The sequence below is a fragment of the Saccharopolyspora sp. ASAGF58 genome (genome assembly GCF_012277335.1).
Lineage (GTDB): Bacteria > Actinomycetota > Actinomycetes > Mycobacteriales > Pseudonocardiaceae > Saccharopolyspora > Saccharopolyspora hattusasensis.
In genome coordinates this window covers 5,906,031-6,135,560 of record NZ_CP040605.1, presented here as the reverse complement: position 1 = coordinate 6,135,560, position 229,530 = coordinate 5,906,031, and the positions used below count along the sequence as shown (strand labels likewise).

Genomic DNA, 229,530 nt, shown 5'->3' with positions numbered 1-229,530 from the left:
CTTCCCGAACGGCCTGTGTCTGCTCGCGGTCCACGCGGCCGACGGCACGCCGCTGTGGGGCGACGAACTGGAAACAGGCAGCCGACGTGATCGTCGAGACCGTCGGCCGGGCCGTGAACGAAGATATCCCCGAGGCTGTCGCCGACAGGCGGCCGGACTGGTCGCGTCTGCGCATTGCGGGGCTGGTCGAGAGGTATCGCGTCGCCCTGCCCGACCGCGCCACGGTCGAAAACCACACCAGCACGCCCCGGACGACCACGCGCCCCGGGTGGAGGCCGTCGCTGACCGCGACCCGGACAGCGCGACTGAGCTGCACGTGTTCCTCGACGGCATGCCGGTCACGGCCGAGCTCACGGAGGTCGACCGGGACGGGGCTGGGGGCTCAGTGACTGGCGCGAGCTTGCCGCCAAGCACGCGGCCGCCGCCAGCCCAGCAGCAGCGGAACTGATCAGACAGCTGTTCCGGGAGGGCGAGTCGAACGAGTTCGTGACCGCCTAACGCGCCCCGCTTCTCACCGCGCCAGTCCGGCGTCCTGGTCCATGCCAGGGTGCCGGGCTTTTCCTGCCCGACTTCCGCGCCGCGATGACGCACTCCGGAGATCACCGTGAGCACAGCAAAGACCCACCAACAGCCGATTCCGCTGCTGCCGGTCCTGATGGCCACCTACCGCACCCAAGGCCAGCGCAGCACCGACTTCGCCTGGGTGCCCGAGGGGGAACTGGTCATCCTCGCCTCGGCCTGCGACCGGGACCGCGGCAACCCCGACGGCTCCTGTGGCTGCACCCGCGCATTCGCCGGCGTGAACAGCCACAAAGCCACCACCACAGCCGTCGTCACCGAAAGGTCATGACCCGCGACGACTACCTCCGCCGACTGCGGGCCAGCGCCCTCGACGCCGGATTCCTCGAACCCGGCGAGAACACCACCGACATCGACGACCAAGCCGACGAGCTGCTCGACATCGCCGCCGGCTGGCCGGTCGGCACCGTCATCGAACGCCGCGGCGACCTCCTCCAAGTCCGCCAGTGGCCACCGCCGCCGCGGTCATGCGCCGGTTCTCCCGGGCGGAGAGGACAGAGATGAAGGACAAGATCGGCCTCGACCGAGCACGAGGCGAGCTGCGCGCCATCGCCGCGGAGAGCCCGGAGCGCGTCGACCCACGCATAGGGCGCGGGCTGGCGCCCCGCTATGTCGAAAACGGCCAGCCCGCATGTCTGGTCGCCGAGGTCCTGGCCTGGTTGGGCTGGAGCATCGAGCAGCTCAAACAGCTGGACCGCGAAGGCCCGCGCGACTCTGGACGCAGCCAAGGCGGTGTCCGGCTGGCCAAGTCGCGGCACAAGGCCCTGCGCTGCATCGAACCGCAGGGCTTGACCGCGCTGGCCGCAGTTCAGGATCAGCAGGACCGCTGTGGGTGGTGGAACTGGGGCCACGTCGTGGACTGGTGCCTCACCTGCGGTGCGTAAGAGCCGAACGCGGGATCTGGCCCGCCGCTGGCTGGGCCGCCACCGTCACGACTGCGACCGGCTCGCGTGCCGCGACGAAGCCGCCGAGCAGCTGAGACTGTGGGAAATGGTCGTCGCCACCACAGAAAACTCAGCCGCGTTCGAGTCCGACGATCCGTCGCATCCGCAGTGGCGCGTCGAGGAGCACCGCGACCTGACCACCTGGGACACTGTCAGTGCCACCGACGCGGGCACCACCCGCGCGAAAACCCTGCACCGCGCCGACTACGCGACGGCGACATGCGCAGGTACGGGCTGTCCTTCCCCAGCACCGACCAAGTCACCGATTCCGACCAGCGCTAACACACCCCATTCCCCCACGCGAGCCGGTGGGGCGTGCGCACTCTGCCCCGGCGCCGGCGGGCGTCAAGCCGCGAAAAGCGTGCGGCTTGACGCCCTTTCCCGGCACCGAGGCCGGGACGAGTGCGCCCCACCGGCACGGCGGGACATCAGCACCACACAATGCACGACCAGGAAACACCTGGCCCGAATTCACAGTATCCCTTATATGGCAAGGAACTTCAGCATGTCCGAATCGACCTTCACCATGTCCTTGGCTCTCGCCGCCACCCTCAAGCAGAAGGACGACCAATGAGCGAATCGCTCAAATTTGGCTACAAAAAAGGGCTTCCGCCCGACGTGACGACCGCCTGGGGCTGCCGGGCGATCGTGCACGACAACGGCTTTGCCCTTGACATCCCGCCGGACCGCGAGGCCGGCTTCGGCGACTGGCACACGCTGTGCGGCTACCTCCGCGACCGCGACGGTGGCGAGTGGATCGGCAGGGCCACCGCGATGTTCACGACCGGCGAGCTGACAGTGCGCTCCAGCACGGAGGTCACGCTGTTCGAGGATGACCGCGCCGTGATCAAGGCGAACCCGCAGCGGAGCTACGGCTACCTCTACGTCTGCGCCTACTTCAAGCCCGAGCTACCCGTGGACCCGCAGGAGATCCGGCGAAAGATCGCCGCGGTGTTCGGGCACCACAGGATGAAGGAGAACCCGCACTCGCGGGTGGACTACACCGAGCCCGACGTGGTGAAGCTGGCGGACATCACGGCCGCCGACCTGGTCAAGGCTCACAACGAGGGCAACGACACCTACAACGTCGCCCTGCTGTTGGAGATCGCCGACGAGGAGGGCTGGTCATGAGCCGACCGATCATCTGCACGGTGTGCAACCTCGCGCTGGATGCGTTCACCAACGAGGACGGCGTGACCTACCTGCACACGATCTCGGACGCGATGGACGGCAGAGACGTCAACCACGAGCCGGTGCCGGTGCAGGCTCCGGCCGAGTGGCGTGGCCACTGCGACTTCTGCACCGCCGGGGAGCCCAAGTTCGTCGTGCCCGCACAGGACTTCACTACACCCAACGCCCCGAACGGGTTCAGCACGGGCGATTGGGCGGCCTGCCAGTGGTGCGCGCTGCTGATCGGCGCGGACCGCTGGCAGAGCGTGGTCAAGCGGGCCGCGAACCACTTCCAGCGGCGGATGGGCTTCCCGATGCCGCTGGAGTCGCGGATCTCCATCTGGACGCTCTACCGCCAACTCGCCGAGAACATCACCGGCCCGATCCGGCCGCTCGGAGGTGACTCCGATGAGCGTGGCTGACCTCCAGGAGCTGCAGGAGTGGCAGTGCCCGACCTGCCGGAATTGGGTGACCGGTGCCCACTGGGGCAACCGCAGCGAGTGCCTGGGCTGCCACGAGCGGGCGCTGCTGCCGATCCCACCGGACGGAGTGGAGGAGACCGGCGAGAGCTGGGCGGATGTCTACGTAGGCGGTGACGACTGGTGAGCACAACCAGGCACTCGCCGACACGCTCGGGCTCTAGGAGGGCAGCATGATCAATTGGAATCCCCGCGAGCTGCCAGACCTACGGTTACGCATGCTGGATTTCTGGAACGGGGCCAGCTGCGTCGACTGGGCCTCGCATGTCATGGGTCTGAAGGAAAGCATGTCCGACCACGTGCGGAAAGAGACCGCCGAGGAGGTCCGCACTAGCGTGGCCGACAGCGCGTTGTTCCATGTCGATGCTGTCACGACCGTGATCAGCGACATGGATGATCTGTCCGTCGACGAGTACGGATTCATGCCGTGGGATCTGCCCGCACCTCGCGGATTCATGTACTTCACCGACGGGCAGGAACCCACCGACCCGGATGACACGGACGAGCCGAGGGAACCTTCCGAGCCGGATGACGCAATGCCGCTGGTGTTGACGTGGTGCGTGTATGACGCCGTGGAGGGACTTGATTTCCCACACGGGATCGTGGACATCTTCGTGCACATCCCGAAGCCCAACGTGAGGAAGGAAGTCCTCGGGAACCCGGGGCATCCCACGAGGTTCGATGCCGAGTTTCCCGATTTCGTGCTCGTGCACTACGTCACGGTGGGCTTCGCGGAGAACAGCGAAGACCTCACGTTTCATGCGCTGGACGAGGCCCCGGCCTTCGTTGTGCGCCTCCTGTTCTCGGCGTGCCACATGCTGCGGCATGCCGAGATGACCACCGAAGTCCCGAACCGGATGTCTCGCCGTCGGCATCAGCGGGCCGGCCTGGAACCGCCCGAGATCCGCGTGATCCGCCTGCGGCGCTCAGCTCGACCCACCGAGACCGAGGAGCCCCGGAAGGTATGGCGCCACCGCTGGAAGGTGCGGGAGCACTATCGGCGCCAGTGGTACCCGAGCCTCCAGGCGCACAGGCCGAAGTTGATCGAGGAGTATGAGAAAGGTCCGAAGGGTGCGCCGCTGATCAGCGGGCAGAAGGTCTACAGGATCAACCCGGACTGAGTGGAGCCCCGCAGCTTCGACCACTGACGAGCCAGCACGCACCGAAAGTTGAAGTTGCGGCGGCGCCCCCGCGCGGTGGGGCGTGCGCACTCTGCCCCACCGCCGGCCGGGGTCAAGCCGCGAAAAACGTGCGGCTTGACGCCCTTTCCCGGCGCCGAGGCCGGGACGAGTGCGCCCCACCGGCACGGCGGGGCAGCAGCACCACACGGTGCACGACAGGAAACACTGAATCGAAGTCGCGGTTTCCCTTTTATCGCAAGGACTTTGGCATGCCGAAATACAAGCTGAATCGCACGACAACGACTGGTCCGAACATTCGCGATGCCATCCAGGATGTGGTTGATTACAACTGGGCCAGCGAACGAGCCGACTACGAGCAGCAGGACGCTGAAGACCGTCAGCGTCATATCTTCCGCGCATTGTCCACGATCGCGGAGTGGCTCGACAGGTCTCGGCCCAAGGACCCCGGTTCGATCGCCTCACCTGCGGCAACCGACCCACAGGATCCAGGCCGCCCCGGAGGCTATTCCGGATCGATCGAATGGGATCTCGTCGAGAACGACGATCCGCGCCGGGCCGCCGAAGAACTGTGGGAATTGATCAAAAACAGTCCCGGCCCAATTGTTGACCTGGTTGCCGACAACGGCGCACGAATCCAGGTCGACCTCGCCCTTGAGCCTGGCCAGGGAGACGTCAAACCCGTCACTGGCAACCGGTCGGTCATTCTCAGCGGGATCAGTTCCGCCTTCACCACGCCCGACGACTCGAGTGCCTCGTGCGCACAGCGGCCGAAGCAGCGTGCGGAGACGTCGACGACCTCAGTCCTCGCCAGAACGAACTCGCGCAGCAGGCGTACGCCTTGCTGCTTCAGGAGTAGCCGACATGCTGATGACCGAATCTGCCACCGCAGGCGAAACCTACGTCCGCCACGAATGGCTCTTAGCCCCAATCCACCGATGATCTTGGGTAACGGTTCGGTGGCGAGAGGACGAGATGCCCTTCTGACCTGGGATGATTGATCTTGTCAAGGGATCGATCAACTCGAGGCGAAAGGGCATCTCGCAGGTGCGATCTTCTCATAGTGCCGCGCGGGTGAGCGCGGTGTTCGATGATCCGAATCTGGTGGCCTCGGCGGCCCTGGTTCCGGTGATGCGGTTGGCCGAACGCGTGGGGTTGCACGAGGTGGTCTCCGAGCGTGTCCGTGTACCAGGATCGGTGGGCGCGAACGCCGATGTGAAGGTCGCCTCGATCGTGGCCGGGATGCTCACCGGCGCCGACAGTATTGATGATCTCGGAGTGATCCGGCATGGGGCGATGCCGAAGTTGTTCGGCGGGATCCGGGCACCGTCCACTGTGGGCACGTTTCTGCGTGCGTTCACCTGGGGGGATGCACGGCAAGTGGAGTCGGCCGCGCGGGAGGCGTTGGTGGGCCTGGTTCGGCAGACTCCGGTGCTCGCCGGTGCCGACGAGAGGGTGTTCATCGACGCGGATTCCACCCTGGGCCGGGTGTTCGGGCACGCGAAACAGGGTGCGGCGTTCGGGCACACCAAGATCGGCGGCCACAATGTGCGGCTGCGGGGCTATCATCCGCTGCTGACCACGCTGTCCACACGCCAGTCGGCGCCGGTGGTCGCCGGCACCCGGATGCGTGGCGGCAACGCGGGCTCGGCGCGCGGCGCGGCGTCGCTGGTCACCGAGACGATCAACCTCGCCCGGCGGTGCGGCGCCCGGCCCGACCGGATGCTGTTTCGCGGTGATTCCGCCTTCTATGCCGGGGAAATCGTTTCCGCCTGCCGGAGGCAAGGGATGGAGGTGTCGGTCACGGTGGCCCAGTATCCGAACGTGCAACGCGCCATCGCCGCCATCGACGACGACGCGTGGACGGCGATCCGCTATCCCCAGGCTGTCTGGGACGAGGCCGGCCAGTCCTGGGTCAGCGACGCCGAGATCGCCGAAACCCCTTTCACCGCCTTCGCCGACGACAAGAACCACCGAGTGGCCAGCCGGTTGATCGTGCGCCGGGTCAAGGACAAAAACCATCCCGACGCCCTGTTTCCCGTATGGCGCTACCACGCCTGCTTCACCATCAGCACCCTGCCGCTGGTCGAAGCGGAGAAAACCCACCGGCAGCACGCGATCATCGAGCACGTCAACGACGACCTCGAACACGGGCCACTGGCCCACATCCCCTCCGGGGTCTTCGGCGCCAACGCCGTATGGCTGACCCTGGCCGTCCTGGCCCTCAACCTGCTGCGCGCCGCCGGCAGCCTGACCAGCGCCTTTCACGCCAAGGCCCGCGCCGCGACCCTGCGCCGCACTCTGATCAACATCCCGGCGCGGGTGGCCCGACGAGCCCGCTCGATCACACTGCACCTGCCCACCCACTGGCCCGGGGAACACGACTGGCACCACCTGTTTCACGCCACCCACGCCCCACCAGCAACAAGCTGAACACCCCCTCCCGACCCGCCCGCACAGGGCCCGACCCCAGGACACCACGGAAAAGCTGGGCAGACCAGCGAATCCCGCGCGCCCACCCACAACCATCAAGATCAACACGACCTACCCACAACCCAAAGATCAACACCAAACCCCACCGGTGGATTGGGGCTCAAGGGTTATCTATTAGAAACGGACCGGCGGCAACACCGGCACCGCGCTCCAGGCCGACTCAACCGGTCGCGCCACTGCTCGACCGGCACACCTCGACCAAAGGGTGGGGCCGCTCCACCCCGCCGCCAAGATGAACAGGGCTCTCCATTTGTTCAATGCCGACCAGGAACCTGGGTCCGCCTCGGAGGTCGCCGCGCGGGGAGACGAACTGAATGCGAGCTATCTCATCGGCAAGGCCGATGACCTGGTATGACAGTGATCAGCGCGCGGTAACATGGCTGTGTCACAACACTTCGATCAGTCGTGCGACCTTGAGCCCGAGATGCAGCACGAGGCGTTCGTTACCATTGTCGAGGCTGACCTGTGTGATCTCCTCGATGCGTCGTAGTCGGTAGTAGAGAGTCGCGCGGTGCACGCAGAGTTGCTCGGCGGTGCGTTTCACATCGCTTGCGTTGTCGAGAAACGTCTCCAGCGTGCTGATCAGTGTGTCGTTGCCGTGGTCCCTGGAGTCCAGCAGTGACCACAACCCGGCAGGCACACTGTGCCGGAGACGGTCCGGCGGCAATTCCGCCAGGAGTGTGTAAACGCCGAGTCGTGAGTGCTGTACGACGGGGCCGAGGACCCGGATGATGCACGCGACCCGCGCTGCTTGGCGCGCCTCCCGGTGCGATTCGTGTATCTGGGCGAGCGTTGCGCGCTGCTCACCGATCCCAACCCAGCACTCGTCGGGCGCGCATCCGCTCTCGGCGAGCACGCGCTCATGCACAGCGGCACCCAACCCGGCGAGATCGCGCTGCAGCCCCGGACGGGCGCGCGACACGACCAGCACCCCATGATCGGGCCTTTCCAGCGCGATAGCGTGCCGCGCGGGCAGTCGCCGCCGCGCGTAGTCCAGGCCGGCCGCGAGTGCGAGCCTGTCCTTCTCTCCGATCTGCGCGCCGTCATGCCGGACAAGTGTCACGGTGAGCACGGCAGCAGTGCCGGCGACGAACAAATCGTCTTCGACCAGCCGCGCGGCGGCATCCTCATGCAGCCGCGGGTCCCCAGAGAGCAGGTCTCGGACGAGCTCTCGCTCCGTGCGGCGCTCCAGTTCCCCGACCAGATACTCGCGGTGCATGATCAGCCCCGCTGTCTCGGCGGCGCTGCGCAGCGCGTCGGCGACTTCGTCAGTGACCGGACCGTCAGAGGCCAACAGCCACAGGTAGCCGAGCAAACCACCCTGGTGCCGGACCGGCATCCCCACGCGAGCGATGTTGAGCCCAAGATCCGCTTGCGCGGGCACCGAGAACAGGTCGCTTGACTGCTTGACGTCCAACCCGTCGAGGTAATCCAGCAGGCTACGAGGCACATGCCGCTGCATAATCGAGCGCAACCGTGCTTCGTCGACCTCACCGACATGCGAGGTATAGGCGAGCAGCTGGATGGCCGCATCGTCGATGGCCACCGAGCGGCCGAGACGGTTCCCGAGGCTATCGACGAGGCGCTGGAGTTCGGACGCCATCTCGGGAGATTAGCCCCGATGGCGCTCTGTGAACAGGTCCGACCAGCGCCCTGAGATCCCCCGGTTGGATGTCCTGTCAGTGCGGCGTTCGTCCGAGGGCGCCAGTCCACAGCAACGACCGCATCAACCCATCACAGTCCCTGATGTGCCGCGGTTGGGGGTACGGCGGCGTGAGAAGGCGCCGAGGTCGATCTGGTGGCCGCCGTAGCGGGTGGTGAGCTTCGTGGCGGTGCGGTCGTGGTCGTGACCGTTTTCGACTCCCTCGATGATGGCATGCAGCAGTTGCCCGACAATCGGCGCGTTCTTGAATTGGTTACCGCTGGTGCCGATCGCCACGTAAAAACCGGGGAGGTCGGTCTTGTCGTAGATGGGGGTCCAGTCGTCGGCGACGTCGTAGACACCGGCGATGCCGTTGGGATGATCGGGCACGGTCAGGTCCGTCAGCCGGCGGGCGGCTCGCATGACCTGCGCGTCGAAGAGATCTTTGGTGACCGTGGGCCTGGCTTGTTCCGGGTCGTCCAGCCATTGGAACGGGTCGCATTCGGGTTCGGTGCCGCCGATCAGGAGACCGCCGCCGGACTCAGCGCGCATGTAGGTGCCCAGATCCATGTCCGCGATCGCTATTCCGGCCGGTCCGTGCGCGGCGATGCTCGGCGGGGCGCTGACGTGGTGCACTTCCTGGCGCATCGGCCGTACCCGTACCGTGAACTCGCCGCCGACCTCGGCGAGCTGGTTGAGCTGAGACGACCAAGGGCCCGCGGCATTCACGACGATGGGCGCGTGCACGACCTCGGCGCCGTCGAGCACGACCCCCTCGATACAGTCATGGTTGTGCAGCACGGCGGTCACCGTCCGGCGGAGCAGGAACCTGGCGCCGTGACGTTCCGCGGCGGAGGCGAGGTTTTGCGCGGCCAATTGCGGATCGGACACGAAACCGGCGTCCGGGGTGTAGAGCGCGCCCAGTTGCCCGACCGGGGCGGCCCAGAACCGCGCGTCCTCCGGGCGGGCGGGCGGCCAGAACCGCCCGACCTCGATCCCGGGAATCTCCCTCACTAACCTCGCCGCGTCCCAGACCTGGTACGGGATGCCGGCGCGGTCGAACAGCGGAAGATAGCGGTCGTGCGGCGCGATGTCGACGTCGAGCATGGCGAGCCCGGACCGGTGAAAGCGGGCAAGAGGCTCGCGACTGCCCGCGCCGAGGTGGTCAGCCCACTTCTCCCACCCGAATTTCGAATCCCATGCCGTGGCCACACCGGCCCATGACGAGAAGTTGAATCGCACCACCGCGCTCGACGCGCTGGTGGATCCGTGGCCGACGCCGCCCGCTTTGTCGACCACCACGGTGTCGTATCCGGCGCGGCTGAGTTCGAGGGCGATCGATGCGCCGATCACACCGGCGCCGACGATGATGACATCGCTGTGCATGGACTTCCCATCCTTCGCTGACACATATGCGGCAAGCCCATGGGTTCCGCTGAGTTTCGCCGGACCCGGCCGGGCAGACAGCGAACCAGTCAACACCGTCCCCATCGCGCACAGCATCAGGCAGATGTCACTTGCCGGCCCCTGTGGTTGCGACACATGTCGCGACCACAGGCGGCGCTGGAAGATCGTCGGCAGGGAGCCGAGGCACTCGGCCGTCACTTGCGCCTGAGAGACTGTTGGGTAACTGGGTGGTTACGCAGCGATGTTGGTTTCGGCGGTGAGTCGGCGGGCGGCTTCGCGTTCGGTGGCGTTGGACCACTTGACGGTCTGGTCGGCGAGCCGGGTGGCCATGAGGCGGATCATCGCGAGTTTGATCATGTTTTCGGAGTTCGCGGTCAGGCGTTCGTAGTCGCGAGCGAGGCGACGGTTGCGGATCAGCCACCCAAAAGTTCGTTCGACCACCCACCTGCGTGTTCTGTGGAATCTGATTTGTCAAGTTTATTCCCGTTTGCCCTGGTTGACGGCGACGATCGGCAGCAGGGTCGCCGGCGCGGGGACGCCGATCTCCCGTGGGCTGGCCCCGGCTGGTGTGGGGACGTCGGCCAGCCTCTCCAGGAGGTTGTCCAGGGCGTCCTGGCCCTCGTCGACTGCCGCTCGTTCGTCGTCGGTGAGTGGGATGCTGGCTAGCATCCGCTGCAGGTTTTCCTTGGCCTCCAACAGTTGCGCTTTGCTGGAGTCCTTCGGCGTGTAGAAGTCGCAGCGAGCGCAGGCCATCCGATGTAGACACTGCTCGAAGAACGTGTAGGTGCAGTAGCCGTGCCCGAGGTCGTAGTACTGCCACGGTTCCCCTGTCGCGGCCGCCCCGGAAGCGACGGCATCGCGATCGACGAGCACCTCGATGGTTCGGACGTTGCGGGCGAAGTAGCCGGCATCGCTGTAGGCCCTGGCCAAGGTGTTCGGGGTGATCTTCGCGTATCGCTGAGTCGCTTCCGGAGTCCGGTGCCCGAGCCATTCCTGCAGCTCGAACAGCGTCATCGGTTCCTTGGCGTTGTAAAGCTGGCTGGCGATCGTGGACCGGGCCCGATGGCTGGTGATGTTGCCTCGGACGTCGGCGGCCGGGACGCCGGCTTTGCGGCAGAGCATCGGGATGATCGTCTCATTGATGTAGTGCTTACTGACCCGCCGTGCTCGGTTGGCGAACAGGAAATCCACCCGTTCGCCGGTCTTGCGGTCCACCAGAGCGGGCTGGTTCGGCCGCGTGACCTCCCATGCCTCGAATGCCTTGCCCAGCAAGGGATCGACAGGCTTGGTGAACGCGGTGCCGGTCTTGTGAGTGGGGATGTCCAACAGACAGACTGCATCCTCGGCGAGGATCTCGTGCGAGTCACCAAGAATGGGAAATCCGTCATGCTGCCAACGGATGCAGCCGACCCGCAGGCGGACGATCTCGTCACTGCGCTGGCCGCTGAACAACCAAGCCAGGGCCACCGCGCGCAGGAGCTCGATCGGGTAGCGCAGGCTGTTGTAGCTGGTCGGCAAGTCATTGGGCTGGATGTTCAGCCCAGCCCATAGCAGCTTGGCCCAGATCTCGTCGGCGATGACCCGGGGATCGGGTCCGAGCATCGCCAGGACCGTTCTGGGAGTGGCGAGAGCCCGAATAGGGTCGAAGCGGCGCGGGATCCACTCCCATTCCTGGCAGTCGCGGAAGAACGCCCTGGTCGCGGTCAGGTATCCAAACTTGGTCTCTGCCGAGATCGGCTGCCCCGCCCTGTCGCCGAGCCCGCCGCGCCGCTGGTTGTAGTCCCCGATGCTCATCCGATCCAGCGCCGCGATCCAGGACGCGCAGATTTGCCGAGTCCAGTCGGCAGGCTCGGTGATCTCCGGGTGCTGCTCGGCGAGCCATCGTCCGATCTTGGACAGCACGGTGCGGGCGGTCGCGCGAGCCTTAGACGAGAGCGTCGAAGTGTCGTGCCACCGCTCGACCCAGTCCGCCCACGACCGCGCGGTCCCCTCGATCTCGGGCATCCGCCCGCGGAACGGGGAGGGCGGAGGTTCGCAGAAACCGAGCGAGGCCACCGCGCGTTGGATGGCATGAAGGGCACCGACGTGCGGGCGTCGCATGGCTGGATGCTGGCGCAGCCAGGCGAACGCCTCGGTGGTCAGGCTCTCCAGCAACGGGCTGCGGTTGAGCAGCAGGGCTTGGCAGAGGACCGGAGAAACTCGCGCGTCCGCACCGGAATCGATCCGGTAGCCCCATCCGTCGAGCACCCGATTGACCTGTTCTTGGGCGTGGTCGACGAGTTCCTTGCCGAACACGCGCCAGCTCAATGGGAGGCGCTGGAATCCGCCGAGACGGTCAAAGGCGGTGAAGCCACCAAGTAGATAGGCGTATGCGGCGAGGGTCGACCGCGCGGTCCCGTCGACCCAGCCCGGAGTGGACGCACTGAACGTTGCGGCGCTGGTGCCGACCAGCTGGAGCCAGTCTTCGGCGGTCCAGCACCAGAATGTCCTGCGCTGGTGGGCGCAGCGCAACAGAACGAGGGCGATGGCGTCGTTCACGCCTTGGCGGTGGTATGCGCTGTCCGGGCACCACAGTGACGCCCGGACGTCGTCCAGCGGGCGGAGCAGCCACCCGATGGCCGTCCATGCCGGAATCTGTGGGTCGTGGCGGTCAGGCCGGCGGCGAAGGGCCGTGTCCAACTGCTGAAGTGCCGAAACCTCTTGGGACGTGAGTTCGGCGCGCTGCTGGTAGCGAGAGGGGTCGAACGGCCATGTCCAGGTGAGGTCCGCAGCCGTCGTGGTGACGGCCGCCGAGGGAAAGGTGGTCACCGGGACGCGGCTCCCGTCGCCTGCCCGCCGAGGCGGGCGAGCATGTCGATGCGCCAGGAGTGGATCTGCTCCATGCCCTTGGTGAGCTTCTCTGCCAGGTCTCGACCGGACAGGTTGATGTAAGCGAGTGTGGACTCGGTTGAGCGGTGGCCGGCGAAGGTGGCGATGGCATGCAGTTCCCAGCCCATCCGGGCGAGGTCAGTCAGACAGAGGTGCCGGGTGGTGTGAGTAGCGAAGCGCGGGATCCCGGCAGCCAGTGCGATCCTGCGGATGACTTTCGACCAAGTCCACAGGCTCAGCGGCTGAGCGTGGTTGCGGCGGGACTCGGACAGAAACAACGGTCCGCGCGCCCGGCTGATCGTGGCGCGATGGGCGAGGTAGCCAGACAGCAGCACCCCAGTTGGCGCGGAGTACGGCACGACGCGCTCCAACCGGTTCTTCGTCGTCTCTGCCCGCACCCGCAGCGTTCGATGGGCCGGGTCGAGGTCGTCGGTGCACAGCGAGCACAACTCCTCCCGGCGCAGCGCGGCATCATAGGCCAGCGCGAGCATCACTCGGTTACGGATCGGCTCCTCAGCAGCGACACCGAGGATGTCCCGCCACTGCTGCTCCGTGGGGATCCACGGCAGCTTGGTCATCCTGGGCACGAGGCCCCGCTGATGCCCGCCGCGCCGACGTCCGGGCGTGTAGCGGCCCCGGCCGACCGGGTTGGACTCCCGCAGCCCCTCTTCCATCAAGTAGTCGTAGAACAGCCGAACAGGGACTAATCGCTGCTGGATGGTGGCATTGGCCAGGCCCGAACCCGAGTCAATCGCCACCACGTTCGCGCCGCGGCGGCTGGTCGTTCGTTCAGCTCCCGCACATAGACAGCGACGTGAGCCCGGTTCGCGGTCACGGGGGCGACGCCCTCGCGGTCGCACATCTCCAAGTACTCGGCCAGGCCGCGGGCATAGGCGTCGATCGTCCGAGGTGCTCGCCCGAGGTCGGTCCACACCCGCAGCCACTCGGCCGCCCGCTCGTGCTTGCCCAGCACCGGCCACTTCTCCTCCAGCACCACCGTGCTGCCCAACGTGTCTCCCTAGTCCCAAGGCCGTGTAGTTAAGGCGTGAGCCGGTTTGTCAACCCCCCCGGGAACGGGCAACGGAGTCCCTGCTAGAACGGTGTCGACCAAGATCACCAAATAACAGGAACTCCGTTGGATACCCAGTCTGTCATCACCCGCACGATCACCGTGTCCGGGGGCCGGTTCGCACCCGGCCACCTCGGTGAACTCACCCAGCACCTGCCCTTCGAGATGGTCGATGAGGCCCTGACCGCCACCCGCACCACGCAGTCCCGGCTGCGGGATCTGCCCTCACGCGTCGTGGTCTACCTGCTGCTGGCCGCGTGTCTGTTCCCCGAGATCGGCTATCCCGGCGTATGGCGCAAACTCACCGCCTCGCTCACTGGCCTGCCCCTGGTCATCCCCACCACCAGCGGACTCGCGCAAGCCCGCCGCAGGATCGGCGTCGCGCCCTTGCGATGGTTGTTCGACCTGCTCCGCGGACCGGCAGCCACGGTGGGGCAGCGCGGAACCTGGTGGCGTGGCCTGCTGGTCTGTGCGATCGACGGCACCACCCTGACCGTGCCCGACAACCCCAGAATGCTGGCCCGCTTCACCAAACACCGCGGCAACCACGGTGGCACCGGCTACCCCCAGATCCGGCTGGTGGCCCTGCTCGCCTGCGGCACACGCACCCTGATCGACGCGGTGTTCGGCCCCACCACCACCGGCGAGACCACCTACACACCACACCTGCTGCGCAGTCTGCGACCAGGGATGATCCTGCTGGCCGACCGCAACTTCGGCGCCAAAGACCTCATCACTGAGATCGCAGACACCGGCGCCGACGTCCTCGTCCGGCTGAAAAACGGCCGCAAGATGCCAGTCCTGGCCCGATACCCCGACGGGTCCTACCTGTCGATGCTGGGCCGGCTGCTGGTACGGGTCGTCGAGTGCGAGATCACCATCTCCACCACCGCCGGCCGGCACACCGGTGTCTACCGACTGGCCACCACACTGACCGATCACCAGCACTACCCGGCCGCCGAGTTGATCACCTTGTACCACCACCGGTGGGAGATCGAAACCGCCTACCTGGAACTGAAATCGTCCATCCTCGGCGGCCGGGTGTTACGCGCCCGCACCCCGGCCGGTGCCGAACAGGAGATCTACGCCCTGCTGGTCACCTACCACCTGCTGCGCACCGCGATGGCCGACGCCACCAACACCCAACCCGACATTGATCCCGACCGAGCCAGCTTCACCATCGCCTACCAGGCCGCCCGCGACCAACTCATCCAGGCCGCCAACGTCATCGCCGACACGGTCATCGATCTGGTCGGCACCATCGGCCGCCACATCCTGGCCAACCTGCTGCCCGCCCGACGACTACGGGTATGTCCCCGCATCGTCAAACGCGCCATCTCCAAATACCAGGCCCGAGGCCCGAACATCGACCGAACCAGCTACAAAGCCACTGTCGGCGTCGACATCCTCACACCCGCAGACCCTTGACGATCACTACAACAGCCAAACTTCACGGCCTTGTCCCTAGTCCGTGGTCACTCCGCAGGAAGATGTTCTTCCCTGCGGTCAGATTCCACGTAACTAGTAGCAGCACCTGGAACCCCTTGACATCGTCGCTGCGTTTGACGATTTCCAGTACCAGTCCGAGTTTTTCCTTCGCCCAGGCCAGCAGGCCGTTGACGACGGAGTTGGCGTATCCGCCATCGGCCCACACCAGTGCGATCGAGGGGAACCGGGCGGCCAGGCGCCGCAGGATCTCGCGCCCGCCGCGCTCCGCGCGGTCCTGCACCGATGCGGAGGTGACCATGATGACCAGCAGCAGGCCGAGGGTGTCCACGACCAGGTGCCGTTTGCGGCCTGTCGTTTTCTTGCCCATATCGAACCCGCGTTCCTGCCCTCCCTCGCTGCTTTTGATGGACTGGGCGTCGAGCACGGCCGCCGACGGGTCCGCCGTGCGTCCGGCCTGGCGCCGAACCTGATCGCGCAGCGCGTCGTGGACACGGTCGATCGTGCCGTCGGCACTCCAGTCCCGAAACCAGCGATAGGCCGCGTCCCAGGGCAGCAGATCGCGGGGAATCATCCGCCACTGACAACCCGAACGCAGCACGAAGAAGATCCCGTCCAGCACTAGGCGATCATCGTATTTCCTTGCCATACCGCCCTTTCGGCGGTCCCGTACCGGCATCAACGGTTCCAGGACCGCCCACACCTCATCGGTCAGACTGGACGGATAACATGGGCGGCGATCATCCCCGCCGATATCGCAGTTGCACACACAACAAGATCACGGCGGGGATGATCTCTTTGTCATCCCGACACGCAGGCCGCGATCAACATCACGCCACGCTCAGTATCGTCCCAGTTACCCAACAGTCTCTGAGATCATCAGACGTCCTCATGAAATGTGGTTTTAACCGCGACAGTGGTCAACTGGTAACAAAGAAACACGTTTCGACATCTGTCGTAAACAGGAGCTCCGCATTGTCACGTATGGATGAGGCTTCCCCGCATGGCGTGCCGCATTCTACTGACCACACAACCGTCCTTTGGTTCATATCCTGGAGTTCGCATGGTCGAGTCTGACAGCCAGTCACGGGCCGCGGCCGACGTCGGTGGAACGTTCATCGACTTCGTGGCCGTCGACAGCGCGACCGGGCGCGTTTCGTTCGACAAACAACCAGCCAGTTCGGGAAAACTCGTTGAGGAGTTCATGGCCGGTCTGTCGAACATGGGCCTGCCAGGCATTACTATCTCACAGCTGTTTCATGGCACGACGGTGGCGATCAACGCGGTGGTCCAGGAGCGCGGCGCTCGGGTCGGGTTGGTGACGACGGCCGGATTCCGTGACGTGCTGGAGTTGGGCCGTGGTGCCCGGCCGGAGGTATACAACTACCGTTACGCGCCACCCGCGCCGCTGGTTCCGCGTCACCTGCGGCTTGAGGTGACCGAACGGATACTGCCGACCGGTGAGGTGCTGATGCCGCTGGCCATCGATGAGGTGGACGCCATAGCGGCGACTCTGAAAGAGTCCGATGTGGAGGCCGTCGCGGTCTGTTTGTTGCACGCCTACGCCAATCCTGCCCATGAGCAAGCACTGGTTGAGGCCTTACGCGCGTCTCTTCCTGGTGTCGCGGTCACGGCGTCGCACGAGATCGCGTCGGAATGGCATGAGTTCGAACGTACGTCCTCGACGGTGATGAACGCCTACGTGCAACCGCTGTTCGGCCGGTATGTCAAGGAATTGACCGCACGATTGGCTGAGGACGGATACCGCGCGCCGCTGGGCATCATGCAGTCCAATGGCGGAGTCCTGTCGGCCGAGCGCGCGGCGGAGTTGCCGCTGCGCACCCTGATGTCCGGTCCGGCCGGCGGCGTGGTCGCTTCCCGGGAGCTCGCCCGCGAACACGGCATCGAACACGCGATTTGCGCCGATGTCGGCGGCACCACATTCGATGTCGCGCTGGTCGTCGACGGCGATTTGGTGGAACGTACCGAGACGAAACTCGGCGGCCGCCCCGTCCTTGGTGCGACGGTCGACATCACGTCGGTCGGGGCCGGTGGCGGGTCGATTGCCTGGGTCGACGACCGCGGCGCGTTGAAGGTCGGCCCGCGCAGCGCCGGCGCCGTCCCCGGGCCGGTCTGTTTCGGCAAGGGGGGTGTCGAGCCCACCGTCACCGACGCCCAGGTTCTGCTGAGACTGCTGGATCCCGACCAGTTTCTCGGCGGCAGGATGAAACTCGATCGTAGCGCGGCCGAAGAAGCCGTCCAGGAACGCGTGGCCGCGCCGTTGGGCCTGGAGCTGATGGCGGCCGCCCTGGGCATCGTGCGAATCGCCGAAACCAACATGGCAAACGCCGTGCGTGCGGTCACGGTGGGGCGCGGCTTGGACCCCAGGGACTTCGCGTTGATCTCCTACGGCGGAGGAGGTGGATTGTTCGCGGCACCCGTCGCCGACGAACTCGGCGTCACCCACGTCGTCGTACCCGTGGCGGCGGCGAGCTTCTCGGCGTGGGGAATCCTGTCCAGCGATTACACCGAAGACGCGACGCGCACTCGGATCATGCCGCTAAGCCCCGCGAATTCAGCCACCATCGAGCAGGTGCTGCGGGAATTGGCGGAGGACGTGACTTCCGGGCTGTCCGGATACGGGTTTTCCGGGGATCTCCTGCAGGTTCAGTACGGCGCCGATGTGCGATTCGTCGGCCAGCACCACACGGTGACCGTTCCGGTCGAGTCGACGTGGCTGGGGGAACCCGATGCGTTGACCGGGGGTGTGGAGCGGGCCTTCCGAGCGCTCCATGACCGAATGTACGGTCCACGCACACAGTACAGCGTGCTGGAGATCGTCACGCTACGAGCCCGCGGCACCGTGACGGTGGCCAAGCCCAAGCTTCCGCTGCTGGAGGCGCGGGCCGAGGCGGCCCCGCTGGGAACACGCGATGTGTATTTCGCCTCAGGCGTGGCGCAAACCCAGCTCTACGATCGACTTCAGATCGCCAATGGACAACGGATACCGGGGCCGGCGCTGGTCCTGGAGTGGGGAACCACCACCCTGGTCCCCGCTGGGTGGTCGGCCACCCACGACGAATCCGGAAATCTGCACCTGACCTCTACTCGCCACACGGACAATTCTGGAGCGCGACGATGACCACATCCACGAACGCGAACACCGCTGGTCCGGTGAGGGTTGATCCGGTGACCAGCGAAATCATCAACAATGCCCTGGTGGCGACCGCACACGAGATGAACAACGTCATCGTGCGCACGGCGTTCAATCCGCTCCTGTTCGACACCAAGGACTTCGCGATCGCCGTGCTCTCGCCGGACGGCGAGTTGTGGGCGGAAGACCCCGGACTGACCGTGTTCATCGGGTGCTTACCAGCCACGATCAAATCCGGCATCGCGAAGATCGGGCGGGCGCACTTTCGCGACGGCGACGTGCTCATCGTGAACGACCCGTATCTGACTGGCACGCACATTTCGGATAGCACGATTTACATGCCGGTTGTGCACGAGGGCGAACTCGTGGCCTTCGTCGCGGTGACGGCCCATTGGGCCGACATCGGTGGCCGCACCCCGGGCGGCTGGGACATGACCTCCACGGAACTGTTCCAGGAAGGATTGTGCTTCACTCACCAGTGGCTGGTGCGGGAGCACGAACCGGTTGAGGACATGCTGGATTTCATCGCCGCGAATGTCCGATTCCCCGATCTGGTGCGGGGTGACCTCGACGCGCAGATCTCGGCCTGCCGTATCGGCGCGGCGCGTCTCGTAGCGCTGTGCCGGCGGTATGGGCCAGAGACCGTCCGCGATTCGATGACCCAGGTCGTCGAATCCACCAAGGTCGCGGTCGCCAAACATATCGCCGCGTTGCCCGATGGAAGTTACACGCAGTCCGTGGACATGGACTACGACGGAATCGACCCGGACATCCGCCCGCGATTGTCGGTGACGATGACCGTACGCGGCGACAGGGTGACCGCTACCTTCGACGGCACGAGTGGCACGGCCCAGAGCTCGATGAATGTGCCCGCGGTAGGGACGCGGAGTGCCGTGCTGGCTGCGGTCAAGGGACTCCTGGCGCCACTCGAGATGACCAACGAAGGACATTTCGCCAATATCGACTTCGAATTTCCGGCCGATTCACTGATCAACCCTCGGCGACCGGCAGGTTGTGACTCCTACGGTCTGGTGGCGGATGCTATAGGCGAACTCACGCTCATGGCACTGTCCCCCCTGTTCCCGGAGACGGGCAGGGCAGGCTCGTACCAGTTGTTCGGAGTCTATTTGATGCGCACCAACCCGGCGTATGGCGACCCCTTCATTATGATCGAACCCATCGTCGGCGGCCATGGCGGCCACAGCGCCGGGGACGGCTCAACGGTGATCTTCGGCCTCGACGGCGACACGCTCAACCTTCCGACCGAAGTCATGGAGAACCGTTACCCCCTCCGCTGTCTCCGCTATGAACTCGCACTCGACTCGGCCGGAAACGGCGCGTCGCGGGGCGGATGTGGAGTCTTGCGCGAGTACCAGATTCTCGAAGAAGGAACCATCCTGACTTACGCCAACGAAAACACGCGCAGCGTGCTCGCGCGCGGTGTCGATGGCGGTCACGACGGGCAGCCGAGTTACCTGGTCCTTCACCCGGGTACCGACCGCGAGGAAGTACTCAAGATGCGCAGCAATGACGCCGCGGATTTGCGACCCGGCGATGTCCTTCGAACCGTCAGTGGTGGCGGCGGCGGCTGGGGCGTCTAGCCGACCCCTGTCATCGAGAGATTCTCGTACCCTGCTACTACAACGACCCCGCCGTCACTTCGTCCGCTACGAAAGAAAAAAATCCCGGCGGGGTCGTCCCAACTTTCGCAATGGAATTCGCCCCCTCCCCCACCTTTTCTTTCTCTTTCTGGAGCCTCACATGCATTCCGATGATACGCTGGATGCGCAATCTACGAGCGGAACCACGAGTTCGGAAACGCTACCGATCGGTGCGGCGTTCGCCCAGATGTCCCTTAACTCGGCACATGTCAAGATCGGTATCGCGCTCTTTGTCGCATTCGCGATCGAAGCATGGGAGATGCTGCTTTTCGGCTATATCACGGTAGACCTCCAACATGACCTGAAGATCAGCGTGGTGCAGGTCGGACTGGCCATGTCGGCCTTGTTCTTCGGGATGATCCCGGGCGCGGTCGTGGGTGGCGCCGTGGCGGACCGGATAGGACGGAGCAAGACGACACTCTACAGCTTCGCCGCGTACGGCGTGCTCGCTCTGGCAAGCAGCTTCATGCCCACCTTCGGACTTCTGCTGGTCACCCGGGCACTCGCTGGATTCGCGCTCGCCGGGTGCTTCACGATCGGCTTTCTGTATTTCGAGGAGCTGCTGCCGGTCCGCAGCCGGGGCCGGGCAACGGTGTATCTCGCGGCGGGCACTCCGGTCGGCTTGCTCCTTGCGGTTGGGGTGGCCGCGACCTTCGGGACTCAGAGCTGGCGGCTGGTCGTCGCCATCAGCGCCGCGGCCAGCCTGTGGGCCCTGGTTGTTTACCGCTGGGTGCCCGAGTCGCCCTACTGGCTCGCGCGGCAGGGCCGGTCCAGCGAGGCGTACGACGTGCTCGCCCGGCTTGGTGCCACCGGACTGAAGCGCGACCGGCGATTGACCGTGCCGAATTTGCGTCGTGGCTCGCTTCGAGAAGTCTTCCGGGGTGGACTCGCCCGGATCACAGCCCTGCAGGTCCTGATTAATTTCCTCTACTCATGGGGTTTTTGGGGTGTCCAGGCGTGGATGCCGATCCTGCTGCAGAACCGGGGCTTGTCGGCGGCGTCCAGCCTTGGCTTCGTGGCCATCAGCGCCCTGTTCATGGTGCCCGGCTACATGAGCGCATCCTGGCTCACCGGTCGCTTCGGCCGAAAGAAGATCTTCCTGGCCTACGTCCTCGGCGCCGCCGTCGGGGGTTACCTGTTCGCCTTCGCGCACTCGGTCGCCGCGCTCTACGCGGGCGTATTCGTCCTGAACTTCTTCAGCCTCGGCGCATGGGGCGTGTGGGATGCCTGGCTCGGGGAACTGTATCCCTCCCCGGTTCGTGGCATCGGATCCAGCCTTGGCTTCTCGGGCCAGCGTGTCGCGAACACCGTCGCCCCGACCGTTGTCGGGATCATGATTGCCCAGACCACCGGCTTCTCCACGACGGTCCTGCTCATCGACATCTTCCTCGTTGGCAGCGCCGTGCTCGCGCTTGCCCTGCCCGAGACGGAAGGGAAGGAACTGGCTTGACGGAACCGGCATTCCCATACGCCATCGCCCTCAGCCGAGGGCGATGGCGTATGGGAATGACCTCGAATAACAGGAGCGGATCGGGACCATGGCAGAGGATGATGTGGCTTTTCGCTCGATGAGGAGGACGATTGTGGAACCCGCGATGCTGAACGAGGTTCTCCGGCTGCACCACGAATCTGTCGTCGCCGACGCCCACAACGACCTGCTGATGCTGGTCACGCGGCGCCCGCGATCGGCGTGGGCGTCGTACTTCCGCGAACGCTGGTACCCGCAGCTGCGCGAGGGCGGCGTCGACGTGCAGGTGCTTCCCGTGTACATCGACAACGAATTCCGGCCGGAGGGCGCCCTCCGGGAAACGCTACGGATGATCGAAGCGGCCCAGCGGATCGCCGAGGGCAACAGCGACGTTGTCGCGCTGTGCCGCACCGGCGCGGAACTCGATGCCACACTCGCCGCCGGCCGGATCGCGCTGGTGCTCGCCCTCGAAGGCTGCCCGCAGATCGACGACGACATCGAACTGCTCCAGACCATGGCACGCCTCGGTGTGCGGATCGCGTCCTTCACCCACTACGGCCGCACGATGCTCGCGGACGGATCGGCGGAGGACGCGACCGGTGGCCGGCTCACCAGGGCCGGGGCCGACGCGGTCGCCCTGCTCGAGCAACTTGGCGTGCTGGTCGACGTCTCGCACGTCGGACGCGCGAGTGTCGAGCACATCCTGGAGCTGGCGGCCAGGCCGATCGTCGCGACGCACTCGTCCGCCTACGCCGTGCACCGCCACCACCGCAACCTCACCGACGACCAGTTGCGCGGGATCGCCGCCACCGGCGGCGTGATCGGGGTGAACTTCTTCGCCGGATTCCTCACCGACGAGAAACCCAGGATCGAGCACCTGGTCGAGCACATCGCGCACATCGTCGACGTCGCCGGGGAAGACCACGTCGGGCTCGGCAGCGACTTCATCGCCGAAGTGCTCGAGGAGAAGGTTCCCCCGTGCGACCGGCCACTGATTCTCGAAGGCGCCAACACAGAGATCCTGGTACCCGGTCTCGAAGGGCCCGTCGGCCTGCCACTGGTCACCGATGCTCTGCTGCGCCACGGCTTTTCCGAACCGGTGATCCGCAAGATCCTCGGCGCCAATTTTATCCGCGTTCTCGAAGGGAAAACGTGCAATAGTACACGGTAGACACCGCGGCCAACAGCTGCGCGAGGATACGCGCATCGACCTTGTCGGTCTTGACTTTCGCCTCGGCGATCGCCCGTGTCTTGAGTGGGTCGGACACCACCACGCGCGCCACACGGGGCGCGAGCAGTGCCACAATGGCGTCGCTGTTGCCGGTGGCCTCCAACGCCACCTCGTCATCCGCACGCAGCGTCGCCGCCCATGCACGCAACCGCTCCGGCCGACACTCCACCTGACCAGCACCGGTCACCGCACCGTTGTCACACACAGCGATCTGCGCGAAGTTCCCGGTGCACATCCAGCCCGATCGACCGTCCCATCACCGCCTCCTCCGGCCACGTCGATCAACAACACGGAAACGGCAGGGCGAAACGACACCTACGGATTCGCGCTCACAGCGCAGCCGGACCACCGGACCAGCCGCAGGGGCGGCCAGCTACTAACACGGGGCTCGCAGCCCATCGAGTAAGAACGGCCTGCCCATGCTCGTTTCCCAACGACGCCCCTGTTCCGGACGGTCGCACCGTACGACTAAACCCCACCCGGGGCCCGGCCAGCCAGACGAACAACGTAAGGCGCAACGACTTTCATACCCGTTACGAACGCAATTATAATAAGTCACTGCCGGGTAGACGGCGGGATTCGCACCCGCCGTCCCCCACAGATCCGGACGTGAGCCTCTCCGGTGGGGGGCTGTCAAGTTTTCGGTGTAACTGTTGTTTTCGGTTTTATCGGCGTCCGGCGGACAGGCGTCCGTCGAAGGTGATCTCGAAGGCGTTGAGGGCCTTCTTCCAGCGGTTGGACCAGCGCTTGCGGCCCGTCCCGGTGGGATCAAGACTCATGATTGCGAGATAGACGCACTTCAAGGCAGCCTGCTCGCTGGGGAAGTGGCCGCGAGCGTTCACCGCGCGGCGGATGCGCGCGTTGATGCTCTCGATGGCGTTGGTCGTGCAGATGATCGTGCGGATCTCGGTGTCGAACTGCAAAAACGGCACGAACTCCGCCCACGCGTTGGTCCACAGCCGCACGATCGCCGGGTACCGGGACTCCCACTTCTCGCTGAACTCGGCGAACCGGTCCAGCGCCGCCTGCTCGCTGGGTGCGGTGTAGACCGGCTTGAGGTCCTTGGCGATCGCGCTCCAGTCCTTACGGGAGGCATAACGGAAACTGTTGCGCAGCAAGTGAACGATGCACGTCTGCACGATCGTCTGCGGCCACACCTGCGCGATGGCCTCAGGCAGGCCCTTCAGCCCGTCGCAGACCACGATGCAGCAGTCGGCGGTACCCCTGTTCTTGATCTCGGATAACACCCGCAGCCAGTACTTGGCGCCCTCCCCGTCGCCGTGCTCGCCGGCCCACAGCCCAAGGACGTCGCGGGTGCCGTCCACGGTCACCGCGAGCGCGACGTAGATCGGCCGGTTGGCCACGTTACCCTCGCGGATCTTGACGTGAATGCAGTCGATGAAGATCACCGGATAGACCGGGTCCAACGGCCGGTTCTGCCACTCGGCCATCCCGTCCATCACCCGGTCGGTGATCGTGGAGATCGTCTGCTTGGACACCTCGGCCCCGTAGATCTCGGCCAGGTGAGCCGAGATCTCGCCGTGTGTCAACCCCTTGGCGGACAACGAGATCACCAAATCGTCCACCCCGGACAGGCGGCGCTGCCGCTTCTTCACGATCGCCGGCTCGAAACTCCCGTCACGATCCCGCGGCACGCTGATTCCCACCGGACCGGCCTCGGTCAGCACCGTCTTGGCCCGTGTGCCGTTACGCGAGTTGCCGCCGTCGCGGCCAACCGGGTCGTGCTTGCCGTAGCCGAGATGATCATCCATCTCGCCGGCTAGCGCGGCCTCGGTGACCAGCTTGGTCAGCCGGCCCAGCAGCCCACCCTCACCAGTCAGCCGCAGCCCTTCGGCACGGGCCCGATCGGCCAGCTGCTGGATCTGCTCATCCATCACCGCCAGGTCTGCCGCGGCGGCCTCGCTGGCCTGCTCGGTCTTCACCTCAGTCACTGGTGCCTCCTACATCTCAGGAGTTACACCGTTAAAATTACAGTCCCCTCGGTGGCAATCCCCTTAAACCGTAGAGGGTTGATTTGTAGGGATGTTGTTGGTTGTGGTCAGCGCCGCGCTGCTGGGGCGGGCGGGGCCGTGGGTCCTGCCCGTGCCGCTGCGCGTTAGGGGCCGTAGAGGCTCCGGGGTCAAGGGCGGGCCGTAGGCCCGTCGCGTAGCGATCGCGAAGCGACCCTTGAGGCCGGAGGAGCGGCCCCGTAGCCTTGCGCGGCGCGGTCTGGTGCGGACCGTGGCGGCGAAGCCGCCTCCATTGGTATTTCATGCCGCCGTTCTCCGATCCGGCGGTGCCTGCGGTGCGGGCTCATCCGGCTCGTGTCGTTCAGTTGTCAGGTCGTGTACCGCAGCGTCCAGTGCGCGAACAGGTTGGGTGACCGTTGCCGGACTCGTGTCAACCACGCCTGCGCTCTATCCTCGCTGCGTAAACATTCAGCGGGTTCGTGAGGGGTGAGCGGCCGGTCTCGCTGAAGGTGATCTTGGGTGGCTACGGTTGAAGGTATGGCTATCGAAGATGCTTGGGCTGTGGTCGACGCGCTCGCTGATCCGGAGACGCTGTATGTGTTCGGGGTGATCGCGGTGGGCGCGACACATGTGGGGATGAAGACTGAGCCGGGGACGCGGTCTATGCGGTATGTGACGACGTTCGGTGTGCAGCGCCAGACTTCGCTGTCGCGGGAGGTGGTGGAGTCGGCGGCCGCGCGGTTGAAGGCCGTGGGGTTGCTGGACGTCGTCGTCGATGAGGAACGTGGCTATGAAAGCTGGCGGGTGAGCGAGGCGGCGTTGGCGGCTGCGGCGGGCGAGGCGGTTCGGCAGGGTCGAGGCTGACCGGGTAGTCGAACCGGAGGGGGCCCTGCTGGTGTGTTGATCAGCGGTGGCGGCTGTAGTTTGATCTGGATGTGCCCGTTCCGGAGGAGATGTCGCGTGAGGAGTTGATCGCGCTTGTTGCCCACCGGGACTGTCAGCTCGCGGCGCGGGATGAGCGGATCGCTGCTCGGGATGAGCGGATCGCTGCGTTGTCGACACAGGTGGCGGGCCTGTTGGAGGCCAACGAGGAGTTGGCGGCGAAGCCGGCCCGGCTGGAGCACCTGCTGACCCGTAACTCGAGCAATTCCTCGATACCGCCGTCGAAGGATGACGACCCTGGCCGGATGCCGCCGGCGGTGAAGCCGGCACGGCGGGTTGGCGGGCCGAAGCGTGCGCGGGGTAAGCAGCCGGGGGCGCCGGGGGCGAACCTGGCCTGGGCCGACAATCCGGCCAAGCAGGTAGACCGGTTCCCGACCGGGCGTTGCGAGTGCGGCCATGACCTGGCCGGGGCCACCGATCTGGGGATCGTGGATCGCTATCAGCAGCACGAGATCCCGCTGATCAGCGTCACGGTGACGCAGTACGACCAGCATCAGGTGCGCTGCGGCTGCGGCCGGCTGCACACCGCCACCCGCCCCGAGGGCGCCCGCACCGGGTTGGTCGGGTACGGGCCGAATCTGCAAAGTTTCGCTGTCTATCTGATGGTGGTGCACTTCATCCCCGCCACGCGAGTGGTCGAGGTGCTCCAGTCGCTGACCGGCGCCACCCCCAGCGTCGGGTTCGTGCACGGCATGCTCGACCGCGCCGCAACACTGCTGGTTGAGGCGGACAAACGCATCCGCGCCCTGATCACCCTGGCCTACGCGGTCTGCGCCGATGAGACCCCGCTACGCGTCGGTGGCAAGACCCCGAAACCCGGGCGGAAGAAGGCCGACAAGTACCTGCTGGTGGCCTGCACCGAGCTCTACACCCACTACCTGCTCGGCAACCGTGACCTGGACACCTTCAAGGCGTTCGTGTTCAAGGACCTGATCGACTCGGTGGTGGTGCACGACCGCTACCACCTCTACGACTCCGCCGAGATCGGCGAGCTGACCCACCAACTGTGCGGCCAGCATCTCCTGCGTGATCTTGCTGATGCCGCCGAAACCTACTCCGACGCGCACTGGCCCACCCAGATCGCCGACGCGCTGCGCGGCCTGATCCACCACGCCAACCTCGCCCGCGACGCCGGCCGCCGCGCCCTCAACGACGCCGTCCGCGACAAGCTGATCAACAATTTCCGGGACGGGGTGAAGGTCGGGCTGTCCGACACCACCAGCCACGGCACCAAGCCCGGTGAGCGCAAGGCCAGGCTGCTACTGGAGGTCCTGCGCGACCGCGAGGACGACGTGCTGCGATTCGCCCACGACCTGCGCGTACCACCCACCTCCAACCAGGCCGAACGCGACCTGAGACCGGCCAAGATCCAGCAGAAGATCTCCGGGCGGCTCACCAGCGAAGCCCGCACCAAGGACCGCTACCTGATCCGCGGCTACCTCTCCACCGCTGCCAAGCACGGCCGCAACACGATGGACGCCCTGCGCGAAGCGATCCTCGGTCACCCGTGGATGCCGCCAGACCCCGCCCCAGCCTGACCCCGCACCCCCTCCGGCAACCCCGCGGCACCGCGGGCAATTCGGCATGCCCTCACGACCAGAAACCGCACCTCAAACCCGCCCCTGAATGTTTACCTCGCTGCGTTTCAGTCGCTTGTATTTCCACCTTGCCCAGCGCATCAGATGGCGATCGACGCGCTTACCGATCGGGATGACCGCGCTTGGGTAGAACGCGGTGAAGAACGCTCGTTTTCGTCCGGCGACCCGCCGACGGGGGCATTTCCCCAACGAGCAGGCCGCATTGAAAGTGCTCTATCTCGTGGAGCGTTATTCACGAGCGTTACCACCCAAGGCGGTAGAATTCGAGCGCTGCGATAATGCGGATGATGGTAGGCAGTTCGGCGAGGCGTCCCCGATAGCCGGTGGCGAGTATTTTCCAGTTCTTTACGTGGGCGATGCATCGCTCGACGGCAGACCGTATTGAGGAGATGGTCTTGTTGTTCGACTTGTCGTTTGTGGAGAGTTCACCGCCCTTGGGTTTCTTGCGTGGAGTGATCGCGTGAGTCCCTGGGTATGCGGGGTCGGCGATAGTAGGGGTGTCCGAGAGGCGATCTTCCCAACCGCACTCGTCGAATGCTTTGCGGTCATGCATCGAGCCGCGCATCGGCGCGGATATTCCCAACAGGTCACCATCGGTATCTGCTGCGATCTGGATGTTGAGGCCTGCGCGGCGGCGCTTGCCGGAGTAGTTGACCTCGTGACCAGCGCGGTTGCCGGTCGGGACATCGGTTCCGTCGACCAGGACGAGTCGGCCACGGATGGCATCCTTGAGATCTGGAATGTGCAGACATAATGCCTCCCCGATCAAGGGAAGAATCCCTCGATAGATCCGCGATACAGTCGGCTGGCTCAGACCGAATAAATCGCCGACAGCTGCCTGGTTTAAATTCTGTCGGACATACACCAAAGTGATCACGACAGCCCGATACAGTCCCACCGTCAGAGGCCACGGTTGCTTGCCGCGACACTGGACGATCTGCCAGATACGCACGACAAGCTCCTCGATCTGGTCAGCAGCAAGCCCTGTAGTAGACTGATAACGCAACGGCCCTACCTTTAAGTCGTCTTCTTTGGGAGAAAACGATCTTACCCGGTTGGGGTCGTTGCTCTATTTTGAGGTGATCACCCGCTGCCTGAATAACGCTCGTGGTGATTAAAAATCCACTCAAAAACCGTTACAATATCACCGGAAAAACGGTAGACCGAAAACAGCGTGTTGAACACGCTGGTCATGTATTATGGTGACCGGCTGCACCGTGCAGTCGTCCGAGATCTTGTGGGCGGTGTTCCTGTTTTGTGGTGGTGGGGGACCCTGCTGGCTAATTCGGCGAGGGGTTGGGTTTGGTGTCGCCGTGATCTGTTGATCTGGTGCATGATCTTTCTGCGGTCGACTTACCCGCTTCCTGGCCGCAGGATGGAGTGTGTGGTGTCTATGCAGCCCCGGCCGTGGCCGCGGATTCCGGAGGCGACCGTGCGTGCCGCGCGGGCGGCGGCGGGCACGAGCGAGTACCCGTTGGCGATGCGGGTCCGTGACGAGCTGGGTGAGCTGTTCAGCGATGCGGAGTTCATCGAGGCGTTCGGGGTGCGGGGGAAGCCTGGGTGGTCGCCGGGACGGTTGGCGCTGGTCACGGTGTTACAGATGGCGGAGAATCTGACCGATCGGGGTGCGGCCCACCGGGTCCGGTTCGGCATGGACTGGAAGTACGCGCTCGGGATGGAGCTGGACGATCCAGGGTTTGATGCGTCGGTGTTGTCGGAGTTCCGCACCCGGCTGGTCGCCCACGGGTTGGAGGAACGGGCGCTGGATCTGCTGCTGAAAGTGTTGCAGGACAAGGGATTGGTGGCCGCTGGCGGGAAGCAGCGCACCGATTCCACGCACGTGGTGGCGGCGGTGCGGGATCTCAACCGGCTGGAGCTGGCGGGTGAGTCGGTGCGGGCCGCGCTGGAGGCTCTCGCGGCCGCGGTGCCGCAGTGGCTGGCCGGGGCGATCGATGTGCCGGCGTGGGGACAGCGGTATGCCGCGCGGGTGGATTCCTGGCGGCTGCCCACCTCGGAGGCCAAACGCCGGGATCTGGCGGTGACTTACGGTACCGACGGATATGCGCTGCTGCGGGCGGTGTATTCCCCGAACGCCCCTGGCTGGTTGCGTGAGTTGCCTGCCGTGGAGGTGCTGCGGGTGGTGCTGCTGCAGAACTACACCCGCACGATCACCGGCAACGGACGGGAGGTGATCACACGGCGGGAGGCGGACACGGACGGTCTCCCGCCAGGGAGATGGCGCCTGACCTCGCCGTATGACACCGATGCCCGCTGGGGCGGCAAACGCGACACCTTCTGCAACGGCTACAAGGTGCACTTCAGCGAGACCTGCCGGCGCCCCGGCACCCAGCCGGAGCCGGCCGATGCCACCGTGCCACGACCCAACCTGATCACGAACGTGGCGACCACGGACGCGAGTGTCCCGGACGTGGCCATGACCGAACCGATCCACCAGGCACTGGATCGTCGTGGCCTGCTGCCCGGCGAGCACTACCTGGACTCCGGCTACCCCTCGGCCGAGCTGATCGTCAGTTCCGCGACCGATTTCGGTGTCACGTTGATCACCCCGCTGCTGGCCGACCACTCACCGCAGGCCCGGGCCGGCGCCGGGTTCGACCGCACCCGCTTCACCATCGATTTCGACCGCGAGCAGGCCACCTGCCCGCAAGGCCAGACCAGCTCCACCTGGAACCCGGCCACCCAGCGCGGCACCGACACGATCGTGATCACCTTCGCGACCGCGACCTGCGGGCCCTGTCCGGTCCGCGAGCAGTGCACCACCTCCCAGACCCGGCGCCGGCAAATCACCGTGCACCCGCGGGCCGTCCACGAGGCTCAACGCGCTGCCCGCGCCGACCAGGAAACCAAGGACTGGCAAGCCGAATACGCGCTGCGGGCCGGGGTCGAGGGCACCATCCGCCAAGGCATCGCGGTCACCGACCTGCGCCACGCCCGTTACCGCGGACTGGCCAAAACCCACCTGCAACACGTGTTCTCCGCGGTCGCACTCAACCTGATCCGCCTCGATGCCTGGTGGAACGGCCACCCCCTCGACCGAACCCGCACCAGCCATCTCACCCGCCTCGAACACGCCCTCGCAGCATGATCAGGAATTAACCAGCAGGGTCGTGGGGTGGTAGCTCAGTCGGTGTTGTGTTGGTGGGTGGTCCAGGTGGCGATTTGGGTGCGGGAGGTGAAGCCGAGTTTGGTGAGGATGTGTTCGACGTGGGCTTCGGCGGTACGGGGGGAGATGACGAGGGTGGTGGCGATGTCTTTGTTGGTCAGGCCCTGGGCGATGAGTTGGGCGACTTCGCGTTCGCGTCGGGTTAGCTGCGGCGCTGCGGACGGGGCGGTGGTCGGTTGGCTGGCCGGGTTTTCGCCGAGTGCGTAGGCCACGGCTTCTTCGAGGGAGAGGTGTTGGCCGTGTTGGAACGCGGCGTTGTAGGCGGGGTCGCCGAGGGTATCGCGGACCTGGGCCTGGCATTGGTTGCTCCACTCGCGCATAGCCTCCCAACCGGTCAGCGATCCGCCGATCTGCTGCCAGAACGCGTCGGTGATGCCGAACATGACGGCGGCCCGCTCGGCGTCACCCTCGGTTACGGCCACCCAGCTCAGCGTCTCGACACACCACGGGGTGCCCAGTTGGTCGTGCAGGGCGTGTTTGAGCCGGAGTGCCTGTTTCGCATGCGTGACCACCTGCGGCAGATCGCGCTGGCGCCAATGACAGAAGGCCAGATTCCACAGGCCCCATGCCCTGGCCCACTGTTCACCTCTGGATTGGCAGAGGTCGATGCACTCCTGGCACAGCGCGATCCCACGCTCGAGGTCGCCGAACTGGGCGACCATTGAGCCAAGCATGCACAACGTCATCGCCATCAATGAGTCTTCCGCGCCGGCGTGTCCGTAGTGAGCCAGTGCCCGTTCCAATGTTGTCCTTGCCGTTGGTAGGTCGTCGTCACCGATCCATTTGATCGCCCCGATGAACTCCAGCGCGCGCCCTAAAGCGGTCTCGTCGTTGAACTCGCGGGCCAGCTCGACGCATTCGGCCAGGACCGTGCGAGAGCGCGCGAGGTCGCCTTGACAGAAAGTAATGAAGCCGGCAGCCCACAGTGCGGTGGTCCGCTCCGGGCTAGGCTGCGTGTCGGCGGCCAGCACCCGCTCCAGCCACCACCGGCCATCCCGGAGTGCGCACACCATCCAGTACCAGTACAGCGCGCCGGCCATCCGCAGCCCGCAGCGAGCCTGGCAGGGTTCGGTCAGGCAGAACTCCAACGCCACCCGCATGTTGGGCTGCTCGGCACCGAAACGCTCAAGCCACTGCACCTGATGGGAGCCAAACCAGTCCGCCTCGGCGTGTTCGGCCAGAAGCAAGTAGTGGTCCCGATGCCGCCGACGGAGAGTTTTTTCTTTTTCCCCACCGAGTTGTTCGCTGCCGTACTGGCGGATCGTGTCCAACATCCGATACCGCACGAGCGGCCCCTGCTCACGCTTGATCACCAGGGATTTGTCGACCAAACCCGCCAGCGCGGTGAGCACGTACTCGGCCAGCACTCCCTCACCGGCACACACCTGCTCGGCAGCGGCCAGGTCGAACCCGGCCGGAAACACCGACAACCGGGCCCACATCGTGCGCTCCAGCTCCGTGCACAGCCCAAAGCTCCACTCCACCGCAGCCCGCAACGTCTGGTGCCGCGTCGGCCCCGCCCGATCACCGTGGGTCAACAACAAGAAACGGTCCTGCAACCGGCCCACGATTTGCTCCACGCTCAGCGTCCGCAGCTGCACCGCCGCCAGCTCGAGCGCCAACGGCAATCCATCCAGCTGCCGACACAACCGGACCACCGCGGCTACATTGTCCTCGGTCACCGCGAACCCGGGCACCGAATCCGCCGCCCGCTGCTCGAACAACACCACCGCCTCAGAGCCAATAGCCTCCCGCAGGGGTGAGCCCTCGGGTGGCACCGCCAACGGTGCCACCGGCCACACTCGCTCACCGGTGACCCCCAACGGCGCCCGACTCGTGGCCAACACCCGCAACCGAGGCGCGGCCCGCAACAACGTGGCCACCAAGCGTGCGCAGGAATCCAACAGGTGCTCGCAGTTGTCCAGTACCAGCACCAACCGCTTGTCGGCCAGATGGTCCACCAACACCGTTACCGGGTCCCGCGTCGACGTATCGGATACCCCCAACGCCGCCACGACCGTCTCCTCCAGCAAGCCCGGATCCCGCAACGCGGCTAGATCCACCAACCACACCCCGTCGGCAAACACCCGACGCAACTCGCCCGCCACATGCAAAGCCAACCGCGTCTTGCCGGTCCCACCCACCCCAGTCAGCGTCACCAGCCGATGAGATCCCAGCGCACCCTTCACTTCGGCCGTCGCCTGCCGGCGGCCCACAAACTCGGTCAACGCAGCCGGTATACGGGCCACACTCACCATCGCGCCCCCCCTCGGGCGCCCTCTACACCGCCGATCGGATCATCGACGTTACTCCGTTCACGCCTGATAATCGTACTGCAGATACACAACTCCTATCGGGCCACTGCGATGGCCCGATGGCGAAGGTCTCCCACCTCCACTCAAACCTAGTGAGGTCGGCTCGGAGCGCCCTGCCAGCGTTACCGCTGGTGGGTTTCTCCGAGCCGCCTCCCGCACCCGGCGTGCACCTCTCAGCGCACCGGGCGCTCCGCAGGCCCAAGAGGGTCGGTGGTTGTCCTCATGCGGAGCTCGGCCAGGGTTTCGGGATGCGTGTTCCTGTGCCGCTCGAAAAGTCATCGCCGCACGTCAGGCTGCGTAGCGGTACTCGTTGACCACGCCGCCGAGGACCCGGGTGCGCAGGACCCGGCGGGCGTCGAGGTCATGCACGGCAACGGGGTGGTCGTGAGCGTCGGGCGGTAGCTGGTTGCGGGCCTGGTGGGGCCGGTGCCCGTTGTAGTGCCGCTGGTAGGCGGCAAGCACACGCTGGGCATGGAACTCGTTCAGGACCAGGACGTGGTCGAGGACTTCGCGCCTGAGACTGCCGATGACCCGTTCGCAGTGAGCGTTCATCCGCGGTGCCCGCGGGGCGCTCTTGAGGATCTCCACGTCCTCGGCTTCGAAGACGGCGTCGAAGGCGCGGGAGTACTTCCCGTCGCGGTCGCGCAGCAGAAAGCGCAAGGACCCGAAACGGATGCCCAGGTCGGCGGCGAGATTCCGGGCCCGCTGCACGGCCCACTGCCGGGTCGGATGGGCGGTGACGCCGGTGATGTGCAGCCGCCGCGTGCCGTGCTCGAGGAACGCCAGCGCGTACAGCCACCTGCCCAGCACAGCGTCGACGTGCAGGAAGTCTGCCGCGATGATGCCCTCGGCCTGCGCGGTGAGGAACTCGCGCCAGGTTGGGCCGGAGCGACGCGGGGCCGGGTCGATGCCCGCCGCATTGAGGATTTCCCATACCGTGGATGCGGCGATCGGGTGCCCAAGACGGGCCAGCTCCCCCTGGATCCGCCTGTGCCCCCACCTCGCGTTCTCTCGAGCGAGCTGCAGGATCAGCTTCTTGAGCACCGCCTTGGTCGGCGGGCGTCCGGTGCGGTCGCGGCGCTCGGTGTAGTCCCACTTCGCGGCGATGAATCTGCGGTGCCAGGCGAGCAGGGTTCCCGGGGTGACGGGGAAGACCTCGCGCCAGCGCCGCCGGGGTATCAGCGCGGACAGGGCGGCGAACCAGAACCGGTCCGCCGGTTCGTAGCGGACCGGACCCTTGAGTTGGCGGCGTAGCACCGCGTTCTCGTGCCGCAGTACGAGTAACTCCGCGTCCCTGGCAGTGTCGCGGCGCAGCAGCACCGCCGTGGCGGACAGCAGCTTCCGGGTCACCTGGTACAGCAGCGACACGATCATCCGGACATGATGCCAGCCGAGGAAGCATTATCACTCTCAGCTGCGGCGATGACTTTCCGAGAAGCACAGCATCCAGGCTAAGACCAACGCTCTCACCAGCGACGTTATCCACACCCGTGCGCGGGTCCTGCGCGACCGCGAGCCCGACGTGCTGCGCTTCGCCCACGATCTGAAGGTGCCGCCCACCTCCAACCAGGCCGAACGCGACCTACGGCCCAGCAAAGTGCAACAGAACATCTCCGGGCGACTGACCAGCGAGAAACGCACCACCGACCGCTACCGAATCCGCGGATACCTCTCCACCGCGGTCAAACACGGTCGCAACGCCATGGACGTCTTGCGCGAGGCCATCATCGGACGGCCCTGGGTACCACCCGATCCTGCCCCGGCCTGACCACCCATCACATGACTGATCACCCGACCGACACCACCATCGTCGGGCACAACGCCACGTCACAACCGCCCACCCTCAGCACACCAGCTGAATGTTTGCGGCGGGCAGGCGCCCTCTGCTTGAGCTCCATCGGATTGTGATGGGCATGAGTGCGACCACCCCGTCCCCGCCGGGCCAGCGGAAACGGGTTGACCATCGGCCCGCTACCGGCATCCCGATGGAAATCGTAAAAACCCCGCAAGACGCTCTCACTATGTGCTTTCGTCGCCGCCGCATACTTCCGGCCCGGCGATGTCTTGCCGGTCACCGAGTTCGGTTTCCCTTGCACCACAACGGATTCCGCCACGACAGCATCCGCCGACCGACCGGACCGATGCCCGTGCGAACCCCCCGGTTTATCGACCAACTGGATCCAGCAACAGAAATCGCGGGCCTCAACCTGGGTCGCTTGATCCCAGGACACCCCCACCGCCCACAAGAACCGGAACCACCGCAGCAAAGCCATCGCATACGACCGCTGCGTGCTCACCGCCCGCCCACACGCCCGCAGATCCTTCAGGAACTCCGCAACCGGCACCAACACCGCACCATGCGGATCAAGCAGCCGCCACGGCTCCCACACATCGCCGGTCTCCATCAACGAGCCCGCCGACGGCACGACCAACCCCGCCAGATCCCTCGGCTGTCCCTCGGACACGATCATGGCGCAGGACCGTAGCAACATACCCCCTGAACTGCAAAAACACCCCCACTAGTTCAGTCAATAGATGAACGATGCACGTCTGCACGATCGTCTGCGGCCACACCTGCGCGATGGCGTCGGGCAGGCCCTTCAGCCCGTCGCAGACCACGATGCAGCAGTCGGCGGTACCCCTGTTCTTGATCTCGGATAACACCCGCAGCCAGTACTTGGCGCCCTCCCCGTCGCCGTGCTCGCCGGCCCACAGCCCAAGGACGTCGCGGGTGCCGTCCACGGTCACCGCGAGCGCGACGTAGATCGGCCGGTTGGCCACGTTACCCTCGCGGATCTTGACGTGAATGCAGTCGATGAAGATCACCGGATAGACCGGGTCCAACGGCCGGTTCTGCCACTCGGCCATCCCGTCCATCACCCGGTCGGTGATCGTGGAGATCGTCTGCTTGGACACCTCGGCCCCGTAGATCTCGGCCAGGTGAGCCGAGATCTCGCCGTGTGTCAACCCCTTGGCGGACAACGAGATCACCAAATCGTCCACCCCGGACAGGCGGCGCTGCCGCTTCTTCACGATCGCCGGCTCGAAACTCCCGTCACGATCCCGCGGCACGCTGATTCCCACCGGACCGGCCTCGGTCAGCACCGTCTTGGCCCGTGTGCCGTTACGCGAGTTGCCGCCGTCGCGGCCAACCGGGTCGTGCTTGCCGTAGCCGAGATGATCATCCATCTCGCCGGCTAGCGCGGCCTCGGTGACCAGCTTGGTCAGCCGGCCCAGCAGCCCACCCTCACCAGTCAGCCGCAGCCCTTCAGCACGGGCCCGATCGGCCAGCTGCTGGATCTGCTCATCCATCACCGCCAGGTCTGCCGCGGCGGCCTCGCTGGCCTGCTCGGTCTTCACCTCAGTCACTGGTGCCTCCTACATCTCAGGAGTTACACCGTTAAACAACCCTGATCGCGTCGACGTCGACTACCACCACTTCGCCCACGCCGAATCCGAGAGCCGCCGTGCACACAGCACGACGCAACGACTCACCGTGCTACGCGAGATCGTGGATGCCTACCGGGGCGAGCTGGGTGCGGGCATCGACTCCGAATGGATCCACACCGTGCGGCACGCCGCGCAACGCACCGCCATCAATGCCATCAGCGAACTCGCCCGCCACCACGCCGCCGACGACCCCCGGCACACCCTGGAACTACTGGAAACCGCCACCGGGTTCGACCCCTACAACGAACATCTCTACCGCGACATCATGCGACTGCAAGACCGTCTCGGCATCCACGACGGCATCCCCCGCACCCTCGCGCTCCTCGAAGTGCGGCTGCGGGACATCGACTGCAAACCCGCACCAGAAACCCAGACCCTGGCCAGCGCGCTGCAACACCGCCACGCCCAGCACGTGCATATATCACTGGCCCCTACGAATCCAATGTCACCAAGGAGGTAACAGAAATGTCCTCAGTAGACCGTTCGCGGCTTCACACACCACCGGCACAACAACTGCGTGCCCCTGGCCCACGGCTGAACCGGGCGCCGGCACCGCCGTGTCCCTCACCTGCCGACCGTACCCGGCTCACCTGCACCCTGGGTCCCCCGCCGCCCATGCGCATGCCCCGCAACACCGGCGGCATCGTCATCACCTCCACCGACCGAGACCCCCACCAGGCCCTCACCGGCTTCACCGGGGCCTGGAAGCCGAACCTCAGCCCCGCCACCCTCCCCACGGGAACCGTTGTCCTGCAACTCCTTCCCCCCGCCGACGGCGACGACCCCGACCTGGTCGACGTCTGGCTGTGGCTCACCCGTCACGGACGCTGGCTGATGCTAAGCTGCTGGAAGAACGCAGGCCCAGGCTGGACCTACCGCGCCGCGCCACTGATCCACGCCGCCCTGCCCGCACCACCTGCCAGCGCAGCACCACAGGCCGGCGCAGCACCCCAGAACACCGCAAGCTCACCACGACTGCGCGCCCTGCCGTCCCGACGCACATAAAGCCCGTCGCCATGATGAACCCGGCCAGCGCTGCCGACGGTCAGCCCGCCCCCATATGTGGCGAGGGGCGCTCTGACCGTCGGCACAACAAGTCCACGTGGCTCCGGCAGCGCCCTGCACGGCCAGCAGGCCAGCCTGCCGGAGCTGCTAGATCGATGAAAACTGCGGAGGCGCCAACTCAGGGGCACGCACGGGATTCCGCGGCCATTTCCTGGCGTGCGGTTCGACCACCTTCTCCGCGATCTCAGCCGGGGGCTTGGGATCGGTGTGGTCTGTCTGCTCCGAGGCAGGCTTGTGGCTAAGGTGCTCACGGGTACGCTGGGCTGCCTGTCGAATCTGCGCTGTCAGGCCCCTGTTGGTCTCGCGGACCCGGCGTTGATCACGCTCGGTGCGCCGGTTCCCGCGGTGAGCCGGTTCCCGACGTGCGTGGGTGATGTAGCGCTGAAGCAGGGCCCAAAGGTGGTGCGCCTGGTGGGCGTTGAGGTCGATCTCATAGACCACCCCGTCCACAGAGAACGTCATGGTCGCTCGGCGGGTGTGCCGTCGATGTCATCGACGAACTCGACCACGGTCTTTTCAGCCACAGCACCATCCACATATCAAGTCCAGAGATCCATTACAGGGGCCCTGAAGTCAGCACGTACTCCTTGCCGCGAAAGCATAGAACACCGCCGCCCGCGACAGCCAGCACCTGGGACACTTCCGGAGAATGCCGTGACCGTAATCCACCCGGACGCGGCGGCGGTCCGTGGGTTTTATCTCGGGCGGTTGCCCTACAATCCGTTTCCGTACCGGCGTCCGGCATTTCACGATACCGGACAAACGAAAGGAACTACATGGCTCAGAAAGTCACCGTTGCGCTCGTCGACGACATCGACGGCACGCCCGCTGAGACCAGCGTCGAGTTCAGCCTGGATGGAGTCAGCTACACGATCGACCTGTCACAGGACAACGCCACTGAACTTCGGGACGCGCTCACACCCTATGTGTCTCATGCCCGCCGGACCGGAGGGCGAAAGCGCGCGACCATCAAGCCCGCCAAAGCCGCCGCGCCGCAAGTCCCGGACAAAGAACGCAATCTGGCCATTCGCACGTGGGCTCGCGAAGAAGGTTGGCAGGTGTCCGACCGGGGCCGTATCCCCGCGGAGATCGTTGAGGCTTACGACAACGCTCGATAATCGAAGGCGGGGCCGCCGACCGGCAGGTCCGCGGCCCCGCCCCGCACCACTCGGTCCACGGCGGGCCGCGGGGCCTGCGCCGGGGATATGGGGGTGCATCGGGAGGATCACCAGGGGGATCCGCAGGAGGCGGCGCTTAGACGACCACCCCCTCGGGCGGCGGTCCCGCGCTGCGGAGCGTGCCTTACCGGGGATCCGCGGGTATCCCCGACTGGCCTGGCCACAGGCCGGGAGAAACATCGAGGCGGGCAGCATGCCAGGCATCACGTCAGGACACTCCCACCACGCCACTCACTGCCCGTCCGTCTCAAGAGCGCATCGTCGGTCTAAGTGCGATCCCCGGCCGACGAACGACCTCTCGTATGAACGCCCGTGTCGAAATCGAGGAATTCCATCCGCTCTCGGAACCAAAGCCTATCGACGGGATCAGCGCTCGCCTCAAGAACGAGGCTGACGCATTGCGGGTCGATGTCCGCTCACCACGCGCCGGCGCGCCCGAAGAAACTTGCTACTTCTTGGCGGATTGTCCCCTTCTGTGCGCCTCGTAATCGGCACGCACCTGCTCGTAGTGCTCGTCCGAGAGCGACGCGAGGTAAGTGATCGCATCGCCCGACCAGACGTGCGAGACACCGTTGCTGTGCTTCCAGGCGTACTTCGTGTTCTCTCGCAGTAACTCCTTCCAGCAGATCGCCTGGTAGTCATACGTCGTCAGCTTCCGACCATTACGCTTCTCGTTTACCTTGTTGAGCAGCTCGGTCATGTTGTATGGATGCGTCTGGTTCGGATCGGTCTTGCGCACAACCACTTGACCATCGGCAGTGGGTGAGACAGCGACGATGAGGTCGGCGCTTGTCATCGTCTTCACCGACTGCATGTTGATGTCGTAGACCGTCGCCACTCTCGCCATGTCACTTCCAGATTCCTCTGCCTCATCCATCAAGCGGCGCAGCTCGTCGATGAACTGCTGTACCTCGGCGACCATCGTCGCGTTCTTGTCGATGCGCATGAACTGCACGGCGTCGGCCGGTGCTGTCGCTCCGAGCGGCAAGAGCTGCCAGGTCATTGAGTCGGCCAAGTCCTTCTTGAACCTGGCCAGCATGAAGTCCCGGTAGTTCAACACATTCTGTTGGAGGAATGGGTAGATGGCAGCACCCAGCCCCTGTGCGTTATACAAGTGAATCGCCCGGTCGCGGTACTCTGCGAGTGCCTTTACGTTGGCAGTCACTGCCCGTCCGTCGATGCCTGACGGCCAGAGTTTGTTCGCAGCGACTCGTCCGAGCGCGTCGTCGAGTCCAATCGAGCGGTACTTCTCACCCCGCTGCTTCCGGTAAAAGATCGAAAGGTCCTCCTGGCGCAGCGTTGCCTTGAGCGCCAGCTCCCAGGCGTTCACGACCAGCATCACCGTGACCTCGTCGCGGTAGGTCATCTGCGGCTTGTTGTAGATCTCGACCGCAGACAGCATCGCCGCCAGCGAGTTGTCCGCCAGCCGCCTGATCGAGACGTACGGCGCGCCCATCCCTGTTACCTCTCAACCTTGCCAGTCTCAGCTACCGCTGATCGCTCGGGTTCCTGCACCCACCGTAGGGCAGGTGACGGACATGGCGCCGTAGTTTCGGCACATGGGTGAGTCCTGGGGATCGGACGAGCATGAACGACGAGCGTTGCAGCACAATCGGTCCCGCGGTGACACCCTGCGGAGTTCACCGTTCGACGAATGCTTCACGACCCCGATCACCTGGACCCGCACATGATCCACTACCCGCCCGGACCGCGATTACGGGCCAACCTTTAGGCGTCCCAGATGGACTCCAGGCGGGACAGGCGGGACAGGCGGGATAGCAAAAGCCCCGTGCCTCAACCAATTTCGGGAAGCACAAGGCGGGTGGATAGTGTGCAAGTCCCCCCTCGGACACGGTTTCTACCCCAGGTCAAGGCCTTGACATGGGGTTACTTCAGATCGACGAACTTATTGATCCGGGTGGCAAATGTGTGATGTCAGGCGGCGTCTCGATCGCCTCAGCGTGCTTGGTGATCCATTGCTGGATGGTCTTGCGGCGGTGGACGGGGTGTCCGTCGACGATCAGGTGGACCTTGCGGTCCAGATGGCGGGTCAGCCGGTCCAGGAACCGCAGGAACACCTTGCCGTTGAACGAGCCGGTGTAGACGGTGAAGTACAGCTCGCCTTTGTTCCCGATCGCGCACATCGCGTTCACGCTGAACCGTTTGCCCGTTTTGCCCACCACCGGCGTCTGGCCCGCCGGTGCCCAGGTGCGGGCCACGGTGGCGTCGGAGCGGATCCCGGTCTGGTCCAGCCACAGGATCAGTGCGCCCTCGCGGCGGGCGCGGGCGGCGATGGCCGGGTAGTCCTCCTCCAGCCATCGGCGTACGGACTCGGGGTCCTGTTCGTAGGCCTTGCGGATCGGTTTCTGCGGCGACAATCCCCAGGAACGCAGGTAGTTGCCGACGGTGCGCAGGTTCAACACGATGCCATGGCGCACCCGGATCAGCTCGGCCACCGTCTTGCGGGTCCACACCAGGCCGGTCAGCCCGAACGTGGCCGGGGTGTGCTCGGCCACCGCATACCGCAGCTTGCGCTGCCGGCGGGCACTCAACGCTTTCTGCTCGCCGGGTTTGCGACCCCGGCGACGCCCGGTGAGACCCTTCGAGCCACGTTTCCGCCACGCCTGCACCCATCTGGACACCGACTGCGGGGCCACCGCGAACACCCGGGCCGCCTCGACCTGACTCATCCCACCATGAACAGCAGCGACCACCCTACGCCGCAAATCCTCCTGCGCCTCAGGCGACAACCTCCGCGCGTCCCGCACACCAGCGATCACGCCAGAACAACGAAGATCACACCTATAAGTTCCCGATCAATATCAACGTCGCATCGGTACCCGTGTTTCTTCTCGACGAGCACCAGATCGTGCGCCCAGGAGAAATGGGGTCGCTGGAAGCGATCACCACATCGGCCAAGGCGAAGGGCTGCGAAGTCGAGGTCATGCGCCTGGAAGGCCAGTTCCGCTGTGGTGGCTCCGCGGCGTTCGACATCTGGGTGTCACGGCTGCTGGGACTCGAACAGGCCGCACCGACGGAATGGAGCCGGGTCGCTTCGCCCGTCGACGACGACTTCGTCGTCACCAACGCCGTTGGCAGTTCGTTACGAGGCCACAGTGGTCGTCGCGGCGATCAACGAATGGCTCTGACATATGAAACAGGCCCTAGCTACGGGTGTGGGGCGTGGTGATCGCTGCGTTCCGAGGTGGACCGTGCGCGTTTTTCGGTGCTATAGCGCCCGAAAACGCTCACGACACTCGTGCTGGCGGGCGGGTGCGTACCGAGGAACTCCCGTGGGCCAGGCCCGGTGCCCGGCACTCCCGTGATTTTGAGGACGTGATCGCCTGCACCCGTTGAGTCCCGAGGAGTCGCGCGAGATGCCGAAAGGGGCCCGCCTTCTGCGTCAGATCAGCTCGGGGCTCAGCCCTTGCGCTTGGTGATTTCCTCGGTGAGCTGCGGGGCGACCTTGAACAAGTCACCCACGACGCCGAAGTCGGCGATCTCGAAGATCGGGGCCTCGGGATCCTTGTTCACCGCGACGATCGTCTTGGCGGTCTGCATACCGGCCCGGTGCTGGATCGCACCGGAAATGCCCAGCGCGATGTACAGCTGCGGGGACACGGTCTTACCGGTCTGCCCGACCTGGAACTGGTGCGGGTAGTAGCCGGAGTCCACCGCCGCACGCGAGGCACCCACCGCGGCACCCAAACTATCGGCCAGCTTCTCCACAACCTCGAACGACTCCGCCGAACCGACACCACGGCCACCGGAGACCACGATCGAGGCCTCGGTGAGCTCCGGGCGGTCCCCGGCCTCAGCAGGCTGCCGACCCGTGATCCTCGCACCCGTAGCGGCCGGAACCTCCACCGACACGACCACAGCCGCGCCCGCGGCCTGCTCGGGCTCGATCGCACCCGGCAGCACCGTGACGACCGGCGTGCCCTTGGTGACCTTCGCCTTGGCGTCGTAGGCGCCACCGAACAGCGAGTGCGCCCCCACACCGTCGGCGTCGAGGCCCACGACCTCCGACAGCAAACCCGAACCGATGCGAATCGCCAGCCGACCGGCGATCTCCTTGCCATCGATCGACGCCGATACCAGCACCGCCGCCGGGCCGGCGCTGCCAACCAGGCTGGCCAGCACGCCCACCTGCGGGGTCACCAGGAACTCCGAGGCCTCCGCGGACTCCGCCGCATACACCTTCGCCGCACCGTAAGCCGCGAGGCTCTCGGCGAGCTTGCCGGTGGTGCCCGGCCCGCCCACCACGACCGCGGACGGCTCACCCAACCGACGCGCCGCCGTCAGCAGCTCGTACGTGACCTTCTTGACCTCGCCGTCCACATGATCGACGAGGACCAGAACCTCAGCCATGAATCAATGCCTCCTCGAAAAACCGTGAACGACTCTCAAAGCAACTTCTCGCCGGCCAGGAACTCGGCGACGGCCACGCCACCAGCACCTCGGCCACCATCGCCGGCACCGCACCGGTGCGGCCATCCGTGGCCTCGTTACCGGCGATCACCAGATCAACACCCTCGAGGGTCCCGATCACCTTCGCCAGCGCGCGAGCGGTCGACGGCGCATCCGTACCATGCAGCGCCTCATCCGAGAGATGCACCGCCTTGTCCGCACCCATCGACAGCGCCTTGCGGATCGCATCCGTGGCACGCTCCGGACCCATGCACACGACGGTCACCTCGCCACCCTGAGCCTCCTTGATCAACAGCGCTTCCTCCACCGCGCGCTCGTTGATCTCATCCAACACCGCATCGGCCGACTCACGGTCCAGGGTGTGATCCGCAGCAGACAACTTCCGCTCGGAATACGTGTCGGGCACCTGCTTGACCAGGACAACGATGTTCATGATGAATTGACTTTCTCTGGAAAAGAGAGGACTGGGAGTCTGCCGCCGAACGGCCGAGCTGGCTTCAGCTAGGGCCAGCGGAGCGGCTCCAGGCAACGGGACACGGCGGCCCGCACGTCCTGAAGGCTCTGCAGGTCGCGGAGCACCTCGTTGGCACCAACGCCTTTCAGCTCATCCTCCGAGTTGACACCGGTCGCGACAGCGATCACCTGTGCACCGCTCCTACGACCGGCGTCGACATCATTGAGGGAGTCGCCGATCAACACCGTATTGGCCACCGGTACCTCGTAGCCGGCCGCTTGCGAGGCACGTTTCCGCGCGACATCTACCAAGACGGCCCGGTCGAAGTCGTCGTCACCGTAGGCCGCGACGGACAAGTCCAGATAGGACTCGAGGTCAAACGCGGTGAGCTTCAAGTGCGCGTTGGCACGGAGCCCTCCGGTCAGCACGGACTGAAGCACGTTGGTCTGCCTTGCGAATTCACGCAGGGCCTGACGTACGCCAGGAAGCAGACGCGCAGTTCGGCACGCCGAATCCAGCCTGCGCATCCGTCCGGCGAGTTCCGACATGAATTGCTGGAGGGCGTGCGGCAGTTTGGCACGCGCGTTGTCCTCGGAGAATCCGTTGCCCCGCAGGGTTTCGAACATGCTTGCCGCCTCGGACCTTCCGGTCAGGGAGGCTACGGTCTCCGGTTCGCGTCCGAGCACAGCCGTGACCGTCGCGGTGAACGCGTCGAGCGTGATGTCGGAGACGTCGACCAACGTCCGGTCGATGTCCCACAGGAGCAACACGTCACAACTACGACGGTTCGGTTGCACGAGTCTTCCTCTTTCCCCTAATTAGCTGTTCTCAACGCCCGGTGCGAACCAGGGGCGGGATGCTCGATCCCGCCCCAAACCGAACGGCCCGCGGATCACGCCGACAGCAGTCCGGCTTCGTCGAGCAGCCCACGCAGCTGCTTGAGCTTGTCCTCGGGCAGCCGGCTGTACGGTGCGCGCGGCGCACCCAGCGACCGGCCACGGAGCTCAGCAGCGGCCTTCGTCGAAACCGCGTAACCCTCCGCACCGAGGAATTGCTGGACGAACCACACCTGCCGCCACAGCTTCTGCGCTTCGTCGTGCTTGCCCGCCCGAGTCAGTTCGAACAAGTCGACGCATTCACGCGGCATGAAGTTCGGCGCACCCCAGATCGAGCCCGTCGCGCCAGCCGCGAAGGCGGGGAGCACGATGGTGTCCCAGCCGACGAGGATGCCGATGCGCCCTTCGAAGCGGAACAGCAACTCGTAGACCTGGTCGAGGTCGCCAGAGGTGTCCTTGATGTACTGCACGCTGCTCGTGCACTCGAGAAGGTCCTCGTAGAAGTTGGCGTCCAGGTTCATCCCAGTCACCGAGGGCAGGTTGTAGGCCACCAGCGGCAAGCTGGTCTCCGACCCGATCGTCGCGAAGTACTCGATCACTTCGGTCCGCGTCGGGGCTTCGTAGAAGGGCTGAACCACGAGCACGGCGTCGGCACCGTGCCGCTCGGCATGCTGGGTGAGCGCCACCGCTTCGGCGGTTCGGGTCGAACCGGTGTGCGGCACTACCGCCACACGGCCGGCAGCCTGCTCGATCACGACCTCGGCGACGCGCTTGCGCTCATCGGAGGTCAAGGCAGCGAACTCGCCAGTGCTCCCGCAGGGCACCAATCCGTGCACGCCATTCGCGATGAGGTAGTCGACGTGGTCGCGCAGCGTCTTCTCGTCGACCGCGCCGTCCTCGCCGAATGGTGTGGACACCGCGGCGAGGACTCCACCGACACTTTTGCCCATCTGGATCACTATCTCCTCTGCTGTCCTGCGCTGCGAAGCGCACGATGCCGCCTGGACGCCCGGAAGATCGGTTGTGGTGCCCGCGCTCCGCGTCGGCTCTCACTAGCTGGGCTAAAACCCAGACCGAATTGTCGACAATCGACTTTGAACAGTTTGCCGACGGCGTGAACCCCTGTCAACCCCTGGACCGCTTCAGCGCTTCCGGGCGTTGTACCGACAACGAAGCTGTGATGACGGCGGTGCGCAGCCAAAACGGGGCCGCCGACCAGGCAGCCCCTGCGCACGGCCAACGTGTTGAGCGGTACGCCCGCAGCGGGCGCACCTAGGTGGCTGGTGTCGAACGGGGGTTTGTGGGGGCTTGATCTGTTCTGTGTTTGTTGAGCGGGTCGGTGTGGTCGCGGGTTTCATCGATCGGGGTTGGTGATGTGGCGGAACTCGGGCGTGATCGTTGCCGGTATGCCCTGACAACGGGGGCTCGTGCGTGTCCGGCGGGCCCGCCGGGGCCGGGTCAGGCGGTGGTCGTGGTCCATCCGGTTGCCGTGCGGGCGATCCCGAGCATGCCGAGGCGTGCGAGGTTGACCGCGGCGGCCAGTAGTGAAAAGTCGGCGGCTGTTTTCAGCAGTCCTCGGACGCGGGCTCGGCGCCCGCCGTGGCGGTGGCGCATGAGATGAGCGATTTTGCGTTCGACTTTGGGGCGGGTGGCGCGGTAGTCGGCACGCCAGGCGGGATCGGTCTGGCGCGCCCGCCCTGCTTGCAGCGCGGCCTCGTGGGCACTGATGGTGATCGTGCGTCCGGTCTTCGCGGTCGTGCACTGTGCCGCCAGCGGGCAGGCGGCGCAGGCGGCGCAGGCGGCGCAGGCGGCGCCGAAGTAGGCCACTCCGGCGTGACGCTCGCGGGCGCGGATGGGGACGGTGTGCCCGGCAGGGCAGGTCACGGTCCGCGCATCGAGGTCGACGTCGAAGCGGTCCTTCGGGAAATGACCTTTCACCGCCACCGGCGGCTGCACCTTCAGTCCATTGTGGATATCAGCCTCGTCCAGCCGTTCCAGCAACTCACCCGCACCGTAGGCCGCATCCCCATACACCGCCGCCCGATCTTCATCCTTAGCTTCGGCTTCGGCTTCGGCTTCGGCTTCGGCTTCGGCTTCGGCTTCGGCTTCGGCTTCGGCTTCGGCTTCGGCTTCGGCGGGCATGATGTCGGCGAGCAGGGCCTCGGCAGACTCGGCGTCACCGCTGTTTCCGGCCGTGACCTCGGTGGCGGTGATGATCTCGGCATCGGGCTCGATCGCGACATGCCCTTTGTAACCGTCGAAACCGCGAGCACTGGTCTTGTGCCCATGACGGGCCTCGGGATCCACGGTGGAAATGATCCGGTCCGGGGCGACCTTGCGGGCGATGCGGAACACCCCGTCGCCGTCGTCGGCCAAGTCCTGGCCCAGCACGGTGGCCAGCAGCCGCACGGCCTTGTCCACACCCTCGCCCAGCTCATGGCCGTCCAGCAGGGTCAACAGCGCGTACCCGTCCCGAGCCCGGGAGTCGATCAATTCCTCCCGGGCGTTGTGATCGTCCCAGTCGATCTGTGGTTTCGCCGTGCTGGCGTAGTCATCCCCGGAGGTGAGCACCGCCCGCAGCCGGGCGGCCTGTCCGGCATCGGCGGCAGCCAGCAGGCCGCGAATCGCCGAACGGATCAACGTGATGGTGTCCATTGTGGCCACCGCGTCATACAACGGGGTCGAGTCCAGCACACGCTTGCGGCCCACCAGCCCGGCCTGCCGGGCCACGTCCAGGACTGCCTCGAAGATCCGCTCCGGCCGTGCAGAGCGGGCCAGCCTGGCCCGCATGTCCACCAGCACGGTGTGCACGAACCCGGGATAGTCGAAATGCAGGCCACCAGCGGCATATTTCCAGCGGGCGTCGAAAGCGAACCGGTCGACCGCCTCCCGGTCCGACAAGCCCTCGATGCGTTGCAGCACCATCACCACCGCCACGATCATCGGCGGCACCGACCGGCGACCCACATCGGTGAACAGGTCAGCGAACATCTCATCCGGGAACAACGCGAAGCACTCCCGATGCAGCACCCCGTAGATCGAATCCGACGGGACGCGGTCCTGGCAGTAGTCCACCGTCGACCGCAGCAGGTCGGTCTGGCGAGGCGCACGTCCCAACGTCACCCGACCATCCTGCCAAAACGATCACCTCAAACCGGGCGAGACACACCGATCCTTAGCCACCCAAAACACCAGCCACCTAGGGAGTTCGCAGCGCTCGGTCAGTCCTCGGACTGGGCCTGCGAAACGGCGTGCGCCGATACCTCGACGTGAGTTCGCAGTTCCTCGGCGAACTTCGTCATGTCGGCCTGTTCGTAGAGGGACAGCAGCCGGCGGTGGGCCAGGATGACGACGTCGTGACTGGTGAAAGACGAGTGGTCGATCGCCAGATACAGCCGGAGCTGCGCCTCCCAGGAACGCCAGCAGTTCATCAGCAAGCTGTGGTTCGAACGCAGGTAGAACAGCCGGTGCATGCCGAGGTGGGCGTCGATCATGCCCGGCAGGTCGCCCGCCTTCGACCTCGCTTCGATGTCGTCGGCGGCCTTGTGAAGCTCACCGAATCCAGCCTTCTGGAAGTACGGCAGCGACAGCTCCGCCGCGTAGGGTTCCAACCGGACCCGCAAGGAGGCGACCTCCTCGATCACCTCCGGCCCCACCGAGGCGACAAACGCACCGCGGTAGGGGATCCGGGTGACGAGCCCCTCCTCCTCCAGCGTTCGGAGCGCCTCGCGCAGCGGTGCTCGGCTGACGTTCATATCGGCCGCGATCTGGGCTTCCCGGAGCGGACTCCCGGGCAGCAGGGATCCGCTCATGATCGCCCGGCGAAGCACATTGGCAACGTTGATCGCGCGTGGCGTGTGATCCAGCGGCTCGAAGGTCGTCATGCCCACCACTCTTGGCGTCGACAAAGTACAAGTTACCGTCCAGCATAATCCGCGCTCGACCTGATACCTGCACCCGTCCGGCGTCTGTGCCGTCGAGCTGTTCGCAACCTTGCAGGAGCCGCGGACGCCTGAGGCATGTCGGCGCCGGCTGGGCCGCGGACAGGCCTCGTCCAGTCGGCGAGCGTGGGGGCGACGAGGACGGGGGACCCGTCGCCCCCACGAGTGATACTAGTTGATTGTCGACTGTCGCCAATTTTTCGCCCCGTAGCCTTCGCTGTCAAGGGTCGCGAACGAGCCGAGGACACTTGCGTCAGGGCGATAGCCTGCAAATTTGTCTGGACCGCCGACCTACCACCCAGGGGTTGACACGGCGTCGCAGGCGGCTCACTATCTCCAAAAATAGTCGCTTGTCGACAATGTTCGTCGCTTAGATTCTGCTTTCAGAGCCCCGTCCTCCCCTGGCGCCCACCGTGGGCAGCCGGGGTACGAGCAAACGACGACGGCGGGGACCCGGATCCACCTCCAACAGTGAGGAGCTCCAAGTGGCCAGCAAGACCGATAGACGACCGCCTACCAGGACGGATGCCGGGCAGCGCAGCAGCATCCAGCGTGCGATCCTCGCGGCAGCAGTCGGCAATTTCGTTGAGTGGTTCTCCTACGGCATCTACGGCTACCTCGCCGCGACTCTCGCGCTGGTCTTCTTCCCCCAGGACGGAACCAGCACGGGCCTGCTCGCGACCTTCGCGGTCTTCGGCATCGCCTTCATCGTTATCCCACTCGGCGGCGTCTTCTTCGGTGCGCTCGGAGACCGAATCGGACGCAAACGGGTGCTGGCGATCGTCATCCTGCTGATGGCCTCGTCCACCTTCCTCATCGGCGTCCTGCCTCCCTACGCGGTCGTCGGCGTGCTCTCCCCCGTGCTGCTCACCCTGATGCGCCTGGTAGCGGGGTTCTCCGCCGGAGGCGAACCCGCTGGTGCCGCATCGTTCCTGCTCGAATACGCCAAGCCGGGACGCCGGGGACTCACCGTCTGCTTCTGGCACTTCTCGAGCTTCCTCGGCAACGCCATGGCCGGGCTTTTCATCGTGGTGCTGACCACCATGCTGTCCGAACCGACGATGCAGTCCTGGGGCTGGCGCATCCCATTCCTGATCTGCGGACCGCTGGGCGCGATCGGGCTCTACATCCGGAGCCGGATGGAAGACACCCCTGAGTTCGCCGACCTGGAGGCAAAGGGACAGGTCGCGTCCTCCCCGGTTCGCGAGACGATCGCCGCGAACAAGAAGCAGATCCTGCAGACCGCCGGTGCCGTCGTGCTCCAGGGCGTCGTGTTCTACCTGATCCTGGTGTACCTGCAGACTTACCTAACCGTGGTGGGCCACTCCACAGCCTTCGCGTCGTTCTCCACCATCGCCGCCAACCTGTCCGCCATGCTGGTGATCATCCCGTTCGGCGCGTTGTCGGACCGCATCGGGCGGCGCAACCAGATGGTCGCCGCAGCCGCTGGGCTGGTCGTGCTCGGCTATCCCCTATTCGTTCTGCTCAACTCGCCGAACCTGGTGTGGGTGACGGTCGCGCACTGCGCGCTGGCCATCCTCCTCGCACTGTTCATGGGCGCCTCCGCAGCCGGGCTTCCCGAACTCTTCCCCACGCGCGTCCGCTACACCGGATTCGCCATCGGTTTCACGATTCCGCTGGCGCTGTTCGGCGGCAACGGACCGGCCGCGGCGACCTATCTCATCTCAGCCACGGGTAGTACGCTGGCGCCTGCATTCATCGTGATCGCAAGTGCTCTAGTCGGCGGGATCGCAGTCACCACGATCCGCGCCAAGTCCGGCCACAACTGACCGCGCATCGCCTTCTGCCGTCGGCCTCCCGGTGGCCCTGAATTCGGGAATGGCCTGGTCTCTCGCGATTGATGGTTTATGGCAAGGGTCTGGACTTTGCCCTCCACACACTCACGAAAGGATATTCCACTCATGAATTCCCCCAAGCCGCGTATCTTGAACGGCCGTCTCGCAGCAGTAATCGCTGAGCTTCGCCACGGCGAGATGATCTTCATCGCCGATGCCGGCAGCGCTACCTCGAAGCAGAGTCTGACCCCGATGTCCGACGACGTCGAGCAGCTCGATCTAAGCTTCGTGCCTGGTAGCCCGAGCGTCGCCGACGTGTTGCCGGTGATCTGGGAGGCGGGGGACTTCGAGTCGATCATCGTCACCCAGGAAATGGCCGCCGCGAACCCCGACGGCCGCAGACTGGTCGTCACCGTGGCCGGCGAGGAAAATGTTCATGAGATTCCCTACAAGTGGGATTTCTACCGGCTTCGGGATCGGGCGAAGTTGTTCGTGCGGACCGGCGACTACGCCGTCCACGGAAATGTCGTTCTCGTCGGCGGCTACTCCAGCGGCGTCATCGACGTCGATCGACTCGTTCCGAAATCGCAGTAACACTCGGTGGACGTCCGGTCCAAGGCCAACTCGAAACGTCAGCGAGGAAGGAACGTTCATGGCTCCTACGGTCGGTGTTACGCCAGTGAAGGTCTCGCGCGCCCGTGTCCTTGCGATCACGGCTGGAGGATCGGTGCTCGAGTACTACGACTATGCGTTGTACGGTCTCGCGGCAGCGCTGGTCTTCAACACACAATTCTTCCCGGGTGTATCCCCCGGTGTCGGCGTGATCCTCTCGTTGGCAACGTTCGCGTCCGGGTCGCTCGTGAAGCCCTTAGGCTCCCTGGTGTTCAGCCATTTCGGAGATAGGCTCGGACGGGCGCGGGTGCTGTTCGCAACGATGATTCTTCTCGGGGTATCGACCACGGCAATCGGCCTGCTCCCGACGTATGCCCAGATCGGCGCCCTGGCTCCGGTGTGTCTGCTGGCCCTGAGGCTGGTCCAGGGCTTCGCCGCAGGCGCAGAGATGCCCGGGTCGGCGATCTTCGGCCTCGAAGCGGCCCCGGCCGGAAAACGCGGTCTCTACGCCAGCTTTACCTCGTTCGGGTCCGGGATCGGTGCGACGCTCGCTGTCCTTGTGTTCATGCTGATCTCAGCGCTGGGCGGAGCGGAGGTCCTCGCCGCATGGGCGTGGCGGGTACCGTTCTTGTTCGGCGTTGTCATCCTTATCTTCGTCTACTTCGCCCGTCGCGGAATCAGTGACATGGAGAAGCACGCCTACGCGACAAGCGAGGGCATCGCGGAGGTACCCCTCAAGGAGGTGTTCCGAAACTACAGGCGCTCGTTTCTCGGATCGCTCGGTGTTGCGACCGGTTACACCGCCTGTTCGGGCATCGCGGCTGTCTACTTTCTGACCTACATGAAGGCGAACGGCTTCTCGTCAACAGATACGCTCACCGCTCAACTGATTTTCCAGATCCTCATCATTCCGCTGGTGCCGCTGGTCGCGATCTTCTCCGACCGGACGAATCGCAAGGTCGTCCTCACGCTCGGCGCAGTTGCGACCGCGCTGAGCTTCGTTCTTTTCTTCACTTTCGTCCCTTCTGCCTCAATGACCGTGGTCTGTGTCCTCATCTCCGTTGTGGCCATCACCATCTCCCTGATGTACGGCGGGCTCCTTGGCTTCCTTGCCGAGCAGTTCCCCCGGCACGTCCGCTACACCGGCATGGGGGTCGCATTCGCAGTGGGTTCGGCGATCGGCGGCGGGCTCTCGCCGGTGGTCGCGGCGTCGGTGATGGAGATTTCCGGCCAGAGCCGCGCAGCGATGTCGTTGCTCGGCGTCGGGATAGCAGTGCTCGTGGCCGTAGCGACCCTGGCTCTCCGCAACCACTCCAGCACCGGGAACGAGCAACTGGACGAGGTGACGGCCGCCCCTTCGGACGCCGTGGCACGCGCGCAGAAACCTGGGCCAGCGTCGGCAATCGTCGCCGACTGAGCAACGAATTGCGATCCTGCTTCGGATCCTGCTTCCGATCTTGAGAGAGCCGAAACATGCCCTTCGTCGAATCTTCCCCGCACCGTTTCTACTACCGGAGATGGGGACTCCCGGAGCCTCGCGCGGGCGTGGTTCTACTCCACGGCCGTGGCGAGCATTCCGGCCTCTACCACCGCTTCGCGGGCGACCTGAATCACCACGGCATCGAGGTCTGGGGGATAGATCATCTCGGTCACGGCCACACCGGCGGCGACCCTGATGGATGCTCGGACTTCACCGCGCTCGCAACGAACGCCGGCGAGCTGGTGAGTATCGCGGCCGACCAGCGGCCGGGCCTGCCGCTGGTCGTCGTCGGTCATTCCTTGGGCGGTCTCACCGCAGCTGTGCTGCAGGCACGAAGCGCGCCACCGATCGAAGCGCTCGTTCTCTCCGGCACGCTCCTCGAGCGAGAGATCGGCCATCGCGCCAGGCTAGCCGAGCAAGGGGAACCGGTCATGTCGGAAGATCCGGCCTACCTCGACGCCCTCGCTGTCGATCCCCTCCTGTCGGCGGCCGGCGAACCGGACGCACAGCGGCTCGACCGCGCGATCCTGGAAGCCCTCCAGACGATCCGGACCGCCGCACCGCAATGGACCCTGCCGGTTCTGTTCGTCAACGGCGAGAACGACGTGGTCGCCCGCCCAGAGGTGGCCCGGCGGTGGGCCGAACGGATGCAGCGTGCGTCTTTCACCGAGATGGCTCGTGCCCACCATGACGTACTCAACGATCTCTGCCACCGAGAAGTCGCCGATTTCATCGCCAAGTTCGTGCTCGAACACACATCAGCTACTGCGGGCTCTGCCTGAGCCGGAGCAGGACGGCTGGTCCGCAACTTGCATGCCCTGATCATTCAGCACAATCGGAAAGGACTCACATGACCGGCAAGGTCCGCCTCCTGCACCCCAGGCTGGCTGGGATAATCGCGACGTTGCGGCACGGTGAGATGATCTTCGTGGCCGATGCCGGCAGCGGAACCTCGCCCAAGAGCCTCGTACCGCTGGATGACAGCGTCGAGGTGGTCGATGTCGCGGTGGCCACCGGTCTGCCGACCGTCGCGGACGTTGTTTCCGCCCTGCACGCGGTCGGTGACTTCGAAGCGGCGATCGTGGCCGCCGAGATGACGACGGCCAACCCCGCCGGGAGGAAGGCCATCGGCGATCTCGTCGGTGCGGCGAACGTGCATGAGATCCCGTACCTGCCCGACATGTATCAGCTGCGCGACCGCTGCAAGGTCTTCGTGCAGACCGGCGACTGCGGCGTGCACGCCAACATGATCTTGGTGGCCGGTTACCCGAGCCCGCCCATCCCGCTGGCGTGGATGACGTCGTCGCAGTGGTTCACGGATCTCGTTCAGCAGCGCGCTGCGGACGGGGAGGGCTGAGATGCCATTCGTCAACGACACCAAGGATGGCCTCTTCTACCGGCACTGGCCGGCCGCGGAGCCGTCCGCGACGGTGCTCGTGCTGCACGGTTATGGCGAGCATTCCGGGCATTACCGCCGACTTGCCGCTCACCTGTGCCGCGACGGCGCCGAGGTGTGGGCTGTCGATCACGTCGGGCATGGTCTCACCGGTGCGGCACCGGACGGTCTGTTCGACTCGGTCGAGCAGTTGGCCGACAACGCTGCGGCAGTGCTGAAGCACGCGCACGCGGCGAACCCTGAACTGCCCGTCGTGGTTGTCGGCCACTCCCTCGGCGCGATAACTGCCATGCTGCTCGCCGCACGCGCTCAGCACCGCATCAGCGGTCTGGTGCTGACGGGAGCACCTATCGCAGGTTCGCCGTCGGTCGATGCGGATGCACCACCCCCGATCATGAGCAAGGAGTCGTCCTACTTGGACGAGCTCGCTCACGACCCGTACGGTTTCGTCACCGCAGCCGCCGAGCCGAACCTCTGGCGGTGCCTGGACGAGGCGCTGGCGGAAGTCCACGCCTGCTCGGCCAGCCTGTCCATCCCGGTCCTGCTGATCTACGGGGACAACGATGCGTTCACGTCCCCAGCGCAGGCCGAATCGTGGTCGAGGACGTTCCCGGCCGCCCAGCTGATCACCATGACCGACGGATACCACGACATCGTCAACGACGTCGAGCACGAGACCGTCGCCAACCACATCACGACGTTCGTGCACGCCGCGGCACTCGAACGCTAGATCTTGCCGCTGCCGGCAATCCGCGGAGTGGAGGGACCAATGGCAGCGCCACTGCGGGAGGCACCGGAAACGGTCCGCAGCCTTCCCGGCGGAGGTTCCGCGACTGACCTCGACAAGTTCGACCTGAACCTGCTCAAGACCTTGGACGTCTTACTGCGCGAGCGCAACGTGACGCGGTCCGGACAGCGGCTGGGACTGAGCCAGTCCGCGACGAGCGCTGCGTTGGCGAGGCTTCGCCGGGCGTTCGATGACCAGCTCCTCGTCCGGCAAGGGCGGGAGCTGGTCCTCACCCCGTACGCCGAGGTCCTTCGGGCCCACCTCACCGAGGCGCTGGAGGCGACGTCTCGGCTCATGGCGTTGCGGCCCCGCTTCGACCCGGCGACGGCGAACCGGACGTTCACCATCATGACCAGCGACTACGCCAGCCTGGTGACGATGCACCCGATCCTGGCCAGGGCCCGCGCCCAAGGGCTGTCCGGCACCGTCGAGATCGTGCCGCTGCGCGACGACTTCCCCGAACAGCTGCGCCGCGGGAGCATCGACGCGCTCCTGATCAGTGAGAACATCCGCCGCACCGACCTGCCTGACGCCGCGCACCACTGCCTGTTCACCGACAGGTTCGTGTGCGCGGTGTGGCGTTTCCACCCGACGGTCTCCGGGATGATCAGCCGAAGCCAACTGTCCTCCCTGCCCTATGTGGAGTACCGCCCCGGTGGTGTCATCAGCGCCGCGGATCGCGAGCTCGACCGCGCGGGTGTGACCCGACAGGTCGCGGTCCGGACGGAGAGCCAGACGCTGGTGCCCTACCTGTTGCGCGGGACACCGCTCGTCTCGGTCGTCCCGGAACGGCTCGCCCGCATGTGCCAGGCATCCGCCGGTATCCGGTGGTCGAGCAGTCCGGTTCCCTTGCGCCCGATCGAGCAGTCAGTCGTCTGGGATCGCCGCCGGGGCGATGACGCCGGGCTGCAATGGTTGATCAGCCAGCTGACGGCACCGCCCGCCGCGACCGCATCCGTCAAAGCTCATCCAACGACCGATACGCGGTCTCCCGAAGGGTGAGCCCGGCGATCAGCGACACCAGCGCGAACGCCACCAGCAGGTATCCCGGCGCGAGCGGATCGGACAGGCGATCGGTGACGAATGTGGACAGGTACGGCGCGGTTCCGCCGAAGACCGCGGCGGCCAACCCGAAAGCCAGCGACATTCCCGCGTACCGCCTGCGGGTGCTGAACTGCTCCGGATACGCAGGGGCGGAGGCGCCCATGAACGCCCCGACCGTCACGGCCAGCAGCAGCGCGGCCGCCACCACCGCGGTCGGGCTGCCCGAGCCGGCGAGCCGCATGAGCGGAACAGCCCCTACCGCCAGGACGACGCAGGAACCGACCAGCACCGGTTTCCGCCCGACCCGATCAGAAAGCGCCCCGAAAGGCATGACGGCGATCATCGCGGCGACCACCGCCAACACGGTGACCAGGGTGCCGAAGCCGGCCGAGAAGCCGCCCTCTACTTGGAGGAACGATGCCAGGTACACGAAGACGGTGTAGAACCCGAACTGCTGGATCGCAGCGAGAAAGAAGACCCTCACAAGACTGGGTAGATCATGCCGGATCAGCTCGCGCAGCGGGCTCTGTGCCGTGGCGCTCTCCGACTGGAGGACACGGAACTCGGGTGTGTCCTCGACCCGCAGCCGGATGTAGAGCCCGATTAACCCTGCGGGCAGCGCAAGCAGGAACGGGATGCGCCAACCCCACGCAAGCAATTGTTCCGAAGTCATGACCTCGTGCAGGAAAAGCACCAATCCTGACGAGCACACCAGTGCCGCGAAGCTCGACACGTGCCACATGCTGACGTAGGTGCCGCGCCGACGGCTTGGTGCGTACTCAGCGAGGAACGTCGCAGCGCCACCGGGTTCGCCGCCCGCCGCGAACCCCTGAACCAACCGCAGCACGAGCAGCAGGATCGGCGCCGCGATCCCGATCGTCCGGTAGCCCGGCAGGAGCGCGACGAGGAAGGTCGCCGCCGACATGATCAGGATGGTGATCGCCAGCACCTTGTTGCGCCCGAGCCGATCACCTACTGAGCCGAAGAAGATCGCTCCCAAGGGACGCACCAGGAAGGCGGCTCCGAAGACGGCGAACGTCGCCAACAGCCCGGCCAGCGAGCCTTCGCCGGGGAAGAAGACCACCGCGATCGTGGTGGCGAGGTAGCCGTAGAAGCCGAAGTCGAACCACTCCACGAAGTTGCCGATCGACGCAGCGAGGGTCGCTTTCCGGAGTTGCGAACGCGGCGCCTGCCGACCGGTCGCCTGGCGCACTCCGCCGCCGGACTCCGCGCCCGCCATCACAGTCCCACCTCCGCAGCCGCAGGTGACGCGCTTTGCGCGACGTCGAACAACTCGGTCACCGATGGCCGAGCGGTGTCGATCAAGCTCGAGATCCGGTCCAGCACCGCCTCCCGTTCGGCGGAGAGCAGCCAGGATTCGTAGGCCGCCAGGTCCGGCCACAACGACGTCACGATCACGACGTCCTGATCGGTGCGGGAAACCGCCACCTCGCCTCCCCGCCAACCGTAGGGTGCGCTCGCCGACACCACGTTGTGCCGCAGGTAGTGGGAAACGAGAGCGTCTCGCTCCCCGGGGGCAGCAAAGAGCCTCAACAAACTTCTGATCATGCCAACCTCCGCGATCGGTGAATGTCGTCAACCACAGTGCGGAACAATCCGCCTGGGAATAATCCGACTGGCTTGGCGGGAGACGCTACTCGTGCACAACTCCACGGGGAACCAGCACGCCGTTGATAGCTGGTATCCACCGGACCGGATAGCAGCCACTCCCCGGAGAAACCTCTCCGACATCCGCGTTGACCTGCACAAACACCACATCGCGAACTCAATGGACCACTGCCATCCCCAGGAAATGGTCACTTCTCGCAGCCACGCGCCAACGATCCCATTGACCTTTTCCAAATCGCCGGAGAAGATTTCCAGATCAAACTTCCGCGAACGGTGGAATGAAGTATGAACAAAACAACCTCGCGGACCCGATCCTTTGTCGTGCGCCGGTTCGTCGACGGCTTGGGATCACCGGTCCGCAGCAACATTCGCGTTAGCCTCCACGACGGGCGCATCGTCGATGTGCGGTCAGCCCGAAGCGGGACGGCGTCGTCCAAGGACGACATCGACCTCGGAGACTGCACGATGCTGCCCGGCCTCGTCGATGCGCATGTCCACCTGGTGTGGAACGCGGGGCGCGTGCCCCACGAGGAGGTCGTGCTCGATTCATCGCAGGCGCGCACTGCCCTGCGCATGGCTGGGCGAGCGCGCACGATGCTGCGCTCCGGCGTCACCACCGCACGTGATCTCGGGGCCACCGATTCGCTTTCCATCCCGGTCGCCGAAGCCATCGAATCCGGCGAAATCGAAGGACCAACGCTCGTCGCCTGCGGGAGGGCGATCGCCATGACCGGCGGTCACGCCTGGCAGATCACCGCAGCGGCAGACGGCGCGGATGACATCCGCCGTGCGGTGCGCGAAGAGATCAAACGGGGAGCAACCGCGATCAAGGTCATGGCCAGCGGGGGCGTGTACGACCGGAACGCACGGCTCGACCAGGCGCAGCTCACCCTCGCCGAACTGTCCGCCGCTGCTGAAGAAGCCCACAAAGCAGGGCTGCGCGTCGCAGCACACGCCTACACCCCGGGGCCGATCAACCTCGCACTCGACGCCGGCGCCGACACCATCGAACACGGCAGCTTCCTCGACGAAGCAACCGCCCGCCGGATGAGGAAATCCGGTTCCTACTTCGTGCCGACGATGATGGCGTCGCACCTGATCGCCCAGCAGGCGGAGCTGCTCGGCACTCCCTCGCACATGCGGTGCAAAGCCGCCGAGGTTCGCGATGCGGTGCGAGATGCGGTCACCACAGCCCTGCGCGTTGGGACTCCCATCGCTGGCGGCTCCGATTCCGGTGGGGCGGGGATCGATCACGGTCGCTTGTCCTACGAGGCGCAGCTTCTCGTCGAATGCGGGGCGACTCCGCTCGAAGCAATGCGCATCTGCACGAGCGGGAGCGCCACCGCAATCGGCCTCGGCGACACCCACGGGTCACTCGAGGAAGGAAAGGCCGCCGACTTGCTCGTGGTCCGCGGCGACCCGAGTACTGACATCCGTGCGCTGAACGAGGTGCGACTCGTCGTGAAGGCAGGTCGGGAGGTCCCGTCGGCCTGAGGTTCATGGCGGCAACTGAGTGCTCCGCCGGTTCACACAACCCCCGCTCAACACTGCACGCTCTCACTCCCCGAGGTCGGGAGCCCGCAGCTTGAGTGAACCGTCCTCGGCGCACGATCGGTGGTCCAATAAGCGGCGGCAGCCGCTTGCGGTGTGAGACTCAACTGGCACCGCCGCGGGTTCTCAGGGGCTGTGCCCGCCGAAGGGCTCTCGGCGAGGCCAGTCCCCGACGTCGTGAATTGGCATTCATGATGTCGGGGATCCCGCAGCGAGAAGGACCCCTGAGGTTCCGCTACCCGCACCGCTACGCAAACCACTTTCGAAACAGGCGCTAAAGCGGCCGCTCTGTTGGCGCCGAGCAGCCCCTCCGGTCGCCGGAAGGAACCGACACGACTGTTCAGTCGAGGTTGACCACGACCTGCTTGAGCCGGGTGAACTCCTCAACGCCGGTCGCTCCGCCTTCCTTGCCATAGCCGGACGCCCCGAACCCGCCGATCGGCGCCTCTGGTCCGACCGCCATGTGGTTGTTCACCCAGACATTGCCGAACTCGAGGTCCCGGGTGAAGCGCAGCGCACGAGCAACGTCCCTGGTCCACACCGATGCGGCCAGACCGTAGGGAGTGGCGTTGGCGAGCTGGATCGCTTCCTCTTCGCCGGCGAAGGTCTGCACCGTGGCGACAGGGCCGAAGATCTCGGTCTGCACCAGTTCGTCGGTCTGCTGGAGACGACCGATCAGGGTGGGCTTGAAGAAGAACCCCGGCCCATCGGGGGCCTCGCCGCCGAGCAAGAGCTCCGCATGTGCCGGACGGTTCTCCACCAGCTTGCGCACGCTCGCCAGCTGCTGCTCGCTGATCAGCGGCCCGAGCTTGGTGTCTGCATCACCGGCGTCACCGATCTTCCAGCGGCCCATGGCGTCTGCGAGTTGGCTGGTGAACTTCTCGTAGAGGCCTTCGGCCACCAGGATTCGTGTCCCGGACATGCATTCCTGGCCCGCGTTGAACAGCACCGCGTTCGCCAGGATAGGCATCGCTTTCTCCAGGTCGGCGTCATCGAAGACGACCACCGGAGCGTTGCCACCGAGTTCCAGAACCAACCGCTTCGGGCCCGCGGCTGCCAGTTCTGCGATGCGCTGGCCCGCCCGGGTCGACCCGGTGAAGGAAACCAGGTCGACATCCGGGTGCGAGACCAGGGCTTCCCCGACGGTGTGACCCCGACCGTGCACCACGTTGAGCACACCCGCCGGCAGCACCTCGGCGGCCAACTCGGCGAAGCGTGTCGTCGAAATGGGCGTGTTCTCCGCAGGCTTTACCACCACGGTGTTCCCAGCGGCGACCGCTGGAGCGATCTTCCACACCGCCTGCCACAGTGGGAAGTTCCACGGCGTGATCGCCGCGACCACGCCAACCGGCTCACGCCGCACCATCGTGGTGTTGCCGTCCAGATACTCCCCGGCAGCAGGCCCCGTGCTGGAGCGCGCCGCGCCCGAGAAGTAGCGCAGGGCGTTGAGGATGCCGGGAAGTTCCTCTTCCTTGGCCGTGGTGCACGGCTTTCCGGCATCCGCGCTCTCCAGCGCGACGAACTGGTCCAGGTTCGCCTCGAACGCATCGGCCAGCTTGCGCAGCGCGTCCGAGCGCTCGCCCGGAGTCGTTCGAGCCCACTTCCGCGATGCCGCCTTGGCCGCCTGCACGGCCTGGCCGACCTCCTCGACCGTGCTTTCGCGGAAGGTGCCGATCTGCTCACCGGTCGACGGGTTGAGGACCCGGACAACCCGCTCCGACGAGCCCGGCCGGGTTTCACCGCCGATGACGTTCTCGATGGTCAGATTGGATACCTGTGCGTGCTTGCTCATCAGTCTCCGTTTTCCTTACCGCTCGAGTTCGAGCGAGTGGTCGATCCCGGAGATCCGCCCGCGACGGGACGCCGGGATCATCATGTACATGGCCCAGCCGAGGACGATGACGCCCAACATGCCGAGGCCGACGTTGATCCAGTCCGACCACACCAACAGCGTGCAGAGGACTGCGGACCAGAGCACGGCGATCACGAACACCGGCACCGATGCCGGCCCAAGCCGCCAAGGGTGCTCGGGCAGCGTTTTCTTGATGACCGCGAACAATCCAGCGGTGACCACCACCCCGTACGCGAGGGCCCACGCGAGTGCTGTCAGCGCCGTGAGGACCGACAACACCGACGACCAGAACGCGAAGACGGTGGAAAGCGCAGCGCACACCAAGGTGGCGTTGATGGGGATGCGCTGCCGGCTCACCTTCCGCAGCCAGCTCGCGCCCGGCAGTTGGCCGTCCCTGGCCTGGGACCAGAGCACGCGGACACCAGTCAGCTGCAGCATGGCCATGGTCGCCAGCAGAGCCGTGATCGCGATGATCTCGAAGAGGTTGGTGATGGTCGTCCCCACCGCCGAGTCCAGGATGTACTTCATGGGCGTGTCGCTGTTCATCACCTCCGCCACGTTCGGGATCGCGAGCACGACGAGGAAGAAGAAGACCAGCCCCACCAAGTAGGCGGACGTGTTCGCCAGAAAGGTACCCAGCGGCGCGATCTTGGCCGCGTTCTTCGTCTCCTCCGCGGCGTTGCCCGTCGCATCGAAGCTCGAGATGAGGTACGCGGGCAGGATCATGGCGAACAGGAACGGCAGCCACCAACCGCCGGCGGTCGTCCCCGCCGTCTCGGTGAAGATGGAAAGCGGTTGGGTGTCGTGCTTGACGATCAGCAGCGCGCCGATGATCAGCACGATGCCGGCGATCTCCGCCACCACACCGATGTTGTTGAGCAGTGCTGCCGCTTTCACCCCGGCCAAGTTCACGATCGTGATCAATGCGACGAGGCCGAACGCGAACAGCGAGGTCTGAACCCCGGTGAGATCGGTGAGGCCGAACCATGCAGCCACGAACGGAACCAGACTCACCGCGACCGCTGCCATCGCGACGGTGTGTGCGATGACGAGCCACCACCCGCTCTGCCAAGCCAGCCAGCGAAACGGCGTGATCCGGCTGATGATCTGGTACACGCCGCCAGAAAGCGGAAATGCGGAAACGAGCTCCGATACCGCCAGCCCGACGAAGAACACCTGCAGGGCTCCACCGACGACGTACGCCCAGAACGAGGCCGGTCCGAAGAAACCGAACCCGACAACGATGGTCGTGTAGAACGCCGACGCGATCGCGATGGAGGTGAACTGCACGCCGAAGCTTGAGAACAGCCCGAGGGTCCGGTTGAGTTCCTGCTTGTAGCCAAGCTTGTGCAGCAGCTCCTGGTCCTTGTCCACGCCCGGATTCCCGGACATTCGACCCGTGTCGAGGTCAGCCTCAGCGGATCTGCCTTCGGATGGTGGCTTTTCAGCACTCATGCTTGTCTCGCAGTGGACAGGGCTGGCTTCGCCAGCCGGTCTGGTCCGGCGGATCCCGGACTTTTCAAAGCTCGACGTCCAGCTCGTGCAGGATGGACTCGAGCGCGGCCTTGCGTTCTTCGTCGAGCACCGCGGTTGGCTCCCGAGTGGAGCCGGCCGGGATGCCAAGCACCTTCATCGCGTCCTTCACCCCAGCGGCATAGCTACCGGATGTCAGGAACCGCAGCACCGGAAGAACGGCACCCCACTCCCGCTCCGCAGAGCGCAGGTCTCCGCGACGAACCGACTCGTACACGGAAACCAGTTGCGGTGCGAGGAAATTCGATGAACCGGTGATCGAACCCGCTGCTCCTTCGAGGAATGCGGTCAGCAACAGCGTGTCCCGGCCGACGAATGTGGAGATCACGTCCGAGTAGTGGTGGATCAGTGCCGCTGCCTGGCTGAAGTCACCTGAAGTCTCCTCGACGTACCGGATGTTCGGCGACTTCGCTGCCAGATCGGCGATCTCCTGCGGACCGAGGAGCACTCCGGCGGCGGTGGGCGCGTTGCAAACGACCACAGGAATGCTGATGGCGTCCGCCAGTGCACGGAAGGCCGGCTTCACCTCGTCCGGTTCAAGCGATTGCTGGTACGGCGGTACCGCCATCACCGCCGAGGCACCCGCTCGCTCCGCATGCCGCGACAGCTCGATGGTCTCCTTCTTGGTCATGGCACCGGTGTGCGGCACGACGGGGACTCGACCACAGGTCTGGTCGATGACGATCTCCACGACCTTGCGACGTTCGGCGCTCGACAGCTGGGCGAATTCGCCCGTGGAGTGGCACGGCACGAGTCCGTGCACCTTGCCATCGAGCGTCCGCTCCACCAACAGCCGCAGTGCCCGCTCGTCGACCGAGTTGTCCTCGGCTCGAAACGGGGTTGCGACTGCGGAGAACACGCCCTGCAGGACCAACGGAGACACCCACTTGGATTGACTATTGGCGATTGTCGACAATTTTGCATCGGGCTTGGATCGTTTGCAAGAGGTCTCCCCCGCTAACTCAACGAAGTCGCCACGCGCGTCCACTCCTCGCACTCAGGCCCCAAATTCGGCTGATGTCAAGGAGATCGCCGGCCATGAGAGGCTTGGCCTCGCTCTCTATGCGGGTGGCAAGCACGAGCAACAACTGCGCAGTGGTCACGGCATCCCCAAGCGCGTGGTGCGGGGTGTGCACCGGGAGCCCGAGCGCACGCGAAAGCACTTCAAGCGATGGTTCATCGCCGCCCTGCGGCCAGAGCCCCGCGTACCGCGCCAACGCGGCCGTGTCCACCAGGTCGTCAGGCACGCGCTCGCCGCAGGACCGGAGGGCCCGGTTGAGGAAGGCGCGCTCAACCCACGCGGCATGCGCAACGAGCACGGAACCTGCCGCGACGGCACGCAGCTCGGCCAAAGCCTCCAAGATCCCAGGGGCACCGGCCACCTCGTCGTCGGTCAGCGCATGGACCTTCATCGCGGAAGACGAAATAGCGCACCGGGGTTTGACGACCCGGTACACCGTCTCATCGGTCACCCTGCCTCGGTCGACCACCGAGACGCCCACCGAAACGATCTCGTCGTGCGCCAGGTCCAGGCCAGTCGTCTCGATGTCGACCACCGCGAACCGAGCTGCTCGCCAAGCCTGGTTCCGGTCGCAGGACCAAGGGGTTGTGCGGCGGTACCTATTGGTCAACGCACGCGTGACACCCATCGCGAACGTCCGCAGTGGACAGATCGAACACCCGGCAGACCCCCACCGGCCGCTCCGCCGCGTCCACCACTACCAGGTGGTGCACACCGTGCTGGATCATCTCGAGGAACGCGGCGGCGGCCGACGTGGAATTGCGGACCGTTCGAGCAGGTACCTTGCCGATCGTGCGCACCGGCGCATCGACCGGCACATCCCCCGTGGCGACCAGGCGCCGGCAGTCGCTGTCGGTCATGATGCCGAGCCCCTGCGGCGTCTCGAACAGCACACATGACTGGTGCGCCTCCGAAATCAGCCGCGCGGACTCGCGGATCGGTGTGTCCGAACTGCACCACAGCGGCGGGCGCATGAACTCGGCGACGTCGCGCAACCCGTAGTCGGCCGCCCCCGAGGTCAGCTTCTGCCGGCTCACCAGAATGTTGTAGTGCGCGAAGGTCAGCCGTTCCGGATGAGCCAGGAACTCGCGCGGATCAGGAACGTGGTAGCAAAGCGTGTCCGTAACAGCGACGACCGACAACGGAGGCGGCAACCCGCTGAGGACGGAGATCTGCCCGAAGGTGTCCCCCGGCCCCAGCTCGTCGATCACTCGGCCCCGGTCGACGACGTGGACCACTCCGGCTCGGATCACGGACAGGTGCGCGAGCCTGTCCTCGTTCGCCCCGACGATCGTCGCGCCGGCGCGGTAGAACTCGACCTGCACCAACCGGGCGAGCCGCTCCAGGTCCCCGGCGTCGAGCCGGTCGTAGGGCGACTGCTTGCCCAGGAAATCGATGTATTCCTGCACTGCCGATCACCCCCGGTTCTTCAACGAATCCTGCACCGCCAAGGGACCCGCAGGGTGGTCCTGGAGAGGTGCCCCCGGCGCCGAGTGGACGTGGTGCGCGAGTGCGTGCCGGAACTCGTCGACGTCACCCGAGAGGATCAGGGTCATCAGATCCTCGTGGGCCGTGGCGATCTCGTGCAGATCGCTGTAGGAGCGATGGTCGGCCGCGAGAAAGAGTCGCAGCTTGGTCTCCCAACCGTCCCACATGTCCTGGAGCAGCTCGTGCCCGGAGTGCTCGTAGAACAGGCGGTGGAGCTGCAGATGCGCATCGATGCTTGCGGGGATGTCGTCCCGGTCGGCAGCAAGGCGCATCACCGTCACCGCTGCTCGCATATCCGCGTTCCGGCTTCCCTGCAGAGCTTTCGCCGACAGCGCTGCCGCGTAAGGCTCGACCAGGTACCGGATCGAGGCAATCTGCGCGATCGCTTCGGCGCTGACCTCGGCGACGAACGTACCGCAGAAGGCGACCTTGGTGACCAGGCCGTCCTCCTCCAGCTTCGTCAGAGCCTCCCGCACCGGCGAGCGGCTGATGCCCATGTCCGCCGCGATGTGCGCCTCGCGCAACTGCCCGCCTGCCGGCAGCGTGCCATCGAGGATCGCCTGGCGAAGGACTTGGTACACGCCGTCAGGTCGGGTGCGCAGCTCCAGCGGTGCGAACTTTGCCGTCATCTGGCGATCCCCTTCGACCACGGTCTTGCCTGCTCGGATGGCGTCAGTCAGCAGCCGTCATCCACGTGTCAGCGAGGGTGTAGCCCTGCGGGAACGGGTCGGTCGGATCGACGCCGACCTGGCTGAGTTCCGTGATCCAGGCCTGGCCGGTCACCGACGGCGTGACCGCTGGGACACCGCCGACGCTCGTAAACGACTCGATCCGGGAACCGAACTCGCTGCCGATGATGGATTCGTGGACGAACTCCTCCCCCACCCCGATCTGGTCGCGCGCGTGCATGACCGCCAGCCGGGCGGAGGTACCGGTTCCGCACGGAGACCTGTCCAACCGGCCCGGTGAGACGACCACGGTATTGCGCGACCGCAGCACTCCGTCCTCCCGCCGCAGCGGGCCGGTGAACTCGGTCTGCGTGATCCCGGCGTACTCGGGACGCTCGGGGTGCACGGCTTCGAGCTGCTCGGCCGCGGCTCGCTTGAGCTGCTGACCCACGTCACACAGTTCCCTGCCCTCATCGGGTGTGAGCCGGAAACCGATCGACCCTGCGTCGACGAGGACGTAGGCCATGCCGCCCCACGCGACGTCGACCGTCACCGTCCCCAGCCCCTCGACCTCGATCTTGGCGTCGAGGTGGTAGACGAAGGCGGGCTGGTTGGTGAAGGTGACGCCGGTGACCTTGCCGTCCTGGCAGGTGCAGCGCAGGCGGATGAGTCCGGCTGGTGCCTCCAGGACGAGTTCCGTGACCGGTTCGACCATGGGAACCATGCCGGTCTCCAGCAGGACGGTCGCCGTGGTGATGGTGTTGCTGCCGGACATCGCGGGGTACTCGGTTGACTCCGCGATGACGTATCCCATGGCGGCTTCCGGGTTGTTGCTGGGGAGCACGATGTTGGCCACGTGGATGACCCCGCCGCGCGGTTCGCGCAGCAGGAGCTGGCGGATGTCGTCGCGGTGCTGCTCGATGTAGCGCATCTTGTCGAACATGGTCTGGCCGGGAACATCGGCGAAGCCGCCGGTGACGACCTTGCCGATCTCCCCTGCGGCGTGGCACTCGACCACGTTGAGTACTCGGTTCCACCGCATCGTTGTCAGGCTCCTTCGGGGGTCGGGACATAGAAGTGCCCGCGCTCGAGGACGGGGTCCAGAATTCCGTCGCCTATCTGGTCGGCGGCCTCCTCCAGCCCCGCCGGATCCCGGCGCTGCCCGGGGTAGCCGACGGCGGCGCGGATCGCCGGGACCATCAGATACGCGCCCGCAGCAACGGTCGACAGGACGGTGAACGCCGAGCTGTCCTCGTCATGCATCCGCCGCAACCAATGCTCCAGACCGTCGCGGCTCGTGGGGGCTTCGGCCAATGCGGCGGTGATGGTGTCGAAGGCATCGGAGCGCGTGGCGAGCGCGATTTCCAGCTTTGCTGCGAACTCCGGACACCTGCTGGGCGGCGGCACTTCCTCGTTCCCACAACACAGGACATCTGCGATCGCCAGGTAGCGTTCCTGCTCGGCAGCGGTCAACGGGCGCGGCAGCGTCTTGCGCACCGGTGGGACCGACAGCCGCTCGATGGACGCACTCATGCCACTGCCTCCCGGTTCTTGGCGGTGTCCGCGATGTGCTGGCCCACTCGCAACGCCAGTGCGGCGATCGTGCAGGTCGGGTTCGCCGATCCGCTGGTCACGAAGATGCTGCCGTCGGCGATGAAGAGGTTGTCGACGTCGTGCGCCTGCCCGAAGGAATTGACCACGGACGTCTTCGGGTTCTCGCCCATCCTGGCGGTCCCGAGCAGGTGCCCGGGCTGGTCGACCCACAGCTCCACGGCGATGGTGTGTTTCGCGTCGACCGCGGCGTGCAATTCCTCCATGCGCGCAACGGCGAACTTGAGGAGTTTCCGGGTGTTCTCGCTGATCCGGTAGTGCACCGCTGGGGCGGGGATGCCGCTGTCGTCGGTGAGGTCCGGGTCCAGCGACACGAAGTTGGACTCGTCCGGCAGGTCCTCGGTGTTGGCCGCCCAGAGGATCCCTCTCGCGTGCGACGAGGCGATGTCGAGGAAGTTCTTCCCCCACATCGCGTCGTAACCGAGCTCGCGCTGCGTCTCAACCGCGTTCAGCGGTCCCGGCGTCGGCAGGGCGTGCATCTTCACGCCGCGGACGAAGTCGTGCTCGGCTCTGGTGTCGTAGAACTCCAGGCTGTGGATCAACTGCCCGGCGGGACCGCGCCAGCTCTCGAGGTCGTCGTCGTAGTAGCCCGTGACGCTGCAGTTCGGATGCAGCATCAAGTTCTTGCCCACCAGCCCCGACGAGTTCGCCAGCCCGTCTGGGTGGGCGGGCGAAGCGGACAGCAGCAGGGTGCGTGCGGTGCCGATCCCGTTGGCGCACAACACGACCGCGTTGGCTCGCTGCAGGTGTTCGCGGCCGTCGCGGTCGAGCCAGACAACACCGGTAGCCCTGCCGTTGGCCCCGGTTTCGACGTGGCGGACGCGTGCACCGGTGATCAGCGTGGCCCCCGACCGCAGCGCGTGCGGCCAGTAGGCGACGTCGAAGCTGGCCTTAGAGCTTTCCGGGCATCCCCACTCGCAGGTTCCCCATCGGGCGCACTGGGCGAGCTCCTTGAACTTCTGGCTCGGGATAGCGTTCGTGCCGGGCCACCAGTGCCAGCCCAGCTTGTTCGCGGCTTCCGCGGCTTTGCGCCCGGCCTTGCCCAGTGGATGCGGCGGCAACGGGTACTCCAGCCCTGGCGGGTAGGCGGTGTCGCCGTCGAGCCCGGAGACGCCGATGAACCGGTCCACGGCGTCGTAGTACCGGACCATGTCCTCGTAGGTGATCGGCCAATCGTCGGCAACGCCGTCGAGGGTCCGCACCCGGAAGTCGGAAGGCAGCAGACGTGGCCATTCAGCGCCGTAGTAGATGCTGGAGCCCCCGACCGCGTTGAACATCACCGGATGCATGTCCGAGTCCGACACCCCGACCGGGTAGTCGGACGGGAGTTTGCGGACGTTCGGGTCGTGGGCCCACTGGTCCTGGATCTGCAGTTCCCACTGCGCGTTGTTCGCCGGGAAGTCCGTCGGGTTGACCCAGTCGCCCTGTTCCAGGCAAACCACCTTCAGCCCGCGTTCGGCCAGGGTGTGAGTGACGACCGCCCCAGAGGGCCCCGCCCCGACAACGACCACATCGGCCACGGCGCTGTCAGCCATTGGTATCTCCGTAGTTGTTGAGGTCCGAATCGGCCCGGCTAGCGGCACGAGCCGACCCGGAAGCCGGGATCACGCCTTGCAGAGAACGCCACCGTCGACGACGAACGCGGTACCGGTCATCGCCGAGGACGCGTCGGAGATCAGGAAGGTCACCGGCTGCGCGATCTCCCGTGGCTCGATCGGCCGGCCGATCGGCTGGAAGCTGGGAAGCCCCTCTTCGAGTGCCTCACGTCCACCGAGCTTGGTGTAGTGCGGCACGTTGAGCGGCGTGTCCACGAAGCCCGGGCACAAGGTGTTGGCCCGAATCCCCTGCGCAGCGTGGTCCAGGGCGATCGCCTTGGTCAGCATCAGGACCGCACCCTTCGACGCGGTGTAGAGCGCGAGCTGGGGTTCTGCGGCCAGCGAGTTGATCGAGCCGAAGTTGACGATCGACCCGCCGCCGGAGGCGAGCATCGCGGGGATGGCGTACTTACATCCCAGGTAGACACCCTTGACGTTGACGTCGAAGTGGAAGTCATACTCCGCCACCGACGAGCTCGGCACGTCGTTCGGCGCGAGCACGCCGGCGTTGTTGACCAAGCCGTCGAGCCGTCCGTGCTGGGCGACGGTGTTGTCGACGAGGCGGCTGAATCCGCCGGCATCGGTGACGTCGAGCTCCACAACTTGCCAGCGGGGGTCGTCGTGCTTCGCGGCCAGTTCCTCGACCTGCTGCTTCTTGCGAGCGGTGGCCACGACGACGGCCCCCTCGGCGAACAGGTCCTCGGCAATGGCCACCCCGATACCGCCTGCCGCACCGGTCACGATGACGACCTTGTTCTCGACCAGATTCACGAGCATCTCTCTCTTGTCGACAATCGACTATCAGTCTCAATGCGTCCCCACCGGTTCGTCAAGAGGAGGAACCGCGGACGCGACGTCAAAGTTCGGACGATCAGCCACAACACTGCGCCACCAGCCATCTCGGCACCGCAGCGGCGAGCACTGGAACAGCGATCAGAATTGTCGACAATCGACCACGAACAACTCCTCGGAGTATGTGCCCCGAAAACCGACGGAGTCAACCCTCCGCGTTGACTCATCCAAAATGCCCGCGTAGATGAGTCGTTGCCTCACGTAAGAATGCCCGCGTACGGCGTGTCGTGCGTCACCTGTGGGGGCTGGTGTGCTCATCGTGACCGATGGGACTAACGATGAGCCAGCGCAAGGCCGTGACGAAGGCAACCGCGATCCGGTATCGTTCGGCGTCCAAAAAGGACAATACCGTGATCTTGGCGGAGTTGTGCGAGCTGACGGGCTGGCACCGCGACCACGCGCGGAAGGCGCTGCGGCTGGCACCGGGGCCGAAACCCGTTGCCAGGAAACGGAAACCGCGGCCACCGGTGTATGGCGAGGACGTGCTGGTGCCGCTGCGCAAGATCTGGGCGGTGCTGGACGCGCCGACCGGTAAGCGGCTGGCCCCGTTCCTGCCCGAGATCGTGGCGGTGCTGGAGCGGGCCGGTGAGCTCGACCTGGAGCCCGGGGTGCGGGCCAAGCTGGTGTCGATGTCGGCGGCCACCATCGACCGCCGCCTGGCCCCGGACCGCAAGAAGATGCAGCTCAAGGGCCGCTCGGGCACCAAGCCGGGGTCACTTTTGAAGTCGCAGATCCCGATCCGCACCTGGGCGGACTGGAACGAGAACACCCCCGGGTTCGTCGAAATCGATCTCGTCGGGCACGAGGGCGGCAACCCCAGCGGCGATGCCACACCCTGACGGTGACCGACATCGCCACCAACTGGACCGAAACCGCCGCGGTGCGCAACAAGGCCCAGAAGTGGGTTTTCCCGGCCCTGCAAGGCATTCTGGACGCATTCCCGTTCCCCGTGCTGGGTATCGACTCCGACAACGGGTCGGAGTTCATCAACGATCACCTGCGGCGCTTCTGCGAGAAAAACAAGATCACCTTCACCCGGTCACGGCCGGGCAACAAGAACGACGGCTGCCACGTCGAGCAGAAGAACTGGTCGTGGTGCGCCAGGCGGTCGGGTAGCACCGCTACGACACCCCGGCCGAACTCGAGCTGCTCAACGAGCTCTACGCACTGCTTCGCCTGCAGCTCAATTTCTTTTCCCCACAACAAAAACTGCTCTCCAAACACCGCGAAAGCGCCAAAGTGATCAAAAAAAATACGACACCGCCCGCACCCCGTACCAACGGGTCCTGGCCGACACGAACATCCCGAAGCAGATCAAGACAGCGCTCACCCGCCGGTACCACACGCTCAACCCCGCCCAGATCCGCCGCGACATCCACGCCATCAACGACCGGCTCCTCGTGCTCGTCACCGCCAAGCAACCAGCACGCCTGCCCACCACCCCACCCCAACCATCCCGGGCAAAATCATCTGAGTCAACGAAACCCCGTTCGCGGGCATCTTGACATGAGTCATCGGGGAAGTCTGGCATGTCCTCCTCACCATGCGGGGACACCGTCGAATACCCGACGATTCCGTAGGATTCCAGGGATCCAGGCAGTGGCTGGAGCGCCTCGCCGCACTGTCCAGAGGACTGGACCCGACCGAGGTAGCGGAATGGTGCACGGATTACGCGATCAAAGCCCTTGCCACCGGAAGCCTGTGCCTGCGTAACGGCTCGACCGACCTCGTGTCCTCGGCCGCAGGTCGATTGCTGGTCGCCCTGGTGTCGTCCGCACCACGACGATTCGTCGAGGCCGCGGTATCGGCGTTCGAGTGGGGTCGGTACTTGACGGCGACGGTACTTGCAGATGAGACACCGGACGGCAGGCCCTGCCTCGACATGTATGCGCTCGCCGCGTCGCGAATCGGCGTCGATCCCCAACATTGCCTCGCGCTCGAAAATTCCTGCGGTCGACTTTCCTTTGCCCGAGCAGCCGACATGGAGGTCCTCTCGATACCCAAGTCAGCGTACCCGCCGGAACCGCATGCCCTGGTCACTCAACTCAGGGCGCTACTCGCCACGGTCTCACCGACACCACGGTCGACGGAGACATGAACGGACTGCGCATCGGCACGCCTGAGCTGATGCGGCGGGGATGACGCCCACCGGCATGCCTGAGCCGGCGGCCCTGAACGCGCGAGGGCCGGACGAGGCGGTCGAGCCCGAACGCGTGGTGCCAGAGGTCACGGCCTCGCCTCGGAGGCGGTTCACCGGCGTGCGCTATACGGTGGACCAGACCTGACGAGGCCGCCCCGCCGGTTGTCGCCGACCACCTCATCCCGCATCGCGGCACGGTGCGCGCGAAGCCCGGGAGGGGATGGCCGAGGCGATATCCATGCCATCACGTCCTTCGACTTCCTCACCACCACGTTGATGACGTGAACGATCAAACCCGGAAAGGAGTATGCAGGTGCCGAAACTCGTCGTTGGGGTGCCGAAGGAAATCAAGGACAACGAGAACCGGGTGTCAGTTCAGCCCGACGGCGTCGCCGAACTCGTCCACCATGGACATGAGGTGCTGGTAGAGACGAACGCCGGCACCGGTTCGCGATTCACCGACGCGGAGTTCACCGCGGCCGGAGCCACGATCCTGCCCAACGCGGACGAGGTGTTCACCGGCGCCGACCTCATCGTGAAGGTCAAGGAGCCGATCCCTGCCGAGTACCACCGCTTCCGCGAGGGCCAGCAGCTGTTCACCTACCTGCACTTGGCCGCAGACAAGCCGCTCACCGAGTTCCTGATCGAGCGCAAGATCGACTCCATCGCCTACGAGACGGTGCAAACCGCGGACCGGAAGCTGCCGCTACTCACTCCGATGAGCGAGGTCGCCGGTCGAATGGCAGTGCAGGCTGCAGCGCATCACCTGGAGAGCCCATCCGGTGGTGCCGGACTATTGCTCGGCGGTGTGCCCGGGACCCCGGCGGCGAAGGTACTGATCATCGGCGGCGGGGTGGCCGGCACTGAGGCGGCCAAGATCGCCGCCGGGATGCGGGCCATGGTGCGGGTGCTGGACACCAATCCCTCCCGGCTGGCCTACCTGGCCGACATCTTCGCGGGCAGGCTCGACCTGGTGGTACCCAACCGGGCCCGGCTGACCGAATACGTCGCGGAGTCCGACGTGGTCATCGGCGCAGTGCTGGTGCCGGGGGCCAAGTCCCCCAAGCTGGTCACCCGGGAAATGATCGCCCGGATGCGTCCCGGCAGTGTCGTGGTGGACATCGCCATCGATCAGGGTGGCTGCTTCGAGACCAGCCGCGTGACCACCCACTCCGACCCGACCTACGTGGTCGACGGAGTGATCCACTACTGCGTGGCCAACATCCCTGGCGCAGTGGCTCGCACCTCGACCCTGGCCCTGACGTCGGCGACCCTGCCCTACCTGATCAATGTCGCCGACCAAGGCATCCGCGCTGCGGCCCGTCAGGACGACGCGCTGGCCAAGGGCCTGAGCACGCTGGGCGGCGCCTTGGTGAACGAGCCGGTGGCGCAGGCGCACAACCTCACCTACACCGACCCCGCCACCGCGCTCGCGGGCTGACCCCGACAAGGTGCTTGCTCGATGCTGCTTTGCGCCGGTTTCGAGGTGTTGAGGTTGACGATCATGAGCCGTTTCTCAGGGACCCGACGACGGGCGCGTTTGTGGCCTTGGACGAGGGTGCAGTGGTCAGTTGGGTATGGGGCTTTCGGCAACGTTCGTCACGTGTGCGGGTATTCGCAGGTGCAGCGGGTATTCGCAGGTGCAGCTGTATGAAATCGAGGAGACGCGGCGGCGGGGCGTTGGCCGGGCGTTGCTCGCTGCCTTTCGGGATCTCGCGGCCAAGGAGGGCCATCGAAAATGTGACTGTTCACCTCGAACTCCTGCTGCACAAGGGAATCACAGATGATCGGATCGCCGACCGCACCTGTCCAGCGATGAGCTGAGCCAGCCACGGCACGCGGATTCCGCGCACGCAGCTCCGCATTCAGAACTCGATCAGTCCGCTTGCATCTCGTGGCGAGGAAGTCGGAGCACGAACCTGGCCCCTCCTTCCGGCCGGTTTCCGGCTTGGATGTCGCCGCCGTGCAGCCGGGCCTTGGCCTGGGCGATCGCGAGCCCGAGACCGCTGGTCTCCGAGCGGGTCCGCACCGCGTCCGCCTTGTAGAACCGGTCGAACACGTGCGGCAGCAGTTCGGGACGCAGCCCAGTGCAGTTCAGCGGTTGCCGCCGGCGCGGGATTTGCTGCGTCATAGGTCGAGGATTGCGGCTATGGGGATTGCTGCCGCCAATCCGGTGAGCAGGACTGCGGCCAGCGCGCCGAGGAACGCCAGCTCATCGCCGTACCGGCGGCGGCCAGCGACAGCAGCGTGCAGGAGATCGCCCAGCGCCGCTGACCCGAGATCGCGAGAGTCGCGGCTACATCTCAGGAGTTACACCGTTAAAATTACAGTCCCCCGCTACAGACCCGAACTGCTCTCCGGAGGCCAGTGACAACACTAGGCGTCACGCGCGGCGATCGATCGGGTCCGGCCTTGAGAGACGGCTACCGCCGCCGTATGGGGCCGAAACTCCCGTAATCACCTTGCTGGCCGGACGGGTGTGAGGAGGCCCAGGCCGAAGTGGCGGTGGGCGCCGAGCATGAGGGGCCGGGGTTTTTCGGTGAACTTTCGGGTTGTCGTGGGGGTGAGTTCGAGAGTGAGGCCAAGTCCGGGGAGTCGTTGGTTCGGTGGGGAGGTCGAGTTCGGCGGCGAGTTCGGCGCGGAGTTCGTGGGTGACGAACTCTTCGGTGGTTTCTTTCTTGCGGTGTCGCCGGAAGCAGACCGGGGTCAGGGTGCGCCACGCGGTCGCACGGTCAACCGCATGGCAGGGGCGTACCGGTCACGCAATCGGCTTGACTTCCTCATTGAGACTCTCTGAAGTGGCGATGAGTGATCGGCGCGCGTCTCACCTGTAGGTGGGCGATTGGCTGGGCGGCGATGGCAATGACGCAGCAGCCTTGACCAGTCAACTCAGTCATTTCCGCGACAGGGCTCTGAGTCCGGCGGCTGCCAGTGGCGCGACCGCCTTTCCGACGTCGGCGAAGCCGTCTCCTCGTGTGTCGCCGCGTTGGTGGCGCCCGTGTATCCCTTCCGCGATCACGGCGATCTTGAAGTAGGCGAGGGCCATATGGAATTCGAGATGCACCAACTCTCGTCCCGATACGGTGGCGTAGCGCTGCGCGAGATCAGCGGGGCCCGGCATGCGATGGGACGTCGATGCGGCGGAGCCGCCCAGGACAGGCGCGAACGCCGAGTCGCGATAGGCGAGGTGCACGGCGAGATCCGCGAGTGGGTCGCCGAGTGTGGCCATCTCCCAGTCGACGAGTGCACGCACTCGTCCCGGGTCGCCCGGGGCAAGGATCGCGTTGTCGACCCGGAAATCGCCGTGCACGATCGCTGATCCACACTCGCCCGGGCACAGCTCGTCGAGCCTCCGGTGAAGCGTCTCGATGTCCGAGGACTCACGGGTACGTACCCGGTTCCACTGGCTGTACCAGCGCTCGACCTGTCGCCGGAGGTAGCCTTCTGGTCGGCCGAAATCGGCCAGGCCGACTTCGCCGGGGTCAACCGCGTGGAGCGCGGCGAGCACGTCGACGAGGCCGGCCGCGCACGCTCGGACTTCGCTGTCAGACCAGGTGGCCAGGTCTTCCTCGCTGCGGACGACAGTCCCGGGGACGAACTCGACGACGGCGAAGGGAACTCCGATCACGGAGTCGTCGGCTAGCACGATCGGTTTCGCGACCGGAACCGCACTGTCGACAAGAGCGGAGACGATCCGGTACTCACGTGCCATGTCGTGTGCGGAGGGCGTCAAGGTGCCCAGCGGTGGGCGGCGCAGGACCCAGGTGATGTCACCCGTCGTGAGTCGGTAGGTCAAGTTGGATCGCCCGCCTGACATGAGCTCGGCCCGCAGGCCACCTGCGTAGCCAGCGAGGCGCTCCGCGAAGAATCGGTCGAGCGCGGTCAGGTCGAGGCCCTCGACACCATTGGCCGCGATCACGCCGACGCCTTAGCGGAGTGCTGCCGGACCGCCCGCCGCGCGATCGACCACCGGTGCACCTCCGACGGACCGTCATAGATCCGGAATGGCCGCACCTCTCGAAGGAAACGTCCCAGCAGGACGTCACCGGACACTCCCAGGGCCCCGCACAGCTGCAAGGCCCGGTCGACCACGCGCCACACGGCCTCCGCGGTGAACGTCTTAGCGATCGAGACTGCCTGCCTCGCCGGCTGGCCCTGGTCGAGTTCCCAACACGCTTGCAGGATCAGCCCGTGCGCGGCTGCCACGTCGATCTCATTGTCGGCGATCATCTGCTGGGCCATGCCGAGCTCGGACAGGCGCGACCTGAACAGTCGCCGGTCCGTCACGCGCGTGAGAGCGATGTCCTGGGCTCGCCGGGCGATGCCGAGCCAGCGCATGCAGTGGGTCATCCGAGCAGGGCCGAGTCGCACCTGTGCGTAGCGGAAGCCTTGGTCGACCTCGCCGAGGACCGCATCGTCACCAACGACGCAGTTGCTGAACTCGACTTCGAGGTGGCCAGCGTAGAGGCTCTCGTCCAGCGTCGGAATGTGCCGGCCCACCTTCATGCCCGGGTTGTCGGCGTCCACCAGGAACATCGTCGCGCCACCGGGATCGCCGGGCTCGCCGGCTGTGCGGGCCATGACGATCGCGAACGCCGCGCCGTCGGCGCCGGTGATGAACCACTTCCGCCCGTCGATGCGCCAGCCGTCCCGCACTCGGGTTGCGCGCGTGGCCAGCGCGTCCGGGTCCGAACCGGCGCCCGGTGCGGGCTCGGTCATCGCGAAACAGGACCGGATCTCACCCGCGGCCAGCGGCGCCAGGTAGTCGTTCTTCTGTTTCTCGGTAGCTATCGCCTCGAGCAGGTGCATGTTGCCCTCGTCGGGAGCCGCGATGTTGAGGGCAAGCGGTCCCAGCAAGGAGTAGCCCGCCTCGGCGAAGACCGCTGCACGGGCGCGCATGTCCAGCCCGTGGCCCCCGAACTCCGCGGAGACGTGCGGCGCGAACACTCCGCTCTCGCGCGCCTGCCGTTGCAGCTCTCGCCGCACCTGTTCGGACGGCGCGACCCCGCCGGTGGCGAGCTCGACCGGGATTACCACCTCGCCGACGAAGTCCGCGGTCCGTTTCGCCAGGTCGGCTACCTCGGGGTCGGGCGAAAAGTCGACTGCCATATGTCACTCCACCTTGGCTAATCACTATTAGCCTTTATCAAAGCCCACGTCACACTGATAGGCAAGTGTCCTGCCAGATATGCCACACTGGCGGCTATCGAATCATTGCCCCAGGAGGTAGCTGTGCCCGATCGGCGACGCAAGGGGCGGGCGGCGGACATCCGGAACGCCGCACTCGACCTGTTCGTCCGCCGCGGCTTTGAGGCCACCACGATGGCAGACATCGGTGCCGCGGTGGGTATCCGTGGCGCGAGCTTGTACAAGCACGTCGCGTCGAAGCAGGAGCTGCTGGCCACGATCACGACCAACACCATGGAGCAACTGCTGGAGGGACATCGACTGGCTGTGGCCGGCGCCGGTACCCCCGCCGAACGATTGCGCCGAGCTGTGGACGCACACGTGCGCTATCACGCACGACATCGCCGCGAGGCGTTCGTCGGCAACAGAGAACTGCGCAGCCTCGTCGAGCCCTACCGCGCGGTTGTGCTCGGCCGCCGGGCGGAGTACGCCAATTGCTTCGAGGATCTGATCGCAGATGGCATCTCGACCGGCGATTTCCGCGTTGACTCGGCCCGCCTGGCGGCGTACGCGATCCTCGATCTCGGCATGGGGGTGGCGGTGTGGTTCCGCGAGGACTCCGGGCCGACGGAGAACGAGGTCGCGTGGCAGCACACGGAGTTCGCGCTGCGGATGGTGGGTGCCCGTGACTTCTGAAAAGCCGACCGACCGTGGTCGGGTCGACGATCGGATCACGATGTGGCCGCGCGACGAACCCATCCGCTGCCACCCTAGCGAGCCCGTGTGTCATCCTGCCGGAAAGGTGTCGCTCAGGAGGTCCTCGATCGATACGTCGTACCTGTTCGGTGAGCCATCCCGCCGGGCTTCTGCCAACGGCTCAGCGCTGCGGCTCCAGTCGCGTCGGCGACGCGATGCGCGGCGAGCAGCGACCTCGCCGCATGAGGCAGAACGCCACTTCTTTCCAGACCAGTCGCGTCGGCCTTGTCACACCCCTGTCCGCAGCCGATCCCGACGGCAAACCTACAGTATTATGTGTATTGGGGGTTTCGTCAGGGTTGGGATCCGGCTCTGCAAGCAACGAGGGGGCGGATTGGACGGCGAGCGAACAGCTCTGATCGCACCGCTGGGCTCAGCTGGCCGCGCCGACGAGATCGCGATTCGCATCACCGAGGCCATCCAGCTGGGGCTGCTGCGCGACGGGGAGAGACTTCCCCCGGAGTCGGAATTCGCGGCCCAATTCGGGGTTTCCCCGGTCACCTTGCGTGAAGCGATCGCGGAGCTGCGCGACCGCGGACTGGTGGAGACCCGGCGAGGCCGCTGGGGCGGCACGTTCGTCAAGCGGTCCCTGGAACCCGACGAGGGGCCGGACATGGCTCGGCTCGCGGCTCTCACCTCCGCGGAGTTGCGCGACATCGCCGATGAGCAGACCGCGATCGCGGGGTTGGCGGCCCGGCTGGCCGCCGAGCGGTCGTCTCCTTCAAACCTGGAGCGCATCCTGTCACTGGTCGACCTGCTGGCCGCGGCGGAGACCCGCGGGGCGCGGATCAAGGCCGACAGCCGGTTCCACATCGAGATCGCGATCGCGACGCGTTCGGAACGGCTGACCCGGCGGGAGGTGGCGCTGCAGGCCGAAACGGTCGGCATGCTCTGGGGATCCCACCTGCCCGACAGCGAGCTGAAGAAGATCGCTATCGAACACCGGGACATCGCGGCGGCGATCTCGGCCGAGGACGGCATTCAGGCCGGCACGCTGGCCGAGCAACACGTGCGCAACAACCTCCGGCGCCTGACCTCGGGCCGTTTCGCGCTCGTCGATGCGATCGGGAGCCCGCAGTGACCGGGGAAGGCGGTCTCGAGACCCGTCGGGCGAGCGTTGCCCAGGTCCGGCAGCGTCTGAACGATCTCCTCGATGGCTGGCGCGCCCCGGTGGCGGATCTGGCGGCGGCGGTGTCCGCGATCGCCGAACCTCCTCACGACGGCGACGACAGCCCGGCCGTCTCCGAAGCCGCGCTTGACGATCTGGTGCCCTCGGTGGAGCGGCTAGTTCAGTCCGCGCGAGCCATCATCGGCGCCGGTTTCATCGCGGCGCCAGGATTGGTCGACGGCTGCGAGCGGTACATGTTGTGGCTGCAGAACCGCGACGGTGCGGCTAGGCGGCTGCGGCTCAATTTCGACACCTCGGACGTCGACGCCTACGACTACGTGCGCATGGACTGGTATTCGCGGGCGCGTTCGACACGCGGAGCGTGCCTGACCGGGCCCTATCTGGACTACTCGGGCTCGGACCACATCGTGGTGACGTTGACCGTTGCGGCCAACTGCGGTTCGCAGTTCGCGGGTGTCGCGGGCATCGATCTGTCTGCCCATGCCGCGGAGGGCCTGCTCGTGGAGCAGTTGCGCGCGCTCGAGGCCGATGCGGTTGTCTTCAACGACGAACGCCTGGTCGTGGCGGCCAACTCGGCGCGGTGGATGCCAGGGGAACGGGTGCCAGCCGTGCGCGGCGAGGCGCTGGGCCTCGACCAGTCCGAACGCCTGCTCGCCTGGTCGGGCTGGACGCTGGGAGTCGCACGCAGCGAGATCCAACAGCTCCGGTAGCGGCACCAACTGGGGCAGGTCACGTGCGGATGAGTGAGGGGCCGATCGACCTAGTGGTCGATCGGCCCCTCACTCGTCTCAGCCCGTGCGCACCGCCGGGTCAGCGGGCGTGGGCAGCGGATCCGGCTTCGCTCTGGGTGTCCACTCCACTGAGTCCGCGCCGGTGATCTCGTCCTCTTCGGTGACCCTCAGCTTCATCACCGCGCCCAGCACGAATACCAGCAGCAGCGCGGAGACGACGGCGATGGCGACAGTGACCGCGACGCCGACCAGCTGCCACCACAACGTGATGCGAGCGTGCTGGAAGCCGAACTCGCCGGTGAGCCCGAAGTACCCTCCGGTGGGTGTGCCCCAGGCGAGCGCGCCGACGATCAGGTCACCCACGATGGCAGCGCAGGCCAGTGGGAAGACTTTCGCGTCGTCGATACCGCGGCGGTTGACCAAGGTGTAAACGGCCGCGACCACTAGCTGCCCGACCACGGCGACCAGCAATGTCTCCCACGGTTTGAGCACGTCGAAACCGGTGGTGTTGGCGACGTACCCAGCCAACGGTCCCAACAGCGCGTGGGTGGGGTTGCGAGTGGTGTGGGCGATCAGCGCTCCCACCGCGCCGCCTCCGGCGAACGAGACGACCACGTTGACGTAGATCAGGCCGAGGCCGGTGGTGGTCATGGAGACGCCGTAGAAGCCCTCGCCTGGAACGATGAACCCGCATCCGATGACGATGAGCGGAGCGGCGAACAGGAGCACCACAACACCGAGCGCGGCCAGCGGGACGCTGTTGGGGACCCAGCTTGCGGGCTTGCCCGGTTTCGGGAACAGGCCTGCCCGCGGTCCCAACCGCAGGGTCAGCACGAGGCCGAACACCCCGGCGAAGATGTAGGAGCTGTACGAGCCGACGAAGTCGTGCACGCCGGCGTTGGTCAATGGGCTCGTCGATCCCCACGTCAGCCAGAGCAAGACCGGATAGACGATCCCGCCCACAGCGGCGCAGATGACGTAGTACGGCCCGCTGCGGATGCGCTCGGAGACGCTGGTGTGCAGCAGGGCGCACACGAACCCACCGTAGAGGGCGAGGAACACAAAGAAGATCTGCGAGTTCCCCACACCCGGTGCCACCGCGGGATCGACGTTCTGTGCGTATTCACGCAACAGCGACCCGCCGAACCACCAGTCCTTGAACGCCTGACCGAAGCTCGCCTCGACCCCGAGAGCCTGGTAGTACTGGAAGTTCCACAGGGCGAACCCACCGACCATGTAGGCGACGGTTCCGACGAGGAACCCGATGATCTTCTGGATGCTCGTCGTGAGCACGTTCTGCCGCCTGACCAGACCCGTGTCGATGAGGATCAGCCCGAGCAGAGCGAGGACAACCGCCGTCGACGACAGGATGTAGAGCAGGTTCTGCGTGAGCGCGTTCGTGTCGACCTGATCGCCGAAGTCCGCCGAGAAAAAGGTCGCGGGCATCGCTCACCTGCCCAGGTAGGTGTGCAGGGGGAAGGTGCGGTAGCGCAGCCGCGGCAGCTTTTCCACGGTCACGAAGCCGGCGGGCGCGGCGATGACGTCGGGGACCCGGTTCACCAGCTGGGTGCAGGTGGTGACCTGGGTCGGCACCGTACCGTTGGACAGCACGAGGTCGGGTTCGCCCTTGATCTCCCACTCGTTGATGTCCCCGTCGCCCGCGCCGTAGACGCGGCCGGACATTTCGAAGTTGAACACGGGACCCTCGGTAGTGACGATCTCGTCGATGTCTGTGAAGCCGATGACCTGGCCCGGGAGGATCTCGCGCTGCAGCGCCTGCGAGAACATGGACGTCTCGGCGATGTCGGGACGCGTGTTGGTCGTGACGGACTTGACCGTCAGCCCCGTGTCCGCGACCAGCGCGTCGAGCACATTGCGCCCGAAGGTGGGCGGGCGCTCGGCACTGGCGAGCCACTCGTCGAACTCTTCGACGGTTTTGCCGACCTGCTGGTCGCCGGCGACCTCCGGGCCGTAGTCGTCAACGTTCCAGCTCGCGTGCCCGGTCACGGAGTCGATGCGGTGCGCCGTGCCCATCATCAACGCCACGATGTTCACCCAGTAGGTGTCCTGGTGGCCGGTGCCGGTGAGGGTGGCGCCGGTGCGCTTGGCGATCTCGTCGAGCTCACGGGTGATCTCGGGCGAGGTCTGCCAAGGGTAGAGGGCCTCTTCCGAGAGGGTGACGGCGTTGACGCCGTGTTCGGCGCAAGCCCGCAGCTGCTCCACGGCATCGGTCATGTAGCTGTTGACGGCGATGACCGCGACGTCCGGTCGAGTCCGCTCGAACACCTCGTGGGGGTCGTTGCTGATCACCACGTCCAGGCTCCGCCCGATGCCGGTGACCTCGCCGAGATCGTTGCCGACCTTGGATTCACTGCGCGAAATCGCGCCGACGATCTCGACGCCCTTGTCCAGGAGCAGGCGCGTCGCGATGGAGTTCATCGCGCCGACACCGTAGACGACTGCCTTGATAGTCACTGGTTGGCTCCTTTGCCTTGATCCGGACCGGACGGCGGGCCGGGGTCCGGCCCCTCACCCGCCAGCAGCACCTCGTCGGCGAACTCACGGTGTACCGCCTCGAGGTGATCCCACCTGGCGGCGACGATGCGCTTGGTGTCCCAGACCGGCATCTTCTGCTGCCGGAACCGGGTCATCCGCTCGGGATCGACCTCGAAGACATGCTCGAAGCGCTGCACGACCTGGTCGGTGACGCGCTCCGGTTCAGGGGGGACCTGTTCGGACGGCACGTAGCGGCCGAACCGGTAGGGGCTGCTGCTCACGACCGAGCTCCCTCCAGGTACGCCTCGTCGAGGCTCTGTTTGCCGGGGTTCATGATGTTGTTCGGGTCCAGCGCCCTCTTGATCGTCTTCATGACTTCCCAAGACGCGCCCATCTCGGTCGGCACCAGTTCCGCGTCACCCGCACGGGTGGCTCCGTGGCAGGCCGACATGGAGCCTCCGTGCTCGATCGCAACCTGCGCGATCTCGCATTTGAGCGAGACGAAGGCGTTCCAGGACGCCTCGTCCATGTTGTCCTCCCACAGCCCCATGTCGATTTCGAGGAGGACGTCCCCCCAGGGCTTGTGCGGTGCGTTGGTGTAGGCGAAGGCTCCCCAGTCGTCGAAGATGTCGTACTGCTCGCAATAGCGGCGCGCGATCTCGTGCCACTTGCGCAGCACCTCGGGAACCTCGCTGTAGGGGATCGCCGCGTCCTCGCAGTGCCACGACATCGGGATGACGTTGCCGTCCGCATCACGGCCGTGGAGCGGGTTCGCGTAGCGGTCGTGGCGCGCTGCCCAGTCACCCGAGGCGATCTCGTCGCCGATGTAGCGGCCACCGAGGCTGCGTCCGAGTTGCATCACGACCTTCTGCGCCGGTTCGACCTCGGCGCGGGCCCCCAACAGCGACACCGCGCACACGGCCTGCACCCACTCCGGCTGCACGATGTAGGCCTCGTCGTCGCGCCGCAGGTACTCGACTTTCTCCGGGTCGAACAGCATGACCCCGGCCAGGGTGGCCAAGCCGCTCTTCGCGAGCAGAGAGAAGGTGCGGTAGGCCGTGTCGTAGTCCTCGAACAGGAAGAACGCCGCGAACTCGGTCTCGGCGCGCGGGACCAGTTCCAGCGTCGCCTCGGTGACGATGCCCAGGGTTCCCTGATGACCCATGAACAGATGCTTGAGGTGGTACCCGGTGGAGGACTTGCGGATCTTGCGCCCACCACCGTCGCCGACCTCGATGACCTCGCCGGTCGGGAGAACTATCTCGAACGAGATCACCAGGTCTCGGGTGTGGCCGTAGCGCGCCCCGAGCAAGGACAGCCCGCTGGTGCCGATTCGTCCGCCAACGAGAGCGCAGGCGTAGGACGCCGGATCGTCGGGATAGACCACCCCGTGCGGCTTGAGGTGCCGGTTGAGGGTCTGCATGTTGATGCCGGGCCCGACCGTGACGGTGTTGTTGACCAGGTCGATCTCCTTCACCTGGTCCATCCGCTTCACATCGACGAGGATCCCGCCCCTCATCGGGACGGCGCCGTCGGCCAGACCCGTGCCGCCGGCCCGCGGCACGATCGGAATCTTGAATTCGTTTGCCAGCTTGACGATCCGCGAAACCTGCTCCGTCGTGCGGGGCAACACGACCACGTCGGGCAGGAACTCCTCCCACCGGTGCACCGGGAAGGGTGCCGGCACCCGCGCGCGGTTGAACCTGCTGGAGCGGCCGGTCAGGACCGCGCCCGGCTCGTCGACGATCTCCTCGAGCCGCTGGATGACTTCGCTGCTGATGGTGACGGGCGCGGTCATGCCCGGGTCCTCCCACCGATCTCGATGCCGGCGGACTCGGCGACCAGCTCGATGATGTCGCGCACCTCGATACCGGCCTCGTCACCCGCGGCTGTAAGCGGCCGCTCGGACCAGACGCACGCGCTGACGAGCAGGTCCACGTCCAATGTCGACGCCTGCTCCAGTCGTCGACGGCTGATCTCGCCGGTGATCTCCGGCTTCTCGATGGGCAGACCCCCACCGCCGCCTGAGCAGTAGGACCATTGCGTGACGCGGTCGACGTCACGGAAGTCCAGCCCGGGGATGGCGCGCAGGATCTCCCGCGGCGCTTCGTGGATTCCCTTGCGCTTGTTGAGCCGACACGGGTCGTGGTAAGTCGCCACCCGGTTGATGGAGTTAACCAGCTCGAGGCGGCCGTCCCGGATCAGTTCGGCGACGAGGTCGATGATCTGGACGACCTCGAAATCGAACTCCTCACCGAAGTAGGCCGGGTAGTCCTCGGTGAAGTGGACGTAGTCGTGCGGCTCGATCGCGATGATCCGCTTAACGCCCGAGCGTCGCCAGTCATCGACGTTGTGGCGGGCGAACCGCATGGACTGCTCGACATAACCCATTTCCGCGGCCGGACCGCCGCAGCACCACTGCTCGTTCATCAACCCGAACTCGACACCGGCCTTCTGCAGGATCTGCGCGGTGGCACGCGGCACGGACGTCCGGTAGTAGGCGGCCTCGCAGTCGACGAACATGATCGTCTCGCCCCCGATGGGGATGTTCAGGCCCTCGCCCCAGTCCCGGACCTGCGCCTGACCGTTGGCCTGATCGCCCTCGACACCGAGGACCGGTTCGTTCTTCAGCTCGTTGGTGAGCCGGTTCCAGACCTTCCACTTCTCACGGTCGAGACCCTTGTCCACCAGCATCGCCCGCATGGCGCGCACGACCTTCACCGTCTCGGTACGTGCCCGGTAGAAGTCACCGACCATCAGCGTGTTGGGGCACCGCACCTCGCAGCCACCGCACTGGGTGCAGTGGACGTAGTCGTCGGCGACGTCCTCGACACTCAGATGCCCCTTCTCCAGGGCGATCACGTTGGCGTGGAACGCGGTCGGGGTGTGGTTCTCGTTGCGGGTCACCTGCGTGACCGGGCAGACCTCGCGGCAGAACTTGTGTCCCGAGGAGAAACAGCCGGTCGCGTTCTCGTGCCATTTCTCCACGAAGGCCTGTTCCACGTCACCGAGGTGCTTCGGCATGGCGAGGTCGACCTCGTTGCCGGACCCGTTGGCTGAACCGTTGCCTGACTGCATCCCCGTGTCCGCGGTCGGCGCCTGAGATTCCTGCTTGTCGCTCACGTGTTGCTTTCCTCTCAGGCGAACTTCGTCATGACGTGCTTGATGCGGGTGTATTCCTCGAGCCCGTAGACCGACATGTCCTTGCCGTAGCCGGACTGCTTGAACCCACCGTGGGGCATCTCGGAGACGACCGGTATGTGGTCGTTGACCCACACACAGCCGAAGTCCAACTCGCGGGCACCGCGGACCGCGGCGCTGACGTCGCGGGTCCAGACGGAGGAGGCGAGTCCGAAATCGACGTCGTTGGCCCACTCGAACGCCTGGTCCTCGTCACGGGCCTGCTGCACCGAAACGACCGGGCCAAACAGCTCGCGCTGCACCACGACGTCTTCCTGGCTGGGTTCGAGGACGACGGTCGGCTCGATGAAGAAACCCTTGTCGCCACGTTTGCGGCCGCCCGTGGCGATCTTGCCGTTGGTCTGACCGAGGATGCCCAAGATCGAGTCACGATGCGCCGCCGAGATGACCGGCCCGAGGTCGAGATCCTCGGTTTCGGCCGGGTCGCCCACCTTCAGCGCTTCGACGGCGGGAATGAGTTGCTCGACCAGTTTGCCGTAGACACCCGGAGTGGCGATCACCCGACAAGCGGCGGTGCAGTCCTGCCCCGAGTTCACGTAGCCAGCGAGCGCAATCCCTGCGACCACCGCGTCCACGTCGGCGTCGTCGAGCACGACGACCGGCGCTTTACCGCCCAGCTCCAAATGCGACTTCGCCACGTGCTCCGCCGCTCTGCGGGCGACGTGCTTGCCCGTGCTCGTATCGCCGGTAACCGACACCATGCCGATCCGAGGGTCGCTGATCAGCGAGTCACCGAAGTCTCCGGCGCTACCAGCGAGCACGTTGAGCACACCCGCGGGCAGCACGTCCTTCGCCAGGTACGCCAGGTGCAGCGCGGAAAGCGGCGTCTGCCGGGACGGCTTGAGGATGCTGCAGTTGCCCGCCGCGAGAGCGGGGGCGAACTTCCACGTCGCCATCAGCAGCGGATAGTTCCAAGGTGCGATGCCGGCGACGATGCCGACCGGCTCGCGTCGCACATAGGACTCGTACCCGGCCAGGTACTCCCCGCCCGAGCGGCCCTCCAAGCAACGGGCGGCGCCGGCAAAGAACCGCAGATTGTCTACGACGAACCCGATTTCCTCGCGGGCCACCGGCAGCGGCTTGCCGACGTTGCGCGACTCCAGGGCGGCCAGATGCTCAGCGTCGGCCTCGACGGCAGCGGCCAGCGCGAGCAGCCTGTCCGCCCGCTCCCCAGGCGTGGTGCGCTTCCACGATCTGAAAGCCTTCGTCGCCGCGGTCACCGCCGCCTCGACGTCCTCGGCGTCACTCGCCGGAACCCGGGCGAGGACGGCCTCCGTGGCCGGCTCGATCACCTCAAGCTCGCGGCCGCGGCGTGCGCCGACCAGTTCCCCGGCGACAAGATTGCGCGTGCGAATCTCCGCGACGGTCATGTCACGTTCCTTTTCCGTGATGGGACCGAAACCCCGTGGTCTCGGCTGTGCGTGTCTGGTTGGGTCAAAGTCCGGGATCATGCCGCCGGTGCCCGTTTACCGGGTGTCCACCCGATCCGGCTCATCCGTCGCGAAAGCGGCGCGAAGCCGTTGCTTGAGCGCGAACTTCTGGATCTTCCCCGTCGCGGTTCTGGGGAGCGTGCCGAACTCGAACGCGTCCGGCACCTTGAACCGAGCGATGCGAGCCAGCAGGTGTTCGCGAAGCTCGGTCTCGCTCACCTGGGTGCCGGCCGCGGTCTCGATGAACGCCACCGGACGCTCGCCCCAATGCTCGTCCGGCCGCGCCACGACGGCCGCCTCGACCACCGCAGGGTGTGACAGCAGCGCCTGCTCGATTTCCACCGAGGTTAGGTTTTCCCCACCCGAAATGATCACGTCCTTGGCGCGATCACGGATCTCGAGGTAACCGTCGGGATGGCGCACGGCCAGGTCCCCTGTCCGTAGCCAACCGTCCGGGACTGCTGCCTCAGTGGCAGCCGGGTCGTTGAAGTAGCAAGGCGTGATGTTGTTGCCGCGCAACGCGATCTCGCCGATCGTGGCGCCGTCGGCGGGCACGTCCGCGCCGTCCGGGTCGACGACACGCAATCGCTCGGAGACGATGTTGCCGACGCCCTGGCGCGCCGCGAGGCGATCTCGTTCCTCGGCCGGGTGCTGATCCCACTCCGGCTTCCACTGGTTGATCACGGCCGGGCCGTAGGTCTCGGTCATGCCGTACAGATGGGTCACATGCAACCCGCGCGCGTATGCCCGGGCCAGCACCGCCGGCGCGGGCGGTGCTCCGCCCACCCCGACCCAGATGGACCGGTCGCCGATCTCACCGGCCTCACCAGGCGGGACCAGGGTCGACAGCACGGTGGGAGCGGCGCACATGTGCGTGACACCGTGATCTTCGATCGCCGGCCACACCACCCGCCTGTCGACCTTGTCCAGGCACACGTGCGTCGCGGCGGCCGCGGTGACGGCCCAGGTGAAGCACCACCCGTTGCAGTGGAACATCGGCAGGGTCCACAGGTAGGACGACTCCGCCGTCAGGCCGGCGTGGAACGCCATGGCCAGCGATTGAAGGTAGACACCGCGGTGGGTGTAGACCACGCCCTTGGGAGAACCCGTTGTGCCGCTGGTGTAATTGATGGCTATCGGCCCCAGCTCGTCACTGACCACTGCCTCGTAGGGCGCGGCCTGAGCGAGCGCACGTTCATATCCCTCACCGGTGCGGATAACGGTGATCACCTGTCGGCTCCGAGCGACTGCCGCGGCGGCAAGGCCCGCCAGTGATTCCGAAGTGATCATGATGTCGGCGCCTGAGTGATCCAGGATGTAAGCGATCTCCGCAGCGCCGAGCCGCGTGTTGATCGGCACGATGACGCCGCCAGCGAACGGAACTCCGTAGTGCGCCTCAAGCATTTCGTGCCTGTTGGTGGCGAGCACCGCGACCCGGCCACCGGCGCGCAAATCCAGGTCGACCAACGCCCCGGCGAGTTGCTTCGCCCTGTGGTACAGCTCGGCGTAAGTGACCCGGAACTCGCCGTCGATGACGGAGGTGCGGTCCCCGTAGACCGCCGCCGAGCGCGCGAGGAAACGCGCCGGCGACAAGGCTTGAAAACTGTGACTCACGAGATCGCCTCCACGCGCATTCGCGTCCCCTTCGACGCCAGCGCCAGCACGGGAAGCTCACCCATCGAGCGCAACCCGGCGGGTGCGTCCACCGCCGCTGCCGCCACGTTGACCGCGGCGGCGATCGTGCTCAGGAACGACTCGAACCCCGTAGCGGAAGCCAAGGTGATGACCTGGTCACCCCCCTCGATGCGGTACTCGTCGCCGGGCTGGACGTCGTCGCTGTCGTCGAAGAAGCCGAACATGATCTCCAGATCGATGACCGCGTCCCCACCGCACAGTCCACGAGCCCGATGGGTGACTGCGGAGATCGTCCCGGCCTCGATCACAGCGTGCGCCCCCTGGCGCCGGGACCTGCTCACGATGGCGGGTTCGACATCGTCGACAACGATCTCGTCCAGCTGCCAGTCCAGTCCGGCGCCGACCGCCGCGATCACCTGCTCGAAACCGACGTGCCCGATGACGGTTCCGGCCTCGCGCTCGGCGGCGAAGTCCCCGGGTGCCAGTCCGAGCCCGAACTTCGACAGGATGGTGCCGTAACGCGACATGTTCGTCCGCCGCCGCACCACGACGCGTTTGGCGCTCTGGGTCAACACGCTGAGCAGCAGCGGCAGGGTGTCCATGAGGACACCCGGATTCGCTCCGGTGCCCAGCACCGTGACGCCGTGGGCCCGTGCCGCCGCATCGAGTTTCGACGCGAGTTCCGGGTGACTTTGCCAGGGAAACGCGAGCTGCTCGCAGATGCTCACCACGTTGATCGACCGCTCGAGCAACGGCATCAGCGTGTCGGCGACCTGGACGAGGTCCGACGTCGTGGCGACCACCGCCACGTCGACGTCCGGGAGCAGCTCGATCTCGGTGACCACCTCCACCCCCAGCGGGCCGAGCCCGAGGAGGTCACCCAGGTCCTTCCCTCCGACGTCAGGGTTCTTGTCCACCGCCCCGATGAGCTCGCAGTCGACCCGGTTCGCCAGTGACCCGCCGATGGCGAGCCCCGTTGCCCCGAGTCCGACGAGCGCCATTCGCGTGACCGACACTGCGCTGCTCCTTTGGCCATCGAAGGAGGTACGACCGCTGCGCGTACCCGATGGCGGCCAATCATACATAGCTGTCGCTTTAAAGCAAGGAACAGCGAAAATACAGTCCCCTAGGCTTCCGACCTCGACAAAGACTCCACCTCGACCAGCTCGCCCCACCAGCCTGAGAGTTCTCGCGGTCGTCCAGATCGAACCGCACCACAGGGGCAAAACTCAGCGAATACGACTTCGCTCGCGGCACGCACATCTCAATCCGCGCACAGCGCAGGCGCTGAGCATGTGCAAGTCCCGCTTAAAAACGACAGGATTGTATGTTTAACTGGGCGGGTCCTGGTCGAGGCGCCTCCCGGGCCAGATCAAGTTCTTCCGCGCACTCCAGGACACCAAGAGCACACCAATGAAGGGGTTTTCATGGCGAAGACATACGACACGATCGTGAACGGCGGCCGGTTCGCTGGTGTTGCTGCGGCCCCTGAACTCATGGGGCAGGGACTCGACACGCTCGTGGTCGAAGGACGCGATCGGCTAGGCGGTCGCGTCCTGGGCCCCCAAGTTCGCCGGAAAGAGGCTCGTCGAGCTCGGCGGCACGTGGGTGTACGGGTTCCAGCGGCACGTGTGGTCGGAAGTGCTGCGCCACCGCCTCGAGATCGTCGAGGACGCTTCCCCGGACCGGCACATCCTGCCCGAAGGAGCCGACGGCGTGCGCGATCCGACGGACGCACGGGGTGAGTCGAGCCGCCTCGCCACGGAGTACTTCCCCAATATGTCCGCGAGTTGTTAAACACCGTTCACACCGCTGCCACGGCGGAAGGCGGTCGCGGAGGCCGACGAGTTCTCACTCCGCCAACGCTTGTCCCACATGGGTTTCACGCGGGGAGGAAAAGGACCTCGTCGCGGGAATCTTGATGTTCGGCGACCTCGACGACGCCTGGTCCAGCTTCGCTCAGTGATGGTCGCTGGCCAGCTGGGACTTCGACCTGTTCTGGGACACGCTGGCTCACTATCTCCTGCAGGCAGAACCATCTCCCTGATCGACGCCATCTTCGGGGACTCGACCCGCCAACGCCTGGAACTCCCGCGAGATCGTCCCGGCGCTGCCCAGCTCCCCCCGGAAGGTGTCAGAGGAGAGCCTGTCCGTTCGGTACACGCACAAGATCTGGGTGCACATTCGTGGACTGAAGGACCGCGTCTACATCCAGCAGCCCGAAAATGCGCCGCTCTTCTCGATCTGGAGCTATGCCGATCTGGCCGACGGACACCTGCTGGTGAGCTTCGGCGGCGCCCACGGGTTCGACCTCCCCGACGAAGAAGCGATTCGCGACCTGTCCGCCCACGTGCTGGCCAAGGCCGAGGTCGTCGTGACCACGGACGCATGGCTGGCTCGCCGACGCGCAGCCTGCGGGGCCCGACAGACGGGATTCGTGGGCGAAAGGCCAACCGGCCCACGTCACCGCCGGGCGCACCAACGAACGCGGCATGCACCTACCAACCTCTGACCGGGACCACCTACCTATAAAGGACCACCACCATGGCCGACCCACAAATCCAGCGATCGTCACCGCAGACTGAGCCGGACGCCGACTCGCAGCAAGTCCGGTCGCTCGGTATGAACACCGAGTTCGCGCGGGACATGAGCCCATGGGCCAACTTCTCGCTCGGTTTCACCTACCTGTCGCCGGTGGCTGGCGTCTACGTGCTGTTCGCGTTCGCCCTCGCGACCGCGGGGCCGCCGATGATCTGGAGCTTCGCCATAGCCGGGGTCGGCCAGTTGCTGGTCGCGCTGATCTTCGGGGAGGTTGTCTCGCAATTCCCGCTCGCCGGTGGGGTCTACCCGTGGGCGCGCCGCCTCTGGGGACGGAAATTCGCCTGGATGACCGGCTGGATCTACCTGTTGGCGCTGCTTGTAACGATCGCGTCCGTCGCCTACGGGGCCGGTCCCTTCGTGGCCGCAGTGCTGGGTCTCGAGCCCTCGACCAAGCTCGTCATCCTCTGCGCCTTGATACTGCTGGCTCTGGCGACCGGGATCAACTTCGCGGGCACACGCGTCCTGTCGATCGCGGCGATGTTCGGCTTCGCCGCCGAACTCGCCGGCGCCCTCGTGGTGGGCGGCTGGTTACTCATCTTCGAGCGGCACCACGGTCTGGGTGTCCTCTTCGACAACTTCCGCCCTGCAGGAGAAAGCTCCTACTTCGCGGCGTTCGCTGCCGCGGCACTTATCGGCATCTTCCAGTACTACGGGTTCGAGGCCTGCGGGGACGTGGCCGAGGAGGTCAAGAACCCCGGTCGCGTGATCCCGCAGGCGATGAAACGCACGATCTACATCGGCGGCGCTGCTGCCACATTCGTGTGCCTCGCCCTGATTCTTTCCGTGGCCGACATCCCGGCCGTGATCTCGGGCGTGGACACCAACCCGGTCAATGCCACCCTGGAACAGGCCTTCGGCACCCCAGGGGCGCGAATCGTACAGGGCATCGTGCTCATCTCCTTCCTGTCCTGTGTCACGAGTCTCCAGGCCGCCGCCAGCCGTCTGGCCTACGCCTACGGCCGCGACGACATGATCATCGGCAGCAAATACCTCAAGGTGTTCTCCCACGCCCGTCGGGTGCCGCCTTACGCACTGATCGTGGCGGCGCTCGCCCCGGCGCTCATCATCGTCGGGAGCAGTGTCAGCGCGGACGCGCTTACCAAGATCGTTTCATTCGCGGCCTTCGGTATCTATCTGGCTTTCCAGATGGTCGTACTCGCAGCCTTGCGGGCGCGGATCCGAGGATGGGTGCCTTCCGGAACGTTCACGCTCGGCCGCTGGGGACTGCTCATCAACGTGGGAGCAATTGGGTACGGCGTGGTCGCGTTGGTCAACATGTGCTGGCCGCGAACCCCGGGCGCCCCCTGGTACGACAACTGGATCGTCGCCCTGTCGGGGGCGGTGGTCGTGGTGAGTGGCGTGCTCTACCTGTGGTTGCGTCGACCGCATGCGGCCAGCGACGCCCCCTATAGCGATGCGATCCCTGCCGACCGGCGAACGGAGTGATGAGATGATCGAGCAGAGCGGCTCGCGGAGTCGGACGGCGCTTGTGACCGGTGCGTCCCGCGGAATCGGGTTCGCGATCGCCGAGCGAATGGCGACGCGCGGATACAGCCTGTCCATCACAGCACGGAGGAAGGACAAGCTCGACGACGCTGCGGCCGAGCTACGCGGCCTGGGAGCGCCAGAGGTACGGGTCGAAGCAGCGGACTCAGCCGACCGCGACGCCCTGACGCAGGTTGTTGGCCGGCACGAGGCCGCCTTCGGTTCCCTGGACGCTCTTGTGATCAACGCGGGAGTCGGAACCGCCGGAGCCGTCGAGGCGATCAACCTGCGTCGGCTGGACAAGATGCTGGAGGTGAACTTCGTCGCCGCCGTGGTGCTCATCAAGGCATCAATGCCGCTGCTTCGGAAGGCGGCCAAGGCCTCCAACGGATCTCGGATCATCGCAATCTCGTCCATCACCGGTGCGTACGCGGAGCCGAACCTCGCGGTATATGGGGCGTCGAAGGCGGCGCTAATGTCGCTCATCGAAACCCTCAATACCGAAGAGACCGTCAACGGGATCTCGGCAACCGCCATCGCGCCAGCCTTCGTCGACACTGACATGTCAACATGGGCACGTGACGTCGTGAGCGCTGAGTCGATGATCCCGACCAGCGACGTCGTCAGGGTGGTCGAAATGCTGCTCGACTTGAGTCCCCGCTCCGTTATCAGCAAGCTGATCATGGCACGCGCGGGCACCAGGGGTTACAGGGCTTGAACAACAGTCAATGCCCCTTCGACGGCTTGGTTCAGCGCTTGCGCGCTCGACTGTGACGGCGGTTCGCCAGCCGCACAGGTGCCCCCAGCACTGGCATCAGGAGACGCAAGAAGGGAACTCATCCCGAAACGCGCCCCTGGCCCCGGGGCGCCCTCGGCTCATCCGGCTCCTCCCAGAAGTCCAGCGAGTCCAGCCAGCGCATCAACAGCTCGCCAGTGCCGCGGAAGTGGGCAGCGGTGCCGGCCCGTGCAGCCTCGACATCCCCGGCCGCGAGCGCATCGATGATTGGAGCGTGCTCGGTGCGGTTGACCTCGGACCAACCGGGGACCACGTGAAAGTTCTCGGGGAACTGCAGCGGAACCAGCCTGCTGGCGGCCCGGGCGAACCAGTCGAGCTTCGGAGCGTCCGCGATCACCGAGACGTAGTGGTGAAGGGTGGAGTTCAGCTCGGTGGCGAGGTGCCCGTCCTCCGGGTCCGCCTTTTTGATGCACTGATCGATTTCACGCAGGTAGTCGATGTCCCGTGCGGTCGCCCTGGTGGCCGCGCGAGCAGCGATCTCTCCCTCTGCGGTGGACCACATCAGGTAGGTGTCCTCGACGTCCTTGCGCCGGATCGCTGCGACGCGGAAACCTCGGTTCGGCTCGTGTCGCACCCATCCGTCTTGTGTCAGCAGAAGGAGGGCCTCGCGTACCGGGGTCACGCTGACGCCGAGTTCCTCCGCCAGCTGTCCGAGTCGGAGAGTGTCTCCCGGGTACACGGTTCGCGCCATGATCTGGTCACGGATCGCGCTCGCGACGTTGCCCCGCAGCTGTTCCTTCCCCGCTCGTGCCACAAGCGGAATCTTACCGGCGGAGTTTGATCGTGGGCCCGTGACCACCGGCTCGGTGATCATGGGCCCGTTTGGCTCAGATTTCTTCACATCAGCCCGGTCAAAGGTCTAGGACGAGGCGGGGTGACCGAGAGCGGGAGCAGCACGGCATGATGACCTCGCCGGAGGCCTGCTCCTCAGCACTCAGGTAGGAGTCCCGGTGCTCCGGCTCCCCTTCCAGGACGTAGGTCTCGCAGGTGCCGCAGGTGCCTTCCCGGCAGGAGGTCGGAATATCCACCCCCGCCGCCTCGATCGCCTCGGCCAGGGTCTGGTCGGCCGCGACGGTGAGGGTGAGGCCCGAGGACTCCAGCTCGACCTCGAACGGACTGTTCGCCCCATCGAGCACCCCCTCCTTGGGCCGGAACCGCTCGAGGTGCAGCGCCCCAGCAGGCCATCGCTCGCATGCCTGTTCGACGGCGTCGAGTAGCGCCCCGGGTCCGCAGCAGTAGATCGCGGTGCCATCAGTGGGGGTGCCGAGGATCGCGGCCAGGTCGAGGAGACCGTGGGTGTCCTGCGGCCAGAACGTGACCCGGTCGCCGAAGGGTGCGAGCTCGGCGCGGAACGCCATCGAGGACTCCTGGCGCCCGCCGTAGAACAACCGCCACGGCTTCCCGGCCTCCTTACACGCCGCGATCATCGGCAGAATCGGGGTGATCCCGATGCCGCCCGCGATGAACAGATACGCGCCCGCCTCGACCAGCGCAAAGTTGTTCCGCGGCCCGCGGCACACGACCCGGTCGCCGACGGCCAGCCGCTCGTGGACGTGTGCCGAGCCCCCACGACTCTCGGGCTCCCGCAAGACGCCGAGTCGCCAACTGGACAGATCCGCCGGGTCTCCGCACAGCGAGTACTGCCGCTCGAGGTCCTCGCCGAGGGCGACATCGATGTGCGCGCCGGGTGCCCACGCTGGCAGTTTATCGTCGACGGAGGGCACCAGACGGAGCGAGACGATTCCGTCGGCTTCCTTCGCGATCTCTGCGACGGTCACGGTGATCTCGGCAGGGTGTTCGGTCGTCATGAGCGCCCCGGGCCAAGTACCATCGCAGCCACAGCCTTCGTAGCCTCGGTGTCCCCGGTGAGCACCTGCACGGGGTTGACGACCATCATCTGGCTGATCTGGTCCTCGGTGACCCCGCGCTGGCGCAGCTCGGGAAGCACGTAGTCGGAGATGCGGTGGTGGTGCCAGTTCGGGGTGTGCTTCGCGCGCCAGGACGGCGGGGTGTTGATGGAGAAAAACCCGGCGTCGTGGGAGAGCGTAATCTTCTCCGCGTAGCCCTGTTCGAGGAGCTTGGCCAGGGTGTCGACGCGGGACTCGTCGTCGAGAACGAACTCCATTCCGAATCGGTCCATGCCGATGAAGGAGCCGTTGTCCATCAGCTCCTTGAGGTAGTCGAGGTCGGTGGAGTCGCCGCTGTGGCCGATGACGGTGCGCTCGAGGTCCACACCGTTGGCCTTGAACCACTTCTGCTGGTCACGGCCGTTGGCGAAGCTGACATTGGTGTGCGTGGAGATCGGCACACCGGTCTCGGCCTGCGCGCGAGCGGCGGCTCGGTAGACACGGTCGAGGTCCGGCGTGATGCCGTGCTCGTCGGTGACGATCTTGATGATTCCAGCTTTGAGGCCGTCCGTGCGCGGGATGCCTGTGGTGATGTCGTCGATGAACATCGTTTCCAGCACGTCGGGGCCGCCGAGGGTCTTCCCGACGAGTCCGTCCGGGGCGTGGGTGTGGAAGTAGGTCGGCAGGTCCTTGGCGGTGTAGTAGCCGGTGGCCACGACGATGTTCAGGGGCACCTCCTCGGCGAGGCGCTGCACGGTGGGGACGTCCCGGCCCAAGCCGAGCACGGTCAGGTCGACGAAGGTGTCGATGCCCTTGTCCTCGTGCAGGGAGGTCAGGCTCTTCCGCGCCCGCTCGAAGATCGTGACCTCGTCGTACTCCGGGTGCACGATGTTCTGCTCGAGCTCCGGGTTGCGGGCCATGATGTGCTCGTGCATCAGCGTGGTGCCGATCTGCGAGCTGTCGATCGGGCCGCGCAGGGTGTTGACGGTGTTCATGCGGTGGCATCTCCTTCGGTGTCGCTGGTGGGGTGAGTCAGGGCGGCGCGGCGGTCACGGGCAGCGGCCAGGCCGTCCTTGAGGAAGCTGACGTCCGAGCCCGCAGTGACCATCCGGAAACCGCGGCGGGTCTCCGCAACCGGGTCACCGGTGATCCCGGCAGTGATGCCTGCGGTGGTGCAGGCGGTGACGATCTCAGTGACGGCGGCGCGGTGCCGTTCGCTGCGGGGGCCGGTGACCGGGTCGAGGCCGAGGCTCACGGCGAGATCGCCGGGCCCGACGTACACGCCGTGCACACCGGCGACCGCGGTGATCTCCTTCGCCCGGGCAACGCCCTCCGCGGTCTCGATCATGACCAGGCACAGCACCTGGTCGTTGACCGTGGCAGGGTTCGGTCCGAGGCCGTAGGCCGATCGGGTCGGTCCCCAGCTGCGCATCCCCGCAGGTGGGTAGCGCGCCGCTGCGGCGGCTCGTCGGGCGTCATCGGCCGACTCGACGTTCGGCACGATCACCCCCTCGGAGCCGGCATCGAGCGCGCGGCCGATCAGCACAGGATCATTGGCCGCGACCCGGACGAGCGCAGTGGTGCCGGTCCGGGCGGTGGCCCGCAGCATCTCCACGGGGCTGGCGAGCCCGCCCACGCTGTGCTGCTGGTCGAGGTAGAGGTAGTCGAACCCTGCCATCGCCAAGGTCTCCGCCACGTGCGGGTCTCCCGTGTGGCAGGCCAGGCCGACGGCGGCTCGTCCCGTCTCCAGGATCTGCCGGAGCCGGTTGGGATGGGCTTCGGTGGTGACGGCGTAGCTCATGGCTTCGCCTGCGCCAGCGCCTTGTCGAGCCGGTACCACTGCCGCGCGGACTCGTGCATCACCTTCGGCCGCATGGACTCCGGCATGAGGGCCAGAACCCGGCCGAGGTCGTCGGTGTGCAGGTGTGGGTAGTCGGTTGCGAACATCAGGATGTCCTCGGAGCCCAGCCACTCGATGATCCTGCGGGCGTGCTCGTCGGGGCCGAGGTCGGCCGGGGCGATGGAGAACCGGAAGTGGTCGCGGATGATCTCGGTGGGCAGCCGGTCGACCCAGGGGATCTCGCGGCGAAGGCCCTTCCACTTCTTGTTGATGCTCCAGCTCCAGGTGGGCACCCAGGCGAACCCGCTTTCTAGCATCGTCACGCGCAGCTCGGGGAATTTCTGGAAGGTCCCCTCGTAGATCAGGCTTGTCAGTTGCGCGCCGTAGACCTGGATCTCCGCCGCGTACTCCTCGGCGTACCAGGAGGCATAACCAGTCGGGGACGGCGCGTCTTCCGTGGTCCCGCCCCAGCTCAGGCCCATGACGAGGTCGTGGCGGGTCATCGCCTCGTAGATCGGCCAGTACACCCGCTGCCCGTAGAGCCGCTCCGAGCGCACCGGCATGGTGACCTGCACGATCCGCGGATGCGAACCGACGCGCTCGATCTCCGCGGCAGCCGCGGCAGGGTCGCGGGCCGGGATCACCATCGAGCCGACGAGGCGGGGGTCGCGATCCAGCCATTCGGCGATCAGCCAGTCGTTGACCGCCCGGGCCAGTGCAGGAGCCCAGTCCGGGTGGCGCAGCGAGTCCACGCCGTAGGCGGTGTTGACGAGCGCGATCTCCGTCCGCCACGGCTCCAGGACGTGCTGCTGAAGGTCTTCCAGGCGAGACGCCGGCGGCCGCCCGTCGGGTCGCCACTCATCCCGCGCCGTCGTGGGCGCGTTCGGCGGGTATGCCAGTGCCTGACCGTTGGGGCCCTTCCAACCGCGCTCCTGGGCACCTTGCACCCACACCGGGTCGGTGTAGGGGAACAGCGCTTCCAACGACGGCGGGGTGGCGTGCACATCGCAGTCGACGACCGGGCCGGTCCACAGGGCATCTCTGTTCGTTGCGTCCTGTAGCAGTGGGACGTTCATGACGATCCTCCTCGGGCCGGCCGCAGGGACAGCACGATGTAGTCGGACTCGACCGTCACGTCGACGGTCTCGGCGGTGTAGGGGCCGGGAATCCGGTCGAGTTCGCCGCGGTGGAGTGCGGCCTTGACCTCATCCGCACCTTCGAGGGCGATGGAGAACGGCCGCGCACGCAGCCTCGGGTTCCAGTAGGACTGTCCCGTCTCGACGTCGAACTCCCAGTTGTGGAAGGGGCAGGTCACGAACGTCTGGCCCTCGTCAAGGCGGACGTCGCCGGGAACCGGTGAAGTGACCTGGTTGACGACTCCCCCCTCGCACAGCGGCGCTGCCAGGTGCGGGCAACGGTTGAGCACCGCGTAGAACCGGCCACCGATGTTGAACACGCCGATCTCCCGACCGTTCGCCTCGACGATCCGCCGCTCTCCCGGCGGGATATCCTCGACCCGGCCGACCACAAACCGGGTCGGACGGGCCGGGCGCCGTGCGGGTGAGGTCGTCACGGTGCCTCCACCTCCTTCGTTCGGTGGCCGGGAACCGTCTCCGGGTCCAGCCAGGTCGGGTCCAGGTCGGCGACGCTTGAGCAGCCCATCAGCCGCATCGACCGGACCATTTCGGTACGCAGGATCTCCAGCACCCGCTCGACGCCGGCGGTGCCCGCCGCCGCCAGCCCCCAGGCCGGCAGCCTCCCCACGAGCACGGCCCGGGCACCCAGCGACAGCGCCTTCAACACGTCACTGCCGCGGCGGATCCCGCTGTCCAGCAACACCTCGACGTTGTCGCCCACCGCGTCGACGATCCCGGGGAGTGCGGCCAGCGAGGCCGGTGAGCCGTCCAGCTGCCGACCCCCGTGGTTGGACACGATGACCGCGTCCGCGCCCGCGCCGACTGCGCGCAGGGCGTCCTCGGGTGTGATGATCCCTTTGACTACGAGTGGCCCGTGCCAGTGCGCGCGGAGCCAGTCGAGATCGGTCCACGTCGGCGAGTGCGAGCCCGCGCCGCCCTTGGTCATCTCGGTGAGCACCATCGGCTTGCCGTCGACGGTCACCTCGGCGGTGTTCGGGATTTCGAACGGCAGTCCGTCAAGCAGATAGCGGATCAGCCAGGCGGGCTTTGGCAGCAGCTGCGGGGCGAGCTTCACCGCGTTGCGGGCGTTGACCCGCATCGAGTAGCTGAACCCGTTCTTGTAGTCGCGTGGGCGGAATCCTGCCACCGCCGTGTCGACCGTGACGACCAGCGCGGAGTAGCCCGCAGCCTGCGCACGGCCGACCAGGTTCTCCATCGTGGCCTGTGAGGAGAAGCGGTAGAGCTGGAACCATTGAGGCCCTTCGACCGCGGCGATGTCCTCAAGCGTGTACCCGGCGGCCGAGCTGGCGACGTGGATCGTGCCCGCACGCGCGGCGCCGGTCGCCAGCCCGAGGTCGCCGTCCGGGTGCACCAGGCGCATCCCGCCGCACGGGGCGGTGAGCACCGGCAGGTTGATCGGGGTTCCGAGCACCGTCGCCGACAGGTCGGGCTTGTCAACCCAGGTGGCCATGCGCGGGGCGAACGCAACGTCGCGGAACGCCCGGGCGTTGCGCTCAAGTGTCACCTCGCCCTCGGAGCCACCATCGACGTACTCGCGGATCCCCCGAGGCAGGATCCGGGCCGCGACGCGCTGGGCATCCGCGTGGTCGAGCAGCCAGCTGGCCCGCCTGCGGCGCGCCTTCTGGAGAAACGTTGAGAGCTCGGCCATGTCAGGCACCCACCGCGGGGATGCCGTGCCCAGGCCGCAGCGGAATCTTGTAGAGCGCGCTCGCATTCGCCCCCAGGATCCGGCGGCGCCGCTCCAGGGGGAACGACTGCGGCACCGACTCGTACGGCGAGTCGAAGTCCCAGTGCGGGTAGTCGGAGGAGAACATCAGCCGATCCGCGAACCCGGACTCCTCGAACATCGCGTAGACGTCCGGAGTCCACAGTGGGCTCTCGGGCTCTTCGATCGGCTGGGTGGAGAACCAGAAGTGCTCCCGCAGGTACTCCGACGGCTTCCGATTCAGGTGCGGGAGTTCGTCGCCCAGTTTCGCGAAGGACGCATCGAGCCGCCACGAAAACGGCGCGGCCCAGTCCCAGCCCAACTCAAGCAGCGCGATCTTCAACTTCGGGAAGCGCTCGAACACGCCCTCGAAGACCAGACTAGACACCATCGAGATCGGCAGGACCGCGAACGCCGCATGCATCTCGGCGTAGAAGTTCTGCCGCCCCGCACCGGTGGGCTGGCGGCCCATGCCCGGCACGTGGAAGCCCAACGGAATGTCGTAGTGCTCGCACGCCTCGAAGATCGGCCAGTAGCGCTGCTTACCCAGCGGATCCTGACCGGCCGGGGACATCAGCACCTGCACGTAGGCGTCGCCGTTCGGGCCCTCCTTGCAGCGCGCGATCTCGTCAGCGGCACCAGCGAGGTCGCGGGGCAGGGTGATGCTCGCCTTGAACCGGTCGTCCGCGCTCGCCCACGTGTGAGCCAGGGCGTCGTTGTAGGCGCGGTAGATCGCGAACGCGCACTCGTGGGGCATGTTCGCCCCGCCGTGGGTGATGATGTAGGTCTGCGGACATGTCAGCACGACAGCGGACATGTCATACTTGTCGACCACCTGTTCAATGGCCAGCTGCGGGTCCACCCCGACGCGTCCACGCTCGTCCACTGCATCCAGCCGGTGAGTGAACTCGCGCTGTGAGGGCGAGACACCGCCGCCGAAGCTGCCCAGGCCGTAGCGCGCGATGTAGTCGCGCCAGCGCTGCGGCAGGTGCTCGGCGACCTGCGGATCTGTCGGCAACGGCATCGGGTGGAAGTCCGTATCGATAATGCCGAGTTTCTCCCCGGCAGGCGTGTCGACAGGACGGACGTCGGTGACGGTCATGATGATCTTCCTCTGCGGAGTCGCGACTTACAGGGCACTGCGGCTGGTCTCGGCGGCGAAGAACACCGCGATCACCGTGAGCAGGCAGGTCGCCCCGATGAACAGGGAGATTCCTGCTGTGCCACCGCCCGAGACGGCGACCAGCGAGGTGCAGATCAGCGGGGTGAACCCGCCGCCGACCGTGCCGGCGATCTGGTAGCCGAGCGAGGCGCCGGTGTAACGCTGAGTCGTGGGGAACAGCTCGCCCAGCCACGCACCGAGCGGGCTATAGACGATGGCGTGCGTGAACGCCGCCAGCGAGATGCCCAGGTACATCGCACCGACGCTGCCGCTGTCCATCAGTGCGAACATGACCGGAATGCTGAGCGCCTGCAGCACCGCGCCGACCCCGACGACCACGCGACGGCCCCAGCAATCGGACAGGTAGGCGAACACCGGCTGAAACACGAGGCCGATCGCCGCAGCGATCAGCACCGCCTTCAGGATTTCCGCTCTGGGGAAGCCATCCTGGATGCCGTAGCTGACAATCCAGGTGCCATACACAGCGCTCGCCGCGAACGCACCAAACACGAGCGCGATCGACAGCAGCAGGTTCTTCGGATTGCGGAGGACGTCGACGAGCGGCACGCGGGACTTCTCCCCTGTCGACTGGTCAGCGGGCTTTCGGGCCTGCTTGAAGATCGGGCTTTCCTCGACCCCGAGCCGGATCCACAAACCGATCACCACGAGCACGGCAGAGATCAGGAACGGGATGCGCCAACCCCAATCCAGGAAGGCGTCCCCGGTCGCAGCCGAGGCCAGCGCGAACACACCGTTGGCCAGCAAGATTCCGCCATAAAGGCCCATCTGCGCTACCGAGCTGGACAGGCCCCGACGCTTGGGCGAGTGCTCCATGGTCATGAGCACCGCGCCGCCCCATTCACCACCTGCGGAGACACCCTGGATCAGCCGCATCAACACCAGCAATAGCGGTGCCCAGATGCCGAGCGTCGCGTAGGTGGGAAGCAAGCCCACAACAGTCGTCGAGACCCCCATCAAGACAATCGAAAGCACGAGCATGCCCTTACGGCCGACCTTGTCGCCGAAATGCCCCCAAATGATGCCGCCAAGGGGTCGGGCGATGAAGCCCGCAGCGAGTGTCCCGAACGAAGCGAGAGTGCCCGCCACAGAGCTGAACTCGGGGAAGAACAGCTGGTTGAACACCGCCGCGGCCGCGATGCCAAAGAGGTAGAAGTCGTACCACTCGATGACGGACCCGAAGAAGCTCGACAGGAGCACCCGGTTCCGCATGCGGCGGCTGGATTGCAAGGCGGGATCAACCCCCGGAGTGCCATCAGCACTACGGGCAGCGATCTGCGAGTCGGTCACCGTTGACCTCCGTGATGGGAGCACGACCAGCAGAGAGGCTGATCGTATATTCTCATGACGAAGAATATACAGATTGAGGTTCGAGAGTCCAGACCTCCCGCTATCGAGCACCGGGCGCAGTGGGACGTGGTGAACAAGGTGCCGCGCGCCGAAGACGTGCTCGCGTGCACCCGCCTGGCTCGAGTCGGGCGCTCGACCGCGCATCTCGTCTAGCTCCCGGACGAGTTCCGGCAACGCGACGTCGCGTTCCGGTTCCTGGAGCAGGGCATCGACACCACCGCCACCGCTGAAGGCCGGCGGGTCTACCGCATGCTGCCCGCGGTCGCGCGCGTTGACTCATCCAAAATGCCCGCGTAGATGAGTCGTTGCCTCACGTAAGAATGCCCGCGTACGGCGTGTCGTGCGTCACCTGTGGGGGCTGGTGTGCTCATCGTGACCGATGGGACTAACGATGAGCCAGCGCAAGGCCGTGACGAAGGCAACCGCGATCCGGTATCGTTCGGCGTCCAAAAAGGACAAGACCGTGATCTTGGCGGAGTTGTGCGAGCTGACGGGCTGGCACCGCGACCACGCGCGGAAGGCGCTGCGGCTGGCACTGGGACCGAAACCCGTTGCCAGGAAACGGAAACAGCGGCCACCGGTGTATGGCGAGGACGTGCTGGTGCCGTTACGGAAGATCTGGGCGGTGCTGGACGCGCCGACCGGTAAGCGGCTGGCCCCGTTCCTGCCCGAGATCGTGGCGGTGCTGGAGCGGGCCGGTGAGCTCGACCTGGAGCCCGGGGTGCGGGCGAAGCTGGTGTCGATGTCGGCGGCCACCATCGACCGCCGCCTGGCGTCGGACCGCAAGAAGATGCAGCTCAAGGGCCGCTCGGGCACCAAGCCGGGGTCACTTTTGAAGTCGCAGATCCCGATCCGCACCTGGGCGGACTGGAACGAGAACACCCCCGGGTTCGTCGAAATCGATCTCGTCGGGCACGAGGGCGGCAACCCCAGCGGCGACTTCTGCCACACCCTGACGGTGACCGACATCGCCACCAACTGGACCGAAACCGCCGCGGTGCGCAACAAGGCCCAGAAGTGGGTTTTCCCGGCCCTGCAAGGCATTCTGGACGCATTCCCGTTCCCCGTGCTGGGTATCGACTCCGACAACGGGTCGGAGTTCATCAACGATCACCTGCGGCGCTTCTGCGAGAAAAACAAGATCACCTTCACCCGGTCACGGCCGGGCAACAAGAACGACGGCTGCCACGTCGAGCAGAAGAACTGGTCGGTGGTGCGCCAGGCGGTCGGGTATCACCGCTACGACACCCCGGCCGAACTCGAGCTGCTCAACGAGATCTACGCCTGCTGCGCCTGCAGATCAATTTCTTTTCCCCACAACAAAAACTGCTCTCCAAACACCGCGAAGGCGCCAAAGTGATCAAAAAAATACGACACCGCCCGCACCCCGTACCAACGGGTCCTGGCCGACACGAACATCCCGAAGCAGATCAAGACAGCGCTCACCCGCCGGTACCGCACGCTCAACCCCGCCCAGATCCGCCGCGACATCCACGCCATCAACGACCGGCTTCTCGTGCTCGTCACCGCCAAGCAACCAGCACGCCTGCCCACCACCCCACCCCAACCATCCCGGGCAAAATCATCTGAGTCAACGAAACCCCGTTCGCGGGCATCTTGACATGAGTCATCGGGCTCCCCCCCTCGGACACAAAAACTGGTGAAATTCCCCACCAAGCAAGGTGGTCGTACCGCAGCCCGCAGTGGTCAGTTCGCCACTGCGGTTGCTTTCGTTCGCTGGTCGCTTCTCGCCTGGTGTGCGCTGGTCGCCGAGGTGGTGGCGGCCATGGGTGAGCGCGTCGTGGCGGGCCTGGTCCCACCTAAAAGGAAGACGGCCCAGCCCAGCGGCCCGCTGCGTGGCGGCGGCCGGGGCTTGCCGATGCCTACCGTTGCCGGACCGCAGCAGCTTTCGGCGACCTACGGGATAGGCCGGGTGGATCTCTCCGGCCGGATATCGGCCCGGCCGATCCTGCACACACTGCGATGGCATCCCGGCCAGAGAATCAACCTCAGCGTGATCTCGGACGTACTTGTCCTCAGTCCGGACCCGTGTGGAATCCATCAGCTGCCGGGCACGCCCCACATCGTGCTTCCATTCGCCGCTCGCACCCGCTGCGGCATCCATACCGGCGACCCCGTCCTCCTCGCCCGCCTCGGCGTCTCCCCACACGACCTCGTGAACTCTCCCACAACCCGGCCGGCAGCCCCGACCTTCGCCGAATACATCCCCAAGGTCGCCGCCGCCGTCAGCCCCGGAACCAGACGGGTCTACGGCACCTACTGGAAACGAGTGACCGAACACTGGGGCGACCGCAGGCTCAACGAACCCACCGCCCTGGAGATCAAACAGGCATCGATGGTGATGATCCGGGTCCGGCGCACGATCAGCCGGGCGGTGACCGCACGGCCGGGATTCTGGGTGACGTTGGTGAACGCCTCCAGTGTCGTTTCGGCGATCTCGCCCTCATAGATCCACTGCTTGGCGCGGTCGTCGAAGACCGGCCGGTTGAAACGCACGGTCTGCCATGTGTTCTCCTCGATCCCGGCGATCGCGGCCTTCACGGACGCGGTGTGTTTGGCGGTGACCGAGAAAAACGCCCCGGCTTTGCGGATCGCGGCGATGACCGGGCCCGTGAAAAACGCCGAATCACCCCGCACCACGATCGTCCCCGTCGCACCACACGCCCGGGCCGTCTTGATCGCCGAGGTGATCAGTGACGCCGCGCCGCGGGCGGAATTGGCGTTACCGCCCCGCATCCGGGTCGCCGCCACCACCGGCGCCGTACCGGGGGTGGAGATCGTGGCCATCAGATAGTTCAGGCCCCGCACCTTCGTATACCCATACGCCGAGCCCTGCTTCTCCGCCCCGTAGACCTCTTTGATCTTCGAGTCGATATCGACGAACACCAGCTCATCGGCCCCCGGCAACAACCCGCACCGCCCGGCCAGGCGTTCCAGCACGATCCGGCCCAGCTTCTCCAGCTGCGCCACATGACCATAGGTGAACCCACGCAGAAACGTGCCCAGTGTCGAGGGCGCCCGGATCCCGTCGAACAACCGCGACATGCCACCGTGGCGGATCACACCCAGATCTCGAACGAGTCCGCACCACAGGCCATCCCCGCCACGATCGACGACACCTTCACACCGGGATTCGCCCCCGCCGCCCCCACATCCGGCGACAATTTCACCGTCTGCTCAGCCAGATCAGCCACACCGACCTGCTCGGCCAGCCGCAATACCGGCACCAATCCCGCACACGACACGAGATTCGGATCACCGAACCTCACCGACACCGCGCCGGCACTATGCGATGCTTGCATCCAGCAGATGCCCTCTCATCCAGGAACCGATTGTCTCTCTTCCAAGAACAATCATCCCAGGCCAGAGGGCATCTGCCCCACCACAACACGACCCCCGCCTGCACAAACTTTCACCACAACACCGGTGGATCCGGGCATAGCTACCCAAAAGACTCACGGCCCTCGTCGCACAGCCGTCAGCCGGACACGTCTTCGTACGACGTGCCGACCTTGGCATCGGCCAGGTAGGCCGTGGCCTCGCCGGTGATGCCGTCGGATCGGTACACACCCCACTTGTCGGTCACAAAGTCGGCGCACAGCATCGCAGCCGGCAGCTGGGTCTGTCCATTGAGGACCTGCTCTTCGCCGTTGTGCCAGAAGTGGACCCAGCCTTTGAACGGGTCGCTGGAGATGCGCACGCCGACGACGAAGCTGTTCCAGCTGTCCTTGGGCAGCGGGATCTTCCACAGCTGCGTCATCTTCATGTCCGGATCGCAGTACTCCAGGTCGAGCACGTCGCCGCGGGCTCGCAGCGACCGGGGCGGCGTGGCGGCTCCCGAGCCGTAGTCCTTGATCTGCCACAACGCGACCCAGTCCCCTGTCTTGGTCGGCAACGGCCCCCACATCGACTTCCAGCCGATGTAGTAGGTGTCGCCTTCGGTGAACCGGAGCCGGTCGCCGTCCGGGGTCTTGTGGCCCCGGGTCTCCACCCACGCCCACTCGGAGCCCTCCTGCTCCCCGGAGGTGTGCAGCCGGTACACGTCACCGTGCTGCCCCTGTGGATCAAACACCACCTCGACGCTTCCCGGCTTGGTCTCGATTCCCTCGAAAACCGAAGTGCCGCAATCGGTTTCGTCCGTCCACAGCGGCGCCGGGATGCGCGATTCATCGGTTGCGGTCGCAGCCAGCGGTGCCGGGGCCGGCACCTCATCCGGTACTGCGGCCGGCAGCGCCAGAGCTGCGGCGAGCGCGACCCCCGTGCCGAGCAGTCTCCGCACCAGGTATCCCCTCACTTGACCCGCTCGCGGACCTACACGCCCGCGGGCTTGAGCTGGTCGGTGCCCGGGTACGGGCCGTTGTCGCAGGTCCCCTCCTTGAACACCGCGCCGGAGCGGGAGTCGTCGGAGTAGTTCCAGTTTGGTCCAGCTGATGTTCTTCTGGGCCATCAGGTCGACGTACTGCTGCGCCATGTCGAAGTCGTCGTTGCCGTCGCCGGCGGCCTCCTGCGTGCCGAACTCGGTGACGAACTCGGTGACGAACATCGGCAGCTTGTCGGCCGCGCGCGACAACGTGTCCAGGTACTCCGCGCCGTGGAGGCCGCGTAGAAGTGGAACGTGTACATGAGTTGTCGGAGTTGACCGGGTTGTCGACGATCTCCTGCTCGTTGGAGTCCTCGGAAACCCCCAGCGACGACCAGGCCCGGGTGCCGACCAGCACGACCGAGTCCGGGTCCTGCTCGCGGATCACCGGGATGATCTCCTCGGCGTAGCTCTTGATCTGGGACCACTCGATGCCGCTGGGCTCGTTGGCGATCTCGTAGAGGACGTTGGTCTTGTCCTTGTGCCGCTGGGCCATCTCGGTGAAGAAGGTCTTGGCCCGCTCCAGGTTGTAGTTCGGGTCACCCGGGTCGAGCATGTGCCAGTCGATGATCGCGTACATGCCTCATTGGCTGGCAGCCACGACGTACTGGTCGACCATCTCGGTGAACTTGGCCGGGTCTTCCTCGTAGCCGCCTTCCTGGATGTACATGGAGATCCGCAGCACATCGGCCTGCCAGTCCCGGGCCAGCGCGTCCAGCGACTGGTCGTTGACGCACTGGCTGTACCACTGCAGGCCGTGCGTGCTCATGCCGCGCAGCTGCACGGGAGCACCGCTGTTGTTGCACAGGGTCTTGCCGCAGACGGACAGAATCCCGTTGGCAGCAACGAGATTCAGCTCGGGTTCTTGGGTTGTGGCCTGGGCCGCGGTGCTGGTCAGCAGCAATGCCGCGGCGATCGTGACGGCTCGGACGGAGTTCTGCCACCTCATCGATCCTCTTCGGTCGAAGAGCGGAGCCGCAGTTGCGACTCTCGATTCTGGCGGCGGAAACTGGAAACTTAGTTTCCAGTTCGCCTCACGATAGCGATCCCGGCGAAATACCGTCAGGTACCCCGGAACAGGGACTTGCCCCGGGGCGCATCGATTCAAGGGAAACCACCGCGGTGGTTTCCCTTGAAATCGCAACGAACCCGGATTACATGAGGGCGTCCACTCCCGTGAGGGCGCGGCCGATGATCAGCTTCTGGACCTGGCTGGTGCCCTCGTACAACGTCAGCACGCGCGCGTCCCGGACGTACTTGCCCACCGGATACTCGTCGATGAAGCCGTAGCCGCCGAAGACCTGCAGCGCGTTGTTGGATACCCGGACGGCGGTCTCACTGGCGTGCAGCTTCGCCATCGACGACGCGGTGGTCAGCTCCTGGCGGGAGACGCCGCGTTCGGCCAGCGACCCCGCGCGCAGGGTCAGCAGCCGGGCGGCTTCGACCTCGACGGCGGAGTCGGCGAGCAGTTCCTGCACCAACTGGCGCGCCGCGATCGGCTTGCCGAACTGCACGCGCTCCCCCGCGTAGCGGGTCGCCGCCGACAGCGCGGCCTGCGCCACGCCGACCGCGCCGGCCGCGACCGAGATCCGGCCCTTCGTCAGCGCGCCCAGTGCGATGCCCAGGCCCTTGCCGACCTCGCCGAGCCGCGCCGAATCAGGCACCCGGACCTCGTCCAGCACCAGCTCGGCGGTCGCCTGGCCGCGCAGGCCGAGCTTGCCGTGCACCGTGTTCGCGGTGAAACCGGGCGAGTCGGTGAGCACCAGGAACGCGGTGATGCCGCGGCCGCCCTCGTCGCGCGAACAGCAGCGCGACCTTGGCCCAGGTTCCGTTGGTGATGAACATCTTCTGGCCGGTGATCACCCAGTCTTCGCCATCTCGGTGGACGCGGGTGGTCAGCGCACCGAGGAGTCGCCGCGCCCGAGCTCCTCGATGACCAGCGCGTAGCTGACCATGTCGGCTTCGACGCCGCCGTACTCGTCCGGGAGCGTCAGGCCGAGGAAGCCGAGTTCGCCGAGCTTGCGCACGATCCCCAGGTCGGCCTCCTCACGGCGGTCCCATTCGCGCACGTGCGGCACGATCTCGGCGTTGACGAACTGCGCCGCCATCTCCCGGAAAGCGACCTGGGTATCGGTGAGTTCAAAGTCCACAGTGGTCCTCTTGCATCTCGCGCTTCGTGTTGTGCTGCCGCACGCCGGACTGGCGGTTCGAGGCGAACGGACCGCTCGTCCCATTAGGAGGAGCGAACCGTCAATTCATCTCGGTAGATGAGGTGAACAGGCTGTTCGCTCCAATAGCGTCGCGCCCTTCGTGGTTCGAGGCGAACGGACCATTCGTCTCGATAGGAGCGGACAGGCCGTGCTCTTCAGCCGCCGGGGAGCCGCGGGTCAGGCGAGCAGGTCTTTCGGCGTGGTGCCGGTTCGGGTGAGTTCGAGGCCGAGTTCGGCGCGTTCGACCAGCCAGCGGCTGGGCCGGTAGCGTGGGTCGCCGGTGGCCGAGTGGAGGCCGCGCAGCACGGTCAGCACGCGGCACGGGCCGATGTGCTGACCCCACTCCAGGGGGCCGCGCGGGTAGCCGAGCGCGAGACGCACCGCGGTGTCGATGTCGGCGGGCGTGGCGAGCCGCTGCTCAGCGATGAAGCAGCTGGTGTTCACGATCGACGCCAGCAGGCGCTGCGCGATCATGCCCGCCCCGTCACGGACGACTGTCACCGCCCGGCCGGTCGCGGCCAGCGCCGCCCAGGCCGAGCGCGCGAGTTCCGGATCGGTCGCCGGGTGCACGGTCAGCGTGAACCGCTTCTCCGTGCTGAGCGGATCCACCCCGCAGACCCGCGCCGGGGGCAGGTCGGCCGAAAGCGCAGCGGTCGCGGCGCTGTGGCCGTACGGCGCCAGGAGGATGACCGCCGCGTCGGAAGGCTCGTCGCCGCACTCCACCGGCACGCCCGCCGCTTCCAGCGCGTCGAGCAGCTCCGGGTTGTCCGACCAGATCGGGCGCGTCTCCGCCGGCGGCACCTGCGGCTCGGGCTGCTCCTGCTTCACCCCGTCGACGTAGGTGTAGAAGCCTTCGCCGACCTTGCGCCCGAGCAGCCCCGCTTCCAGGCGGGCGCGGGTGATCGGCGACGGCCTCAGCCTGGGGTCGCCGTAGTAGCCGGACCAGATGCTTTCCGTCGCCGGGTGCGTGACGTCCAGGGCAGTGAGGTCCATCAGCTCGAACGGGCCCATCCGCAGGCCCAGCACGTCGCGGCAGATCCGGTCGATCTCGGCGGGCGCGGCCAGGTCTTCGCCCAGGATCTGCAGGGCCTCGGTGATGAGTCCGCGACCTGCGTGGTTGACCAGGAAGCCCGGGGTGTCGGTGGCGCGCACCGGCTGGTGGCCCAGCCGCCGCACCAGCTCGACGAGCGCATCCGGGAGCCAGTCGGCGGTCCGGGCGCCGGGGATGACCTCGACCAGGCGCATCAGCGGGACCGGGTTGAAGAAGTGCAGCCCCACCAGCCGGCTCGGGTCGGCGAGCGCGGTGGCGATCGAGGTCACCGCCAGCGAGCTGGTGTTGGTGGCGAACACGGTGTTCGGCGGGCAGATCTTCTCCAGCTCGGCGAACAGCTCGCGCTTGGTCTGCAGATCCTCACGGACGGCCTCGATCACCAGGTCGCACTCTGCGGGCGCCAGCGAGTCGTCGACCGGCCGCAGCCGGTCCCGCGCCGCGGCGGCGTCCTCGATGGTCATCCGACCCTTGCCCGCGAGCTTGTCGAACATCTGCCCGACGTGGTCCACCGCGGCCGACACGGCCTCCGGGCGGGCGTCTGCGAGCTCCACGGTCAGCCCGGCGGCCGCTGCCAGTTGCGCGATGCCGCGTCCCATCACGCCGGTGCCGATCACCCGCACGGTGTTGACCCGCTGCGCCCACTGCATGGTCGACCTCCCAAGGTTTCTCCGACGCACCTTCGCACGACACGCCAATACCGTCCAATACCGATGGCATATCAGTGAGACGGTGTCTTACATAATCCCGCGTGTTTCCTCTGCTCGCGGCGCTGTGCTACGAACGAACCGGCGGCGGAGCGGCCGCCACCGGGACTCGAAGGAGCAAGCGATGCGCTAAGCGGTGATCTGCGAACCGCTGCGGACCCCGATCGGCCGGTTCGGCGGGGTGTTCAAGACCGTGCCGGTCGTCGAACTGGCCTCGACGATGATCAACGCCCTGGTGGAGCGCACCGGGCTGCCCGGTGGGGCGATCGACGAGGTGATCCTCGGCCAGTCCTACCCGAACTCCGACGCCCCGGCGATCGGCCGCGTCGCCGCGCTGGACGCGGGCCTGCCCGTCGAGGTCGGCGGCACCCAGGTGGACCGGCGTTGCGGATCCGGCCTGCAGTCCGTGCTGGACGCCGCGATCCAGGTGCAGACCGGCGTCAGCGACGTGGTGCTGGCCGGCGGCGCGGAAAGCATGAGCAGCGCGCCGTTCTCGGCCGTGGAAGCCGAGATCGCCGCGATTTTCCGGCCTCGCTGGGTCGGCGAGGTCCTCACCATCACCCTGACCGGCCACACCCCGGCCGAGTTCCGCTGGCGTGGCGCACCGACCAGAAAGCCCGCAAACGTCTGGAGAACCGGTTCTTCGGCAAGCGGATCCTGTTCACCAACCGTACTGAGTGGACCGTCGCAGAGGTGGTCGCCGCCTACCGGTCGCAATCTGAGGTCGAGTCCGGGTTCCGGCAGATGAAAGACCCGCACGTGGTGTCGTTTTCCCCGATGCACCACTGGACCGACTCCAAGATCCGGGTACATGTCTTCTACTGTGTGCTGGCCCTCGCTGTCACGCACCTGATGCGTCGCCAAGCAAAACACGCGGGCCTGCACCTGTCCGTGCGGGAACTGCTCGACGAACTCGGCGGCATCCAGGAAACCGTCCTGCTCTACCACGACGGCGGCAAAGGCCGCCCCCGCGCACAGCGCATGCTCACCGAGACAACCCCTACCCAGAAACAACTCGCCGAACGTTCGACATCCACCGCTACGCTCCCACCCGCTGACCAGGCCACCAGCCGCATTAGGTAATACGTCCACCTCACCCGGAAACCCATGCTGGCCAGCACAAACACCACTCAAGAACGGACTAGCGGGGAAACTCCGGCTAGGCCCGCCGAAGACCGAGGAGTCCGCCCGTACCATCTCCCTTCCGCCGTTTCTCATCGAGATGCTCCGAGCCCATCTCGACACCCACTCCCATTCCCATTCCCATGTATTCCTCACCAAGGACAACGAGCTTTTGCGCCGCAGCAACTTCTCCCGTCGCGCGACGCGCCCCGCTGCCGATGGGACCCTCCACAAGCCCTGCGCCCGGCACCATCTCCAGGCAATCGTGCCGGGCTTGGTCTTCCACAGCTTCCGCCACAGCCACAAAACCTGGCTCATCGCCGACGGCATTCCACAGGTCGCCCAAGCCCGCCGCCTCGGCCACGTCATCCCGGACAAGATCGAACACATCTACTCCCACGTAGCCCCCGAAATCGAAACCCGCCCTTCACCAAGGACTCCAACAGCGTTGGGCTACAGCGCTCACCGCATTGCTCGACCAGCAGAGCACCCGCAGCGCTACGACCACAACCGAGGCCATCGGGCTACGAACACTCCCTGCCATGACAGCAGCATGAACAACTTGACGTCGTTGCGGACGAGGCCCTAATGCTCGCGACGAACGAGTTGCTGTGGATGCTCGACATGACACCGAAGAGCCCGCAACGGCCCAAGCACCCTGCGGAAGTTCGAAGAGATCAACAACTCGCATCGGCCCCACCAGGCATCGCGAACGCCCGGCCACTGCACCTCTTGCCGGAGCCGATCGCCGATCCAACCCAGATCGCTCGTCTCGACATACGAGGACGCGAGCGTCTGGGCGGCATCCTCAACGAGTACCAACACGCAGCCTGACCTCGATGGATGACATTTCCGGCAAGCGCAACCTTCATCCGACCAGTTGCCGTTAGCCCACTACCGAGATAACCTGCCAACCGGTTGGTAGACACAAGATGAACCGGCCAGGCCGACCGCCCCGCGAGAGAGGTGCTCATGGACATTGGGGAAAGCGGGACGAAATCCACCGAAGATCCCGCCGGCGCCTGGACCGAGGAACGGCACGGACAGGTGGTCCTGGCCAGGTGGACGAGACCTCCGATGAACTACTTCACCGACGCTGGCCTCGCCAAGCTTTCAGCACTCCTGGACCGTTGGGAGACCGAGGGCCTCGGCGCGCTGGTGCTGGCGCGGAGTTCCCGGACGGTTCATCACTCATTTCGATGTCGACGAAGTCCTCAGCGGACAGCGTGTGATGGATCCGATAACCGCGCCTCGGCGCAGCGCGGTCGCACAGGCGCTGACGCTGCGGCTGCACACGCTTCCCTTTCCCGTGATCGCCGCCCTCAACGGCGACGCGATGGGCTGGGGGTTCGAGCTGGCGTTGGCCGCCGACGCGCACATCGGCGAACGCGGCGACCATCCCTACGGGCTCGTGGAGGTACGCCTCGGCATCGTGCCGGGTGCGCGTGGGCTTACCCGCATGGCCCGTCTCGCCGGGTCGGGACGGGCGCTGTTGCACGGCCTGTCCGCGCGACCGGTCCATCCCGGGGAGGCCTACGAGCAGGGGCTGATCGAAGAACTCGCCGACGACGCCGTCGCCACCGCCATGGCTCACGCGCAGCGCATCGCGACCATGCCCCGCACGGCGGTGGCGATGGCCAAGAGAATCGTGCGCCGAGGTTCGGAGTTGCCCCTGCGAGCCGCACTCGAGCAGGAAGCGGAGTGCGCTTTCCGCGCGAAGCTCGTGCCGACTCGTCACCTGCTCTTGCAGCGTACCTACGAGTCCCACCGGCTACCAGAAGGAGTTGGCTGGAAGCCGAACCACACGTCTCCTGAACGCATTTTCCGTCACCCGAAGCACATCATCGAGGAGTGCGCCATGACCGAACCCCAATCCTTCCAAGATCGCGTCGTCGTGATCAGCGGCGCGGGTCGCGGCCTGGGCCGAGAACACGCGCTCGCATTCGCCAGGCGAGGCGCCAATGTCGTGGTGAACGATCTCGGAGTCACCTCCGACGGGGACGGCAACGACGTTTCGGTCGCCCAGACGGTAGTCGACGAGATCGCCGCGCTCGGAGGGAAGGCAGTCGCCGACACGCACAGCGTCGCTGACCCGGAGGCTGCGGCCGCTGTGATCGACACTGCGGTGCGGGAGTTCGGCCGCGTCGACGTATTGGTCAACAACGCCGGCATCATTTCCTACGCCACCTTCGAAGACATGACGGACGAGAAATGGGACCGCATGCTCTCAGTCACCCTCTACGGCACCTACCACATGTCCAAAGCCGTCTGGCCGATCTTCAAACGTCAGGGTGGTGGCCGCATCGTGAACACCACCTCCAACGCCGGCTTCGCCGGTTCACCGCAGCTCAGCCATTACGGCAGTGCCAAGCTCGCTGTCGCAGCACTGACGAAGAACCTCGCACTGGAAGGGGCTGACGACGGGATCGTGGTGAATGCGATCGCGCCGATGGCCATCACTCGGATGAACCAGGAAGCGTTCTTCGGCGGAATCGAGGTGGAGCAGGACAGTTGGCAGGACGATCTGCGCAGTGGGCGCGTTCCGATGGGACCGGCCTCCATCGTGTCACCGACCGTGTTGTGGCTGAGCCATCCCGACACCGCGGTCACCGGCCAGGTTTTCAGCACGTCGTCGGGCAAGGTCGCACGGGTCGCATTCGTGGTCGGTGAAGGCTACTTCAACCCCGACCACACGATGGAGGACCTGCAACAGCACGCCGACCGGATCATGGACCTCGGTGCATTTCTCGATCCGCGCGACACCGGCGCCGAGCTGGCGGTGATCCCGCCGTTGTTCCAGAAGTCGTAGAGCATCAGCACGCGTGGTGGGGCAACCAGTCCCACCACGCACCTTCTCCACGGCCATCGCTACGCAAGGCAGGAGTAGCGGGTACCGCAGTTTCCACGCCCTGCCGCCATCCTCTGACGTACTGGACCGCCCCGGGTTTTGTGGAGACCTGATCATCTGTCTCGTGGGGCTATGCCGCTGTCGGGGGCTGCACGTGTCTGCGTTGCCAGAAGGCTTGCTCGAACTCCATCGGTGGCCTGTCGCCGCACCAGGAGTGCAACCGTTCATGATTATACCAGTAAACCCATTCCGCGGTCGCCAAGGTGACCTCGGCAGCGTTTTTCCATGGGCCGTTCCGGCCGATGAGTTCCTTTTTGTAGAGAGCGTTGACCGACTCTGCCAGCGCATTGTCGTAGGAATCGCCCGTACTGCCAACAGATCGTTCGATCCCGGCGTCGGCAAGCCGTTTCCCGTAACGGATCGAGGTGTATTGAACACCTCGATCGCTGTGATGCACCAATGCTTTACTGAGATGCTCTCTCCGGGACCACAATGCCATATCGAGCGCGTCTAGCGCAAGCTCGGTTCTCAGGTTGTCCGACACCTGCCAGCCCACGATCGCACGGGAAAACACATCCGTCACGAAAGCGGTATAGCAGAAATCGCCATCGAGAATGTCCACATAGGTCACATCGGTGACCCACAGCTGGTTCGGCGCCGGCGCCCTGAAATCTCGTTCCACCAGGTCACGCGGCCTGGTGTCCGCACTGCCGGGGATCGTCGTCCGCGGCCGGTGCCGTGTGGCCACGACCCCGGTCATGCCTTCGGCACGCATCAGTCTCTCAACCGTGCACCGCGCCACCTTCACCCCCTCGCGTAAGAGCTGTTTCCACACTTTCCGGGCTCCGTACATGCCTTTGCCCTGCTGTTCCCAGACCGCCCGGATCTCCGGGATCAGTTCCTCATCCCGCAACCGGCGATCCGACGGCTGCTCCTGACGTTTCTTCGTCGCGTAATACGTCGAGACCGCAAACCCGATCACCTCACACACCGGGGCGACACCGAATTCGCCGCTGTAGGTATCGACGAACCCGGCTATCTCGGCGGTCGAGGGTCCAGTTCCCGTGCGAAAAAAGCAGAGGCCGCTTTCAGGATCTCGTTCGCCCGGCGAAGCTCGCGGTTCTCCCGCTCCAATTCAGCGATCCGCGCGTCAGCCTCCGACATCGAGCCCGCCACCCGCTCGCCCGAGGGCCGCCGCCCCTGATCGTCCTGACGTAACCAGTACCGCAACGCCTCCGGATTGACCCCCAACTGCTGGGCCACCCGCGCGATCGCCCCACGCCCCGGACCCAGCTCCCGCTCCAGATCACGCACCATCCCCACCGCGCGCTCCTTCAACTCCACCGGGTACTTCCTCGCTGCTGCCATGCCGTTCATCCTTTCCAGAACCAACGGCCTCCAACAAACCCGGGGTGGTCCATACGGCCGGAAAAGCCTAAGCCTGGATCCATTGTTGATCTTGGGTAACGGTTCGGCGCTGAGAGGGCGGATGCCCTTCTGGCCTGGGATGATTGATCTTGTCTAGGGATCGATCAACAGGAGTTGGAAGGGCATCTCGTAGGTGAGATCTTCTCATAGTGCCGCGCGGGTGAGTGCGGTGTTCGATGATGCGAATCTGGTGGCGTCGGCGGGGCTGGTTCCGGTGATGCGGTTGGCCGAACGTGCGGGGGTTGCATGAGGTGGTCTCCGAGCGTGTGCGGCTGCCGGGATCGGTGGGCGCGAACGCCGGTGTGAAGGTCGCTTCGATCGTGGCCGGGATGCTCACCGGCGCCGACAGTATTGATGATCTCGGAGTGATCCGGCATGGGGCGACGCCGAGGCTGTTCGGCGGGATCCGGGCACCGTCCACTGTGGGCACGTTTCTGGTGCGCCACGAGGCGCTGTTGTTTTTTCGGATGGAGGTGAGAAACCGTCCATCTCCTCGCCGTCGTAGCGGTGGGGTGAAGCTGGAGGCAGCCCGATCCGGGGGTCGCCGGGGAGGGCAGGAGCAGCCTCGACAAAGTCGCGTCGGTTCAGCACTGCCGGATGGGCCGGGCGCGGTGAGCGAGACGGGAAGGTATACGCGAGAAACCGGTGTTGTTACGCCTCTTGAGAGCCCGCCAGCTCTAACCCGGTGGATTCGGGCTGGTTCGCGGTGCGCACCCGTTCCGCTTTTTTCGCGGGCGGGCAACTCCGGGCTGGATCTCAGAAGTCTGGGCCCGGAGGCCACGGTGAATTGTCTACGGCGTAGCCGATGGCGATGCCGCAGGGGTAGAGCCGGATGCCTAACCCGTCGACCGGACAACAGTGAACGTGGGAACCATCCGCGTACGTTCCCTGCCTTCCTCCCGTCCACGGAGGCTGGGGCGGGGATAGGTGCGACGCCGGCTGAAGGCGTGGATGGGACGGAGCCGTCGTAGTACTCCGAGCGCGGGAGAGCCGCGTACATGGGAAAGGGCGGCAGCGTGTCAGTCAAGGAAGGGAAGCAATGCCCGAAGACGCGCCGGTGAATACCAGCGCCGTGACGTGGCCGGATCCTGATTCGGCTTATTTCGCGGTACGGAGGATGCAGACCAAATTGCACCGCTGGCTGTGATCCGTTCTTCCGAAACCGCCGCTGGCGGGGGATGGAAGGGGCCAGGGCAGATTGTCCTGGTTACAACTGAATTGTCCGATGGCCGGTGCGATCCCGGCTCCTCATGGTGCATGGAGGAAAAGCGACGTCCTCATGGCTGCGACTGGTTATCAAGGCTGTGGAAGCAGGGATGTGACGGGGATAACCGGCGACCTCGACGTCCGGGACGCCTCTAGCAGGCCGCCTATGGTCAGGAGACGAACACACGCCCGAACTGTCGTTAGCAGCATCAGACCCACGCGAGGTAACGGGTCTGGCCCGCAAGGGCATGGTCCATCGGGGCGGATAGGTCCATCGGTGTCCGCCCGTGCATCCGCCATGGTGGCCCGGCAGACAGTGCGGACCTACGGGCAGCGTCAAACGGACGATTCGGAACGGAGTAACCCCGTGCAGGCTCTCACCGGGTTTGGTGAGTAGGCGACCAGGCCGCATGCCGGTATGGGGAGGGATTGCCCGAGAAGCGAACGCGTGGGGTAACGCCCACGATAGGCCGACGCGGGCACGGTCATGTGGAAGGAAAGGGGTGTGAGTAGTGGGGAGAAACGGAAACGACGGCCGTCCCGGTGACGGGCGGTCGATCGGAGACTGGGCATCGGTTCCCTGGCGGAAGCTGGAGACCACGGTGTACCGCCTGCAAAAGCGCATCTTCCGAGCCTCGTGTCGTGGCGACGTGGCGGTAGTTCGTAGTTTGCAACGCTTGTTGATGAAATCGGAAGCCGCTCGCTGTCTGGCGGTGCGCCGGGTGACGCAGGACAACCAGGGCAAGCACACGGCCGGGATCGACGGAGTGGCTTCCGTCCCGCCCGACCAGCGCTGGCTACTTGTGGATCGCCTGCGGCGTCCGGAGACGATCAAACCGAGACCCGTGCGTCGGGTCTGGATTCCCAAGCCCGGCAAGGCGGAGAAGCGCCCGCTGGGTATTCCCGTCATGCTGGATCGGGCACTTCAAGCACTGGCGAAGCTGGCGCTGGACCCCGAGTGGGAAGCCAGGTTTGAGCCGAACAGCTAGGGTTTCCGCCCGGCCCGTTCGGCGCATGATGCGATTGCGGCGATCTTCGATGCGACCTGTAAGAAGGACAAGTCCGTCCTGGATGCAGACATCGCCGGATGTTTCGACAACATCGCGCATGAACCACTCCTGGCCAAATTCGCCACGTTCCCCCAGTTGCGTCGTCTGATCAAGGGATGGCTCACCGCTGGGGTCATGGAGGGCAAGGCTCTGGAGGCTACCTGGCGGGGCAGCCCGCAAGGTGGGGTCATTTCACCGTTGCTGGCGTTGATCGCCCTGCACGGTCTGGAAACAGTGATCACCTCAGCGTTCGGCAGCCGAGACCGACCTCAGGTCGTGGTCTATGCCGACGACTTCGTGGTCCTGCATCCAACCCGTGCGGGGATCGAGAAGGCCCAGCACATCGCGGAGGAATGGTTAAGCGGGATCGGGTTGCGGCTGAAAGCGGCCAAGACCCGGATCACTCACACCCGGCTTGCCCTCGATGGGCCAGCCGGTTTCGAGTTTCTGGGTTTCCACATCCGTCGCTACGTGACCAAGGAACATCGGCCAGGTAGTGACGGGCGGAAACAGCCCGTGGTCAAGACGCTGATCAAGCCTAGTAAGGATGCCGTCAAGCGGCATCATCGAGCCATGCGGGACATCGTCCGAGCGCGGAAGACAGCGCCGCACGAGGCGCTGATCAGCGCGCTCAACCCGGTGATCCGGGGTTGGTCGATGTATTACCGCACGGTGGTCGCCAAGAAGGTCTTCGCCTCCTGTGACTACCGATTGTTCTCGACGTTGCTGCACTGGGCCGGCCGCCGTCACCCGAAGAAGAGCGCGGGATGGGTATTCGCGAAGTATTGGCGACGACGCGATCAAGGCCGTCTGGAGTTCGCCACTCTGGACGGTCCGCGGCTCGCTGTACATGCGGACATTCCCATCAAGCGCCATGTGAAGGTGCGCGGCCACGCCAGCCCTTATGACGGGAACCTGGTCTACTGGGCCAACAGGCTGCGCGACCACCCGCTGACGACGAGCAGGACGGCGATCCTGCTTCGCCGCCAAAAAGGGAAGTGCGCACACTGCCGACTGCTGTTCACCGATGCGGACACCACCACCATAAAACAGTTCGCCCCTCCCCAATGGAACGGGCTGACTGACCTCACGAGGATGCGTGCCCTGCATCAGCACTGCCGCGACAACACCAGCGACCCAGGGAATCGGTCCAGGCCAGGTTCGCCCCCGGAGTCCCGGGCTGCTTGCCCTTCCGCTTCGACGCGCCGCCGCGTTTCGCCTTCGCCGGAGGCGGTGTCCTGCCCGGGCCGTCGTCTTTGGACGGAGCAGATGACGAATTCTTGCTATTCCGGGACAGCACATGCTCCAGCTTCGCCAGTCTCTCGCCCAGCGTCTCGTTGACCTCCGCCAACCCGGCCATCTGCGTGGCCATCACTGTGATCTGCCGGTCTCGCACCGCGATCTGCTCGCCTAGCGCCGTGATCCGCGCGCCCTGCTCACCCACGAGCTCGATCAACTCGTCACGGGTCATCTCCTCGGGCACAGGCACCCCAGCATCACAGCAGTTCCGAACCAGAAGATCAGCCAGCGACACGCCGACACAGAAACCACACAGCCCCAGCAGTCACAGACCGCTACGCCAGCACCGCTGGCACTACGCACAGTGCACCGGCTGAATGTTTACACGTGGAGAGCCCGGTACTGAGAGATCAGTACGCCGGGTTCGGGAGGGGGTCTCCCGCTCTGCCCGGAGTTCAGGCGAACTGAGGGATTCTCAGCGGGAACCCAAGGGTGTTCGGGCTGTGTGGGGCGGTTGGACCCTTGGGTTCGTGCTCAACCCAAGGTGTCGTGGTGGGCGCTGTGCAGGAGATTACGGGCGGCGGCGCTGTATCGGATGGCGGTGGTCTCGTCGAGCCCGAACACGGCGGCCAGGTGGAGAGGGTCGGGGCCGTGGGTGAGGGCTTCGTCGAGTTGACGATCGACGCGCAGGGCTTCGAGGGTGGCGGCTCGGCGACGGAACGATCAAGGGGAGGAAGCGGCACATCGCCACCGATGTGTTGGGGCTCTTGCTTGTTGTGATCATCACTGCTGCGTCGGTGCAGGATTCCGCTGGCGGAAAACAAGTTCTGGATCATCTGGCTGATGAGCATCCAAGCGTGTCGAAGACGTGGGTAGATGGCGGCTACAACACGTCCGTCATATCTCATGGTGCACAACGAGATATCGAGGTCGATGTCGTCAAACGCCCTACTTCCAAGGGATTTCACGTGTTACCCCGTCGTTGGGTAGTGGAGCGCACCCTGGGCTGGCTGATGCAACACCGCCGACTCGTGCGCGACTATGAGGCCCTGCCCCGGCGTTCACGCACGATGACCCTCTGGGCGATGACTAACATAATGAGCCGCTCGCTGGCCGGAGAATCCACCCAAACCTGGCGAAACGATCCACGCAAAATGGGTATAATAGCCTAAATAGAGATCAAATGCCCTCTAAGGAAACCGGGTCGCCCAAGGGCTGCCCGGTTTCGCGGTATGCCGTGCGTGTCAACGCCTCCCCTGACCGGTCACTTGATGAGATGGCCAGCGTCGACCGGCAGGGCAACGCCGGTGACGTAGCGGCCCGATTCGGAGACCAGGTACAGCACTGCCTCGCTGATGTCCTCGGGCTCGACCACGCCGACCGGGAGGAGATTGCCCATCAGTTCTCCGAGACGAGGGTGCTTCTCCGCGTACTGCCCCATGACCGCGTTGGTGACCATGGGCGTGTTGACTCCGGTGGGGTGCACGCTGTTGACCCGTATCGAGTGCTGCGCGAGGTCGGCCGCCGTGCACCGCATGAGACCGACCATGCCGTGTTTGGCGACCGTGTACGAAGTCAGGCTCAGGTCGTTGTTGGCAGCGAACTTCAGCCCCTGCGTGGAGCAGGTGAATACGATCGCGCCACCGTTGCCCGCCTCCACCATTGCGGGCGCAGCCGCCTCCATAGTGTTCCACGCTCCGCCGATGTTGATGTCCAGCGTCGTCTGCCACACCTTCTGCCGATGGCCCGGGTCGGTGGGCTCCTCGACGGCGATGGCCAGGATTCCCGCGTTGGCCACGACGATGTCGAGCCGCCCGAACTGGGCGACACCGTCGGCCACGACCTCACGCAGCGCGGCCTGATCGCGCACGTCCACGACACGGCTCAGGGCCTTCCGTCCGCGCTTTTCCACCTCGCGCACGGTCACGTCGAGATCTTCGGGTGCGGGCATTGCATAGCTGACGCTCTCTACCGGGGCACAGATGTCGATCGCGATGATGTCCGCGCCCTCTTCCGCGAGCCTGATCGCGTGGCTGCGGCCTTGACCTCGGGCAGCACCCGTGATGAATGCGACTTTTCCTTCTACACGCCCCATGACGGCAGTTCCTTTCGAATTCGTTCTCATCGTGGTTCCCCAGCCGCCTGTTCCGTCACGGATGGCTCCGCGTTTCTCCGCCACGGTGTCCGCGGACCCAACGATCTAGACGTGGACAAGGAATGCGTCCATGTCCACCTCGTTGAAGTCGTGGTCCGCGTCACCACCCTGCACCGGGGCGCTGGCCGGTTCAGCAGAAACTGATCTGCTGACACCTCGGCTGCTGGCACGCAAGTCGCCACCAGTTCGTGGGCCTGGTATGCCGCGCCCAGGACATCCAGTACCGGGATCGGGCCAGCCGGGTCATATGGCCCAGACCGGAGGGTCACGGTGCCGGTTCCGCGCCACCTGGTCCGTCCGGAAGTCCCGTTCCAGCTCTGCCCGCCGCTGCGGGCTGACATCGGGGCGCTGGCGTAGAGCGGGGTCCACGCGGTCGGCGATATGGCGTTCACTGCGATGCCGACCTGGCCTCCCTCGACAGCCGCACCGTGCGGGTCGCCGAAGAACGCACCGCGCGAGACAGTGTTGACGATGCGCCCGTAGTTCTTCGCGGCGAGGTGCGGCCACGCGGCCCGGTTGACATGCCACGCGCCGCGCAGGTGGATGTCGACCATCCGCTCGAATTCGTCGTCCGGGTAGTCGGCGAAAGAGTGGAACTGCACCACCCCGGCGTTGTTGACCACGATGTCGAGGCGGCCGTACGTGTCGAGCGCAGTCTCCACGACGGCCTGGGCGCCGGAGGTCGTCCCGATGTCGGAGGTATCGGCGACCGCGAAGCCCCCGGCGCGGTTGATCACTTCCACGGTTTCCTCGGCGACGGGCGTTGCGCTTCGGTGCCGGGGCGGATCCGGTTCACCACGACTTTCGCGCCACGCTCGGCGAGCAGGCGGGCGTAGGCGTTCCCGAGCCCGCGTCCGGCGCCGGTGACGACCGCTACCTGGCCGTCAAGTCTCATCGGTTCCATGGGTCAGTGTCCTAATGAGTCGTGAGTCGGCCGTCCGGCAGACTCGGGTCTGGTAGCCGCCGGCAGGTGAGCACTTTGTTTTCCCGGACGTTTGAGTCCTGATGAAAGAGCGTGCCCCTGCGGTGGGCCGGGAGAGTTGATCGCTGATGGGATGTCGTGCCCACGGGTTTGTGGTGTGAGCACTGATTCATTAGGTCGCTGAGAGTTCTCCCGCGGGCTGCCGGTGGTGGTGATCGAGGACGGGAGAACAGGTGCTGTTCGTAGGAGACGACTGGGCGGAGTCGCATCACGACGTCGAGTTGATGGATGCGAAGGGCCGGCGGCTGGCGAAGGCCCGGCTGCCCGAAGGTGTGGCGGGCATGGCCCGACTGCACGCGATGATCGGTGAACAGCTTGGCCAGGATGCCGAGGATGTGGAGGTGATAGTCGGTATCGAGACCGACCGTGGTCCCTGGGTTCAGGCGTTGATCGCCGCCGGGTACACGGTGTTCGCGGTCAACCCGTTGTCGGTGGCCCGTTATCGGGAACGCCACGGGGTTTCCGGCGCGAAAAGTGATGCTGCCGACGCGCTCACGCTGGCCGACATGGTGTGCACCGACTCCTATCAGTTGCGGCCGGTGGCCGGTGATACCGATCAGGCCGAGGCGGTCAAGGTCGTCGCGCGAGCCCATAAGACCCTGATCTGGGAACGCACCCGCCATACCCAACGCCTGCGCCACGCCCTGCGGGACTACTTCCCCGCGGCGGTGGAGGCCTTCACCGACCTCGACGCCGGCGACACCCTGGAACTGCTGGGCAAAGCACCCGACCCGGACGCTGCCGCCCGGCTGTCTCTCAACCAGATCCGTGCGGCGCTGAAACGGGCCCGCGGCCGGGACGTCGACACCAAGGCCGCGGCGATCCAGGCTGTGCTGCGCGCGGACCACCTGGGCCAGCCCGCGGTGGTCACGGCGGCCTACGCGGCCACGACCCGGGCCGCTGTGGCGGTGCTGACCACCCTGCGCGAGCAGGTCAAAGAGTTGGAAAAGCAGGTGCAGGCGCATTTTGGCCGACACCCGGACGCTGAGATCATCCTGTCCCAGCCCGGTCTGGGACCGATCCTCGGTGCCCGGGTGCTCGCCGAGTTCGGGGACGACCCCGACCGCTTCGCCACCGCGAAGTGCCGCAAGAACTACGCCGCGACCAGCCCGATCACCCGCGCCTCCGGGAAGAAAAAGGCCGTGCTGGCCAGGTTCGTGCACAACGACCGGCTCATCGACGCGTTGATGACTCAGGCGTTCGCCGCGCTGAACGCCTCGCCCGGCGCCCGCGCCTACTACGACCAACTCCGAGCACGCGGCGCCGGGCACAACCCTGCCCTGCGCCAGCTCGCCAACCGCCTCGTGGGCATCCTGCACGGCTGCCTCAAAACCCGCACCCTCTACAACGAGACCACCGCGTGGTCGCACCGCGTCGAGAAGACTGCTGCTTGACATTCAAGCTCCTGGGATGTCTTTCAGACGGAGCCCGGCGCCCGGAGAACGCCGTGAGCGCCTCCGCCTTGTCGCGGCCCGTCGGTGTAGGTCTGGTCCGGCTCCTACCGGGTGGCCAGTGCGACTTCGAACGGCCACCGCGGCCGTTCGAGCGTGGCGAGCTGCCCCAAGCGGTCACAGCAGCTCGAAGATCGTCGCGTTGGCCTGACCACCTCCTTCGCACATGGTCTGCAGCCCATACCGGATGCCCTCCCGGCGCATGTGGTGCAGCAGCGTCGTGGCGATGCGCGCCCCGGAGCCGCCCAGCGGATGGCCGAGGGCGATGGCGCCACCGCAAGGATTGACGAGCTTGTCGTCAGCACCGGTTTCGGCGAGCCACGCCATCGGCACCGAGGCAAAGGCCTCGTTGACCTCGAACGCTCCGATGTCGGTGACTCCCAGGCCGGACCGCCGCAGAGCCTTCTCCGTCGCCGGGATCGGACCGGTCAGCATGATGACCGGGTCCGAACCCGCCAACACCGCTGTGTGGACCCGGGCGAGCGGGCGCAGACCCAGCTCCTTTGCCTTCTCCGACGTCGTCATCAACAAGGCGGCGGCGCCATCGGAGATCTGTGAAGCGTTGCCCGCGGTGATCACACCGTCCGGGCGGAAGGCCGGCTTCAGCTCTGCGAGCTTCTCGACAGTGCCGCCCCGGCGGATCCCCTGATCCTGGGCAAAGAGCGTGCTGTCGGCGCGGATCGGGGCGATCTCGTCGATGAACAACCCGCTGTCCTGCGCCGCGGCCGCACGCTCATGGCTGCGCAGCGCGAACTCGTCGAGCGCGGTGCGCGAGAAACCCCACCGCTGCGCGATCATCTCCGCACCGATCCCCTGGTTCGGCACCACACCGTCGAACCGGCGCGCGAAACGCGACCCGAGCGGGTCCATGCCGTTGGTGGAGGATCCCATCGGGATGCGGGTCATCGACTCGACGCCGCCGGCCACGGCGACGTCGTACTGGTCGGCGACGAGCCCGGCCGCCACCGAGTGGATCGACTGCTGCGACGAGCCGCACTGCCGGTCGACGGTGCAGCCGGGCACGGTCTCCGGCCAGCCAGCGGCGAGGACGGCGTTGCGGGCGATGTCGAAGGTCTGCTCACCGATCTGGGAGACGCAGCCCCAGACCACGTCTTCGACGAGGGCCGGATCGACTCCCGACCGGTCGGCCAGCGCCTCGAGGACGTGGGCCGAGAGGTCGACGGGATGAACCGGCGCCAGGGCGCTATTTCGCTTGGCGATGGCCGTCCGCACGGCCTCGACGATCACGGCGTCACGCACGTGGGTTCCCTTTCTGTCCGATGTGGTCTATTCGCCGGTCCGGCCCGGCCGCGGTCCGGCCGCGATCGCGGCCAGGGCGACGAGTCCGATCGCGGCGGCGGCCATGACGAAGAAGGCGGGAGCGAGTGCGCTGCCGGTCGCCTCGACCAGCCAGACACAGACCACCGGCGCCGTTCCTCCCGCGACGATCACGCCGATGTTCCAGCCCAGCGACATGCCGGTAAAACGAATGGCGCGCGGATACAGCTCCGGCGAGAGTGAGTACCCGGTGACCTGCAGGAACGATTGGCCATGATCACCAAGAACGCCAGGCCCGCTAGAGCGAGGTTGCCCTGCCCCATCAACCACATGCCCGCCCAGGTCACCACGAGATAGCCGGCCAGCCCGACAGCACCCAGCCGAGGCAGGCCCCACCGGTCGCCGAGCCTGCCGACCGGGATCATGAGCAGCGCGGTGATCACCACGACGGCCGTCGTCACCCAGTACACGCCGGTCTTGGGGTACCCGAGTCGCTGGATAAGGTGGATGCTGACGTAGGTCAGTCCGAAGTAGGCGGTGCCGTTGACCGCGGCCGACAACCCTGCATTCTTGAGGATCGGCAGCCACCCTAACCGCACGACGTCGAGCAGCGGGGTCCTCTTGTCCGTCTGCTCGACGGGATGCGCCTCGGAGGTGATCCGCCGCCGGATGGCGAAGCACACCAGCGTCAGCGGCAGGGCAAGCAGGAACGGGATCCGCCAGCCCCAATGGGCCATCTGCTCGGCAGTGGTGAGGGAGGACACCAACCCGGCCACGGCCGCCGCCACCCCGAAGCCGAGCGTCGCTCCTGCTGGGTTGAACGCGCCAAAGCGGCTCTTGACCCCATTCGGTGCGGCTTCCGAGACGAACGTGGCCGCACCAGCGACCTCCGCACCCACCGAAAACCCCTGGCCCAGCCGAAGCACGATCAGCAGCACCGTGGCGGCGACACCGATCGTCGCGTGGGTGGGTAGCAGGCCGAGCAGCGTGGTGGCGACGCCCATGCAGAGGATCGTGGCGACGAGCACCTTGCCGCGGTCGACCCGATCTCCGATGAGGCCGAACGCGATCCCTCCCAGTGGCCTGGCCACGTAAGCCGTGGCGAACACGACCAGGGCGAGCAGCAGGGAGACGACCGGATCTCCGTTCGGGAAGTACAGCGGTGCGATGAACACCGAAAGGTATCCGTACGAGCTGAAGTCGTATCCCTCGACGAAGGTGCCGACGCCGCCCGCGATGGCCGCGCGCCGCGCGCGGTGCAGGGTCTGTTCAGCCGGGGCACTGCTGGTACCGGCCGCGGTGCTACCGGGTTCGGAAACCGTGAATTCCGTGGACATGCCTGGTATTCGCCTCTCGCCTTTGAGATGGGCGGACGATCCAATATGGACTGTTCAGAGAAGCGCGATCGCGTTCGCCGGTGAGCTGACACCGCCGCTGATCGGGAGCGGCACCCCGACGAAGAGGAAGTCGGCGCGTCCCTGGCGCGCGCAGCTCGCGGCCAGCGCTTCGAAGTCGAGCAGCTCTGCCAGTGCGAAGCCGAGGGCAGGAATGAGCCTGCGGTGCAGCGAGCCGTCCTCGCGGGTGCCCGGCCCGCGTTCGACGGCCGGATTGTCCGCGGCAACCGCAGCGATGCCGTTGTCCCACAGGAAACGTGCGGTGGATTCGGCGCCCGACAGGCCCGACCATGCCTTCACGGCCGAGGGCATGTCGTCGCCCGCGGCCGCGCGCCGCCGGTACTCGGCAGTCCAGCCGAACCGCAGGCAGAGGATATCGCCCCGGCGGAGTTCTATGCCTGCCTCGGCGGCGACCGCAGCCAGGTCCTCGGCGGTTACGGGATCACCTCCGAAGGGGTCGTGCGGCACTCCGGCCCGCTCCCAGTGCGCGGCGATGTCGAGGAGCACACCCCGGCCGACGATGCCGCGCGCGGCCCAGTGGTGCATGCCCAGCCGCTCCCTCACCTCGGCTTGGTCGGTTGTTCCGCCGAACCAGCCGTGCTCGCGAGCGCGGACGTGGCCGAGCCCGTCCCACTGCGACGACGCCTGCGGATTGAAGGAGCCGAGGGTGTCCTCGAAGGTGTTGCGGTCGTGCGGAAACACCTCGTGCGTCACCGCGGCACGGCCGAACAGGGGCGGGTCGAAAGCGTCCAGGCTCAGGTTGAGCGGCACGACCTCACCGGTCCGCACCAGGCCGGCCGCGTGCACAACCTCATCCGGGGACAGACGGGACAAGGTGCCCAGCGACGCCGGCAACACATCCCACGCGTGGGGGACGCCGAGAGTTCCGAGTTCGGGCAGCGCGTCGTAGGCCGGTTCGCTCATCGCACGTTTCCCTTTCGTCCAAGCCGGATCTCCATTCCCGGCCGCGTCACGTGCAGTGAAGTCACCGAACTCTCCTCCGCTATGAGGTCGACCAGCTCCCCGACGATCGAATTCGCCGAGCGCCGGGGGTCCGTTCTGATCGGGCCTGCCGTCTTCATGGCGTCGACCTCCTCGTCCGAGGTGAGGTAGCGCAGCAGCAATTCCTCGTCGGAGATGCCGAGGGGGAACTTGCTCCGGATCTCCTCGATCGATGGCTGTGGGCGCACCCAGTCCGCGAGCTTCTGCGCACGGTCGCTCGCGAGGATCCTGTCCTGGACGTCCGGGTCCAGCGGAGCCGCCAACGGGCCGTAGTGCTCCAGCGCGTAGTGCACGACCTCGTCCGGGACCAGCCGGTAGCGGTCACCGGTGACGATGTTGAGGACAGCCTGGATGCCCACGAACTGGGAGAACGGCGTCGCCATGATCGGGTGCCCCAGCTCCTCGCGGACCCTGGGGATCTCGTCCAGCACATCGTCCAGCCGGTGGGCCATCCCGTGGGTGGCCAGCTGATTTTTCAGTGTCCCGGTCATACCGCCCGGAAGCTGGTGCTGGTAGATCCGCGGGTCGTACTCGGCGGGGGTCCCGGGCTCGAACCCTGCGTCACGCGCGGCCCAGATGAAGTTCTCCTCCACCGGTGGCAGCTGGTCCACGTCGAGGCCGTGCGAGTAGCCCATCGTGTCCAGGATCGGGAGCATGCCCTCGGTGCTTGGCAGCGAGGGCCCGTTGGCCATCGGCCGGGACGCGGTGTGCAGGATCGTGAACCCGGCTTTGACGCCCTCGATGTAGTTGTGCTGCGCCAGGCCCGTGGAGGCGTGGCAGTGCAGCTCGAGCGGGATTGTGCCGGTGGCCTCCCGGATCGCCGGGAGCAGCGTGCGGGCGCGCTCGGGGGTGAGCACGCCGGGAGCGTCCTCGACGTAGATCGTCTCCACGCCTTCCCAGCTCGCCATCTCCTTGGCCCTCGCGGCGAAGAACGCGTCGTCGTGCACACCGGTCAACCCGTACATGATCGCGGGCACGGCTTGGCCACCGGACTCGTAGATCACCTTCGCCAGCCGGCGCATCGTCGACATGTCGTAGAGGCAGTCGTAGATCCAGAAGCTAGTCACGCCGTGCTTGATCAGGGTCCGCACCCACAGGTCGACGATCGCGTCGGGCGCCATCGCGAACCCGATCACGGCGGTGGTGCGCATGCCCGCGCGCAGAACGTTGTTCGGGAGGTTCCGCACGAGGAAGTCGGTCGAGGCCCACGGGTCGTCCTTGAACTCACGCAGCAGCACCGTGAACATCCCGGGGCCCGTCAGGTCGACGACCCGGAACCCGGTGCGATCCAGGTGCGGCAAGGCGTCCGCGGCCTGGTAGGCGCGCATGCGCAGACCCCACAGGCTCTGCTGGCCGTCACGCAGCGTCTGGTCCACGAATTCGATGGTCGGACTGCTCACGGATGTCTCCTTTGACCGCGCAGGATTCGGTCGCGCGCCACGCTGGCGAGACGGACGTGACGGGAACGAGCCCCAGAAATCTACCAAACAGCTGGTTGTCTATCAACGTCCACCATGTATTCGCTGGTGACAAACAGAAGACGACACGTCGATTGGATGGCACACCTGTTTGTTCAACAAATCCGGTTGGTTGTATTGTGGTCGGCAGGGACGTAACCGAAGAGGCTTCGCGACGATCATCGACGAAGGCGACACGAGGGGACGAGAATGGCGACGAAATCCAAGGCCAGGACGACCGACCGGCGCAACCGGGAACCGGAGATCCTCGCCGCGGCGATCCAGGTCTTCCACCGAAAGGGCTACGCCGCCGCGTCGCTTCAGGATGTCGCCGACATCGTCGGAGTCCTGAAAGGGAGCCTGTATCACTACATATCCTCCAAGGAGGATCTGCTCGCGCGCATCTGCGTGGAGTCGCACCAGCAGTCCTCGGTGATCATGCAGAAGTCTCTCGACGCCGCCGACAATCCACTGGACCAGCTACGCGCATTCCTGCACGCGACCGCGGTGTGGTACCTCACCAACATCGAGCGGGTCAGCATCTACTTCAACGAGGGCAAATGGCTCACCGGCGACCGTCTCGACGAGGTCCGCGGCCAGGGCAGGGAGTTCCACACGTTCATCCGGTCGCTGATCGACAAGGCGCGCACCGAGGAGCGGATCCGCGCCGAAATCGACCCCCGTGTCGCCGCACAGCTGATCGTGGGCGCACTGAACAGCATCCCCACGTGGTACCGACCGGACGGCCTGTACTCCCCGGAGGAGGTCGCCGGCATTTACACCGACATGACGCTCGCGTCGCTGTGCAACCCCGCCCCACCCGCCGCTCAGGCGAAAGCGGACTGACGGCGGCAGGGGCGCTCACAGCATCCGCGAGCGCCCCTGCCGCTCCGGCATTGTCAGCTCACCGCCGCACTGGGCAGCTTCACGCGGGGAGCAACCTCCTGCGCGAGCAGCCGCAGCGACTCGTTCCACGGCGACGGGTCGTCCATGTAGTCGTAGTCGTAGATCATGATGGTGCCGAAGCCGCCGACGTTCTCCTGGAACTCCTCGAACTTCGCCGCGACGGTGTCCGGGCTACCGCAGATCCACACGTGCTCGGCGAGGAAGTCAAGATCGATGTCGGCCGAGTTCACACCGGTTCCCTCGGCCAGGCCGTCGATGATCCCGAACTGCTTGTAGACCGGCAGCAGGTACTCGGTCCACGCCTTGCCCATGCCACCCTCCTTGGCCAGACGCTTGGCCTCGGCGTCGGTCTCTGCGACGAACACGTCGCGCACCACGTGGTGATCCTCGCGTTCGGCCGGGCGACCGGCCTGTGCCGCGGCGTCGGAGTAGATCTTCCAGTGGTTCTTGACGAAGGGGACGCCCGAGTACACCGACAGCGGCAGGTAGCCGTGCGCGCCGGCAAAGCGGATCGACGGCGAGTTGGCGCTGAGGCCGGTGACGCCCATCCGCACCTTCCCACCATGCGGCAGCACGTTGCGGAACGGGTGGTTCGGGTCCTCCTCCGGGAAACCGGCCTTGAAGAACTCGCCCTCGTGGTGGAAGGGTTCCCCCTTCCAGATCCGCTCCATGATTTCGATGGCCTCGGAGAGCATCTTGTGGTTGTCCGACAGGTCTGTAAAACCACGCAGCGTCCCGTCCGCGGGGTAGGCGCCCGCGCCGACCCCGAGGATGTACCGCCCCTCGAGCACCTGCGTCAGCCAGGCGATCTGGATCGCCAGCGACGCGGGGTTGTGATACGGCAGGAGGTGCGCACCGGGAGCCAGGATGATGTTCTCGGTGTTGAGCGCACAGGCCGACAGCACCATCTCCGGGTTCGGGAGGCATTCCCAGGACTGAGTCGCGTGCTCGCCGACCCAGTACTCGGTGCAGCCGACCTGGTCGGCAACCGTCGCCCGATCGACCGCCCATTTGAACACCTCGCGCGCCGAGCGCGTAGGCGGCATGAACGGGGTCTGGAACACAGCAGCGTGCACGGGTAGCTCCTTTGCCGATTGTGTACGTGCTTCCGTCATGCGAGGGAAGCCTAGCGATACGAAGCCGGACAGGATTTACACCAACCAACCGACTGTTTTGGCGAGCATATCCAGGGCTTGACACCTAGTCAACCTGGCGTTCTCAGCTTTTTTGCGGTCGACATAGCTTGCCTACCTACCGGATGTTTTGCTAATTTCCGAGCGTCGGACTCCAGCGCGGGGGTCCAATCCCGCCCGCGAGTCTGACGTCCTCCAGCCGTCCGTCTCCCCCCAGGCGGGTGTCCTCCCGCCGACTCCGAGGAGTACGCATGACCACTTCGAACAAGGTTGGCCCACTCGAGTTCGCCGACAACTTCATCGACTCCTACAACAGCGGCGACCTCGACCGGATCACCGCCCTCCTGTCGGAGGACGTTCGGTTCGTCCACCACAACCGCGGCGTCGACGTGCAGGGCAAGGATGCCGCTCGGAAGCTGCTCGAGACCTACGGGGAGCTCTTCCCCGGCAAGGCGTTCAGCAACCGCCGCAGCATCGCTACCTCCGGCGACCGGGTCTTCGTCGAGCACACTTGGGGAGGCAAGGCCATGGCAGACGTGCCGGGCTGGGCCGCTGCGGGCGAGACCGTGAGCCTCGACCTGGGCACGTTCATGACCGTGCGCGACGGACTGCTCGTCGAGTACCACGACTACGGCTGATTCCTGCTGCCGGACAACCGGGGAGTGCTCCGCCGAGCGGTGTAGCACTCCCCGTCGTCGTTTCCGGGACTGTGCCGAAGAAATCCGTCCCACCCGGTACCCGCGAGCGCGGGCACCGGGTGGCGGGCTACTACTCTTGGAACAGGCCCTGCACTAGCTCTCGCAGGGCGATCACGTGTCGCAGGTACACGTGCACGCCCATTTCCCAGGTGAATCCCATACCACCGTGGATTTGGATGGCGCTCTCGATGACCTCACGCGCGGTGGCCAGGGCGTGCAGAGTCAGGCGGCGGGTGCTGATCGATTCGACGCCTTCTCGGAAGTCATCGGCGGCTGCCCACAGCACCGCGGTCTCCGCGCGCTCGGTCAGTTCGAGCATGTGCGCGGCGCGGTGCTTGATGGCTTGGAAGCCCCCGATGGGTACGCCAAACTGCTTGCGCCCCTTGGCGTATTCCACTGCGTCACGAAGGCACCGTTTCGCTGCCCCAACACTCTCGGCGGCCCACAGGACCGCGAGCTCACGCGAGGCAACGGGGTCGAAGACGGTCGTCTCCCCCACCTGCGTCGGGCGCAGGGTCAGCGGGAACGAGTCGGTGACACCACCGGTGGCGGACAGGAAGCCGTCACGCCTGGCCAGGACGCGGATCCCGGGCTCGTTCCCGTACGGAGCCAGCGGGCCGACGCCGGGCGAGAACACCGACACAGTGACCGGACCGCGGTGCTCACGAGCCGTGGTGGACCACCGTTTCGCGGCCAGTGAGACCACGAGCGGCAGCGGGACGCAGAACTCGCCCCACACCATCGCGACCTCGACCAGGTCACGCAACGACGCGCCAGCGCCGCCGGCCTCCTCGGGTACGCCGATCTCGTCCCATCCGCCGTCCCGCAGGGTTTTCCAGCCCAGCAGGTCTTCTTCGGTGTAACGGGCGATCGGTTCACCGGCGAGCGAGCGAGTCAGCAGGTCCCGGATGCCCTCGGCAGCCAGGGCACCGATCTTGCCTGCGATCAACTGTGTCATGGCACCTCACTTCGGCAGGCCGAGCACGCGCTCGGCCATGATGTTGCGCTGGATCTCCGACGAACCGGAGTAGATCGACGACGCCCGGGTCTCCAAGTACTGGTGGCGCCAGTGGGCGCGGTGCTCCGGACAGGATGTCTCGATCGCGAGTTGGGTCATCTGCTGCCAGAGCTCGCTCCAGGTCAGCTTCAGGACCGAAGAGGCACGGGCGAAGGCCACAGGGTCGTCTACCAGTTCGACGGCCTTGCTCACCTGCCACCGGACCAGCTCGAGCCGGACGTCGAAGTCCTCGGTATCGAGCGTGCGCCCGACCCTGGCCGCGCAGCAGCGCAGCAGCAGGTCCATGTCACCGCGCATCTCGACATATCGCGTGATGCCCTCGATCGCGCCGCGCTCGTTCTGCAGCACGGTCATCGCGACCTTCCAGCCCTCACCCTCACCGCCGAGCCGGTCGTGGTCGGCGACCCACACGTCCTCGAAGAAGACCTCCGCGAAATGGGAGGTGCCGGAAATCTGCTTGATCGGGCGCACGGTCACGCCGGGCTGCTTCATGTCCAGCAGAAGCATCGACAGGTTGCGGTAGCGCGGGGCGTCGGGGTCCGTCCTGGCCAGGAACAGGCTGCGGTCGGCGACGTCGGCGAAGCTGGTCCAGATCTTCTGGCCGGTGACCCGATAGCCATTCCCATCGCGCCGCGCCGTGGTGGAGACGCTGGCCAGGTCCGATCCGGCGCCCGGCTCGGAAAAGCCCTGGCACCAGATCTGCTCACCGGACAGGATCCCGGGCAGGAACCGTGCTTGTTGCTCAGGGGTCCCGTGCACGATCAATGTAGGCGCGGTGAGGATCTTGCCGATCCGCCCGAATCCCTCAGGCGCATGTGCGCGGGCCGCGAGTTCGTGGAAGGCGACTTCCTCAGCCAGCCCCACCCCCTGTCCGCCGTACTCCCGCGGCAGCGACAGACCGGCGTACCCGCCCCGGTGGAGCTGCTTGTCCCACTCGCGGCGCACTGCGGTGATCTCCTCGGGCGACAGCGAGCTCCGCTGCGTTCGCCACCGTTCGGGCACGGCCTCACGGAGCCACTGCTCGGCGTCTTCGGAGAACCGCGACAGGTTCCCCCGCTCGGACGGCGTCATCGCCACCTCACCTTCCCAGTTCCCAACCGACTATTAGGTAGACTACGAATCAACTCATCGTTCCGTCAATGACAACGGGTCAACTCAGGAATTATGATGCTTACTAAGCCTTGAAAAGATATTCAACCAACCGGTAGGTTGTGATCCTCACAGTGCCGTGATGAGGAGGACTGGTGCCCGAGCGGAACGAAACTGCGAACGACACATCTTCCGAGATGCGCCTCGAGCGCGAAGGGCCGATCGCGTGGTTGACCTTTGATCGGCCGGATCGGCTCAACGCGCTGTCCATGCGCATGCTCGACGAACTCGCCGCGCACCTGGCCACGCTGGAGAGCTCCGACGCGCGGGTGGTCGTGCTGCGCGGCGCGGGCCGCGCATTCTCGGCCGGTTACGACGTGTCCGGTGACTCCGAGGAGATCGGCGACGCGCACACTCGGAGCTCGGTGGCCGACCGCGACCGGCAAGCGGCCTACATCGACCGATTCATCCGGATCTGGCGACATCCGCAACCGGTCATCGCCGCTGTCCACGGGTACTGCATGGCCGGGGCCACCCAGCTCGCGTTGTTCTGCGACATCACCGTCGTCGCCGAGGACACGCAGATCGCTGCCTCTCCCGCGATCCCCCTGGGTGGCGGGTTCATCTCGCCCCTGTGGTCGTTCCAGGTCGGACCACAGCGCGCGAAGGAGATGTCGTTCGTGCCCGGTCGCCGCATCGACGGGCGCACGGCCGTGGGGTGGGGCTTCGCCAACGCGGCGGTCCCGGCCGGGGAGCTGGAGAAGTACGTGCGCGAGCTGGCGCTGTCCATCGCGAAGACACCCGCGTCGATCCTGCGGATGAAGAAGCTCGCCGTCAACCGGGTGCAGGAAATGAGCGGGTTCCTAACCGTGGCCGGCATGGGCGCCGATACCGACGCGCTGATCCACACCACACCCGACGTGACCGAGTTGCAGGAACTGGTCAAGGAGATCGGCCTCAAGCAGGCCATCGCACGCTTCCGCAGCTGACGAGCCGGTCGGCCGGAACAAGGAGGTTTCCCAATGCTCACGACACCAGCCGAAGCAGTCCGGCGGGCCGTCACGGCACTCGCCGAAGGACGGATGATCGTCGTGGTCGACGACCACGACCGCGAAAACGAGGGCGATCTCGTCCTCGCTGCGGACAACGTGACTCCCGAACAGATGGCGTTCCTGGTGCGGCACACGACCGGCATCGTGTGCACCCCGATGACCGGTGATCGTGCGGACGCGCTCGGCCTACCGCTCATGGTCGAGGACAACACCGACGCCCACGGCACCGCGTTCACCGTCTCCGTCGACCACGTCGATGCAGGCACCGGGGTCTCGGCGACGGCCCGCGCGCTCACCTGCCGAGCCCTGGCCGATTCCGCCACCTCGCCGGAACAGCTACGCCGCCCAGGACATCTTTTCCCGTTGCGCGCGAGAGAAGGCGGCGTGCTCGTTCGTGCCGGGCACACCGAGGCTGCGGTGGATCTCTTGCGGCTGGCCGGACGCGGCCCCGTCGGTGTCATCAGCGAGCTGGTCGCCGCCGACGGGGAAATGCTCCGCGGCGCGGAGCTCACCGAGTTCGTAGTCGACAACGACCTGCCACGGCTCGCGATCGCCGACCTCGTCCGCTACCGCAGGGCGACCGAGGAGCTGGTCGAGCCGATCAGTGAGTCCGCGATGCCGACCGTATTCGGCGACTTCCGCGCCCTGGCCTACCGCTCCAAGCTCGACGGCACCGAGCACCTGGCGCTCGTCCTCGGCGACATCGCCGCCGAGGGGCGCACCGAACGCGGCGCCCTGGTGCGCGTCCACAGCGAATGCCTCACCGGCGACATCGTCGGCTCGCTGCGCTGCGACTGCGGCGCCCAACTCGAACAGGCGCTGCGGGCGATCGCCGAGGAGGGTTGCGGCGCCGTCGTCTACCTCCGTGGTCACGAGGGCCGGGGAATCGGGCTAGGCCACAAGATCCGCGCCTACGCGCTACAGGAGCAGGGCCTGGACACGGTCGACGCCAACCTGGCGCAGGGGCTGCCCGTCGACTCCCGAAGCTACGGCGTGGGCGCCCAGATCCTTGGCCACCTCGGTGTTCGCAGGCTCCGGCTCATCACCAACAACCCGGCCAAGTACGGCGGGTTGGAGGGCTACGGGCTGGAGATCGCAAACCGGGTCTCACTCCCAGTCAACCACAACCCGCACAACGTCCGTTACCTGCGCACCAAACGGGAGCGGCTGGGGCATCTGTTAGCCGACGCCGAACGATCGACCGCAGACCAGCAGAGGAGCTCGTGAAACATGACGGGACGTGTCGAGGGCAAAGTCGCCTTCATCACCGGAGCTGCCCGCGGCCAGGGCCGCGCGCACGCGATCACGCTGGCTCGGGAGGGCGCGGACATCATCGCGGTCGACATCTGCGAGGACATTCCCGGCGTCCCCTACCCCGGCGGCAGCCGCGAGGAACTTGCCGAGACGGCGAAAGCCGTTGAGGCACTGGGCAAGCGGATCATCACGTCGGTCGCCGACGTGCGTGACCTCCCCACTCTGACAGCGGTGGTCGACCGAGCGGTGGCCGAGCTCGGCAGACTCGACATCGTCGCCGCCAACGCGGGGATCGCGGCGGCACCCACCACGGCGCCTGGCATGGACTACTCCGTGTGGCAAGACATGATCGACATCAACCTTAACGGCGTCTATCACACCTGCCGGGCTGCTATCCCGCACATCCAGGCGGGCGGACGCGGCGGCGCGATCGTCATCACCAACTCGGTCGCCGGCCTGCATCCCTTCGCCAACATTCCGCACTACGTGACCGCCAAGCACGGGATCGTCGGGTTGGCCAAGTCCCTCGCGCTCGAACTCGGCCCCGGAAGCATCCGCGTCAACAGCATCCACCCCACCCAGGTGGCCACGCCGATGGCGGACAACGAGGCGACCTGGAGGATGTTCCGGCCCGACCTTGACAATCCCACGCGCGAGGACTTCCTCGAAGCCGCCCGCATGCTGCAGGTGCTGCCTACCCCGTGGGTCGAACCCGAGGACATCGCCAACGCGCTGCTGTTCCTGGTCTCCGACGACGCCCGCTTCATCACCGGCGCCGCGCTCCCCGTCGACGCGGGCGCCCTGCTGAAATGACGGATGCACCATGACCAAACCGGAGATCGCCGAGCTTTACGCGCGCTACGCGCAGTACTACGACGACGGGCGCGCCGAGGAGTTCGGCTTGCTGTTCACCACTACCGCGACGTTCATCCGTGCACCCGGTGCCGAGCCGGTGACCGGGCGGCACGCGATCGCCGACCTGGTCACCGCCGCCGGGACCCCGACCGGAATCCGGCATCTGGTCTCGTCCGTGATCGTCGACAGCGGGCTCGGCGAAGTGGCTTATGGAGCCGCCTACGTGCAGGTCCTGGCGGTGGATGAGGACGCGGTGCGCCTGGTGACGCTGGGCCGCTACACCGACGAATTCCATTACGAGGACGGCGCCTGGCGGTTCCACGCCCACCAGTACGAACCGTTCACCGGGGCGGTCCTGCGCGGCGCCATCCTCGCCGGAGACGCCTGACAGTCCCTTCTAGTTCGTGGAAGGTAAAGATGATCCAGCTCGAACCGCTGACCGGCGACCCGCGCACGCTCCGGCAGGCCTTCGGCTGCTTCCCGTCCGGGGTAACGGCCGTGTGTACGCTGGTCGACGGGGTACCCGTCGGCATGGCCGCCAGCTCGTTCACCTCGGTCTCGATGGACCCACCTCTCGTGTCGGTCTGCGTGCAGGACACGTCTGCGACGTGGCCCAAACTCCGGCCCCGGACACGCCTCGGCGTCAGCGTCCTCGCCGAAGGGCATGATGCCGAATGCCTGAGCCTGTCCCGGAAGGAAGGCGACCGGTTCGCCAAGGTGTCGTGGGAAGCGACGTCCGATGGCGCCGTCTACGTCCATGGCGCGACGGCGTGGCTGAACTGCTCCGTGGAACGTGAGCTGCCTGCGGGCGATCACGCGATCGCCCTGCTTCGCATCCACGGCCTGCGCGCCGATCCTGGTGCGGCTCCCCTCGTCTTCCACGGCAGCCGCTTCCGCACCCTCGCCGCAGTCGACTGAGGACGTCATGATCACACCGCTCAGGACTGTTGCGCAGTTGATCACCTACGGGCGCCGTCCATCACCCCAGACGAATCGCGGTGATCGACCCCGGCGGCCTTGGAAGGGCTCGCCGAGGCCGCCGGAACTCGCGTGATCGAGGACTGGGGAATGACCGAGAATTCCGGCTCTTCTGCTGCTTCCGTGGGTGTCAGGTTCGTCGTGGGTGGGTGGCCGTCGAGGCGGCGAAGCCTCGTGGACGGCGCAATTTCGCGAGAAATTGGCGTTCACCCGGGTGACGGTCAATTTCTCGCGAAATCGCCACCTTGCAGGCGGGGCGGTTGGCGATTTCGCCCAAAAAGTTCCGGCTGTTTGCCGGCTGATCGGCCCTGGAGGAAGTCCACGCCGATCAGCCGTGGACTTCCTCCAGGGCGGAGACGAGCTCGCGGGCCATCATCATCTGCCGCAGCGGGAAATGCAGGCCCATCTCCCAGGTAAAGCCGAGGCCGCCGTGCACCTGGACGGCCAGCTCGGCGATGTCGATGCCGCGATCGATCGCGAACAACGCGCCGCGGAACGCCTCCCCTGGCCGCTCGGCGGCCCAGATGACCGCGGTCTCTGCCAGTTCGGCCGCGATCGCGGCGTCGGCGAGGTGGTGTTTGACAGCCTGGAACGCACCGACCGGCCTGCCGAACTGCTTGCGCTCGGTGACGAAGGCGGTCGAGTCGAACAGAAGCCGCTCGGCACCGCCGGCGGCCTCTGCCGCCAGCAGGATGGCGATCTCCCGGGCGACCGTATCCGTGAGCGCGGTCCTGGCATCCGACTCGATGCCGAGCATCGTTAGCGCCAGGGTATCCGATTCACCCCCGGGCACGTCGGCCAGTTCGTCGGCTCCGGCACCGAGCCCCGTCGCCAGACGGATGCCCGCCACCTGGCCGAACGGGACGTAGTACCGCGTCGTGCCGGACAACGGCAGCGCCAGCGTGACCGGCCCATCATGCCCTGCGGCAGCCGCGGAGTGACGCTTGGCGACGAGAGTCGGGATCAGCGGCAGCGGGACACAGCCATACCCCCAGGCGCGAGCGACCTCCGCGAGATCACGAACAGAAGCGCCGTTCTCGGGATGACCGATGAGATCCCACCCGCCGGAGGCCAGGACGTTCCACGACACCGGCGATTCGCCCTCGGCGTAGGTGGCTATCGGCGAACCCGAAGTCGCCCGGCGCAGTACGTCCCGGATCGCCTCCGCGCCCAGAGTGCCCACTTCGGACGGTGTGGTGGTCATGGTGTGTGTCATCGCGGCAGTCCCAGGATGCGTTCGGACAGGATGTTGCGCTGAATCTCGTTGGTTCCGGAGTAGATGCTCACGGCTCGCGCCTCCAGGTACTGGTAGCGCCAGTGCTCGCGGTGAATGTGCGGGGCGGTGGACAGCCCCAGACGGGTCACGTCCTGCCACAGTTCACTCCACATCACCTTGAGGACCGACCCCGAACGCTGGAACGCGCTGTCCGCATCGACCTCGCGGTCGACGACCTTGGCGAGCTGCCAGCGCAACAGCTCGGCCCGGACGTCGAGTTCGCGCAGGCGGTCGGCCAGCTCCGGCCGGTGCCCGACCGTCTTGAGCAGCAGGTCGAGATCGGAACGGATCTCGACGTACCGGGTGGCCGTCTCGACTCCACCGCGCTCGTCGCCGAGCACCCGCATGGCGACCTGCCAGCCCTCGCCGTCGGCGCCGACGCGGTCGTCCTCGGCGACGAAGACGTCGTCGAATCGGACCTCGGCGAAATGGATGGCACCGGAGATCTGCTTGATGTCGCTGATCGTGATGCCCGGCTGGGTCATGTCGACCAACAGCATGCTCAGGTTGCGGTAGCGCCCGGCGTCGGGCTGGGTCTGCGCGAGCACGAGGCAGCGTTGTGCGTGCTGCGCGAAGGACGTCCACACCTTGCGCCCGGTCAGTAGGTAGCCGCCTTCTACCTGGCGCGCGCGGGTCTGGACGCCGGCCAAGTCGGATCCGGCTTCGGGCTCCGAGAAGCCCTGGCACCACACCTCCTCGCCGCGCATCATCGGCGGTAGGTAGGCCCCGCGCTGCGCGGGCGTACCGCTCTTGATCAGCATGGGCGCAACGAGTGTCTTGCCCACCCGAGTGAGTCCGTCGGGTGCCTGGACCTTGCCTGCGAGGACGTGGAACACCACCTCCTCGGCCAGACCGAGGCCGCGTCCACCGTACTCCGCGGGGATGGACAGACCTGAGTAACCGCCCTCCCACAGGATGCAGTCCCACTCACGGCGCAGTGCGTCGGAATCTTCACCGGTCAGCCGGCCGCGGTTCTCCCTCCACCGGGCGGGCACCGCGGTCGCGAGCCACCTCTGCGCCTCGGACGCGAAGGTCTCGAGGTCGTTGGCACCGCGTGTCGCCACGGATGTCACGATCTTCCTCCATAAGCGGTTGTGTTCACCACGAGCGCGGGCGGCGCTTGCGGTTCAGGCGTCGCGGCCGAATGTGTCGGTGAACGATGCGTTGAACGCCGCGATGGCACCTTTCAGGCCGAGCGACTTGATCGACTCCTGGAAGTGCTTGACCTCCGGAGTCTGGTGCAGCAGGGCATCTGTCTCGGCGCCAGTGCGAGCGTGGGTGAGCAGACCCTGGTGCTCGACCATGCGGTTGACCGCTTCCTTTTTTAGGCGCAGCAAGGGCGCGGGGGTGCGCGCAAGCGAATGCGCGGTGCGCCGGACGTAGGTCGCCAGCTCCTCCGCGGGCACCGCTTCCGCCGCCCATCCCCAGTCCACCGCGACCTTCCCCGAGATCTTCCGGCCAGCATCGAACGACATCAACTTCGCTCGCTGGGGCCCGACCCGGTGCACCCACAGCGGAGAGAGGTAACCGCCTCCCAACGGCAACGCGGGAGACGTCATGATCCCCGCGTCCTCGGCCACGATCGTGATGTCGCACAAGGAGGCCAGTTGCGCACCGCCAGCCACGCAGTGGCCGTGAACCTGCGCGATAACCGGCTGCGGGTGCCGCCATATCCGGGTGAACAACTCGATGTTGGCCAGCAACCGATCACGGTCCTGCACCGGCGTGCGCTCGGCCGCGTAACCGACCTCCGCGGAGTCCGGCGCGATGTCGTAACCCGCGCAGAACGACCGTCCCGCGCCGCGGATGACGACCACACCGGCGTCGGTCGACTCGCTTTCCTCCAGCGCGTAGCCGAGGCTTTCCAAAAGCTCGTCGGACAGCGCATTGAGTCGCTCGGGGCGGTTCAGCGTCAGCCAGGTGACAGGACCGTCACGCTCGACCAGCAAGCATTCCCCCACGGCAGTTCCCCTTCCGCAGCTTCAGGCCGAAGTCCGGAGTCGACACCGCGAACGAACGGCTCCCGCCGGGGTTGCCGATCAGATCGAGGATCGCGTCGACGATTTGGTTCGCACTGCGCCGCGGGTCGGTCCGCACCGGGCCGTTCGCGATCGTCTGGTCGACCTCTTCGTCGGAGAACATGTACCGCAGCAGCAGTTCCTCGTCGGAGATACCGCTCGGGAAGTGATTGCGGATTTCGGCCAGCGAGGGATCCGGCCGTTCCCAGTCCGCCAGCTGTTTGGCGCGCGGAGTGCTCAGGATCCGGTCCAGCACGTCGGGCGCGATCGGTGCGGGCAGCGGACCGTAGTGACCGAGGGCGTAGTGGACGACCTCGTCGGGCACCATCTCGTAGGGCTTGCCGGTGACTGTGTTGAGCACGGCCTGGATGCCGACGAACTGCGAGAAGGGCGTCGCCATGATCGGTGAGCCCAGCTCGACGCGGACCTGCGGGATCACCTCGAGGACTTCCTGCAGGCGGTGTCCCATGCCGTGGCGCTCGAGCTGATTGATCAGCGTCCCGGTCATCCCGCCCGGCAGCTGGTGCTCGTAGATCCGCGGGTCGTACTCGGCCGGCGCGCCGAGCGGATGGTTTCCCACCCGGGCAGCCTGCTCGAATGCCTCCGCGACGGGACCGAACGTCGAGGTGTCCAGGTCCTGCGTATGGCCAAGGCTCTCGACGATCACGCTCATCATCTCGGTCGAGGGCAGCGACGGTCCATTGGCCAGCGGTCGCGACGCGGTGTGCAAGCGCTGGAATCCGCTTTCCATCGCGACGATGTAGTTGTGCTGCGCAAGCCCGGTCGTGTTGTGCGCGTGCATCTCCAACGGGATGTTCCCGGTCGCGGCGCGGATCGCCGGCAGCAGCGTCTTCGCACGCTCCGGCTTCAACACGCCAGCGGCGTCCTCGATGTAGACCGACTCCACACCTGGCCACGAGGCCATGTGCCCGGCTCGCTCGGCGAAGAACGCGTCATCGTGCACATCGGTCAGGCCGTACATCAACGCGGGTACCGGCTGCCCGCCTGCCTTGGTGACCACGTCGACCATGTGCCTCATGGTTTCCATGTCGTAGAGGCAGTCGTAGAGCCAGAAGCTCGTCGAACCGTGCTTGATCAACGTCGTGATCCACAGGTCGAGGATCACCTGCGGAGTGGGCGCGAACCCGACGCAACTGATGGTGCGCAAGCCCGAGCGCAGCTCGTTCTCGCCGAGACCGGCGACGAGGAAGTCCAGGGTTCCCCACGGGTCGTCGTGGTACTCGCGCAGCAGCACGGTGAACATGCCAGCGCCGGTGAGATCGATCGTGCGATACCCGGCGCGCTTGAGGTACGGCAACGCGGGCGCGGCCTCGAAGGCGCGCATTCGCATGCCCCACAGGCTCTGCTGACCGTCGCGCAGGCTCTGGTCGACGAAATCGATGTGCATGAACTCTCCTAGTCCTCCAGCCACGAGGGCAGGAACTGCTCCTCGAGCCAGCGGGTAGTCACCGGGCCTTGGGCGAATGCGGGATCGCCGAGAATGGCGCGGTGGACGCCGACGGTTGTCGAAATGCCCTCGGCACGGGTGCGCTCGAGCGTCCGACGCATCAGGTCGACGGCCGCGGGGCGGTCAGCCGCATGCACGATCACCTTCGCGACCAGCGAGTCGTACCAGGGAGCGACCACAGCACCGTCGTGCGCGTAGGTGTCGACGCGGACACCCGCCCCCTGCGGAACGGTCCACTTCTCGATCCGGCCCGGGGTGGGCCGGAAGTCGCTGCGCGGGTCCTCGGCGTTGATGCGGCACTCAATGGCGTGACCGGCCAGGCGCACGTCCTCCTGCCGGAACGACAGCGGCTCACCGCGGGCGATACGCAACTGCTCGCGCACGATGTCGACGCCGGTGACCATCTCCGTGATCGGATGCTCGACCTGGACGCGGGCGTTGACCTCGAGGAAGACGTAACGGTGGGTCTTGGCGTCGACCAGGAACTCCACGGTCCCCGCGCCCACGTAACCCAGCGCCCGGCACAGCTCCACCGCAGAGGTGCGGATCGCCTCGGCGAGCTCCTCGGGCAGGCCCGCGCCCGGTGCTTCCTCGATGATCTTCTGGTATCGGCGCTGCGTCGAACAGTCCCGCTCGCCGAGGTGACAGACGTTGCCGTGCGTGTCGGCGAGGATCTGCACCTCGACATGGCGCGCCTTCTCGATGTAGGGCTCCAGGTATACGGTGCCGTCACCGAACGCACGCTCGGCCTCGGTGGAGGAACGGGCGAAACCCTCCCGCAAATCCGCCACGTCGCGCACGATCGTCATGCCGCGGCCGCCACCCCCTGCGGAAGCCTTCAGCAGCAACGGGAAGTTGTCCAGCGCTTCCGCTGCGCGCACGGCGTCCTCGACGTCACGCAGGCCGGGGGTGCCCTTGCCGGTCGGGATTCCGGCCTTCTCCGCCACCTCGCGGGCGCCGAGCTTCGACCCCGAACGGCGCATGATGTCGGCGGGCGGCCCGACATAGGTGATCTTGTTCTCCTCGCAGGCGTCGACCAGCTCCGGACGCTCGGACAGGAAGCCATAGCCGGGATGCAGAGCGTCGCACCCGGCGTAGAGCGCCGCCGCGACCACGCGATGGACCGACAGGTAACTCTCCGACGCCGACGCGGGCCCGATGACGACAACTCGGTCGGCCAGCCGGGCCGCAAGCGAATCGGTGTCGGCCGCCGAGACGACCAGGACACTCTCGATGCCCTCGTCGAAGCAGGCGCGCACGATCCGGACGGCGATCTCGCCACGGTTGGCGATGAGAAGGCTGCGCATTTCAGTTCTCCGGCTGGATCGTCACCAGAGGCGTGCCGAACTCGACACCCTGCGCGTTCTCCACGTGCACCGCGGTCACGGTCCCGGCCACGTCGGTTGCCACGTTGCTCATCAGCTTCATCACCTCGACGATGCCGATGGTGTCACCGGCGGAAACCTTCGAGCCGACCTCGACGAACGGCCTCGCCCCGGGCTCCGGGGCACGCCAGAAGACGCCGACGCTCGGCGCGGTTACCACGTGGCCACCACCCTGCCCGGCGGGCTCGGGAGCCTGCGGAACGGGAGCGGTGGACGCCGCGGGGCCAGACTCGGGAGGAGCCGGGGCCGCAGCGGCGGGAGCTGGAGCGGTCACTGGGGCCGGATTCGGGGCGGACGCGGAGTCGAGCGGCGCCCCGTTGCGGGCGACCGCGACCCGGACGTCCCCGACGACAACCTCGGCTTGGTCCCATTCGGAGTCCTGCAAGGCGGCGACGATGAGCTTGATGTCCGCCGGGGTGAGCGTCATTGATCTGTCCTTCGGTCGAACGGTTCGGTTGATGTGGGAGCACGCGCCCTGGCTTATGCGAAGGCGAGAGGACGGATCGGCGAACCGGTGCCGCCCTTGATGCGCAGCGGTGTGGCCACGAAGAAGAACCCGTCGTACACGCCGTCCGACGCGAGCCCCTCCAGGTAGACCGACTCCATGATGGGAATCGCGGACCTCACCAGAAAGTGCACGTGGACATCAAGCGCGGGCACCGTCCACTCGGGCTTGTGCTCGAAGCTCGCGGTGTCTCCCCCCACCGCGAGAACTCCCCGCGACGACAGCCATTCAGCCCCGGACAACGACACACCCGGCAGCCCCACGCCGGTGCCGAGGTAGCGGTCCGGGGTGTCCCAGTACTTCATCAACCCGGTTCGGAACAGGACGACCGAACCGGGCCCCGGCTCCGGCCGTCCGGCGAACCACTCCTCGAGCTCTCGCGCGCCGAAACCATCGCGGTTCGTCATCTCACGTCCGAAGAGTTCCTCCCCGTCGACGAGATGCCCTGTCCCGACAAGCGGTGGGAGCTCCTCGACCGAACCGATCGGCACTCCCTCCTCTTCGGACTGCAGGGAGGTGATGTCACGGTCGCCCGTAATACACCCATCGACCGAGATATGGCCGAGGGAGTCGACGTGCGTGCCACAGTGACCGGGCATCGACATCACCTCCATCGCCGCTGAGATGCCCTTGGGGTAGTTGTGGTCGCCGTGCCGTTGCACGAGCCGGTAGCCGTAGCGCTCGTGGGCGGCATGCTGCGTCATGCCCACTTCCAACCGCACCGCTAGGTCGTAGGCCTTCGACGTCCGGTCGGGCCAGGTCGTAGCCCCCTCCCAGGACCGCCCGCCCCAGCGCACCGGTACTGCACTCGTCGCCGTCATCGCGTTCCTTTCCCTGGTCACGCCGGAACGGCGTCGATGAGATCGAGACCGCAGCGCTCACGAAGCTCCTCGATCTCCACGCCACCCGCGAGCTCGATGACGCGGAAACCGTCCGGAGACGGCTCGAAGACCCCGTGATCGCTGTACACCCGCTCCACGCAACGGGTTGCGGTCAACGGATAGCTGCAGGACTTCACGAGCTTGCACTCGCCGGAGCGCGTGAACAGGTCCATTGCCACGAATACGTGACGGGTCCCGACCGCGAGGTCCATCGCGCCACCGACCCCGGGGATCACCGTCGGGGACGTCGTCCGCCAGTTGGCGAGGTCACCGTCCTGCGACACCTGGTAGGCACCGATCACGCAGTAGCTCAGGTGCCTGCCGCGGATCATCCCGAACGACTCGGCGTGGTCGAAGTAGGCAGCGCCGGCTTCCTCGGTGACGTGGACCTTGCCAGCATTGATCAGGTCCGGGTCGATCTCGTCCTCGGCCGCTGCGCGCCCCATCCCCAGCATGCCGTTCTCGGTGTGGAGGATGAACTGCTTGCCCACCGGTACGTGGTCGGCCACCAGCGTGGGCATGCCGATCCCGAGGTTCACGTAGGCGCCGTCCGGGATGTCCAGCGCCGCCCGGGCGGCGATCTCGTGCCGCGACCAGCTCATCGTCCTTCCTCCGCTCCGCTGTCCGCCCCGAGGACTACCCGGTCGACGTAGATCCCCGGCGTCACCACGATTTCCGGATCAAGCGTCCCGACCGGAACGATGCCGCCCACTTCCGCGATCGTCACCTCGGCGGCAGAGGCCATCAACGGCCCGAAATTCCGGCCTGTCTTGCGGTAGACGAGGTTGCCGTGCGCATCGGCGCGGTGCGCACGGACGAGCGCGAAGTCGGCGACGAGCGGGCGTTCGAACACACACGGGCGGCCGTCGAGAACCCGAACTTCCTTGCCCTCGGCGAGTTCGGTCCCATAACCGGTCGGCGTGAAGAACCCGGCCACGCCAGCGCCGGCGGCCCGGATGCGTTCCGCCAGCGTCCCCTGCGGCACCAGTTCCAGCTCGATCTCCCCAGCGAGGTACAGCTCGTCGAAAACCGTGGATCCGATGGCCTTGGGGAACGAGCAGACCACCTTGCGCACCCGCTTGGCCGCGAACAGGCCCGAAATGGCCTTCCCGCCTGCGCCCGCGTTGTTGTTGATCACGGTCAAGTCCGTGACGCTCGATTCGTACAGGGCCTCGATGAGCAGGTCCGGCTGGCCAGGCGGGCCAAATCCACTGATCATCACCGTCGCACCGTCACCAATATCGGCGATGGCCGCCGCGGCCGAGGGGACGACTTTGTCTACCGCCACTCGCGACTCCTTCCGATCCAAACGATTGGTAGGCTACCTTCGACTGCGCCGAAACGAAAGAGACAACCGAGGAGTCTCAGGCTAGTGGACTCCTGCAGCCGTCGCGGAGACCTCAGCCCGCGCTCAGACTCGCGCGAACTGCGGTTATCCTCTTCATCGAAGCTCGTACACCGACAGGATCCCGCCGAGACCCAGCACACCGTCCTACTCGAGCGAAAGCAACCACCGCCCAGCGGCGACCGAAGCATCCGCGCTAGTTCAACTCCCTACCGTTTGTTTGGCAATGCGCCCGCCGTTGTGCCATCATCGCCCACGGCTTCCTCACCCTCGTTCTCGTTGTGCCGTTGGCATCGAGCTCGTCCGGCTCACCCCAGCGAGCACGAAGCTCGGCCATGCCCGCTTCCTCGCTCCCCCATCGAGAGATGGCGAGTGCGCGACACCATGAAGCTGCTCGAGGTCGAGCACGCGAAGACGGGCGTGTGCACCAAGCAGGAAGTCACCGTCGTACTGGCAGGAAGACAACGTCGACCTGCATTGCCGAAACAGTCGGCGTTCAGTCCGCACCTTCTCGGGTTAATAACACGTAGCGGTTCCACACGGCCGCGAATGACGGAGGAAACGATGAACGTTGTCGTGTTGGTGAAGCAAGTGCCCGACACGTGGTCCGAGCGCAAGCTGTCCGGTGCACACCACACTCTCGACCGCGAGTCGGCGGACGCCGTGCTGGATGAGATCAATGAGCGTGCCGTCGAGGAAGCCTTGCTGATCAAGGAAGCACATGGCGGCGAGGTGACGGTGGTGTGCATGGGGCCGGACCGGGCCACTGATGCGATCCGCAAGGCTTTGTCGATGGGTGCGGACAAGGCCGTTCACCTCGCGGACGATGCGCTGCACGGGTCGGATGCGGTGCAGACGGCTCGCGTACTGGCCAAGGTCATCGGCACCATCGAGTCGGTGGATCTGGTGCTCGCGGGAAACGAGGCCACCGACGGCCGCACGGGTGCGGTGCCTGCAATGTTGGCCGAGCTGTTGGGCCTGCCGCAGCTGACGTGTGCGCGCAAGGTAGCCAGCGACGGGTCGACGATCACCGTGGAGCGCGAGACCGATACCGGTGTCATGCACGTCGAGGCGAACCTGCCCGCAGTGGTGTCGGTCACCGAGAAGATCAACGAGCCGCGATATCCGTCGTTCAAGGGCATCATGGCCGCCAAGAAGAAGCCCGTGCAGGTTCTGACGCTGGCCGATGCCGGGATCGACGCGTCCGAGGTCGGTTTGGCCAACGCCGGGTCGAAGGTCATCGAGTCGGCTCCGAAGCCGCAGAAGCAGGCCGGTCAGCGTGTGATCGACGAAGGTTCCGGCGGTGTGCAGATCACAGAGTTCTTGGCCGGTCAGAGGCTGATCTGAATTGGTCCACAGCCGACGGCAGAGCTCGACCCCCTGTTCCACTGGTTTCTCGAGGAGAGTTTCGTTATGTCTGAGGTTCTGGTCCTGGTCGACCACGTGGACGGCGAGGTCAAGAAGGTCACGTTCGAGCTGCTCACCGCGGCCCGCCGACTCGGCGAACCCTCGGCTGTCGTGGTGGGCGAACCAGGAACCACCGGGAAGCTCACCGAGGCGCTGCGCTCCTACGGCTCGGCCAAGGTCTATGCCGCCGAGTCTGCCGAGGCCGCCCAAGTCCTGGTGACCCCCGAGGTGGACGTGCTGGCCAACCTGGTGTCACAGACCTCTCCAGCAGCGGTCCTGCTCCCAGCGTCGACCGACGGCAAGGAGATCGCTGGACGGCTGGCCGTGCGGATCGATTCGGGTCTGCTGTCGGATGCCGTGGACATCGACGCCCGAGGGGTCAGTTCGCACTCGTTGCACCCAGATCATCGCCGAGAGGATCTTGAACGCCGCGAGAACCGACACCGCCGCCGTGCTCGCCGGCAGCACACTGCCTAGCAGGTACGAGAGCGGAGCCGACCACACCCCCGCGTGCAACAGGCCCGAGGACTCCTTGAACGCGCGGAGACCCGCGATGCCCGCGCCCTCCAGCAGCACCACGGCCACGACGAAATGCGCCTGCCAGAAATTCGACCCCGCAAACCGCGACACCCGCCCCGCCCGGCGCGGGTGATTGGCCCGGCGTACCCCGTTCAGCCAGAACCCGCCGGCGATCGTGGTGATCCCCAGGATCTCCACCAGCAGGTTCCACGGGCCGGACTCACCCAGCAGCGGGAACTCGAACGCAGGGTGGAAGACCTCCCGTACGCCTCGGCCACGCTCAGGCTCAACCCCAGGAAGCCCAGCATCACGAACCAGTGGGCCACACCCACATGGCCCCACTTCAGCATCCTGGTGCGCCCAAGGATCTCCTTGAACATGGTGCCGAACCGGGCACCGAACGGTCCCTTCCGAGTCGGATCAGCTTGTCCGAGCCGGACCGACGACACCATCCGCCGCACGGTCCTGACCACCATCACCACCGCGACCACCGTCACGGCGAGACACATCAAGCCCAGGACCAGCTGCACGGCACCCATGCCATAGCCCTTCATTCAGAGTTTCTCGTTCGCACACCGGGAAAAACGAGCAGCCCACGAATTCTAGCGAGTCCTTTTAGGACAGTACTGCCGACCGAAGCCGACAGATGACGGTTTCGATGTCAGCCACCGGCTTCGAGGCCTGCCCGCGAGACTCCCCGGTCAGCCGTTGCGCTTGGTGATCTCCTCGGTGAGCTGCGGGGCGACGGTGAACAGGTCCCCGACCACGCCGAAGTCGGCGATCTCGAAGATCGGCGCCTCGGGGTCCTTGTTTACCGCCACGATCCGCTTCGAGGTCTGCATACCGGCCCGATGCTGGATCGCACCCGAGATCCCCAGCGCGATGTACAACTGCGGCGAGACGGTCTTACCGGTCTGCCCGACCTGGAACTGGTGCGGGTAATACCCGGAATCCACCGCCGCACGCGAGGCACCGACCGCCGCACCCATCGAGTCGGCCAGCTTCTCCACCACCTCGAAGGACTCCGCCGAGCCGACACCCCGGCCACCGGAAACCACAATCGACGCTTCGGTGAGCTCCGGGCGGTCCCCGGCCTCCACCGGCTGCCGCCCGGTGATCCGCGCCGCCTTGGACGCATCCTGCGCCGGAACCTCCACGGCTTCCTCCGCCGCGGCACCCTCGGCCGCCTCGGCCTCGATCGCACCCGGCAGCACCGTGATCACCGGCGTGCCCTTCGTGATCCTGGCCTTCGCGTCATACGCGCCGCCGAACAGCGAGTGCGCACCGACACAGTCGCCGTCGAGGTCCACGACCTCCGAGAGCAGACCTGAGCCCAGCCGCAGGGCCAGCCGCCCGGCGATCTCCTTGCCATCCACCGACGCCGGCACCAGCACCGCCGCCGGTGACACCGAACCCACCAAGTCGGCCAGCACGTCCACCTGCGGGGTCACCAGAAAGCCCGCCGCCTCCGCCGACTCCGCGGAATACACCTTCGCCGCGCCATAGGCCGCCAGCGATTCGGTCAGCTTCCCGGTGGTGCCCGGCTCACCGACCACGACCGCCGACGGCTCGCCCAACCGCCGCGCCGCCGTCAAGAGCTCGAACGTGACCTTCTTGACCTCAGCGTCCACGTGATCGACGAGGACCAGAACCTCAGCCATAACTTCCTCTCCTCGAAATACCGGACGGCGTCAAACCAGCTTCTCGCCGGCCAGGAACCCGGCGATGGCCACGCCACCCTGGCCCTCGTCGGTGACCTTCACACCCGCGGACTTCGGCGGCTTCGGCGCCGAGGCCACCACCTGCGAGGCGGCGCCAGCCAGCCCGACCTCGCCCGCCTCGATCCCCGCGTCCGCCAGCGACAGCACGCTGACCGGCTTCTTCTTCGCCGCCATGATCCCCTTGAAGGACGGATACCGCGGCTCGTTGATCTTCTCCGTCACCGACACAACCGCCGGCAACCCAGCCTCGACGTTGACGATGCCCGCGTCGGTCTCCCGCTCGGCCTTCACGCTAGAACCGTCGGTCTCGACCTTGCGCGCGAAGGTCAGCTGCGGCCAGCCCAGCACCTCGGCCACCATCGCCGGGACCGCGCCCACCCGGCCGTCGGTGGCCTCGTTACCGGCGATCACCAAGTGGACGTCCTCGACGGTGCCGATGACCTTCGCCAGCGCCCGCGCCGTCGCCGGCGCGTCGGTGCCGCCCAGCGCCGCATCGGATAGGTGCACCGCCTTGTCTGCCCCCATCGACAACGCCTTGCGAATCGCATCCGTGGCGCGATCCGGGCCCATGCACACAACGGTGACTTCACCGCCCTGGGCCTCGGTGATCTGCAGCGCCTCCTCCACCGCACGCTCGTTGACCTCATCCAGCACTGCATCCGCCGACTCACGATCCAGCGCGTGATCCGCACCCGCGAGCCGCCGCTCGGAATACGTGTCCGGCACCTGCTTCACCAGAACGACGATGTTCATTCCTCTCCTCTCCCCACGGCGCTGTCCAACAGGCCATCCGACTCCGTTGCTCTTTAGGTCGGTTCCCGGGGTCGGCCGCCGGGAGGCTTCCCGGCGGCCGACGCCTCAGCCACGCCCATGTGCGCCAGGTACCGTTAAAAGATCGACTCGCGGTCAGGCGGCCGCAGCGCCAGCGTTCGCGACTTCCTCGTCCTGTTCGCCGGTTCCGCCGGCAACGCCAATCGCACCGACGACCTCACCATCGACCAGGATCGGAACGCCGCCCGCGAAGGTCACGAACGGCCGGGCCTGGGCAGTCTGCAGGCCGAAGAACGGCCCACCAGGTTGGACCAGTTCATTGAGGTCACCGGTCGGCATCTTCATGGACACCGAGGTGTAGGCCTTGTTGGACGAGATCTCCGGTGATGCGAGGAGAGCGCCATCCTGGCGCAGGAAAGCCACGGGTTCCCTTCCGCTGTCGAGGATGGAAATGCTAGAGGGCGAGTCGATTTCCGTGGCCTTCGCGGCGGCTGCGACCAGAATCTTTTGCGCGAGCTCGGCCGTGAGCTTTGCCATGACGATTTTCCTTTCTGAGCGGATGACGCCGACTTGTGCTGCGAAGAAACGAGTCAGACAGTCGGCCTATAAACTGGTCCTCGTTCCACAACGGGCTCTAGAAGGTGGATATAGGTTTCCACCTCGTCGTTCGCGACAGGTCGATTTTCCTGCCCCGGGTAACCGATGAGCGCGCGTACCTCGGGGTTCATGAGGTACGCGCCGGCGACGAGCAGGCTGAACGCGTCGAACAGTTCGGGGCTGTTCTTGTGGAGCGTCTCGATTGCCTTGGCAGGAGGTTCATCCACAGCTTCGGCCAGGGACGCCCGGAACCGGTCGGCCAGGTCTGGGCGGGCACCGAGCGCGTGCTCGATCCAGAATGTATGCACGTCCATCTGCGTGGCAGCAGGCATCCCGGCGGCGTTGGGGATAAGGACATCGGCGCGGGCGCCACAGATGTCACGCTCGTGATCGGTCAGCGTCACAGTGGGGTACGAGGTGGTCATAGGGGGACCTCCTGGTTTTTCCGGTTCGCGATGAGCTGCTCCGTGGCGCGCAGCGTGAGCGCGGTGATCGTGGCAGTTGGATTGGCCGCAGCCGATGTGACGAACGCGCTGCCATCGATGACATAGAGGTTCGGTACGTCGTGCGCGCGATGCCACTCGTTGATCACTGAGTCGGCGGGGTCGAGGCCCATTCGAGCCGTTCCCATGATGTGCCAGCCGCAGTCCCGCATGAGGGGTGTGATGTGGACCTCGGTCGCACCGGCGGCTTCGTGCGCATCGCGGGCTCGTGCGAGGTTGAAATCCATCAGCCGTCGCGTGTTCTCCGACGTCCGATAGATGACCTTTGGCGATGGGATGCCGTCGGAGTCGGTCTGTTCCGAGTCGAGGACGACCCGGTTTTCCATGTCAGGCAAGTCCTCTGCCGTGATTCCCCACTCGAACGACCGGCCGAGAGTCCTGCGGATCCGGTGGTGGAAGTTCTCGCCCCAGACCTCCTCGACCGGACTGTCGCTGTAACCGGCGCGCAGCCCCAGGGGACCGCCGCTGGGCATGACCTGCCACTTGCCTCCGCGCGCAAAGCCACGGCTGGCATCAGTTTCGTAGAACTCGAAGGTCTGGATCGCGTGCCCGGCAGGACCGAGCCAGCTCTCCAGCGGATCGTCGTAGACACCCGTCGCCGCGGCATAGGGGTGCATCATCAGGCGACGGCCGACAAGACCGGAAGAATTCGCGAGCCCGTCAGGGTGAGCTCGCGACGTCGAGAGGAGCAACAGGCGCGCGGTGCCGATGCCGTTGGCAGCCATGACGACCACATCGGCGGCCTGATGCCGCTCTACGCCGTTCCGATCGATATAGACTGCCCCGGTCGCGAGGCCCTTCGCATTGGTGGTGACCTCCCTGACCCTCGCCCCGGTGACCAGGCGCGCGCCCGCATCGATGGCGTCAGGCCAGTGCGTGATATCCACAGAGCCCTTCGCACCTTCGGGACAGCCTGTCAGGCATGTCCCCCGGCGGACGCAGGCGTTCATGTGGCGATATTTCCTCGCCGAAATCGCGTTGGGCGCGGGCCACCAGTGCCAACCCAACTTGTCCAGGCCTTCCGCCGCCTTCCGGCCGATCTTGTTGATCGGCATGGGCGGATTGGGATAGGGCGCCTCGTCGGGATACGCGGGATCGCCTGCGAGACCCGAGACGCCCATGTCGATCTCGGTCCGTCCGTAGAAGGGAGCAAGGTCTTCGTAGCTGATCGGCCAGTCGTCGCCCACGCCGTCACGGGTTCGGGTCTGGAAGTCCGACGGCAGCATCCTCACCCAATGTGCTGCGTACAAGATCGTGCTTCCGCCGACGCCGTTGAACATCAGCGGGTTGACATCGGATTCGCTGGTGTCGATCGGGTAGTCCGAGGCCCGAGCCCGCGTGTTCGGGTTGGGATGCCAGTCCTTCTGTGCCTTGAGCTCCCACTCCGGGCGGGCTCCCGCAAACTCGGTCGGCCGGGTCCAGTCGCCTTGCTCCAGGCACACCACCGAGAAGCCCGCCTTCGACAGCTCGACTGCGGCGAAAGCACCGGAGGCGCCCGCTCCCACGATCAGGACGTCGGCCTTCTCCTCTCCGAGATTGTCACGGCCGTTCATGCGCGCCTTCCTTCCGTAGTCTTGCCGGTTCAAGGTGCCGCTCTAGGGCGTCGGTCGAGAACTGAACTGCTTTCCGTTCGGCCACGATGTGCAGGACATGGTCCCGCACCAGTTCCAGGTGTGCGGGGTGGTCGAGGTAGCCGTCGATCTCATCTGCGGATCCGAGTTCAGCCACGACACCGAAATCGAAGTTGCCGTCGCGAGCCCCGAGGTCCCGCCCGTAGCGGTACGCCTTCAAGCAGCCGGTACGCTCCGGCATGGTCGCGAGTTCCGCTTCGAATTTCGCTATTTGATCATCGGTTACACCGTCGCGGAAGCGAAACATGGCGATATGAGTGATTGACATCTCAGGCGCCTCCCGTCGCCTGGTCGAGATTGCATGACCTCAGCGAGACCAGTGCTCTGTCCCTGCTCCGGAACCGTCCTACTGTCTCTCGCGTGAACAACGCAGTCACGATAAGCGCGACGAGCATCAGACCGGCGAGGAAATAGAGCGCGATATTGTAGCCCGTGGGCGACGAGAACCCTCCACCTAGCGCGATGAGCGCACCGACGAGGTACGGGCTGAACCCGCCGAGGTAGATCCCGACATTGACGATCGAACTCGCGACGCCGGTCGATCCCTTTCCCGCAGAATCGAACGCAATGGCATAGACCAACGTGTAGGGGGCGTTCAGCGCGAAACCGACGAACAACTGAATCCCGATAACGGCACCGAGGCTGGTGTCGGCGAACTGGAAGAGAACGATCCCCACTGCGATCCAGCCGAGTACGATCATGAGTGAGAGTTTGCGGCCGATGCGGTCGGAGATCGCACCCCACACGATCTGCCCGATCCCACCCGTGATCGTGAAGAGCACCGAGTAAGCAGCGACTTCAGCGTAGTTGTAGTGGGCCACGAAGGCCAGGTATTGCGGGAGCCAGAAGCTAAGCCCGAAGTATCCGACGATCGACATCATCGCGATGAGCGCGATCACCCCGATGTTGGGATTGCGCACGGCCTGTGCGGGCTTAATTGAATCCGCGTCCACTGCCTCAGCTTCGAGCGGCTTCGCGTGCCCTACAGCCTCGACCGACTCGACAACCGTGTCGTACCGCCGCTTGTTCGCGAACCACCAGTAGATCGTGAAGACGACGACCACCGGGATCGGGAAATAAAGGAACGCAACACGCCAGTTCTCCGGGCCGTACGCGGCCAGGACCGCTGAGACCGCGAAGCCGCCGACCAGCGTTCCCCATGGATAGCCGGTGTGGTGGATTCCGAGGGCCATTCCTCGGCGCTGCTTGGACCACCATTCACCGGCCGAGGCCACCTCGATAGCCTCGCCCGCACCACCGATCGCGTGGGAGAGCACCTGCATGAGGACGAGCACGGCTAGCGACGCGGTCAGTACGTTGAAGCCGGTCAGGAACGTGAACAGAGTGTAGCCGATCACGATCGGAAGGTGCCGATATTTTCGCCGCCAGCCGTGTCCGCCCTTGTCGGCCCACACCATCACCGGGACGCAGATGGCCGCCGTCGACAGCGTGATGAGCGTAGTCATAAGGCCCGCCGACGTAGGCGTCAGATTGAACTCGGTGGTGATCGCGGGCAGCACCATGTAGATCATCTGCCGCGAAATCGAGTCAAGCCCGTAAATCAGCCACAAGAGCACCAGGGAAATCGCGGAGGTAGTGAGTCCGCGGCGAATAATCGCCCGGGTGCCCTGCTGAGGGAGCGCAGTTTCCATCGACATTGATGTTGTCCTCACAGTGAATGTACGCAGGGCAAATTGCCCGGGCGCGGTGGCCCCCAGGAATGCGCGGGAACCGGCCCTCAGGGGGATATTTTCGGCTCCCATCACGCCGTGCCGACGCGTGGCACGACCGAACGACGTCAGCCGGGTGACATTACCCGGCGAGAAGACGCTTGGGCGCCTCCGATGTCATGTACCGGAGCTCGTCCGGGGTGAAGCCCTCCTCGAGCATGCCTTCGATGAACAGGCGGAACGCCTCGGCGGGATGCGGGTTGACCTTCTGGCCGCCGTCGGTGGCCAGGTGGCATGACTCCATTCCCACCTTGCGGATCAGTTCGGCGATGTGCCCCATGGTTTGCGGCGGCACGATGACCTTCGTGACGAACGCGTATTGGAACTCGTTCATCGCGCCGAACGACGCCAGCTCCCGCATGTCTTCGGCGCTGGCACCGACAAACAAGGCGTGCGGGTGTGTGACGATCATACGGGTGATCCCGAGTTCGGCCGCCCGCCGGAAAACCTTGATCGCTTCGGAAGGCGAGACGTGCCCGGAGGCGAGGATCATGTCGTGCTCTTTAATCAGCTGCAAAATGTCCTCGATCTCGGGCTTGAGGTTGCCGTTGTCATCGACGACGACAATTCCCTCACTGCCGACCGGGGATTCGGCGCGCAGGACCGGAACGTTCTCCGCGTGTGCCAGAAAATGCCGTGCGCTCAACGTCGGCAACCACACGATGCGGCCACCCTGCTTCGCGGACTCGAGCACTGCGTAGGGATTGAGCCCACCGACCGGATAGTTGAGCGCGACACCGCCGCGGACATCGAATCCGGTGGCAGTACGCGCCATTTCCGCACGCGCGGCGGTGTCCGTCGAGTGGCTTTTGACCACGATCGCGTCCATCCCGGCGGCCTTGGCCTCCTCGGCGGCCTCGATCGCCGTCACCGAGCGCGGGAAGATGTCCGGCGCGGTGTGGATGTGAAGGTCGACCGCACCCTGCAGCAGCTGGTAACTGAGCTCGACCCGTCCCTGCTTGGTCATCGCCTCGGTCATGCCGAGAGCCCCCCGTCAACGACGATCGCCTGCCCGGTCATGTAAGACGCGGCGTCCGAGACCAGGAAAGCGTGCCACTTCGCAAGCTCGGGTGGCGCCGCTTCGCGGGACAGCGGAACGCTGGCCTTGACATTGGCCAGGTGCGCCTCCTTACCGCCTTCGAAGGTGATCACCGGGTCGTTGAACGGAGTGTCAACCCATCCCGGGCACAGGCAGTTCGCCCGGATGTTGTCCGCGGCGACTTCGACGGCGAGCGTCCGGGTGAACGCGATGACCGCGCCCTTCGACGCGCTATACGCCGTCATGCCTGCAAATCCCTTCAGCCCGGCCAGGGAAGCCGTGGTCGTGATGCTGCCGCCACCGGCTGCCCGCAGGTGCGGCACCGCGTACTTCGAGGTCAGGAAGCAGGACCTGACATTGACCCGAAGCTGGTCGTCCCAGTCTGTCTCGTCGAGCACCTCCACTGCGCCGGAACGCTGGATCCCGGCGACATTCACCACGGCATCGAGCCCACCGAGGCCCGTGACCGCCTCGTCGACCATCGCGGCGACCGAACCCGAGTCGGCGACATCGCATTTGATGAAACTGGGGTCATCACCGGGATCGCGCAGATCCACGCTCACCACGGACGCGCCTTCCGAGCGTAGTAAGCCCACCGTGGCACGGCCGATGCCGGACGCTGCTCCCGTGACGATGACGCGCTTGCCGGAACCTGCCATGTCGCCTCCACCTTCCCTGCGCCGACGCTGACGCGAGGACTCGACTCGCTTGTCATGTCATTTGGCCGTATTTGTACGACCAACTTGGTGCGCTGACCTTAACTATTGGCCCATGTGGGTGTCAAGGGTCACAACACCCACGCTTACCTGCACTTTTACTGATCAACACCGAGCCAGATCGGCAACGCGGCGAGGACCCTCGGTCTCGTGCGCCACCTCCGAACGTGGCCATCGGCCGACCTGCCCACATAATGGCCGCACAAACTAGAAGTGGCTCTGCGCCGGAACGAGGGCGATGGCCCGGAGCCGGATGCCTGACCAACCCGTGCCCGGCAGGCACCCTCAGCCGGGTATACACCGGGGTGCCCCAAAGCCAAGGTCATCCGCGACTAGTCTTCCCGTCAGCGACTCCGGACCGGGACAGGGGCGCTCGGGACGACCCTGCTTGCCGTTTTGTCCGGCTAAATGACATATAGTTGAGGACAAACCGTCCTCAAGCCTTCACTTTCGGGGGTAGTGAGATGCCAACCAACGAGCCGAACCACCAGGTGCTCTCGCGAAACCTCCGCGTGCAGATCCGCCAGGGTGAGTTCTCCGATGGTCATCGCCTGCCCACAGAAGCCGAGCTCGCGGAGCGTTATGGGCTGAGTCGGCAAACGGTGCGGCGCGCTTTTCAGGACCTCGTTTCCGAAGGTCTCGTCTACCGGATCCGGGGCCGGGGTACCTACGCGCGCTCCGGTGGCGACGGGTACGTCCGCCAGGTCGGATCGGTAGACGACCTCATGGGGCTGTCCGAGGACACCGCCATGGAGGTCGTCCGGCCGCTGACGCGGAAGGTCGATCCGATCAACGCGGGACGGCTTCGCCTGGCTGCGGATGTCGTCTACGAGATGCAATTCGTGCGAATCCACGATGGAGTACGGTTCTGCACCACGACGGTGGCGCTGCCGCCGAGCGTGGCCAAACTCCTAAATTCCGTCGAGGAACTACACAAGGTCGGCTCGGTGAGCACCATCACGATCATCGGGCTGCTCGACAGCCGGCTGCCGTTCGCGGTCAAGGAGGCCCAGCAGAGCATCACGGTTGACCGTTTCTCGGAAACGGACGCGAAGAGTCTGTCCACCGAGGTCGGTAGCCCGAGTCTGCGGGTCGACCGGCTCTATTTCGGCACCGACGGTGACCCGGTCGAACTGGCGATCAGCCATTTCGTACCTGAGCATTACTCGTATCGCATCAGCCTCCGGCGGAACGCCTGACACCTTGCTCGGGTGATTGGACGGCACCGCCACATCGGGCGGGATGGGGCGGTGCCATGGCGTGTACCGCTCAGCGCTTCCCGCGAATCGCGGCCAACACCTCGCCATAGGCGCGCGAATCAACCCGTACATCCACGATCGACGGACCGTGCTGCCCGAGCGCCCGCGCCAAGGCCGTGTCGAGTTCATCGGCGGAATCGGCGGAGAAGCCAGCCAAGCCATAACCCCGGCCGATCTGCGCGAAATCGGTCTCGCCGTACCCGATCGCGTTCTCCCCGCCGTTGCCATCGGGCTTGGCCTTGATCGCGATCAGGCTCAACCGCGAATCGTTGAAGACCACGATCGTAACGTTCAAGCCCAACCTGCTGATCGTCTCCAACTCACCCAGGCACATACCCAGCCCACCGTCCCCGGTGAAACACACAATGCGCCGACTCGGCCGGGCGAGGGCCGCCGCGACCGCGGCGGGAACGGCGAAGCCCATCGTCGCCAGACCACTCGAGATGATCAGCTCGTCCACGTCCTCGGTGGTCCACAGCGAGGTCGCCGGAAGCATGTGTGCCCCCGCGTCGACCGTGGCGATCGTGCCGGTGGGTACTGCTGCCCGCGTCCGTAACACCACCTCTTGTGGTGTGACGCCCTCCGGGGTCCCGGGCGTAGCCGCACACAACCGGGCCAACTCGTCGTCGCGATGCCGGTTGCCCGCGTCGGGCGGCCAGGTCGTCGCCGGCCAGATCTGCGACAGCTCAGTGACCAGCTTCTCCAGGTTGCCGACGACCTCGACGTCCGGGCGCAGGTAGGGGCTGGTCTCCGGCCAGGACGAGAACGAAACGACCGGCGCCTGGTAGGGCCAGGCGTTGGGAATGAACTCGACCGTGTCGACTCCGATCATCACGATTAAGTCCGCAGCGTGCAGCAACGGTGCCTCGGTGGTCGCGCCGGTGACCAATCCAGCGGCGTTCGACCAGGAATCCGGCACGAGCCCCTTGGCCCGATAGGTCATCAGCGTGGGAGCCGCCGACTCCGCCAGTAGCGTGCGTACCGGTCCGGCGAGCCCGCGTGCACCGACGCCGAGCAACACGAGGGGCCGCTTGGCCTGGGAAATAAGACGTAACGCATCATCGACCGTATCCGGAGAAGGCTCTGCGGCGATTTCCGACGGGGTCGGCGACGAGGTCGCGCTGGGGTCGAAGTCGAGGTGCACCGGCCCTCTCGGAAGCGACATCGCCGCACCGACCGTATGGCGTACCGTCACCCCCGCGTCACCGCCGCTTCCAGCGGTGGCGGAGCGTTTGGTGACCGGCGCGTACAAAGCCCGCTGATCGAGACGCTGATGCGCGATCCGCTCGGCGTCCGCAGCGCTGACCGTGTCGGTGACCAGCACCAACGGCTGCCGATCAAGCATAGCGTTGGCAACCCCGTTGACTGCGCTCGCGGCTCCCGGCCCCCGAGTGACGACGCAGACGCCCGGGCTGTCGGTCAGATCACCGTAGACGGACGCCATCATGGCCGCCGGTGTCTCGGCGTGGGCGAGCACAAATCGGAGGCCGGCGGCTTCAGCCGCCCCGATGAAGTCCAGGTTGTTTCCGCCGCCCGGCATGCCGAACACCGTGTCCGCACCGGCGGCCGCCACGGCCTCCGCGATCGTGGCGGCCAGTTCGTTCGAGCTCATAGGTCTCCTTGCGTGGGCGTCTGGAGCGGGAGTGTGCGGGCCGCGCATCACACGTTGAGTTTGTAGTCTTCGAGAACCCGCCGGCCGATGATCATCCGCTGGATGTCCGCGGTTCCCTCGCCGATGAGCAGCATCGGCGCCTCCCGATAGAGCCGTTCGATCTCGTACTCCTTCGAGAATCCGTACCCGCCGTGGATCCGGAACGAATCCTCCACAACCTGCGCGCAGTATTCGGAGGCGAGATACTTCGCCATTCCGGATTCCAGATCATTACGCCGCCCCGAGTCCTTTTTGCGCGCAGCGCGCACCATCATCTGATGCGCCGCTTCGACCTTCGTCGCCATCTCGGCAAGCCGGAACAGCACGGCCTGATGCCCGGCGATCGCCTTGCCGAAGGTTTCCCGTTGCTGGGCATAAACGACGCCGAGTTCAAAAGCCCGCAAGGCCACGCCGCAGCCGCGCGCGGCTACGTTCACGCGACCAACCTCGACCCCGTCCATCATCTGGTAAAAGCCCCGGCCCGGCACGCCTCCCAGGATCTGGCCCGCACTGATCCGGTGGCCGTCGAACACCAGCTCAGTAGTGTCCACGCCCTTGTAACCCATCTTCTCGATCTTGCCCGGCACCGTGAGCCCCTGAGCGGTCTCGCCGAAGCCTGCTTCCTTGTCGACCAGGAACGTCGTCATGTTCTGGTAGACCCTGTCCGAGCCCTCGTCGGTCCGCACGAGGACGGCGACCAGGTTGGCTGAGCCGCCGTTGGTCAGCCACATCTTCTGGCCATTGATCGTGTAGTCGCCGTCGTCGTCCTTGACCGCCTTGGTCCTGATCGCGCTGACATCGGAGCCACAGCCGGGCTCGGACATCGAGAAGGCCCCCCGCACCTCTCCGGTGGCCATGCGCGGCAGATACTTTCGTCTCTGCTCCTCGGTGCCGTGCTGGAGCAGCATGTAGGCGACGATGAAGTGGGTGTTGATGATGCCGCTGACGCTCATCCAGCCGCGGGCGATCTCTTCCACACACAACGCGTAGGTCAGCAAGGATTCCCCGAGGCCGCCGTATTCCTCGGGGATCATCAGGCCGAACAGGCCGAGCTCCTTGAGGCCGTCGACGATTTCCGCCGGGTATTCGTCGTGGTGTTCGAGCTCGTTGGCGACTGGAAGGATCTCCTGCTCCACGAACGACCGCACGGTCTTGAGGATCTCTTGCTGGACGTCGGCGAGTCCGTCGGTCTCACAGAGGTGGCCCATGGTTCAGCTCTTCCTTCCGTTGCTGCCTGCCGAATCGACGGACAGACCACCGATGACCTTGTCGTTGTGTTCGCCCAGCCGAGGGGGCGCCAGCCGGACTACAGGGGCGATTCCGTCGAACTTCCACGGGGTGTTGACGACCCGGGCCTCGCCCACATCGTCGCGGTGGAAATGAAGGACCATCTGGCGCTCGTGCGTGTCAGGGTCTTCCAGCACGCTTCCGATGTCCAGGACAGGTCCGACGGGCACCCCGACCGCTTCGAGCTCGGCGATGACCCGTTCGGTGCTCATGCGGGTGAGTGCCGCGTCGACCTCACGCAGAAGCTCGTGCTTGTGAGCCAGCCTCAGCGGGTTGGTGCGGAACCGCGCGTCCTCGGCCAGGCCGGGCTGTCCGAGCGCCTCGCACATCCGCTCGAATTGGGAGTCGTTGCCGACGCACATGTTGATGAAGCCATCGCCCGTGCGGAACATGCCATAGGGAGCGATCGTGGAATGACCGTTGTGGTCGGATTCCGGCGCGACACCGGTTTTGAGGAACCGGGCCGCGTGGTGCGTCAGCATGGAGACGAGGCTGTCCTGCATCGCGATGTCGATTGCGCGGCCGAGTCCGGTGCGTGAACGTTCGAACAGCGCACTGACGACGGCGGTAGCGGCGAACATGCCAGACGCGATGTCGGCGACCGGCACGCCCCACTTCGTCGGCTCACCCGGGCGGCCCGTCATCCGCATGACGCCGCTGGTGCCCTGCACAATCTGGTCGTAGCCGGACCGGGTTCCCTGGCCCTGCCCGAAACCACTGATGGAGCAATAGACCAACGCGGCGTGTGCGGCGCGCAGGGACGCGGCACCCAATCCCAGTCGGTCAGCCGTACCTGGTCGCCAGTTTTCGACTACGACGTCCGCGGTGCCGATCAGCTCGCGCGCCCGCCTGCGGTCCCCGTCGTCTTTGAGGTCGAGTGCGACGCTGTACTTGTTGCGGTTGACCGACATGAAGTACGCCGCATCGTTTCCCACAAATGGCGGCCCCCAATGACGCGCATCATCACCACGATACGGACTTTCGACCTTGATCACCTCAGCACCGAGATCAGCAAGCATCAGCGTGCAGTACGGGCCGGACAGCGCCTGGGTGAAGTCGACGACCCGGACCCCCGCGAGCAGGTTCAGCCCCTCGGTATGTGCGAACCCTGTCATCTGGTCACCTTCGTCACGATGGTCTTCGTCTGGCAAAAGCCCTCGAGCGCTTCGAAGCCCTTCTCCCGGCCGTAGCCGGATTTTCCGAAACCGCCGAAGGTGTATTCCACTCCTCCACCCCCGCCGTAGGTGTTCAGGTAGACCTGGCCCGCCCGGATCTCCTCCGCCATCACGTGGGCCACATCGAGATTTTTCGTCCACACTGCGGCGATCAGTCCGTACTGGGTGCCGTTCGCCAGCTGGATGGCCTCATCGACGGACCCGAACGACATCGCGGCCACCACGGGGCCGAACACCTCCTCCTGGGCGATCTCCTGTGCGGGATCGACGTCGGCGAATACCGTCGGCGGAAAGTAGAAGCCACCCTCGGGCAGTTCGACCTGCCCAGGACCGCCGAGCTGCCGGGCGCCGGAGTCGGCTGCCCGCTGCACCATCTGCGTCACCCGGTCGCGCTGCTTGGCCGAGATCAGCGGCCCGAGGTCGAGATCCTGCGGTCCGGGCCCGATACGGACGCCGCGCAACGCCTCACCGATCCGCGAGAGGACCTCGTCGCGCACCTCCTCATGCACCAGCAGTCGCGAACCGGCCGAACAGGTCTGTCCGGCGTTTTGGAGAATCGACTTGACGATCGCGGGAATGGCGGTGTCGAGGTCGGCGTCGGGAAATACGATGTTCGGCGATTTCCCACCGAGCTCGAGCACGACTGGAATGACGTTGTCCGCCGCCGCGTGCGCGACCGTCGCACCGACCGGCACCGACCCGGTGAAGGACAGGTGGTCGATGCCAGCGTGTCCCGCCAGCGCCGCGCCGGCCTGTGCCCCCAGGCCCGGCACCACATTGAGAACACCGGCCGGCAGGCCGGCTTCGAGTGCGGTGCGGGCGACTTTGAGCACCGACAGCGGCGCCTCTTCCGCGGGCTTCACGACGGCGCAGTTGCCGACCGCGATCGCGGGGGCGATCGTGCGGCAACCAATCTGGAGCGGATAGTTCCAGGGAATGATGTGCCCTGTCACTCCGAATGGAACATGCCGGGTATAAGCGATGAAGTCACCGTTGGGCGGCAAGCTGTGCCCGAAGAAGGCCTCCATCGTGTTGGCGTAATACTCGAAGTAGCGGGCCGCGACATCGGTATCGGCGCGCGCTTGCGCCAATGGCTTGCCGGTGTCCTGGCTCTCCAGCAACGCGAACTCCCCGCGGTCGCGCCGGATGAGCTCACCGATACGACGAAGGATCGTCGAGCGCTCGCTGTAGGGCGTATGCGCCCATTCACGGCTCGCCGCACGGGCGGCCGCGACCGCAGCGTCCACGTGTTCAGCCGTGCCGCGGAGGGTGCGGTCCAGCAGCGTTCCCGCCGACGGGTCAACGACGTCGAGCGTCTCCGGGCCTTCCACCAGCTTGCCGTCGATAACGGCCGCCTGTGCCGGCATCTGTCTCCTCCTGAAGGGGCCGAGGCGCTAGGACACGCCGTGGGAATCCGCGTGCGCGGACGAGGGGCCGCGGACTGTGCCGGCCGCGACCAGTTGACGAACTCGTTCCCGAGACATTCGCAGCTCCCGGGACAGGATTTCTTCGGTGTGCTGCCCGAGAATGGGCGCCGGCCTGGGCGGCTTCGGAGACGCCGCGAAGGTCAGGGGCGAACCGGGCGCCAGATGAGGCCCGACGCCAGGCTGGTCGATGACCGACATCAAGGGGTTGCCTCCCTCCGCCGTCTGAAGAGCCGAAACCGTCTCGGCGAAGGTGCGATACGGCGCCCACACCAGCGAGCTGCCCTCGAGCAACTCACACACCTCAGGCTGCCGACGCGCGGCGAACCATCGCTGGAACAGCCCAGCCAGAACCTCGCGATACTCGAAACGGTCACCATCGCGCGAGAAGTCCACCCCGAGGCTCTCCTCCAGCGCCTGCACGGGGTACTCCAGGCCGGTAATCCGCAGAAGGTCCTGCCAGTGCCGCCGGGTCAGCGCCACGATCATCAGCCGCTGACCATCGGCGCAGGTGAAATCACGCGCGAAGCCGCCGTAGAGGTGGTTCCCGATACGCTGCCGCTCCACGTTGTTGACCTGGGCCTCGGCTAGGAATCCCAGGTTTCCCGCCATCGCCAGCGCGACATCGGCAAGCGCCACCCGAACCTGGTCGCCCTCGCCGGTCAGTTCTCGCCGCCTCGCCGCAGCAGCCACGCCGAGCGCCGCGTACAAACCACACGCGATGTCCCAGGCAGGCAGCACGTGGTTCACCGGATCGGCCAGCCCAACCGGACCGGTCACCATCGGAAACCCGACTTCCGCATTGACGGTGTAATCCACCGCGGCCAAACCGTCGCTTCGTCCATCGACCTGCACATAGATCAGATCGCGACACGACTCGCGCAAAACGTCATACGACATCCAGGAGCGTCCCCCAGCGTTCGTCAGGACGACCGCAGAGCCGGGAGGAGACGCCGAGACCAAGTCACGGACGATCGAGCGGCCCTCGTCGGAGCGCATGTCGACCATCATCGATCGCTTTGACTTGTTGAGGCCCGCCCAATAGAGACTGGTGCCGTCCCTGCTCACGGGCCACCGGTCACGGTCTGCCGCACCACCGATCGGATCGATCCGCACGACCTCAGCGCCCAATTGCGCCAGCGTCATCCCACCGAGCGGAGCCGCGACGAACGAGGAGATCTCGATGACGCGCAGCCCAACCAAGGGACCGGTAACTCCCATGTCTCCTCCAGCTCCGACGCAAGCCGGACAATCACCGTTTATGTACGGCCATTTGTCTATCATGTCGGGCCAATTTGTGGCAAGATGCGCCATGTGATCCAGCAGATCCCCTGCACCGATCAGCACGCGTCCGCCAGCGCCACCCGAGCACGCGACGCGCCGAAGCGCCCGGTCACCGCAGTCGCGGGCGGACACTCGCGGCCGCAGACCGATGTCGATCACCGCAATGGACAAACGGCCTCACAAGCCGTCGAGCGCGCGGGGGCCGTAGAGCCCAAGGGGTGTCGCTTGCCGACGTGATGGGCTCTGTCGCAATTTGCGTGATCAACTTTTTGGTGGCTGGATCTTGGGGATCATGTCGTGAGCAGGATGCGCTTGCGTAGTAGGTCCAGTTTGGCCCGCCCGAAGGACTGCCTTTTCAGGTATTTCGCCCTGTTCACGGCCCCTTCCGTTGGGCCATTGCTCCAGGTGAGGGTGAGCCCGGCGGTCACCGCGGCCAGATCTTGGCGGAGGCCGTTGACGAACGAGCGTAGAGCGGGCAGGTCGTCAGCGCAGACGCGGTCCATCCAGTCGGGCAGCAGATCGCCGCGCAGGTCGCGGATCACGCTGGCGAACGCGCCGACGTGGCGGCGGGTGGCCTCCAACTCGGGGCAGCGGGCCAGGACGGCCTTGAGTCGTTGCCCGTCGTCGTCCGGGAGGTTGTCGGGGTCGCGCATGATCCAGCCGACGACCTCCCGGATCTTCGGCGGCCTCGGCGCGGACTCGGGGGCTTTGCCGGTGGAGCGGAAGGGACGCAGGTAGCGATAGACGGTCTGAGCGCTGCCACCGTAGCCCTGCTCGCGGATCTCGCGGACCAACAGGGAGACGTTGGCGCAGCCGTCGTTAAACCGCTGGTGCAGGTAGGGCTTGTATTCGTCCAATAAGGATGAACGGGAGGCGGTCTTGGAGAGGAGTTCTTCGACGCTGCCGGCCTGGAAGTATCGGCGCGCGGTCTTGCGGTCGAGGTCGAGCTCGCGTGCCACCGCACGGATGCGCTTGCCCTGGGCACGTAAGGATTGCACGGCTGCGTACCGCTGGCGGATCCGCGCCGCCAGGCCGGATTCGGCGGCCTCGCCAGAGACGGCTGGCTCTGCGACCGGTGTCGGGCTCGGCGACACCTCGGCCGCGCCGTCGGCAACGGTGTCGCCCTCGCCGCGTGCATCGTCGACGGCGGGCTCGATCAGGCAGCCGCGGTGCCCGAGCACGGTCTTCTCCACTGCCTCGCCCAGGTTCTTCCACAGATGCCACCGGTCCGCGCATTGCACCGCCTGAGGCGCACCGCGGGAAGCGCCCTCGGCATAGGCTCCGGACCTATCGCGTGTAATCACCTGGATCTCGGGATGCTTCTTGAGCCACTCGGCGAGGGTGTCGGCCTCCCGGCCCTCCAGCACATCGACGGGTCGATGGGTGGCCATGTCCAGCAAGATAGTGGCGTAGTTCTGCCCACGTCTGATCGCGAAGTCATCCACCCCGAGCACGGTTACCGCTTCCACCGGCGGGTCGGGCACGGCTCGCACCAGCCGCAACAGCGTGTCCCGTCCCGCCCGCAGCCCCAGACGATTGGCCAGTCGGGCTCCCGCACGGCCGGCCAGCGCCAGCCCGATCGACTCCAGCATCCCGCGCAGCGGCAGGCTCCGCCGGGCATGGCGCATGGTCAGGCCCTCCACCTGCTCGGCGAACGTCCGCACCGAACAGTCCTGGTGAGTGCAGAAAAACCGCCGCACCCGCAGCCACAACACCACCGGCCGACCTGCCACCGCCACGTCCGCCACTGTGCGGTCGTACCGACTATGCACCCGCGCCGAACAGTTGCCGCAGGCCGGGCACGCCGCCGAGGAGGCCCTGGCCGATGCCCAGATCCGCACCCCCGCGTCTTCCTGCTCCACCCGCTCAACCACCACCCCGGCCAGATGCGGAAGCAGCACGCCAACACCGTGATCATCACACACGAACCATGATCGCAAAACCAGGCCAGCGCCGATCACCCAGGCAATAGTTGATCACGCAAATTGCGACAGAGCCACGTGATGGGACCACCGAGTTGCCAAGAGCAAGGGACCACCCGTGGCTGTCATCGAGCATCGGTGTCGATGCCCTGATCGTCAACTCAGGCGTGGTCGCCGCCGCTGGCCCGGGGGCGTTGGCGCTGCCGGTAGGACTCGCCTTCGACGACGAGTTCGTGGCAGGTGGAGGTCAGCCGGTCGACCGCGGACTGCGCCAGCAGGGGGTCATCCATCATGGCCAGCCACTCGCTGGCGTCCCGGTTGCTGGTGATCACCGTCGATGCCTTCTGGTGGCGCTCGACGCAGAGCTCGTAGAAGTCGGTGGTCTCGGTAGCGTCCAGTCGTTTGAGGGCGAAGTCGTCGATGATCAGCAGCTCAACGGCGGCCAGCTTGCGGATCTCGGCGTCCAGGGAGTTGTCCAGTCGGGCGGCCTTGAGCCGCTTGAACAGCTTGTCCGCCCGCGCCATGTGCACCGAGCGGCGCCGGCGGACGGCGATATGCCCGAGCGCGGTGGCCAGGTGCGTCTTTCCAACGCCCACCGCTCCCAGGACCAGGGCGCCGTGCGGGCCGTCGAGGAACCGCAGGCTGACCAGCTCGTTCCACAGCTGCCGGTCGTAGCGGACCGCCCCGGTCTCCTCCCAGGTGTCCAGGCGCATCGACGGGTCCAAACCGGCGGCGCGGGCGCGCAGCCCGGCGGAGGTGTTCTCTCGCCGTGCCACCTCGTCGGCCAGGACGAGTTCGAGGAAGTCAACGTGGGTGAGTTGTTGTTGGCGGGCCAGGGAAAGCCGGTCGGGAAGGGTGTCGAGCATCCGGCCGAGCTTGAGGGTCCGCAGGGCCTGCTTGAGTTCCGGGCCGATCACCGCCGGCGCGGCCGGGGCCGCCTTGGAGGTGGCCCTTCCGTTGGTTTTTGGTGTGGTCACTGGGGTTCTCCGTCCTGTTCGCTGCTGTCGTGTTCACAACCCCCGGCGACGCCGGGGAGATCGGGGTCCTGGCCGCCGCGCAGCACGATCAGCCGCCGGTTGGAGAACTCGGACGGGTCACGGGCGAACCGGGTCGGGCCTCCGGCGGCCTGGCGCGGACTGAGCGTCGGGGTGGTCTCGATGGCCTTTTCCAGCATCGAGGCGATCTTGGACACCGACACCACGTCAACCTCCAGGGCCTTGGCGCAGGCCGTCTCGACCGGGCCGGGCCCGTAGCGGCGCACCAGGCCCAACAACCGGTAGGCCTGCCGCATCCTGGTCCACGGCAGATCGACCCGCAGTAGCCGTTCGGCGTAGATGCCGACGTGGTGGCCGTGGCGGCGGGCGGCGCGCACCAGCGAGTCGAGATCGCGCATCGCGTAGCCGGAGGTCTGCGAGGGCAGGTCGGCCGGATCGGTCCACCGCCCACCGGGCCGCTGCCGAGGATGGACTTTCACCAGCCGGCCGTGGTGGAACAGCTTGACCAGCACGGAGTCCGCGCGCACCTCCAGCCGCTGCCCCACAGTTGCGACGGGGCGGAGTAGAGAGCCTTGGCTATCTCGACGTGGAAGTCCTTGTGCACTTTGACTTTCGTGAAGATCGGGACGTCGTAGGCCTTGTCCGGCAACGCGAGCAATGCCGGCGCCTCAGCCTCGGTGAACACTTCCAGCGGGCGGGCCTGGATGGTGCCGTGCATGCGTTGCCCGGCCGTGGTCGAACACCACGATCGAGCGCGGGTTTGGGCGTCGGCCAGGTCCAGAAACGACTCTCCCGCAAAGAAATTCCCGCGCACGTACTGAACCATCCGCTCGACCCTCGGCTTGTCACGAGGATGGCGAACACGGGTGGCGTCTGTTCCGAAGCCGCAATGCTGGGCGTAGTCCAGCCACCCAGCGGTGAAGCGCGGATTGACCGGGTCGGCGTCGGCGACGATCGCGGCCATGTTGTCCGGGATGACGACCTTGAACACCCCGCCGAAGTAGGCCCACGCGGCCTCACAGCCCGAGATCACCGCGTCCAGTGTCTGGGAGAAGGTCAACCACACGAACATGTGCCGGGAGAACACGGCGGTGAGGATCAGCGCGTGGCAGACCCGACGACGGCCCCGCGCCGCGTCGTTGACCAGCCCCATACGGGCGAAGTCGATCTGCAGCTCAGCGCCGGGCTCACCATCGGCCACTCGCGTTGTCGTTGCCGTGCGGCCGAATCCGCAACGCTCAACGCAGAACCGGTGCAGCGTCCGATACGGCACCACCACGCCGATCCGCTCCAGCTTCACCCCGACCTTGACCACCGACAGCCCGGCGGCGACCCACTCGGTGATCTGTTCGCGCTGGGCCTCCAGAGCCTGCCAGGAGCCCCCGCGCCCGCTGGGGCGGACCGGACGGACCCGCTCGACCACCTCGCCGAGTAGCCCGTCGGTCAACTGGTCGTCCCCGCCATCGCGGGTCAGCCCCGCCTCTTGGGCGGCCTCCACATAGCGTCGGGCCGTTTTCCGGTCCACGCCGGCCCGCTCGGCCACCACCCGCAGACCCGCCCCCGACAGCCACGCCCGCAGCACCTCGCGTACTTCGATCACTCTGACATCCCGGAATGCCATGCCAACGGACCTCCAAGTCGACCGACTTGAAATGATCCAAAATGGACGTCGGGTGACCACCCCCGACGACACGCCGGGTGGTCCCACTATTGGCAACCAGGGTGGCCCCATCCCCTTGGCAGAAATCCGCTCAGGGCGGTCCCATCAACCTGGCAGGCGACAAACGCGTAGGAAACATCTCCGCCTGGGTAACGGCCATGCCCGCTCCCGTGATGCTGAGGCCCAGAACCAGCAGGGCTTGCGCGAGGATGGCCGACCCCAAGCTGGTGCCTTGCGCGATGAAGAACGCTGGAACACTTAGGACAGCCAGCGTGGCACTACCCAGATACAGCACCGGTTTTCTACCGACTCTGTCGCTCAGCAGACCGAACAGCGGGGCGGCGACGAGGAACGGCGAGTAGGCGACCACGGTCGTCAACAGCGCGGTGGTCTGCGGTATACCGACATTGATGGTCAAGAAGGTGACGAAGTAGCCGCTCACGATGTAGAACACGACGCCGGTGAGCGTGCTGAAAGCCAGGACGTAGGCGATCTCCTTGGGGTACTCCTTGATAGCGCGTACCAGTGGAAGCTTTTCCACCGTGTCCGTCGCCGCCACCTCGCGGTACGCGGGGGTGTCCTCCATCTTGAGGCGGATCCACAGGCCCACGATCGCCATGGGGGCTGCGATCAGGAATGCACGCGCCAGCCCCAGGTGGCGTATGCGTCCGGGGACAGCAACGACGTGAACGCCATCACCGTCAGGGCGCCGACAATAGTCGGCAGGACCGTGGAGCTGAGCGATATGGCCGCCCAGAATCCTCTGCGCCCGGCCGGTGCGTACTCCAGGATGAAGGAATTCGCGCCGGGGAACTCACCGCCTACCGAGAAGCCCTGGATGAGCCGCGCCACCAGCAGCAGGAGCGGAGCCAGCAGGCCGATCTGGCCGTAGACCGGCAGGAGACCGATGATCGTCGTCCCTGCCCCCATCAGCAGGAGCACCGCAGACAGCACATTGCGGCGGCCGATCTTGTCACCGAGGTGCCCGAAGAAGAACCCGCCCAGTGGGCGTACCAGGAAGCCAACGCCGTAGATTCCGAACGTGGCGAGCAAGGCCGCGGTCGTATCCACCTTGGGGAAGAACAGAGTCGCGATAATCGGCGCGGAAAACCCGTAAATGGCCCATTCATACGTGTCCATTCATGGCTTGGGTTGAGCTGGGGTTGGTGGGGCGTGTCTGGCTTGATCTTGTTGGCTTGATCGTCGATCATTGTGGCCGTGTCCGTACCGCCCGAGCAGCCTGCGCCGTCGTATGAGCAGCTTGCGGAATTGGTGACGGCGCTGTCGGCCGAGGTGGCGGCACTGCGGGCGGAGAACGCGGAGCTGAAGCGCAGGTTGGGGATGGATTCGACGAATTCCTCGACCCTGCCGTCGCAGGATTCGCTCGCCCAGCAGTCTCAGTGAACTTCGAGCACCCGCAGGCAGGATGACGGAGGGGGACGCGTATCGCGTCCAACTCCGTCTCCTGTGCTTACTCGGAAGGTTAACGGCGAGCTGCCGACTTCGTCTCGATCTCACCCGCTGGACTAGGCCCGGGGCTGCCGGGGGCGTGCGCGGGGATGGTGGGGCGTCGTGCGAATTGTGCGAGGGATAGCAGGAGGAGAACGGTGGCGGGGATCGCACCAGCGAGCGTTAGGCCTATTCGGGGGCCGAGGTGCTGGTTGACGGCGCCGAGCAACGGTCCGCCGAGGGCGCCGGTGCCCATGAACACGAGAAGGTAGACGCCCACCACCCTGCCGCGAAGCGCACTCCCGGCGGCGAGTTGCACGGTGGCGTTGACCGCGGTGAACAACTGCTGGGTGGCCATGCCGACCGCGGCGAGGGCGCACGCGAGGCTCCACAGCGTCGGCATGGCGGCGGCGACCAGGTACAGGCCGGCCAACGCACACCCGGTCCAGGTCAGTCCACGCAGGGTGGTGCGGGTGCGGCCCGCGGCGATCAACGCGCCCAGCACGGAGCCGAGCGCGACGGTGGAGGTCAGCAGCGCGTAGCCGGCGGGTCCGCTGTGGACGGTGCGGGCGTAGGCGGCCAAGGTGCCGGGCAGGTTGAGCGAAAACATGCTGAACGCGCCGACCAGCACGATGGGCCGCCAGATCTCCGGTCGCCGTGCCAGCGCGCGCAGACCGCCTGGGGCGGGTGCGGCAGCGCTCGCCCCAGGCGGTGAGTGCGTGAGCCGGCCGGGGTCGATGCGGGCGAAAGCAACGAGCGCGACAGCGTAGGAGACGGCGTTGAGTGCGAAAGCCCAGCCCGGGCCGACGACGCTGATCAACACTCCGGACACCGCCGGGCCGGCAAGGGCACCAAGTTGCCACACCGAGGAGTTGAGGCTGACCGCGCTGTGAAGCTGGCCGTACCCGACCAGGTCCAGAACAAACGCTTGCCGCACAGGCTGATCGATCGCGGCGATAGTGCCGACTCCGGCCGCCAGAAGCTGGATCTGCCAGGCGGTGATCTGGTGGGTGAGAGTGAGCCCGGCGAGCAGCGCGGCCAGGATGGCGGCCGCAGCTTGGGTAATTTGCAACACGCGGCGCTTCGGGAAGCGGTCCGCGATCCACCCGCCTGCCAGCCCGACGACCAGCATGGGCGCCCATTGCAGACCAGCAGTGACGCCGACGGCGGTGGCGCTCCCGGTGAGGCTGAGGACCAGCCAGTCCTGGGCGATGCGCTGCACCCACAGCCCCGTAGTCGCCACCGCCTGGCCAATAAGAAACAGACGGAAGTTCCGGGAGCCCAGCGCGGCAAACCTGACACTCCGCGGGGTAGGCGGTCTCGACCGGGTGGGGAAATGCTCGCGTCTGTGGGCCGCCCTAGTCACGGCGAAGCGCCTCCTTCGTTAGCCGGATCTGCTTCTCCATCATTGGGTGCCCATACCAATTTAGAAAGAAAATTGGTACAATAATTCCGATTACGAATCGCGATGAATCGCCGAAATATTTGGGGTAGTGGTGTTTCCTCCGGAGCAGGTGCGGACGTTCCTGGCGGTGGCGCAGTCGTTGAGCTTCACGCAGGCCGCGGCGGCGCTGGGTCTCGGGCAGCCCACGGTCAGCCAGCACATCCGCAAACTCGAGCAGACAGTGGGCCGGCCGCTGCTGGTCCGGGACACCCGCCGCGTGACCTTGACGGTCGACGGGGAGGCGATGGTCGGCTTCGCCCGCTCCATCCTCGCCGCAAACGCCCAGGCGACGGACTACTTCACTGGCGCCGGGGTGCGGGGCCGGTTGCGATTCGGAGTGACCGACGATCTCGCCTTGACCCAGGTGCCACGGATCCTGCGGGACTTCCGGCACCTCAACCCCGGTGTCACTCTCGACCTCACCGTGTCCCAAAGTGTGCAGCTGCAACGCCGGGTGGAATCCGGCCACGTCGACGTCGCCTTCCTCAAAACCGCCGCCGGAGACGGGCGCGGTCGGCTGGTGCGCCGGGACCGGCTGGTCTGGGCGGCCGCCGATGGCACCGGCCTACGATGGGACGAACAACGACCAGTACCACTGATCGTCTACCAGGCCCCCAGCCCAAGCCGCGCACTGGCCGTGCAAGCCTTGGAACAGGCTGGCATCAAACACCGCGTGGCCTGCACCGCGCGCGGAATCAACGCCGTACTCGCCGCCACCCGCGCCGGCCTCGGCGTCGCGATCTTCCCCCGGAGCCTGCTGCCCGCCGACCTAGCCGAGCTACCCCACAGCACCGGACTACCCGAACTCGGCGAACTCGACCTGGTCCTTCTGACCAATCCCCACGCCCCCGCCGAACCCGTAGAGGCACTCACCACAGCGATCCTGGCCCACAGCAACCCCATCCGCCCCATCCAGGACACCCGCCACTGGCCGACCACCCCCACAGGACCCGGCATCCCCGGAACGCGTCCATAAATGGAGGGCTGAGGCCGTGCCTTTCAACCAGTGGCCAAGCGGGCGACCGCGCCGCCATAAGCACGGAGCAGCGGTAGCTCTCCCGCCAACACCCGTGAGCGTTTTTGGGTGCCATAGCACCCACAAACACTCACGGGTGTTCTTCGCTTACGCGGATTGCACTGGTGAGACTGATCCTCGTCTCATGCCCGCAGGAATTTGGACTTACTCGTCCAGTATCCAGCGCACGATTTGTGTTCGGGACGTGAAATTGAGTTTCACGAGTATGTGTTCGACGTGGGCTTCAGCGGTGCGCGGCGCGACGACCAGTCGTGCAGCGATGTCCTTGTTACTCAGGCCTTCGGCGATGAGTTCGGCGACTTGGACCTCTCGGCGGGTCAGCGGCGATGGCCTATCCGTACTCTCCTGCGACGGAGCGGCCGATAATGCGGATTGTGATTTCGTAAGCGCGAGATCCAATGCTTGCTCGTAGGTGAGGTGTTGACCTTCGCGGAAGGATTCGTCGAATCCCGGTTCGCCGAGCGACTTGCGGAGTTGGGCCTCGGCCAGATTGTGGGAAGAGATCAAGATACCCAAATCTGGGAGCGATACCCCGGTGCGTCGCCAGAGGGTATGTGCGGCACCGAGCAGCTGGGCGGCCCGCTGGCCGGGTTGAGTCGCGGACGTGACCCAGGCAAGTACTTCCATGACCCAGGGCGTCCCCCAGCGGTCCTTGAGGTTATAACAGTGCTGCATCGCTTCGCTGATCAAAGCCGTGGCGCGAGTGAGGTTGCCCAGGCGGAACTGGGCGACACACGCCGTCCACAACGCAAATTCCAGGAAGAATTCGGCCCCTGAATCGCGGGTCATGACGAGAAGTTCCTCGCTGAGGGGTTCGGCGGAGGCGTCGTCGGTCAGGGCGGCGCCCATGGCCCAGTTGAGCAATGCGAGCCAGGCTTGAACGGTGTCATGGTGGGCGCGGTGTCCTTCGGTGGCCTGCCGCAGCAACGGAGCCGCCTGGGCGAAGTCTCCCTTCTGCCACAGCGCGATCATTCCGGACAGGTATACCGCGCCCGTGAGAATGGAATCATCGTCCAACTGTTCCGCCATGTTGTGGTAGTCCCGTAGCAACCGTGGCGCGTCGGGGTCTCCTTGCAGACATGCCAGGTGGGTGGCGGCCCACATCGCCCAGGCTCGGGTCAAATCAGGTTGTTGAACACGCTCCAACGCCCGCTCGATCCAATAGCGGCCCTCGCCCGGCAGCCCGATGATGAACCAGAAAAAAAGCGTTTGCTTGAGGATACGCAACGCCGCCGTGACCTCATGAGGTTCGGCCACGCAGAATTCCAACGCTGCGCGCAAGTTGGCTTGCTCGGTGACCAGCTGAATGAGCCAACGCCCTTGGCGCGGGCCGAACAACTCGGCGTCGGCCTGGGCCGCCAGTCCTTGGAGCCAGTCGCGGTGCCGGCGACGCAGCATCGTTTCCTGGCCGCTCTCGGCCAGTCGTTGCATGCCGTACTCGCGAATGGTGTCGAGCATCCGGTACCTGGTCTGCGAACCGTGTTCTTCACGGAAAAGGATCGACTTGTCGAGAAGCGCGTTGATCAGCTTGAGCACCTCATATCGGTCGGCCCCCTCTTCGTGGCAGACCGCCTCGGCGCCGCCCAGGTCGCATCCCCCGGCGAAGACCGACAAGCGCGCCCACAATGCCTGCTCCCGCGGTGAGCACAGGTCGAAGCTCCAGTCGATGGCCGCCCTCAGCGTCTGCTGCCGAGCGGGGAAACCCTGGCGCCAACTCGTCACCAGACCGAAACGGTCTTCCAGCCGTGACGCCAACTGCCGTACGGTTAACCCCTGTAGCTGCGTCACCGCCAACTCGATAGCCAACGGAATTCCATCCAGCCGGCGACATATCTCGACGACCGCAGCGTTGTTGTCGGCACTGATCGCAAAATCTGGTGCCGTAACTGCTGCACGATCCGTGAACAGCCGCACAGCCTCACAGTCTGCGATCTCCTGCTCTGACGTGACCGCAGGGTCTGGTACCGACAACGGCGGGACGACAACCACGTGTTCGCCGGCGACGTCGAGTACGCCACGGCACGTTACCAGGAACTTCACGCCTGAGGCTCTGCGCAACACCGCGCTGACCAGGTTCGCGCACGGCGACAGGAGATGCTCACAGGTGTCCAGGATCAGCAGCAACTGCTTGTCGGCCAGGTAGTCCACCAGTGATTCCAGCGGCGGCCGACTTGACCGTTCGGTCAATCCGACCGCGCTGGCCACCGTCGAGGCAAGCAGTTCCCCGTCCGCGAGACCGGACAGCTCCACGAACCACAACCCGTCGGGAAAGGCCCGGCGGCGCTCGTGCGCAATGCGCAACGCCAACCGCGTTTTCCCTACTCCACCCGCACCCGTCAACGTCACCAACCGCGCACCAGCGAGTGCCCGCTTTACTACGGCGAGTTCCCGGCGACGGCCTACGAAACTCGTCAACTCGGCTGGAATTACACCGACTAGCATCACGCACCCCTCGCCATGAACGCTAGCACCACCGGGAAACGTCGGCGCTGCACCACTTCCACTCATAGATCCGGAATCCCGATTTCCAGATTAGCATTGTTCGCATTCACTGCGTTGCGGTGCGTGTCATTTGGCGATTGTGGCGTGACATCTGGTGATGGTGTTAGCCCTGACTTTTCATGTGGGTCGGTTGTGTTGCGGCGTGCCTGAACACAGAAAGTGCTCCTGACCTGGGAGGATACGGGTGTCTGACGTCCGTATCGCAACCAAGGTGAGGAGCACTTTCGAGGTGCAGGCTACTGGGTGGTCGCGGGGTTTGGAAGTCACCGCTGATGGTGAGGGGATCGTGTCGCACGCCGGGCTTGCGCTGCTGCGCGGGTTGACCGATAAGACGGGTTTGACCGCAGGCTTGTCGAAGGCGCTGGCCGGCACCCGGTTGCTGGTGCATAACCGGGGCCGGGTGGTAGCGGATGTGGCGTGCGCGATCGCCGACGGGGCGCGGGCGATCAGCGATTTCCGGGTGATGGGTGACCAGCGGGAGCTGTTCGGGCCGGTGGCGTCGGTGCCCACCGCGTGGCGGACGTTGGAAGAGATCGCCGACGGCGGAACCCGCACGGCGAAGAAGATCACCGCCGCAGTGAACACTGCCCGCCGGTATGCGTGGGACCAGATCGTGACACGCCACGGCACGCTTCCCGGGGTGCGCATCGCGGACAAGACCCTGGAGGGGGTGACCTGCGTCCGCATCGACGCGACGGTCACTGACGCGCATTCGGACAAGGAGTGGGCGGAGGCGAACTTCAAGGGGTTCGGCCATCACCCGCTGCAGGCCTACTGCGACAACACCGGGGGTGAGCCGCTGGCGTGGATGCTGCGCCGCGGTTCGGCCGGCAGCAACACAGCCGAGGACCACATCGCCATCACCGATAGTGCGATTGCCGCGCTGCCACAACAGTTTCGGAGGCGGTTGATGGTCACTGTGGACGGTGCCGGCGCCAGTCACGAGCTCATCGCACATCTGGACAAGCTCGCGTCCCGGCGCGGATACCAGCTCATCTACTCGGTGGGGTGGGCGCTGACCGAGCGGGAGAAGACCGCGATCCGGCTGGTGCCCGAGCGGGCGTGGGTGCAGGCGATCGGGCCGCGCGGGCAGCTGCGTGAGCGACGCGCCGAGGAAGCCTGCGACAACCCCCGGTGCACACACGCCCGCTGCTGGGTCGAGCAGGCCCACGTGGCCGAGCTGACCGGGCTGCTGCGGCAGGGACCAGGCGGCGACCAACTCTCCGCCTGGCCGGAGAAGATGCGGGTGTTCGTGCGTCGCGAACGTCCCCATCCTGGGGCGCAGCTGACCCTGTTCGAAACCCAAGACGGGTGGCGCTACACACTGTGGGTCACCAACCGTCCCGAGACCACGAAGGGGTGGCTGGGGCAGTCGCAGTACATCGACGCCGCGCACCGGGTGCACGCCCGGGTGGAGGACTGCATCCGCACCGGCAAGGACACCGGCCTGGGCCGATTCCCCTCCCGCGACTTCGCGATCAACACCGCCTGGCTGACCACATCCATGACCGCCGCCATCCTGCTCTCCTGGCTCAAACTCCTCGCCCTCGACGGCGCTCTGGCCAAAGCCGAGCCGAAAACGTTGCGCTACCGCATCCTGCACACCGCGGCCCGCCTCGTCCGCGGCGGCCGCCGACGACGACTCAAAATTCCCCGCACCTGGCCCTGGGCCACCCAGATCGAGAGCGCCTGGCAGCGCATCACCGCCCTGCCACAAGCACCCTAACCAGCGCCAACCCGCCCCTACGACCCAAGAAAGACCCCGGGGCCCGTGGAACCCCGGCCACCCGGCCCGACAGCCGGGCAACCATCACGCCCAGGCCGCGAAAACCAGCCCCACCACAGCAAAACCCAACCCCCTCACCCGATCACCGACCGCCATGAAAAGTCAGGGTTAGGACGTGTTTTATAAGCGGCGGCAGCCGCTTGCGGTGTGGGACTCAACTGGCACCGCCGCGGGTTCTCAGGGGTCCCTCCCACCAGTCCGGTGGGCCGCACCTGAGGCAACGGTCCTCGAACGCTTACATCGGGCTGGCCCCGGACCGGTTCTGGAGGACTTTCTTCCGCACCACGTAGCCGGCGAGCACGACGGCCACGCTGGCCAGACTGGTGAAGAACTGCCCGGACAGCCCGGGCTGAGCAGCCATCATGCCGAGTACCACCACAATGGACAGGATGACCGCGATGGTCAGCCACGGAAAGAGCCACATCTTCAGGGCCAGCTCCCGTCCTTCGCGCTGCATCCGGCGCCGTAGCCGGAGCTGGGCGAAGCCGACAAGCAGGTAGATCAGCAGCATGATGGCGCCCGACGCGTTCACGAGGAAGGCGAACAGACCGTCCGGGGAGAAAACCGCCGCCCCGACGGCGATGTAGCCAACCGCACCGCCCGCGAGCACGGCCCTCGTGGGAACGCGGGTGTGGCTCAGCCGGGAGAATGACCTCGGGGCGTCTCCGTGCGTCGACAAGCTGAACAGCACTCGCGAGGAGACGTAGACCGCCGAGTTCATGCAGCTGAGCACGGCCACGACGACGATGATGTTCATCATCTCGCCCGAAGCGGGGATGTGCATGCGGTCCAGCGCCGCGACGAAAGGCGACGCGCCGGGGACGATTTCCCGCCACGGCACCACGCACACGATCAGGAACACCGAACCGACGTAGAAGGTGAGCACGCGCGCGATCACCGAGCGCGTCATCTTCGCCACGCTCCGGGCCGGCTCGCTTGACTCCGCCGCGGCGATCGTGGCGATCTCGGCTCCGCAGATGGCGAAGATGACCGTCGGGATCCCCGCCAGAACGGCGGTCAGTCCGTTCGGCATGAACCCGCCGTCGTTGACGAGGTTGACCGTTGTCGGGCCGGTACCGGAAGTCCACCCTAACGCGTAGGACGCGGCCACCGCCATGAAGACGATGATCGCACCGACCTTGATCGACGCGAACCAGAACTCCGTCTCCCCGTATGACTTGACCGCGATCAGGTTGACCGCCGTCATGGTGATCACGAGCGCGAGCGCGAGCGCCCACATGGGCACGGGAATCCAGCGTTGCAGCAGTTCGGCGCCTGCCACGGCCTCGACGGCGACGACTATGACGAAGAAGTACCAGTACAACCAGCCCGCCGTGAACCCGCTCAGGTTGCCGAGGCTGGTGCGTACGTACTCGGTGAAGGTGCCGACGTCGGGCAGTGCGACCGCCATCTCGCCGATCATGCGCATGACGAGCAGGACGATTAGACCGGCGAGCGCGTAGGTGACGGTCGCGGCAGGCCCGATGTTGGCGATGGCCGCGCTGCTTCCGACGAACAGGCCGGCTCCGATGATCCCGCCAAGGGAGATCATGGTGACGTGCCGCTGCCGCAAGGCGTTGCCGAGGCGAGGTTTCTCCTGAGTTTCTGCTTTGTGCTGCGCGGTGTTCTCGAGCATCATGCCCTCCAGGATTCCCGACCGATCCAATGGAATCGCGTCATCCGCTCATCGTTCACGTTCCCCGAAAGGTAGTCACTGGACATCGTGTCCGGCTTCGGCGGAGTAGAACTCCATCATGTCGGTCTCGCCGTCGTCCGTCCACACCATCAGCGACAGCAGCAGTTCTGCTCGGACATGCGCGGAATCGATGTCTATGCCGAGGAGATCACGGATCTGTTCCATTCGACCCCGAAGGGTGTGCCGGTGTACACAGAGCACAGTGGACGCCACATTCCATTGCCCGCTGTGTTCCAGGTACGCGCGCAGAGAGGTCACGAGAGCGGTGCCGTTCTCGCGGTCGAAGGCGGACAAACGGCCGAGCCGCTCGCGCGCCAGCTCTGCGAGGGCCTCCCGGGTCCGTGAGTCGAACACCAAGGCATGCCCGGCCAGTTCGCCGAAACACACCAGTAGTGCGCGTCGTGCTCGTGCGGTACGGGCCGCGGTGAGAGCCTGGTGCAAGGCACCCGGCACGTGTTCAGGCGGCACCGGCTCTGATAATCCGCCGTACGCGGAACGAGACCTCCGCACCAACGCGGCAGTCAGAGTCCTCGCCAGGTCGAGCCCGTTCCCGGGCAGCAGAACCACCAGATGCTCGTCCCGCTCCACCGCGACGGTCGGCAGCTCCTCGCCGTCGAGCAGTTCGTCTGCCTCATCGAGCATCAACCCCGGATCGGCTCCGCCGCAAGCCAGGACCCTCAGCTCTGTCCCGGTGAGGCCGACGTCGCGCAGGTGTTCCTCAAACCGCCACGGAGACACCGACCGCCCGAGGCCGAGACCGAAGATGGTCCTGTTCAACCGGTTCTGCGCCGCCCGCAACCCCCGCGGCTTGACGCGATCCAGGACGATCAGGGAGACGGCGTGCGAGATCAGCGTGTGATCGGCCGGTCTCAAGCTTGACGGCCGGGCCAGCACGAGCCACCCGTGCCGCCTTCCGCCGACCCACACCGGTTGGGCGATGGTGGTCCCGTTCTTGTCCATGGCGGTGAACGTCATGGTCGAGTCCAGGTCTCCTTCCGGCAAAGAGAACGACAGCTCCTCGGCGTCCGCTGGTGAGGCCGCGAGTACCGAGCCGTCGCTGCTTCGCAGGAGTACCTGTGCTTCAAGGGCTATCGCGAGCTCGTGCACCACAGACTCCGGCCCTTGCCGCACCGCGGCACGGGTCATGCTCGACTGCACGCGGGAGTTCCGGAGGAGGTCGCCGTGGCACTCTTCCGCATACCGGTCGACCACCACTCTGATTACGTCGCGGAAAGGCGTGGACAGCGGCACCTCGACCAGCGGAAGGCGGAGCTCCTCCGCGGCACCGACGACCGCGTCGGGAATGTCCTGATAAGACAGTCCGACCCCGAAGCCAAGCGCCGCGCTGCCGGCCTCGGCGAGCCCGCGAACGTAGTTCCGTTGCGCGGACCGCTGGGCAGGCAGGCCGAGTCCCGTGGTCAGGACGAGCTCACCACCGGCCAGCCACGGCGAGGGGTCGGCGAGGTCGATGGCGTGGACCCAGGAGAAAGCTCGGTCCAGCTGGTCGGCGCCCGCACGAACCCGGAGGCCGAGTTCCGGGCGCCCGACCAGCCACCGCAGCGGCACCTGCATGCAGTCACCTCCGGGGTCCGGGCCGCCGTCAGCGCGCGGCCAGCCGCCACGACTCGCCGGCGAGCTGCAGCGTGATGTGCCCGTCTGCCGTCATTCCCTCGAGGACCTGCTCGTCCAGCATCGCGTGCATGGCGAGGCCGTCGGAGAACGCGACGAGCTCAGCGGCGAGCTTCGTCGTGTCGGCGTCCGCGGGTACCTGGCCCGCCTCTTGGCATTCGGCCACCACCCGGCGCACGACTCGCCGCCAGTTGGCCAGGTAGTCGACGATCTCTTCGCGCGCCGCGGGGTTCGCGGCCGCCTCTGCATAGAAGACGAGGAAGATCCGTGTCATCGCGATCCTCCGGTCGTCGAGCGGGAGCACGCTCTCGATCAGCTGACCGAGCCGTTCCAGGGGTGTGAGCGAGGCGTCGTGCCGCAGCTGTTTGAACATGCGCCCCTGCGTCTCGGCCGCCCGACGCAGCGCGCCGACCAGGAGGTCGTGATGGGAGCTGAAGTAGTGGTTGACGACGCCGGTGGACCACCCGGCCGCCTCGGCCACCGCGCGCAGCGTCAACGCCTTGATGCCGTCCTTGGCGATGATGTCCAGGGCGGCGTCGGCCAGCTCCGCTCGGCGCTGGTCATGATCGACGATCTTGGGCACGCATCCCCCTCCAGTGGCTTTTAAGTCGATCGCAACATATACGACCTCGCGAAGAGGTGGGTTGCGGCCGGGTATTTCAGGCGTTCTATTGACATAAAAGCGAGGCTCATGCGAAGTTAATTTATATCGCTTGACCAATATAAACAAGAGGGGGGTGACCGTGTCCATCCGTGCGCTCGGCGTTCATCGCACCCGGGTACCGCTCCGCTGGCGAGACCTTGATCATCAGGGGCACGTCTACCACGGCACCGTGCTGACTCTGCTGGACGAGGCCCGCACCCGGTGGCTGCGTACCGCGATCGGGGTCGAGCATCCCGACGCCTACGTCGTCGCGCGGATCGAGATCGACTACCAGCAGGAGATCCTGATGGACCACGACGCCGCCGAGATCTCGATCGGCATCAGCCGCCTCGGCCACAGCAGCATCCGTACCGCCGAGTCACTGACCCTGCCGGGCGGCGAGCAGGCCGCCCGAGCGGAGGTGGTCGTGGTGATGTGGGACCAGAAGGCGCATTGCTCTCGAGCCCTCACCGCCGACGAGCGCGCCAGGGCCGAGGCGGTGGCCCGTGCGTGACGCGATGATCGTCGCGGCCGCGAGGACTCCGATCGGCCGTATGACCAAGGGCTCCTTGGCACGGGAGCGCCCCGACGACCTCGTCGCGCAGGTCATCCAGCACGCGCTCCGCGCGGTTCCACAGCTCGACCCCTCCGACGTCGACGACCTGCTGCTCGGCTGCGGGTCGCCCGGCGGGGAACAGGGCTTCAACATGGCCAGGGTCGTGGCGGTCCTGCTCGGCCTGGACGAGGTGCCCGGGTGCACGGTCACCCGGTACTGCGCGTCGAGCCTGCAGACGACCCGTATGGCGATGCATGCCATCCGGGCGGGCGAGGGCGACGTCTTCCTCTCCGCCGGAGTCGAGAGCTGCAGCTCGTACGCCAAGGGCGAGGCCGACTCGCTCCCGGGGACCATGAACCCGTTGTTCGACGAGGCGCGCGAGCGCTCAGCGGCCGCCGCCGAGGCGACCCCCGAAGGCTGGGAGGATCCCCGCGCCCACGGCTTGCTTCCCGACGTGTACATCGACATGGGCCAGACCGCGGAGAACGTCGCCGCGCTGCACGACGTCACGCGCGCCGATATGGACGCCTATGCCCTGTTGTCCCAGCAGCGCACGGCGGCCGCGGTGGACAGTGGCTTCTGGGCCAGGGATCTCGTCCCGTACCGCCGCGCCGACGGCACCGTCGTGGACCGGGACGACTGCCCGCGCCCGGACACCACACTCGACGCGCTTGCCGGTCTGCGTCCGGTGTTCCGTCCCGGTGGACGGTCGACTGCGGGCAACAGCTGCCCGCTCAACGACGGCGCGGCGGCGCTTCTCGTGATGAGCGACAGCAAGGCGCGCGACCTGGGAGTGACACCGCTGGCGAGGATCGTCGCCACCGCCGTGTCAGCCCTGTCGCCCGAGATCATGGGGCTCGGTCCCGTCGAAGCCACCCACCGGGTCCTGGAAACCGCGGGGATGTCGCTCGGCGACATCGACCTGTTCGAGCTCAACGAGGCCTTCGCGGCGCAGGTACTGCCCTGCCAGGACCAACTCGGCATCCCCATCGACCGGCTCAATGTCCACGGTGGAGCCATCGCGATCGGGCATCCGTTCGGCGCCACCGGCGCCCGCACCTCGTCCACAATGTTCAACGCCCTGTCCGCGCGGGACAAGGAGATCGGCCTGCAGACCATGTGTGTGGGTGGCGGCCAGGGCATGGCCATGATTCTGGAAAGGCTGTCATGACCACGAAGGCGCACGAAGCGGAGCCGCGCTACTTCTCCTCGCTGCGGCTCGGCGAGAAGCACGTGTCGGCGGGCAGGACCGTGACCGAGGCCGACATCGTCCTCTTCGCGGGACTGTCCGGTGACTTCAACTCGCTGCACACCGACGACGAATGGGTCAGGGCGAACACCGGGTACCGGCGCCGGATCGCGCACGGCCTGCTCGTGCTCGCGATGTCGAGCGGGTTGCGCACGCCCGGACTCGACCAGCTACACGTCCTCGGTTTCCTCAACACGGAGCGCGCGATGGTCGCACCGACCTACCCGGGCGACACCCTGTACGTCACGCAGATGATCACCGCGCTGCGGCCGAGCCGCTCCAGGCCAGGGGCGGGCATCGTCACGATCGAGGTCGAGACAGCCACCCAGGACGGCACCGTCGTCCAGCGCGGCACGGATGTCCTTCTCGTCGGAGGCAAGGATGAAAGCTGAGCAAGCACACGTGCATGCGGACCGCAGATATCTCGTCACGGGTGGCGGTTCCGGCATCGGTCGCGCGACCGTGCTGACCCTCGCCGCGCGCGGCGCCAGGGTGGCGGTGGCCGACATCGACACCGACGCGGCGCACCAGGTCGCGAAGGAGGCCGGGACAAACGCGCTGCCGGTCGCCCTGGACGTCGGCGACCGGGCCTCGTGGACATCCGCCGCGGCCACCGTCGAGGATCAGCTGGGCGGACTCGACGGCCTGGTGAACAACGCGGGCATCACACGTGACCGCTCGATGGCCCGGATGTCCGACGAGGAATGGGGCCAGGTGCTCGACGTCCACCTGCGCGGCGCCTGGCTGGGCTGCCAGATCATGGCTCCGCTCGTCACCGCGACGGACGGCGGCGCGATCGTCAACCTGTCCTCCTCCGGCCGGTACGGCACCTTCGGCCAGACCAACTACTCCGCCGCGAAGGCCGGAGTCGTCGGCCTCACCAGGACGGTCGCGGTCGAGCTCGCCTCACGCGGGGTCCGGTGCAACGCGGTCGCCCCCGGCGCCGTGGACACACCGATGATCGGCACGGTGCCGGACTCGGTCCGGCAAAAGTGGCTGGACACCATCACCCTCGGCCGGCTCGCGGCGCCAGGCGAGATCGCGAACGTCATCGCGTTCCTCCTCTCCCCCGAGGCGTCCTACATCACCGCGCAAGTGATCGACGTGACCGGTGGCGAGCTACACCTATGAGGGCACAGCTGCTCGACGGCGTGGAACTCGGCCGCGTCAGCCCGGTCGCCGACCTCATCGAAGCCGAGGCCACCAGGCCCGAGGCCACTCTGCTGCGCTGGCCGGGAAGTTCGTGGACGGTACGGGAGTTCGCCAGCGCGGCACGCCGTTGCGCCGCTGAGCTGCGCGGCTGTGGCATCCAGACCGGTGATCGGGTCGCGGTCCTCAGCGGAAACTCGGCATGGCGGCTCGCGTGGCAGTTCGGCATCTGGTGGATCGGCGCCGTCGAGGTCTCGGTCAACTCCGAGCTCAAGGGCGACTTGCTGGACTTCGTGCTGGCCGACTGCGACCCCGCGCTGCTCGTGGCCGAGCGTGAGTTCACTGGCTGCCTGCACACCGCACTCACGGTGCCGCGACGACTTCTCGACGACGCCCCACCACCGGAGATCGACGCCGCGACCGCACGCGAGCTCGACGCCGTCCAGACGGAGCTGGCACCGTCCACTCTGGCCACGATTCTCTACACCTCGGGCACCACAGGATCGTCAAAGGGGGTGATGCTGCCGCGCGGCTACTTCTCCAACCAGGGCGCCGTCATCGCGCGGGTGCTCGACCTCGACGAGCGCGACACTGGCTACTTCGTCCTGCCGTTCTTCCACGTCGACTTCCACGTCGTCCTCCCGGCCGTGATCCAGTCGGGTTCCTCAGTCGCGTTCGACCGCCGCTTCAGCGCGCGACGATTCTGGCCGCATGTCAGGGAGTTCGGTTGCACCTGGGCGTTCGCCATCGGGGCCGTGCTCTCGATAGTCCGGAAGCTCGGCGCAGAGCCCGCGGCCGGAACCACGCTGCGGCGCGTCCTCGGCGCACCGATCCCCGACGAGGCGTACACGTTCTTCGAGGACCGGCTCGGCATCGACATCCTGAGCATGTTCGGCCAGACCGAAGCCGACGGCCCTACCTTCGAGACGACCGGCCGGCGCCGCCGAGGCAGCGCCGGAACACCCTGCTCTCATTTCGACGTCGAGATCCACGACGACCGTGGACATCCGGTGGCCGCGGGCACGGTCGGCGAGATCGTCTACCGGCCGCACAGTCCCGACTTGATGATGCTCGGCTACTGGCGCCGGGACGACGCGACGGTCGCCGCCTGGCGGAACCTCTGGTTCCACTCCGGCGACCTCGGCCGGATGGACGATGACGGCTTCCTCTACTTCGTCGGCAGGATGACCGACAGCATGCGTCGCCGAGGCGAGAACATCTCGGCCTACGAACTGGAGATGTCTTTGCGCAAGGCCCCCGGTGTCCAGGAGTGCGCCTCCATCGGCGTGGTCGACGAGGTCGGCGGCGAGGACGAGATCAAGGTCTTCGTCGTCCCCGTCGACGAAAACGGTTTCGATGTCGACGCGTTCTTCGACTACTGCGAGCGGCAACTGCCCCGCTACGCCGTCCCCCGCTACGTCGAGATCACCTCGGCCGAGACGTTCGTGCGCAGCGTCGGCACCGGCGTGATCCAGAAGCGCTGGCTCTCCCGCGCCACGAGCGGAGCCGGGGTCCATGACCGCGAAAACCTAAGGGAGGCACACCGATGAGCTTCACCTGGAAAGACGCGCTGGCCGAGCTGGACCGCAGGAGAGCGCTCGCGCGCGAGCTCGGCGGCGAGCGTCGCGTCAACCGCGCCCATGACCAGGGCCGGTACACAATCCGCGAGCGGATCGACCGGGCTGCGAGCGCGTTCTACGAGGTCGGCGAGTTCGCCGCCTACGAGGACGTCGATGCCACGGGAAAGCTGCGCGGCATGATGCCGGCGAGCTACGTCTGCGGGCTCGGCGAGTTCGCGGGTCGCGCGGTCGCGGTCGGCGGCGAGGACTTCACCGTGCGGGGCGGAGCGCCACAGACCTATCTGGATCGGATGAAGGGCGGCCTCGGCGGCTTCGTGGAAGACCTCGCGCACGAGTACCGGATCCCGCTCGTGCTGTTCATGGAGGGCATCGGCGGCGACGTGGCCGCGCAGGCGGAGAAGGGCCACTCCTACCTCGTGAGCTCACTGAGCTGGCAGCGCTCCTACGAGCTGCTCGCCGAGGTCCCGGTACTGACCATGGTCAGCGGCGCGGCGGTGGGCGGCACTGCGGGACGGACCGTGCTGAGCCACTTCTCGGTCATGACCAAGGATTCCGTTCTCTTCGCCGGGGGCCCACCACTGGTGAAGCGCGCTCTGGGAGTGGACGTCGACAAGCACGAGCTGGGCGGCGCGCGGGTGCACACCGCGGAGTCCGGGTGCATCGACAACCTCGCCGAGGACGAGGACGACGCGATCCGGCAGCTGCAGACCGTGCTCGGCTATCTTCCGCAGAACGTCTGGGAGATGCCCCCGCGAGGCGATCGCAGCGACCCACCCGACCGCCGGGTAGACGAGGTACTCGACATCATCCCGGAGAACCGCCGCCGTCCCTACAAGGCGTCCAAGGTCGTCAGCGCCGTCGTCGACCGAGGCTCGTTCTTCGAGGCCGGCGCGCGCTGGGGCCGCGCGGTGACCACCGGGTTCGCCCGCATGGACGGCATCCCCGTCGGGATCGTGGCGAGCAACCCGCAACACCTCGGCGGCGCGCTCGACGCGGCCGCGGCGGAGAAACAGGTGCGCTTCGTCGACACCTGCAGCACCTTCCACCTGCCCATCGTCTACTTCGTCGACGTGCCGGGCTTCATGGTCGGGCCCAACGCCGAGCGCGGCAACGTCGTCCGCTGGGGCATGCGCGCGATCCAGTCGATCATCCAGGCCGAGGTGCCGGTCGTGACCATCCAGGTCCGCAAGGCCTACGGCATGGCGGTGTCAGCGACGTCGAGCCCGGACAGCCTCAGCCTGCGCCTCGCCTGGCCCACCGCCGAATGGGGCGACCTGCCGGTCGAGGGCGGCGTCGAGGCGGGCTTCAAGCACGAGATCGAGAACGCCGAGAACCCCGAGGAGTACCGGCGGCTTGCAGAGGAACGGATGCTCGCGCTCGCGGACCCATGGAAGACCGCCGAGGCATTCGGGGTGGAGAACATGATCGACCCCAGGGACACCAGGGAGATCGTGTGCGCCTTCCTGGAGGCTTCGCTGCACCGGGTGCGCACCTCCCTCGGCCCGCAACGCAGGCAGTGGAGCCTGCGGCCCTGAACCACAAGACAGACCTCGCGAAGGGAACCCTCATGGCAACAGTGGAATCCGAGACGACCGCGGTGGTGTGGAAGGTCCTCGTCGGAGTCGGCGACACCGTCGAGGAGGGCGACGCCGTCGTCATCCTCGAGTCGATGAAGATGGAGATCCCGGTGGAAACCGGAGAAGCGGGCACGGTCACCGCGGTGCACGTCAAGGAAGGCGACGCCGTGGACGACGGCCACGTGTTGGTCGATGTGAGCTGAGGTCGCCATGTTCACTCGAGTTCTTGTGGCCAACCGCGGCGAGATCGCGGTGCGCATCCTGCGAACCCTTCGGAAGATGGGCATCGAGTCCGTCACGGTCCACTCCGATGCGGAGGCCGACGCGGTGCACGTCCGCGCTGCCGACCAGGCCGTCTGTATAGGCCCCGGACCGGTTTCGGAGAGCTACCTGCGGATCGACCGCGTCCTTGACGCCGCGCGAAGGACGGGCGCACAGGCCGTCCACCCGGGATACGGGCTTCTCGCGGAGAATCCGGAGTTCGCCGAGGCCTGCGAACGGGCCGGGCTCGTTTTCATCGGGCCGACGCCCGAGGCGATCCGGATGATGGGCTCGAAGATCGAGGCGCGAAGGGCGATGTCGGAGGCCGGAGTCCCGGTGGTGCCAGGCGCTCTCGAACCCGTCTCCGGTGGCGACCACGCGCTGGCGCTGGCCGATTCGATCGGTTACCCCATCGCGGCGAAGGCCTCCGGGGCGGGCGGCGGCAAGGGGTTCCGGGTCGCCCGCGATCCCGGCGAGCTTCCCGGCGCCGTCGAGGGCGCGCGCAGCGAAGGGGTACGGTTCTTCGCCGATCCCACCGTGTACCTCGAGCGCTACCTCGACGACCCCAGGCACATCGAGGTCCAGCTGCTCGGCGACACCCATGGCAACGTTGTGCACCTGTTCGAGCGCGACTGCACGATCCAGCGGCGGCACCAGAAGCTGGTCGAGGAGGCACCTGCGCCGCGGTTGCCGGAGCCGCTGCGTACGCACATCGGCGAGCTGGCGATCACGGCGGCCAAGGCCATCGGCTACCACTCGGCGGGCACCGTGGAGGGCCTGCTCGCCGGTGACGAATTCTTCTTCCTGGAGATGAACACCCGCATCCAGGTCGAGCACTGCGTCACCGAGATGGTCACCGGCATCAACCTGGTCGAGCAGCAGGTGCGCGTCGCCGCGGGCGAACGGCTGTCATTCGGGCAGACCGATCTGCGCCTTGATGGGCACGCGATCGAGTGCCGGATCAACGCCGAGAACGCCGCAAAGCACTTCCTGCCCGCACCCGGGACCATCAGCGGATACCAGGAGCCACGCGGAGCGCACGTGCGCGTCGACTCCGGCGTCGGCGAAGGCTCCGCCGTGCTTCCTTTCTACGACCCCATGATCGCGAAACTGATCGTGTGGGGAGAGGACAGGGCCACCGCTACCGACCGCATGCTCCGCGCCCTCGACGAGTTCCGGATCGAGGGCGTCACCACGCTCCTGCCGTTCCACCGCGCGCTCCTCGCCAGTGACCAGTGGCGGCGCGCGGAAAGCTGCCGTGACCTGCTCGAGGACAGCGCCTGGCTGAAGCAGACTGCACGGCATGAGTGACGGCAACCGCGGCGCGACCGACTTCGACCACACCTCGATCGCCGTGCACGACGCGCCGAGCTGGCTGCGCCGGCTCCGGGGCACCCTCGGTGCGACGCCGCTCGTCGGGCAGGTGCTCCCGGAGTTCCGCTACGTCGTCTGCCAGCTCGGCGACGAGCACTCCGGCGGCCGCCTCGAACTCATGGACGCCCAGCCCGACGAGACGGACGGGTTCCTCACCCGCTTCCTCCGCCGGCACGGCGAGACAGCACACCACCTGACCTTTCTCGTGCCCGACGTCGCCCGCACCATCGAACAGGTGCGCGAGCTCGGCCTCCGGGTGGTGAAGACCGACCTCACGCACACCCCGTGGCGGGAGACCTTCCTGCCTCCCGACGATGTCCACGGCGTGACGATCCAGCTCGCCGACAGCGACGTCGGCTACCTACCCCTACGCGAGCTGCTCGGCACCCGGACGCGAGATCCCGCTCGAGTACCAGGCAACCGCGAGGGCCGGGAGCCCGGCTGGTGGGAGTTCGCCTGGGACGTGCCCGCCGGTCCACTGGTGCGCCTGCGGTCCACGACGCTGCGCTCCACCGACCCGGCCTTCTCCCACCGGCTGTTCGCCGATGTCCTCGACGCGGAGACACACCCTCGCCACGACGGCGTCGAGTACCGCTGGCCGGGAGGCAGCCTCGTGGTCCGGCCGGACACCGTGGCCGGAATCAGCCACCTCACGGTCACCGGTGGCCCGGCACCCCGCTACCGCATCGGCGCGACGATACTCGTGCAGGAGCACACATGACCGACGCCCGTCCCGTCCACATCAGTACGGCTGCTGAGGGCGTCTTGCTCGTCGCTATCGACCGGCCGCACGCCCGCAACGCGATCAACGACGAGGTCGCGCGCCTCGTCGCCGAAGCCATGGACCGGCTCGACACCGACGACACACTGCGGGCCGGCATCCTCACCGGCAACGGATCCGGTTTCAGCGCGGGACTCGACCTGAAAGCCTTCCTCGACGGGGAGACCGGCGAGCATCCCGAACGCGGATTCGCCGGCCTGGTCCGCCGCCCACCGCGCAAACCCCTGATCGCGGCCATCGAAGGATTCGCCCTCGCCGGCGGACTGGAGGTCGCGCTCGCGTGCGACCTGATCGTCGCGGCCCGCGACGCGCGCCTGGGCATCCCGGAGGTCAGCCGCGGGCTCGTCGCCGACGGCGGCGCGCTCCTGCGCCTGCCACAGCGACTCCCCCGCAACATCGCCGCGCAACTGGCCCTCATCGGCGACGAGCTACCGGTGCCCCGGCTGCACGAGCTCGGGCTCGTCAACGTCGTCACCGAACCGGGAGAAAGCCTTGCCACAGCTGAGGACCTAGCCACGGCCATCGCGGCCAACGCCCCGCTCGGCGTGGTCGCGAGCAAGTACGTGCTCGACCACGCCGGCAGCTGGCCGGCCGACGAGATCTGGCAACGTCAGGCGCGGGCCGTCGAGCACGTGTGGGCCTCGCGCGACGCGACCGAAGGCGCCCGCGCCTTCGCCGAGCGACGGCCGCCGCGCTTCACCGGCCGGTGAGCAAGAGACGCAACTCGCCGCCCAGCGGCGCGCACAGACTCGCCACGGTGGGGAGATCCATCACGCGCCTGCCGGGTACGACGTGACGTGGTCGAGGAAGTCGGCGACGTGCCGGGCAAGGGCCACCCCGGCCAGCCTGCACACGGCGACGTCGCGGCGCGCCGCAGGGTCGGTCAACGGCACCCGCACGACGCCGTCGTTGCCCCTGGCGGTCGGCGGAGCGACGGCGACCCCGACACCGGCCGCCGCGAGCGACACCGCCATCTCCATGTTGTCGGTCTCGAAGATCACCTTGGGGTGCAGGCCCACGCTCTCGAACATCCGGTCCGCCACCGCGCGGGCGGCGTAGCCGGACTCGGAAAGGATCAGGTTCTCCCCCGCCAGCTCCCGGACGTCCAGCGACGCACGGCCGGCCAGCCGCGTGCCGGCCGCCACGACGACGTCGATCCGCTGCTCGAACAGGACGGTCGCTGCGATCTCGGGGCGCTCAGGAGGCGGGGCGATCATCGCGACGTCGATCTCACGCTCGACGAGCATCTCCGCGAGTCCGTCGCTGCTGCCCTCGCGCAACGAGAACTCTACGTCGGGCCAGCGCGCGGCGAAGCTGCCGACCACGGCGGGCATGTAGTCCGAGCCCAGCGACCGGAGCAGCCCGACCCGGACCAGCTTCGTGCCGGTCAGCCGCGCCTCGCGCAGCCCGATCCGCACCTGCCGCAGCGCGAGACGTGAGTGCTCGGCGAGCAGCCGGCCCGCGGGGGTCAGCTCGATGCTGCGTCCGCTGCGCAGGACCAGCGCCATTCCCAGCTCGTTCTCCAACCGGCGAATCCCCCGGCTCAGTGTGGACGGCGTCATCCGCAGTTCCGCGGCCGCGGCGGCGAAGCTTCCGTACTCGACGATGCTGGAGAGATACAGGAGGTTCGGGCACAGGGCCATCGACGCCCGATATTGGTGCATATGTGCACCGTATCAGTGCAATATCCGCCATTGACGCACCAGAACGGCGTTGCTTGACTTACCCCATTCATTCCCACGGGTGACCGAGCTCACTCGATCATCGCGCCGAGCACCCCGAATTTTGGAGAAAGAGTGACTGATGCGCACGCGCTCGACGGACTGCGGGTCCTTGAGGTCGGCAACTATCTCGCCGGGCCCTACTGCGGCACCTTGCTCGCCGACCTCGGCGCTCAGGTGACCAAGATCGAAGACCCTCATGGCGGCGACGTCGTCCGCACGTATGGCGCCGTCATCGACGGCACACCGGACAGTTCCGCGTTCCTCACCCTGAACCGGAACAAGGGTTCGGTTGCGGTGAACCTCAAGTCCGAAGAGGGCAAGGCGATCTTCCGCGCACTCGCCGTACGGGCCGACGTCGTCGTCGAGAACCTCCGCCCTGGCGCGATGCGGAGGCTGGGCCTGGACTACGCGAGCCTGACGGAGGAGAACCCCGGGCTGATCTACCTCGCCGCGTCGGGGTGGGGCCAGGACGGCCCGCTCGCGACGAACGCCGGGCTAGACATCATGGCGCAGGCTCGCTCCGGCGTGATGAGTGTGACGGGCTTTCCCGGCGGCGAGCCCGTGAAGGCGGGGGTGCCGCTGTGCGACATCGGCGCCGCGATGTACGGGGCCATCGCGGTGCTGGCGGCGCTGAACCACCGCAACCGGACTGGCGAGGGCCAGTTCATCGACGTCTCCCTGTACGAGACCGGGGTCGCTTTCGCCATCTGGGAGTTCGCCAAGCACAGCGCCACTGGCGAGATCCCCGCTCCGCAGGGCTCGGCGCACCAGACCGCGGCGCCGTATCAGGCCATCCGCGCGTCCGACGGCTGGTTCACCGTCGGCGCGGCCACTCCGAAGACTTGGCTGGCGTTCTGCCACGGCGTGGGTCTGACCGAACTGATCGATGACGAGCGATTCGCGTCCAATGACGACCGTATGCGGAACCGGTGCGAGCTGATCGCCACGATCGAGGAGCGGACCCGCACGCAGCCCCGCACACACTGGCTGAACCTCTTCGACGAGGTGGGTGTTCCCGCAGCCCCTATCCACGACTACGGACAGGTGTTCTCCGACGAGAACCTCATCGTCCGTGATTTCTTCTGGGAGTCGACGACACGCGACGGCACACCCGTACGGCAGATGGGCTCGCCGATGCGGCTGTCCAGGACGCCGACCGTCCGGTGCACCCCTGGCCCGGGGCTGGGTGACCTGACCGGCGCGGTCCTCAGTGGACTGGGCTACACCGAGGCCGACATCGCCAGGCTCGACGCGGACGGGGTGGTGCGCGCCGCGCGGAACCCCGCTCCCATCGGAGGCGATGGCCATGGCTGAGTTCCATGAGGTTCCCCTGCTCGCCGAACAGGACGGCCCGGTCTACCGGATGACCTTCAACCGGCCGCACCGGCTGAACGCCGCGACCCCGGAGATGGAGGACCTGATCGTCGCGGGCTGCGAGTATGTCAACCGCACCCCTGAAATCCGGGTCGTCGTGTTCGACGGTGCCACCGGCAGGAAGCCGTCCTTCATGGCGGGCGGGGATATCGAAGGCTTCCGGGGCATGGAGTCTGCCGACGACGTCCGCGCGGTGGAGTCGCACGCCGAACGCACCCTCCGCGCGATCGAGAACCTGCGCGTCCCCGCGATCGCGGCCCTGGACGGGCCCGTGATCGGGCAGGGCGCGCTCCTCGCGGCCTGCTGCGACATCCTCGTCGCCGGGCCGGGGGTGCGCTTCGGCTTCCCCATCGCCCGCACGGTCGGCAACTGCCTGTCGGTACGCAACCTGACGCGGCTGACCGAACTGGTCGGCCTGCCGCTCACCCGCAGGATGATCATGCGGGCGGCACTGCTCGGTATCGGCGACCTGGTTCGCACCGGTGCCGTGAGCGACACCGTGGACACCCACGACGAGCTGCGCGACCTCGCCATGCGCATCGCTCAGGAGATGGCTGGGCTCGCACCGCTGACGCTCTCGTTCACCAAGTCCTCGCTGCTGCGGGCACGTGAGCCCGGCTCCGGCAACGAAGACCTCGTGGTGCGCAGCTACCTCTCCGACGACTCGCGGGAGGCCGTATCGGCCTTCCTGGGCAAAAGATCACCGTGCTGGCGCGGTCGCTGACCTGACGCACGGCAACGCGTTTCCCGGAAGATGCACGACCCACATCTCATCCGTCACCCTACGCAGGAGTCCTCGACATGACGGTCCAGTTCGTTGCCATCGGCATTCTGGTTCTCGTGTTCGTCCTCGGCGCCGTACGGGGAGTGCACATAGGCGCGCTGGCGCTCACCGCGGCGGTCGGAGTCGGCCTGACTCTCGGCCGGCAGCCGTTGGAAGAGGTACTCGGCGGCTTCCCCGTGAGCCTCATGGTGCTGCTACTGGGGATGACCTATCTCATCGCGATAGCGCGGGCCAACGGCACACTGGACTGGCTGGTCGACGGCGCGGTACGTCGCACCGGACGGAAGAAGTTCCTCCTGCCATGGCTGATGTTCGTGATCGCACTCGTCATCGCAGGACTTGGCAATCCCTTGGCGGCCCTCATCGTGATCCCGATCGCGATGCTGCTGGCGGAGAAGAACGGCCGGGACCCGATGGTGATGGGGCTCGGCGCGGTCAACGGCTCCATCGCGGGCGCCTTCGCGCCCACGAGCCTCTACGGCGTGCTCACCGTCAGCATCGGCGAACTCGGCGGCGTGGTGGTCAATCCCTATGCGCAGTTCGCGTTCGTTCTCGCCCTCGTCGTCGCGCTGCAGGTGGCAGCGCAGATACTGTTCCGGCGGCACCGGACCGGGGACGCCGGGGACAGCACAGTGGGCGTCCCAGCCGGGCCCCCCGAGCCCATCGGCGGCGGTATGCCTAGCGGATCGAGTGGGGCTTCGGTGTCGACCGCCGAGCGGGTCGAGCGCACGATGTCCAGCCCGGCGACGGCCACCCGCACCACGCTCGCTCAGCGCTTCACGCTGCTCTGCCTCGCATCTCTGGTTGTCATCGTGATCGCAGTTCCGGCTTTCGGAATCACCATCAACATCGGCGCGGTGGCCCTGGCCTTGGGTGTCGTGCTCTCGCTCGCCTTCCCTCGCGACTCGGCCGCGGCGATCGCCGACATCGACTGGAGCACGATCCTGCTCGTCGGCGGCATCGTCACCTACGTCGCACTGCTGCAGCGCATGGGCGCGGTCGACGCGCTTGGCGACCTCGCCGCCGCGATCCCCTCGCCGCTCGTCGCGGTCCTCATGCTGTGCTTCGTTGGCGCGCTCGTGTCGGCATTCGCGTCCACAACCGCATTGCTGCCGATCATCATCCCGCTCTCGCTGCCGCTCATCGCCGAGGGCGGCATCTCCGCCGCAGGGTTGATCATCGCGCTATCTGTGTCCGCCACGATCGTCGACTCGACGCCGTTCTCCACCTCTGGAGCCGTCATGGTCGCCTGCACACCCGAGGCGGACCGGCCGCGAGTCACCCGGGTACTCCTCCGCTGGGGCCTGTCCATGACGGTCATCGGACCACTGGTGACCTGCGCGGCCCTCGTGATCCCCAGCCTCCTGTAATTTCGGCGATTTCGCGCGAAATTGACACGTGGCACGCGTGGCGAGCGGCGATTTCGCGCGAAATCGGCACTCCTGCACAGCGCGCCCAGCACGCAAGAGTCCACTGTGGATCGTCTTGGCAGTCGTGAATCGCAGTCGTCCGTAGTTACGAGTTGTGCCGGGATTTCGTCAGGATGTCGGCGATTTCGGCCGGCAGTGCGATCCGGCGCCGTACAGCGGAGTTCGACCACCGGCACCGTGCTGGTCCGGCGACGGCAGCCGCACATCTCAGAGGATCGCGGTCGGTGCCCGGTAGTCACCGTCCGCAAAGCGGCGCAGCCGGAAGGGGTGGACGTCGTGGTCGGGACGGGCGTTGTTCACCAGGGCAGCGACGACTTCACCGACGGCGGGTGCGAGACCGAATCCGTGACCACTGAACCCGGTCGCCACGACCAGGCCAGGGTGCTCAGCGGGGCGGTCCAGCACCGGCAGGCCGTCGGGCGTGGCATCGATGACACCGGCCCAGAAGCGTTCAGCGCGCAGCTCGAGCTGGGACGGCAGGGCCGCCCGCAGACGTGTCAGGCTGCGCCTGGCGAGAGCAGGGGACGTGCAGGGCTCCGTGGACACCTCGACTCCGGTGAACCGGTGCCGAAGCTCGCGCAGCGCCTCGGCGTTCACGCGCAGCCGCATTCTGCGGTGGTTATGCAGGAAGGCGGTCATGAAGTGGGGAGCCTGCAGGAGAGTGTCCAGAGTCAGATCGACGTCTCCGCCGCCTCCGGTCGAGAAGATCATCCGACCGTCGGGGCGCTGCCGGAATGCCAGGCCCGGCGCCCACACGCTCGTGGTCGACACGGGCGGCACGGGCGCGGTTAGCCCGACCGTTCCCCGGACCCGATTCTGTGGCAGTCGGATCCCCGCCGTACGCAGCAGTCGGCGCGAGCCCGCGCCGGCGGCGCACACGACCGTTTCCGCCCTCAAAGGTCCGTGGTCGGTGTGGACTCCGATCACCCGGTCTCCCCGTCGTTCGAGCGCGAGGGCACGCCAGCCGGTGAGCACGACCGCGCCGGCCCGGGCCGCGGCCTCACCGTAGGCCCGGGTGGCCGACACCGGGTCGGCGTGCCCGTCCGAACTGGTGTAGATCGCCGTGTCGTGCGGCAGACGCAGACCCGGCACGAGCTCCTGCACCTCGAACGGATCGACCAGTCGAGTGTCGAGACCGTGTTCCGTGCCGATCCCGGCCCAGGTCACGTACTTCTCGGCGGCGTCCGCACCGGCCAGAGCGAGATTGCCACCCTGAACCCACTCGATCTTCTCGTCCAGCTCGTCCTCGAGGCCGCTCCACCGCCGGTTCGCGGCCCGCATCATCGAAAGCTCCTGCGGGCTGCGACCTTGCTGCCGGACGAACCCCCACCCCCGGGTGGACTGGCCGGAACCGAGGACGTCTGCGTCCAGGAGCGCGACCGCGATTCCTTCCCGGCCGAGCTCGTACGCCGTCGCGAGTCCGATGATCCCGCCGCCCACTATGACGACGTCGGGACGGCGACCTTTCGTGGTCGGCATTAAGTTCCTCCCGCGTTATTTCGTTCTTCCGGTCAACGGCCGGATCTCTGCCATCGTGACGGCGCAATAACCAACTGACAATGCACAACATGTGTCATCTTGTGGCGATCTGTTGCGCGAGTTGTTTAGGCTTCGCTGATGGTTCCGACTCTTCGTGAGGTCCTCCAATTCGAGCCCTTTCGCCGGGCCTCGGCCCGCGTTGTCGCGGCTGACGACGCCCTCGATGTCGCGGTCCGCTGGGTCCACATCAGCGAGATGCCCGATTCTGGGCGCCTGTTCCAGGGCGGCGAGCTGCTGTTGACCCAGGGCCGCGGCATCGCATCCGAGGCATCGGCCCAGCGCGCCTGGATTCGCGAGTTGGCTCGGGCCGGCATCGCCGGTGTGGCGGTGGAGGTCGGCGTGGTCCTGCACCGGATTCCCGGCGCGATGTGCGATGAGGCGCGCCACCACGGGCTGCCGGTCATCGAGCTGCAGCACCCCGCCTATTTCATGGACATCACCGAGGCCGTCCACACGACGATCATCAACAGCCGGGTCGGCGCGATGCAGCGTGCCGAGTCCGCCGGACGCCGCATCGCGCGCTTGGCGCTCGATGGGGGAAGCCTCACCGAAACCATAGACGAACTGGCCCGTTCGCTGGATCACCCGGTGGTCGTTTCCGACGCCGCGGGCGAGGTCCTCGCGTACGCTCCACAGACCGCCGAGACCGACCGGCGGGTCGGGAACTGGGCGGCACACGCGCGTGTGGGACACACCCCCACCTCCGACGGCCTACCCTGCCGGACCACTGCGGGCGGTACGACGTGCGTCTGGGCCGCGATCCCGGTCCGCGGCGAGTGTTGGGGCAGCGTGCACGTGCTCGAGCCGGGAGACCCGACCGATGAGGCCGGGCGACTCATTCTGGACCGAGCCGCCACCGCCATCGGGCTGGCCTTCGCCAAGGATCCGGACGCTGGGCTCGGGCAGCAGAACGCCCGCAGTGTCTTCGTGCATGATCTGGTCGGCGGACACGTCGCCGACCAGCGCGAGCTGCGGTTGCGCGCCGCGGCCTTCGGGATCGACCTCTCCGGCAGCTTCCGGGTACTGGTGTTCCGACCGCTGGAGCGGTCTGAGCGGCTGCGTGCAGTCGCCACGTCGGCACGCCGGCTGCTCGCGTCGGATGCGGGGGACCGAGTACTCACCGCGTACGACGGGGGGCAGTTGCTGACGGTGCTGGGTGGTCATGTCCACTCGCCTGACGACGTCCGTGCCCGCGCCGAGCAGGTCGCTGAAACCTGCTATGCGGATCACGGCGTGCCGGTGGTGGCCGGCATCAGCGATCCCGTTCCGGTCACTGGCCTGCCACGGGCATTCGCCGACGCAGCGGACGCCGTCCGGTACGCGACGCGCATTGGACGCGAGCGCGGGGTGCTGCTCTCGGGCGATCTGGGGATCGACCGGCTGCTCATCGACCTCGATCGCGCCCAGTCGCTGAGTCGGCACATCGAGCGCGAGCTCGGAGCGCTGCTTGATCACGACGCCACCGCGAGTACACCGCTCCTGCCGACATTGCAGGTTTACCTCGAGCACTCCGGTCGTAAGGCCGAAGCCGCGCGGGTGCTGTCGATCGAGCGACGGACCTTGTACTACCGCATCGAGAAGATCACGAGACTGCTGAACGTCTCGCTCGAGGACCCCGATGTGAATCTGCGCCTGCTCATCGCATTGCGGGGGCTTGAATTCCGGCGCCGCATACGCAACCGTTCCTAGGACTTCGCGTGGCGGAAGAACACCCGTGAGTGTTTGTGGGTGCTATAGCACCCAATAACGCTCACGGCGTCCTGCCCAACCCGCGCCGCCCTGAGCAACTCGTGCAACTACAGCGAACCGGACTGCACACTCCGTGACTTGTTCCGCGCTTCGGTCGGCGGTCACAGTTGTCGCCAAGCCATCGGGCTCTATCCCTCCCGCACCATGCCGAGGCCGTCATGGTGCGGGCCGTTACGCCGAGGAGATCAATGGATCCGATCACCCGCGAGGTCGTACGACACCGGCTGACCTCCATCGCCGACGAGATGGAGAGCGCGTTGCTGAGGGCCGCCTACTCGACCATCGTCAAGGAGGGGCTCGACGCCTCCTCGGCGGTGTTCGACCGAGAAGGCAACAATATCGCCCAGGCCGCGTCCATCCCCATCCACCTCGGCTGCATGATCCCAGCTGTGGGTGCGGTACTCACCCGCTGGCCTACGGACGAGATGAGCGAGGGCGACGTCTTCGTTCTCAACGACCCCTACGCCGGCGGAACCCACCTGCCCGACATAGCGGTCATTCGCCCGCTGTTCCACGACGGCAACGTGGTCGCGCTCGCCGCGACGATGTCGCATCACCAAGAAGTCGGCGGGATGGTGCCCGGGAGTCTCCCGCCCAACGCCACCGACCTGTTTCAGGAAGGACTGCGCCTTCCCCCGATGAAGCTTGTCGACGGCGGCGAGCCCGTCACCCCGATCTTCGAGGTGATTCGCGCCAACGTGCGCACCCCCCGCGTCGTCCTTGGCGACCTGCGTGCGCAGCTCGCCGCATGCTCGCTTGCCCAGACCCGCGTGAGCGAACTCGTCGGCGAGATCGGAGCCGACACCTACGATGCCGTCGTGGCCGCGCTGCTGGAGCAGTCCCACGAGCTCACCCGCAACCGCATCGCCGCCATCCCCGACGGCAGCTACAGCTTCGTCGACTACCTGGACGACGACGGTGTGGACGTAGGGAAGCCGATCGAGCTCCGGGCAACCGTCACGGTCGACGGCTCGTCGTTGCACGTGGACTTCACCGGGACCGCGCCTCAGACCCGGGGCCCCTACAACTGCGTTCCCGCGTCCTCGATCGCAGCGGTCTACTACGTCCTGCGAGCAGTGACGGGCGACGACATCCCGAACAACAGCGGCTGCTACCGCTCGGTACAGATCACGCTGCCCCCAGGGACCGTGGTGAACCCCGAGGAGCCTGCTCCAGTCAACTCGCGGACCGCGACCGTACTCAGGCTGTGCGACGTGCTGTTCGGCTGCTTCGCGCAGGCGTTGCCGGAGCGGATCCCGGCGGCACACAGCGGCCAGTTGCTGGTGATGAACTTCGGCGGCGTCGATCCCGTCACCGGCGAAACGTTCGTGACCAGCGAGCTCGGCCCGGGTGGCATGGGAGCCCGACCGGGGCTCGACGGGGTCGACGCCGTCGAGTCGAGCGCCTCGAACTGCATGAACGTTCCGGCGGAGGCGCTCGAATTGGCCGCTCCGGTGCGCGTGGAGAGCTGGTCGATCTGGCCCGACTCTGGCGGAGCGGGCCGCTGGCGCGGCGGGTGCGGCACCGAGAAGGTGTTTCTAGCAGGGACCGAGGTTTCGGCCAACTACCGAGGCGAACGGCACACCTCGCGTGCGTGGGGCCTCGACGACGGTATCGGTGCGCCGCACAGCGAAGCGGCGATCCTGCGAGCGGACGGGTCCGAAGAGTCTCTGCCGTCGAAGACGATGGTCAATCTCGAACGCGGTGACCGGCTGCGCGTACGGCTGTCCGGTGGAGGTGGGCACGGGGATCCGATGAGCCGACCGCCGTCCCTGGTCGCGACCGACGTCGCGGACCAGCGGGTCACGGTCTCACAGGCACGTGAGGTCTACGGCGTCGTGCTCGACGCCGACGGCGCCGTGGACGACGCAGCGACCGAGGCGCTGCGGGCAGAAAGCAAGGAGGCATGATGGGAGCATCTGTCGGCATCGACGTCGGGGGCACCTTCACCGACATCATCGTCTGTCCGGATGACGGCGGCCCCGCCACGATCGGCAAGGTCCCCACCACCGTGGACCAAAGCGAAGGTCTCGCCGACGGTCTCGCCCGCACTCTGCGGGCGGCCGGGCTGACCGGCGCGGACGTCACCTCCCTGGTGCACGGTACGACGGTCGGGACCAACGCCCTGCTCGAACAGGGCGGTTCGCGGATCGGCATCGTCACGACGGCTGGTTTCGAAGACATCCTGTACCTCGGCAGGGCCAAGCGCAGCCGGATGTACGACCTGTTCGCCGGAGCGGACACCCCCGACTACCTGTGTCCCCGTTCCCGGGTGCGAGGGGTGCGGGCTCGAATGAGTCCCTCCGGCGAGGAGGTGGACGCTCTCGATGAGGCCGCTTTAGTCGCTGCGGTCGACGACCTCGTCAACCGGCACCATGTCGAGGCGATCGCCGTGTCGTTCCTGTTCTCGTTCGTCGACTCCGGGCACGAGGAGCGTGCTCTCAAGCTCATCACGGCGCGCCACCCCGAACTGACGGTCAGCCTGTCGTCGCGTATCGACCCGCGCTTCCGTGAGTTCGAACGACTGGTCGCCACCGCGGTCGACGCCTACATCCGTCCTCGCATTGCGGCGTACCTGAACCGCGTCGGGACGAGGCTGCAGGAGCTCGGGGTGCCGGCCGCGCTGCAGGTGATGGAGTCGCATGGCGGCGTCGTTTCGGCTGAGCTGGTCGCCGAGCGTGCCGTGGGGACCGTGCTGTCCGGCCTGGCCGGCGGCGCGAGCGGGGCTGCCGCGGTGGCGCGCGACGCCGGCCGCCGGTCCGTTCTCGGATTCGACATGGGCGGCACGAGCACCGACGTCGCCCTGGTCGTGGACGGCAAGCCGCTGGTGCACGATGAGGCCGTGGTGGTCGGCCATCCGCTTCGGGTACCGACCGTCGATGTCCACACCATCGGCGCGGGTGGCGGCAGCATCGCCTTTGTCGATGCCGCAGGCAGCTTGCGCGTCGGACCGCGCAGCGCGGGATCCGTACCCGGCCCCGCCGCCTATGGCCGTGGCGGAACCGAGCCCACCGTTACCGATGCCAACCTCGTGCTCGGATACCTCGGAAGCGAAGGCCTCGCAGGCGGGCGCCTGTCCCTGAACCGGGAACTCGCCGTTTCCGCGTTGCGCCGGCGGGTCGCCGAACCGCTCGGCATGACCGAGACCGAGGCCGCCTGGGGTGTGCACCGAATCGCCTCGGCTTCCATGTCCGCGGCACTGCGGGTCGTCTCGGTGGCCCGGGGGCACGACCCCCGCCGTTTCGCCATCGTCGCCTGCGGAGGAGCGGGACCGATGCACGCATGCACCGTCGCCGACGACCTGAGGATCGACGAAATCCTGGTGCCACCGCATCCGGGCGTTCTGTCCGCCTACGGGCTCCTCAGCGCCGACATGCAGGTCCCGCGGCAACGGACCTTCAGCGGGCGCCCCGGCCACACAAATCCGGCCGAGGTTCTTGCGGCGCTCGAAGCGGTCGCCGATCTCGCTCACGCCGACATCCGGCGCGCCGGAGCCACCGGCGAGATCACCATCGCGCACGCCGTTGACGCCCGCTACGTCGGCCAGTCACACGAGCTGACCGTGCCCGTGGCGGCCAACGACCCGAAACTGCTCGACGCGGTGGAGACCGGCTTCAACAGCCTGCACGAGCGCCACTACGGGCAGCGGGACCCCGAGGGCATGGTGGAGATCGTCGGCGTGCGCGCCACGGCCTCGATGGCCCGACCGCGCCCGTCGATCGCTCCGAGCACAGCACCGGTGCACCGCGGGGAACGCAGCATCTACCTGCCCGGGGAGGACCGCTTCGCCGCCGTGCCGGTGCTGTCGCGCTCGGCGGTGCCGGACCAACTCGACGGGCCAGCGGTAATCGTGCAGGAAGACACCACTGTGCTGGTCCGTGAGGGCTGGCGTACCGAACTCACCCCCACTGGAAATCTGTTCCTCAAGCGTTCCTGACCCACCGATGGGAGTCCATCGTGGCTGACACCACTACAGGATCCCGGGGCCGCCTCGACAAGGCACAGCGTGGTGCCTTCGTCGGGGCCTTCCTCGGATGGCTCTTCGACTACTACGAGATCTTCCTTCTCACCTTCCTACTGGTCCCGATCATCGCGGAATTCGGCCTGTCCACGGCCGCCGGTGCATGGCTCGTGTCCGCCTCGCTGATCGCCATGGCTGTCGGTGGGGTCGGTTTCGGGATGCTGGCTGACCGCATCGGCCGCCGCCGCGTCCTGATGATCACCGTGCTGATGTTCACGATCGCGACCTTCGCCCGTGCGATCGCACCTAACTACGAAGTGCTGGTCGTCCTGACGGCCATCGCCGGACTCGGGCTCGGCGGCGAATACGGCGTCGGGCAGTCACTCATCTCCGAGATCATCGAACCGAGCCGTCGAGGGTGGTGGGGCGGCCTCTACTACGGCGGCGCCTTTCTCTCGATCATGCTTGCTGCTCTCGTCGGGGGGCATCTGCTTCCGGCGATTGGGTGGCGATGGACGTTCGCGATCTCCGGAGCGCCGGTGCTGCTGGTCATCTATCTCCGCTCACACACTCCCGAGTCTCCCCACTGGGTCAAGAACGCTTCGGTCAACCGCCTCAAACTGCGGGAGTACACGTCCGGGACGTTCCTCCGCCCGTTCGCCCTGTGTCTTGTCCCCGCCGTCCTCTACTTCTGGGCCTACTACGGCTTGACGACGCTGCTGCCGAAATACCTGACCTCGCTCGGGTTCAGCATGGCCGCGGCCTCGTGGTGGATCTTCTTCACCGCCGTAGCCGGCCTTTGCGGATGCCTGTTCGGTTCCTGGGCCTGCGACCGGTGGGGACGCCGTCCGACGGTGACCATCGTGATGGTCTTCGCCGCCGTCGGCGGGTTGATCGTCTATCTCGCCGGTCCGTCTGCAATCGGCTCATCAGTGCTACTCGTACCGTTTTTCATCCTCTACTTCGGATCGACTGCGCCGACCATCTTCGGGACCCTCTTTAGCGAGGTATTCCCGACGCGCTTCCGCTCGGCAGGTGTTTCCGCGGCACTCCAGCTCGCCCGCGGAACCTCCGCGCTTCCTCCGCTCATCGCGGCGGGGGTCATCGCGAATGCCGGCTACATGCCGATCTTCCTCGCGGCGACAGTCCTTTACACCGCGGTGGGTGCGTGGATCTGGCTGTTCCCCGAGACACGGAACTCCCGCCTGGAAAACCTCGAGGACGGCGCCGTACGAGCCGCTACATCACCGGAAGGAACTCCCACCGCCAATTCCTGATCGTCGTCAACCGATGTGCGGCCGTTGGGAAAGACCGTAAGCATCGAAGACGGCACGGCGCGGTCCGCAGCCAGCAAGCGAACACTGGTCGACGACAGTGCCGGGACGCAAGTCGACCGGATCGGCCCACTTCCGCTCGGAGGTGGGCCGATCCGGTATCGACCGAGGGGAATGAACACACCGGGCACTCGCCGCAGGACTCGGGAGTCTTGGGAAGCGGTGAGCGGCGCATCGATTCTCCGCAGCGCACCTCCGCCCCACGATCTGCTCACCGCCCTGCACCGAAACAGCGCCCAACCCGGAGGTCTCCGCTAGCTAGCCTAGGGTGAGCTGGCGGAAGAACACCCGTGAGTGTTTTTGGGTGCCATAGCACCCAAAAACACTCACGGGTGTTCTCTGCTTACCGAAACGCTCGTCGCGAACCGCATAGCCGCGAACACGCCCCCGCTGCTTCCCGCCATGGCGCGGCCAGGCGTTGTTCGATAGCGCGGATTGCCCTGGTGAGACTGGTTTTCTGGAGCACCCAGGCACCGCAGGGACAATCGGTAACGGATCATGGACGCCGTCGCCTCATGCCCGCAGGAATTTGGACTTACTCGTCTAGTTCTAGTTGGAGAGGGTTGATCACCGTCAGCTGGGGCGCTCCCCAGACCCGACCTGACCGGCGTCGCAGTGCTACAGGGGCGCGTTTGCACGTTGGTGCTACCGACGGTGTACCAACCCGGCTGCTCGAAGTCAGCCGTCGAGCTGGAAACGGAGACGGTAGGTTCCAATCCACACCGCATCGCCGTCGCCGAGCTCCGCACGGTCGATCAGCCGTCCGTTGACGTACGTGCCGTTCAGCGAGCCGACGTCGGTCACCACGTAACAATCGTTGATCAGCAGCACCTCGGCGTGAAAACGGGACACAGTGGGATCATCGAGCACCAGGTCGCAGCTGTGATCACGTCCGAGCATGCACGGTGAGTTCACCTCATGCCCGACCCCGGCGTCGGGGCCACGCGTGTAGATCAGCTTTGGGTTCGCCCCGCGGGAAACGGGCTCCCGGGCAGCCTGCGGGATGCCGACGGGCTTGGGCGGTTCGGTCGACGGAATGGTGGCTTCCGGTGAGCGCCGCACCTTCTTTGTTGGCGGCACATCATTTGCGGGATGGCTCATAACATCTCCTGACGCGAAACCGGTCGAAGTGACCAGCCAACCCGAGCGTTCGGGGAGCGAGATGACCAGCACTCCGGCACAGCGGCCCATGCCTGGCCTGCGCACCTGATCGGGGATCCACACCCTAATGCGCCAGCGGCCCCGTGGGAAGAGAACCGCAGCGCAACAGCGCACCCGCCGTCTCCTGCGCCTCGCAGGACCTCCGACACCACTCCCGTCGCACCGAGATCCGGCCGATTGAGGCTGGGCAACAACTCGTCGGGGGTCGCCTGCGGTGACCTTGAACGTCTCGAAGCCACGACCGGCTGGAGTGTCTTGAAGCCCCCACAACCAATGCCAGGTTAGGGGACCAGGTAAATCACGCTGAACAGGCCAATCCACACGATGTCCACGAAGTGCCAGTAGTATGAGACGACGATCGCCGCGATCGCCTGCGCCGGCGTGAACCGGCTCAGGAGAGTGCGGACCATCAGGAACACGAATGCCACCAGGCCGCCGATGACGTGCAGGCCGTGGAACCCGGTAGCCGTGTAGAAGGCCGTCCCGAATGCCGAGGATGAGATCGTTGTGGCGTGCTCGGTGACCAGCATGCGGTACTCGTTCGCCTGGCCCAGCACGAAGATCGTCCCCATCACGAGGGTGACGACGTACCAGCGGCGCAACCCGTATACATCCCCGCGTTCGGCGGCGAACACACCCCACTGGCACGTGAAGGACGACGCCACCAAGATCACCGTGAACGGCACCGCGTAACCCAGGTCCAGCTCGGCCGGTGGCGGCGGCCACGGCCCGCTGTGCTGTGCCTTGACCGTGAAGAAGATGGCGAACAGGCCTGCGAAGAACATCAATTCGCTGGCCAGCCACACGATGGTGCCCACACTGACCATGTTCGGTCGGTTCAGCGTGTGGACACGCCCACTCATCGAAGCAGTCGAATCCGACACGTCCGTCAGTATGCGATACCGACCGGCTCGCCGAGACTTGATGAAACGGTGCGACGAGGTATTCGGGCGCGGCTGCGGTACCGGATTGGCCGGGCAGAGCGTCAACTCGGCGGTGATGTTCGACTTCAGCCGGTACATGCACGACATCGTCGAGCTCGATCCACAGCTGCGCATCGCTCGGGTCCGGCCCGGCGTTATCTGCGACCAGCTGCGCAAGTGGAAGACCAACTGCGCGAACACAGCTGAAGGAGGAGACCCGGCGGCACGTGCTCGCGGTGGCACCGAATGCTGGACAGGAATTCTGGATGACCTCGCTGTCTGCAAGTGAAGGTGTCGTTGCCGCATAGGCACCGGCGCTAGAGACCTGATTCCTGACGGTCCCGCGAAAGACACCATTGCATCCATTGCAGTCGGCCACCTGGCACAGGCCGGTAATTTCATAGGCGGTCCACCGCCCGTTGCCATACCAACACCCAGTAACAGAACAGGATACTCACACCCCCGGTGACCGTTTAGTTCCCAACAAGCTGGCGCCTTCGGGTCAGCGCCGCGGCGTACGGTGAGACGCATCGGGGTTCAGCATGTTCGAACGGGACAGCACGACGGTGCCGACACCGATCAAGACTGCTCCGGCCGTCGTACCGAGCAAGAACCACCCTTCGCGCGCCTGCTCACCGAACACCGACAAACCGCACGCCACGGATACGAGCGGATTGGTCAACGTGAAACCGGGTTGCGAGGCAACAAGGTTGCCCGCGTGCAGTGCGTTCTGCAAGAGGAAGAACGCCCGCGTTTCCCCACGCTCCATCAGGGGGATCGCAGATTGTGATGGCCAGCGCTCGGCCCAACACCATCAGGTGAACCAATGGCAACAGCTCAGAATATGCTGTCGAGCGCGATCGTGGCCCACGGAGCGCAATCGCTTCTCGTGCTGGCCGGTCCAGCAAGCGAGCAGCATTCAGCTGGACTCACCAGCGGTCGACCAACTCATCGTCACCACCGAGCCGGTATCACTCGGGGTAATCACGGCCTCGTCGGCGAGGCGGCGTATCAGCGGCAAACCCCGACCGCCTTCGACGCCGGCACCCAACCCCAGCGGCACCCAACTACCGCGATCAGTGACCGTCACCTGAACCCGGCGCTCGGCAGCGAAGTGCACAGCCTCCACATCCATCTCGCCCGAGTGCGCGTACGCATGCTCGACCACGTTCGCCATCGCCTCGTAACACGCGAGCGCAAGCGCCTGCACAGCGTCGCTGCCCAGGCCCGCGCAACGGCCCCAACCGGCCAACTCATCACGCAACGCAGGAAGCTCTCCCGGCGACGCCCGGACCCGCTGGTAACGCAGCGCCGGAACCGGGCACTCCCCGTCGCCGGCAGCACCCGGCGTAACACCTCCGTTCGACATCATCTCCAGCCCCATCCGTCCAAACCATCGCGGAACATCAGGAGCCAGCGACGGCGGCCAACGCCTGTTCCTGGGAAGAGAAGAACTCGATCTCCTGATCGAGCCCAGTCAGCTGAATGGGCCGCACCGTCGCCGGGCCGTCCACGACCACCCGGAAACCGATATCGGTTCCGGCACGGTTGTGAGCACGGACCAGCACGGCGAGCCCCGCCGAGGACAAGAACGTCACCCCACTGAAATCCAAGATCAGAATCTCTGGCCGCAGATCGAAAGCGTTCATGATCGCTGACTCGACGCGAGGAGCGTTGAGCAGTTCGACCTCACCCCCGACCTCCATCAACAGGACGCGGTCAGACCATCGGGTCACCACGCTCAACGGTGTCGCTTGGTCGCTTGAGCCAGAAAACGTGGACATGCGCCCATGGTGGTCCCCGCACCACCCGAAAGCAAAGATGCCCCCGCAACGCCGGGACTACCATGTTCTACATGCGAACCTCGGTCAGTTCCTCCGACGGCGCGGAAGAGCGTTTACGGCAGATCGAGCTCGTCACCGACACGGCATTGGCACATCTCGAATCCGACGACCTACTACAGGAAATGCTGCGCCGCAGCAGCGACCTGCTCGATGTCGACGCCGCCGCGGTCATGCGTTACGAACCCGCCAGCGAGCTGCTGGTCGCCACCGCCGCAGTGGGAATCAAAGACCTGGTCAGCCAAGACATCCGCAGCCACGTCGGCCCCAGCTTCGCCCACACCGCCGCCGGCCGCCGACGGCCGATCCTGGACAGCGCGCACGACCCCTCCGTACTCCTACCCGCGTTCCAACAGCATGGAATCTCAACACTGATCGGCACACCGATGCTGGCAGGCGGCGACATCATCGGTGTGCTCTACGTCGGCACCTACCGCACCCGCCGCTTCAGCGAACACGACATACACCTGCTCCAACTCGTCGCCGACCGCATCGCACTGGCAATCCGCGCCAGCACCACCCACGCCGAACGCGCCGCGACGAAAGCCCTCCAACACAGCCTGCTACCCACGAAACTCCCCACAGTTCCAGGAATAACCCTCGACGCACGATACGTCTCAGGCACCGACCCCGGCGTCGGAGGCGACTGGTACGACGTCTTCACACTACCCACCGGCCACATCGGCATCGTGATCGGAGACGTCGTCGGCAACGGCCTGCCCGCAGCCATCATCATGGGCAGACTACGCAGCGCACTACGCGCCTACGCCCTCGAAACCGAAGACCCAGCGCAGGTCTTGCACAAACTGGACCGCAAAGTCACCCACTTCGAGCCGAACGCCATGGCCACCGTCGCCTACTCGATCTACGACCCCGCAGCGGCCGCCCTACGCATCTCCATGGCAGGCCACCTACCACCAGTAATCGCCAAACCCTCCCGCCGAAGCAGCCTCGCCCCAGTACCCGTAGACCCACCCGTCGGACTGGGAGTCACCCACCGTGACCGGCGGACCAGCGTGATCGAACTACCCGCACACGGAGTCGTTTGCTACTACACCGACGGCCTGGTCGAACGCCGCCACCGGTCGATCGACATCGGACTCGATCAGCTCTGCGACGCAATCAACCCCGCGCCAGCCAGCACCGTCTGCACCACGGTGATGAACAAGCTCATCGGCACCCAGCCACCCGACGACGACATCGCACTTCTCACGATCAGCCACTCTGAAACCACCAACACACCCAGTCACTAATAGTTCAGATGAGGGGCCTCGCGTTTTCCGGACGGGTGATTGACTGTCCATTTCACGCGGTTTTCGATAAGTTCAGGTGTTCGGTGTGGACTTCTCGTGGAGGCCGATACCCGACCGCCGAATGGAGCCTTCGCTGATTGTACCAAAGTTCGATATAGCGGGTGATGTCTTGTCGGGCGGCTTCTCGTGTTAGATAGGTCACGCGGGAAACGCGCTCGTTTTTCAGGGCGCCGAAGAACGATTCGGCCATAGCGTTGTCGAAACATTATCTGGCTAATGATCTCGGTTTCCGGTGATTGACCGGTTAACGCTTTCAGTCGTTTCTGGCTGTGAGGCGTCGGAGTTGTTCTTCGTGGTGGCGTACTCGGGTGGCGAGGGCGTCGAGTGCGGTGCGGAGGGTGGCGATCTCGTCGGTGAAGCCGGTGAGGGTGCCGTTAGTGCTGGTCTGGTGTCGGTGGTGTTCGATGACGGCGCGGAGGGTGGGGTTGCGGTAGAGGGTGGTGCGGCCCAGTCCGGTGCGAGCAGCAATGGCCGTGAAGGTGACGGCGTGGCCGTCGTGGATGAGTTGGGTGCAGGCGCGTTCGACGCGGTTGAGAGTGCTGGTTTTGGTCATCCTGCTTGGGCCTCGTTGATCAGGGTGTCGAGTCGGGCGATGAGGCGTTGGTGTCGTTGAGCTTCGGTGATCCAGCCGCGTTGTTCGGCGTCGCGGGCCAGTGCTTCGGCGTCGACGCGCTGGGCGGCGAGGATGGGCAGCGAGCTGGCTTCGGTGTGGAAGCTGGGGCAGTGCTCGCAGATGTTGGCGTAGGGGCAGGCGTCTTGGGCGGGTGCGCGCAGGCAGAATCCGCCGGCGAGGCGGGATTTGAGCAGAGGGGTGTCTTTCCAGTCGGCTCCGCCGGTGATGTCGGTGATGTCGGCCAGTGGCAGGCCGATCCTGCCGGTGGTGGGGGTGCGGGCCTGTTGTTTGGCGAGGTCGAGGCCTCGTTCGTATTCGGCTCGGACGGTGGTATCGAACAGTCGCCCGTAGCGCAGGCTCATTTCGGCGGAAACATGGCCCAGCAGCGCCATCAGTGCTTGGAGTGAGACCCCGGCGTTGACCAGGGCGGTAGCGTAGGTGTGGCGGAGCTGGTGCGGGGTGAGGTGGTCAAGTCCCGCGGCCTGAGCAGCGCGGTTGAGTTCGTGACGGACTGCGCTTTGGGACAGTCGCCGGCCGTGGTGGGTGAACAGGAACTGGACGGGACGCCGGTAGCGGGGGTGCGGCATGGGTCGTCCGTGGGCGCGGATGGCGGTGATGTGGTCGATCAGGTCGAGGATGTCGTCATCGATGGGGATCATCCGCTCTGTTTCCAGTTTGCCGAGCGGGATTTTCAGCCAGTGGCCGTGGTCGGGGACTTCGTGGACGCAGTCGAGTTCGAGGTCGAGGACCTCTCCGATGCGCAGCCCGCAGGCGCGTTGCAGTCGCAGGGCTGTTGCGGCCAGTTCGTTGCCGGGCTGTTCGGTGAGCACCTCGGTGAGTCGTCGGTCGATGTCGACTGGTAGGTAGCGGGGCAGGGTATGCGGGAGTTTGGGGACATCGTCGCGGAACATCAGCTTGCGGGGTGGTGCTTGCGGCCAGCCCCACTCGGTGATGTCGGTCAGAAAGCCCATCAGTGCGAGCACTCGCCGGGACCGGTCCGCGACGGTGATGAGCTCATTGTTCTTCGCGCTGATCGCGTCGACCAGCGACGTCAGGTAGGGCTCGATGTGTTTGCGGCGATCCAGCTCGGCGATGGAGCCGAGTTCGGGGTCGATGTCGGCCAGGAACACTCCGAAGTGTTTGAGCCGGGTTGCGATCGCCGACACCGTTTTCGGTTGGCAGGTTGCCCGTTTGCGTTCCAAATAGGCGATCATCGTCTCGCGGATCGGTGGCTGTAGGTCGGAAAGCCTTTGCGTGAACGGGACCGGGCCGCCCGAGCGTGGCAGCTCATCGACGATTCCCAGGTGAAACAGCACGCGCTGGGCGTTACTGGCCGCCGCCAGATAGTGCTTGTGGCCCTTGCCAGTTCGCGTCTCGCGCTCCTGACACGCAGCCCGGAACTCGTCCAGATCGGCCACGGTGATCCGGTCCAGCGACCGTCCAGTCTGGATGAGCAGCCGGACCGGTACTTGGGAGCCGGTGGCGAACCGGACCCGTTCGGTGAACCCGAGCTCGGCGGCCGCGGTCATGAACCGATCGAGGTCTGGTCTCAGCGGTGAGTCTTTGATTTCCCGCCAGATGCTGGAGAGTTTGCGTTCCAGCAGATAGTCATAGCCCGGTTGCAGCACCCGGTGCAGCATCAGGAACGTGATGATCGGCCGAGTCGAGCTCCCAGCCGACAAGCGAGTCTCCAACGACTCGGCCACCCACCCTCGCGGGTCCGGCCAGCGCCCGAAGAACACCCGAGCCGCCCACGAGTAAGCAGCGTTTCCCCGTCCTGTCTGCTGAAGATAGTCCAGATAGGCGATGTGCAGATCATTGCTGGGATTGGGAGCGGAGGCGATCGCGAGCGGCATCGAATTCTGCTTTCACGTGGGCCGGAGCCAGATGGATGTAGCGGGCGGTGGTGTCGACATGAGCGTGGCCGAGCAGGGCTTGCATCACCGCGAGATCAACCCCCGCTTCGGCCAGGGCGGTGCCGAAGGTGTGTCGCAGCGCGTGGGGATGTCCTCCGACGATGCCGGTGATTCCACGGTGATAGCGGAAGATCGTGCGCAGCCCGGCCGCGGTCAACGGCTGGCCCCGGTTCGGTCCCTTGGCCACGAGAAACAGGCGGCCACTGCCGGATTCGGGCCGCTCGGCCAGCACATACACCTGGATGACCGAGGCGACATCAGGGTCCAGCGGGACGCGGCGTTCCCGCTGGCCCTTACCGAGCACCTGCAGCCATCGGCCGCCGATATCGACATCGGCGATGTTCAGGCCCAGCACTTCGGCGGAGCGCAGCCCGCAATACAGCATCAAGCCCGCGATCGCCCTGTCCCGCCATGTGCGGAAGCTCGCCAACAGCTCCGCCGCATCGGACTGCGACAGCGCCGTGGGCAGGCGGCGGGGCTCCCGAAGCCGCAGCGACGAGCGGTTCTTCGGCCGACGAACGGTATACGCGAGCATCCCGCTGCGCTCACCCGCTACCCGCCAGCGGGCCTCCTTGCCTTTGGGGACCGGATTTTTCATGTCCGGGTCCCGCATCGCCGCGAACGCGAACAAACCCGAGATCGCGGCCAACCGACGATTGATCGTCGTGGCGGCGTACTGATCCATCCGACGCCCCGACAACGTGATCACGTTCGGCCCCGGCCGGCCGGGAACCGTCGCCTCACGGCAGGCGCGCAAGAACCGCAACAGCACCTCGGTGGTCACCTCCGGCAACGGCTGCTCCTCGGAAACGAGCCACCGGCAGAACGCCAAAAGGTCGTATCCGTAGGCACGCACGGTCTTCGGTGAGTAGTTCCGATCGGCCAGATGAGCCAAGTACTCATCCACCAACCCAAACCCCGACGCGGCCGGCCCGGCCAACACCCAGCCACCGTCGTGTTCCTCAAGCCGAATACCGGCCTCGGTGTTCATAGGGACAGACGTACCAGCACTGACCACTTCGAGCAGGCAAGTACCACTACCGCAGCATGTCGCTGACCAGCCCAAACACGACTATTAGCCGGTTAAGAGGGAGATCCCGGTGCGGCCGGCGGATCTCCTGAGATCAAGCTTCCTTAGTTCCTTGCTGAAATCGGCCGACATGTAATTGCTGCCGCGGTCGGTGTGGAAGATCGCGTGTTTCGTGAGTTTTCTGTTCCGTGCGGCGTTGCGTATGGCGCGAATGATGAGTGGAGTCTGGTAGTTGTCGTCCATGGCGTAGCCGATGACTTCTTTAGTGCAGCAGTCGATGACGGTCGCGAGATAGAGCCAGCCTTCCCCGGTCGGGATATAGGTGATGTCGCCGACCAGTTTGACACCGGGGGTCTCGGCGGTGAAGTCGCGGCCGACGAGGTCCGGGACGGTGCCGGCCGCGGCCTGCGTGAGGGACCATCGCTTCGGCTTCGGTTGGCAGGGAACCAGATTCAGCTCGCGCATGAGCTGGCGGATCAACTCCGGGCCGGCGGTGACACCCCATCGGGCGAGCTGGGCATGGATACGCCGGTATCCGTAAGTGCTGTCGGACATTTCGAACGCCTTCGTGATGAGCAGTTTCAGTTCTTCGCGTCGCTGATCCGTCGCGGAATCGGGACGCTGCCGCCATTCGTAGCAGCCGGATCTGGACACGTCGAGCATGTCGCACATGAACTCGACGGGATACGCATACTCCGCGGTGCCGAGTCTCATCGTTTCGATGAACTCGTACTTACTTGCTACCGGGGTTCCTTCGCGAAGTATGCTGCGGCTTTTTTCAAGAAGGAGACTTCCATCTCCAGTTCGCGATTACGGCGTTCGAGTTCTTTGAGTCGGGCTCGCTCCTCCACCGACAACGACTCGTCCGGATTTCTGTGCTCGCGCTCATGCCGACGTACCCACGTACGCAGCGTCTCGGGATGCATGCCGAGCGACCGCGCGACATCGGCTACGGATTTGCTGGATTCCAGGGCCAGCTGGACCGCTTCTTCGCGGAACTCTGGCGAGTACTTGCTCGGTGGTGCCACTAGATCTTCCCTCGATTCCCTTGCAGGGTAACCCTATTGGGTCCCTGTCCGGGATCTTCGAGGCCCCTCAAGAGCACTCTTTGATAGAGCCTTGACGCACTGGTCACCGCAGCCTTTAGCGACCGGTCAGTGACGTCGCGACGAGCACGTAATCATCGGCGGACACGCCACCTGCCGCTGCGAAGCCTGGCTCAGTTGCGCGTTTGCCCAGCGACTGCTTGGGAATCCGACTGGGCGCAAGCAAGTGACGAAGGAGACAGGCCGGTGCAAGCCCATGAGAACACTCGGCGCGTGGTCGTCGTCGGAGCGACCGGAAACATCGGTACCAGCGTTGTCAATGCGCTCGACATCGACCAGGCCATCGGCTCGATCGTCTCCCTATCCCGCCGAGAGCCTCCCGTCACCAGCAAGAAGACCCGCTGGGAACGCACTGACATCAGAGAAGACGATCTCGTAGCGCGTTTCGCATCAGCTGATGTCGTGATCCACCTAATTAGCTAGCGTGGTTGTTCCAACCTACCCACGATCCGATCACGACCTGGCGCAACAATGTGCTCGGCAGCATCCGGGTGTTCGAAGCGATCGCCGCCGCCGGCGTCCCAAGACTGGTTTACGCATCTTCGATCGCTGCTTACAGCCCGGGACCGAAGGAGCAGCCGATCGACGAAACTTGGCCGACGCACGGATGGCCGGCCGCCGCGTACAGCCGGGAGAAGGCATACCTGGAGCGCTATCTCGACACCTTCGAGGTGCACCATCCTAGCGTCCGGGTAGTCCGGATGCGAACCGCATTTTGCTTCAAAGCTGAGTCAGCCGCTCAGCAACGACGTCTGTTCATGGGTCCTTTGCTGATGAACCGGCTCGTGAGACCAGACTTACTTCCGGCTCTGCCCACGCCCAAGGGCTTTCGGTTCCAGGCAGCGCACAGCAATGACATCGGGGAGGCTTACCGGCTGGCAGCACACTCCACCAGCATCGGTGCGTTCAACATCAGCGCAGATCCGCTGATCGACACCGATGTCCTCGGCAAGCTGTTCAGCAAGCCCACGGTGAGCCTTCCGTCGTGGATTCCGCGGACCGCCCTTTCGGCCGCTTGGAAGCTGCACTTGGTCCCCGCTTCACCGGAACTGTTCGACACGTTCCTCCGACTTCCCGTCATGGACATCACCCGCGCTCGCGACGAGCTTGGTTGGACGCCACAGCACAGCTCAACGGACGCCGTTGAAGACTTCCTCCGCGGATTGCACGACGCCACGGGCGGAAATACCCCGCCTCTGCAATCGCACATACCCGGAGGGCGCCTGCACGAAGTCGGAACAGGAGCGGGTCAACGACCGTGACCACTCACCAGTGCTCATGACCCGCCGGAACATGGTTTGCGTCCGCCCGATCGGGTAGCCGTTGGGTGCTCAGAATCAGGTCTGACGAGCACGAACAAGCGAGGGGTGCACGTGTCACATTCACAGCAGTCAAGAACCCGCGATCTGGTCCTGGCTGGAGCGCGCGGCTTCGTCGGCGCCATGGCGATGACAGGTATCCGCACCGTTACCGGCAATATCGGCCTCGTCCACGAAACCCCGCCCGAAGCGATCGTCGGCAAGCACGCGCCAGAATCCGTCCACAGGCTCACCGAGGGGCATCGCGCCGCACTGACTGAGACCGCGCACTGGTTCTATGGCGCACTGGCAGGACTCGGATACCGGCTTCTTCCTCGTAAGATCCGCGCGAGACGGTGGTGCGGGCCGGCCTACGGTCTAGTTATCTGGCTGGTTTTCGAGGGCATTATAGCGCCGCTTCTGGCTGTGCGCCCGGCTCGCCGAAAGCTACTTGGACGACTGCTCATCGCACTCGATCACGCCGTCTACGGCATAGTCGTGGCCGGCAGGCTCGCGCCCGAGCCCGACACGATTGAACACCGGTCAGCATCACAGGAAGGATCTCGCCACGTCGTGAATTCCGCCCTGGGAAGCAGCGAGGCAGGCCCGTCCAGACCCGAATATCGTGAGTAGCCGCGATGAACGAGTGAATCGCCGGAAGCCCTTGGGTGCCATTGGATTCCGGCGGATGTATCACAGGCCCACGCCGTCCCCTCATTCACAGAACTCCGCAAGGCGTCGTTCGAGGTCGTCCTGCGCATTCGGGAAGCGAAACGCTGGTGCGGCGACCATTCCGGGGTTCTGCCCGTTCGTCGCCTCCAGCAGGAACTGCTCTACCTGCGCAGGGTCGGGCAGAATGTCCTCGCCCATGAACTCTAGCACTGCGGTGTCCCCGTGGCCGTCGGTCTCGATGCGCAGCCCCCAGCCGCTGACCTCATCCCAAGTCAGCAAGAGCGGAAACTCCGCGAGGGTTGGTACGTGCGAATTCACCAGAACAATCGCGGTGGCCAATTCCCGATCGAGATTGACATCGATCTCAAAGACATCGCCGCCGAGGTCGTCGGCCACCGACCTCACGTAGGTGACCAATCCGTCGGCCGCGCGGCTGGTCGTGTCCATGGCCGCTCCTCTCGTCCAACCTCACTTCCTGCTCAGAACCACTAAGCTGCTCTCAGGGTAACCAGAATGCTTCTGGCCTAGTCCTCCCAGAACTCAGGGCCGCCTCGCTCTTCGCTGGCAACCCGCGCGTTTTCCGGGCCCTTCGTGCGGCAATGCAGTAGGGGTCGAAATCCCCGGCGAGCGAGGTGTAGTGCTCAAGAACTCCCGGAACGTGGTCAGCCCGGGGCCGTTCTTGAGCCGAAACGGCATCCTGATGTGCACGCAGCCGTGGCCGAAGTGGCCTTAGAGCGCCGGACGCTCGTAGCCGTACCGCTGGAACAGCGCGAGCAGGTCGCGCAGGTAGTCGCCGAGCGCATTCGGCGACACGGCCGAATCCTCCCAGCCTTCCCAGCTTTCTGGCATGTCCGGGGGATGCGCGTTGACTCCCAGCCCCGCCTCGCGAGTCTTGAGCATCCGCTGCTCCTGTTCGGGATCGTCCGAAACGGCGACGTCATCGTCCGAGGTCGACTTCCCCAGAGCGGCAAGCAACTCGTGCAGCTGAGTGTCGGCTTCCTCGCTGGTGTCGCCGCCGAACTGGACCATCAACCAGCTGTTCCCCTGCGGCAGCATCGCGACCGACTCGAGGAACTGGCCTTCCTCCCGCATAAAGTGCACCAGTTCGCCACCGATGGCTTCCAGTTGCATCGGCCGGCAATGCGCGATGATCTCCGGCACGGCGTCGGCGGCCGCAGCGATGTCGTCGTAGCCGGGCGCGAGCATGGCTGCAGCCGGCACCACTGGCACCAAATCGATCTCGGCGTGGAGCACGGTGGCCAGCGTGCCCTCGCTGCCGACCACGAGTCCGGCCAGGTCGAATTCCGCGCCGAGCAGCGAATCCAGGTTATAGCCGGACACCCTCCTCGGGATGTCCGGCGGATGTCCGGGTAGCGCTCGCGGATCTCGTCGGCGTAGCGGTCGCGAATCTCCCGCAAGCGTGCGCACAACGCGCCGAGCCCGCCGCCCGCGTCGATGCGGTCCTCCAGTTCTTCCCGCGTCCATCTGCCCGCCCAGGCCCGGGTGCCGTCGTAGGTGAGAATCTCCAGCCGGGCCACGTTATCCACGGTCTTGCCGTATTGCTGGGCGCTGGCCCCGCAGGAGTTGTTGCCCACCATCCCGCCGATCCTGCAGTGGCTGTGCGTGGCCGGTTGCGGCCCGAACTTCAGCCCGTGCTCCGCGAGTTGGCGGTTGAGGTCGTCCAGCGCGATCCCGGGCTCGACGACGCAGGTCCGCGCTCGCGGGTCGACCGAGACGAGCTTGTTGCTGCTCCAGTCCAGGACGACCGCGGCATTCGTGCACTGGCCCCCGAGGCTGGTGCCGCCGCCGCGGGACAGAACCGGCGCGTCATGGCGGCGGCAGACCGCTACCGCACGTGCTCCCGCCTCCACCGTGCGCGGCACGACGACGCCTATGGGCACCTGGCGGTAGTTCGACGCGTCCGTCGAATACGCGCCGCGGGTGCCCGCGTCGAAGCGGACTTCCCCATCGACCTCCGCGCGGAGATCGCGTTCCAGCGCTTCGATGTCCACTTGAGACGGTTCGGAGATCCGCGCACGAGCATCAACCATCTTCCCCTCCCCTTTCAGGCGATCCGAGAGGCTTCGGCGTCAGCCGCCTTGAACGTCATGCCGTGCCCCGCGCGCGAGAGCTCGGGGCGCACCCACCCACGGTCGGATCGAGCACCCCGTCGAAGAACATCCGCTCGATCCGGTCATGGTCGTGGAACCACTCCAGATGCCGGAGGTTCGGCGTGGCCAGCGCGACGTGCGCGGCGAGGTTCTGCGCGCAGTGCCCGGAGATCTTCCGGTTGCGAGCAGCCGCCACCGCGGCGGCCCGCAACCACTCTCCGAAACCACCGCAGCGGGTGACGTCCACCTGCAGGCAGTCCACCGCCTCGCAGCGTCCCACAGCGCGATCTCCACCGCCGACATCGCGCACGAGACCAGGCCCGAACGCCCGACGTTGCGAACCGCCTGCTGCATCGCCTGCCACGCGGCCGAGACATCGAGCCCGTCGCGGCCTTCGACGGCGGAGGCCAGGATCCCGTGCACGAGCTCGGTACCCGCGACATCGGCGTAGGTCCAGCCCAATCCGACCACGTCACCGACCTCGGCGCGCACCACCACGATCGTCGTGGCCGACCAGGCCAATGTGCCATCGGCCTCATCAGCATCGGTTGGCACCCGGTACGCACTCGCCCGCACCGGCCCGATCCGCGCCCGGTGGTGCTCATCGCTTGTGGCGGCCACCGGGCAGGAACTCCTGCACCTTGGACTTCACGCCCTCACGGACCACCGACCAAGCCTCGGGGTCTCCCTTGAGCAGCGAGCTGGTCACCTTCTCCAACTGGTCGAGGTCTGCCCGGGGCGGGATCGGCGGCACCGTTGGGTCTGTGACGAACTCCAGCACGGTCGGCCGGTCGGCGGTCAAAGCCTGCCGCCACGCCTCGTGGATCCGGCCGGGATCATCGACCTTCGCCGCCCGCAAGCCCAGCTGGTCGGCGACTGCGGCGTAGCCGACGTCCGGAAGGCGCTGCGACGGGATGAACTGCGGAGCACCGCTCATCGCCCGCAGTTCCCAGGTGACCTGGTTGAGATCGCCGTTGTTGAGCACCGCGACCACCACCCGCGGATCGCTCCACTCCCGCCAGTAGTGCGCCACGGTGATCAGTTCGTTGATGCCGTTCATCTGCATGGCACCGTCGCCGACCAGCGCGATCACCGGGCGATCCGGGTGTGCGAACTTCGCCCCCGTGGCGTACGGAACCCCCGGGCCCATCGTCGCCAATGTCCCCGACAACGAACCCCGCATGCCAGCGCGGATCTTGAGGTGGCGCGCGTACCAGTTCGCCGCCGAACCGGAATCCGAGGTGAGGATGACGTCGTCGGGCAGTTGGGGCGAGAGCTCGTGGAACACCCGCTCCGGGTTGATCGGATCCGCCTCGACGTGCGCCCGCCGGTCCATGACCTCCCACCACTCCCGCACGCTGTCCTCGACGCTCGTGCGCCAAGAGCGGTCGCTCTTGCGCCGCAGCAACGGCAGCAGCGCGCTCAAGGTCCGCTGAGCATCGCCGAGCAGGTTGACCTCGAACGGATAGCGCATGCCGATGCGGTTCGGGTCGATGTCGATCTGGACCCCGCGTGCCTGCCCGAACTCGGGCAAGAACTGGCTGTACGGGAAGCTCGACCCAACCACCAGCAACGTGTCGCAATCACGCATGAGCTGGTACGACGGTTTCGTCCCCAGCAGCCCGGCCGCCCCGGTGACGAACGGCAGGTCGTCGGCCAGCACATCCTTGCCGAGCAATGCCTTCGCCACACCCGCGCCGAGTACGTCGGCGACCTGGACGACCTCGTCCGCGGCATCGCGCGCGCCCTGACCGATCATGATCGCCACGCGCTCGCCCGCGTTGAGCACCTCGGCCGCGCTGCGCATACTGGCCGCGTCCGGTAGCACCGAGAAGCCGGACATCCCGATGCTGGAGGGGACCATCTTGAATTCGTGCGTCGGCGCGCTGTACTCCAGGGTTTGCACATCGCCGGGAATGATCACCGCCGTCACCGTGTTGCGCGCATGTGCGGTGCGCATCGCCCGGTCCAGCACGTTGGGCAGCTGCTCGGGCACCATGACCATACCCAGGTACTCGCTCGCGACGTCCTTGTACAGCGCCATCAAGTCGACTTCCTGCTGATACGAACCGCCCGCGGCCGAGCGGGCGGTCTGCCCGATGATGGCCACCACCGGCACGCCGTCGAGTTTGGCGTCGTAGAGGCCGTTGAGCAGGTGGATCGCTCCGGGCCCTGAAGTAGCGGCGCACACGCCGACACGGCCGGAGAACTTCGCGTATCCGACCGCCTCGAACGCCGACAGTTCCTCGTGCCGGGATTGCACGAAGCGCGGCCGATCGCCGGCCCGCTCCCATGCGGCCAGCAACCCGTTGATCCCGTCACCGGCATAGGCGAAAACGTGCTCGACGCCCCACTCCCGCAATCGGGACAAGACGCGATCCGCAACCAACTCCGCCACGTTGAGCACCTCCTCGAAAAACTCAGGGGACAATCCCCAGGGCCGATCTACCCGAAGTGCCGCGACACTAACCACGGTCGGCCGTCCACCGAAGGCGACCGAGCTCTCGAAGTCCTGGGCCGACTCAGGAGGAAGGACTCGGCTGAATGCACGAGCGAGGCCCTCGACTTGCTGCCGCCAAACGCTCTGCCGCCGAGCACATCTCCCAGCGCAACAACGACGCAGCACGGCTCACTGGTTTCGCGGGCGGTCGGCCTCGGGTTTGCCGGGCAACCCACCGATCCCGTGCCGCGGTTCCGGCGAGCCGCTGGGCTCGACCGGAGACTCGCCAGCAGTGCCCTCGGCCTCCACCCGCCGGTCATCCTGCGCCCCGCCCGACGGAGTCGCGCCATCTCGCAACTCCTGCGACCGTTTCTCCAAGATCTCCATCACTTGAACCCGGTTGTTGTGCTCGCGCTCGTAATCCAGCAACTGCTGGATCTCCTGGCCATCCAGCGAGCGGATCCGGTGCTGCAAGGAGCCAACCGGTCCGTTGTCGTAGTCGATGAGGGGAAGCTCCTGCGGGGACATCTCTCCTCCTCTCCAGTCCTGCCAGCGGCGCGTGCAGCGCACGCACCAACCACAAGTGTTCCCATTCCCGGCAGGAACATGCTTAGCCCTAACCCACAGGCCTCTGGGCCCGATGTGTCGAGTGGCCGAACTGCCGCCCGCTCCGCCCGCTTGTAGCTGAACGCAGCCACGTCTGGAACCAGGACCACGCGAGCAGTCGCGTGGTCCTTCTCAGTCCTAGTAGCGGACGCCGATTTCCTGAAGCGTTTCATGGAAGGCCGCGCCGGCTCCGAGCCGGCGGACTCGACCTGCCCGCGGCGCCGTCTTCACGCCGGATCGCCCATCCAGCGTATCGCCGCACCATTTCTTGACGTCGTCGCCGACGGCAGCTTCCTTACCAGCGCTCTGCAGCCGAACGCGGTGACGATGCTCCGGGCTTGGTGGCATACGTTTCGAGCGCATGAAAGGGCAGTTCTTGCTGTTTTATGGGCAATTTTCCTCTCCTTTGTGCGGATCAGCGGCTCGGTCGTCCATGCTTGGAGTTGGGAACCCAGGGAGAGCCGCAGGAAGAAACGGTGGGGAGGTGAGGCGTGTTTTGATCAGCTGGGATCGCCAAGGTGACAATACCATCGTCATTTTCAGTCCTCGCCAGATCCGTTGGCTGCGGAAACACTTGACCGATTACCTGCATCGCGTGGATCGAGCACTCGGTGGGCGCTTCGACGATCCGGTAATCTCAAGCTTGTTCGGAGACGATTGCCTTCGCGAGCGCGACCTCTTTTCACGGTTCAGCAGGACTCAGGCAGCGATCACGACTCTGCTCAATGATTTACCCGACCGCGGTGGGGCCATCGTCATTCGCGATGGCCAGCACCGCATGACCTGGACCTGGACAGTTCACGAACTGCGCATCGCGCTCGCGGCACGACTCGGCCTGCCTTCGCTCGACGTTGCGAGGCAATCAGATCAGCCCAGTGCGCAAAACAGGCTCATGCAGTGGTTATCAACCGTAGCCGACACTCTGGCTACAGCAGGCGACCGCTCCTTCGTGTCCGAATGTTTCGAACAATGATTCCGGTCTCGCGTCGGCTAAAGGAGGACAACTGTGGTGCAGCAACAATCACGTCACGAACGTCAAGACGATGACGAGCAGGACTCGCACCAGAGTGAAACCGCCCGAACGACTGCACATGACAAGGAAAAATATAACAAATTTATGGAAGAATTGGATGAGCTGCTGCCCCAAACTGAGGGGGAGGCCAAACTCATCTGGGAAGGTTATATACAAAAGGGCGGTCAATGAACTTTCCCTCAGTTATTGACCCTAGGTGCTTGAAGTTCATTGAGCGTTATTCACGAGCGTTACCACCCAAGGCGGTAGAATTCGAGCGCTGCGATAATGCGGATGATGGTAGGCAGTTCGGCGAGGCGTCCCCGATAGCCGGTGGCGAGTATTTTCCAGTTCTTTACGTGGGCGATGCATCGCTCGACGGCAGACCGTATTGAGGAGATGGTCTTGTTGTTCGACTTGTCGTTTGTGGAGAGTTCACCGCCCTTGGGTTTCTTGCGTGGAGTGATCGCGTGAGTCCCTTGGTATGCGGGGTCGGCGATAGTAGGGGTGTCCGAGAGGCGATCTTCCCAACCGCACTCGTCGAATGCTTTGCGGTCATGCATCGAGCCGCGCATCGGCGCGGATATTCCCAACAGGTCACCATCTGTATCTGCTGCGATCTGGATGTTGAGGCCTGCGCGGCGGCGCTTGCCGGAGTAGTTGACCTCGTGACCAGCGCGGTTGCCGGTCGGGACATCGGTTCCGTCGACCAGGACGAGTCGGCCACGGATGGCATCCTTGAGATCTGGAATGTGCAGACATAATGCCTCCCCGATCAAGGGAAGAATCCCTCGATAGATCCGCGATACAGTCGGCTGGCTCAGACCGAATAAATCGCCGACAGCTGCCTGGTTTAAATTCTGTCGGACATACACCAAAGTGATCACGACAGCCCGATACAGTCCCACCGTCAGAGGCCACGGTTGCTTGCCGCGACACTGGACGATCTGCCAGATACGCACGACAAGCTCCTCGATCTGGTCAGCAGCAAGCCCTGTAGTAGACTGATAACGCAACGGCCCTACCTTTAAGTCGTCTTCTTTGGGAGAAAACGATCTTACCTGGTTGGGGTCGTTGCTCTATTTTGGGGTGATCACCCGCTGCCTGAATAACGCTCATTGATTGTTGAACACTTATTGTGACCATTGGTCAGAGGGGAGCCGGTCGCCGAAGCGTGCGGCGAACGCGTTGAGAGCTCTATTCATCCGTATGTTCCGGTTCCCCGGATGCCGGCCGCGCGGCCCAAGTGGACACGTCTATCAGGATCTCCGATCCCCGCCCTCGCTCTGGTAACCCGCGCTCACGCCAGGTGTCTCCTCCATCCTGACAAAGAGGGCGTCGCCCTTGCCCATGCAACCGGATCTCGCCAGACGGATGGCGCGGAAGGTCCGGCGAACCCGGCGAGAGATCTGCATGCCGACCGGGCACGTGCTCGAACCCCAGCAGCAGCCACCCGTCAGGACATCAGTCGCCCGCACACCCTCCCACCGCCGGAAACGATTCCCACATCCACTCGCGAATACATCGGGCCCAGCCTGGGAAACCCCATAGGCACTGATAAGGCCCGAAGAAGGAGAGTGTCATGGGAATTCTTAGCTGGATCCTGTTCGGGTTGATCGCTGGCGCGATCGCCAAGTTCATCTTGCCCGGCCGTGACCCTGGCGGGATCATAGTGACCATCTTGATCGGCATCGTCGGCGGACTACTCGGAGGCTGGATTTCAACCCGCGTAATGGGCGGCGCAGGCGTCAGCGGTTTCAACGTGATGAGCTTCGTATGGGCAATCATCGGCTCGCTCATTCTGCTGCTGATCTATCGGCTGATCATCCACCGCACCCACGCATAAGAGCAACATATGAACGACCGCATCACCCGTAGCGGTGCGGCCGTGTACACGAGAGAGACGTGGTTAGTCATCGCGAGGTAGCAGAGGGCCGAGCGGCCCGAGGTCCAGGTTGAGGTCCTCAACGGCGAAGCCGAAGCGGTCGCGGAGTTCGGCCATCGCCTCTTCCAGCTTCATCAGAGCCAGGCCCAGCTCTTCCACCTGGTCCTCGTCGAGCCCGCCCGCATCCACACGGCGCAGGGCCTGCCGTTCCATCAACTGGCGCAGCAGTTCGACGATAGTCAGGACGAGCCGGACCAGGTCACGTTGTACCGACTCCGCGTCGGTTTCGATGCGGTGCGGCAGTCCCCGTTGCCTCTCGGGTCGGTGGTCACGCGAAGATTCACCCATCGTCGACCTGCTCCCACGAGTCGGCATCCACCGTGACCTCGTGGATCGAGGTGATGATGGCCCGTAAAGACACCCGCACCAAGTCGACACCCGCCAGCGAGATGGTTACGTCGCCGGCCAGCACGACGCCGCCCGCCAACAACCGGTCGAGCAGGTCGACGAGTGCGATCTCCCGGGAGTCGCGAACTGTGAGCGGGCTGATGTCGCGGCCCGCGTCTTTCGCGCTCACCGCTGATCCGCACCTTCCACCATCGCGAACGAATACGGGGCCCACGGCCCGGTCAGCTCGATCCGCAGGGCACTCTCCGCGGCGATGCTCTCCACCGCCGCAATGAACTCCTCGGTGCGCGCATCGTCCACCAGGTAGGCACCGTTGAGCACCATCAACCCCTGGTAGCCCGCGAGATCACGATTCTGCGGCGGGTGTACCCGGTTCGCATGCGACAGATCGCTGAGCGCGGCGTGGACCTCCTCGGCTTGCTGCAACGCATCGCGCTCCGCCTCGGCCTGTCCCTTCCGCCGTTCCCGGAGCTTGCCGAGGTATGCCTGCCCCGGCCGCTCCTGGGACCCTCCGGGACCCGAGGCGGTGGGCTCCCGCTGCTCCCTCTTGCTGACGTCAGCGAACGCCTTGACGCCCCACTCGGCATGACCGGAGATAAGCTCCAGGATGTCGGCAAACGCGGGTCCGCGCTCCGCGAGAGCGGCCCGAACGCGGTCATCGCTGTAATAGACCGTGGCCAGGGCCAGCGGGGCGACAGGGGCGGCGCTGATCGCGGCCTCGACGACCCGGCTATGTGCCCGGACCGTAGTTTCCAGCCACCCCATGTCTTCCAGGTTCTTGCGCAGCCCTTGCTCGCCGAACTCGCCGGCGTCGACAGTGCTGACAAGTGCGGCAAGGCCACCGGAAGTGACCAGACGGACCTCCGACCCGGCGATTCCTGCCACACGCACGGAAATGTCCACGCCCGCTCGCAAGATCGCGTAGACGTAAGAAAGCGTTTCAGCCACGGTCCTGCTCCTCGGTGCTGCGTTCGCGCACCTCCCGATGAGGTTCGGGGAACGGCTCGTCCGCACCTTCCTCCAGCGCGGCCTCGGTCGTGCTGCGCCCGGATTCGAGTTCGCGCACCTGTGATCGCAGCGACCGGTTCTCTTCGACCAGGTCACGGTGGCCGGAGGACAGCGTCGGGTCGTGCTCCCACCAGTCGATCCCCATTTCGCGGGCGCGCTCAACCGAGGCGACGACCAGCCGGAGCTTGATCGTGAGAAGTTCGATGTCCAGCAAGTTCACCTGGATGTCACCGGCGATGACGATGCCCTTGTCCAGGACCCGTTCCAGGATGTCGGCAAGGTTCGCGGACTGCGGTTGTGCGGACGTCGCTCGCTCGCCGTACCACGTCGGTGCGCGGGCACCGCCTCCTCGCACCGCAGGAGCGGTGGCCCGGTCGCTGCCGTCATAGCCGTTCATCGTTCGTTGCCTCGCCCTCTGGCATAGCGGTCGACCCGGCGGTAAGAAACGAGATCACCGTCGTCGTCCAGTTCTGCCTCGTACACGGCCAAGACGTCGGCCGTGTCCGGAACCCGGCGGCTCTCGACCACCTCGACGCCTACGACCCAGCCCGTTTCGGACCGCTCGAGAGAAGTGACGCCTTCCGGCTGCCGACCGGTCAACTCGTGCACTTGGCGTACGGCCAGCCGGGCCACCTGGGCCGCTTTGAGTGAATGCTGTTCTTGCGCTCGGCCTTTGTCATCGTCGCTGTCGTGTTTTTGGCGCGCCCGCTCCGGATTCCGGCCCTGCTCCGGGCTGCTCTTGGTTGTCGGCGTCCTGGATGCCGGCTGCCGCGGGGGGTTGCGCCGACGGCGCTCCGCCGGCGGCTCGCGATCTCCTGATCCCTCGCGCCGCACCGTAGCCACCAGGTCACATCTCCTCTCCTCGACGTCGCCGCTGCGCCTCGAACAGCCTGTTCAGCAGGTCTTCGTGCAACCGGTCGCGTTCCGAGTCGGACAGCGCACCGGCCGCGTAGGCATCGTCGACGTCCGCAATCTGGCGCTGGATGAGCGCGGGGTCGTAATACTGCTGTTCTGCGTGCTGCTTCACCTGTTCGGCAACCCACACGACGCCCCGTACTGGTGCCAGGGGCAGCGTGAGAAGCCCGGTGATGAGTCCCATGTTCAGGCCCCCGGCAAGAAGTCGTAGGGCGCGAGCGGACCGATCAAGCGCAGGTCGATCCGTCCCGCCCACCGCTCCCCCAGTTCGTCCACGGCTTGCTCGAACTGCGGGATCTCCTCGCGATCGACTAGGAACGTGACGTGCACGGCATCGTCTTCGGCTGCGACCGCATGTGAAAGTGAAGCAGCGGAGGACGGTTCGAGCGAGGCTATCAGCGTCTCCGCATCGGATTCGCGTTTCTGGGCAACGGCGTTGCTGACAAGTTCACCCAGCCGCAAACGCTCTGCGTAGCCCGCGTCTTCCGGCAGACCGCTGAGATCTTCGCGGAGCTGTCGGACCTCGGGTACGTCAGCCACGATCTCGCGCAGGTGCGCGCTCTCCGCGTATCTGCCCCGAACGGTGAACTGAACGAGTCCTTCAAGTTCGGTGAGCATGGCCTCGAAGTGGTCGTGGTGGGGGTCCAGCAGCTCCTCAACGACCGCTTTCTCAGTTGTCACGACCGAGCCAAAACGCATCGGTATCACGGTCGTTTCGGCGGCGAGGGTGTCGAGGACACGCTCATGCGCAAGCAGATCCTCACGGGTGCCGAGCGGTCGAACCAGCCGCACCTCGCTGATCAACGCGGAGAGTTCGCCGCGCGAGGCCAGCACCACCTTGGCCTCGTCGCCCCCGACAGAGGGAAGCTCGTCCGGCAGCTCTTCCCGGCGACCGATGATGCCGTAGACATACACGGCTTTCTCGGTTCCTTCTTGCTCGGCGCCTTCTTGCTCGGTCCGGACCCCCTCGGCGCGCCTCGCGTGCGTGGTCATCGTTCACGCTCCCGACTCCGCGGTTCCCTGCGCTTGACGGGCTGCTTCTCCCGCCTCTCCGCCTGCTCACTACCCCGGAATTCGTCGAACTTGTCCTTGGCAGCGTCGATCACGCCTTTGGTCTTGCCTTCGACGCCGCTCTGCGTCATGCCCTCCATCAGCTCCGGAAGGTCCTTGCCGCCCTTCTGCTCCAGGTCCAGTCTGTTGGTCACCTCGGCGAACCGCAGGTAGGTGTCCACACTGGCCACTACGACCCGCGCATCGACGGTGGCAATCTCGATTCCCACCAAGGAAACCCGAACGAAGACGTCGATGACGAGTCCCTTGTCCAGGATAAGTTCGACAACCTCCGCCAAGTCGCCCGACGATCCGCGCTGCACCGGCGATCCGCCGCCCCCTTGCATGCTCGCGACGGTCATGTGATCACCTTCTCCGGCTGGACGTCACCGCTGCACGGCGACGCCGGCCGCGCTGGCCTTCGTCTTCGCGGGCTTGGTCCTCGTCGTACTTCTCCTCGCCTTCATCCTCGTACTCCTCGGCTTCCGACTCTTCGCCCCTCTCGTTCTCTTCGTCGCCGTACTCGCCCTCCTCTTCCTCTCCGTATTCCTCGGCTTCTTCCTCCCCTTCGTCGCCGTACTCGCCCTCCTCACTGCCCTCTTCGGCTTCGCCGTACTCGCCCTCGGACTCTTGCGGCTCTTCCTCGCCAGCCTCAGGGCCGTACTCCGCTCCTTCTTCCTCTTCGCGCAATGCATCTTCGTGGGTCTTAACGACCTCACGATCTCGGATCTCGCCACGCCAACCTTCGACCGCGTCCTGCTCCAAGATCGTCCGCGTCATCAAGTGCCGCTTGATGTACTTGAAGTCGGCGCGAACACGGCGGCCCTGCGCGCGCCACATGTACGCGGTCTTCTCGAAGAACCCTTGCGGGTAGTACTCGATGACTAGCAAGATCCGGGTCATATCCGGCGCGAGCTCGTGGAAGGTGACGGAGCCGTCCACTGTCCCCTTCGCGCCTGTTGAAGTCCACACGATCCGTTCGTCGGGAACCTGTTCGACGATGGTGGCTTGCCAGCTCCGCTTCGAGAGGAAGATCTGCGCCTGCCAGTTGACCTTTTCGTCGGACTCCTGATCCACGCTAAGGACTTTCTTCGTCATGCTCGGGAAATCCTCGAATCTGGTCCACTGGTCGTACACGACGCGAATCGGCAGCCCAACATCATTGTGCTCGATGATGTTCACTACCTTGGACTTCCCCTTCTTCCCTCCTTTTCCGCCGCCCATGCCCAGTGCGCCTTTGGCTTTTTCTGCCATACCCGTCAACCCGGCCTTCAGCGCCGACTTAACCGGGGATCCTCCTTCTGCCAGCTCCTTGCTGCCCGTAACCGCTGCCATCAGTCCGGCGCCACCGTTCTCCGCCGATTCGCTCAACCGTTCTGCCATTTCTTCGACCTTGTGGCCGACGAAGCCGGCCGCACGCTCCCCGGCCGACATCAGTAGCTCCTTGGCGCCGACCTTCAACGGCTCGAGCGGCAGATCTCGCAACAAGCCACCCGATCTGGATGCGCGATTTTCGCTGGACGGTTGCGCCATGGTCATCACCCAGCCCCTCAAGATGTCTTCCTAGGAACAGACGGCTTAGACCTGGGAGTCGCCGCCTGCTTGCGCTGGCCCTGCCCCGCCGAACCGCCGCTCCGGCTCCCAGCCCGTCCGCTCGCACCACTAGAGGACTTGCCTTGCGCACTGGATTGCGACGTCCGCACGGTTTCCTTCGCCTCGGTGGCAGACCTCGCCAACCGACCGCTCAAGGGTGTGGAGTGTTCGGGCGTGCGGTGGCGTTCCGTTCTGCCGTCTGAGGACTGCTCCGCAGCCTGTTCTTCGCCGTCTCCCCCGGACTCGATCTCGTCTTCGTCCGCTGCGGGAGGTTCTTC

218 protein-coding genes and 14 pseudogenes (2 of these 232 running past the window's edge) are annotated in these 229,530 nt (G+C 66.1%); 92 read left to right on the top strand and 140 right to left on the bottom strand.

Annotation, left to right across the window (positions count from 1 at the left end; translation table 11 throughout):
• The 10 genes from FDZ84_RS28595 to FDZ84_RS28555 form a co-directional block, all read left to right on the top strand.
• Positions 1-448: the 3' portion of a hypothetical protein gene (locus tag FDZ84_RS28595; protein WP_168588394.1), read on the top strand. 182 nt of this gene lie to the left of the window's left edge; only the last 448 of its 630 coding nucleotides appear in the window; its start codon lies off the left edge, out of view; it ends in the stop codon at positions 446-448.
• 156 nt (positions 449-604) lie between these two features.
• The gene (locus FDZ84_RS39475; protein WP_246868495.1) at positions 605-850 is read left to right on the top strand and encodes a hypothetical protein; all 246 of its coding nucleotides are present in this window, start codon (positions 605-607) and stop codon (positions 848-850) included.
• A complete protein-coding gene (locus FDZ84_RS39470) occupies positions 847-1,083 on the top strand; it encodes a hypothetical protein (RefSeq protein ID WP_246868494.1) in 237 nt (78 codons plus the stop codon). Before FDZ84_RS39475 ends, FDZ84_RS39470 begins: the two co-directional genes overlap by 4 nt.
• Positions 1,080-1,463: a hypothetical protein gene (locus FDZ84_RS28585; RefSeq protein ID WP_168588393.1), complete on the top strand. Its 384-nt coding sequence runs from the start codon at positions 1,080-1,082 to the stop codon at positions 1,461-1,463. The genes FDZ84_RS39470 and FDZ84_RS28585 overlap by 4 nt, the downstream gene beginning before the upstream one ends.
• A gap of 630 nt (positions 1,464-2,093) precedes the next feature.
• Entirely contained in the window at positions 2,094-2,654 is a 561-nt protein-coding gene (locus FDZ84_RS28580) for a hypothetical protein (protein ID WP_168588392.1), read from the top strand.
• Positions 2,651-3,115, top strand: a complete 465-nt coding sequence (locus tag FDZ84_RS28575) for a hypothetical protein (RefSeq protein ID WP_168588391.1) — start codon at positions 2,651-2,653, stop codon at positions 3,113-3,115. Before FDZ84_RS28580 ends, FDZ84_RS28575 begins: the two co-directional genes overlap by 4 nt.
• Complete coding sequence (locus FDZ84_RS28570) at positions 3,102-3,299, top strand: hypothetical protein (protein ID WP_168588390.1); 198 nt, start codon at positions 3,102-3,104, stop codon at positions 3,297-3,299. The genes FDZ84_RS28575 and FDZ84_RS28570 overlap by 14 nt, the downstream gene beginning before the upstream one ends.
• Before the next feature lie 46 nt (positions 3,300-3,345).
• Positions 3,346-4,293: a hypothetical protein gene (locus FDZ84_RS28565; protein WP_168588389.1), complete on the top strand. Its 948-nt coding sequence runs from the start codon at positions 3,346-3,348 to the stop codon at positions 4,291-4,293.
• A gap of 269 nt (positions 4,294-4,562) precedes the next feature.
• Entirely contained in the window at positions 4,563-5,312 is a 750-nt protein-coding gene (locus tag FDZ84_RS28560) for a hypothetical protein (protein ID WP_168588388.1), read from the top strand.
• 46 nt (positions 5,313-5,358) lie between these two features.
• Positions 5,359-6,744 (top strand): IS1380 family transposase, encoded by a 1,386-nt coding sequence (locus FDZ84_RS28555; RefSeq protein ID WP_168588387.1) that lies wholly within the window; start codon positions 5,359-5,361, stop codon positions 6,742-6,744.
• Between the two features lie 445 nt (positions 6,745-7,189).
• Here FDZ84_RS28555 and FDZ84_RS28550 read toward each other — a convergent pair whose 3' ends face one another.
• From FDZ84_RS28550 to FDZ84_RS38135, 6 genes and pseudogenes are all read right to left on the bottom strand, one after another.
• A complete protein-coding gene (locus FDZ84_RS28550; protein ID WP_168588386.1) occupies positions 7,190-8,407 on the bottom strand; it encodes a CdaR family transcriptional regulator in 1,218 nt (405 codons plus the stop codon).
• 123 nt (positions 8,408-8,530) lie between these two features.
• Positions 8,531-9,832 (bottom strand): FAD-binding oxidoreductase, encoded by a 1,302-nt coding sequence (locus tag FDZ84_RS28545; protein WP_168588385.1) that lies wholly within the window; start codon positions 9,830-9,832, stop codon positions 8,531-8,533.
• 252 nt (positions 9,833-10,084) lie between these two features.
• A pseudogene (locus FDZ84_RS28540) lies at positions 10,085-10,303 on the bottom strand (transposase); the annotation flags it as partial.
• A 27-nt stretch (positions 10,304-10,330) separates the two neighbouring features.
• Positions 10,331-12,661: a tyrosine-type recombinase/integrase gene (locus FDZ84_RS28535; protein ID WP_168588384.1), complete on the bottom strand. Its 2,331-nt coding sequence runs from the start codon at positions 12,659-12,661 to the stop codon at positions 10,331-10,333.
• Positions 12,658-13,479: a site-specific integrase gene (locus tag FDZ84_RS28530; protein ID WP_210435178.1), complete on the bottom strand. Its 822-nt coding sequence runs from the start codon at positions 13,477-13,479 to the stop codon at positions 12,658-12,660. The genes FDZ84_RS28535 and FDZ84_RS28530 overlap by 4 nt, the downstream gene beginning before the upstream one ends.
• The gene (locus tag FDZ84_RS38135; RefSeq protein WP_210435177.1) at positions 13,425-13,730 is read right to left on the bottom strand and encodes a site-specific integrase; all 306 of its coding nucleotides are present in this window, start codon (positions 13,728-13,730) and stop codon (positions 13,425-13,427) included. Before FDZ84_RS38135 ends, FDZ84_RS28530 begins: the two co-directional genes overlap by 55 nt.
• 126 nt (positions 13,731-13,856) lie before the next feature.
• On the opposite strand from FDZ84_RS38135, the gene FDZ84_RS28525 reads away from it, so the two are divergent.
• Positions 13,857-15,218 carry an IS4 family transposase gene (locus FDZ84_RS28525; RefSeq protein ID WP_168588383.1) on the top strand — a complete coding sequence of 454 codons (1,362 nt, stop codon included), beginning with the start codon at positions 13,857-13,859 and terminating at the stop codon, positions 15,216-15,218.
• A gap of 22 nt (positions 15,219-15,240) precedes the next feature.
• On the opposite strand, the gene FDZ84_RS28520 is transcribed toward FDZ84_RS28525, so the two are convergent.
• Positions 15,241-16,005 (bottom strand): IS5 family transposase, encoded by a 765-nt coding sequence (locus FDZ84_RS28520; protein WP_256413584.1) that lies wholly within the window; start codon positions 16,003-16,005, stop codon positions 15,241-15,243.
• Positions 16,006-16,299: 294 nt separating this feature from the next.
• On the opposite strand from FDZ84_RS28520, the gene FDZ84_RS28515 reads away from it, so the two are divergent.
• The 4 genes from FDZ84_RS28515 (at position 16,300) to FDZ84_RS28500 (ending at position 22,690) form a co-directional block, all read left to right on the top strand.
• Positions 16,300-18,378, top strand: coding sequence for a hydantoinase/oxoprolinase family protein (locus FDZ84_RS28515; protein WP_168588382.1), 2,079 nt, complete (start codon positions 16,300-16,302; stop codon positions 18,376-18,378).
• Positions 18,375-19,991, top strand: coding sequence for a hydantoinase B/oxoprolinase family protein (locus FDZ84_RS28510; RefSeq protein ID WP_168588381.1), 1,617 nt, complete (start codon positions 18,375-18,377; stop codon positions 19,989-19,991). Before FDZ84_RS28515 ends, FDZ84_RS28510 begins: the two co-directional genes overlap by 4 nt.
• 160 nt (positions 19,992-20,151) lie before the next feature.
• Positions 20,152-21,501, top strand: coding sequence for an MFS transporter (locus tag FDZ84_RS28505; RefSeq protein ID WP_210435175.1), 1,350 nt, complete (start codon positions 20,152-20,154; stop codon positions 21,499-21,501).
• Positions 21,502-21,646: 145 nt separating this feature from the next.
• Positions 21,647-22,690 (top strand): dipeptidase, encoded by a 1,044-nt coding sequence (locus FDZ84_RS28500; RefSeq protein WP_168588380.1) that lies wholly within the window; start codon positions 21,647-21,649, stop codon positions 22,688-22,690.
• 4 nt (positions 22,691-22,694) lie between these two features.
• Here the strand turns inward: FDZ84_RS28500 and FDZ84_RS28495 are convergent.
• Both FDZ84_RS28495 and FDZ84_RS28490 read right to left on the bottom strand, forming a co-directional pair.
• Positions 22,695-22,989, bottom strand: a pseudogene (locus FDZ84_RS28495) (transposase); the annotation flags it as partial.
• Positions 22,990-23,415: 426 nt separating this feature from the next.
• Positions 23,416-24,645, bottom strand: coding sequence for an IS256 family transposase (locus FDZ84_RS28490; RefSeq protein WP_168590287.1), 1,230 nt, complete (start codon positions 24,643-24,645; stop codon positions 23,416-23,418).
• 612 nt (positions 24,646-25,257) lie between these two features.
• Here FDZ84_RS28490 and FDZ84_RS28485 point away from each other — a divergent pair.
• Positions 25,258-25,584 carry a hypothetical protein gene (locus FDZ84_RS28485; protein WP_168587652.1) on the top strand — a complete coding sequence of 109 codons (327 nt, stop codon included), beginning with the start codon at positions 25,258-25,260 and terminating at the stop codon, positions 25,582-25,584.
• Between the two features lie 89 nt (positions 25,585-25,673).
• Positions 25,674-27,200 (top strand): IS66 family transposase, encoded by a 1,527-nt coding sequence (locus FDZ84_RS28480; RefSeq protein ID WP_168588379.1) that lies wholly within the window; start codon positions 25,674-25,676, stop codon positions 27,198-27,200.
• A gap of 301 nt (positions 27,201-27,501) precedes the next feature.
• On the opposite strand, the gene FDZ84_RS28475 is transcribed toward FDZ84_RS28480, so the two are convergent.
• The gene (locus tag FDZ84_RS28475) at positions 27,502-28,266 is read right to left on the bottom strand and encodes a transposase family protein (protein WP_168588378.1); all 765 of its coding nucleotides are present in this window, start codon (positions 28,264-28,266) and stop codon (positions 27,502-27,504) included.
• A 387-nt stretch (positions 28,267-28,653) separates the two neighbouring features.
• Here FDZ84_RS28475 and FDZ84_RS28470 point away from each other — a divergent pair, with 387 nt between their 5' ends.
• Complete coding sequence (locus tag FDZ84_RS28470; RefSeq protein ID WP_246869243.1) at positions 28,654-30,366, top strand: IS1182 family transposase; 1,713 nt, start codon at positions 28,654-28,656, stop codon at positions 30,364-30,366.
• 35 nt (positions 30,367-30,401) lie between these two features.
• On the opposite strand, the gene FDZ84_RS28465 is transcribed toward FDZ84_RS28470, so the two are convergent.
• Both FDZ84_RS28465 and FDZ84_RS28460 read right to left on the bottom strand, forming a co-directional pair.
• On the bottom strand, positions 30,402-32,702 hold the full coding sequence (locus FDZ84_RS28465) for a LuxR C-terminal-related transcriptional regulator (RefSeq protein ID WP_168588377.1): 2,301 nt from the start codon (positions 32,700-32,702) through the stop codon (positions 30,402-30,404).
• Positions 32,703-33,047: 345 nt separating this feature from the next.
• Complete coding sequence (locus FDZ84_RS28460) at positions 33,048-34,133, bottom strand: integrase core domain-containing protein (RefSeq protein ID WP_168588376.1); 1,086 nt, start codon at positions 34,131-34,133, stop codon at positions 33,048-33,050.
• 70 nt (positions 34,134-34,203) lie between these two features.
• Here FDZ84_RS28460 and FDZ84_RS40165 point away from each other — a divergent pair, with 70 nt between their 5' ends.
• Positions 34,204-34,527, top strand: coding sequence for a transposase (locus FDZ84_RS40165; protein WP_168590413.1), 324 nt, complete (start codon positions 34,204-34,206; stop codon positions 34,525-34,527).
• Between the two features lie 19 nt (positions 34,528-34,546).
• On the opposite strand, the gene FDZ84_RS39460 is transcribed toward FDZ84_RS40165, so the two are convergent.
• Together FDZ84_RS39460 and FDZ84_RS28450 are read right to left on the bottom strand one after the other, a co-directional pair.
• Complete coding sequence (locus tag FDZ84_RS39460; RefSeq protein ID WP_246868492.1) at positions 34,547-35,164, bottom strand: site-specific integrase; 618 nt, start codon at positions 35,162-35,164, stop codon at positions 34,547-34,549.
• A 124-nt stretch (positions 35,165-35,288) separates the two neighbouring features.
• A pseudogene (locus tag FDZ84_RS28450) lies at positions 35,289-36,071 on the bottom strand (IS256 family transposase); the annotation flags it as partial.
• Between FDZ84_RS28450 and FDZ84_RS38130 the strand changes: the two are divergent.
• Together FDZ84_RS38130 and FDZ84_RS28440 are read left to right on the top strand one after the other, a co-directional pair.
• A complete protein-coding gene (locus tag FDZ84_RS38130; RefSeq protein WP_246868491.1) occupies positions 35,971-36,669 on the top strand; it encodes a bacterial transcriptional activator domain-containing protein in 699 nt (232 codons plus the stop codon). The pseudogene FDZ84_RS28450 and the gene FDZ84_RS38130 sit on opposite strands and share 101 nt — an antisense overlap.
• Positions 36,670-36,824: 155 nt before the next feature.
• On the top strand, positions 36,825-37,214 hold the full coding sequence (locus FDZ84_RS28440; protein WP_168588375.1) for a hypothetical protein: 390 nt from the start codon (positions 36,825-36,827) through the stop codon (positions 37,212-37,214).
• A gap of 147 nt (positions 37,215-37,361) precedes the next feature.
• Here the strand turns inward: FDZ84_RS28440 and FDZ84_RS41115 are convergent, their stop codons facing one another.
• Entirely contained in the window at positions 37,362-37,736 is a 375-nt protein-coding gene (locus FDZ84_RS41115) for a histone-like nucleoid-structuring protein Lsr2 (protein ID WP_168588374.1), read from the bottom strand.
• A gap of 314 nt (positions 37,737-38,050) precedes the next feature.
• On the opposite strand from FDZ84_RS41115, the gene FDZ84_RS28430 reads away from it, so the two are divergent.
• Entirely contained in the window at positions 38,051-38,392 is a 342-nt protein-coding gene (locus FDZ84_RS28430) for an Lsr2 family protein (protein WP_168588373.1), read from the top strand.
• 508 nt (positions 38,393-38,900) lie between these two features.
• On the opposite strand, the gene FDZ84_RS28425 is transcribed toward FDZ84_RS28430, so the two are convergent.
• Both FDZ84_RS28425 and FDZ84_RS28420 read right to left on the bottom strand, forming a co-directional pair.
• Positions 38,901-39,908, bottom strand: a complete 1,008-nt coding sequence (locus FDZ84_RS28425) for a DUF3644 domain-containing protein (protein WP_168588372.1) — start codon at positions 39,906-39,908, stop codon at positions 38,901-38,903.
• Between the two features lie 436 nt (positions 39,909-40,344).
• A complete protein-coding gene (locus tag FDZ84_RS28420) occupies positions 40,345-41,178 on the bottom strand; it encodes an IS630 family transposase (protein WP_256413779.1) in 834 nt (277 codons plus the stop codon).
• Here FDZ84_RS28420 and FDZ84_RS40160 point away from each other — a divergent pair.
• On the top strand, positions 41,085-41,642 hold the full coding sequence (locus tag FDZ84_RS40160; RefSeq protein ID WP_210435770.1) for a DNA/RNA helicase domain-containing protein: 558 nt from the start codon (positions 41,085-41,087) through the stop codon (positions 41,640-41,642). The two genes, FDZ84_RS28420 and FDZ84_RS40160, sit on opposite strands and share 94 nt — an antisense overlap.
• 230 nt (positions 41,643-41,872) lie before the next feature.
• Here the strand turns inward: FDZ84_RS40160 and FDZ84_RS28410 are convergent, their stop codons facing one another.
• The 6 genes and pseudogenes from FDZ84_RS28410 to FDZ84_RS28385 all read right to left on the bottom strand — a co-directional run bounded on the left by FDZ84_RS28410 (position 41,873) and on the right by FDZ84_RS28385 (position 48,057).
• On the bottom strand, positions 41,873-42,823 hold the full coding sequence (locus FDZ84_RS28410; protein ID WP_168585067.1) for an electron transfer flavoprotein subunit alpha/FixB family protein: 951 nt from the start codon (positions 42,821-42,823) through the stop codon (positions 41,873-41,875).
• A gap of 82 nt (positions 42,824-42,905) precedes the next feature.
• A pseudogene (locus FDZ84_RS28405) lies at positions 42,906-43,319 on the bottom strand (electron transfer flavoprotein subunit beta); the annotation flags it as partial.
• Between the two features lie 65 nt (positions 43,320-43,384).
• Positions 43,385-44,107: an HAD family hydrolase gene (locus FDZ84_RS28400; protein WP_256413583.1), complete on the bottom strand. Its 723-nt coding sequence runs from the start codon at positions 44,105-44,107 to the stop codon at positions 43,385-43,387.
• Positions 44,108-44,229: 122 nt separating this feature from the next.
• A complete protein-coding gene (locus tag FDZ84_RS28395) occupies positions 44,230-45,123 on the bottom strand; it encodes a dihydrodipicolinate synthase family protein (protein WP_168588369.1) in 894 nt (297 codons plus the stop codon).
• A 508-nt stretch (positions 45,124-45,631) separates the two neighbouring features.
• Positions 45,632-47,296 (bottom strand): IS1182 family transposase, encoded by a 1,665-nt coding sequence (locus FDZ84_RS28390; protein WP_210435170.1) that lies wholly within the window; start codon positions 47,294-47,296, stop codon positions 45,632-45,634.
• A 98-nt stretch (positions 47,297-47,394) separates the two neighbouring features.
• A complete protein-coding gene (locus tag FDZ84_RS28385; RefSeq protein ID WP_168588368.1) occupies positions 47,395-48,057 on the bottom strand; it encodes a GntR family transcriptional regulator in 663 nt (220 codons plus the stop codon).
• Between the two features lie 542 nt (positions 48,058-48,599).
• Here FDZ84_RS28385 and FDZ84_RS28380 point away from each other — a divergent pair.
• The 7 genes from FDZ84_RS28380 (at position 48,600) to FDZ84_RS28350 (ending at position 55,187) form a co-directional block, all read left to right on the top strand.
• On the top strand, positions 48,600-49,904 hold the full coding sequence (locus FDZ84_RS28380; protein ID WP_168588367.1) for an MFS transporter: 1,305 nt from the start codon (positions 48,600-48,602) through the stop codon (positions 49,902-49,904).
• A 132-nt stretch (positions 49,905-50,036) separates the two neighbouring features.
• Positions 50,037-50,504 carry an RbsD/FucU domain-containing protein gene (locus FDZ84_RS28375; protein WP_168588366.1) on the top strand — a complete coding sequence of 156 codons (468 nt, stop codon included), beginning with the start codon at positions 50,037-50,039 and terminating at the stop codon, positions 50,502-50,504.
• 58 nt (positions 50,505-50,562) lie between these two features.
• Complete coding sequence (locus FDZ84_RS28370) at positions 50,563-51,939, top strand: MFS transporter (protein ID WP_168588365.1); 1,377 nt, start codon at positions 50,563-50,565, stop codon at positions 51,937-51,939.
• A gap of 56 nt (positions 51,940-51,995) precedes the next feature.
• Entirely contained in the window at positions 51,996-52,784 is a 789-nt protein-coding gene (locus FDZ84_RS28365; RefSeq protein WP_246868490.1) for an alpha/beta fold hydrolase, read from the top strand.
• 68 nt (positions 52,785-52,852) lie between these two features.
• A complete protein-coding gene (locus FDZ84_RS28360; RefSeq protein WP_168588363.1) occupies positions 52,853-53,359 on the top strand; it encodes an RbsD/FucU domain-containing protein in 507 nt (168 codons plus the stop codon).
• A gap of 1 nt (position 53,360) precedes the next feature.
• Entirely contained in the window at positions 53,361-54,128 is a 768-nt protein-coding gene (locus FDZ84_RS28355; RefSeq protein ID WP_168588362.1) for an alpha/beta hydrolase, read from the top strand.
• A 39-nt stretch (positions 54,129-54,167) separates the two neighbouring features.
• On the top strand, positions 54,168-55,187 hold the full coding sequence (locus FDZ84_RS28350) for a LysR family transcriptional regulator (RefSeq protein WP_168588361.1): 1,020 nt from the start codon (positions 54,168-54,170) through the stop codon (positions 55,185-55,187).
• Here FDZ84_RS28350 and FDZ84_RS28345 read toward each other — a convergent pair.
• Both FDZ84_RS28345 and FDZ84_RS28340 read right to left on the bottom strand, forming a co-directional pair.
• The gene (locus FDZ84_RS28345) at positions 55,144-56,469 is read right to left on the bottom strand and encodes an MFS transporter (RefSeq protein ID WP_168588360.1); all 1,326 of its coding nucleotides are present in this window, start codon (positions 56,467-56,469) and stop codon (positions 55,144-55,146) included. The two genes, FDZ84_RS28350 and FDZ84_RS28345, sit on opposite strands and share 44 nt — an antisense overlap.
• Positions 56,469-56,798: a putative quinol monooxygenase gene (locus FDZ84_RS28340; protein WP_168588359.1), complete on the bottom strand. Its 330-nt coding sequence runs from the start codon at positions 56,796-56,798 to the stop codon at positions 56,469-56,471. Before FDZ84_RS28340 ends, FDZ84_RS28345 begins: the two co-directional genes overlap by 1 nt.
• A gap of 345 nt (positions 56,799-57,143) precedes the next feature.
• On the opposite strand from FDZ84_RS28340, the gene FDZ84_RS28335 reads away from it, so the two are divergent.
• Positions 57,144-58,352 (top strand): amidohydrolase family protein, encoded by a 1,209-nt coding sequence (locus tag FDZ84_RS28335; protein ID WP_168588358.1) that lies wholly within the window; start codon positions 57,144-57,146, stop codon positions 58,350-58,352.
• 397 nt (positions 58,353-58,749) lie between these two features.
• Here FDZ84_RS28335 and FDZ84_RS28330 read toward each other — a convergent pair whose 3' ends face one another.
• From FDZ84_RS28330 to FDZ84_RS28285, 10 genes are all read right to left on the bottom strand, one after another.
• On the bottom strand, positions 58,750-60,201 hold the full coding sequence (locus FDZ84_RS28330) for an aldehyde dehydrogenase family protein (RefSeq protein WP_168588357.1): 1,452 nt from the start codon (positions 60,199-60,201) through the stop codon (positions 58,750-58,752).
• A 15-nt stretch (positions 60,202-60,216) separates the two neighbouring features.
• The gene (locus FDZ84_RS28325) at positions 60,217-61,635 is read right to left on the bottom strand and encodes an APC family permease (protein WP_210435169.1); all 1,419 of its coding nucleotides are present in this window, start codon (positions 61,633-61,635) and stop codon (positions 60,217-60,219) included.
• A 145-nt stretch (positions 61,636-61,780) separates the two neighbouring features.
• On the bottom strand, positions 61,781-62,668 hold the full coding sequence (locus FDZ84_RS28320) for a dihydrodipicolinate synthase family protein (RefSeq protein ID WP_210435168.1): 888 nt from the start codon (positions 62,666-62,668) through the stop codon (positions 61,781-61,783).
• Positions 62,669-62,756: 88 nt separating this feature from the next.
• Positions 62,757-63,350, bottom strand: coding sequence for a PolC-type DNA polymerase III (locus FDZ84_RS28315; protein ID WP_168588356.1), 594 nt, complete (start codon positions 63,348-63,350; stop codon positions 62,757-62,759).
• A 64-nt stretch (positions 63,351-63,414) separates the two neighbouring features.
• Positions 63,415-64,224, bottom strand: coding sequence for a CBS domain-containing protein (locus tag FDZ84_RS28310; protein ID WP_168588355.1), 810 nt, complete (start codon positions 64,222-64,224; stop codon positions 63,415-63,417).
• Between the two features lie 6 nt (positions 64,225-64,230).
• A complete protein-coding gene (locus FDZ84_RS28305; protein ID WP_168588354.1) occupies positions 64,231-64,932 on the bottom strand; it encodes a GntR family transcriptional regulator in 702 nt (233 codons plus the stop codon).
• A 43-nt stretch (positions 64,933-64,975) separates the two neighbouring features.
• Positions 64,976-66,013, bottom strand: a complete 1,038-nt coding sequence (locus FDZ84_RS28300; RefSeq protein ID WP_168588353.1) for a proline racemase family protein — start codon at positions 66,011-66,013, stop codon at positions 64,976-64,978.
• 5 nt (positions 66,014-66,018) lie between these two features.
• Positions 66,019-66,504: a hypothetical protein gene (locus tag FDZ84_RS28295; protein ID WP_168588352.1), complete on the bottom strand. Its 486-nt coding sequence runs from the start codon at positions 66,502-66,504 to the stop codon at positions 66,019-66,021.
• The gene (locus FDZ84_RS28290; RefSeq protein WP_168588351.1) at positions 66,501-68,117 is read right to left on the bottom strand and encodes a GMC family oxidoreductase; all 1,617 of its coding nucleotides are present in this window, start codon (positions 68,115-68,117) and stop codon (positions 66,501-66,503) included. The genes FDZ84_RS28295 and FDZ84_RS28290 overlap by 4 nt, the downstream gene beginning before the upstream one ends.
• A 69-nt stretch (positions 68,118-68,186) precedes the next feature.
• Entirely contained in the window at positions 68,187-68,954 is a 768-nt protein-coding gene (locus FDZ84_RS28285) for an SDR family NAD(P)-dependent oxidoreductase (RefSeq protein ID WP_168588350.1), read from the bottom strand.
• 353 nt (positions 68,955-69,307) lie between these two features.
• Between FDZ84_RS28285 and FDZ84_RS38125 the strand changes: the two genes are divergently transcribed.
• The 4 genes from FDZ84_RS38125 to ald all read left to right on the top strand — a co-directional run bounded on the left by FDZ84_RS38125 (position 69,308) and on the right by ald (position 72,610).
• The gene (locus tag FDZ84_RS38125) at positions 69,308-69,868 is read left to right on the top strand and encodes a hypothetical protein (RefSeq protein WP_210435167.1); all 561 of its coding nucleotides are present in this window, start codon (positions 69,308-69,310) and stop codon (positions 69,866-69,868) included.
• A 2-nt stretch (positions 69,869-69,870) separates the two neighbouring features.
• The gene (locus tag FDZ84_RS38120) at positions 69,871-70,272 is read left to right on the top strand and encodes a DDE-type integrase/transposase/recombinase (protein WP_210435166.1); all 402 of its coding nucleotides are present in this window, start codon (positions 69,871-69,873) and stop codon (positions 70,270-70,272) included.
• A 300-nt stretch (positions 70,273-70,572) separates the two neighbouring features.
• Positions 70,573-71,127: an HAD family hydrolase gene (locus FDZ84_RS41110; protein ID WP_371812695.1), complete on the top strand. Its 555-nt coding sequence runs from the start codon at positions 70,573-70,575 to the stop codon at positions 71,125-71,127.
• A 355-nt stretch (positions 71,128-71,482) separates the two neighbouring features.
• Entirely contained in the window at positions 71,483-72,610 is a 1,128-nt protein-coding gene (gene ald, locus FDZ84_RS28275) for an alanine dehydrogenase (RefSeq protein ID WP_246868489.1), read from the top strand.
• 435 nt (positions 72,611-73,045) lie between these two features.
• Here ald and FDZ84_RS28270 read toward each other — a convergent pair.
• The 3 genes and pseudogenes from FDZ84_RS28270 to FDZ84_RS28260 all read right to left on the bottom strand — a co-directional run.
• Positions 73,046-73,255: pseudogene (locus FDZ84_RS28270) on the bottom strand (ATP-binding protein); the annotation flags it as partial.
• A gap of 807 nt (positions 73,256-74,062) precedes the next feature.
• The gene (locus tag FDZ84_RS28265) at positions 74,063-75,088 is read right to left on the bottom strand and encodes a phosphotransferase family protein (protein ID WP_371812694.1); all 1,026 of its coding nucleotides are present in this window, start codon (positions 75,086-75,088) and stop codon (positions 74,063-74,065) included.
• Positions 75,085-76,278 carry an acyl-CoA dehydrogenase family protein gene (locus tag FDZ84_RS28260; protein WP_168588347.1) on the bottom strand — a complete coding sequence of 398 codons (1,194 nt, stop codon included), beginning with the start codon at positions 76,276-76,278 and terminating at the stop codon, positions 75,085-75,087. Before FDZ84_RS28260 ends, FDZ84_RS28265 begins: the two co-directional genes overlap by 4 nt.
• Positions 76,279-76,401: 123 nt before the next feature.
• Here FDZ84_RS28260 and FDZ84_RS28255 point away from each other — a divergent pair, with 123 nt between their 5' ends.
• The 3 genes from FDZ84_RS28255 (at position 76,402) to FDZ84_RS28245 (ending at position 78,891) form a co-directional block, all read left to right on the top strand.
• Positions 76,402-76,992, top strand: a complete 591-nt coding sequence (locus FDZ84_RS28255) for a TetR/AcrR family transcriptional regulator (protein ID WP_246868488.1) — start codon at positions 76,402-76,404, stop codon at positions 76,990-76,992.
• 394 nt (positions 76,993-77,386) lie between these two features.
• Positions 77,387-78,133, top strand: a complete 747-nt coding sequence (locus FDZ84_RS28250) for a FadR/GntR family transcriptional regulator (RefSeq protein ID WP_246868487.1) — start codon at positions 77,387-77,389, stop codon at positions 78,131-78,133.
• A complete protein-coding gene (locus FDZ84_RS28245) occupies positions 78,130-78,891 on the top strand; it encodes a cache domain-containing protein (RefSeq protein WP_168588345.1) in 762 nt (253 codons plus the stop codon). The genes FDZ84_RS28250 and FDZ84_RS28245 overlap by 4 nt, the downstream gene beginning before the upstream one ends.
• Positions 78,892-78,969: 78 nt before the next feature.
• Here FDZ84_RS28245 and FDZ84_RS28240 read toward each other — a convergent pair whose 3' ends face one another.
• The 8 genes from FDZ84_RS28240 to FDZ84_RS28205 all read right to left on the bottom strand — a co-directional run bounded on the left by FDZ84_RS28240 (position 78,970) and on the right by FDZ84_RS28205 (position 88,690).
• A complete protein-coding gene (locus FDZ84_RS28240) occupies positions 78,970-80,358 on the bottom strand; it encodes an ammonium transporter (RefSeq protein WP_168588344.1) in 1,389 nt (462 codons plus the stop codon).
• 3 nt (positions 80,359-80,361) lie between these two features.
• Positions 80,362-81,387 (bottom strand): hypothetical protein, encoded by a 1,026-nt coding sequence (locus FDZ84_RS28235; protein ID WP_210435165.1) that lies wholly within the window; start codon positions 81,385-81,387, stop codon positions 80,362-80,364.
• A complete protein-coding gene (locus tag FDZ84_RS28230) occupies positions 81,384-81,689 on the bottom strand; it encodes a hypothetical protein (protein ID WP_210435164.1) in 306 nt (101 codons plus the stop codon). Before FDZ84_RS28230 ends, FDZ84_RS28235 begins: the two co-directional genes overlap by 4 nt.
• The gene (locus FDZ84_RS28225) at positions 81,686-83,206 is read right to left on the bottom strand and encodes an FAD-binding oxidoreductase (protein WP_168588343.1); all 1,521 of its coding nucleotides are present in this window, start codon (positions 83,204-83,206) and stop codon (positions 81,686-81,688) included. Before FDZ84_RS28225 ends, FDZ84_RS28230 begins: the two co-directional genes overlap by 4 nt.
• The gene (locus tag FDZ84_RS28220; protein WP_210435163.1) at positions 83,203-84,531 is read right to left on the bottom strand and encodes a (Fe-S)-binding protein; all 1,329 of its coding nucleotides are present in this window, start codon (positions 84,529-84,531) and stop codon (positions 83,203-83,205) included. The genes FDZ84_RS28225 and FDZ84_RS28220 overlap by 4 nt, the downstream gene beginning before the upstream one ends.
• A 14-nt stretch (positions 84,532-84,545) precedes the next feature.
• Positions 84,546-85,979, bottom strand: a complete 1,434-nt coding sequence (locus FDZ84_RS28215; protein ID WP_210435162.1) for an aminobutyraldehyde dehydrogenase — start codon at positions 85,977-85,979, stop codon at positions 84,546-84,548.
• A gap of 96 nt (positions 85,980-86,075) precedes the next feature.
• Positions 86,076-87,653, bottom strand: a complete 1,578-nt coding sequence (locus FDZ84_RS28210) for an AMP-binding protein (RefSeq protein WP_168588342.1) — start codon at positions 87,651-87,653, stop codon at positions 86,076-86,078.
• Positions 87,650-88,690: a hypothetical protein gene (locus FDZ84_RS28205; protein ID WP_210435161.1), complete on the bottom strand. Its 1,041-nt coding sequence runs from the start codon at positions 88,688-88,690 to the stop codon at positions 87,650-87,652. Before FDZ84_RS28205 ends, FDZ84_RS28210 begins: the two co-directional genes overlap by 4 nt.
• Positions 88,691-89,101: 411 nt before the next feature.
• Here FDZ84_RS28205 and FDZ84_RS41105 point away from each other — a divergent pair.
• From FDZ84_RS41105 to FDZ84_RS28185, 5 genes and pseudogenes are all read left to right on the top strand, one after another.
• Positions 89,102-89,218 (top strand): annotated as a pseudogene (locus FDZ84_RS41105) (hypothetical protein); the annotation flags it as partial.
• Between the two features lie 64 nt (positions 89,219-89,282).
• On the top strand, positions 89,283-89,471 hold the full coding sequence (locus FDZ84_RS39450) for a hypothetical protein (RefSeq protein ID WP_246868486.1): 189 nt from the start codon (positions 89,283-89,285) through the stop codon (positions 89,469-89,471).
• Positions 89,472-89,850: 379 nt separating this feature from the next.
• Entirely contained in the window at positions 89,851-90,186 is a 336-nt protein-coding gene (locus tag FDZ84_RS28195; RefSeq protein WP_168588340.1) for a hypothetical protein, read from the top strand.
• Positions 90,187-90,296: 110 nt separating this feature from the next.
• Entirely contained in the window at positions 90,297-91,721 is a 1,425-nt protein-coding gene (locus FDZ84_RS28190) for an APC family permease (protein ID WP_246868485.1), read from the top strand.
• Positions 91,663-92,478, top strand: coding sequence for an SDR family oxidoreductase (locus FDZ84_RS28185; RefSeq protein WP_246868484.1), 816 nt, complete (start codon positions 91,663-91,665; stop codon positions 92,476-92,478). Before FDZ84_RS28190 ends, FDZ84_RS28185 begins: the two co-directional genes overlap by 59 nt.
• Before the next feature lie 118 nt (positions 92,479-92,596).
• Here the strand turns inward: FDZ84_RS28185 and FDZ84_RS28180 are convergent, their stop codons facing one another.
• From FDZ84_RS28180 to FDZ84_RS28140, 9 genes are all read right to left on the bottom strand, one after another.
• Positions 92,597-93,310: a GntR family transcriptional regulator gene (locus FDZ84_RS28180; RefSeq protein ID WP_168588338.1), complete on the bottom strand. Its 714-nt coding sequence runs from the start codon at positions 93,308-93,310 to the stop codon at positions 92,597-92,599.
• 97 nt (positions 93,311-93,407) lie between these two features.
• The gene (locus tag FDZ84_RS28175) at positions 93,408-94,364 is read right to left on the bottom strand and encodes a PDR/VanB family oxidoreductase (protein WP_168588337.1); all 957 of its coding nucleotides are present in this window, start codon (positions 94,362-94,364) and stop codon (positions 93,408-93,410) included.
• Positions 94,361-95,398: a phosphotriesterase gene (locus FDZ84_RS28170; RefSeq protein ID WP_168588336.1), complete on the bottom strand. Its 1,038-nt coding sequence runs from the start codon at positions 95,396-95,398 to the stop codon at positions 94,361-94,363. Before FDZ84_RS28170 ends, FDZ84_RS28175 begins: the two co-directional genes overlap by 4 nt.
• Positions 95,395-96,204: an HpcH/HpaI aldolase/citrate lyase family protein gene (locus FDZ84_RS28165; protein WP_168588335.1), complete on the bottom strand. Its 810-nt coding sequence runs from the start codon at positions 96,202-96,204 to the stop codon at positions 95,395-95,397. Before FDZ84_RS28165 ends, FDZ84_RS28170 begins: the two co-directional genes overlap by 4 nt.
• Positions 96,201-97,319, bottom strand: coding sequence for an amidohydrolase family protein (locus tag FDZ84_RS28160; protein WP_168588334.1), 1,119 nt, complete (start codon positions 97,317-97,319; stop codon positions 96,201-96,203). Before FDZ84_RS28160 ends, FDZ84_RS28165 begins: the two co-directional genes overlap by 4 nt.
• A complete protein-coding gene (locus FDZ84_RS28155; RefSeq protein WP_168588333.1) occupies positions 97,316-97,816 on the bottom strand; it encodes a Rieske 2Fe-2S domain-containing protein in 501 nt (166 codons plus the stop codon). The genes FDZ84_RS28160 and FDZ84_RS28155 overlap by 4 nt, the downstream gene beginning before the upstream one ends.
• Positions 97,813-99,048: an alpha-hydroxy acid oxidase gene (locus FDZ84_RS28150; RefSeq protein WP_168588332.1), complete on the bottom strand. Its 1,236-nt coding sequence runs from the start codon at positions 99,046-99,048 to the stop codon at positions 97,813-97,815. Before FDZ84_RS28150 ends, FDZ84_RS28155 begins: the two co-directional genes overlap by 4 nt.
• Position 99,049: 1 nt before the next feature.
• Entirely contained in the window at positions 99,050-100,207 is a 1,158-nt protein-coding gene (locus tag FDZ84_RS28145; RefSeq protein WP_168588331.1) for an amidohydrolase family protein, read from the bottom strand.
• Between the two features lie 27 nt (positions 100,208-100,234).
• Positions 100,235-101,809 (bottom strand): MFS transporter, encoded by a 1,575-nt coding sequence (locus FDZ84_RS28140; protein WP_210435160.1) that lies wholly within the window; start codon positions 101,807-101,809, stop codon positions 100,235-100,237.
• A gap of 217 nt (positions 101,810-102,026) precedes the next feature.
• Here FDZ84_RS28140 and FDZ84_RS28130 point away from each other — a divergent pair, with 217 nt between their 5' ends.
• Positions 102,027-102,995 (top strand): DDE-type integrase/transposase/recombinase, encoded by a 969-nt coding sequence (locus FDZ84_RS28130; RefSeq protein ID WP_210435159.1) that lies wholly within the window; start codon positions 102,027-102,029, stop codon positions 102,993-102,995.
• Between the two features lie 917 nt (positions 102,996-103,912).
• Here FDZ84_RS28130 and FDZ84_RS28125 read toward each other — a convergent pair.
• The 6 genes and pseudogenes from FDZ84_RS28125 to FDZ84_RS28105 all read right to left on the bottom strand — a co-directional run bounded on the left by FDZ84_RS28125 (position 103,913) and on the right by FDZ84_RS28105 (position 109,924).
• Entirely contained in the window at positions 103,913-104,701 is a 789-nt protein-coding gene (locus FDZ84_RS28125) for a transposase (protein WP_246868483.1), read from the bottom strand.
• A gap of 14 nt (positions 104,702-104,715) precedes the next feature.
• On the bottom strand, positions 104,716-104,874 hold the full coding sequence (locus tag FDZ84_RS39445) for a hypothetical protein (protein WP_246868482.1): 159 nt from the start codon (positions 104,872-104,874) through the stop codon (positions 104,716-104,718).
• A gap of 260 nt (positions 104,875-105,134) precedes the next feature.
• Positions 105,135-106,226, bottom strand: coding sequence for a heparin lyase I family protein (locus FDZ84_RS28120; RefSeq protein ID WP_246868481.1), 1,092 nt, complete (start codon positions 106,224-106,226; stop codon positions 105,135-105,137).
• Positions 106,227-106,341: 115 nt separating this feature from the next.
• Positions 106,342-106,785, bottom strand: a pseudogene (locus FDZ84_RS39435) (glycoside hydrolase family 5 protein); the annotation flags it as partial.
• A gap of 385 nt (positions 106,786-107,170) precedes the next feature.
• Positions 107,171-108,166, bottom strand: a pseudogene (locus FDZ84_RS39430) (acyl-CoA dehydrogenase family protein).
• A 237-nt stretch (positions 108,167-108,403) separates the two neighbouring features.
• The gene (locus FDZ84_RS28105; RefSeq protein ID WP_168588328.1) at positions 108,404-109,924 is read right to left on the bottom strand and encodes a 3-hydroxyacyl-CoA dehydrogenase; all 1,521 of its coding nucleotides are present in this window, start codon (positions 109,922-109,924) and stop codon (positions 108,404-108,406) included.
• Between the two features lie 193 nt (positions 109,925-110,117).
• Between FDZ84_RS28105 and FDZ84_RS28100 the strand changes: the two are divergent.
• The 5 genes and pseudogenes from FDZ84_RS28100 to FDZ84_RS28080 form a co-directional block, all read left to right on the top strand.
• Positions 110,118-110,480: pseudogene (locus FDZ84_RS28100) on the top strand (acetyl-CoA C-acyltransferase); the annotation flags it as partial.
• Between the two features lie 245 nt (positions 110,481-110,725).
• A complete protein-coding gene (locus FDZ84_RS38100; RefSeq protein ID WP_210435156.1) occupies positions 110,726-111,064 on the top strand; it encodes a hypothetical protein in 339 nt (112 codons plus the stop codon).
• Positions 111,065-111,203: 139 nt separating this feature from the next.
• Positions 111,204-111,692, top strand: a complete 489-nt coding sequence (locus tag FDZ84_RS28090; RefSeq protein WP_168588327.1) for a hypothetical protein — start codon at positions 111,204-111,206, stop codon at positions 111,690-111,692.
• The gene (locus tag FDZ84_RS28085) at positions 111,692-111,937 is read left to right on the top strand and encodes a hypothetical protein (RefSeq protein ID WP_210435155.1); all 246 of its coding nucleotides are present in this window, start codon (positions 111,692-111,694) and stop codon (positions 111,935-111,937) included. Before FDZ84_RS28090 ends, FDZ84_RS28085 begins: the two co-directional genes overlap by 1 nt.
• 397 nt (positions 111,938-112,334) lie before the next feature.
• Positions 112,335-113,912, top strand: coding sequence for an SDR family NAD(P)-dependent oxidoreductase (locus tag FDZ84_RS28080; RefSeq protein WP_246869241.1), 1,578 nt, complete (start codon positions 112,335-112,337; stop codon positions 113,910-113,912).
• 169 nt (positions 113,913-114,081) lie between these two features.
• Here the strand turns inward: FDZ84_RS28080 and FDZ84_RS28075 are convergent.
• Positions 114,082-115,328, bottom strand: a protein-coding gene (locus tag FDZ84_RS28075) for an IS3 family transposase (protein WP_371812682.1) whose coding sequence is annotated in 2 segments (ribosomal slippage) — positions 114,082-115,022 and positions 115,022-115,328 — 1,248 coding nt in all. Because the reading frame shifts where the segments join, the coding sequence is not laid out codon by codon here.
• A 1,769-nt stretch (positions 115,329-117,097) separates the two neighbouring features.
• Between FDZ84_RS28075 and FDZ84_RS28070 the strand changes: the two genes are divergently transcribed.
• The gene (locus FDZ84_RS28070) at positions 117,098-117,574 is read left to right on the top strand and encodes a reverse transcriptase N-terminal domain-containing protein (protein WP_168588325.1); all 477 of its coding nucleotides are present in this window, start codon (positions 117,098-117,100) and stop codon (positions 117,572-117,574) included.
• Between the two features lie 12 nt (positions 117,575-117,586).
• Positions 117,587-118,411, top strand: a pseudogene (locus tag FDZ84_RS41100) (reverse transcriptase domain-containing protein); the annotation flags it as partial.
• 310 nt (positions 118,412-118,721) lie between these two features.
• Here FDZ84_RS41100 and FDZ84_RS41095 read toward each other — a convergent pair.
• A complete protein-coding gene (locus tag FDZ84_RS41095; protein ID WP_371812922.1) occupies positions 118,722-118,994 on the bottom strand; it encodes a DUF6444 domain-containing protein in 273 nt (90 codons plus the stop codon).
• A 431-nt stretch (positions 118,995-119,425) separates the two neighbouring features.
• Here FDZ84_RS41095 and FDZ84_RS28060 point away from each other — a divergent pair, with 431 nt between their 5' ends.
• Together FDZ84_RS28060 and FDZ84_RS28055 are read left to right on the top strand one after the other, a co-directional pair.
• Positions 119,426-119,653: a hypothetical protein gene (locus tag FDZ84_RS28060; RefSeq protein WP_168588323.1), complete on the top strand. Its 228-nt coding sequence runs from the start codon at positions 119,426-119,428 to the stop codon at positions 119,651-119,653.
• Positions 119,596-120,045, top strand: a complete 450-nt coding sequence (locus FDZ84_RS28055; protein WP_168590402.1) for a transposase — start codon at positions 119,596-119,598, stop codon at positions 120,043-120,045. Before FDZ84_RS28060 ends, FDZ84_RS28055 begins: the two co-directional genes overlap by 58 nt.
• Positions 120,046-120,137: 92 nt before the next feature.
• Here the strand turns inward: FDZ84_RS28055 and FDZ84_RS28050 are convergent, their stop codons facing one another.
• From FDZ84_RS28050 to FDZ84_RS40145, 3 genes are read right to left on the bottom strand one after another with little or no spacing between them, the layout of a single operon-like run.
• Positions 120,138-120,968, bottom strand: a complete 831-nt coding sequence (locus tag FDZ84_RS28050) for a mycofactocin-coupled SDR family oxidoreductase (RefSeq protein WP_168588322.1) — start codon at positions 120,966-120,968, stop codon at positions 120,138-120,140.
• 26 nt (positions 120,969-120,994) lie between these two features.
• Positions 120,995-121,771, bottom strand: a complete 777-nt coding sequence (locus tag FDZ84_RS28045; RefSeq protein ID WP_168588321.1) for an SDR family NAD(P)-dependent oxidoreductase — start codon at positions 121,769-121,771, stop codon at positions 120,995-120,997.
• Positions 121,762-121,932 carry an SDR family NAD(P)-dependent oxidoreductase gene (locus tag FDZ84_RS40145; RefSeq protein WP_168588320.1) on the bottom strand — a complete coding sequence of 57 codons (171 nt, stop codon included), beginning with the start codon at positions 121,930-121,932 and terminating at the stop codon, positions 121,762-121,764. The genes FDZ84_RS28045 and FDZ84_RS40145 overlap by 10 nt, the downstream gene beginning before the upstream one ends.
• 251 nt (positions 121,933-122,183) lie before the next feature.
• Here FDZ84_RS40145 and FDZ84_RS28035 point away from each other — a divergent pair, with 251 nt between their 5' ends.
• A complete protein-coding gene (locus FDZ84_RS28035) occupies positions 122,184-123,404 on the top strand; it encodes an IS110 family transposase (protein ID WP_168588319.1) in 1,221 nt (406 codons plus the stop codon).
• A 174-nt stretch (positions 123,405-123,578) separates the two neighbouring features.
• Here the strand turns inward: FDZ84_RS28035 and FDZ84_RS28030 are convergent, their stop codons facing one another.
• Genes FDZ84_RS28030 through FDZ84_RS28015 form a run of 5 tightly spaced genes read right to left on the bottom strand, consistent with a single transcriptional unit; the run spans position 123,579 to position 128,535 of the window.
• On the bottom strand, positions 123,579-124,721 hold the full coding sequence (locus tag FDZ84_RS28030) for a thiolase family protein (protein WP_168588318.1): 1,143 nt from the start codon (positions 124,719-124,721) through the stop codon (positions 123,579-123,581).
• 27 nt (positions 124,722-124,748) lie between these two features.
• Positions 124,749-124,886 carry a hypothetical protein gene (locus FDZ84_RS38095; protein ID WP_210435153.1) on the bottom strand — a complete coding sequence of 46 codons (138 nt, stop codon included), beginning with the start codon at positions 124,884-124,886 and terminating at the stop codon, positions 124,749-124,751.
• Between the two features lie 23 nt (positions 124,887-124,909).
• Entirely contained in the window at positions 124,910-126,076 is a 1,167-nt protein-coding gene (locus FDZ84_RS28025; protein WP_210435152.1) for an MFS transporter, read from the bottom strand.
• 54 nt (positions 126,077-126,130) lie between these two features.
• Positions 126,131-127,057 (bottom strand): cyclase family protein, encoded by a 927-nt coding sequence (locus FDZ84_RS28020; RefSeq protein WP_168588317.1) that lies wholly within the window; start codon positions 127,055-127,057, stop codon positions 126,131-126,133.
• Positions 127,054-128,535, bottom strand: a complete 1,482-nt coding sequence (locus FDZ84_RS28015; RefSeq protein WP_168588316.1) for a carboxyltransferase — start codon at positions 128,533-128,535, stop codon at positions 127,054-127,056. The genes FDZ84_RS28020 and FDZ84_RS28015 overlap by 4 nt, the downstream gene beginning before the upstream one ends.
• Positions 128,536-128,802: 267 nt before the next feature.
• Between FDZ84_RS28015 and FDZ84_RS28010 the strand changes: the two genes are divergently transcribed.
• Positions 128,803-129,438: a TetR/AcrR family transcriptional regulator gene (locus tag FDZ84_RS28010; RefSeq protein WP_168588315.1), complete on the top strand. Its 636-nt coding sequence runs from the start codon at positions 128,803-128,805 to the stop codon at positions 129,436-129,438.
• A 53-nt stretch (positions 129,439-129,491) separates the two neighbouring features.
• On the opposite strand, the gene FDZ84_RS28005 is transcribed toward FDZ84_RS28010, so the two are convergent.
• Entirely contained in the window at positions 129,492-130,574 is a 1,083-nt protein-coding gene (locus tag FDZ84_RS28005) for an LLM class flavin-dependent oxidoreductase (protein WP_168588314.1), read from the bottom strand.
• Positions 130,575-130,882: 308 nt separating this feature from the next.
• On the opposite strand from FDZ84_RS28005, the gene FDZ84_RS28000 reads away from it, so the two are divergent.
• Positions 130,883-131,269, top strand: a complete 387-nt coding sequence (locus FDZ84_RS28000) for a nuclear transport factor 2 family protein (RefSeq protein ID WP_168588313.1) — start codon at positions 130,883-130,885, stop codon at positions 131,267-131,269.
• A 130-nt stretch (positions 131,270-131,399) separates the two neighbouring features.
• Here FDZ84_RS28000 and FDZ84_RS27995 read toward each other — a convergent pair whose 3' ends face one another.
• Both FDZ84_RS27995 and FDZ84_RS27990 read right to left on the bottom strand, forming a co-directional pair.
• A complete protein-coding gene (locus FDZ84_RS27995) occupies positions 131,400-132,287 on the bottom strand; it encodes an acyl-CoA dehydrogenase (protein ID WP_168588312.1) in 888 nt (295 codons plus the stop codon).
• A 6-nt stretch (positions 132,288-132,293) separates the two neighbouring features.
• Positions 132,294-133,418 carry an acyl-CoA dehydrogenase family protein gene (locus FDZ84_RS27990; RefSeq protein WP_168588311.1) on the bottom strand — a complete coding sequence of 375 codons (1,125 nt, stop codon included), beginning with the start codon at positions 133,416-133,418 and terminating at the stop codon, positions 132,294-132,296.
• Positions 133,419-133,591: 173 nt separating this feature from the next.
• Between FDZ84_RS27990 and FDZ84_RS27985 the strand changes: the two genes are divergently transcribed.
• The 5 genes from FDZ84_RS27985 to FDZ84_RS27965 are packed head-to-tail and all read left to right on the top strand — an operon-like array spanning position 133,592 to position 137,515.
• Entirely contained in the window at positions 133,592-134,425 is an 834-nt protein-coding gene (locus FDZ84_RS27985) for an enoyl-CoA hydratase/isomerase family protein (RefSeq protein ID WP_210435151.1), read from the top strand.
• A gap of 33 nt (positions 134,426-134,458) precedes the next feature.
• Complete coding sequence (locus FDZ84_RS27980) at positions 134,459-135,715, top strand: bifunctional 3,4-dihydroxy-2-butanone-4-phosphate synthase/GTP cyclohydrolase II (protein ID WP_168588310.1); 1,257 nt, start codon at positions 134,459-134,461, stop codon at positions 135,713-135,715.
• Positions 135,716-135,718: 3 nt separating this feature from the next.
• Positions 135,719-136,555, top strand: a complete 837-nt coding sequence (locus FDZ84_RS27975; protein ID WP_168588309.1) for a mycofactocin-coupled SDR family oxidoreductase — start codon at positions 135,719-135,721, stop codon at positions 136,553-136,555.
• A gap of 10 nt (positions 136,556-136,565) precedes the next feature.
• The gene (locus FDZ84_RS27970) at positions 136,566-136,985 is read left to right on the top strand and encodes a nuclear transport factor 2 family protein (RefSeq protein WP_168588308.1); all 420 of its coding nucleotides are present in this window, start codon (positions 136,566-136,568) and stop codon (positions 136,983-136,985) included.
• A 29-nt stretch (positions 136,986-137,014) separates the two neighbouring features.
• The gene (locus FDZ84_RS27965) at positions 137,015-137,515 is read left to right on the top strand and encodes a flavin reductase family protein (RefSeq protein ID WP_168588307.1); all 501 of its coding nucleotides are present in this window, start codon (positions 137,015-137,017) and stop codon (positions 137,513-137,515) included.
• 388 nt (positions 137,516-137,903) lie between these two features.
• Here the strand turns inward: FDZ84_RS27965 and FDZ84_RS27960 are convergent, their stop codons facing one another.
• From FDZ84_RS27960 to FDZ84_RS27920, 9 genes are read right to left on the bottom strand one after another with little or no spacing between them, the layout of a single operon-like run.
• Complete coding sequence (locus tag FDZ84_RS27960) at positions 137,904-138,779, bottom strand: acyl-CoA dehydrogenase family protein (protein ID WP_168588306.1); 876 nt, start codon at positions 138,777-138,779, stop codon at positions 137,904-137,906.
• An 8-nt stretch (positions 138,780-138,787) separates the two neighbouring features.
• Positions 138,788-139,924, bottom strand: coding sequence for an acyl-CoA dehydrogenase family protein (locus FDZ84_RS27955; protein ID WP_246868479.1), 1,137 nt, complete (start codon positions 139,922-139,924; stop codon positions 138,788-138,790).
• A 54-nt stretch (positions 139,925-139,978) separates the two neighbouring features.
• Positions 139,979-140,800 (bottom strand): enoyl-CoA hydratase-related protein, encoded by an 822-nt coding sequence (locus tag FDZ84_RS27950; protein ID WP_246868478.1) that lies wholly within the window; start codon positions 140,798-140,800, stop codon positions 139,979-139,981.
• A complete protein-coding gene (locus FDZ84_RS27945; protein ID WP_168588304.1) occupies positions 140,784-142,277 on the bottom strand; it encodes a carboxyltransferase in 1,494 nt (497 codons plus the stop codon). Before FDZ84_RS27945 ends, FDZ84_RS27950 begins: the two co-directional genes overlap by 17 nt.
• An 8-nt stretch (positions 142,278-142,285) precedes the next feature.
• Positions 142,286-143,644, bottom strand: a complete 1,359-nt coding sequence (locus FDZ84_RS27940) for an acetyl/propionyl/methylcrotonyl-CoA carboxylase subunit alpha (RefSeq protein WP_168588303.1) — start codon at positions 143,642-143,644, stop codon at positions 142,286-142,288.
• Between the two features lies 1 nt (position 143,645).
• Positions 143,646-144,149 carry an acetyl-CoA carboxylase biotin carboxyl carrier protein gene (gene accB, locus FDZ84_RS27935; RefSeq protein WP_168588302.1) on the bottom strand — a complete coding sequence of 168 codons (504 nt, stop codon included), beginning with the start codon at positions 144,147-144,149 and terminating at the stop codon, positions 143,646-143,648.
• A gap of 53 nt (positions 144,150-144,202) precedes the next feature.
• Positions 144,203-145,048 carry a cyclase family protein gene (locus FDZ84_RS27930; protein ID WP_168588301.1) on the bottom strand — a complete coding sequence of 282 codons (846 nt, stop codon included), beginning with the start codon at positions 145,046-145,048 and terminating at the stop codon, positions 144,203-144,205.
• A gap of 17 nt (positions 145,049-145,065) precedes the next feature.
• Positions 145,066-145,710 (bottom strand): 3-oxoacid CoA-transferase subunit B, encoded by a 645-nt coding sequence (locus tag FDZ84_RS27925; protein ID WP_168588300.1) that lies wholly within the window; start codon positions 145,708-145,710, stop codon positions 145,066-145,068.
• Entirely contained in the window at positions 145,707-146,396 is a 690-nt protein-coding gene (locus tag FDZ84_RS27920; protein ID WP_168588299.1) for a 3-oxoacid CoA-transferase subunit A, read from the bottom strand. Before FDZ84_RS27920 ends, FDZ84_RS27925 begins: the two co-directional genes overlap by 4 nt.
• Positions 146,397-147,017: 621 nt before the next feature.
• Here FDZ84_RS27920 and FDZ84_RS27915 point away from each other — a divergent pair.
• Together FDZ84_RS27915 and FDZ84_RS27910 are read left to right on the top strand one after the other, a co-directional pair.
• Positions 147,018-147,800 (top strand): electron transfer flavoprotein subunit beta/FixA family protein, encoded by a 783-nt coding sequence (locus FDZ84_RS27915; protein ID WP_168588298.1) that lies wholly within the window; start codon positions 147,018-147,020, stop codon positions 147,798-147,800.
• Positions 147,801-147,866: 66 nt separating this feature from the next.
• Positions 147,867-148,256 (top strand): annotated as a pseudogene (locus FDZ84_RS27910) (electron transfer flavoprotein subunit alpha/FixB family protein); the annotation flags it as partial.
• 275 nt (positions 148,257-148,531) lie between these two features.
• Here FDZ84_RS27910 and FDZ84_RS38090 read toward each other — a convergent pair.
• The 10 genes from FDZ84_RS38090 to FDZ84_RS27860 form a co-directional block, all read right to left on the bottom strand.
• The gene (locus FDZ84_RS38090; RefSeq protein ID WP_210435150.1) at positions 148,532-148,933 is read right to left on the bottom strand and encodes a hypothetical protein; all 402 of its coding nucleotides are present in this window, start codon (positions 148,931-148,933) and stop codon (positions 148,532-148,534) included.
• 147 nt (positions 148,934-149,080) lie between these two features.
• The gene (locus tag FDZ84_RS27900; protein ID WP_168588297.1) at positions 149,081-150,040 is read right to left on the bottom strand and encodes an electron transfer flavoprotein subunit alpha/FixB family protein; all 960 of its coding nucleotides are present in this window, start codon (positions 150,038-150,040) and stop codon (positions 149,081-149,083) included.
• A gap of 30 nt (positions 150,041-150,070) precedes the next feature.
• Positions 150,071-150,853: an electron transfer flavoprotein subunit beta/FixA family protein gene (locus FDZ84_RS27895; protein ID WP_168588296.1), complete on the bottom strand. Its 783-nt coding sequence runs from the start codon at positions 150,851-150,853 to the stop codon at positions 150,071-150,073.
• A 153-nt stretch (positions 150,854-151,006) separates the two neighbouring features.
• Positions 151,007-151,408: a heme-binding protein gene (locus tag FDZ84_RS27890; RefSeq protein ID WP_168588295.1), complete on the bottom strand. Its 402-nt coding sequence runs from the start codon at positions 151,406-151,408 to the stop codon at positions 151,007-151,009.
• A gap of 53 nt (positions 151,409-151,461) precedes the next feature.
• Entirely contained in the window at positions 151,462-151,893 is a 432-nt protein-coding gene (locus FDZ84_RS27885; RefSeq protein WP_168588294.1) for a hypothetical protein, read from the bottom strand.
• Positions 151,890-153,524 carry a GMC family oxidoreductase gene (locus FDZ84_RS27880; RefSeq protein ID WP_168588293.1) on the bottom strand — a complete coding sequence of 545 codons (1,635 nt, stop codon included), beginning with the start codon at positions 153,522-153,524 and terminating at the stop codon, positions 151,890-151,892. The genes FDZ84_RS27885 and FDZ84_RS27880 overlap by 4 nt, the downstream gene beginning before the upstream one ends.
• On the bottom strand, positions 153,511-153,870 hold the full coding sequence (locus tag FDZ84_RS27875; RefSeq protein ID WP_256413578.1) for a Dabb family protein: 360 nt from the start codon (positions 153,868-153,870) through the stop codon (positions 153,511-153,513). The genes FDZ84_RS27880 and FDZ84_RS27875 overlap by 14 nt, the downstream gene beginning before the upstream one ends.
• A gap of 1 nt (position 153,871) precedes the next feature.
• Positions 153,872-155,260: a nitrate/nitrite transporter gene (locus tag FDZ84_RS27870; RefSeq protein ID WP_168588291.1), complete on the bottom strand. Its 1,389-nt coding sequence runs from the start codon at positions 155,258-155,260 to the stop codon at positions 153,872-153,874.
• Positions 155,261-155,414: 154 nt separating this feature from the next.
• Positions 155,415-156,311, bottom strand: coding sequence for a DUF6282 family protein (locus FDZ84_RS27865; RefSeq protein ID WP_168588290.1), 897 nt, complete (start codon positions 156,309-156,311; stop codon positions 155,415-155,417).
• Positions 156,308-157,030, bottom strand: coding sequence for an SDR family NAD(P)-dependent oxidoreductase (locus tag FDZ84_RS27860; RefSeq protein WP_168588289.1), 723 nt, complete (start codon positions 157,028-157,030; stop codon positions 156,308-156,310). The genes FDZ84_RS27865 and FDZ84_RS27860 overlap by 4 nt, the downstream gene beginning before the upstream one ends.
• A 521-nt stretch (positions 157,031-157,551) precedes the next feature.
• On the opposite strand from FDZ84_RS27860, the gene FDZ84_RS27855 reads away from it, so the two are divergent.
• A complete protein-coding gene (locus FDZ84_RS27855; protein WP_168588288.1) occupies positions 157,552-158,286 on the top strand; it encodes a GntR family transcriptional regulator in 735 nt (244 codons plus the stop codon).
• A 70-nt stretch (positions 158,287-158,356) separates the two neighbouring features.
• Here the strand turns inward: FDZ84_RS27855 and FDZ84_RS27850 are convergent, their stop codons facing one another.
• The 11 genes from FDZ84_RS27850 to FDZ84_RS41085 form a co-directional block, all read right to left on the bottom strand.
• A complete protein-coding gene (locus FDZ84_RS27850; RefSeq protein ID WP_168588287.1) occupies positions 158,357-159,958 on the bottom strand; it encodes a thiamine pyrophosphate-binding protein in 1,602 nt (533 codons plus the stop codon).
• A gap of 47 nt (positions 159,959-160,005) precedes the next feature.
• Positions 160,006-161,205, bottom strand: a complete 1,200-nt coding sequence (locus FDZ84_RS27845) for an acyl-CoA dehydrogenase family protein (RefSeq protein ID WP_168588286.1) — start codon at positions 161,203-161,205, stop codon at positions 160,006-160,008.
• Positions 161,206-161,208: 3 nt separating this feature from the next.
• On the bottom strand, positions 161,209-162,399 hold the full coding sequence (locus tag FDZ84_RS27840) for a CaiB/BaiF CoA-transferase family protein (RefSeq protein WP_168588285.1): 1,191 nt from the start codon (positions 162,397-162,399) through the stop codon (positions 161,209-161,211).
• Complete coding sequence (locus FDZ84_RS27835; protein ID WP_168588284.1) at positions 162,396-163,826, bottom strand: aldehyde dehydrogenase family protein; 1,431 nt, start codon at positions 163,824-163,826, stop codon at positions 162,396-162,398. Before FDZ84_RS27835 ends, FDZ84_RS27840 begins: the two co-directional genes overlap by 4 nt.
• Positions 163,827-163,853: 27 nt before the next feature.
• Positions 163,854-165,338, bottom strand: coding sequence for a CoA transferase (locus FDZ84_RS27830; protein ID WP_246868477.1), 1,485 nt, complete (start codon positions 165,336-165,338; stop codon positions 163,854-163,856).
• Between the two features lie 119 nt (positions 165,339-165,457).
• Entirely contained in the window at positions 165,458-167,068 is a 1,611-nt protein-coding gene (locus FDZ84_RS27825) for an ISL3 family transposase (RefSeq protein ID WP_210435149.1), read from the bottom strand.
• Positions 167,069-167,250: 182 nt separating this feature from the next.
• Positions 167,251-168,066, bottom strand: coding sequence for an IS21-like element helper ATPase IstB (gene istB, locus FDZ84_RS27820; protein WP_246868476.1), 816 nt, complete (start codon positions 168,064-168,066; stop codon positions 167,251-167,253).
• A complete protein-coding gene (locus FDZ84_RS38085; protein ID WP_210435148.1) occupies positions 168,063-168,596 on the bottom strand; it encodes a hypothetical protein in 534 nt (177 codons plus the stop codon). Before FDZ84_RS38085 ends, istB begins: the two co-directional genes overlap by 4 nt.
• Entirely contained in the window at positions 168,560-169,684 is a 1,125-nt protein-coding gene (gene istA, locus FDZ84_RS27815) for an IS21 family transposase (RefSeq protein ID WP_210435147.1), read from the bottom strand. The genes FDZ84_RS38085 and istA overlap by 37 nt, the downstream gene beginning before the upstream one ends.
• A 151-nt stretch (positions 169,685-169,835) precedes the next feature.
• Positions 169,836-170,363 carry an MFS transporter gene (locus tag FDZ84_RS41090; RefSeq protein WP_168588283.1) on the bottom strand — a complete coding sequence of 176 codons (528 nt, stop codon included), beginning with the start codon at positions 170,361-170,363 and terminating at the stop codon, positions 169,836-169,838.
• An 11-nt stretch (positions 170,364-170,374) separates the two neighbouring features.
• Positions 170,375-170,884, bottom strand: coding sequence for an MFS transporter (locus tag FDZ84_RS41085; protein WP_168588282.1), 510 nt, complete (start codon positions 170,882-170,884; stop codon positions 170,375-170,377).
• Between the two features lie 78 nt (positions 170,885-170,962).
• On the opposite strand from FDZ84_RS41085, the gene FDZ84_RS27800 reads away from it, so the two are divergent.
• Positions 170,963-171,148, top strand: a complete 186-nt coding sequence (locus FDZ84_RS27800) for a DUF6444 domain-containing protein (protein ID WP_168588281.1) — start codon at positions 170,963-170,965, stop codon at positions 171,146-171,148.
• Between the two features lie 79 nt (positions 171,149-171,227).
• On the opposite strand, the gene FDZ84_RS27795 is transcribed toward FDZ84_RS27800, so the two are convergent.
• Positions 171,228-172,559 carry an MFS transporter gene (locus tag FDZ84_RS27795; RefSeq protein WP_168588280.1) on the bottom strand — a complete coding sequence of 444 codons (1,332 nt, stop codon included), beginning with the start codon at positions 172,557-172,559 and terminating at the stop codon, positions 171,228-171,230.
• 130 nt (positions 172,560-172,689) lie between these two features.
• Here FDZ84_RS27795 and FDZ84_RS27790 point away from each other — a divergent pair, with 130 nt between their 5' ends.
• On the top strand, positions 172,690-173,613 hold the full coding sequence (locus tag FDZ84_RS27790) for a LysR substrate-binding domain-containing protein (RefSeq protein ID WP_168588279.1): 924 nt from the start codon (positions 172,690-172,692) through the stop codon (positions 173,611-173,613).
• A 204-nt stretch (positions 173,614-173,817) separates the two neighbouring features.
• Here FDZ84_RS27790 and FDZ84_RS27785 read toward each other — a convergent pair whose 3' ends face one another.
• Complete coding sequence (locus tag FDZ84_RS27785) at positions 173,818-176,115, bottom strand: LuxR C-terminal-related transcriptional regulator (protein WP_256413777.1); 2,298 nt, start codon at positions 176,113-176,115, stop codon at positions 173,818-173,820.
• A 244-nt stretch (positions 176,116-176,359) separates the two neighbouring features.
• On the opposite strand from FDZ84_RS27785, the gene FDZ84_RS27780 reads away from it, so the two are divergent.
• Entirely contained in the window at positions 176,360-177,901 is a 1,542-nt protein-coding gene (locus FDZ84_RS27780; protein ID WP_246868362.1) for an IS1380 family transposase, read from the top strand.
• A gap of 295 nt (positions 177,902-178,196) precedes the next feature.
• Here FDZ84_RS27780 and FDZ84_RS27775 read toward each other — a convergent pair whose 3' ends face one another.
• The 3 genes from FDZ84_RS27775 to FDZ84_RS27765 all read right to left on the bottom strand — a co-directional run bounded on the left by FDZ84_RS27775 (position 178,197) and on the right by FDZ84_RS27765 (position 181,869).
• The gene (locus FDZ84_RS27775) at positions 178,197-179,600 is read right to left on the bottom strand and encodes an amino acid permease (protein WP_246868473.1); all 1,404 of its coding nucleotides are present in this window, start codon (positions 179,598-179,600) and stop codon (positions 178,197-178,199) included.
• A 72-nt stretch (positions 179,601-179,672) separates the two neighbouring features.
• Positions 179,673-181,229 (bottom strand): PucR family transcriptional regulator, encoded by a 1,557-nt coding sequence (locus tag FDZ84_RS27770; RefSeq protein ID WP_168588277.1) that lies wholly within the window; start codon positions 181,227-181,229, stop codon positions 179,673-179,675.
• Positions 181,230-181,257: 28 nt separating this feature from the next.
• Positions 181,258-181,869, bottom strand: a complete 612-nt coding sequence (locus FDZ84_RS27765) for a TetR/AcrR family transcriptional regulator (protein WP_168588276.1) — start codon at positions 181,867-181,869, stop codon at positions 181,258-181,260.
• Positions 181,870-182,023: 154 nt separating this feature from the next.
• On the opposite strand from FDZ84_RS27765, the gene FDZ84_RS27760 reads away from it, so the two are divergent.
• From FDZ84_RS27760 to FDZ84_RS27715, 10 genes are read left to right on the top strand one after another with little or no spacing between them, the layout of a single operon-like run.
• A complete protein-coding gene (locus tag FDZ84_RS27760; protein ID WP_132495263.1) occupies positions 182,024-182,443 on the top strand; it encodes a thioesterase family protein in 420 nt (139 codons plus the stop codon).
• Entirely contained in the window at positions 182,436-183,656 is a 1,221-nt protein-coding gene (locus FDZ84_RS27755) for an acetyl-CoA C-acetyltransferase (protein ID WP_168588274.1), read from the top strand. The genes FDZ84_RS27760 and FDZ84_RS27755 overlap by 8 nt, the downstream gene beginning before the upstream one ends.
• The gene (locus FDZ84_RS27750; RefSeq protein WP_168588273.1) at positions 183,653-184,126 is read left to right on the top strand and encodes a MaoC/PaaZ C-terminal domain-containing protein; all 474 of its coding nucleotides are present in this window, start codon (positions 183,653-183,655) and stop codon (positions 184,124-184,126) included. The genes FDZ84_RS27755 and FDZ84_RS27750 overlap by 4 nt, the downstream gene beginning before the upstream one ends.
• On the top strand, positions 184,116-184,865 hold the full coding sequence (locus FDZ84_RS27745) for an SDR family NAD(P)-dependent oxidoreductase (RefSeq protein WP_168588272.1): 750 nt from the start codon (positions 184,116-184,118) through the stop codon (positions 184,863-184,865). The genes FDZ84_RS27750 and FDZ84_RS27745 overlap by 11 nt, the downstream gene beginning before the upstream one ends.
• A complete protein-coding gene (locus FDZ84_RS27740) occupies positions 184,862-186,433 on the top strand; it encodes an AMP-binding protein (protein ID WP_168588271.1) in 1,572 nt (523 codons plus the stop codon). Before FDZ84_RS27745 ends, FDZ84_RS27740 begins: the two co-directional genes overlap by 4 nt.
• Positions 186,430-187,998 carry an acyl-CoA carboxylase subunit beta gene (locus tag FDZ84_RS27735; RefSeq protein WP_168588270.1) on the top strand — a complete coding sequence of 523 codons (1,569 nt, stop codon included), beginning with the start codon at positions 186,430-186,432 and terminating at the stop codon, positions 187,996-187,998. Before FDZ84_RS27740 ends, FDZ84_RS27735 begins: the two co-directional genes overlap by 4 nt.
• A gap of 32 nt (positions 187,999-188,030) precedes the next feature.
• Positions 188,031-188,243 (top strand): biotin/lipoyl-binding carrier protein, encoded by a 213-nt coding sequence (locus FDZ84_RS27730; RefSeq protein ID WP_132495323.1) that lies wholly within the window; start codon positions 188,031-188,033, stop codon positions 188,241-188,243.
• A 7-nt stretch (positions 188,244-188,250) separates the two neighbouring features.
• Positions 188,251-189,612: an acetyl/propionyl/methylcrotonyl-CoA carboxylase subunit alpha gene (locus FDZ84_RS27725; RefSeq protein WP_168588269.1), complete on the top strand. Its 1,362-nt coding sequence runs from the start codon at positions 188,251-188,253 to the stop codon at positions 189,610-189,612.
• Positions 189,605-190,396, top strand: coding sequence for a VOC family protein (locus FDZ84_RS27720; RefSeq protein WP_168588268.1), 792 nt, complete (start codon positions 189,605-189,607; stop codon positions 190,394-190,396). Before FDZ84_RS27725 ends, FDZ84_RS27720 begins: the two co-directional genes overlap by 8 nt.
• Positions 190,393-191,166 (top strand): crotonase/enoyl-CoA hydratase family protein, encoded by a 774-nt coding sequence (locus FDZ84_RS27715; RefSeq protein ID WP_168588267.1) that lies wholly within the window; start codon positions 190,393-190,395, stop codon positions 191,164-191,166. The genes FDZ84_RS27720 and FDZ84_RS27715 overlap by 4 nt, the downstream gene beginning before the upstream one ends.
• Positions 191,167-191,226: 60 nt before the next feature.
• Here FDZ84_RS27715 and FDZ84_RS27710 read toward each other — a convergent pair whose 3' ends face one another.
• Complete coding sequence (locus FDZ84_RS27710) at positions 191,227-192,120, bottom strand: LysR family transcriptional regulator (RefSeq protein ID WP_168588266.1); 894 nt, start codon at positions 192,118-192,120, stop codon at positions 191,227-191,229.
• 132 nt (positions 192,121-192,252) lie between these two features.
• Here FDZ84_RS27710 and FDZ84_RS27705 point away from each other — a divergent pair, with 132 nt between their 5' ends.
• The 3 genes from FDZ84_RS27705 (at position 192,253) to FDZ84_RS27695 (ending at position 195,708) form a co-directional block, all read left to right on the top strand.
• The gene (locus FDZ84_RS27705) at positions 192,253-193,494 is read left to right on the top strand and encodes a CaiB/BaiF CoA-transferase family protein (protein WP_168588265.1); all 1,242 of its coding nucleotides are present in this window, start codon (positions 192,253-192,255) and stop codon (positions 193,492-193,494) included.
• Positions 193,487-194,278, top strand: coding sequence for an enoyl-CoA hydratase-related protein (locus tag FDZ84_RS27700; RefSeq protein WP_168588264.1), 792 nt, complete (start codon positions 193,487-193,489; stop codon positions 194,276-194,278). Before FDZ84_RS27705 ends, FDZ84_RS27700 begins: the two co-directional genes overlap by 8 nt.
• Before the next feature lie 77 nt (positions 194,279-194,355).
• Positions 194,356-195,708 (top strand): SLC13 family permease, encoded by a 1,353-nt coding sequence (locus FDZ84_RS27695; RefSeq protein ID WP_168588263.1) that lies wholly within the window; start codon positions 194,356-194,358, stop codon positions 195,706-195,708.
• Positions 195,709-195,975: 267 nt separating this feature from the next.
• Here the strand turns inward: FDZ84_RS27695 and FDZ84_RS27690 are convergent, their stop codons facing one another.
• On the bottom strand, positions 195,976-197,247 hold the full coding sequence (locus tag FDZ84_RS27690) for an FAD-binding oxidoreductase (RefSeq protein WP_168588262.1): 1,272 nt from the start codon (positions 197,245-197,247) through the stop codon (positions 195,976-195,978).
• 138 nt (positions 197,248-197,385) lie between these two features.
• Between FDZ84_RS27690 and FDZ84_RS27685 the strand changes: the two genes are divergently transcribed.
• The 4 genes from FDZ84_RS27685 to FDZ84_RS27670 all read left to right on the top strand — a co-directional run bounded on the left by FDZ84_RS27685 (position 197,386) and on the right by FDZ84_RS27670 (position 204,294).
• On the top strand, positions 197,386-198,996 hold the full coding sequence (locus tag FDZ84_RS27685) for a PucR family transcriptional regulator (RefSeq protein ID WP_168588261.1): 1,611 nt from the start codon (positions 197,386-197,388) through the stop codon (positions 198,994-198,996).
• A gap of 248 nt (positions 198,997-199,244) precedes the next feature.
• Positions 199,245-200,966, top strand: a complete 1,722-nt coding sequence (locus FDZ84_RS27680; RefSeq protein ID WP_168588260.1) for a hydantoinase B/oxoprolinase family protein — start codon at positions 199,245-199,247, stop codon at positions 200,964-200,966.
• Positions 200,963-202,993 carry a hydantoinase/oxoprolinase family protein gene (locus tag FDZ84_RS27675; RefSeq protein ID WP_168588259.1) on the top strand — a complete coding sequence of 677 codons (2,031 nt, stop codon included), beginning with the start codon at positions 200,963-200,965 and terminating at the stop codon, positions 202,991-202,993. Before FDZ84_RS27680 ends, FDZ84_RS27675 begins: the two co-directional genes overlap by 4 nt.
• A 20-nt stretch (positions 202,994-203,013) precedes the next feature.
• Positions 203,014-204,294 (top strand): MFS transporter, encoded by a 1,281-nt coding sequence (locus FDZ84_RS27670; protein ID WP_168588258.1) that lies wholly within the window; start codon positions 203,014-203,016, stop codon positions 204,292-204,294.
• Positions 204,295-205,029: 735 nt separating this feature from the next.
• Here FDZ84_RS27670 and FDZ84_RS27665 read toward each other — a convergent pair.
• Together FDZ84_RS27665 and FDZ84_RS27660 are read right to left on the bottom strand one after the other, a co-directional pair.
• Positions 205,030-205,524: an FHA domain-containing protein gene (locus FDZ84_RS27665; RefSeq protein WP_168588257.1), complete on the bottom strand. Its 495-nt coding sequence runs from the start codon at positions 205,522-205,524 to the stop codon at positions 205,030-205,032.
• 269 nt (positions 205,525-205,793) lie between these two features.
• Entirely contained in the window at positions 205,794-206,375 is a 582-nt protein-coding gene (locus tag FDZ84_RS27660) for a heme-copper oxidase subunit III (protein ID WP_168588256.1), read from the bottom strand.
• 61 nt (positions 206,376-206,436) lie between these two features.
• On the opposite strand from FDZ84_RS27660, the gene FDZ84_RS27655 reads away from it, so the two are divergent.
• Positions 206,437-206,724: an FAD-binding protein gene (locus FDZ84_RS27655; RefSeq protein ID WP_210435146.1), complete on the top strand. Its 288-nt coding sequence runs from the start codon at positions 206,437-206,439 to the stop codon at positions 206,722-206,724.
• 213 nt (positions 206,725-206,937) lie between these two features.
• Here FDZ84_RS27655 and FDZ84_RS27650 read toward each other — a convergent pair whose 3' ends face one another.
• From FDZ84_RS27650 to FDZ84_RS27640, 3 genes are all read right to left on the bottom strand, one after another.
• A complete protein-coding gene (locus tag FDZ84_RS27650; RefSeq protein ID WP_210435145.1) occupies positions 206,938-207,204 on the bottom strand; it encodes a hypothetical protein in 267 nt (88 codons plus the stop codon).
• Positions 207,205-207,354: 150 nt separating this feature from the next.
• Positions 207,355-207,819: an ATP-binding protein gene (locus tag FDZ84_RS27645; protein ID WP_210435144.1), complete on the bottom strand. Its 465-nt coding sequence runs from the start codon at positions 207,817-207,819 to the stop codon at positions 207,355-207,357.
• Positions 207,820-207,841: 22 nt separating this feature from the next.
• Complete coding sequence (locus FDZ84_RS27640) at positions 207,842-208,171, bottom strand: STAS domain-containing protein (RefSeq protein ID WP_210435143.1); 330 nt, start codon at positions 208,169-208,171, stop codon at positions 207,842-207,844.
• Between the two features lie 110 nt (positions 208,172-208,281).
• On the opposite strand from FDZ84_RS27640, the gene FDZ84_RS27635 reads away from it, so the two are divergent.
• Positions 208,282-209,529 carry a PP2C family protein-serine/threonine phosphatase gene (locus FDZ84_RS27635; protein ID WP_246868472.1) on the top strand — a complete coding sequence of 416 codons (1,248 nt, stop codon included), beginning with the start codon at positions 208,282-208,284 and terminating at the stop codon, positions 209,527-209,529.
• Positions 209,530-209,581: 52 nt separating this feature from the next.
• On the opposite strand, the pseudogene FDZ84_RS27630 reads toward FDZ84_RS27635, so the two are convergent.
• The 6 genes and pseudogenes from FDZ84_RS27630 to FDZ84_RS27605 all read right to left on the bottom strand — a co-directional run.
• Positions 209,582-209,794 (bottom strand): annotated as a pseudogene (locus tag FDZ84_RS27630) (integrase core domain-containing protein); the annotation flags it as partial.
• Positions 209,795-209,842: 48 nt separating this feature from the next.
• Positions 209,843-210,142 (bottom strand): DUF6262 family protein, encoded by a 300-nt coding sequence (locus tag FDZ84_RS27625; protein WP_168584698.1) that lies wholly within the window; start codon positions 210,140-210,142, stop codon positions 209,843-209,845.
• Complete coding sequence (locus tag FDZ84_RS27620; protein WP_168588252.1) at positions 210,139-212,058, bottom strand: tyrosine-type recombinase/integrase; 1,920 nt, start codon at positions 212,056-212,058, stop codon at positions 210,139-210,141. Before FDZ84_RS27620 ends, FDZ84_RS27625 begins: the two co-directional genes overlap by 4 nt.
• A complete protein-coding gene (locus FDZ84_RS27615; protein WP_210435142.1) occupies positions 212,018-213,025 on the bottom strand; it encodes a tyrosine-type recombinase/integrase in 1,008 nt (335 codons plus the stop codon). The genes FDZ84_RS27620 and FDZ84_RS27615 overlap by 41 nt, the downstream gene beginning before the upstream one ends.
• Before the next feature lie 168 nt (positions 213,026-213,193).
• Positions 213,194-213,913, bottom strand: coding sequence for an IS3 family transposase (locus FDZ84_RS27610; RefSeq protein ID WP_168590394.1), 720 nt, complete (start codon positions 213,911-213,913; stop codon positions 213,194-213,196).
• Positions 213,889-214,176: a transposase gene (locus FDZ84_RS27605; RefSeq protein ID WP_168584701.1), complete on the bottom strand. Its 288-nt coding sequence runs from the start codon at positions 214,174-214,176 to the stop codon at positions 213,889-213,891. Before FDZ84_RS27605 ends, FDZ84_RS27610 begins: the two co-directional genes overlap by 25 nt.
• A gap of 264 nt (positions 214,177-214,440) precedes the next feature.
• Between FDZ84_RS27605 and FDZ84_RS41080 the strand changes: the two genes are divergently transcribed.
• The 3 genes from FDZ84_RS41080 to FDZ84_RS27595 all read left to right on the top strand — a co-directional run bounded on the left by FDZ84_RS41080 (position 214,441) and on the right by FDZ84_RS27595 (position 216,185).
• Positions 214,441-214,677 (top strand): NAD-dependent epimerase/dehydratase family protein, encoded by a 237-nt coding sequence (locus tag FDZ84_RS41080; RefSeq protein ID WP_371812693.1) that lies wholly within the window; start codon positions 214,441-214,443, stop codon positions 214,675-214,677.
• Between the two features lie 5 nt (positions 214,678-214,682).
• Positions 214,683-215,516 carry an NAD-dependent epimerase/dehydratase family protein gene (locus tag FDZ84_RS27600; protein ID WP_371812692.1) on the top strand — a complete coding sequence of 278 codons (834 nt, stop codon included), beginning with the start codon at positions 214,683-214,685 and terminating at the stop codon, positions 215,514-215,516.
• Between the two features lie 111 nt (positions 215,517-215,627).
• A complete protein-coding gene (locus FDZ84_RS27595; protein WP_168588251.1) occupies positions 215,628-216,185 on the top strand; it encodes a DUF1440 domain-containing protein in 558 nt (185 codons plus the stop codon).
• Between the two features lie 81 nt (positions 216,186-216,266).
• Here the strand turns inward: FDZ84_RS27595 and FDZ84_RS27590 are convergent, their stop codons facing one another.
• The 7 genes and pseudogenes from FDZ84_RS27590 to FDZ84_RS27570 all read right to left on the bottom strand — a co-directional run bounded on the left by FDZ84_RS27590 (position 216,267) and on the right by FDZ84_RS27570 (position 221,303).
• On the bottom strand, positions 216,267-216,671 hold the full coding sequence (locus FDZ84_RS27590; protein WP_168588250.1) for a DUF6292 family protein: 405 nt from the start codon (positions 216,669-216,671) through the stop codon (positions 216,267-216,269).
• 282 nt (positions 216,672-216,953) lie between these two features.
• Positions 216,954-217,565, bottom strand: a complete 612-nt coding sequence (locus tag FDZ84_RS38080) for an FAD-binding oxidoreductase (protein WP_246868471.1) — start codon at positions 217,563-217,565, stop codon at positions 216,954-216,956.
• Positions 217,566-217,780: 215 nt separating this feature from the next.
• Positions 217,781-218,275, bottom strand: a pseudogene (locus FDZ84_RS41075) (FAD-binding oxidoreductase); the annotation flags it as partial.
• A 55-nt stretch (positions 218,276-218,330) separates the two neighbouring features.
• A complete protein-coding gene (locus FDZ84_RS39420; protein ID WP_246868470.1) occupies positions 218,331-218,615 on the bottom strand; it encodes an enolase C-terminal domain-like protein in 285 nt (94 codons plus the stop codon).
• 41 nt (positions 218,616-218,656) lie between these two features.
• Positions 218,657-218,806, bottom strand: a pseudogene (locus tag FDZ84_RS39415) (mandelate racemase); the annotation flags it as partial.
• 130 nt (positions 218,807-218,936) lie between these two features.
• Positions 218,937-220,733 carry a thiamine pyrophosphate-requiring protein gene (locus FDZ84_RS27575; protein WP_168588249.1) on the bottom strand — a complete coding sequence of 599 codons (1,797 nt, stop codon included), beginning with the start codon at positions 220,731-220,733 and terminating at the stop codon, positions 218,937-218,939.
• A 231-nt stretch (positions 220,734-220,964) separates the two neighbouring features.
• Positions 220,965-221,303, bottom strand: coding sequence for a hypothetical protein (locus tag FDZ84_RS27570; protein ID WP_168588248.1), 339 nt, complete (start codon positions 221,301-221,303; stop codon positions 220,965-220,967).
• Between the two features lie 574 nt (positions 221,304-221,877).
• Here FDZ84_RS27570 and FDZ84_RS27565 point away from each other — a divergent pair.
• Together FDZ84_RS27565 and FDZ84_RS27560 are read left to right on the top strand one after the other, a co-directional pair.
• On the top strand, positions 221,878-222,354 hold the full coding sequence (locus FDZ84_RS27565) for a hypothetical protein (protein WP_168588247.1): 477 nt from the start codon (positions 221,878-221,880) through the stop codon (positions 222,352-222,354).
• Between the two features lie 33 nt (positions 222,355-222,387).
• Positions 222,388-222,585, top strand: coding sequence for a ubiquitin-like protein Pup (locus FDZ84_RS27560; protein ID WP_168588246.1), 198 nt, complete (start codon positions 222,388-222,390; stop codon positions 222,583-222,585).
• A gap of 59 nt (positions 222,586-222,644) precedes the next feature.
• Here FDZ84_RS27560 and FDZ84_RS27555 read toward each other — a convergent pair whose 3' ends face one another.
• The gene (locus FDZ84_RS27555; RefSeq protein ID WP_168584374.1) at positions 222,645-223,409 is read right to left on the bottom strand and encodes a transposase family protein; all 765 of its coding nucleotides are present in this window, start codon (positions 223,407-223,409) and stop codon (positions 222,645-222,647) included.
• Between the two features lie 566 nt (positions 223,410-223,975).
• On the opposite strand from FDZ84_RS27555, the gene FDZ84_RS27545 reads away from it, so the two are divergent.
• Positions 223,976-224,239, top strand: a complete 264-nt coding sequence (locus tag FDZ84_RS27545) for a GlsB/YeaQ/YmgE family stress response membrane protein (RefSeq protein WP_168588245.1) — start codon at positions 223,976-223,978, stop codon at positions 224,237-224,239.
• A 63-nt stretch (positions 224,240-224,302) separates the two neighbouring features.
• Here FDZ84_RS27545 and FDZ84_RS27540 read toward each other — a convergent pair whose 3' ends face one another.
• The 10 genes in view from FDZ84_RS27540 to FDZ84_RS27495 are tightly spaced (at most 17 nt apart) and all read right to left on the bottom strand, a layout consistent with a single transcriptional unit that may run on beyond the window.
• The gene (locus FDZ84_RS27540; protein WP_168588244.1) at positions 224,303-224,626 is read right to left on the bottom strand and encodes a gas vesicle protein K; all 324 of its coding nucleotides are present in this window, start codon (positions 224,624-224,626) and stop codon (positions 224,303-224,305) included.
• The gene (locus tag FDZ84_RS27535) at positions 224,619-224,855 is read right to left on the bottom strand and encodes a gas vesicle protein (protein WP_210435140.1); all 237 of its coding nucleotides are present in this window, start codon (positions 224,853-224,855) and stop codon (positions 224,619-224,621) included. The genes FDZ84_RS27540 and FDZ84_RS27535 overlap by 8 nt, the downstream gene beginning before the upstream one ends.
• A complete protein-coding gene (locus FDZ84_RS27530) occupies positions 224,852-225,634 on the bottom strand; it encodes a GvpL/GvpF family gas vesicle protein (protein ID WP_168588243.1) in 783 nt (260 codons plus the stop codon). The genes FDZ84_RS27535 and FDZ84_RS27530 overlap by 4 nt, the downstream gene beginning before the upstream one ends.
• Positions 225,627-226,091, bottom strand: coding sequence for a gas vesicle protein (locus FDZ84_RS27525; RefSeq protein ID WP_168588242.1), 465 nt, complete (start codon positions 226,089-226,091; stop codon positions 225,627-225,629). The genes FDZ84_RS27530 and FDZ84_RS27525 overlap by 8 nt, the downstream gene beginning before the upstream one ends.
• The gene (gene gvpO / locus FDZ84_RS27520) at positions 226,088-226,537 is read right to left on the bottom strand and encodes a gas vesicle protein GvpO (protein WP_246868469.1); all 450 of its coding nucleotides are present in this window, start codon (positions 226,535-226,537) and stop codon (positions 226,088-226,090) included. The genes FDZ84_RS27525 and gvpO overlap by 4 nt, the downstream gene beginning before the upstream one ends.
• Positions 226,538-226,541: 4 nt before the next feature.
• Positions 226,542-226,793 carry a gas vesicle protein GvpG gene (locus FDZ84_RS27515; protein ID WP_168588241.1) on the bottom strand — a complete coding sequence of 84 codons (252 nt, stop codon included), beginning with the start codon at positions 226,791-226,793 and terminating at the stop codon, positions 226,542-226,544.
• A gap of 2 nt (positions 226,794-226,795) precedes the next feature.
• Positions 226,796-227,602 carry a GvpL/GvpF family gas vesicle protein gene (locus tag FDZ84_RS27510; RefSeq protein WP_210435139.1) on the bottom strand — a complete coding sequence of 269 codons (807 nt, stop codon included), beginning with the start codon at positions 227,600-227,602 and terminating at the stop codon, positions 226,796-226,798.
• Positions 227,599-228,021, bottom strand: coding sequence for a gas vesicle protein GvpJ (gvpJ, locus tag FDZ84_RS27505; protein WP_168588240.1), 423 nt, complete (start codon positions 228,019-228,021; stop codon positions 227,599-227,601). Before gvpJ ends, FDZ84_RS27510 begins: the two co-directional genes overlap by 4 nt.
• A 4-nt stretch (positions 228,022-228,025) precedes the next feature.
• Positions 228,026-229,192, bottom strand: a complete 1,167-nt coding sequence (locus FDZ84_RS27500; RefSeq protein WP_246868468.1) for an SRPBCC family protein — start codon at positions 229,190-229,192, stop codon at positions 228,026-228,028.
• 17 nt (positions 229,193-229,209) lie between these two features.
• Positions 229,210-229,530, bottom strand: the final stretch of a protein-coding gene (locus tag FDZ84_RS27495; RefSeq protein WP_246868467.1) for a hypothetical protein. 396 nt of this gene lie beyond the right edge of the window; 321 of the gene's 717 nt are visible here — the last part of the coding sequence; the start codon falls outside the window, past its right edge; its stop codon occupies positions 229,210-229,212.

Coding starts and splice junctions, on each gene's coding strand:
- FDZ84_RS28160 (WP_168588334.1), bottom strand. CDS start 97,319: ATGAACGTCCCACTGCTACAGGACGCAACGAACAGAGATGCCCTGTGG.
- FDZ84_RS28090 (WP_168588327.1), top strand. CDS start 111,204: ATGCTCCGAGCCCATCTCGACACCCACTCCCATTCCCATTCCCATGTA.
- FDZ84_RS28480 (WP_168588379.1), top strand. CDS start 25,674: ATGTCGCGTGAGGAGTTGATCGCGCTTGTTGCCCACCGGGACTGTCAG.
- FDZ84_RS28425 (WP_168588372.1), bottom strand. CDS start 39,908: ATGGGCGCGCCGTACGTCTCGATCAGGCGGCTGGCGGACAACTCGCTG.
- FDZ84_RS27710 (WP_168588266.1), bottom strand. CDS start 192,120: ATGCACCAATATCGGGCGTCGATGGCCCTGTGCCCGAACCTCCTGTAT.
- FDZ84_RS41090 (WP_168588283.1), bottom strand. CDS start 170,363: ATGGCGATCGTGGGCCTGTGGATCCGCCTCAAGATGGAGGACACCCCC.
- FDZ84_RS27715 (WP_168588267.1), top strand. CDS start 190,393: ATGACCGACGCCCGTCCCGTCCACATCAGTACGGCTGCTGAGGGCGTC.
- FDZ84_RS28340 (WP_168588359.1), bottom strand. CDS start 56,798: ATGATCAGAAGTTTGTTGAGGCTCTTTGCTGCCCCCGGGGAGCGAGAC.
- FDZ84_RS27890 (WP_168588295.1), bottom strand. CDS start 151,408: ATGGCAAAGCTCACGGCCGAGCTCGCGCAAAAGATTCTGGTCGCAGCC.
- FDZ84_RS27845 (WP_168588286.1), bottom strand. CDS start 161,205: ATGGGCCACCTCTGTGAGACCGACGGACTCGCCGACGTCCAGCAAGAG.
- FDZ84_RS28225 (WP_168588343.1), bottom strand. CDS start 83,206: ATGACCGCGCCCGTCACCATCAGCAGCGAAGTCATCCAGCGGCTCGAG.
- accB (WP_168588302.1), bottom strand. CDS start 144,149: ATGACGCTCACCCCGGCGGACATCAAGCTCATCGTCGCCGCCTTGCAG.
- FDZ84_RS27940 (WP_168588303.1), bottom strand. CDS start 143,644: ATGCGCAGCCTTCTCATCGCCAACCGTGGCGAGATCGCCGTCCGGATC.
- FDZ84_RS38090 (WP_210435150.1), bottom strand. CDS start 148,933: ATGAAGGGCTATGGCATGGGTGCCGTGCAGCTGGTCCTGGGCTTGATG.
- FDZ84_RS28355 (WP_168588362.1), top strand. CDS start 53,361: ATGCCATTCGTCAACGACACCAAGGATGGCCTCTTCTACCGGCACTGG.
- FDZ84_RS28145 (WP_168588331.1), bottom strand. CDS start 100,207: ATGACCGTCACCGACGTCCGTCCTGTCGACACGCCTGCCGGGGAGAAA.
- FDZ84_RS28575 (WP_168588391.1), top strand. CDS start 2,651: ATGAGCCGACCGATCATCTGCACGGTGTGCAACCTCGCGCTGGATGCG.
- FDZ84_RS27735 (WP_168588270.1), top strand. CDS start 186,430: ATGAGCTTCACCTGGAAAGACGCGCTGGCCGAGCTGGACCGCAGGAGA.
- FDZ84_RS28550 (WP_168588386.1), bottom strand. CDS start 8,407: ATGGCGTCCGAACTCCAGCGCCTCGTCGATAGCCTCGGGAACCGTCTC.
- FDZ84_RS41115 (WP_168588374.1), bottom strand. CDS start 37,736: ATGACGTTCTCTGTGGACGGGGTGGTCTATGAGATCGACCTCAACGCC.
- FDZ84_RS27545 (WP_168588245.1), top strand. CDS start 223,976: ATGGGAATTCTTAGCTGGATCCTGTTCGGGTTGATCGCTGGCGCGATC.
- FDZ84_RS28430 (WP_168588373.1), top strand. CDS start 38,051: ATGGCTCAGAAAGTCACCGTTGCGCTCGTCGACGACATCGACGGCACG.
- FDZ84_RS27730 (WP_132495323.1), top strand. CDS start 188,031: ATGGCAACAGTGGAATCCGAGACGACCGCGGTGGTGTGGAAGGTCCTC.
- FDZ84_RS28305 (WP_168588354.1), bottom strand. CDS start 64,932: ATGACGGCAAAGTTCGCACCGCTGGAGCTGCGCACCCGACCTGACGGC.
- FDZ84_RS28125 (WP_246868483.1), bottom strand. CDS start 104,701: ATGTCGCGGTTGTTCGACGGGATCCGGGCGCCCTCGACACTGGGCACG.
- FDZ84_RS27700 (WP_168588264.1), top strand. CDS start 193,487: ATGGCTGAGTTCCATGAGGTTCCCCTGCTCGCCGAACAGGACGGCCCG.
- FDZ84_RS27540 (WP_168588244.1), bottom strand. CDS start 224,626: ATGGGTGAATCTTCGCGTGACCACCGACCCGAGAGGCAACGGGGACTG.
- FDZ84_RS27840 (WP_168588285.1), bottom strand. CDS start 162,399: ATGACAGGGTTCGCACATACCGAGGGGCTGAACCTGCTCGCGGGGGTC.
- FDZ84_RS27725 (WP_168588269.1), top strand. CDS start 188,251: ATGTTCACTCGAGTTCTTGTGGCCAACCGCGGCGAGATCGCGGTGCGC.
- FDZ84_RS28330 (WP_168588357.1), bottom strand. CDS start 60,201: ATGAGCAAGCACGCACAGGTATCCAATCTGACCATCGAGAACGTCATC.
- FDZ84_RS28440 (WP_168588375.1), top strand. CDS start 36,825: ATGCGCATGCCCCGCAACACCGGCGGCATCGTCATCACCTCCACCGAC.
- FDZ84_RS28515 (WP_168588382.1), top strand. CDS start 16,300: ATGGTCGAGTCTGACAGCCAGTCACGGGCCGCGGCCGACGTCGGTGGA.
- FDZ84_RS28260 (WP_168588347.1), bottom strand. CDS start 76,278: ATGGCAGTCGACTTTTCGCCCGACCCCGAGGTAGCCGACCTGGCGAAA.
- FDZ84_RS27865 (WP_168588290.1), bottom strand. CDS start 156,311: ATGACCGAGGCGATGACCAAGCAGGGACGGGTCGAGCTCAGTTACCAG.
- FDZ84_RS27990 (WP_168588311.1), bottom strand. CDS start 133,418: ATGACGCCGTCCGAGCGGGGGAACCTGTCGCGGTTCTCCGAAGACGCC.
- FDZ84_RS27870 (WP_168588291.1), bottom strand. CDS start 155,260: ATGTCGATGGAAACTGCGCTCCCTCAGCAGGGCACCCGGGCGATTATT.
- gvpJ (WP_168588240.1), bottom strand. CDS start 228,021: ATGACCGTCGCGAGCATGCAAGGGGGCGGCGGATCGCCGGTGCAGCGC.
- FDZ84_RS28165 (WP_168588335.1), bottom strand. CDS start 96,204: ATGAGCTACGCCGTCACCACCGAAGCCCATCCCAACCGGCTCCGGCAG.
- FDZ84_RS28000 (WP_168588313.1), top strand. CDS start 130,883: ATGACCACTTCGAACAAGGTTGGCCCACTCGAGTTCGCCGACAACTTC.
- FDZ84_RS27525 (WP_168588242.1), bottom strand. CDS start 226,091: ATGAACGGCTATGACGGCAGCGACCGGGCCACCGCTCCTGCGGTGCGA.
- FDZ84_RS27675 (WP_168588259.1), top strand. CDS start 200,963: ATGATGGGAGCATCTGTCGGCATCGACGTCGGGGGCACCTTCACCGAC.
- FDZ84_RS28190 (WP_246868485.1), top strand. CDS start 90,297: ATGAACACCGAGTTCGCGCGGGACATGAGCCCATGGGCCAACTTCTCG.
- FDZ84_RS27695 (WP_168588263.1), top strand. CDS start 194,356: ATGACGGTCCAGTTCGTTGCCATCGGCATTCTGGTTCTCGTGTTCGTC.
- FDZ84_RS27655 (WP_210435146.1), top strand. CDS start 206,437: ATGAAACGGTGCGACGAGGTATTCGGGCGCGGCTGCGGTACCGGATTG.
- FDZ84_RS27720 (WP_168588268.1), top strand. CDS start 189,605: ATGAGTGACGGCAACCGCGGCGCGACCGACTTCGACCACACCTCGATC.
- FDZ84_RS27965 (WP_168588307.1), top strand. CDS start 137,015: ATGATCCAGCTCGAACCGCTGACCGGCGACCCGCGCACGCTCCGGCAG.
- FDZ84_RS27510 (WP_210435139.1), bottom strand. CDS start 227,602: ATGACCACGCACGCGAGGCGCGCCGAGGGGGTCCGGACCGAGCAAGAA.
- FDZ84_RS28290 (WP_168588351.1), bottom strand. CDS start 68,117: ATGGCTGACAGCGCCGTGGCCGATGTGGTCGTTGTCGGGGCGGGGCCC.
- FDZ84_RS28360 (WP_168588363.1), top strand. CDS start 52,853: ATGACCGGCAAGGTCCGCCTCCTGCACCCCAGGCTGGCTGGGATAATC.
- FDZ84_RS28025 (WP_210435152.1), bottom strand. CDS start 126,076: ATGTCCACGGAATTCACGGTTTCCGAACCCGGTAGCACCGCGGCCGGT.
- FDZ84_RS27860 (WP_168588289.1), bottom strand. CDS start 157,030: ATGGCAGGTTCCGGCAAGCGCGTCATCGTCACGGGAGCAGCGTCCGGC.
- FDZ84_RS27620 (WP_168588252.1), bottom strand. CDS start 212,058: ATGCCGCTCGCGATCGCCTCCGCTCCCAATCCCAGCAATGATCTGCAC.
- FDZ84_RS28050 (WP_168588322.1), bottom strand. CDS start 120,968: ATGGGGCGTGTAGAAGGAAAAGTCGCATTCATCACGGGTGCTGCCCGA.
- FDZ84_RS27500 (WP_246868468.1), bottom strand. CDS start 229,192: ATGGCGCAACCGTCCAGCGAAAATCGCGCATCCAGATCGGGTGGCTTG.
- FDZ84_RS28130 (WP_210435159.1), top strand. CDS start 102,027: ATGAGCCAGCGCAAGGCCGTGACGAAGGCAACCGCGATCCGGTATCGT.
- FDZ84_RS28565 (WP_168588389.1), top strand. CDS start 3,346: ATGATCAATTGGAATCCCCGCGAGCTGCCAGACCTACGGTTACGCATG.
- FDZ84_RS28505 (WP_210435175.1), top strand. CDS start 20,152: ATGCATTCCGATGATACGCTGGATGCGCAATCTACGAGCGGAACCACG.
- FDZ84_RS27875 (WP_256413578.1), bottom strand. CDS start 153,870: ATGTCAATCACTCATATCGCCATGTTTCGCTTCCGCGACGGTGTAACC.
- FDZ84_RS27785 (WP_256413777.1), bottom strand. CDS start 176,115: ATGCTAGTCGGTGTAATTCCAGCCGAGTTGACGAGTTTCGTAGGCCGT.
- FDZ84_RS28370 (WP_168588365.1), top strand. CDS start 50,563: ATGGCTCCTACGGTCGGTGTTACGCCAGTGAAGGTCTCGCGCGCCCGT.
- FDZ84_RS28470 (WP_246869243.1), top strand. CDS start 28,654: ATGCAGCCCCGGCCGTGGCCGCGGATTCCGGAGGCGACCGTGCGTGCC.
- FDZ84_RS28020 (WP_168588317.1), bottom strand. CDS start 127,057: ATGAGCGAACCGGCCTACGACGCGCTGCCCGAACTCGGAACTCTCGGC.
- FDZ84_RS28545 (WP_168588385.1), bottom strand. CDS start 9,832: ATGCACAGCGATGTCATCATCGTCGGCGCCGGTGTGATCGGCGCATCG.
- FDZ84_RS27680 (WP_168588260.1), top strand. CDS start 199,245: ATGGATCCGATCACCCGCGAGGTCGTACGACACCGGCTGACCTCCATC.
- FDZ84_RS27900 (WP_168588297.1), bottom strand. CDS start 150,040: ATGGCTGAGGTTCTGGTCCTCGTCGATCACGTGGACGCTGAGGTCAAG.
- FDZ84_RS27835 (WP_168588284.1), bottom strand. CDS start 163,826: ATGCCGGCACAGGCGGCCGTTATCGACGGCAAGCTGGTGGAAGGCCCG.
- FDZ84_RS28345 (WP_168588360.1), bottom strand. CDS start 56,469: ATGGCGGGCGCGGAGTCCGGCGGCGGAGTGCGCCAGGCGACCGGTCGG.
- FDZ84_RS28500 (WP_168588380.1), top strand. CDS start 21,647: ATGCTGAACGAGGTTCTCCGGCTGCACCACGAATCTGTCGTCGCCGAC.
- FDZ84_RS27975 (WP_168588309.1), top strand. CDS start 135,719: ATGACGGGACGTGTCGAGGGCAAAGTCGCCTTCATCACCGGAGCTGCC.
- FDZ84_RS27945 (WP_168588304.1), bottom strand. CDS start 142,277: ATGCACATCGATTTCGTCGACCAGAGCCTGCGCGACGGTCAGCAGAGC.
- FDZ84_RS27775 (WP_246868473.1), bottom strand. CDS start 179,600: ATGATGCTCGAGAACACCGCGCAGCACAAAGCAGAAACTCAGGAGAAA.
- FDZ84_RS28170 (WP_168588336.1), bottom strand. CDS start 95,398: ATGAACACCGTCAACACCCTGCGCGGCCCGATCGACAGCTCGCAGATC.
- FDZ84_RS41110 (WP_371812695.1), top strand. CDS start 70,573: ATGCGGGGACACCGTCGAATACCCGACGATTCCGTAGGATTCCAGGGA.
- FDZ84_RS28365 (WP_246868490.1), top strand. CDS start 51,996: ATGCCCTTCGTCGAATCTTCCCCGCACCGTTTCTACTACCGGAGATGG.
- FDZ84_RS38125 (WP_210435167.1), top strand. CDS start 69,308: ATGAGCCAGCGCAAGGCCGTGACGAAGGCAACCGCGATCCGGTATCGT.
- FDZ84_RS27515 (WP_168588241.1), bottom strand. CDS start 226,793: ATGGGACTCATCACCGGGCTTCTCACGCTGCCCCTGGCACCAGTACGG.
- FDZ84_RS27690 (WP_168588262.1), bottom strand. CDS start 197,247: ATGCCGACCACGAAAGGTCGCCGTCCCGACGTCGTCATAGTGGGCGGC.
- FDZ84_RS27590 (WP_168588250.1), bottom strand. CDS start 216,671: ATGGACACGACCAGCCGCGCGGCCGACGGATTGGTCACCTACGTGAGG.
- FDZ84_RS27740 (WP_168588271.1), top strand. CDS start 184,862: ATGAGGGCACAGCTGCTCGACGGCGTGGAACTCGGCCGCGTCAGCCCG.
- FDZ84_RS28585 (WP_168588393.1), top strand. CDS start 1,080: ATGAAGGACAAGATCGGCCTCGACCGAGCACGAGGCGAGCTGCGCGCC.
- FDZ84_RS27635 (WP_246868472.1), top strand. CDS start 208,282: ATGTTCTACATGCGAACCTCGGTCAGTTCCTCCGACGGCGCGGAAGAG.
- FDZ84_RS27970 (WP_168588308.1), top strand. CDS start 136,566: ATGACCAAACCGGAGATCGCCGAGCTTTACGCGCGCTACGCGCAGTAC.
- FDZ84_RS27960 (WP_168588306.1), bottom strand. CDS start 138,779: ATGACCACCACACCGTCCGAAGTGGGCACTCTGGGCGCGGAGGCGATC.
- FDZ84_RS28150 (WP_168588332.1), bottom strand. CDS start 99,048: ATGGCCGAGCTCTCAACGTTTCTCCAGAAGGCGCGCCGCAGGCGGGCC.
- FDZ84_RS28185 (WP_246868484.1), top strand. CDS start 91,663: ATGCGGCCAGCGACGCCCCCTATAGCGATGCGATCCCTGCCGACCGGC.
- FDZ84_RS27660 (WP_168588256.1), bottom strand. CDS start 206,375: ATGAGTGGGCGTGTCCACACGCTGAACCGACCGAACATGGTCAGTGTG.
- FDZ84_RS28010 (WP_168588315.1), top strand. CDS start 128,803: ATGGCGACGAAATCCAAGGCCAGGACGACCGACCGGCGCAACCGGGAA.
- FDZ84_RS28215 (WP_210435162.1), bottom strand. CDS start 85,979: ATGACCGTCGCGGAGATTCGCACGCGCAATCTTGTCGCCGGGGAACTG.
- FDZ84_RS28295 (WP_168588352.1), bottom strand. CDS start 66,504: ATGAGTGCGTCCATCGAGCGGCTGTCGGTCCCACCGGTGCGCAAGACG.
- FDZ84_RS28570 (WP_168588390.1), top strand. CDS start 3,102: ATGAGCGTGGCTGACCTCCAGGAGCTGCAGGAGTGGCAGTGCCCGACC.
- FDZ84_RS28385 (WP_168588368.1), bottom strand. CDS start 48,057: ATGACGACCTTCGAGCCGCTGGATCACACGCCACGCGCGATCAACGTT.
- FDZ84_RS28510 (WP_168588381.1), top strand. CDS start 18,375: ATGACCACATCCACGAACGCGAACACCGCTGGTCCGGTGAGGGTTGAT.
- FDZ84_RS27650 (WP_210435145.1), bottom strand. CDS start 207,204: ATGGAGCGTGGGGAAACGCGGGCGTTCTTCCTCTTGCAGAACGCACTG.
- FDZ84_RS27685 (WP_168588261.1), top strand. CDS start 197,386: ATGGTTCCGACTCTTCGTGAGGTCCTCCAATTCGAGCCCTTTCGCCGG.
- FDZ84_RS28350 (WP_168588361.1), top strand. CDS start 54,168: ATGGCAGCGCCACTGCGGGAGGCACCGGAAACGGTCCGCAGCCTTCCC.
- FDZ84_RS27925 (WP_168588300.1), bottom strand. CDS start 145,710: ATGAGCTGGTCGCGGCACGAGATCGCCGCCCGGGCGGCGCTGGACATC.
- FDZ84_RS28465 (WP_168588377.1), bottom strand. CDS start 32,702: ATGGTGAGTGTGGCCCGTATACCGGCTGCGTTGACCGAGTTTGTGGGC.
- FDZ84_RS28085 (WP_210435155.1), top strand. CDS start 111,692: ATGCTCGCGACGAACGAGTTGCTGTGGATGCTCGACATGACACCGAAG.
- FDZ84_RS28300 (WP_168588353.1), bottom strand. CDS start 66,013: ATGCGGTGGAACCGAGTACTCAACGTGGTCGAGTGCCACGCCGCAGGG.
- FDZ84_RS41085 (WP_168588282.1), bottom strand. CDS start 170,884: ATGGACACGTATGAATGGGCCATTTACGGGTTTTCCGCGCCGATTATC.
- FDZ84_RS27770 (WP_168588277.1), bottom strand. CDS start 181,229: ATGCAGGTGCCGCTGCGGTGGCTGGTCGGGCGCCCGGAACTCGGCCTC.
- FDZ84_RS27980 (WP_168588310.1), top strand. CDS start 134,459: ATGCTCACGACACCAGCCGAAGCAGTCCGGCGGGCCGTCACGGCACTC.
- FDZ84_RS27880 (WP_168588293.1), bottom strand. CDS start 153,524: ATGAACGGCCGTGACAATCTCGGAGAGGAGAAGGCCGACGTCCTGATC.
- FDZ84_RS28080 (WP_246869241.1), top strand. CDS start 112,335: ATGGATCCGATAACCGCGCCTCGGCGCAGCGCGGTCGCACAGGCGCTG.
- FDZ84_RS38100 (WP_210435156.1), top strand. CDS start 110,726: ATGAAAGACCCGCACGTGGTGTCGTTTTCCCCGATGCACCACTGGACC.
- FDZ84_RS39460 (WP_246868492.1), bottom strand. CDS start 35,164: ATGGAGACCGGCGATGTGTGGGAGCCGTGGCGGCTGCTTGATCCGCAT.
- FDZ84_RS27855 (WP_168588288.1), top strand. CDS start 157,552: ATGCCAACCAACGAGCCGAACCACCAGGTGCTCTCGCGAAACCTCCGC.
- FDZ84_RS27625 (WP_168584698.1), bottom strand. CDS start 210,142: ATGACCAAAACCAGCACTCTCAACCGCGTCGAACGCGCCTGCACCCAA.
- FDZ84_RS40145 (WP_168588320.1), bottom strand. CDS start 121,932: ATGGAACCGATGAGACTTGACGGCCAGGTAGCGGTCGTCACCGGCGCC.
- FDZ84_RS28395 (WP_168588369.1), bottom strand. CDS start 45,123: ATGGGCAAAAGTGTCGGTGGAGTCCTCGCCGCGGTGTCCACACCATTC.
- FDZ84_RS41095 (WP_371812922.1), bottom strand. CDS start 118,994: ATGGCCGGGTTGGCGGAGGTCAACGAGACGCTGGGCGAGAGACTGGCG.
- FDZ84_RS27570 (WP_168588248.1), bottom strand. CDS start 221,303: ATGTCCCCGCAGGAGCTTCCCCTCATCGACTACGACAACGGACCGGTT.
- FDZ84_RS28490 (WP_168590287.1), bottom strand. CDS start 24,645: ATGGATGAGCAGATCCAGCAGCTGGCCGATCGGGCCCGTGCCGAAGGG.
- FDZ84_RS27645 (WP_210435144.1), bottom strand. CDS start 207,819: ATGGGGCTGGAGATGATGTCGAACGGAGGTGTTACGCCGGGTGCTGCC.
- FDZ84_RS27930 (WP_168588301.1), bottom strand. CDS start 145,048: ATGACGGCGACGAGTGCAGTACCGGTGCGCTGGGGCGGGCGGTCCTGG.
- FDZ84_RS27885 (WP_168588294.1), bottom strand. CDS start 151,893: ATGACCACCTCGTACCCCACTGTGACGCTGACCGATCACGAGCGTGAC.
- FDZ84_RS28375 (WP_168588366.1), top strand. CDS start 50,037: ATGAATTCCCCCAAGCCGCGTATCTTGAACGGCCGTCTCGCAGCAGTA.
- FDZ84_RS39470 (WP_246868494.1), top strand. CDS start 847: ATGACCCGCGACGACTACCTCCGCCGACTGCGGGCCAGCGCCCTCGAC.
- FDZ84_RS28175 (WP_168588337.1), bottom strand. CDS start 94,364: ATGACGACCGAACACCCTGCCGAGATCACCGTGACCGTCGCAGAGATC.
- FDZ84_RS28485 (WP_168587652.1), top strand. CDS start 25,258: ATGGCTATCGAAGATGCTTGGGCTGTGGTCGACGCGCTCGCTGATCCG.
- FDZ84_RS28460 (WP_168588376.1), bottom strand. CDS start 34,133: ATGATCGTGTCGCTGCTGTACCAGGTGACCCGGAAGCTGCTGTCCGCC.
- FDZ84_RS28410 (WP_168585067.1), bottom strand. CDS start 42,823: ATGGCTGAGGTTCTGGTCCTCGTCGATCATGTGGACGGCGAGGTCAAG.
- FDZ84_RS28240 (WP_168588344.1), bottom strand. CDS start 80,358: ATGCCCGCGACCTTTTTCTCGGCGGACTTCGGCGATCAGGTCGACACG.
- FDZ84_RS27995 (WP_168588312.1), bottom strand. CDS start 132,287: ATGACACAGTTGATCGCAGGCAAGATCGGTGCCCTGGCTGCCGAGGGC.
- FDZ84_RS27850 (WP_168588287.1), bottom strand. CDS start 159,958: ATGAGCTCGAACGAACTGGCCGCCACGATCGCGGAGGCCGTGGCGGCC.
- FDZ84_RS27895 (WP_168588296.1), bottom strand. CDS start 150,853: ATGAACATCGTCGTTCTGGTGAAGCAGGTGCCGGACACGTATTCCGAG.
- FDZ84_RS28335 (WP_168588358.1), top strand. CDS start 57,144: ATGAACAAAACAACCTCGCGGACCCGATCCTTTGTCGTGCGCCGGTTC.
- FDZ84_RS28560 (WP_168588388.1), top strand. CDS start 4,563: ATGCCGAAATACAAGCTGAATCGCACGACAACGACTGGTCCGAACATT.
- FDZ84_RS27750 (WP_168588273.1), top strand. CDS start 183,653: ATGACCACGAAGGCGCACGAAGCGGAGCCGCGCTACTTCTCCTCGCTG.
- FDZ84_RS27745 (WP_168588272.1), top strand. CDS start 184,116: ATGAAAGCTGAGCAAGCACACGTGCATGCGGACCGCAGATATCTCGTC.
- FDZ84_RS28105 (WP_168588328.1), bottom strand. CDS start 109,924: ATGCAGTGGGCGCAGCGGGTCAACACCGTGCGGGTGATCGGCACCGGC.
- FDZ84_RS28580 (WP_168588392.1), top strand. CDS start 2,094: ATGAGCGAATCGCTCAAATTTGGCTACAAAAAAGGGCTTCCGCCCGAC.
- FDZ84_RS28285 (WP_168588350.1), bottom strand. CDS start 68,954: ATGCTCGTGAATCTGGTCGAGAACAAGGTCGTCATCGTGACCGGTGCG.
- FDZ84_RS27915 (WP_168588298.1), top strand. CDS start 147,018: ATGAACGTTGTCGTGTTGGTGAAGCAAGTGCCCGACACGTGGTCCGAG.